Raw genomic sequence first — 228,610 nt, 5'->3', positions numbered from 1 at the left:
GGTCGCTGATCTGCGTATATCCGCCAGACTCGAAACTGGATTGCGGCTTCTTCGTGTCACCCGAAACGCGTGTCTACGGCCGGGTTTGAGTCTCGATAAGGTGTCGAAACCTGCCGATCCCCGAAGGGCGGGCCCCGCCGTACGGGGTCAAACGGGCCTCCTCGGGCAGGGCTACGGACTGTTACTCAAGGTTGCCGATTTGTTGGTATATGTCCGGTGTGTCCGGGGTCTCGCCCCGCTAGTGGCGTACGTCACGTCGTGGCCCCTGGGCTCGTAACCGCGCCGTGACGGGGTCTAAGGTGCTGGACGGACACATCTGAAGACGAGGACGTCGACCGCTGATCCCTGCGGTACGCCGCCTCGTACCGCAACACACAGACCAGGTGGATCAGTGGATCTCATGGAGTACCAGGCGAAGAAGCTCTTCGCCAAGCACGGCGTCGCCGTGACCGAAGGTGTCGTCGTCGAGACGGCTGAGGAAGCCAGGAAGGCCGCCGAGGAGATCGGCTTCTGCGTCGTCAAGGCGCAGGTCAAGGCCGGTGGCCGCGGCAAGGCCGGCGGCGTGAAGCTGGCCAAGACCGCGGATGAGGCGTTCGAGCACGCCTCCAACATCCTCGGTATGGAGATCAAGGGCCTCAAGGTCAACCGGGTGCTGATCACTCCGGCGACCCCGCCGGTGGAGGAGTACTACTTCTCCTTCCTGCTGGACCGTTCGAACCGGCAGTACCTCTGCATCGCGTCCGTCGAGGGTGGTGTGGAGATCGAGGAGGTCGCCAAGACCAACCCCGACGCCGTGAAGAAGATCGGCATCGACCCCGGCAAGGGCGTCGACGAGGCGAAGGCGCGCGAGATCGCGACCGAGTGCGGCTTCCCGGAGCCCGTCTTCGAGCAGGCCGTCTCGATGATCCAGAGCCTCTACACGGTGTTCACCGAGGAGGACGCGACTCTGGTCGAGGTCAACCCGCTGGCTCGCCTGGAGGGCGACAAGCTGGAGGCCCTCGACGGCAAGGTGTCGCTCGACGACAACGCCTCCGAGATCCGGCACGAGGACCACGAGCAGTTCGTCATCCGTGACGAGGAGGACCCGCTCGAGGCCAAGGCCAAGGACAAGGGCCTCAACTACGTCAAGCTCGACGGCCAGGTCGGCATCATCGGCAACGGCGCGGGTCTGGTCATGTCGACCCTCGACGTGGTCGCCTACGCCGGCGAGGCGCACGGTGGCGTGAAGCCCGCCAACTTCCTCGACATCGGTGGCGGCGCCAACGCGCAAGTCATGGCCGACGGTCTCGACGTCATCCTGAACGACGAGCAGGTCAAGTCCGTGTTCGTGAACGTCTTCGGTGGCATCACCGCCTGTGACGAGGTCGCCAAGGGCATCGTGGGCGCGCTGGACATCCTCGGCAACGAGGCGACCAAGCCGCTCGTCGTGCGTCTGGACGGCAACAACGTGGACCTGGGCCGCCAGATCCTCAGCGAGGCCAACCACCCGCTGGTCACCATCGTCGACACCATGGACGGCGGCGCCGACAAGGCCGCCGAGCTGGCCAACGCCTGAGGTCAGGAGAGAGAAACATGAGCATCTACCTCAACAAGGACAGCAAGGTCATCGTCCAGGGCATCACCGGCGGCATGGGTGCGAAGCACACCGCCCTGATGCTCGACTCGGGCGCCCAGATCGTCGGTGGCGTCAACGCCCGTAAGGCCGGCACCACGGTCACCCACAAGGACGCCCAGGGCGCCGACGTGGAGCTCCCGGTGTTCGGCACGGTCGCTGAGGCGATGAAGGAGACCGGCGCCAACGTGTCGGTGCTCTTCGTGCCGCCGGCGTTCACCAAGGACGCCGCGATCGAGGCCATCGACGCCGAGATGCCGCTGATCGTGGTCATCACCGAGGGCGTCCCGGTCCAGGACACCGCCGAGGTGTGGTCCTACCTGCAGGGCAAGGCCACCCGGATGATCGGCCCGAACTGCCCCGGCATCATCACGCCGGGCGAGTCGCTGGCCGGCATCACCCCGCACACCATCACCGGCAAGGGCCCGGTCGGTCTCGTCTCCAAGTCGGGCACGCTGACCTACCAGATGATGTACGAGCTGAAGGACTTCGGCTTCTCCACTGCCATCGGTATCGGCGGTGACCCCATCATCGGCACCACCCACATCGACGCTCTCGAGGCGTTCGAGAAGGACGACGAGACCAAGCTCATCGTCATGATCGGTGAGATCGGTGGCGACGCCGAGGAGCGGGCCGCGGCCTACATCAAGGAGAACATCTCCAAGCCTGTCGTCGGCTACGTCGCCGGCTTCACCGCGCCGGAGGGTAAGACCATGGGTCACGCCGGTGCGATCGTGTCCGGCTCCGCCGGCACCGCGCAGGCGAAGAAGGAGGCCCTCGAGGCCGCCGGCGTCAAGGTCGGCAAGACCCCGTCGGAGACGGCTGCTCTCGCTCGCGAGATCCTGCAGTCCCTCTGACGTACGTCAGACCTGACCGCCCCGCGACCGGAATGGTCGCGGGGCGGTCATGTTTTCGGGGATCGGTTCGAATGGGCGCCGGTGCGCGTCCGAACGGATTACTGTGACGGCTATGGCCAAGAGAATGAGGCGTTTGATCTCGGGTGCGGTCGTTATGGCCGTTTCAGCCTCGGTGGGCTCGTCGATCGCCGGGTCGGCCCCGGCGATGGCGGCATCGACCCAGAGCGCGCACCAGAGCGTTGATCAGGCAAAGACGGAGCGGAAGACCCACACCGTCCAGCCGGGGGAGACCCTCTCCGGCATCGCCGAGAAGTACGGCGTCAAGGTCAGTGACCTCGCGACCTGGAACAAGATCGTCGACCCGGCCAAGATCCGGGCGGGGGCCACGCTCGTGGTGAGCCCACCCGCGAAGCCGGCCGAGAAGACGTACACCGTGGCACCTGGTGACACCTTCTCCGGGATCGCGAAGAAGTTCGGCGTCGACGTGGGCGAGCTGATGGCCCTCAACGGCTACGAGGATCCCACCAAGCTCCTTGCCGGGAGCGAGATCAAGATCCCGGCGGCGAAGCCGAAGCTGAAGACGTACAAGGTCGTCGCCGGTGACACGTTCTTCAGCATCGGCAAGAAGTTCGGCGTCACCGCCGACGAGCTGATGGCGCACAACGGCTACGACGACCCGACCAAGCTGATCGCCGGCACGACGATCGAGATCCCTGCCAAGTCGGACAAGCCCAAGCCCAAGCCGAAGCCCCAGCCCGGCACCGGCGAGACGGTCTACACGACCGTCGCCGGGGACACCTGGGCAAACGTCGCCAAGAAGTTCCGCATCACCGAGGAGGAGCTGCGGATCTACAACGGCCACCGGGCGCCGGACAAGCTGCCTGCCGGTTTCAAGCTCTACATCCCGCCGAGCTGATCGCCGGCGCTCGATTCACACGGGTTCGCCGCTGTGCCCGACGCGTCGCCGAAAGCGCAGCGGCCCTTGCTCGGGGAAACGCCATTCGAAACGCACGGCGATCAGTCGGACGGTCGCCGTCACGATGACGCAGACGGGGCCTGCCACCGCCACCGGCGTGCCGAGGCCGACGAGGAGGATGAGGACCCCGGCGCCGGAACCTGCTGCAACCGCGTACAAGGTCCCCACCTGGAGGAACGAGAGGGGCAGGCCCAGGATGACGTCGCGCAGCATCCCGCCGCCGATGGCGCCTACGACTCCGACCACCAGCGCGCCGACCTCGCCTGCCCCGAGCGCGAGCGCCTTGGAGGCGCCGATCGCGCCGAACAGGCCCATCACGACCGCGTCCAGGGCGGTGAGCGTCCAGTCGGCCCGCGCCAGCAGACGCTGAACCAGCATTCCGAGGACCGCGGAGGCGCCGGCCACGAGCAGATAGCCGTTGCTCCAGATCACCACGGGCGGCTGGTTGAGCAAGATGTCACGCAGCAGGCTGCCGCCGAGCGAGACGGCGAGGCCAATGACGACGACGCCCAGGACGTCGATGCGGCGGTGGCGCTCGCCGGCGGCGAAGAGTGCGCCCTGCAGCCCGCCGAGGCCGGCCGCAAGCAGCTCGATCCACAGGGGCGCCTGAAGCGTGGTGATCATGATGGTGTCTCCTTCTAGGAGTGAGGCCCGGGCCGCGGTAGTCCGGGCCGCTCCCTGCGCTTCGACGGTCGGACGAGCTCAGCGGGCTGCGTGACTCAGCCGACCGCGATCAGCGCGTGCTCGGCGGCGTCGGCGATCACGTCGGCGACGACGCCCGACTGGGTGATGTACAACGCGTGGCTCGCAGAGACGTTCGTGATCTTGGCACCTGCGCGGCTGGCCATGTGCTGGAGCATCGCCTGGTCGAACGACTTGTCATCGGTGGCGATGACGGCCCAGGTGGGTTTGTCGGCCCACGCGGCGCGGGTCACGGGCTCGTTGAACACCGACATGTTGATCGGCACCTGCGAGTCGCGGAGGAACGCGGCGTCCTCATCGCTCGTGTCCGCCGCGAAGCCGACCTTGAACTTCGCGGAGTTGAGGAATCCGTAGCCGTCCTCGCCGACGTCGATGACGAAATCGGGGGTGGGGGCGAAGCCCTCGTACTGCTGCGCGGTCGTCTCGCCCGAAGCCGGCGCGAGCGCCGAGACGTAGACGAGGCCGGCGACGTTCGGGTGGTTGCCCGCCTCGGTGATGACGGTGCCGCCCCACGAGTGGCCCACCAGGACCGTCGGGCCGTCCTGGCGATCGAGGACCCGTGTGGTTGCTGCGACATCGTCGGCGAGAGACGTCAGGGGGTTCTGCACGATGCTGACGCGGTATCCACGTGCGGTGAGGTCGTCGTAGACGCGGCGCCACCCGCCGCCGTCGGCGAAGGCGCCGTGCACCAGGACGATGTTCTGGATCTGCTGACCGGGGGTGCTCATGCTGCTGTTCCTTTCGTGTGCCGCGAGGCGTTCCTCTGCGGGTTATGGCGACGTGTTTGCGCCATCCAATGTGCAATATATTGCATGCCGGAGTCGGGGACAAGCCCCTTGTGGGTTTGCGTCGGCCCCAAGAAGTGTGTGCAATATGTTGCATGCCGATCCCCTCGGGTACACCCTCAGTCGACCGAACGCTCCTCCGGGATGACGTCTATCGACGGCTCAGAGATGCGATTGTCGACGGCACCTTCGGTCCCGGTGAGCAGTTAAAGGACGTCGAGCTTGCGGAGTGGCTGGGTGTCAGCCGCACCCCCGTCCGCGAGGCGCTGCTGCGCCTCGCGGGAAGCGGGCTCGTCGTCGCGCTGCCCGGGCGGTCGACGACCGTGAGCAAGATCGAGTCACAAGCAGTGCGGGACGCGCGCGACGTGGTGGCCGCGATGCACCAGCTGGCCGCACGCGAGGCTGCCGGCAAGTTGGCGGAGCGGGACCTCGCTCGCATGCGCGAGGCCAACCGCCGTTTCGCGGATGCGGTGCGTGCCGGCGACGTCGACGCTGCTCTCGACGCCGACGAGGAGCTTCACCGCATCCCCGTGGCAGTTCTCGGCAACCGTGCCATCGAGGCAGTTCTCGACCAGTTCGACCCGCTGGTGCGCCGCGCCGAGCGACTCCGCTTCGATGCCGGCGGCCAGGCCTCCGTCGAGCGTCATGACACCCTGATCGATCTGCTCGCTTCCGGCGACGCAGAGGGTGCGGCCTCCGTCGCATACGAGGTCTGGCACAGCTTGTCGGCCGACGACGACGCCGAGAAGAGCGGCCGAGGCTGACCTACGTCAGACCGCGCGCAGGGCGCCCGACCGGCGACGCCGCATCGTGTCGAGGGACTCGGCGGTGGCGTCGTCGGCGGGCATCATGACCAGGATCTGCTGGTTGTCGGCCGCCGGGAGCTCGAGCTCCTCGACGTCGAGGCGAAGCTCGCCGGCCTCGGGGTGACGCCAGCGCCACACCCCGCCGTGCGGCTGCTCGTGGCGGTTCAGGCGCCCGGTGAACTCCGGCCCCGCGTGCTCCGACATGGCGTCGATGAGCCGGCGTGAGGCACCGGCGGTCGGTCCGCGGTAGAGGTTGGTGACCCGGTCGTCGGCCACCCGGTCCCAGTCGGGGAACGCCTCGCGGGCGCGGGGGTCGAGGAAGACGTACGTCGTCAGGTTGGGCTCCGCCTGGTCCAGCAGGCCGAGCGTCCGGGCGAGCGCGTCGAACCCGGAGGTGTGGGCGAGCAGGTCGCCGAGCCGGTTGGTCAGCACCGCCAGCCCCGGCTCGAACTGCTCCACCACGGCGCGGGCGCCGGGGCGTACGTCGCGACCCGTGGAGTACGGCCCGAGGCATTGCCCGCTGGAGGCCATCGCCAGGGTGCGCAGGTGCTCGTGGGCGGCGGCGTCGAGGCGGAGCGCGTCGCCGATGGCCCGCAGGACCTGGGGTGAGGGGTGGCGGTCTCGGCCCTGCTCGATCCGGACCAGGTATTCGACGCTGATCCAGGCCAGCGTGGCCAGCTCGGAGCGCCGCAGGCCGGGCGCGCGGCGGCGTACGCCGACCGGGAGACCGACGCTCTCCGGCGTGGTCTGGTCCCGGCGGTCCCTGATGAACGAGCCAAGGGCTCCCGGGTTGGCAGGCATGGCGCCAAGCCTACGGCGAGGCTGGGTGGTGAGGGTGGCCCTGGCGGGGCCAGCCTCGGCTCGGTCTCCCGCCACCCGTTGATCCGGGTGAGTCTGGATGACATGAACGAATCACTACGTATCGCAGTCATTCTCGCCAGCGTCCGGGAAGGTCGCGGCGGCCCGATCTTCGGCTCCTGGATGGCCGAGCAGGCCGAGGCGTACGGCGGTCTCGACGTCGAGCTGATCGATCTGGCCGACCATGAGATCCCGTTGTCGCTGCCCGCCGAGTCGCCCAAGATGGCCGGCGCCGACTATCCACGGCCGGCGGGTCAGGGCGACCTGACCGCGGCCCTCGAGGCCGCCGACGGCTTCGTCATCGTCACGCCCGAGTACAACCACAGCTACCCGGCCTCGTTGAAGTCGGCGCTGGACTGGCACTTCACCCAGTGGCAGGCCAAACCGGTCGCGCTGGTCTCCTACGGTGGCGACAGCGGCGGCCGCCACGCCGCCCTGCACCTGGAGAACGTGCTCACCGAGCTGCACGCCCACCCCCTCCAGGCCCGCCTCGCCTTTCCCCGCTACTGGGAGCGGCTCGACGAGGACGGTCGGCCCGACGACCCGGACTCAGCCGTCTACGCCAAGGCGATGCTGGCTCAGCTCGCCTGGTGGGCCGAGGCGTTGCGGACCGCCCGCTCCGCCGCCTCCTACCCCGGCTGAGACGACAGCGCCCCGGCAGCCAGCTGGCTGCCGGGGCGCTGCATGCCCCCAAGGATCAGGCGGCGACGGCTCCGGTCGCCGGCTCCTCGTCCGTCAACAGCCCCTCTGCGGAAGCGGAGCGGTAGCGGTCGAGGTCGAGGATGCCCTCCCGCTTGGCGACGATCGTCGGCACGAGCGCCTGGCCGGCGACGTTGACGGCGGTGCGTCCCATGTCGAGGATGGGGTCGATCGCGAGCAGCAGGCCGACCCCGGCCAGCGGCAGGCCGAGGGTCGAGAGCGTGAGCGTCAGCATCACGACGGCGCCGGTGAGCCCGGCGGTCGCGGCCGAGCCGACGACCGAGACGAAGGCGATCAGCAGGTAGTCGGTGATGCTCAGGTCGACACCGAAGATCTGCGCGACGAAGATCGCCGAGATCGCCGGGTAGATCGAAGCGCAGCCATCCATCTTGGTGGTCGAGCCCAGCGGGACGGCGAACGAGGCGTACTCCTGCGGGACGCCGAGGTTCTTGACCGTCACCTGCTCGGTCACCGGCATCGTGCCCACCGAGGAGCGCGAGACGAAGGCGAGCTGGATGGCTGGCCAGGCACCGCGGAAGTAGGCGATCGGGTTGAGCCCGTGGACACGCAGCAGCACCGGGTAGACCACGAACAGGACCAGCGCCAGACCGACGTAGACAGCCACCGCGAACCACGCCAAGGAGCTCAGCGAGTCCCAGCCGTAGGAGGCGACCGCGTTGCCGATCAGGCCGAGGGTGCCGATCGGCGCCAGCCGGATGATCCACCACAGCACCTTCTGCACGATGGCGAGGAAGGAGCGGTTGAAGGCGAGGAACGGCTCGGCCTTCTCGCCGGTCTTCAGCGCCGCGATGCCGATGGCGAGCGCCACGACGAGCACCTGCAGCACGTTGAAGCTCAGCGCGGTCTCCGCGAGCGGGCTCCCGCCGACCTGCTCGACGCTGGTCGACGCCTGGAGACCGAGGAAGTTGCCGGGGATCAGGCCCTGCAGGAAGTCGAGCCACGACGCGGACGCGCCGGTCTCGGCCGCGTCGGCGGTGCTGACCGCGGTGTTGCTGCCCGGACGGAAGAGCAGCCCCAGGCCGATGCCGATGACGACCGAGATCGCCGCGGTGACGGCGAACCACAGCAGCGTCTGGCCGGCGAGCCGGGCCGCGTTGCTGACCGTGCGGAGGTTGGCGATCGAGGCGATGATGGCCGTGAAGATCAGGGGTACGACGACGGCCTTGAGCAGCGAGACGAACGAGTCACCGATCGTGGCGAGCGTCGTCGTCAGCCAGTTGGCCTCGTCGCCGGCCCCGGGCCCGATCGCTCGCGCGATGGCACCGAGGGCGACACCGAGGGCGAGGCCGAGAACGATCTGGACCGAGAACGACGGAAGCGGCAGACGTCGTCGGGTGGTGGGGGCGGTGGACACGAGAGGGCTACTCCAGGGTTGATGCGGGTCGGGCTCTGTTGGTCCCGAACGCCATGGCCAGTACGTGTCTTCCCTGCGTACGCGCGTTGTGACAGGAGTCTCCACGCTAAATCATGAAAGACGATCAACCATATCGTATTTGAGCCGGGTGCCGTCAGCGCAGATCGCTGATGCCGGCAGTCACCGCCGCCTTCTCGATCGCGAGGATCCGGCCGGGCCAGGAGTCAGGCTGGTCGGGCTGGTAGCACGGGTCCTCCTTGTCGCCGGTGCTCGGCGGGCACGGCCCGGCGAGCTCGCCGTAGCCGACCAGGACCAGCCGGGTGTCGTACTCGGCGACCAGCTCCGTCTCGAACCAGATGCTGTCGTTGCCGTCCGACCCGGGATACGTCGCCTGCGACCGAGCCGCGCGCTTCGGCCCGGCATCGAGGTCGGCGCTGACGTCCCTCGGCAGCGCGGTGACGTCGGGGTCGACCCCGAGCTTGTTGGCCGGGCAGACCTCCATCCACTCCATGACCTCGTTGTACGCAGCACCCGCCGCGTTCACGTCCGAGAACTCCAGCACGGCCACATGGACCTGGCCGACCATGGCGCGGTCGGTGTCCCAGCGGTAGTCGGCCGCCACCTTGGCCGTGGCGCCGAGGGTGGAGAGCCACTCCTTCTGGCACGCCAGGGTCGGTACGTCGGGCGTGGGCGTGTAGCGGTTCCAGCCGAGGGCGCTCTCGAAGCGGTCGAGCGCCGGGAGCTCGCCGGCCGCGACCAGGTTGGCGTCGCCGAGGCGCCCCTCGGTCGGGGAGCCGGTGGGCGTCGGATCGACGGACGGGTCGGTGGAAGGGGCGCCCGGAGGTGCGACGCCGACCAGCCGGTAGGCGGCGTTGACCGCGGAGGTCTGCAGGGTGGTGGGCGAGACGTAGTCCTGGACACCGCGCTTGCGGGTCATCACCAGTACCCGGTCCTCGGCGGCCACGACGGCCGTCGCGACCTCCCAGACCGCGTTCTTGTCCGGCTCGTCGGGCTGGTACGTCACCACGTCGATGCTGCCGCTGGAGATGACGTCGCCCTCGACCGGCAGCGTGCCGGCCAGCTCGGCGCCGTCCACGCCGGAGCACAAGATCGCGGCGTCGGAGAGGTCGATGCTCACCTTCTCGGCCTCTCCGGCCGAGTCGAACTCGCCGACGACGGCGTTCAGCGTGCCCGCCGCGTCCGCCATCTCCGCGCCGGGTCTCGCGACGAAGTCGCGGCGGAACGTCGTCGCCGCACCGGAGTCACCCAGCGACTCGGTCAGGCACTCGTTGTAGGGGTCGGTGCCCTCGCCGTCGTAGGTCTGCTCCTGGACCCACGCCGGATAGGGGTCGTCGGCGACCAGGTCGTCCTCGGTCGGCAGGTTGGCGCGGGTGAGAGCGGATGGGGCGGCGGAGTAAGCCGCGCCGGACTCAGCCGCGCTGATGCTGTCGCTCTGTGCCGGGTCGATGCCCTGATCGCCGATCCCGGTGGAGAGGAAGATGACCGGTCCGGCGACGGCGGCGGCCACCGCGGCGGCGCCGGCCGTGACGACGGCACGGGTGCGTCGGCGGATCTGGTCACCCCGCCTCCTGACTTCGGCAGCGGAGCTCATCGGGGCGCCCGGAGAGTCGGCGCGGAACTGGTCCAGGCGTGAGATCGGGTCACTCATCTCAGGCCTCCTTCCAGACAGCGCCGGCGCCGGGATTGTCCTCGGCGAGCAGCTCCGCGAGGGCGGCTCGTCCTCGGGCCAGGCGGGCCTTGATGGTGCCGGTCGGGGCGCCGACCTCGGCGGCGACCTGGTGGACCGGCAGGTCGGCGATGTGGTGCAGGACGATGGCCTGGCGCTGGGCTTCAGGGAGCTTCTTCAGGGCCGCGACCAGAGCCACGTGGGACTCGTCGACCCCGGGCATCTCGGTGCGCGCACCGACGGCCCTGTCGGCGGCGCGGCCTGCGTACTTCTTGCGGCGCCAGCGGCCGACCGCGAGGCGGTAGGCGGTGGTGCGCACCCAGGCTTCGGGGTAGTCGACCGAGGACATCTTGCGCCGGTGCGCCCAGGCGCGGGCGAACGCTTCCTGCACGCACTCGGCCGCTTCGTCGAAGTCACCGATCATGGCGTACAGCTGAGCACACAGCCGGCGGTACGACGCGTTGTAGAGCGCGTCGAACTCGTCCTCGTCCATCGTTCGCCTCCCCGGCTGGCTCTCTCTGGCGCGTCCCCTGACGCCTGCCAGAGCGTCAGTGTCGGCGGTGACGGGCGTGACCGTAAAGTTCAATAGCACCTGGGTCCCCTGGTCAGCGCAGGTCCACGATGGCCTGGCCCACGGTGGCCTCGACGGTCTGGGCGACCCGGTTGTCCCACTCGGTGTAGTCCGAGGCCTCCTCCGGCGGGCAGGCTCTGGTCGGCGGGCAGGGGCCGCCGGACTCGGCGTGGGTGACCAGCACCAGCCGCGTCCCGATCTGGGCGACGGTCTGGTGGTCGTACCAGGTGGCGTCGCAGTCCTGGCCACCGCAGTCGCCGGCGTACTCGGCGAGCGTCTGCGCGGCGCGGTCGATCGCGGGGGTGGAGTCGATCTCGATGGACTCGATCGGCCCGGCCGTGAAGAGCTTCGCGTCGGCCAACGTCGCCGGGCAGCCGTCGAGCCAGCCGTGGACCGTCTCGTACGCCGCGTCGGCAGCCTGCTTCGTCGCGAACTCCAGCACCGTCACGTTGACCTTGCCGATCTCGCCCGGGTTCTCGAGCCGGAACTCCCGGCTGACCGAGTCGGCGGCCTTCAGCGAGGAGAGCCACGCGCCCTGGCAGTAGAGCGTCGGGGTCGGCTGCGCCGGGACCTGCTGCCAGGTCGCCGACGACTCTCCCTCCAACGGCATCGCCGGCAGGGATGCGGCCGAGACGAGCTGGGCGTCGCCGAGGATGTCGGCGGGCGGGGCAGAGGAGGCCGGGTTCGACGCCGGGTCGGACGCCGGCGACGACGTCGATGCGGCCGGCGGCCGGGCACCGACCATCCGGTAGGTGGCATTGACGGCGGAGGCCCGTAGGTCGGTCGGCGGGACGTAGCTCTGCACGCCACGCTTCCTGGTCATCACCAGCACCCGGTCCTCGACGGTCACGACGGCCGTCGCGACCTCCCAGACCGCGTTCATGTCGGGGTCGTCGGGCTGGTACGTCACCACGCTGATGTCCCCGGCCGTGGCGACGCCGCCCTCGACCGGCAGCGAGCCGGCGGTCTCGGCGTCGCGGGCGGAGCAGCTCGCCGCGGTCTTCGTGATCTCGGCGCGGGCCGTGTCGGCCTCCTTGGCGGAGGCGAACTCGGCGACGACGGCCTTCAGCGTCCCTGCGGCGTCCGAGAGCTCCTCGCCGGACCGGGGCTGGAAGTCGCGACGTACGGCGGCGGTTGCCCCCATCTCCCCGAGCGACTCGGTCAGGCAGTCGTTGTAGTCGCTCCTGCCCTCGTCGTCGTACGTCTGGTCCTCGACCCACCGCGGATAGGGCTCGTCGACGACCAGGTCGTCCGCGGTCGGAAGGTGGGCACGGGTGAGGTCCGCGGCCGGCGCCGAGGACGACGCGCTGGGCGCCGTGCTCGGCGTCTGGCTCGGCGCCGGGGCGGGGTCCGGCTCGGTGGCCCGCTCGCCGAATCCGGCGGAGAGGAAGATGATCGGCCCGGCGACGACCGCGGCCAGGGCTACCGCGCCGGCGGTGACGATGGCGCGCTGGCGGCGTCGGATCTGATCACCCCGTTGGCGTACCTCGGCTGCGGACTTCATCGGTGCTCCAGGGGTGTCGGCGCGGAACTGGTCCAGACGCGAGATCGGATCACTCATCTCAGGCCTCCTTCCAGACGGCGCCGGGTGTTTCGTCGGCGAGTAGCTCGGCCAGCGTGGCTCGTCCTCGGGCCAGGCGGGCTTTGATGGTGCCGGTGGGGGCGCCGACCTCAGCGGCCACCTGATAGACCGGCAGATCGGCGATGTGGTGCAGGACGATGGCTTGGCGCTGGGCCTCGGGGAGCTTCTTGAGTGCGGCGACGAGGGCGACATGCGTCTCGTCGACCGCAGGCATCTCCATCCGGATGCCGACCGCTCTGTCGGTGGCCCGGCCGGCGTACTTCTTGCGCCGCCAACGGCCCACGGCGAGGCGGTAGGCGGTGGTGCGGACCCAGGCCTCGGGATAGTCGACCGAGGACAGCTTGCGCCGGTGCGCCCAGGCGCGGGCGAAGGCTTCCTGGACGCACTCGGCGGCCTCGTCGGAGTCGCCGATCATGGCGTACACCTGCGCGCACACGCGGCGGTAGGACGCGTTGTAGAACGCGTCGAACTCGTCCTCGTCCATCGCTTGCCTCCCCCAGACTGGGCCTTGCCGATCTGGCCCTGCGCCAGCCTCGATCAGTCAGATGCACGAGAGGCAGGTCCGGTTGCATCCGGACGAGAAATACCGAGAACTGCTCAGAGGTAGTCGAGGCGGTACGCAGCGCGCTTGGCGAGCGCGACGAACTCGGCGTTGCTGATGTCGGCGTCACCGTCGGGCACGAAGCTCATCTGGGCGACGTTCGCACCGCGCCGGATCGCGGCCATCCGGTAGTAGATGGACGTGTTCTCCAGTTCGACCCGGATGTACCACACCGTGATCGCGCCGTCCTTGATGGACTCGGTCGCGAGCTGGGTGACGTGGCTGCCGAGCTGTTTGTCGCTGCACTTGTCCAGCCGGCCCTTGATCGCGACGTTGAACGCCTGCGCCTCCTTGGCGGAGCCGAACTTGCCGACGGTCTCGGTGAGCCCGAAGATCGGGGCGAGCTTCTTCTTCGTCTCGGGGATCACGAAGGAGCGGGTCTGGGCGCCGGACATGCCCTTGGCGTTGAACTCGGTGTTGTCGCAGCGGGTCTGGGCCGGGTTGGTCTTGGCTGCCTTCGCCTCGGTGCCCTCCCACGGGTCACCGATCGTGCTGACCGGGGGAAGATCGGTCTCGTTGATGAGTCCCGGCGCCTTGCCGGTGGGAAGTGGCACCACGGTGGCCCGCGGCCGCTTGGTCTCCACGCACGCACCCGCGCCGGGCATCGAGCAGAGGTTGTGGACCGCAGTGCCGAGCATGGTCGAGGTCTTGGCGGCGGTGGTGCTGGACTTGCCCTCGGTCTTCACGGTCACCGCGGCGGTGTGCCTGCCGGTGCGCGCGACGCCGTAGGTGACCGCCCGGTTGTTCTCCCAGTCGCGGTAGGAGAACAGGGTCGCCTGGTCGCCGATACCCTCGACCGACTCCGTGAACATCAGCTGGTAGCGAGGCTCGGCGCATGCTGCGTACCACCCCTGCATCTTCTTGTACGCAGCAGCCGCCGCCTTCGCGTCGACGGACGACTCGATCGTGGTGCCGGCGGTGGTCGCCTTCGCCTGGGCGGTGAAGGTGCGCGCCAGGCTCGCCACGGGGCGCTTGTCGGCCGAGGTGTCGGCCTGGCAGGGGATGGTGAGGCCGGTGCCCTCGAGGTTGTCGGAGGAGATGTCGACGGCCCAGGTGCCGCCGTAGATCTTCGCCACCTCGTCCTCGGTCATCAGGTCCTTGGCGGTCAGCTTCTTGCCGGGGATCTGGCTCGGCTCGACTTCGAACTCCTCGGCCGCCGACTGCATCGAGAGCGTGTTGAGCCGGGGCTCGGTCTCGGCGTCCTGGGTGACGAAGAAGCCGGTGCCGACCAGGGCGGCGATGGCCGCGACCGCGCCGATCGCGGTGTGCACCCGGCGGCGTACGGCACCGGCGGTCGTGATCGTGGAGGTCTTCGGCCAGGGCTGCTCGGTGAGCACGTCGACGAGCGGGTCGAAGATGGTCTGCAGCTGCTCCGGCGCGATCCCGAGCTCGGCGCAGATCGCGGCGTTGGCGCCCTGAAGGTCGGTCTCGGTGCGGCTGATCGGGGTGCCGACCTCGCGGGCCAGCTGGGCCAGGTCGACGCTGGTGAGGTGGCCGAGCAGGAAGACCTTGCGGTCGTGGAGCGGGAGGCTGCGCAGCGCTGAGAGGGTGCTGCGAGCCTCGGGAGCGATCGTCTGGTCGCGGTGGAGCAGCGGCACCGAGTGGTTGCGGATCGCCTTGGACCACGCGATCGGGCGGACCCAGTCCTCGCGCTCGAAGTCGTCCATCGGCTTCACCTTGCGCCAGTGGTGCCAGGTGATGACCAGTGCACCGCGCACGGCGGCCTTGGCGGCCTCCAGATCCCCGGTCAGCGACCAGGTTTGGAGAAGGAGGCGTCCGCGGACGTCCTGATAGAACGCCTCGAAGGTCTCGTGGTCTGCCGCGGTCATGCCCATGTCAGCGGTCAACTGTAGGTGATTCGGTCGAATGAACGGCAATACCCGCAGATGCACAGGCGGGTATCAACCGCTGTGACCAAGCCGGGCACCGGCCTTGGCGGCGCGTCGCCGAGATCGAGCCGACACGGGTTGCGAGGATGAGTGGCGATGTCCTCGCTGCTGCCTCCTCGCACCCCCGATGGGCGAGTCGCGGACGATCTCCACGATCTCCGCCACCGCCGCCCGCTGGTCGCGGTCGCCCTGCTCGGCGGCGTGGGCGCGGCCGCCTCCACGCTGGTCGTGTGTCTGGCGATCGGCATCCTCGGCTGGTTCATCAGCGACATGGGAGCCCACGGCGAGCCCTCGGACGCCCTGCGTGTCGCGGCGCTCGGCTGGCTGCTCGGCCACGGGTCCGGCGTCCTCGTCTCGGGCGTGGCGGTCACCGTCGTCCCGCTCGGCCTCACCCTCGTCCTCGCCTGGGTCATGTGGCAGGTCGCCGTCCGGGTCGGTGACGCGGTCTCGCTGCACGGACCGGACGCCAACGCCCTCGCCGACGGCGAGCGTGATGTGACCGCCCCGGTCGTGGCCGGGCTCTTCGCGCTCGGTTACACGGCGGTGGCCGTGGGGGCCGCGGCCGTCGCCGGCACCCCTGCCACCGCGCCGAGCATCGCCGGTGTCTTCGCCTGGTCGGTCGGGCTCTGCGTGGTCGTGGCGCTGCCCGCGATCGCGGTCGGCTCCGGTCGTGCGGCGCTGTGGATCACGCTGCTGCCACGGGCCGCCGTGGACGTCCTCGTGATGGTCCGGTCGATCCTGCTCTGGTGGTTCGCGGTCAGCACCCTGGTGTTCTTCGCGGCGCTCTTCGCCGACTTCACCACCTCGATCAACGTCGTCTCCCAGCTCCACCTCGACCTCGGCGGGATCATCCTCTACTCGCTGCTCGCCGTCCTCGTGCTGCCCAACGCCGTACTCTTCTCCAGCGCGTACGCCCTGGGCCCGGGCTTCACCGTCGGCGTCGGCACCACCGTGACCCCGACGGCGGTGACCCTCGGCCCGCTGCCGATGTTCCCCATGCTCGCCGCGCTCCCCGACAACGGCACCCCGCCCGCCTGGGTCGCCGCCGTGATGGCCCTCGGCCCGCTGACCGCCTTCTGGGCAGTCTGCCGGGTCAGCCGCGTCCGGCCGACCCTGCGCTGGTCGGAGGGCGCGCTCCGCGGGGTCAGCGCCGGAGTCGTCGCCGGCCTGCTCGTCGCGATCCTCTCCGGCATCGCCGGTGGTGCCGTCGGCCCCGGCCGCATGGCCGACGTCGGGCCGTACGCCGGCCAGGTGCTCGTCAACGCCATCGCCTTCTTCGGTCTCGCCGGCCTCCTCGCCGGTCTCACCATGACCTGGTGGCACCGGCGTACGCTCGCGGCCGACGAGTGATGCACCTGATCCAGTAGCAGGCCCGTGGCTAGCGAGGATCGAGACGGTATCCGTAGTTGTTGACCGTGTGGATGATCCGCCGCATCCTGCGCTCGCGGGCAATCTCCGCGCTTTGAGGGCTATGGATCTTCCAGTGCGGGTCGGTCTCGATCTTGTCGCGGAGGCGGCTGATGTGGGTGTCGAGGCTGCGGTCGCTGCCGGGGTGGCGACCGTTGGCGGCGGCCATGAGTAGCTGCATGCGCGGGACAGCTTGGTGGGCGTGGTCGTGAAGCAGGCGAAGGACGCGCCATTCGGCGATGGTCAGCCCGATGGCATGAGCATTGCGTAGGAGTCGAATGCCGCCCTCGTCGAACAGAAGGGGACCGTTGAGTCTGTCAAGCGTGATGTGCGGTCGTGCATCGCGTGTGCCTGGCCATGCAGCCGATACCTCTGGTGGCATACCGGAACTATCTCCTCGACCCTGCGAGGCTCGGTTGACTTTCGGTCCATGGTTGATCTTTTGTTTACCTTCCTTGGTAAAGGAAAAGGCAGGAAGCCGGTAGATCTCCGCGACCTGTCCGCATGATCCGCTCGGAAAGATGTGGGACCTGCTCTAGAGGCTGGATCGGGCCGGGGACTCAGAGCTGTGTTGTCTTGGTTCTCGAGGAGTTCTGTTGAAGGTCCCCCACATCGCATCTTGGCCGGCCGCCCGGATGCTGCGCCCCGCCGTCGGATTCGTCGTCGGCTTCGTTGCCGGGTGGTGGCGTCGTCGACCAGTCCTGACTGGGATTGTCGGCGGCCTCGTCGTGGTCAGCTTGGTGGCCGGCTCGGCCTCGGCGGCGTTGGTGGCTGCCTCAAGCGAGTCGCTCACGGCGAGGCGTCTGCTGGCTGCGTTTGGGATGACGACAGCTGACGTCGTCGATCCGGAGGAGGTCGATCGGTACCCGAACTCGACTGTGGACTGTTCGGAGGTCGATCCAGGGGCGGCTGCTGCGGAGTCGGCGGCGTTGGCGACCGAGATCTCGGCGGTGTGCGACGTGGAGGTGGCGATCGGGGAGCGGAACACTCCCTGGGACACGTATTACGCAGTCGATCAGGGCTCGGCGACGAGGCTGGTGCGGACCGCTGCCGCGACCCGGACGAAGATCTCGGGCGAGTGGAAGCCGGTGGAGCCGGGTCTGGTGCGGATAGCGGGGTCGGGTGATCTGACATTGGCTTCGGGTGTCTATGACTTCAGATTCGATGCGGGCCCGATTGCGCCGGGGGCGGCCTTTGCGTCGATGACCGACCCGGGTGTGACTGATGCGGGGGTCTCGGTCGGGTTCGAGCTGCCGGTGGGCTTGGGCGTGGCCCAGGTCGAGGACGTCGCTTCTGGGGCGGGCGAGTCGAGCGTGGGGTCGCGGGTGTCGTGGCCGGTGCTCGATGCTGCCGGGTCCCCGATCGCGGGCGCTCGCCTTTTGGCGTCTGTGGAGCGTGACGCAGCGGGGATGGTCCCGGTGCTGCGGGTGGATTCGCCTGCTGCGTTCGAGGCGGTGGAGGCAGCGGCTGCGGCGGCGGGCGCGGATCAGGTCGCGTTCGAGATGACCCTTAAGGGTGCACAGTGGAAGCCGGAGGCTGACGGGGCGGGCCCTGACGGTGTGGCTTCGGACGGCACGCTGCAGGCGGTGAATGCTGAGGGTGAGGTCGTCCTGGTTTCGCCGGTGGCGCGTCAGTGGGACGCGGCTGGCTCGGAATCGGTGGCCGCCCCAAGCACTGCGCCGACGACGAGCTCGAGCGACAAGTCCTCGGCCGCTGAGGCATCGGAAGCGGAGCCATCGGGAAGCGAGTCAGCCCCGGAGATATCGGCGACGAAGGCGGTAACGGATGATCGTACGGGGGCGCCACTCGCGGGTGACAAGGTCGAGCTGATGCACACCAAGGTCGCTGCGAATGGCCGCTCGTTCACGGCCGCCGTCGACGAGGAGATGGTCACTGACGACCACACTTCGTGGCCACTGCATTTCGATCCGGCCGCGACGAACTCGCGTACGGAGTGGACGATGATCGAGTCCGCATTGCCGTCCTCGTCCTCAGGCTACAAGTTCAGCAGCGACAACGGCACCGGGGTGGGCCGGTGCGTCTATGGGGTCGCGGCTGAGTGCAACCGAACGACGACCAAGCGCCTGATCTGGGAGTTCGGCGGCCTGGGTGAGTTCGCGGTGCTGGAGCCGCGCGAGCTGATTTCGGCGTCGTTCTCGGCGTGGGGAACGCATTCCTACAGTTGCACCGACAAGATGGTGAAGTCCTACCGGATGGCGGACTTGACCTCGTCTTCGACGTGGAACTCGCACGCCGGCTACTTCACCTCCGATCGGGAGATGGGCGTCAAGACGCTGCATCACAAGTCGGGGTGCCCTAAGGGCCCACAGTGGGTCGAGTTCGATGTCTTGTCGGGGGCGAAGCAGAAGGTCGAATGGAACGACGACACCTTCTCTATCGGCCTGGCGGTGGCGGATACCTCCTCGATGGCGGGGTGGAAGCGGTATCGGTGGGATGCGAAGCTCGAAGTGGAGTACAACCGGGCCCCGAATACGCCGACCAGCATGTCGACCGATGGGCGGGGTTGCACGACGGGTGCGGGGCGGCCGCTGTTGAACGAGGGTGGGCCTCTGTTGTCGGTCCTGGCCAGTGATTCCGATGGAGACAGTTCGCGGGTCCGGTTCACCCTGCAGAAGTATTCTTCGGGAGCGTGGTCGACGGCGTGGACCTCTGGCTACACCACTGCTCGTGCAGCATCCAGCGCACACACCACCACGGGGCTAGGGATGCCGTCGTTGGGCTCGGCGACCTATCGGTGGCGCGCCACGGCCTATGACAACACGACCATTGCCAATCTCCGTCCCAATGATGTGGCGTTCGGGTCGGCGGCATCTGCGTGGTGTGAGTTCGGGGTTGATCGCACCGACCCGGGCGTACCGAGAATCGATGCGTTGAAGCTGAGCGACGATCCTAGGGCCCAGGCGGTCTATGACGACCCGGACATGGACTTGGGTGGAATCGGGCAGACCGGATGTTTCCGGATCACTCGAGGCGATAACTCGGGCGACGTGGTCAAGTATGAATACAAGTTCTCGCCTCAGGCCAGTGTGACAACGGTGTCTTCGACGAGCACGTCGATCGTGGTGTGTTGGGCGCCGACGGTGGCGAACTCAATTACGTTGACGGCATCGACGTATGACAAGGCGTTGAACAAGTCGAACCCGGGCACCTTGAAGTTCACGGTCGCGACTGCGCGTGAGGACGGCGTCTGGTCCTTCGATGACGTCAGTGCCCCGGGGCGTGACGTCTCGGTCAAGGACACCGGGGAACAGGAACCGGCAGGAACACTGGTTCTGGATGGCGTCGATTACTCGGTCCAGGGCCCGCACGGGGCGTTCGGTGCTCGTGATGACGACTTCGCGTTGGGGTTCTCTGGCATCGCGGACGAGGACGTGCACACTGAGGCGCAGGTGATCGATACCAAACAGTCGTTCGTGATCTCTGTGCACGTGAAGCTGGATGCTTCGTTCAATCCGAACGCGTGGGGCACGGTCCTGTCCCAGGAACTGGGCGGGAACGATGGGTTCCGTTTGGGATATCTCCCGAACGCGTCGACGTCGACTGCGGACTGTCCAGCCCCGGGCACGGGGTGTTGGGCCTTCATCGTTCGAGACAAGAACAACGCCTCGAAGTTGGTCTACGCCAAGAGCGCGGCGAAGTTCGGCGAGTGGGTCCACTTGACCGCCGAGTACGACAAGGGCGCAGCGACAGATGCCGATGACACGTTGCGGTTGTGGACGTGTCAGATCGGGACTCCTGATGCACCCGAGGACGCGGAGGTGTTCCGCTCGGATGCCACCTTCACCGGCCCGTTGGCGCTGCCGCGCGGGAAGTTCTACGTCGGCCACGGCTTCTACCAGGGCAACCCGGCCGACCGAATCAATGGCGTGGTCGACAACATTCGGATCTTCAAGGGCGAGGTGCTGGCCGAGGCCAAGGTCCGCCGGATGTGTCAGGGCGCCGAGGCGTGGCAAGGCCAAGACGAGGACAAGTTCCTCAACCCCACCCAGAACTGACGCGCGAGAAGAAGCGAACAAGGATCATGAGCACTTCAACCAACGTATCTCTCGCGCGCCGGGCGGCCCGGGCCGCAGGCGTCCTGACCGCTGCGGGCATGTCCTGGGCGATGCTGAGCGTCGCCGTGGGCGCCCCGGCGCAGGCCTCGGTGACCACGATCGGTGTGTTCACCGAGGACGAGTTGACGCCTCCGGTGGATTCTCGGGAGGAGACCTTCAAGGCGGCGCTCACGGCGCCGTTGGACTCTATCGATGTCACCGACAAGGCCTTGACTCCGGCCGCGGAGACGGTTGATTCCGACGACACCATCGAGGGTGTTGTCGATGATGTCGAGCGGCTGGCCGATCCGGAGCCCGATCCAGGTGAGGAGCCATTGGCGGCTCCGGCAGCGGCTCCTTCCTCAGAGCCAGCCGCCAAGGCCCCGGCCGCATCGAGTGAGAAGTCCACCAGTGATGACCAGTCGGCCGGGACGCAGACTGCGCCGACCACAGAGCCCTTTGCCGGCCAGAGCACAAGCATGGCGCCGAGCGCGGATGCCTCGACTGCGTCGGCTGAGCCGTCGCCCAGCGATGGCGCCACGGCGGCTCCTGAAGAGTCTCAGTCGGCCTCGCCAAGCTCGTCGGCGTCTGCATCTCCGAAGTCGGCGAAGTCCAATGGCTCAGATAGTGACCGGCAAGCGGTCGAGCCCGAGGGTGCTGAGGGTGCGATTTCGGCTTTGACCACGACCCCGCCACAGACACCTGGATCCGCAGGGGAAGGCGGGGACTGGTCGGCGACCTCGTTGGCGCCGTCTTCGACGTGGGGCACTTCGGGCGCGACTGGTGGGTTCACCTGGTCGTATCCGATCGATGTTCCCGAGACCGCTGGCGGGCTGGTGCCGCAGCTCGGGCTCTCGTACTCCTCGGCGTCTTCAGATGGTCGGGTGGCCTCGACCAACAACCAGACCTCATGGGTGGGAGAGGGCTTCGACCTGGAGCCAGGCTACATCGAGCGCTCCTATGTCCCGTGTGATGACGACCGCGACGACAAGTCCGGGACCACAGCGAACAACAAGACCCACCGCACCGGCGACCTGTGCTGGGGCGTCGACAACGCGACCTTGATGCTAGGCGGGACCTCGGTCGCGCTGGTCAAGAACGATGAGACCGGAGAATGGCTCCCCAAAGACATCGATGGCACCAAGATCCAACACCTCACCGGAGCCCCGGCCCCTGATGGTGTTCCGGCCGGGTTGCGAGATGCGAGTGGTGAGTATTGGAAGGTCACCGGTGTCGATGGGACCGTCTACTACTTCGGTCGTGACCGGGCGCCGGTGGAGGGTGAGGCGCTGAACTCGACGTGGACGGCCCCGGTTTATGGCAACCACCCGGGTGAGCCGGGCTATAACTCCTCGTTTGCGGCCTCCGCGGTTCAGCAGGCGTGGCGGTGGAACCTGGACTATGTCGTGGACCCGACGGGGAACTCTATGACCTACTTCTACGGCTCCAACACGGCCGCATACGGCGCGGACATGGGCGAGAAGGTCCGCCAGTACCAGCCAGGTGGCTGGTTGAAACGGATCGAGTACGGAACCCGCGAGGTAACGGGCGGCCCCGACACGCCCACGAACGCGCCGGTGAAAGTCGAGTTCACGACGAGTGCTCGCGACTGGACAGCCGACGGAACGACCAAGACCGACGTCCCAACCGACCTGCGCTGTGCCGCGGATGCGACAGAGTGCAAAGAGAAGGTCTCTCCGGCTTTCTACACCACCAAGCAGCTCACTGGTATCCGCACCGACGCCTACGACGCGAGCGCCGGCGCCTACCGCCTGGGCGTGGATGAATGGCAGTTGGGTCAGTCGTGGTTCGATCCGGGCGACTACTCCCTGGGCAAGGGTGGCACAGGCAGAATTCTGCGTCTGGACAAGATCACCCACACCGGCCGTGGCTCGAGCGATGCCCCTGATGTCACGTTGCCGTCGGTGGAGTTGGGCTGGGTGGCGATGAAGAACCGGCTCAATACCTCCACCGACAACGCGGCCGGGATGTGGCGTCCACGCCTGAACTCGATCCGCACCGAGTCCGGGGCGAGTGTCTCGATCAACTACAAGGGCGGTTGCGACACCAAGCCCGCCGCCACGGACCCCGGCGGAGACGGTGGTGCGGGGAACAAGCGGTTGTGTTTCCCGGTCAAGTGGACGAGCGTCGCGGGTGACACCGAAGAGCCCGAGCCGATCATCGACTGGTTCCAGAAATACATCGTCTCCTCGATCGTCGCCTCCGGATCCTCCAACCCCGCCGACGCGGCGATCCTGCCGACAGGTTCGGCACCGACTGAGACCCACTACGACTACGACACCGCCGGTGGCGCGTTCTGGGCCGAGCCGGTCGCAGCGATCACCGATCCCAAGAACCTCACCCACTCGGAGTTCCGCGGCTTCAAATGGGTCAAGACCACCCAAGGTATCGGCACGGAGGCGACCAGCCCGGTCCAGACCTTCTATTACCGCGGCAAGGCCTCCCAGACCCTGACCGCCGGTGCCGAGGGACACAAGGTCTCGGTCGCTGACAACGAGGACGCCCGGGTCGGAGACGTGTTCGCGACAGCTTCCTTCAACGACGGCAAGAAGCTCTCCGAGACCGTCACGAAGACCGACATCTCCGCACCCGTGGTGACCAAGGGCAAGCTCGAAGCCACCCGGGTTACCGGCTCGGACGACTACGGGTTCTCCTACGACGCCACCGGCGACACCTCGACCGGCCTGGACTTCCGGACCCTGTCCTCGACCACGTTCGATGAGCACGGTCAACCGACCAAGGTCAGCAACCGTGGCGACCTGGGCACCGACGCCGATGACACCTGCACACGGTTGGCGTATGCCCACCGCGACCCCACCGCCCCCGCGGGCCTCGCGAACCAGCGCGGCCTGGTGTGGCGCACCCAGACCCTGAACACGACCGCAGCCGATGTCGGTGCCTGCCCCTCTTCGACCGATCTCGACGCGGTCGCGCCCTCGGATCTGCTCAGCGAGGAGATCGTCAAGCTCAACGCCGACGGGATCCCGGTCGAGACCTGGGCCATCGACCCCGACGACCCCGAGGTCACCACCACCTCGACCACGGTCGGGGCGGTCAAGGCGGGCACGATGGACGGTGCCGGCCGGGCTGGGATGGTCCGCATCAGCAAGACCACACCGGACGCGCTCGGCCGGACCGTCAGCGAGACCGTCTATCCCGACGACTCCGCGGTCGACCGGACCACGACCACGACCTACGCCCCGGCGGGTGCCGGTCTGGTCGAGCACGTCACCACCAGCCAGGGTGACATCGACGGCACGACTGGTTGGCGGCCGGAGTTCGTGACCTCGAAGAAGTACGACCCGTTCCTCGGTGTCGTGCTCGAGGCCAAGGACCTCAACGACAAGGTCACCAAGGCCAGCTATGACGGCTTGGGCCGTCTGCTGACCGTGACCTATCCGCAGCACGCCAGCCTCGGCAAGGCCTCGGTCAAGTACGACTACACCGACCGCGCCAACGGCATCAACGCGGTCGCGACCCAGACCCTCAACGCTCACGGGGACGGCTACCACACAGCGGTCGCGATCAGCGACGGCTTGGGCCGCGAGCTTCAGACCCAGGCCGAGTCCGCCAACACCGGCGACTCCTACCAGAACCGCTCCAAGGCGGTCGACACCCGGGTGATGACCCACACGGTCTACAACACTGCCGGCGAGAAGGAGAAAACGTACGGTCCGTGGCTCTCGGTTGACGGGAAACCGACCGCGGAGTTGTTGAACTATAAGACGATTGTCGAGCCGGACAAGATGGTCTCCTGGCTCTATGACCGCGCGGGTCGCGTCACCGACGAGATCTTGTGGTCCGACCCGTCTACCAACGGCTACGACGAGAAGTGGCGCACCCTGACCGCCTACAACGGCAAGGTGACCACGGTCACCCCGCCGGCGGGAGGGATCAAGACCACGACGATCGTTGACGCGCTGGGCCAGACCAGGATCCAGCGGCAACACGACGGCACCGCGACCCAAGACACCAGCTACACCTACGACCAGGCCGGGCAGCTAATCGAGCTCAAGGACCCCGCGGGCACGACCTGGACCTACACCTACGACTTCGCTGGACGACAGACGGTGGCGAAGGACCCCGATGCCGGTGACACGCTGACCGCCTACACCAGCGATGGCCAGCCGAAGACGGTAACTAACGGCGCCGGCAAGACGATCGCCTACACCTACGACAAGCTCGGACGTCCGCTGACCCTGCGTGACGACACGACCGACGGCCGGATCCGGGTCGAGCACGCCTATGACGGCGACCCCGAGTCCGACCCGGACACCGCTGGCATGCTGGGTATGGAGCACGCCACCACCCGCCACACCAGCGAGGGCAACTACACCACCCGTATCGGCAAGGTCGATGCCGCCTACCGGCCCCTGACCACGACCCTGGACTACCCCCAAGCCGCTACCGGCGACAACACGGGTGAGGGCTCCGGGCCGACCGGTGATATCCCTGAGGCGCTGGCGCGGCTCTCGACCGAGTCCGCGAGCGTGGACTACACCTACATGGCTGACGGTCAGATCAAGTCCCAGACGACTTCCAAGGTCGCTGCGACCGACTCCGCCACGATCCTGGGCCCTGAGCGAGTCACGACGTTCTACGACCAGGCCTCCAAGCCCCGCTGGATGGGCGGCGGGTTCGGGTGGGGCACCTATGTCGCAGACTCCCACTACGACGACCTCGGCCGACTCGAGCTCGCCGACCTCGGCAACACCTACTCCGCCGCGCTCTCTCGCACCTACGACCCAACCACCGGCCGGCTCACCGGACAGATGCTCAAGCGAGAGGGAATCACCGGCAACGACCTGAACCAGACCTACAAGTACACGGACTCGGGCAACGTCACCGAGATCACCGACAGCCCCACCAATACCGCCCTCGGCGGCGACACCGGTGTTGGTGCGCGCGGGGAGAAGCAGTGCTTCGTCTACGACAACCTCGCGCGCTTGAAGCATGCCTGGACCCCAGCCTTGGGGACCGAGTGCGGCACCGGCGATCCAGGCAACCCGGCCCTGGCAGGCCCGGCGCCCTACCAGATCGGCTACACCTACAATCCGCTCAACAGCAACCGCGAAACTCAGACCTACCGCGACGGGCTGACCGGGGTCACCGAGACCACCGACTACGACTACACGCAGACCGGGAATGCCGGCCCGCACGCGGTCACCTCGATCACCGGCACGTCGAAGGCTGCGAACGGGACCACGACCCAGCTCCCGGCCCGTAACTTCACCTACACCGCCACCGGTGGACAGGAGACCCGGACCGGGACGGAGGTTGCCGAGGTGACGGTCCCCGAGGCCGATGTCCTCGATGTCGACTACACCGACGGCACCCCGACCGACGACGCCCAGGGCCGAACGATGACCAAGCACGGCACCCCCGCCGTCATCGACGACACCACCCTCGATGCGGCACGCCGCACGAAGCTTGGGCTGGCCGGGTCGAAGGTCGCCAAGTTCGACGGTGTCGATGACGCCTACTCTTACGCGATGGGCGATGCCCAGTGGGACAAGCTCACCGACGAGATGAGCATCGAGTGCCTGATGAAGGACAACGGCACCCTTCCCAACACCACCGAGCACTCGGTGTGCTCGGCCAAGGAGGGCGGGGGTGCCTCCATGGTGGTGTACGACGGCAAACTCACCTTCAACATTTACACCGACGGTGGCTACCGCCAAGCTCAAGCCGCGATCACGGCCGGGAAGTGGTACCACGCGATCGGGACCTGGGACGGAGACACCGCCCGCCTCTATCTCGACGGGCAGCTCGCCGCCAGTATCGAGGCACCCGGTCCGCTGAAGCGTCCCGGCAACCTCGGGCGCAATGGGTTCTTCGTCGGCGCAGATGCCAGCTCCACGACCGCAGGCCAGTTCTTCTCACCCGTCTCCGTCGCAAAGATGGGCTTGTACTCCCAAGCCCTTTCCTCGACCGAGATCGCCGCCATCCACAACGGTGCCCGTACTGCGGAAGGCGCCGCAGCCCGTCGGTCCGTGGCGCAGGCGATGTGCTGGGACCGCGAAGGAAAGCTCGTCAAGACCCTCACCACCGGCGAGACATGCACCGACGGAGTCGTCGACGAGCTCGGAGAGGCCGAGTACGTCTACACCGGCACCGGAGAACGCATCATCCGCGCGGATGCCGAAGCGGTCACGATCTACCTACCCGGCGGTCAAGAAGTCACCATCCCGCGCGACTTGACCAGGAACGTCTCCGCGCACCGCTACTACACCTTCAACGGCGAGACCATCGCCGTACGCGATCAACGCGGCCTCGGCGGAGTCGCCTCTCTGGTCAACGACCACCACGGCACCCCCATCGTTGCCGTCCCCAACACCACCTGGACCCCCGCCTCGGTCCGTAAGCAGTACGCCGACCCGTTCGGTGCTACCCGCGGCAAGAGCGCAACCGCAGCGGCGAGCATGGTGGACAGGGACGCGAATGGCACCCCTGGTGACCATGGGTTCCTCGGCAAGTCGAACGACATCACCGGATTGACCCAGGTCGGCGCGCGGTACTACGACGGGTCAACGGGGACTTTCATCTCCCCTGACCCGCTGCTGGACCTGGCCTCGCCGAAGCAATGGAACGCCTACGCCTACGGCAACCAGTCCCCGGTCACTCAAAGTGACCCGACTGGCCTGTTGCTCCTGGACGGATCAGGAGGTGGCGGAGGGTCGAACAGAGACAGCGACTGTTACCCAGGTAGTGCTGGCTGCGGCCAACCGCCCTCGACCAGCGGAGGGACGTCCTCAGGCGGCGGAAGCAGCCCGTTCGCAGGTGCAGAACCTGTTGAGTTGCCGGATGGCGATCCGATTGGACAGCCCGTAATCGACTGGATTGAGCACAACCAAGACTCGCTCATCGACGCTTCACTTGCGGGCACTGAGATGGCTGCCTGGGGCCTCTTGTCGGCACTTGCGGGCGTTGGCGCGGTTGCCTGCGGGGCCGAGGCTGTGGTGACCTCGCCAACGGTTGTCGCTGCGGTGCCGGGTGTCGCCTGCGCGGGTGCCGCCGCTGCGGGTGCTGGTGCGGCCGGGTACCAAGCGAGTAAGAGTGGCGGAAAACTCAGCGATGCGATCCTCAAGATGGAATCCACTCCGGGAAGGGCTTCTTCAAAATCTGCGGACGAGCTCGCCGAGATCGGATTTCGATCAGACACCTCGCACATCTTCAGAAACGCGAAGGGTCACCTGGCTGACGATACGGTCGAGAACCGCGCCCTAATCAGGAGCGCACTAGATCCGGCGAACCTGCGCCATGAGATCACGCTCAAAGACGGAACTAGCCTTCAGAAGTACTTCAAAGACCTGCCCGACGGCACTCAAGCGTGGGCAGAGGTCCGCAACGGAGAGATCACGAACGGAGGACTCAATGTCATTCCACGATAGCCAAGCCGCCGGAGATGACGACCTACTAACCCCTCGGCAGGCGTTTCTTGCCATGACCGACTTCGTCTGGGAGTTTGCTCAGCGAGCCGGCGACGACCTGATGACGCTCATTGGCGACACTGGAATCGAGGCCGATGGCGAGCCCACAGATCCGGCAGCTTGGGACGATTGGCTCGCCAGTGTTGCCAAGATTCGAGCAGGGATAGCACCTCGGAGCGATTGATTCGGGCTAGGTCGCCACTTGGACATCACTGACATGGAGGCGCCATGAAAGCATCCCTGAGGTCATTGTCGAGTTTCGACGTCGAGGAGCTGGCAATCTGGAGGCCAAAGGCGAGCTCGTGGAGCATCGGGCTCCGCATTGTGGCTGGCCCAGATGAAGGGCCCGGTGATGAGTCCTTCGACCTGACGATCTGCAGCGTGGAGTGGGTCGAGGAGAACGTGGCGAAGCACGGTGTGTTCGAAGGTCGACACCATCTGATCGTCGGCGGCTTCCAGTGGAGTTCCATTGAGGCCTACGTCACCCGCCGTGTTGAGGCGTGCCGCGGGGGCACCTGGGATGAGGTCGCCCAGCAACTCGGACGGTTTGCGTACTGGGAGTTCGAGGGCCACGCAGAATGAAGGGATGGGCGCTCCGGGCGTGCCTAAGGCTCTGGGCGCCTTTGGTGGGGTCCCTAGTGGCCGACCATCGTGATCCCCCTGTGCTGCCCATCCCTCCGAGGCCTGATCGCTTTAACGGGGCTCTTCTCAGGCGAAGTGGGGTCTGGCTGGCGCGGGCGCGCGGCTTGCGCTGCTCTAAAGTGACGACGTGGCTCTTCGTCTTGTCGTCCTCGTGTCCGGCTCGGGCACCAACCTCCAGGCTGTTCTCGACGCCTGCGCGTCCCCGGAGTACGGGGCCGAGGTGGTCGCGGTCGGGGCGGACCGCGACGGCATCCAGGGATTGACCCGGGCGACCGACGCCGGGATCCCGACCTTCGTGCACCGGGTCAAGGACTTCGGGTCGCGCGAGGAGTGGGACGCGGCGCTGGCCGAGTCGGTGGCGGCGTACGAGCCGGATCTGGTGGTCTCGGCGGGCTTCATGAAGCTCGTCGGAGCTGCCTTCCTCGACCGGTTCGGGGGGAAGACGCTCAACACCCACCCGGCGCTGCTGCCGAGCTTCCCGGGGATGCACGGGGCGCGGGACGCGCTGGAGTACGGCGTGAAGGTGACCGGCGCGACGCTGTTCATCGTCGATGCCGGCGTCGACACCGGGATGATCATGGCCCAGGTGACGGTGCCGGTGGAGGATGACGACACCGAGGAGACCCTGCACGAGCGGATCAAGGTCGTCGAGCGCTCGATGCTGGTCGAGTCCGTCGGAAGGATCGCCCGTGAGGGCTACACCGTGGACGGCCGGCGGGTTCGATTCGGGCGCGCCTGAACGGTTAGAGTGACGAGCACACGACTGGCGCAGGTGGGGGACCACCGGGGAGTGTAAAGAGACGGCATCGACCGCCTGGGTGCCCCTCATCGAATTCATCGACCGATGGGGAGTTTGCTGTGGCTGTGCAGGACCAGATCGCGATCAAGAGGGCCTTGGTGTCCGTCTACGACAAGACCGGCCTCGAGGACCTGGTCCGCGGGCTCCACGACGCCGGCGTCGAGCTCGTCTCGACCGGCGGCTCGGCCGCCCTGATCGAGAAGCTCGGCCTCCCGGTGACCAAGGTCGAGGACCTGACCGGCTTCCCCGAGTGCCTCGACGGCCGCGTGAAGACGCTGCACCCGCGCGTGCACGCCGGCATCCTCGCCGACCGCCGGCTCGAGTCCCACGTCGAGCAGCTTAAGGAGCTCGAGGTGGAGCCGTTCGACCTGGTCGTCTCCAACCTCTACCCGTTCGTGCAGACCGTCGCCTCAGGTGCCGGCCCGGACGAGGTCGTCGAGCAGATCGACATCGGTGGCCCCTCGATGGTCCGCGCCGCCGCCAAGAACCACCCGTCGGTCGCCATCGTGACCAGCCCGGAGCAGTACGCCGACACCCTTGCCGCGCTTGCCGCCGGCGGGTTCACCTACGACCAGCGCAAGGCGCTCGCCGCGGCCGCGTTCGTGCACACCGCGACGTACGACGTCCACGTCGCCTCCTGGATGGGCAACGTGCTCACCGACACCTCCGACGGCTCGGGTTTCCCGGCGTGGGCCGGCGCGACCTGGGACCGCCAGGCGGTGCTGCGCTACGGCGAGAACCCGCACCAGCCGGCCGCGCTCTACCGCTCCGGCTTCGGTCCGGGCGGGCTGGCCGCCGCCGAGCAGCTGCACGGCAAGGAGATGTCCTACAACAACTACGTCGACACCGACGCCGCTCGCCGTGCGGCCTACGACCAGGGTGACCAGCCGACCGTCGCGATCATCAAGCACGCCAACCCGTGCGGCGTCGCGGTCGGCGCTGATGTCGCCGAGGCCCACCGCCGCGCCCACGAGTGCGACCCGGTCTCCGCGTTCGGCGGCGTGATCGCCACCAACGTACCGGTCTCGAAGCAGATGGCCGAGCAGGTCGCCGAGGTCTTCACCGAGGTGATCGTCGCTCCCGGTTACGAGGACGGGGCCGTCGAGGTCCTGCAGGGCAAGAAGAACATCCGCATCCTCGTCGCCGAGCCGCTCGCGACCTCCGGTGTCGAGACCCGCCCGATCAGCGGTGGTCTGCTGATGCAGCACACCGACACGTTCCAGGCCGAGGGCGACGACCCGGCCAACTGGACCCTGGCCACCGGCGAGGCCGCCGACGAGGCGACCCTGGCTGACCTGGCGTTCGCCTGGAAGGCCGTACGCGCAGCCAAGTCCAACGCGATCCTGCTGGCCCGTGACGGTGCCGCGGTCGGCATCGGCATGGGTCAGGTCAACCGCGTCGACTCCTGCCGTCTGGCCGTCGAGCGCGCCAACACGCTCGCCGAGGGCGCCGAGCGTGCCCGAGGTTCCGTCGCCGCGTCCGACGCCTTCTTCCCCTTCGAGGACGGCCCGCAGATCCTGATCGACGCCGGCGTCAAGGCGATCGTCCAGCCCGGCGGCTCCATCCGCGACGAGCTCACCATCAAGGCGTGCGAGGCGGCCGGCGTGACGATGTACTTCACCGGCACGCGCCACTTCGCACACTGAGCGCGCCGTATGTTCGTCGAGGTATGCAGCCGATCCGTCACTTCCCGCGCGGAACTCCGCGTGGGACGTGACGGTTTCCCTGCATACCTCGACGAACAGACACAGCCCGCCCACTACGCCGAAACCACAGCCCAGAGTGACAGGATGAAGAAGTGACAGCACAGAAGCTGGACGGCACCGCGACGCTGAAGGCGATCAAGGCCGAGCTCGCCGAGCGGGTCGAGAAGCTGAAGGCCCAGGGGATCACCCCTGGGATCGGCACCGTTCTGGTCGGCGACGACCCCGGCTCGCACTGGTACGTCAACGCCAAGCACAAGGACGCCGCCGAGATCGGTGTCGCCTCGACTCGTGTCGACCTGCCCGCCACCGCGACCCAGGCCGAGGTCGAGAAGGTCATCGACGAGCTCAACGCGGACCCGGCTGTCACCGGCTTCCTCATCCAGCAGCCGACCGGCCTCGACGAGTTCGCGCTCCTTTCCCGCGTGGCTCCGGAGAAGGACGTCGACGGGCTGCACCCGCACAACCTCGGCAAGCTGGTCCTGGGTGAGGAAGGCCCGCTGCCGTGCACGCCGGTGGGCTGCATCGAGCTGCTGCGTCGTCACGGGGTCGAGATCAACGGCGCCGAGGTCGTCGTGGTCGGCCGTGGGCTGACCGTCGGGCGTCCGCTGGGGCTGCTGCTGACCAGGCGCTCCGAGAACGCCACGGTCACCCTGTGCCACACCGGCACCCGCGACCTGGCCGCCCACACCCGCAACGCCGACATCGTGGTGGCCGCCGCGGGCGTGCCGGGCATCATCACCAAGGACATGGTCATGCCGGGCGCGGCCCTGCTGGACGTCGGTGTCTCCCGGGTCGACGGTAAGATCGCAGGAGACCTGGCCGAGGACGTGTGGGACGTGGCTGGCTGGGTGTCTCCGAACCCGGGTGGGGTGGGTCCGATGACACGCGCCATGTTGCTCTCCAATATCGTCCTCAGCGCCGAGAAGGCTCTCGAAAGGCTCTGACACGTGTCCGTCCATCCCCCGCTCAGCCCCACACCGGCGGCTCCCGCACCGGTGGCGGTGGCGCCTGAGAAGACGGACCCCAAGGACGTACGCAGCTTCCCCTCGACCATCGGCGGGTTCGTCTACCTCGGCGTGCTGACGGCGGCGATCGTCGGTCTCGGGCTGGTCGGCTTCGGCCACTGGCGGGTGGGGATCATCGTCCTCGCCGCCGGGCTGGGGGCCGCGTCGCTGGGGCGTGCGGTGCTGCGTACGAAGGACGCCGGGATGCTGGCCGTGCGCAACCGCTGGTTCGACGTGGTGCTGCTGGCGCTGACCGCGGGCGCGCTGTGGATCCTCGCCGTGACAGTCCCGGGCGAGTAGGACCCAGGAACAGAAAGAAGGCCGTCCCGAGGGGGACGGCCTTCTTACTATCAGCGGGTCACTGCTCGATCGGGACCCACTCCTGCTTCGCGTAGTCCCAGCGCCAGCCGTCCTGCTCGTAGACCGGCAGCTCGCCCTCGGCGGTCTGGGTCGGCTGCTGCCAGGCCTGCTGACCGCCGCCGGCACCGCCGGAGACGATGGTGCGGTCGCTGTTCTCCGCGGCCGGAGGTGCCGCCGGGGTGGCGGGTGCTGCGGGTGCCGCGGGAGCAGCGGGCGCCGCCGGAGCAGCGGCCGGAGCCGCCGGAGCTGCAGCCGCGGGGGCCGCCGGGGCGGCAGCCTGGGAGTCCCAGGCCGGGACGGCCGGGCGCAGGTTGTCGCCGCCGAAGGCGAGGCCGGCACCCGCGATCTCGGAGCCGTCCTTGTCGAAGAGCAGCGGGTAGACGAGACCGGCGAGCGCACCGCCGAGGGCCGGGACGATGAGGAAGATCGGGAGGTTGGCCAGGGCGTCGGTGCCCGAGAAGAGCGCGGGGCCGAACGAGCGGGCGGGGTTGACCGAGGTGCCGGTCAGCGGGATGCCGACGAAGTGGATCGCGGCCAGCGCCAGGCCGATGGCGAGCGGCGCGGCAGCGGCGTTGGTGCCGGCCCGGACGTCGGTGACACCGAGAATCACGAAGACGAAGATGAAGGTGAGGATCAGCTCGACCAGGATCGCGCCGACGATGCCGGTGCCGGCTCCGTCACCGAAGCCGTTGGCGCCGAGGCCACCGTCGTTCCAGGAGTTGTAGCCCGTGGAGAGCGCGATGAGGAACAGCGCGATCGCGCCGATGACCGCGCCGACGAACTGAGCGCCGATGTAGGCGCCGGCGTCCTTCCAGCTGATCCGGCCGGCCGTGGCCACGCCGAGGGTCACCGCCGGGTTGAAGTGGCCGCCGGAGATGCGGCCGAAGGTGTAGGCGCCCATCACCACGGCGATACCGAAGGCGAGCCCGACTGCGACGACCTCGAGTCCCCAGGTCGGCTGCTCGGCGTGGCCGGCGCCGGCCACCACCGCGATGACGGAACCGCAGCCGATGAACACGAGGATGAAGGTGCCGATGACCTCGGCTGCCATCTTCTGGATGAAGGTCGGCTCAGCGGCCGACAGTGATTCCTCAGTCATGTCCCCTTAAACCCTTCAATGTCTGTTGACGTCGGTCAGACCCATCGACACCCGAGAAGCACTCAGGCATCAGCAGTCACCTGAACAACAAGGAGGTGTTGACACACAGTAACTCTTTTGCGACGGCACTTCGTGGTGCTTAGGTAGGGCGGGGCGGTGTCGCATCGGGGATCAGGTATCTTGACGTCAAGGCACTTTCATGTCCGGGGTCCCCGACCTAAGTCCGCAGCACCGCAGATCGCAACTTGTCAGGAGTAGCCACACCCATGGCCGCACGAATCATCTACACCCACACCGACGAGGCGCCGCTGCTCGCGACGTACTCCTTCCTTCCGATCGTCTCGGCCTTCGCGGCCAAGGCGGGCGTCGAGGTCGAGACGCGTGACATCTCGGTGGCCGCGCGCATCCTGGCGCAGTTCGGCCTGGCCGACGACGCGCTGGGCGAGCTCGGTGACCTGGCGAAGACGCCGGAAGCCAACATCGTCAAGCTGCCCAACATCTCCGCCTCCATCCCGCAGCTCAAGGCCGCGATCAAGGAGCTGCAGGAGAAGGGCTACGAGATCCCCGACTACCCCGAGGCGCCCAGCACGCCCGAGGAGGAGGAGATCCGGGCCAAGTACGACAAGGTCAAGGGCTCCGCGGTGAACCCGGTCCTGCGCGAGGGCAACTCCGACCGTCGTGCGCCGGGCTCGGTCAAGGCGTACGCCAAGGCCCACCCGCACACCAACAAGCCGTTCGCGGACAACTCGAAGACCACCGTCGCCACCATGGGCGCCCACGACTTCAAGTCCAACGAGAAGTCGGTGACCCTCCCGGCCGACGACACCCTCTCCATCGTGCTCGAGAAGGCCGACGGTGAGACGGTGACGCTGCTCGCCGCGCTGCCGGTGCTCGAGGGCGAGATCGTGGACGCGACGTACATGTCGGTGGCCAACCTGCACGCCTTCCTCGAGAACGCGCTCGCCAAGGCCAAGGCCGACGACGTGCTGTTCTCGCTGCACCTCAAGGCCACGATGATGAAGGTCTCCGACCCGATCATCTTCGGCCACGTCGTGAAGGCCTACTTCACGGATGTCTTCGAGAAGTACGGCGCCGACCTCGAGGCCGCCGGCCTGTCCGCCAACGACGGCCTGGGCGCGATCCTGTCGGGCTTGTCCGGCCTGGAGAAGGGCGCCGAGATCGAGGCCGCCTTCAAGGCCGCGATCGAGGCCGGCCCGCGCCTGTCCTACGTCAACTCCGACAAGGGCATCACCAACCTGCACGTCCCCTCCGACGTCATCATCGACGCCTCGATCCCGGCGCTGGTCCGCAACGGCGGCAAGCTCTGGGGTGCCGACGGTGGCGAGGACGACACCCTCGCGGTGATCCCGGACTCCTCCTACGCCGGCGTCTACCAGACCGTCATCGACGACGTGAAGAAGAACGGCCCGCTCGACCCGGCCACGATCGGCACCGTCCCCAACGTCGGTCTGATGGCGCAGAAGGCCGAGGAGTACGGCTCCCACGACAAGACCTTCCAGATCGAGGCCGCCGGCACCGTCCGTGTCCTCAACAAGGCCGGCGACGTGCTGATCGAGCACGACGTCGAGGCCGGCGACATCTGGCGCGCCTGCCAGACCAAGGACATCCCGATCCGCGACTGGGTCAAGCTCGCCGTCAGCCGTGCCCGTGACTCCAAGACCCCGGCCGTCTTCTGGCTCGACGAGTCGCGCGCCCACGACGCCGAGCTGATCAAGAAGGTCACGACCTACCTCACGGAGCACGACACCGAGGGTCTCGAGATCAAGATCCTCTCGCCCGAGCTGGCCACGGCGTACTCGCTCGAGCGCCTGCGCAACGGCGAGGACACGATCTCGGTCACCGGCAACGTGCTGCGTGACTACAACACCGACCTGTTCCCGATCCTCGAGGTCGGTACGTCGGCGAAGATGCTCTCCATCGTCCCGCTGATCGCCGGCGGCGGTCTGTTCGAGACGGGTGCGGGCGGCTCGGCGCCGAAGCACGTGCAGCAGCTGGTCGAGCAGGACTACCTCCGCTGGGACTCGCTGGGTGAGTTCTTCGCGCTGGTGCCGTCGTTCGAGAAGTACGCCGAGCAGGCCTCTGCCCCGGCGGCGAAGGTGCTCGCCGGTGCGCTCGACCGGGCGACCGCGACGTTCCTCGAGAACGACCGCTCCCCGGGTCGCAAGCTCGGCACGACCGACAACCGCGGCTCGCACTTCTACCTCGGCCTCTACTGGGCCCAGGAGCTCGCCGCGCAGACCGAGGACACCGAGCTCGCCGCGGCGTTCAAGGGCCTCGCCGAGACCCTCGCCGCCAACGAGGACAAGATCGTCGAGGAGCTCCTCGCGGTCCAGGGCAAGCCCGCCGACATCGGCGGCTACTACATGCCCGACGCCGAGAAGGTCACCGCCGTCATGCGTCCCTCCGCGACGCTCAACGAGGCGATCGACTCTCTCTGATCAGCTGCGCGTGAGGGCGGCCCGGCACGAACCCGTGCCGGGCCGCGCTGCGTTTTCGAGCTGCTGTCGACAGGCCGACGGCCGCGGTGGAGTGGCCGACGATGCAGACGCCGTGATCGCGGGGCGTACGACGTGGCCCGTACGGTGACACATCCATCCGTCAGCGGACATGTGAAGGGTATGGGACACAACGAGAACAGCCCGCCGAGTCACGAGGCGGCCTTCACGCGCCTCTACGAAGGAACGTACGCCGACCTGCGCAGGTTCATCGAGCGGCGTGTGCACCCCTCCCACGCCGAGGACGTGCTCGCGCAGGTCTACCTGGTCGCCTGGCGACGGTACGCCGAGGTCCCGGGGGTGCACGACGAACAACGGGCGTGGCTCTTCGGAGTCGCCCATCGCACTCTGAGCAACGAGTATCGGGCGGCAGAACGGCGGCAGCAGCTGACGCTTCGGGTCGCCGACGCCCAGCTGGTCGGCCCGGGAACGGTCGGGCTCGAGCCGGACTTGGTGGCAGCACGTGTCGATCTCGCCACTGCCTGGCGACGGCTCAGTCCGGTCCACCAGGAGGCCATCGCGCTCACCGTCTGGGACAGCCTGACCACCCGCCAGGCGGCCGAGGTCCTCGGTATCTCGCCGGTGGCCTACCGCCTGCGGCTGAGCCGCGCCCGACGCGCCTTGCGTGCCCTCGCCGCGGCGTGCCCCCAACCCGTCACTCCCGCCGCTACCGCAAGGAGCTCCTCATGAACACCGATCGTGTGCTCCGCACCCTCGATCCCGCTGTCACCCCGGAGGCACTCGATGTGGCCCGTGATCCGGCGGCCCAGGATCTGTTGGCCCGGATCACGGCTCACGACGCGCAGGTCGCCGAGCCGGCAGGGTCGGCCGCGGTACCTGTCGCGCCGCGTACCCGAGTCAACCGGCGACGTGTCGGGCTCGCGCTCGCCGTGACCGCGGCGGCAGCGGCTGCCGCCATCGCGGCTCCCAGCGTCCTCGGTGGACCGGCCCCCGCGGCGGCGTGGACACCGGCCCCGTCGCCGCTCACGGCGGCCGAGACCGAGGACGCGGCACAAGCCTGCGTCGGCGGATTCTGGGACTTCCTGCCCGGTCGCCAGGGCCCGGAGATGAAGACGTACGTCGCGGAGCGTCGCGGCGGGTGGACACTTGTCTATCTCGCCACCCCCGACGGGCTCACGGAGGCGGTGTGCATGCTCCGCAACGGTGAGCCAGCCGGCCTCTACGGCCAAACGCCGGGCGGTCCCGGAGCTGAGCCGGTCACGGTCGACGCCGACGGCGCACTCGGCAGCATCGGTGGCGTGATGGGCAACGACACCGAGAGCCAGCGGTCGTCTACAGGCCTCGTCGGGTCGGACGTCGTCGGCCTGGTCCTGCACACAGAAGCTCAGGGCGCCGTGACCGCCACCGTCAACGACGGGCACTACGCCGCCTGGTGGCCGGATGATCCGATCACCGAGGCCTCGGAGAACGCTCGCACGACGCCCGAGTTCAGCCACGTCACGCTCACCCTGCGCGATGGCAGCACCCGGCAGGTGAGGGTGGACGAGTTCACCGGGATACCCATGGAGTCGCTGACGACTCCGGATGAAGGAGGCTCCGTCGAGGAGCGACGGCCCATAGGGTCGGCGTCCCGTGAGTCGTTCGACTCCTTCTGATCGACCGGCGGCCCGCCACGGAATCGTCCGTGCCGGGCCGTCGAACGGTGTCCGGACGCCTTCCGGGAAGAGGTGATCTTACTCTCCAGATCTTTCTTCTGATTCCTATAGGTCCAGGTCAGCCTGGGGTTTGGTGGGGGTGACGGACGGAAAACCTTTAGGTGAGTGTCGGTGGTCGCGCCTACCGTGATCTATTGATGACTGCGACCCTCTCGACTCCGCCCGTGCCCACCTCAGGCAAGGCTCCCGGAGTGCCCGCCACCCCTGCCGACCCGAGCCGGCAGGTCGACTGGCGACGCCTGAAAGGGCCGGTGACGGTGGCCGCGCTGCTGGCTCTGGCGGTTGCCATGGTGGCCCAGTCGATCGGCACCGTCGTGGCCGGACGGCTGGCCGAGAACCCGACCGCGAGCCTGGTCGGCTGGCTGGCGCTGTGCGTGATCGGCGCCTCGCTGATCGACTCGACGGCGAAGATCGCCTGGGTCGGGGTCTCCGACCGGGTCGAGGGCAAGCTGCGCGAGGACGTGCTCCAGGCTGCCATGCGACAGCCGCTCTCCGAGCTGAGCGAGCAGGCCGTCGGCGAGATCCTCGACCGGGTCGACGACGACTCCCACGAGGTCGGCAACCTGCTGCGCTGGCAGCTGTGGATGCTCTTCCGCTCGGTCTTCGCGGCGCTGCCGATGTGGATCGTGGCCAGCTTCACCTGGTGGCCGGCGGCGATCCTGTTCCCGCTCCTCGCCGCGGTGACCTGGTTCGTCATCCGGGGCCTGCTGGGCCAGATCTCCCGGCTCAAGGTCATCGAGGAGGCGTCCTGGACCGACCACGCCGCGGTGCTCGAGGAGGGCATCGCGGGACGTGACGACCTGCGTACGAGCCTGGGCCAGGACCACGTGGTCGCCCGGGTGGCGCGGCTGTCGGCGACGGTTCACGAGAAGTTCCGTGCCGTGGTCACGGTCGAGGCGAAGGTCGGCCGCCGAGCCGGCGTGCTGCTCCACTCGCTGCTGGCCGGCATCGGCCTGGCCGGGGTGGCGCTCGCCGCGACGGACCGGCTCGGGATCAGCGCGCTGGTGACGCTGTTCCTGGTCACCAGCACCTTCGTCGGTCAGATCGCGATGCTCGCCAACCACCTGCCCGACATCCAGGCGGGCCTGGGTGCGGTCATCCGGCTGCGCCAGATGATGGCCGCCGAGCCGGAGCCCGAGGGTGGCGAGCCGGTGCCCGGTGGAGGAGCGCTCGAGGTCGACCTGCGCGACCTGACCTTCTCCTACGCAGAGGGCACCTTCGCCCTCCAGGGCATCTCGCTCACCGTGCCCGCCGGCGACACCATCGCCCTGGTCGGCCGTACCGGCTCGGGCAAGTCGACGCTCGCCTCGCTGCTCTCCCGGGCGGTCGAGCCGCCGCGTGGCTCGGTGTTCCTGGGTGGCGTGGACGTGCGCGACCTCGACCTGCAGCAGCTGCGCGCCTCCGTGGGCGTGGTGACGCAGCGTACGGAGATCCTGGCCGGCACGCTCGCGGAGAACATCGCGCTCTTCGACGACTCGCGTCCGCGCGAGGACATCGAGCGGGCGGTCGCCCGGCTCGGGCTCTCGGAATGGGTCGCGGGTCTGCCGGAAGGCCTCGACACGCTGCTCGGCCCCGGCGGCACCTCGCTCTCGGCGGGGGAGGAGCAGCTGGTCGCCTTCGCCCGGCTGCTGGTGCGCGACGTACGAGTGGTCGTCCTCGACGAGGCGACCGCGCGGATGGACCCGCTCACCGAGCGTCGGGTGGTCGCGGCGGCCGATCGACTGCTGACCGGACGTACGGGCATCCTGATCGCCCACCGGCTCTCCACGATCGAGCGGGCGCCGCACGTGGCCGTGCTCGACCACGGCCGGGTGATCCAGCACGGCCTGCGGGCCTCGCTGGCGACCGCCCCCGGGCCGTTCCGCGACCTCCTCGAGGCCAGCCGGACCGATCACCACGACTCGCCCTCGCCGGACGCCAAGCCTGTCGACCACTCCACCCTCGACCATGTCGCGGCGGGCAACGTGGGCGGCAAGCGCCGCTCGGGTGCTCCGCCGGAGCTCCCGGAGGTCGGCACCGGTCCGTCGCTCGCCCGCGGCATGCTGCACGTCCTGTTCCTGCGCCCCGAGTGGGGAGTCGCGGGTGCGCTGCTCTTCCTGTTCGCGTCGATGACCGGTGCGCAGGGTGCCTTCACGGGGCTCCTGTGGGGTCGCATCGTCGAGTCGCTTCAGGACGGCGGCAGTCCGACCGTGCTGTCGGTGCTGCTGGTGGTCAGCCTGCTGGCCGCGCCGCTGATGCTCGCCGACGCCTTCTACCGCTACCCGCGCTGGTGGATCGAGGTCATGCTGAGAGCCCGGATGGCCGTGCTCTACGGACAGACCCGGCAGCACCGCCTGACGCGTACGCCTCCGGGCGAGGTCGTCGCGCGGTCGATGGACGCGGATCGCTACGCCCGCTACGCCGACCGCTGGGTCGACTTCGTCAACGGTCTGGTGATCGCGACGATCACGGCCCTGCTCGCCGGCACCGCTCTCGCGGGGGCCGTGCTCTTGGTCGTCATGGTCGCCTCGGCGCTGGCCTCCGCGGTCGGCCGGCCGATCGCCGGTCGCTCGGCCGCAGCCTCCTCCGCCGCTCGTGCCCGGTTCGGGCGTGCGGTGGTCTCGGCGCTGGAGTCCGTACGCACCGTGAAGCTGGCCGCGGCCACGCCGCAGGTCCACGCCCACCTGCAGCACGTCGACTCGGGCCGGGTCGAGGCAGCGGTGAAGGAGCACCGGGTGCAGGCGTTCCTCGACGGCGTTCCCGCGCTGATGGTGCAGTGCGGGGTCGTGGCTGCGTGGGGGATCTACTTCGGCGGTGGCTGGGGTCTGGCCACCGCGCTGCTGGTGGCCAACGCGGTCTCGGGCTTCGACTGGTTCGGCCGCGTGGCCGGCATGGTCGTCACCGAGGCTCCTGGCACCCGCGCGTGGCAGAAGGAGACCAGCCGGTTCGCCGGCGGTCGGGACCTGATGGACCTGCCGCCGGGCGTCGACCTGGTCTCCGGCGCCGCGCCGGATCCGGGTCCGGTCGACCAGGTGCCGCTCGAGTCACTGGAGCTCTCGGCCCTGTCGGCGGTCCACGACGACGGCACGATCGGCGTCTCGGACGTCTCGCTCACCATCGAGCGCGGCGAGCTGGTGCTGCTCGTCGGTCAGGTCGGCTCCGGCAAGTCGTCCCTGCTGGCGTCGTTGGCCGGCCTCATCGAGCACACCGGCACGATCCGGTGGAACGACGAGCTGGTCGAGGACCCGCAGGCCTTCCTGCGGCCCGGCCAGGTCGCCTACGTCGCCCAGGTGCCGCGGGTGCTCTCCGGCACCTTCTCCGACAACATCCGTCTGGGTCACGACCGACCCTTCGACAGCCCGGTCGCCGACGCGCGGCTCGAGCTCGACGTCAAGGAGGCGGGCGGCGCGGACGCGATCGTCGGTCACCGTGGCGTACGCCTGTCCGGGGGACAGGTCCAGCGTCTCGCCCTGGCGAGGGCGCTGGCCGCCGACACCGAGCTGCTCCTGGCCGACGACGTCTCCAGCGCGCTCGACGCGGCCACCGAGATCGAGCTCTGGCGGGCGCTCCGCGACCGGCACACGACGGTCATCGGAGCCACCTCGAAGCGGGCCGCTCTCGCCCAGGCCGACCGCGTGGTCGTCATGGTCGACGGCGAGGTCGCGGCTGTAGGCCCGTGGACCGAGCTGGCCCCGGCCTGGGCCCACCTCGCCGGCTGACCTCCACCTCGGCGGGCCGTCTGACGCTTCGGCGTCAGGCGGCCTCGCCGCGCTCGAGCGTGCGGCGCAGCGCAGCAACATCCACGCCGAGGGCCCGTAGTGCAGCATGTCCTTCCCCTTCCGCCCGCAGAATGCCGAGCAGGATGTGCTCGGTGCCGATCGAGCGGTCCTTGAGCCGGATCGCCTCGCGCAGCGAGAGCTCGAGGGTCTTCTTGGCCTCCTTGGAGAAGGGGATGTGCCCGCCGCGGCGCCTCGGCCCGCCCTTGTCCAGGGCTCCGGGCCCGAAGGCCTCCTCGACCTTCTCCCGGACGGCATCGAGATCGATCCCGAGGGCCGCGAGCGCCTCGGCGTCGTCGGGCCCGAGACGGCCGTGGGCCTTCGCGACCTCCGAGCGCAGCCCATCCCGGTCGATGCCTGCCTCGAGGAGCGCCCGAGCGGCGGGGTTCTCGGGGTCGCCCAGCATTGCCAGCAACAGGTGGGTGGTGTCGATCTGGGTGTGGTCCAGCTCTCTGGCGACGCTCTGTGCCTCGACCACGACCAGCTGGGCTTGTTTGGTGAACCTCTCGAACATCACAGCTCCTTCGCGTACTTCTTGTGAACCGCCTGACGGCTGACCTCCAACGCGTCGGCGATCTCCTGCCAGGCCCAGCCCTGTCGGCGGGCGTTCGCCACCTGCAGCCGCTCCAGCGAGTCGGCGAGGCGACGCAGCGCGAGCGCGGCTCGCAGTCCGGTGCGCGGGTCGGCGCTCGCGGCCGACTCGGCGAGATCCTTGGCATCCGTCATGATGTCAATATAGGTTGACAACTCGTGGGTGTCAACCGGAGTTGACATCCGCGACGGAAGCGGGACCCGGGTCACACCGATTCGCGGAATAGGCCCCAAATCGCCGAAGGTTAAGCAGTAGTGACCGACACCGCCAGCACCGAGACCGCCCTGAGGCAGGTCACCCCCGTCCGGTTCGCGATCGCCATGGTCGCCCTCGCGACGGGTGGTTTCGCGATCGGTACGACCGAGTTCGTCACCATGGGCGTCCTGCCCGAGATCGCCGAGGGCGTGGGTGTCGGCACGTCCACGGCCGGCCACCTGATCAGCGCCTATGCGGTCGGTGTGGTGGTCGGCGTACCGATCCTCTCCTTCTTCGTCGCCCACCTTCCGCGCAAGGGGCTGCTGCTCTCGCTGATGGCGGCGTACGCGTTGTTCAACGTACTCAGCGCGGCTGCGGTCGACTACCAGATGCTTCTGGTCGCGCGGTTCCTCGACGGGCTGCCGCACGGCGCCTACTTCGGTGTCGCGAGCATCGTCGCGACCTCGATGGCCGCCCCGAAGCACCGCGGCCGGGCGGTCGCCCTGGTGATGCTCGGACTCTCGGTCGCCAACGTGATCGGTGTCCCGTTCGCCACCTGGCTCGGCCAGACCGCCGGCTGGCGGGCCCCGTACGCAGCCGCGGCAGGCCTCGCGCTGCTGACGGTGGTCCTGGTGCAGCTGTCGGTTCCCCACTTCCCCGGCGACCCCAACGCGACCGGCCGCAGCGAGGCCGGCCGCTTCTTCACCAACAAGCAGGTCTGGTTGACCATGCTCGCCGGCGCGATCGGGTTCGGCGGCATGTTCGCCGCCTACTCCTACATCGCCCCGATCGTCACCGACACCGCCGGTCTGGCGGAGGGCGCGGTGCCGTGGTTCGTCTTCGCGTTCGGCACCGGGATGGTCGTCGGCACCTGGATCGCGGGGGAGCTGGCGCGCTGGTCGGTGATGGGATCGCTGCTGGCCAGCAGCCTCGGCATGATCGCGGTGCTGACGCTCTTCTGGCTGGTCGCCCCGGCCGGCTGGTGGCTCGCCCCGGTCGCCTTCCTGACCACGGCGGTGGCGTCGGTGCTGGTGATCAATCTGCAGGTGCGCCTGATGGACGTCGCAGACGACGCGGTGACCCTCGGCGCCGCGATGAACCACGCGAGCCTCAACATCGCCAACGCGCTCGGCGCCTTCGCCGGGGGTGTCGCCCTCGACGTGTGGAGCGTCCGCGAGGCGCCGCTGGTCGGCGCCGGCCTGGCCGCCGCCGGGATGCTGGTGCTTCTGTGGAGCACCAGCATCCACCGGCGGCGGGCCCAGTCCTAGAGTTCGACCTCGTCGCCCGGGGCGTTGGAGGTCGCGGCCTCGACCGCGGCCAGGAACCCGTCTGCCCAGGCCTTGGAGTCGTGGTGGCGGATGGTGTCCCACAGCCCGCGCATCCGGTCCTTGGCCTCGGCCTCGTCCATGTCGACGGCCTGGAGGAAGACCCGAACCATGTCGGAGACGTCGTGGGGATTGGTCAGCACCGCACCGCGCAGCTCGGCGGCCGCTCCGGCGAACTCGGAGAGCACGAGTGTGCCGCTCGTGCCGCGGAGACCGTGGACCGCGGCGTACTCCTTCGCGACCAGGTTGAGACCGTCCCGCAGCGGGGTGATCCACATGACGTCGGCGTTGGCGTAGTAGGCCAGCAGCTCCTCGAACGGGATCGGCCGGAAGTAGAAGTGGACCGGCATCCAGCCCATCCGCGAGAACCGGCCGTTGATCCGCCCGACCGCCTGCTCGATCTGATTCTGCAGCGTCTTGTAGACCGTCATCTCGCCGGCCGCGGGCACGCACACCAGCACCAGCGACAGCTCGCCCAGCAGCGACGGGTCCTCGAGCAGCGCCCGCTCGAAGGCCTCGAGCTGCTGGAGCACGCCCTTGGTGTAGTCGAGCCGCGAGACCGCGAGCGCGATCCGCTGACCCTCGAACTCCTCCTTCACCCGAGCGATCGAGCTCTGCACCGCCGGGGTGGCAAGGGTCCGCTCGATCCGCTTGGTGTCGACGCTGACCGGGTTGGCGCCCAGGTGGACGCGCCGTCCGCCGACGTCGATCACCGACGGCATGGTGTCCAGGCCGAGGGCGAAGCCGTAGGTCCGGAACCGGGGCGCCGAGTCCTCGGTCTCGACGACCTCGACCGGCGCCACGCCGCGAGCCACGTCGACGAAGTTCTCGACCTGACGGGGGATGTGGAACGAGATGTAGTCGCACTGCAGCAGCGAGCCGATGATCTCGCGGCGCCACGGCACCACGTTGAACACGTCCGCGCCGGGGAAGTGGGTGTGGTGCAGGAAGGCGATCTTCACGTCGGGCCGCAGCTCACGCAGGTAGGCCGGCACCATCCACAGGTTGTAGTCGTGGATCCAGACGATGCCGCCGTACGCCGCCTCGGCCGCCGCCTGCTCGGCGAAGGCCTTGTTGACCCGGCAGTAGACCTTCCAGTCCTCCTCCTTGAACTTCGCGCGTTCCCAGAAGGTGTGCAGCAGCGGCCAGAACGCCTCCTTGGAGAAGCGTTTGTAGAAGACGTCGACGTCCTTCTTCGACAGCGGCAGCCGGGAGGCGACCAGGCCGGGGTAGAGCTTGGGGTCGACGACGGTGTGGGTCGCGAACTTGCCGCGCTTGGGGTCGTCGATCGACCAGGCGACCCAGGATCCGGTGCGCTCGGTGAAGAAGGAGAGCAGCGTCGGGATGATGCCGTTGGGTGACTTCGGACGACGGCGCTTGACCTCTCCCTCCTCGATCACCTCGTCGTAGGGGAGCCGGTGGTAGACCATCACGAGGTCCGACTTCCCCGGGTCGTCGGCGTCGTTCTCGGGGTCGTAGATGTGCTCGTCGTCGAGCAGGTTGAAGTGCCGGATCGCCTGCAGGATCCCGCCGGTGCCGGGGGAGGTCGCGTGGAACGTACGCCCCTTGCCGCGGGTCGCGTCCAGGAGCAGGTCCTCGGCCTCGCCGACGCAGACACCGGGGAACCCGATGTCGTACATCGACAGGTCGTTGAGGGTGTCACCGGCGACCAGGACGCGGTCCTTCGGGATGCCGAGGTGCTCGACGAGCTTGGTGACGGTGTGGCCCTTGTTGATCCCACCGGGCAGGACGTCGAGGTAGTGGCTGGCGGAGTAGAGCAGGTCGCAGCCGATCTCCGCCACCAGCGGCGCGAGGTCGTCGGTGACGGCCTCGGGGTCGCAGAAGTAGGAGACGCGGCGGTCCTGGGGAACGTTCTGCCGGACCAGTCCGGGCCGGTCGCCGATCTTCTCGAGCACGGTGAGCTCGCCGGGCCACTTGGCCGCGATGTCCTGCTGGATGGGCTCGACCGCGAGCAGGTCGTGGCCGGTCACGATCGTGGCGCCGACGTCGCAGATGATGAAGTCGGGTGTCGGGATGGTCGGGTCGGCCAACAGTGGCAGCACCGACTCCAGCCCACGCCCGGTGACGAAGGACAGGAGTACGTCCTCGCGCCGGCTCAGCGTCTGGTAGAGCTTGACCTTCGCCTCGGGGTCGCCGGCTAGGAAGGTCCCGTCCAGATCGGTCGCGAGCAGCATGCGCGCGTTGGCAGCGGACGTGTGGTTCACAAGTCTCCTCGGGGGTCGCCTGGCCTCGAGGCCGATTCGGCAGCTGGCCCGAGGCTGCGGACCCCTTGGAGGATCCGCGGGTCGACCAACCAGGCTAACAGGGGCATGTGTCCCGCAGGGAAAGGGCACTTGACGGACCATCGAATCCGCACTGAGTAGAGCCTCTCAGGAGGTCCACAAACTCGTAAGAAATTGGATGCACTTCTCCGGTAACCCCGCCGATGATCCGTCGTTGATGGGTCATGCGGATCCTGCTCGCGGACTTCCAGACTGCGGGCGACCATGGTCCTCGACGTTGATCACGGGGGGCGCCGAGGCCCATGGCCGGCACGCAGATCAGTGCCGCGGGCAGGATCCACTGTCATTTCGAGCCTTTCGACGACCGGCTGACAGAATGCGCACATGACCGGCAGCACCGCTCCCACGACTCGGCCACGGGTCCTCTCCGGCATCCAGCCGACCGCGGACTCCTACCACCTCGGCAACTACCTCGGCGCGGTCCGGCAGTGGGTGAACCTGCAGGAGGAGCACGAGCCGTTCTTCTTCATCGCCGACCTGCACGCGATCACGGTCGAGCAGGACCCGAAGGTGCTCAGGGAGCGTACGCGCCGGGCTGCCGCCCAGCTGCTGGCCGCCGGTGTCGACCCGGAGCGGTCCGCGATCTTCATCCAGTCCCACCTTCCCGAGCACGCCCAGCTCGGCTGGGTGATGCAGTGCATCACCTCCTTCGGTGAGGCCCGCCGGATGACCCAGTTCAAGGACAAGTCCGCCAAGGGCGGTGAAGGCGCGGCCTCGGTCGGCCTCTTCTCCTACCCGATGCTGATGGCCGCCGACATCCTGCTCTACCGCCCGGCGTACGTCCCGGTCGGCGAGGACCAGCGGCAGCACCTGGAGCTGACCCGTGACCTGGCGCAGCGGTTCAACAGCCGTTACAAGAAGACCTTCCGGCTCCCTGAGCCCTACATCCTCAAGGAGGTCGCGAAGATCTACGACCTCCAGGACCCGACGATCAAGATGTCCAAGTCGGCCTCGAGCCCGAGCGGCCTGATCGACATGCTCGACGACCCGAAGGTCTCGGCGAAGAAGATCCGCTCCGCGGTCACCGACTCGGAGATGGAGATCCGCTTCGACGAGGAGGCCAAGCCCGGTGTCTCCAACCTGCTGCGGATCTACTCCGCGCTGACCGGCGCCGACATCGACACCCTGGTCGGCAAGTACGCCGGCAAGGGCTACGGCGACCTCAAGAAGGACCTCGCCGAGGTCGTCGTCGACTACGTCACGCCGTTCCGGGAGAAGACCTTCGAGGTCCTCGAGGACCGGGACTACCTCGACGGCATCCTCCAGCAGGGCGCGGAGAAGGCGGGGGCGGTTGCCCGCAAGACTCTGGCCGACGTCTACGAGCGGGTTGGCTTTGTGGCCCCCGCGGCGCCTCTGGGCTAGTAAGGTCGGCGCATGCGCACCATCGGTGTTGCCATCGCTATCCCGGAGCCGTGGGCAAGTCAGCTCCAGGACTACCGGACGTCTCTCGGGGACGCGACGGCGACCATGATCCCGACGCACATCACGCTTGTGCCACCGACGGAGATCCACGAGGATCTGCTGCCGGACGTCGAGAGCCATCTCGAGGCAGCGGCCTCGAGGGTCGCTCCCTTCGGTGTGCACCTACGCGGCACCGGCACCTTCCGGCCGGTCTCGCCTGTGGTGTTCGTGGCTGTGGTCCAGGGCATCTCGGGATGCGAGCAGCTGGCCAACACGGTCCGGCAGGGTCCGCTCGACCAGAAGCTCACGTTTCCCTATCACCCGCATGTCACGATCGCCCACGACCTTCCCGACGCTAGCCTCGACAAGGCTTTCGGTGAGCTGGCCGACTTCGAGTGCGAGTGGTCGGTCGAGGAGTTCCACCTCTATGTCCACGACGACACGGACGGTTGGCGCCCGACCCGGGAGTTCGCACTGAGAGCAGCACTGACCGGCTGAGGCGGGCTCGGGTCCGCCCAACGAACGACGGATGGGGACCTCGGGATGCTCAACAAGGAGAAGATCAAGGCGAAGATCGCCGAGCTGCGTGCTCGCTTCCCGGCACTGGACCGGGTGGTGCGTACGCAGGAGCACTATGGCGAGGTGGGGGCCGCTCAGCAGGCCGGCGCGATCACCTACTTCGGCTTCCTGTCGACCTTCCCGATCCTCGCGCTCGCGTTCTTCGCCGTCGGCCAGATCGCCAAGGTGTACGCCGGTGCCGAGAGCGACCTCGTCGAGGCGATCGACCAGGTCCTGCCCGGCCTGGTCGGAGACAGCCCCGGGCAGCTGAAGATCGCCGACATCGAGCGCGCCGCCGGTGCCGTCGGGATCGTCGGTGCCTTCGGTCTGCTCTACGCCGGTCTTGGCTTCATCGACGGGCTGCGCAAGGCGCTCGAGGCGGTCTTCCTGGTGCCCGAGGAGGAGCAGCCCGGCTTCCTGATGGCCAAGGCCCGCGACCTGGCCGCGCTGATCCTGCTCGGCGCGATCATGCTGGTCGCGGTGGCGTTCACCGGCCTCATCCGCACCTTCTCGGTCAACGTCCTGGACTGGATCGGTCTCGACGAGGGATTCGGCTGGCTGATCGTTCTGCTCACCCTGGTGCTCGGCCTGGCCGCCAACACCGTGCTCTTCTTCGCGATGTTCCACCTGGCGCCCCAGAAGGACACCCCCAAGCGACCCCTGTGGGCGGGCGCGGTGCTGGGTGCGATCGGCTTTGAGGTCCTCAAGCAGGCCTCGACCCTGCTGCTGAACGCCACCCAGGGCCAGCCCGCCTTCCAGGCCTTCGGCATCGCCCTCATACTGGTCGTCTGGATCCACTACACCTCGATGGTGATCCTGTACGCCGCCTCGTATGCGCATGTGAGGGCGACTCCGGCCGACTCAGAGGGGTAGTCCAGGGAGTTTCCGTCGGTTTACCTATGAGTAACCGACGGAAACTCCCTGGACTACCCCGGCCGGCGGGGAGTTATCCACAGGCCCGGGTTATGCAGGTGCGGAACGTCTGGGGGTGGCGCACGCTCCTGGAGTGGTTCGACGACGCCCTCAGTTCATGCCTGTGCCGCAGCGGCGGCGGGGGCTGGAGCTCGTGCGTCCGGTGCGAGTCGACCCGTCCGGCGAGGCCGGACCGACCGAGCGCCAGGCGCGCGGTCGGGGATGGCGGCGGAGCAGCCGAGGGCTCTACGTACCGGCCGCGGTAGATGGTGACCTCGCGCAACAACGGGTGCTGGAGGCGGCGACCGCGGTGCCGGAGGGCTACATCACGGGGTGGGCGACGTTCGCGTGGTCGGGGGCGCGCTGGTTCGACGGCACCGACCGCGATGGACAACCGGTTCCGGTGCCGATCGTGGTCCACGAACATCGCAGAGATCCTCAGCCCGGTCATGTGATCACGCAGGAGCGTCTCGCACTTCGCCACTGTCGCGAGCTGGACGGGGTACGTGGCACCGATCCGACGCGTTCGATCGCGTTCGAAGCGCGCTACGCCCCCGATCTGGTCAGTGCGGTGGTCGCTCTCGACATGGCGATGAAGACAGATCTGGTCTCGAAGGTCGAGGTCGCCACCTATGCTGCCGCGCTCAACGGCTGGACCGGCGTCCCGCAGCTGCGCGAGGCGATTCCTTACGTCGTGGAGAACAGCTGGTCGCCGATGGAGTCCGAGATGCGGCTGGTCTGGGAGATCGAGCTCGGCGTCCACCGGATCGCCTGCAACCACCCGGTCTTCGACCTGACCGGCAGCCACATCGGTACGCCCGATCTCCTGGATCTCGAGGCGGGGGTCGTGGGGGAGTACGACGGAGCCCTTCACCTCGCCGGCAAGCAGCGCTCGCGAGACATCGAGCGCGAGGGCGACTTCCGTCGTCTGGGCCTCGAGTACGTGACCATGGTCGCCGGTGATCGGCGCGACCCATCCGGCTTCCTGCAACGCACGCACGATGCTAGGCGGCGCGCGCGGCAGAGACTCGGTCCACGACAGTGGACCATCACCCCGCCGTCGTGGTGGACGCCGACCACGACGGTCGAGCAGCGTCGCGCCCTGACAGCCGATCAGCGTGCCCGTTACCTCCGTCTATGGTCGGCATGAGCCCCGGGATCAACCCAGAGTCGGGATAGTCCAGGGAGTTCTGGTCGGTCTACCGGGCAGTAATGGACGGAAACTCCCTGGACTATCCCGACCCCGGGCCGCCCGCCAGCACCACACCAGCGGATGAGAGAGTCGTGCCCATGAAGCTCGAGAAGACTGACGGTGCGCTCCTCCTGGTCATCGGCATCTGGACGATCGCGATCTGGACCAACTTCGGACGCAATCTCGTCAAGACGGCCACGGACCCGGAGCAGACCCGGCCCAAGCCCTACTACGTCGCCCACGCGGTGCTCGTGGTGGTCGACGTCCTTCTCGGCGGTCTGCTGGTCAAGCTCGGCGTGCAGCGGCTGCTGACCAGGGGGTAGACCTCAGGCGGAGTCGGCCGTGTCGAGGTGGTCGACCAGCTCGGTGAGCTGGTCGCGGAGCGCGAGCGCCTCGTCACGGGTGATTCCCATCGACTCACCCAGCTGCTGCGGTACCCCTGAGACCTGCTCCTCCAGGGCCCTGCCCTCCTCGGTCAGGCTCACCAGCACCCGGCGCTCGTCGCCGGGGTCGCGGTCTCGCCGGACCAGCCGGGCCGTCTCGAGCCGCTTGAGCAGCGGCGTCAGTGTGCCGGAGTCGAGCCGCAGGCGCTGGCCGAGGGCGGTCACCGAGAGCGGTTCCTCGCTCTCCCAGAGCACCAGCATCACCAGATACTGCGGATAGGTCAGCCCGGTCCCCTTGAGCAGCGTCACGTAGCGCTTCGTGACGGCTCGGGTCGCTGCGTACAGCGGGAAGCAGAGCTGCAGGTCGAGCGAGAGCTGCGGATAGGTACGTCCGGACACATTCATCAGTCTACTCCCTTGCGCTATTAAGTTGTGCGCAATATAGTTGTGCACATGACACCGATCTACACAGCCACCGCAGTCAGCACCGGAGACGCCCGGAACGGTCACGTCCAGTCCTCCGACGGCCTCATCGACGCCGACGTCCGCGTCCCCAAGGAGATGGGTGGCGCCGGCGGCGCCACCAACCCCGAGCAGCTCTTCGCCGCCGGGTACGCCGCCTGCTTCCACTCCGCGCTCAAGCTGGTCGCCGGCAAGGCCAAGGTCGACATGACCGACTCCGAGGTCGTCGCCGATGTCAGCATCGGTGAGAACGGTCAGGGCGGATTCGGCCTCGCCGTGCAGCTCGAGGTCACCATCCCCGGCGCCGACGCCGCGACCGCTCAGCAGCTCGCCGAGCAGGCCCACCAGGTCTGCCCCTACTCCAACGCCACCCGCGGCAACATCGAGGTCGAGCTCACCGTCGCCTGAGGAGGACCATCCCGGCCGAGGCGTCGGCCGCGTCGGCCGAGGCGTCGGCCGCGTCGGCCGCGTCGGCCGCGTCGGCCGAGGTGGCAAGCCGGTGACGTCTCGGCCGACGTACCTGACGTCTCGGCAAATCAGAAGGGCCGTCCTCCCGAGGACGGGCTCTAGCGATCCCCGCAACACCCTGAGTTTCAGGAGTTGCGGGGATCGTGTTGTCTGCGGAGTTGAAGGTTCGGTTCTTCGAGGCGCTGGATCGTGAGGGTGGCAGTGTCTCGGCGGCTGCGCGTGTGGTCGGGATGAACCGGAACACGGCCTATGCGTGGGCGCGGAAGGCCGGGATGCGTGCTCAGGGCACGCCTGGCGGCAGGGGCGGGCATCCAGGGCGTGCGGAGTATGACCGGCTTCGCTCCTCAGGGGTTCGGCGGCGGGAAGCTGCTGCCCAGGTTGGGATCCACGAGCGGACCGCTGAGGACTGGGACAAGGGGATCCGGAAGAGCAACGGCTCGCGCCTTCGTCCTGATGGGCGTCGGGTGGTTTACAACACGGGGATGACCACCCACGTGGATGCGCGGCGAGCGCCGGCGATGACGGTGTTGGAAGCAGATCTGCATCCGCGGTTCTTGACACTGGCAGAGCGCGAGACGATCGCAGACCTGCGTCAGCACAAGGCCTCGCTGCGCGAGATCGGGCGGCAGCTAGGTCGGCCGGCCTCGACGATCAAGCGGGAGCTGGACAACCGGTCAGTCGATGGTGTCTACCGTCCCTACGCTGCTCAGCGGGGCTGGGCCACAGACCGTGCCAGGCCGAAGCACAGCAAGCTCGCTGCGGGCGGTCGGTTGCGCGATTTCGTCACCGGCAAGCTCGCGGTGCACTGGTCGCCCGAGCAGATCTGCCACGCTCTGGTCAAAGAGTTCCCCGACGACGAGAGCATGCGTGTGAGCGCCGAGACGATCTACCAAGCCATCTACGTCCAGGCCCGTGGCGGTCTACGGCGCGAGGTGGCCGCAGCGCTGCGGACTGGCCGCACCCGCCGCAAACCACGCAAGCAGCCCGACCAGCGCACACCGCGGTTCATCGACCCGATGGTGATGATCTCTGAGCGGCCACCAGAGGTCGAGGACCGTGCTGTGCCCGGTCATTGGGAAGGCGATCTGATCGTCGGCACCCGCAGCGAGTCCGCGATCGTGACCCTGGTCGAGCGCAGCACCCGATACGTGATGCTCGGACACCTCCCGGGCGGGCACACCGCCGAGGAAGTCCGTGACGTGCTGGTTCCGTTGATCGGGTCGCTTCCCGCCCACCTGCGTGGCTCGTTGACCTGGGACCAAGGCTGCGAGATGGCCGCCCACAAACAGTTCACGGTCGCCACGAACGTACCGGTCTACTTCTGCGACCCCCACTCGCCGTGGCAGCGCGGGTCGAACGAGAACACCAACGGCCTGCTACGTCAGTACTTTCCCAAGGGCACCGACCTATCCATCCACGGGGCCGAAGACCTCGAGCACGTCGCCCAGGAACTCAACGCCCGACCACGCAAAACGCTCGACTGGGATACCCCAGCCGAGCGTCTGCGTGATCTACTGACAGCCACTTAGGTCATCAGGTGTTGCAAGGACCCCTAGAATCCGCCGAGGGAGGACGGCCCTTCGTGAACCAGATTGGTCAGCCGAGGATCAGCGACTTGCGCAGGTCCTTGTTGAGCTGGGAGATCACGTCGAGCGGAATCTCCTTGGGGCACGCGGCGGCGCACTCACCGATGTTGGTGCAGCCACCGAAACCCTCGGCGTCGTGCTGGCCGACCATGGACTGCACGCGGGAGTAGCGCTCCGGCTGACCCTGCGGCAGCTCACCGAGGTGGGTGATCTTCGCGCCGAGGAACAGCGACGCCGAGCCGTTGGGGCAGGCGGCGACGCAGGCGCCGCAGCCGATGCAGGTGGCGGTGTTGAACGCCCGCATGGCCTTGTCGCGCGGAGCCGGCACCGAGTTGGCCTCGGGGGCCGAGCCGGTGTTGGCCGAGATGTAGCCACCGTTCTGGATGATCCGGTCGAACGCGGAGCGGTCGACGATCAGGTCCTTGACGATCGGGAACGACGCGGCTCGCCACGGCTCGATGGTGATGGTGTCACCGTCGTTGAACGAGCGCATGTGCAGCTGGCAGGTCGTGGTGACCTCCGGGCCGTGCGCCTGGCCGTTGATCATCAGCGAACACATGCCGCAGATGCCCTCACGACAGTCCGAGTCGAACGCGACCGGCTCCTCGTCGTTCTGCAGGAGCTGCTCGTTGAGCAGGTCGAGCATCTCGAGGAAGGACATGTCCTGCGAGACGCCGTCCAGCTCGTACGTCTTGAGCGCACCCTTGTCGGACGCGTTGGCCTGCCGCCAGATCTTGAGCGTGAGCTTCATTACTTGTACGACCTCTGCTTCATCTCGATGGCGGTGTAGATCAGGTCCTCCTTGTGGAGGATCGGGGCGCCGTCCTCGCCACCGAACTCCCAGGCGGCGACGTAGGCGAACTCGTCGTCGTGACGCAGCGCCTCGCCGTCCTCGGTCTGGGACTCGGCGCGGAAGTGGCCGCCGCAGGACTCGCGCCGGTTGAGCGCGTCGATGCACATCAGCTCACCGAGCTCGATGAAGTCGGCGACACGGCCGGCCTTCTCGAGGTCCTGGTTGAGGGAGTCGGCCGAGCCGAGGACCTTGACGTTGGTCCAGAACTCCTTCTTGAGCTCACGGATCAGGCCGATGGCCTTCTTGAGGCCCTCCTCGGTCCGCTCCATGCCGCAGTACTCCCACATGATCAGGCCGAGCTCCTTGTGGATCGACTCGACCGAGCGGGTGCCGTTGATCGACATGAACTTGTCGATCCGCTCCTGGACCGACTGCTTCGCCTCGACGACCGCCGGGTGGTCCTCGGAGATCGGCTCGAACGGGCCGTCGGCGAGGTACTCGCGGATCGTGTTCGGCAGCACGAAGTAGCCGTCGGCAAGACCCTGCATCAGCGCCGAGGCACCGAGGCGGTTCGCGCCGTGGTCGGAGAAGTTGGCCTCACCGGTGCAGTAGAGACCCTCGATGTTGGTCGAGAGCTCGTAGTCGACCCACAGGCCACCCATGACGTAGTGGACGGCGGGGTAGATGCGCATCGGCAGCTCGTAGGGGTTCTCACCCGTGATCCGCTCGTACATGTCGAGGAGGTTGTCGTACTTCTCCTCGATGGCGGCCTTGCCGAGGCGCTCGATCGCGGCACCCAGGTCGAGGTAGACGCCGCGGCGGAACTTCTTCACCGAGCCGTCGGGCTGGGTCTCCTCGACCTCCGGACCGACACCGCGACCCTCGTCACACATGTACTTCGCGGCACGCGAGGCGATGTCGCGGGGGACCAGGTTTCCGAAGGAGGGGTAGATCCGCTCCAGGAAGTAGTCGCGGTCCTCCTCGGGGATGTCGCGCGGGTCCTTGGCGCAGTCCTCGGCGTTCTTGGGCACCCAGATGCGGCCGTCGTTACGCAGCGACTCCGACATCAGGGTCAGCTTCGACTGGTGGGCGCCGGTCACCGGGATGCAGGTCGGGTGGATCTGCGTGTAGCAGGGGTTGGCCATGTAGGCGCCCTTGCGGTGCGCACGCCACGTGGCGGTGACGTTGGACCCCATCGCGTTGGTCGAGAGGTAGAAGACGTTGCCGTAGCCGCCGGTGGCGAGCACGACGACATCGGCCAGGTGGGTCTCGATCTCGCCGGTGACCATGTCACGGGCGATGATGCCGCGGGCCTTGCCGTCGGCGACGATCAGCTCGAGCATCTCGTGACGCGTGAACTGCTCCACCGTGCCGGCCGCGACCTGGCGCTCCATGGCCTGGTAGGCGCCGATGAGGAGCTGCTGCCCCGTCTGGCCGCGGGCGTAGAACGTACGCGACACCTGCACGCCGCCGAAGGAGCGGTTGTCGAGCAGACCGCCGTACTCGCGGGCGAACGGAACGCCCTGCGCGACGCACTGGTCGATGATGTTCACCGACTCCTCGGCGAGGCGGTAGACGTTGGACTCGCGGGCGCGGTAGTCGCCGCCCTTGACCGTGTCGTAGAAGAGCCGGTAGGCCGAGTCGCCGTCGCCCTTGTAGTTCTTGGCGGCGTTGATGCCGCCCTGGGCGGCGATCGAGTGGGCGCGACGAGGGGAGTCCTGGTAGCAGAACGACTTCACGTTGTAGCCGGCCTCGCCGAGCGTCGCGGCGGCGGCGCCGCCGGCCAGGCCGGTGCCGACGATGATGATCGACAGCTTGCGGCGGTTGGCCGGGTTGACCAGGCGGTTCTCGAACTTGCGGGTCGTCCAGCGCTCCTCGATCGGACCGGTCGGAGCCTTCGGGTCGACGAGCTTGTCGCCGAGCACGTAGTAGCCCGCGGCGTCGTCGGATTTCTGGACCGGTGCCTCGTTGGTCGGGGTGAGGCCGGGCAGGTAGTGGGTTCCAGCAGCCATGTGTCAGATGTCCTTACGAGATGACGCCGAAGACGGTGAACAGGGGGACCAGCGAGAAGCCGCCAGCGACCACGATCGCGACGACCCAGCCGGTGACGCGGGCCCTGGCACGCGACTCAGCGGTGTTGGTGAACCCGAGCGTCTGGATGGCGCTGAAGGTGCCGTGGTGCAGGTGGAACGCGAGCGCGAGCATCGCGAGCAGGTAGATGATCACCATCCACCACTGCTCCGGCTGGAAGGCGTTGATCAGCAGCCGGTAGGGGTTCTCGGTGACCTCGGCAGCCTGTCCGCCCGCACCCACGTTGATCTTCACGATGGTGAACTGGAGCAGGTGCCAGACGAGGAAGAGGAACAGCGCCACGCCGCCCCAGCGCATGGTGCGCGAGGAGAGCGACGAGGCCTTGTTCTTCTTCACCGCGTACTTCACCGGACGCTGCGTGTGCGCACGCTTCGTGAGCGCGATCGCCGCGCCGACGTGCGCCACCAGCGAGGCCAGCAGCACCACGCGAATGATCCAGAGGAGGCCGCCGTACGGCAGCATCGGCTCCCCGAACGTACGCAGGTGCTCGGCATACTCGTTGAAGGCAAGCTCGCCGCTGAAGGCTTTGAGGTTGCCGTACATGTGCACCAGCACAAACAGGATGAAGACGATGCCGCTGGCCGCCATAAGGAGCTTCAGGGCGATCGTCGAGCGCGTCGACCGCGCGCCTTTGATCAGAGTCGTGGTTGCCACGGCACGCACGCTACTACCCCTCAGACCCGAACTTGTACGCAGGGAGTATGTGACATTGTCGTCTCTACCTGGGCGGGCGAGGTTACCGGTGAGTATCGTTATCGTGAGTTAGGCAAGCCTAACAGCAGGTCCCATATTCTCGGTGGCGGCGGCGTGAGATTGTGAGGTCCGGGCGTCGTTCAGTGTGACCAGACGGGTCAAGAGCTCGTCGACGGCATCGGTCCACGGACGGGTCGCGGCCAGCTCGCGACCGCGGTCGCCGAGCAGGCGTCGACGGGGGTCGGAGACCACCGAGGCGACCGCGTCGGCGAGCTCTCGGCTGCGCGCCGGGTTGTAGAGCACGCCGGTCTCCATGTGCTGCACGATCTCGGCCGCGGCGCCGGCGCGCGGGGCGACCACCGGGAGCGCGCTCGCCGCGGCCTCACGCAGGATGTGGCCGCATCCCTCCTCCTCGCCGGGGTGCACGAGCACGTCGAGCGAGGCCAGTGCGATGGCCAGGTCGCCGGTGCCCAGCGGCCCGGTCAGCTTCGCCTGCGGGACCCGCTGCTTGAGCCAGCCGCGCTGAGGTCCGTCGCCGATGATGACGAGGCGGATGCCGGGCACCGAAGTGAGCTCGGCAAGGCGGCGTACGCCATGGCTCTTCGCCAGGTTTCCGGCGTAGCCGACCACGACCAGCGGGGTGGGTCGGGACTTCGCCCTGGCCCAGCGTCGGTGGAGCCAGTCGTCGCGCAGGCTGGGCGAGAAGGCGGCCGTGTCGACCCCCGGCTCCCACACCCCGGCGTGGACGTCGATCGCCGAGAGCACTCGACGGAGCCACTCGCTTGTGACAAAGATCTCATCGGCGTACGCCGCGATCGAGGCGTTCCACGTGAGCGCCGCCTTGGGCGAGATCGGAGACTGCTGGACGACCAGCGTGGTCGCGTCGGCGGCCGTCGGCGAGGCCAGCGCCCTGCGGCCCAGGCGACCCGGGTCGAAGCTGACCACGACGTCCGGCTCGAACGACTCCAGGGCGCTGCGTACCTGCCTGCCGGTCTTGGCGATCGGCGAGACCCGGACGACCCGGCTGTTGCGGTAGACCGAGAGGCCGGGACCGGGCGCGATGAAGCGCACTTCGTGGCCCGACTCGATCATGCGGTCGGCGATGGCCTTCACCGTGGTTGTGACACCATCGATGGTAGGAAAGAAGCTCTCGGTGACCAGCGCCATCTTCATGGGACCAGCGTCCTGCCCGGGGATGGCGAGTGCGCGACACGTGCGTTGATCTGGGATGAACCATCGGCATAGTGGCAGGCTTTCCGCGCGACCGGGCGGGCCCAGTCATGGCGACCAGTAGATGACCAGTGTGATGAGGACAATCAGTGGCGGTATCCAGACGCGTCCGGGCGTTGTCGGCGGCACTCGCGGTGGCCGGAGTCGTGGGGATGTCGGGCTGTGGCCATGCGCCGACCCAGCGGCCGTCCGGTGACGGTGACTCCGACCAGCCGGCGACGGCGACACCGGCTTTCGAGATGCCGGTGGAGAAGCCCAACCTGCTGATGGTCACCGTCGACGACCTCGCCACCGTCGACATGGACTACCTCCCGAGCGTGCGCAAGCTCGTCGGCGAGAGCGGGGTGACCTTCACCGACGCGGTCGCGCCGACGCCGATCTGCGTTCCGGCCCGGGCCTCGCTGCTCTCGGGGCAGTACGCCCACAACCACGGTGCCCACACCATCCACGGCCCCGAGGGCGGCTATCCGTCCTTCGACGACTCCGAGACCCTGGCCACCTCGCTGCAGGACGCGGGCTACACCACGCTGTTCACCGGCAAGTACCTCAACGAGTACGGCGAGGCGGGCAGCGAGCACGACATCCCGCCCGGGTGGGACGAGTGGCGCGCGACCGTCGACCCGTCGACCTACAACTACCTGGGCGCGAAGTTCAACGTGAACGGGCACCTGGTGAAGCCGAAGGGCTACTCGACCACCGTCATCACCCAGCAGGCGCAGGCAGCCCTGAAGACTGTGCAGAACGAGGGGAAGAAGCCGGGAGCCGCGGCGAAGCCGTGGTTCCAGTGGGTCAACTACGTGGCTCCGCACATCGGCGGCCCGACGGAGAAGGGCGACCCCAAGCAGCGCTTCCCCGGCACCAAGGGCGCGATCGGCGTACCGGTGCCGGACCCGCAGGACCGGGACGCGTACGCCGACAAGCCGATCCCGCAGCAGCCGAACCTGTTCCCGGAGGGACGCAAGCAGTTCCCCAAGGGGTCGCCGTCACGGAAACGCCCGTCGCAGGTCGAGAAGGACGCCTACCGGCTCTCCTACCAGCGACGGATCGAGTCGGCGCGCAGCCTCGACCGCAACATCGCCGCCCTGCTCGGCGGGCTGAAGAAGAGCGGCGAGCTGGCGCGCACGCTGGTCGTCTTCACCTCCGACAACGGGTTCTCGAACGGCTACCACAACTTCAACGGCAAGCTCTGGTACTACGAGGAGTCGCTGCGCATCCCCGTCCTGATGAGCGGACCCGGCGTGCCGAAGGGGCGCGAGGTCGCGACCACGCTCACCAACCCGGACATCGCCACGACGCTGCTCGCCGCCGCCGGCGCCGACGACCCGCACGAGCCCGACGGCATCGACATCCTGCCCTGGCTGCGCGCGCCCGCGCAGACGCGCGTGGTCCCGATCGAGGCGTGGCCGACCTCCGACGGCACCTCGCGACTCTGGTCCGGCGTACGTGTCGGGCGATGGACGTACGTCGAGCTGACCACCGGTGGTGTCGAGCTCTACGACCGCACCACCGACCCGTACGAGATGAACAACCTCGCTGAGGACCCGGACCATGCCGAGACGGTCTCGCGGCTGGCCGACCTGACCGAGAAGTATCGCGACTGTGCCGGTGACGACTGCCCGAAGGAGCTGTACGCCGCCGACCGGCCGCTCGACCTCGAGGGCCTCTAGGAGCTCGCCGGTGATCCCGATGTGGCAACCACGCCGGATTGCCGCATCGCGTCACGGATATTTCATCTGTCTGCCGTGGTTTCGGGCTGCAGACGGACAATCACGCGCCACCTCGTTCGGATGGACTTGTCCAGACAAGTTCCCGGTGCCCGAGCACCGTGACCGAGACGAGGAGACCGATGATTCCCATCAGACGATCGTGGGGTGCGCTGCTTGCCGCAGGCACCCTCGTGACTGTCGCGATTGCGGGTGGCAGCACCGTCGTCGCCCAGGAGCGCGCCGAGGCCGACGGCCCGGCCTTCGCGCTGCTCGACGAGCAGGTGCGGCTGCAGGACGCCCCCAAGCCCAAGGCCGCGGTCGGTGAGACCTTCCGCATCCCGGAGCCCGTTCCCACCGAGGAGAGCAGCTCCTTCCGGACCGGCGACTACGTCGTCTCGGTGACCTCGCCCGACGGCGTCACCGCGGAGATCTCCCCGACCGGCTCCGCGAGCGAGCCGGTCTACGAGTTCACCCCGCAGACCCCTGGCGACTACCGGATCAGCTACTCGGCCGTCGGCGAGAACGGCACCGTCGACTTCGAGGACTTCGACGTCGTCGCCGGGAACGACGCCGAGGTCGAGAAGGCCCGCGCCGAGGCCGCGCGGCGCACCGCCAACGACAACCAGCCGCAGGTGACCTTCGGCTCGATCGGGGACATCCACAACGAGTGGCGCGACCTGGACAAGGCCTTCGACCTCTACCACGCCCAGGACCTCGACGCGACGCTGTTCGTCGGCGACCTGACGAACAACGCCACCGCGGGCGAGTACGCCGGTCTGAAGGAGGTGCTCGACCGCCGTCTCGACGAGAACGGTGACGGAAAGGACGACATCTCCCTCGTCGCCGCGCTGGGCAACCACGACGTCGGGTCGGGCATGACCGGCTACGACCTCTTCACCCAGTCGACCGGTGGCCAGCGGCCCAACGCCGACTACGTGATCAACGGCTACCACTTCATCACGGTCTCGCCCGGCTCCGGCCGGCTCGACGAGGAGACCGGCCGGCCGACCCAGCGCAGCACGGGCGACTACGCCTACGCGCGCGACTGGCTCCACACCCGGATGGCCGCCGCGACCGCGGAGCACCCCGACCGCCCGGTGTTCGTGCTCGTGCACCACCCCCTCAAGTGCACGCACTACGTCTCGAACGAGTGGTACGGCGCCGGCCTCTCAGAGGGCTGCGGCGACACCTTCAAGTCGGTCTTCGACAACTTCCCCCAGGCCGTCGTCTGGGGCGGGCACATCCACACGCCCAACAACATCTCCACCTCGATCTGGCAGGACGGCGGCTTCACGACCGTCAACGCCCCGCCGCTGGCGTACTTCGAGATGGAGAGCGGCGTCGACAACGACACCACGCCGAACGACGCGGGCGACAACGCGCAGACCGCGGTCGTCGAGGTCGCCGGCAGCGTCGTCAAGGTCAAGAACTACGACCTGCAGGCCGGCCGGTGGATCGACCAGACCTGGACGTGGGACGTCGAGGAAGCGATCAAGAACCCCCAGCGCAACTTCCCCTACACCGACCGCCGCGCGGCCAGGACCGCCGGTCCGAAGTGGCCCGCGGGATCGGCGGTGACCGTCTCCGACATCAAGGAGGACAGCGCGCAGGTGTCGTTCCCGCAGGCGAAGCCGGCGGCCAACGACGTTCAGGACATCGTCCACCTCTACCGTTACCAGGTCGTCGACAAGTCCACCGGTGCGACCGTCGCCGACTTCAAGCAGTGGTCGGGCTTCTACATCCTTCCGCTGCCGGCCACCCGTGGCCACGCCATCCGGAACCTGAAGGGCGATACCCGGTACGAGGTGCGCGTCACGCCCTACAACACCTGGGGGAAGGCGGGCGGGTCGATCTCGACCACCTTCAAGACCGCTCCGCCGCCGCCTCCGGTCGACCCGGCCGACTACCTCGTCTACCAGGACTTCGAGTCGGTCGCCGGCCAGCTCCAGTACGGCGTCGAGCACAACATGCCGGCGAACGCGAGCGTCCTCGGCTGGACCAAGACCACGCCGGCGGGGTGGACGATCACCAACTCCCCGGACATGCCCACCGGCACCAAGGAGATGAACGGCTGGTCGCTGATGACCAAGGCGTTCTGGCAGAACGGTGACGACCAGGACCGCAGCGGCTTCACGCTGGGCCGCAACATCGTGGCCGTGGCCGACCCCGACGAGTGGGACGACGTCAACGACCCGGAGAGCCGTGGCCGCTTCGACTCGACGCTCACCACGCCCAGCGCGCCGATCCCGGCCGGGACCTCGCGCGTCTACCTCGCCTGGGACAACCACTACCGCGAGGAGGAGCCGCAGGAGGCCGAGGTCACCGTCGAGTTCGACACCGGCCAGAAGGTGCAGCTGGTCCACTGGACGCCGGCCAACACCCCGGACCTCAGCCAGGGCAACAAGACCGTCAATCTGCCGGTCGACGTGCCGGCGGGCGCGACCTCGATGAAGGTCAGCTTCCGGCTCTTCAACGCCATGAACGACTGGTACTGGGCCATCGACCACGTTCGACTCGACACCGAGCCGATCGTCTGACCCGCGGGGAGGCCCACCCGGTGCTCGCCGGGCGGGCCTCCTTCCCCCACTTTCGGATCGAGGATCCTCATGACCGCTCCCACCGGCGTACGTCTCCTCGCCGCTGCCGCGCTGGCGCTGCTCACGCCCATCCTGCTGACGCTCCCGGCCTCGGCCCACGGCTTCACCTCCACGGTCTACGCCGAGATGACCCAGCGCGCCGACGGTGTCGTGAGCACCGAGCTCGAGATGGAGTACGTCCTCCTGGTCAGGTCGGTGGCGAAGGCCGAGGCCGATCCCGGGCTGGAGAGCGAGGCCAAGGCCGCGTTCCAGACCTCGGGCGCCGATGTGAGCCTCATCGAGGAGCACCGGGACGCGGTGCTGGGCTACCTCGGCGACCGCTTCCGTGTCTCCGTCGACGGCCAGGACTGTGCGCCGTCGCTGGCCGACGAGCTCCGGACCACCGAGCGCGACGGCGTGCCCCACGTCGTGGTGACGCTCGACCATGCCTGCCCCGAGGTGCCGGGCGACGTCGCGTACGAGGTCTCCAGCGGGCTGTTCCCTGAGTCGGAGGGCTTCGTCGGAAGCACCGAGACGATCCTGGAGTACTCGCTTCCGGACGCTTCCGGCAACACGGTCCTCACCGCCGATGACCCGAGCTTCTCCACGGACGAGTCGTCGCCGACCAGGCTGTTGGACTTCTTCGTCCTCGGTGCCGAGCACCTGCTCTTCGGTATCGACCACATCCTGTTCCTCGTCGCGCTCATCGTCGGCTCCCGTCGTCCGCGCGACATCCTGCTGGCCGCGACCGCGTTCACGGCGGCGCACTCGGTCACCTTCGTCCTCGCGAGCCTCGGCCTGGTGTCGGTCCCGGCCGCGATCGTCGAACCCGTGATCGCGCTGTCGATCGCGGCGGTGGCGGCCTGGCACGTGTGGGGCTCGTGGCGGGACGGTCGCCCCGGTGGCTCCGCGCCGTCGCCCGAGACCTCGGGTGGAGTCGGCCCGGCCTCGTCCGCCCAGGCCGGCGAGGGTGCCGTCGCCCTGGCCGTGCGTACGTCCACCGAGGCTGCGCCGAGGACGGCCGGATCGTGGGCGTCGCGGGTGTCGGGAGAGAAGGTCCGGCTCGCGGTGGTCTTCGGGTTCGGCCTGATCCACGGCCTCGGCTTCGCCGGCGCCCTCGGCATCGACGAGCCGTTCTCGTGGCGGCTGCTGGTGTCCCTGCTCGTCTTCAACCTCGGCATCGAGGTCGTCCAGATGGTGGTGATCGCCCTGGCCTTCCCGGTGCTGTTGGTCCTGCGGCGTCGGCAGCCGGTGATCGGCTGGTGGCTCGGCGTCGCCGCGGCCACCGGGGTCGCGGTCGTCGGGCTCGTCTGGTTCGTCCAACGAGTCCTCGGGATGGGGTGAGCGGTGCAGGAGTCGAGGGCGACGCGTCGATACCACGCCGTCGCGGCCATGTTGGAGAAGCGGATCCGCGCCGGCGAGTACCCGCCGGGCCGGCCGCTCCCGGCCGTGTCCTGCCTGGCTCGGGAGTTCGGGGTCGCTCGGGGCACCGTGGAACGCGCGCTCGCGCGGCTCGAGGCCGACAGTCGTCTCGTCTCCCACCACGGCCGGCACTGGCACCCCCATGTGGCCACCCGTCTGCAGAGCCTCGGGGTGCGCTCGTTCGCGCAGTGGGCGACCTCGTCAGGGCTGAGCCCCGGCGGCCGGTTCGTCGATGTGGCGCGTGGTCGCGCCACCACCCTGGAGGCCCGCGAGCTCGGCGAGCGGCCGGGCAACCCGGTGCTGCGGGTGGTGCGGGTCCGCTCCCTCGACGGGTCGCCGGCGATGGTCGAGCACACCGTGTTTCCCGGCTGGCTCGCCGCGACCATCGAGGCGCTGCCGGTCGAGGCGCCCTCGATCGTCGACGCCGTCGAGGCCGAGCTCGGTGTCCGTCTCGCACACGCCGAGCACCGGATCGAGGCCTTCGCGACCTCGGCCATGGACGGCCGCCTGCTCGGGGTCTCGCGGGGAAGCCCGCTGCTGCGGGTCGTCCGCACCGCGCGGTTCGCCGACGGGCGCTCCTTCGAGTTCAGCGACGACCGCTACCTCCCCGGCGTCGTGTCGCTCTCGCTGGTGACCAGCTCGGCCGGCTGAACGCCGGTCCGGCGGGCGAGCGGGGGTTCTTCCTCGTCCGCCACCGCGTTAAAGTAGACTAAATAACTCATATTACTTGGGAGTGTTTGGTCATGCCGGTCGGCAACCTGTTCACCCGTCGCAGGCGTGCTGCTGTGGCGACGGCCGCGATGAGCGCCCTCGCCGTGACCGGCCTGGTGCACGAGCCGGCCGCGATGGCGGCGGCCCCGACGCGTACGCCTGCTGTGGAACGGCCGGTGAAGAAGCCGAACCTGCTGCTGGTCACGGTCGACGACCTCTCCTATCTCGACATGGACCACCTGCCGCAGGTGCGCAAGCTGGTCGAGCGGACCGGGGTCTCCTTCGCCGAGGGGATCGCGCCGACGCCGATCTGCGTGCCGGCGCGGGCTTCGTTGCTGACCGGGCAGTACGCCCACAACCACGGTGCGCGCACGATCGAGGGGCCCTACGGCGGCTATCAGGCCTTCGACGACTCCTCGACGGTCGCCACCTCTCTGCAGGACGCGGGCTACGCGACGATCCTCGCGGGGAAGTATCTCAATGGCTACGGCGAGGGTCAGAGCCGCGGCGACGTACCGCCCGGATGGGACCAGTGGCGCGCGACCGTCGACCCGTCGACCTACAACTTCCGCTCGCCGAAGTTCAACGTCAACGGCGAGATCATCAAGTCGAAGGGCTACTCCTCGACCGTCATCACCGAGCACGCGAAGGCAGGGATCGCGGCCGAGCGCGGGTCGGGGAAGCCCTGGTTCACCTGGGTCAACTACGTGGCGCCGCACCACGGTGGGCCGTCGGGGCCTGATGACCCGAAGAAGATCTACCCCGGCACCGATGCCGCTCTGTCCGTGACCGTGCCCGATGCCCAGGACCGCGGGTTCTACGACAACGTCCGGATCCCCGCGCGGCCCAACCTCTTCCCCGAGGACACCTCCGGCTACGCGAAGGGTTCCCCCGGGCGTGGGAGGTTCAACCCGAGGAAGAAGGACGCGCTCCGGATCGCCTACCAGCGCCGGCTCGAGGCGATCCGCAGCCTGGACCGCAACATCGCCTCGCTCCTGGTCGGGCTGAAGAGGAGCGGCGGGCTGAAGCGGACCCTGGTCGTCTTCACCTCCGACAACGGCTTCTCCAACGGCTACCACAACCTCAACGGCAAGCTGTGGCACTACGACGAGTCCCTGCGGATCCCGGTGCTGATGAGCGGTCCCGGAGTGCCGCGCGGCCGGACCGTGCGCACCCCGGTCACCAACCCGGACCTTGCCACGACCCTGCTCGCGGCCGCCGGCGCTCGGCCGCCCCGTGCGTCCGACGGGATCGACATCATGCCGTGGCTGCGCGCCCCCGAGCAGGTCCGCGCGATCCCGGTCGCCGGCTGGCGGGTCACCGACGGCAGCCGGCAGCTGTGGTCCGGCGTCCGGGTCGGCTCCTGGACCTACGCCCGCCTGCACACCGGCCAGGTCGAGGTCTACGACCGCTCCTCGGACCCCTACGAGCAGCACAACCTCGCCGCGGACCCGTCCGTCGCGGAGACCGTCAAGGCCCTCGGCCGGCTGGCCTCCCGCTACGAGGACTGCGCCGCCTCGACCTGCCCGAAGGACCTGTACGCCGCCGGCCGGGCCCTCGACCTCGAGGGCCTGTGATGAGGGTCGGCGACCTGGAACGTGAGGCCGCGCGGGCGCGGCTCGTCGAGGCGTACGCCGCGGGGAGGATCGATGCGCCCGAGCTGGAGTCGCGCGCCGCGGCGGTGTGGGGCGCGGCCCGGGCCGCCGAGCTGGCTGCCGTGGTCGATGACCTGGGTGAGGATCCTGTGTCGCCGGGCGGGGCTGACTCCCGATTCGTACGGGATCTTCTGGCGTTCCTGATCTGCGGCGCGATCGCCATCCTGGCCTGGCACCTCACCGGCGAAGGGTTCTTCTGGCCGGTCTGGGTCCTGATCTACACCGGCCTGCCACTGCTGCGGTTCCTGATCCCTAGGAGCGCCACGCACACCTGATGTGCCTCACGCTCCTGGGGTCCGGGTGGCCTTCGTGGGATAACTGGATCATGGGGGTCTCGGGGGAGCTTCGTGTGGACGACGACGGGTGGGAGCGCGAACGGCTGCGTCTGCAGTTGGAGAGTCAGCGGCGGATGCAGGACGGGGTGCTCACCCATGGTCAGCTGATGGCGGCCGGTTTGACGCGCGCAGATCTGGCGCGGATGCAGCGGCGCAAGGAGTTGCGGCGGGTGCATCCGCGGATCTATGTCGACCACACAGGTCCGCTCAACTGGCACCAGCGAGCGTGGGCAGCGGTCCTCTATGCCGCTCCTGCCTATCTGTATGGCCCGAGCGCGGAACCCCCGCGGACGGAGCAGCTCGCGCGCCCGGGGTTCGTCCCCGATCCGATCCATGTCGCGATCGATCAGTCGCGCCGGGTCAAGGCGCAGCCGGGCATCGTGATCCACAGGATCACCAACCTCGAAAGCCACGCCTTTGGCGGCACTCCACCGCGGCTGAGGCTCGAGGACAACGCGTTGGTGATGGCACATGAGGCGCGTTCAGAGCTCGACGCCGTGGCCTGTCTTGCGCAGGTCGCCGGGCGGTCGTACGTCACTCCGACGTCCCTGCGGGCGGCGCTTGGTCGATTCCCGTCGCTGCGTCGGCGCGCGTGGATCGGCGCGATCGTCGATGACCTGGAGTCCGGGAGTCACTCGGTCCTCGAGCACGGCTACCTCACCAAGGTCGAGCGCGCGCATGGTCTCCCGCCGGCCGAGCGGCAGTCGCCGCGCACGGCGCCGAGCGGCAGCCAGTTCCGTGACGTCGAGTATGTGGCGTATGGACTCGTTGTCGAGCTCGACGGTGCCCTTGGTCACGACGCGTGGCGTGATCAGGCGCGGGACGCCGACCGTGCCCTCGACGATCTCGCTGCGTCGGGAACGGTCACGGCTCGGCTTCGCTGGCACCAGGTGTTCGACACTCCGTGTCGCACGGCCCAAGCTGTGGCGCGGATTCTCAGAACCCGCGGCTGGGCGGGGACCCCAGCTGCGTGCTCGGACGACTGCCCGGTTGCCGCTGACCGTAGGAGCGAAGATCACGCCAGGCGTGACTGGCGCTCCTGAGGTTGTTCGGTAAGAGTGTCAGCCGGGACGTTGCCCGACTCGATCTCCCGCGCCAACTCCCGGATGCGTACGCCGCTGGCGGTCCAGCTGCCGGCGCGCTCCTCGTGGATCGGGGTGAAGGCGCGGCGCACCTCGACGGTCCAGTGACGGCCGAAGACGACCCGGGCGCCGATGGCGAAGGGGAGGATCGCGAGCAGGAGGAGGAGCTCGATGCCGGTCAGGAGCACGACCACGACGACCACGAGGATGATCGGCAGCGCGATGACGAGCCAGAGCACCAGGAGGATCGCGCTGATCGGGTCGTCGCCGGACGGTGGGCCGAGGGGGACGTCGAACCCGTCGAGGCTCAACCGGCGGGACTTGCGCTGCCAGGGGACCCAGCGGCGGGTGACCCGGTAGGTCTGTCCGCCTGGGGTGCGTACCTTCACGGCGCTCAACGTAACGGCGCGTCTCAGTTAGCGGTTGTAAACCTCACACTTTGTGGTCACCGCCACTTCATCCGCCTAAGGTTCGATCCATGAACGACGCCGCTCGCGCCGACTCGTTGCGCCTTGCCCAGCCGGCGGATGCCCATTCCCAGGCAGAGTGGGAGGCGGCGACCGCTGCTGTCCTCCGCAAGAGTGGTCGGCTGAGCGCCGACGACGCCGACTCGCTCGTCTGGGACAAGCTGACCCGCACCTCCCTCGACGGACTCCGGATCGCCCCGCTGGGGCTGCCGGACACGTCCTTCGCCGACGTGGCGCGTCCGACGCGCGTCGGCGCCTGGGACATCCGCTCGCTCGTCTCCGGCCTGTCCGGGGTGGACGCGAAGGCGGCCAACGAGTCGGCTCTGGTCGACCTCGACGGCGGGGTCTCCTCGCTGTGGGTCGCCGCCGACGAGACCACCGACCTGAACGTACTGCTCGACAAGGTGCTCCTCGACCTGGCTCCGGTCGTGCTCGACGCGCCGATCGGTGCGGTCAAGGTCGCCCAGAACCTGCTCGCGCTGATCGCCGAGCGTGGCACCGGGCTGCACGCCGCGACCAACCTGGGTGCCGACCCGATGGGCGCGCTGCTGCGCGACCTGCCGCTGGCGCCCGACGAGGCGTTCGCCGAGCTGGTCGACCTCGCCCGCCTGGCCCAGGGAATCGGGGTGCGCGCGATCGTCGTCGACGCCACCGCCGCCCACGATCTCGGCGCCTCCGACGTCCAGGAGCTCGGCTGGTCGATCGCGGTCGGCGTCGCCTACCTGCGCGCGCTGACCGAGGCCGGGTTCTCGCCGGCCGTGGCGGCGAGCCTCATCGACTTCCGCTACGCGGCCACCGACGAGCAGTTCCCGACGATCGCCAAGCTGCGGGCCGCCCGCCAGCTGTGGGCGCGCGTGCTCGAGCTCTCCGGGGCCGAGGGCGTGGAGATGCGCATCCACGCGGTGAGCTCACGGCCGATGCTGTCGAAGTACGACCCCTACGTGAACATGCTGCGCGGCACCGTCGCGGCCTTCGCCGCCGGTGTCGGCGGGGCGGACGCGGTCACCGTGCTGCCCTTCGACTCCGCCAACGGGGTGCCGGACGGGTTCGGACGCCGGATCGCCCGCAACGTGTCCCACCTGCTGATCGACGAGTCCCACGTCGCGGCCGTCGCCGACCCCGCCGGCGGCTCCTTCGCGGTCGAGCGGCTGACCGCCGACATGGCCGCCGCCGGCTGGGAGGCATTCATCCAGCTCGAGGAGGAGTGGACCGGGGCCAACGCCGTCGGTGGCCACGACTTCTCGCCCTTCCGCGACCGGATCGCCGCGGTCTCCGCGGCCCGGGAGAAGGCGATCGCGCGCCGCAAGCGCCCGATCACCGGGCTCACCGAGTTCCCCAACCTCGCCGAGACGCTGCCCGAGCGGCCGGTCGACCCGCTCAACGAGCGGGTGGTGCGCTACGGCGCCTCCTTCGAGGCGCTGCGCGACACCCCCGCCACCGCCAAGGTCTTCCTCGCGACCCTCGGCACCGTCGCCCAGCACACCGCCCGGGCGACCTTCGCGACCAACCTCCTCGCTGCCGGTGGCATCGGCGTCGAGGTCGCGGGTGCGACCGCGGACGCCGAGGAGCTGGTCGGGAAGTACCGTGCAGCTTCACTGGGGCATGCCGGCGCGCCGCCGGTCGTCTGCCTGGCCGGTTCGGACAAGGCGTACGCCGAGTGGGGCGCGGCCGCGATCGCGGCCCTGCGCGAGGCGGGTGCCACGCACGTGATCATCGCCGGGAAGCCCGACGCCGTCGACGCCGAGGTGGACGACGCCGCCTCGATGGGTGTCGACGCCCTCGCCTTCCTGACCGCTACGAGGGAGAAGCTCTCATGACGATTCCCAGCTCCTTCAAGGGCCTTCCGCTGAAGGGCGAGACCCCGGCGTACGCTGCCGCCGCTCCTTCGGGCGAAGGCTGGCTGAGCCCCGAGGGCATCGAGATCCAGCCGGCGTACGGGCCTGCGGATCTCGAGGGTCTCGACGCGCTCGACACCTTCCCCGGCCTGAGCCCGTTCCTGCGCGGGCCCTACCCGACGATGTACACGACCCAGCCGTGGACGATCCGGCAGTACGCCGGGTTCTCGACGGCCGAGGAGTCCAACGCCTTCTACCGGCGCAACCTCGCGGCCGGCCAGAAGGGTCTGAGCGTCGCCTTCGACCTGGCCACCCACCGTGGCTACGACTCCGACCACCCGCGGGTGCGCGGTGACGTCGGGATGGCGGGCGTCGCGATCGACTCGATCTACGACACCAGGACGCTGTTCGACGGCATCCCGCTGGACCAGATGTCGGTCTCGATGACCATGAACGGTGCGGTGCTGCCGGTGCTGGCGCTCTACATCGTGGCTGCTGAGGAGCAGGGGGTTCCGCCCGAGAAGCTGGCCGGGACCATCCAGAACGACATCCTCAAGGAGTTCATGGTCCGCAACACCTACATCTACCCGCCGGCGGCGTCGATGCGGATCATCGGCGACATCTTCTCCTACACCGCCGCGAAGATGCCCCGGTTCAACTCGATCTCGATCTCCGGCTACCACATGCAGGAGGCCGGGGCGACGGCTGACCTCGAGCTCGCCTACACACTGGCGGACGGGGTGGAGTATCTCCGCACCGGCCTCGCCGCCGGGCTGGACGTGGACGCCTTCGCGCCGCGCCTGTCGTTCTTCTGGGCCATCGGGATGAACTTCTTCATGGAGGTCGCCAAGATGCGCGCGGCCCGCGCCCTCTGGTCGCGCCTCGTGAGCCAGTTCGACCCGAAGAACCCGAAGTCGCTGTCGCTGCGGACCCACTCCCAGACGAGTGGCTGGTCGCTGACCGCCCAGGACGTCTTCAACAACGTCGGCCGCACCGCGATCGAGGCGATGGCCGCGACCCAGGGTCACACCCAGTCGCTGCACACCAACGCCCTCGACGAGGCGATCGCGCTGCCGACAGACTTCTCGGCCCGCATCGCCCGCAACACCCAGCTGCTCCTGCAGCAGGAGAGCGGCACCACCGAGATCATCGACCCGTGGGGCGGCTCCTACTACGTGGAGAAGCTCACCCACGATCTCGCCGAGCGCGCCTGGGCCCACATCCAGGAGGCCGAGGCGGCCGGCGGGATGGCCAAGGCGATCGAGCAGGGCATCCCGAAGATGCGTATCGAGGAGGCCGCGGCCCGCACCCAGGCGCGCCTCGATTCCGGTGCCCAGAAGCTGATCGGCGTCAACACCTTCCGGCTCCCCGCCGAGGACCCGCTCGACGTGCTCAAGGTCGACAACGACCAGGTCTACAAGCAGCAGGTCGCCAAGCTGGAGCGGTTGCGCGCCGAGCGCGACGACGAGGACGTACGCCGGGCCCTGGAGGCCATCACCAACGCTGCCGGGGCCGAGAAGTCCGCGGCGAACCTCGACGGCAACCTGCTCGCGCTGGCCGTCGACGCGGCCCGCGCCAAGGCCACCGTCGGGGAGATCTCCGACGCGATGGAGACGGCCTGGGGACGCCACCAGGCGGTGATCCGTACCATCTCCGGTGTGTACCGGGACGAGGCGACGACGTCGGGTGACTCGAAGGTCACCGAGGTGTTGAAGGCGACCAAGGAGTTCGAGGAGGCCGAGGGCCGCCGCCCGCGCATCCTCGTCGCGAAGATGGGCCAGGACGGTCACGACCGTGGCCAGAAGGTCGTGGTCTCGGCCTTCGCCGACCTCGGCTTCGACGTCGACGTAGGCCCGCTGTTCTCCACGCCCGAGGAGGTCGCGCAGCAGGCGGTCGACGCCGACGTACACATCGTCGGGGTCTCGTCGCTGGCTGCCGGTCACCTCGCCCTGCTCCCCGCGCTGAAGGCGGCGCTGGAGGAGCAGGGACGCCCGGACATCATGATCGTCATCGGCGGTGTCATCCCGCCCGACGACGTGGCGACGCTCGAGCAGATGGGCGCGGCCGCGGTCTTCCTGCCGGGCACCGTGATCGCCGACTCCGCGATCGATCTGCTCGGCCGGCTGCGGGAGCAGCTCGATCACTGAGGTCTGACAGACCCGGAGTTTGTCCTCGCCGGGGGCGTCGGGCTCGTCTAGCCTCAGAGCTGTGACGGACCTACGCCCCGGGCGGGCATCCGGGGACGGGCTGGTGAGGGTCGGCGCCTATGAGCTCCTCACCAAGCTCGGTGAGGGCGGCATGGGCGTCGTCCACCTGGCCCGCCACGAGGAGACCGGCGAGCGGGTGGCGCTGAAGGTGCTGCGTACGCATGTCGTCGGGGACGAGGAGACCCGTGCCCGGCTGGAGCGCGAGGTCAGGTCGCTGCGGCAGGTGCGCAGCCCGTGGATCGCCGAGATCGTCGACGCCGACCCCTACGCGGACCTTCCCTACGTCGCGACCCGCTACGTGCCGGGGCCGACGCTGCACGACCGGATCAAGGACGACGGGCCGGTCCTCGGTGAGGACCGGTTCTGGCTGGCGCGCTGCCTCGCCGACGGGGTGGCGGCCTGCCACGACGCCGGCGTGCTGCACCGTGACGTGAAGCCCTCCAACGTGGTGATGGAGGGACGTACGCCGGTGCTGATCGACTTCGGGCTCGCCCGGGTCGCCGACGATCCCAAGATCACCCTCACCGGATGGCTGGTCGGCACCCCGGGCTACCTGGCGCCGGAGATCCTGGAGGGCACGCCCTCCTCGCCGGCCAGTGACGTGCACTCATGGGCGGCCACCACCGCCTACGCGCTGCTGGGCCGACCTCCGTTCGGGACCGGGCCGTCGATGGCCGTCCTGGATCGCGTACGCCGCGGCCAGCACGATCTCGACGGCATCGAGGGCTCGATGCGTGAGGTCCTTGCGGCCGCGCTGGCGACCGATCCCGCGGACCGGCCGGGTCTCGAGGAGCTGCGGGAGTGGCTGATGGAGCCCGAGGTGCCGTGGTCCGGTGGCGACGCCGCGGCGGTGACGAAGGTGCTGCCGCTGACGATGCCGCTGGCCGCCGCACCCATGAACCCAGGGCTGAAGCCGACGCTGGTCGACCCGGACGCCGCCGGCGACGCGGTGACGGAGGTGGCGACTCCTGCGGTCGAGGAGGTGCCGCCGACCGCGGTCACCGTCGCCGATGTCCCGGCCGAGCCCGTGGTGGTGCGCCGGTTCGACCCGCAGTCGCCGCCCCCGCCCGCTCCGCCACCCGAGCCGGGCTGGAGCCCGCCCAGCAAGCACGCCAATCTCAAGCGCTGGCCGGGTCCGATGCACTTCCTGATCCTGGTCGCGCTCGCCGCGATACTGGCCGGGGTCGTCGCCGCCTACCCGCTCCCGGGCGCTGCTCTGCTCGGAACCGGGGTCTGGCTGCTGCGCGCCACCTCGCTCGCCGCCGATCACCTGTCGAAGCGCCGCGAGGCGCGGGGACGGAAGTGGTACGACGGAACCTGGGCGCTGATCCGCTCGCCCTGGGACCTCCTGCGCGCCGTCCCCGGCACGGCGGCGCTGACCGCGCTGACGGGAGTCATCGCGGCCGCTGTCGGTGTGGGGCTTCTGGCGCTCGGGCTGCCGCTGGCCGCGGTGCTCTACGCCGCCGCGATGATTTTCATGTCCGCGGCCTGGCTCGCCTCCCAGCGGGTCCGCGACACCGTCGGCCCGATCGCTCGGGCAGCCTCCTCGCCGCCGCAGCGGTGGATCGTCGCCGTCATCGGCCTGGCGATCCTCGCCGCGGCCGTCGCCTGGTACGCGCTGCAGATGGGCGTCTCGTGGGTGCCGCTGGACGACGCCCGGTCGAGCCGGCTCCCCGACGTCCTCCGGGAGATCCTGCGGCGTGCTCGCTGATCAGGGCGCGGCCGCCCGGAGCCGCTCGAGCAGCGGCCGGGCGGCCTCGGCGAGGAACCTGTCCTGGGTGTCGCCGCCGATCTGCACCAACGCGACGTCGGTGAAGCCCGCCTTCCAGTAGGCCGAGACCGCCTCGACGATCGCATCCAGGTCGGGACCGCACGGCACCGACCGGGCGACGTCCTCGGGACGGACGAGCTGGGTGGCCGCGGCGAAACCGGCCGGCGTGGGCAGGTTGGCGTTGACCTCCCAGCCGCCGCTGAACCAGCGCATCTGCTCGTGCGCACGGCGTACGGCGGTCTCCTCGTCGGGGTCCCAGCAGATCGGGATCTGGCCGATCGCGCGGGCCTCGGTGCCGATCCGCTTGGCGCCCTCGACACCGTTCCAGGTGTCGACCAGCGACGCCTCGGGCTCGACGGCGATCAGGTGGTCGGCCAGCGGGGCCAGCTCTTCGATGGCGCGCTCGCCGCCCACGGCGAGCCCGATCTCGACCGGCTCCTCGGGGAGGTCCCAGATCCGGGCGGAGTCGACCTGGAAGTACTCACCGCGGTGGTTCGACGAGCTCGCCGGTGTGCAGGTCACGGATGATCCCGACCGCCTCGCGGAGCATCGCGTGCCGCTCCTGGACCGAGGGCCAGCCCTGGCCGACGACATGCTCGTTGAGGCTCTCGCCGGAGCCGAGGCCGAGCCGGAAGCGGCCCTCGGCGAGCAGCTGCACGGTCGCGGCCTTCTGCGCCACCACGGCGGGGTGGTAGCGGAGCGTCGGGCAGGTGACGTACGTCATCAGGCCCACGCGCGAGGTGGCATGGGCGACCGCGCCGAGCACGCTCCAGGCGTACGGCGCGTGCCCCTGCTCCGTCAGCCACGGCGAGTAGTGGTCGCTCATCACCTCGAAGTCGAAGCCGGCCTCCTCGGCGGAGGAGGCGTAGCGGACGAGGTCGCGAGGTCCGCTCTGCTCGGTGAACAGGGTGTAGCCGAGATCCGTCATGCCTGCCCGGTACCCATGTCCTGGGTGGCCATTCGTGCAGTCACAGTCGCGCCAAGAGCGCTCCACCGTGGATGCCGACGACCTGCCCGGTGGTGAACCCGGCTGCCGGCGAGACGAGGTGAGCCACCAGCGCGGCGACCTCCTCCGGGGCGCCGGGGCGTCCGACGGGAATCTGCGAGGTGCGCTGGGCGATCAGCTCGGGGCTGCGGCGGGAGTCCCAGAACTCGGTGTCCGGGACGAAACCGGGAGCGACCGCGTTGGCGGTGATCCCGTCCGCCGCGACCTCGGCGGCGAGCCCGGTGATCCAGGTGTTGATCGCGCCCTTGGAGGCTCCGTACGACCCCGGGCCGCGCAGCGCCGCGATCGAGCTCATCGCGACGATCCGGCCGCCCGACCGGGCCAGTCTGGGCAACAGCGCTTCGACCGGGAGCACCGCGGTGAGCACGTTGAGCCGGTAGTCGGCCGCCCAGTCGTGGGCCAGCGCCTCGAGGTCGTCGCCGGTCGAGGGCGTGATGCCGCCGGCATTGAGGACGAGCACGTCCACGCGGTCGGGGCAGGCATCGGCCAGGGCACGTACGTCGCTCGGATCGGCGCAGTCGGCGACGACGTACGTCACCCGATCGGCGCCGACGGCGGCGTTGATCTCCTTGGTCGCGGTCTCGAGCACCTCCGCCCGGCGACCGACGATGGTCACCTCGAGGCCGTCCGCCGCCAGCCGATCGGCGATCGCGCGTCCCAGTCCGGTCCCGCCGCCTGTCACCACCGCTGTTCTCGTCATCTCGGTCACGTCGGTCGAGCGTACCGGCGCTCACCAGGCTCCGCTGGTCGAGCCGGGCCGCGGGGTGCCGGGTGTTTTGGCTAAGGTGCTGGGCATGCCAGGGCCCGACGTACAAGACCTTCTCGACGGCATCAGCGACGGCAAGCGGGCGGCGGTGTCACGGGCGATCACCTTGGTGGAGTCGACCAAGCCGCAGCACCGTGACATCGCCCGCGAGCTGCTCACCAAGCTCCCCGCGGGCGACACCGTGCGGGTCGGGATCTCCGGCGTCCCCGGCGTCGGCAAGTCGACCTTCATCGAGGCGCTCGGCAGCCGGCTGACTGCCAACGGCCTCAAGGTCGGGGTGCTGGCCGTCGACCCGTCCTCGGTACGCACCGGCGGCTCCGTCCTGGGCGACAAGACGCGCATGCAGCGGCTCTCGGTGGACCCCAACGCCTTCATCCGGCCCTCGCCGAGCGCCGGCACGCTCGGCGGGGTCGCCCGGGCGACCGTGCAGGCGATGGCGGTGCTGGAGGCGGCCGGCTACGACGTGATCCTCGTCGAGACGGTCGGTGTCGGGCAGTCCGAGGTGACCGTGGCCGGGATGGTGGACACGTTCCTGTTCCTCACCATCGCGCGCACCGGCGACCAGCTGCAGGGGATCAAGAAGGGCATCCTGGAGATCTCCGACGTGATCGCGGTCAACAAGGCCGACCCGAACGACCCCCACCGCGCCCAGGAGGCGCGCGCGGCCGCGCGCGAGCTCGCCGGCGCCCTGCGACTGGTGCGCTCGCGTGAGGAGTGGGCGCCGCCGGTGATCACCGCCTCGGCACTCCATGACGACGGGGTCGACTCGGTGTGGGAGCAGGTGATGGCGCACCGCGCCCATCTCGGCGAGGACGGCCTGCGCACCAAGCGTGCCGAGCAGCAGCTCGACTTCACCTGGGCACTGGTCCGAGACGAGCTCGACCAGCGGCTGAAGCACTCGCCGGGCGTCAAGGCGATCCGCGACCAGATCCGTGGCGAGGTGCTTTCCGGCGAGCTTCCGGCGACCGTGGCCGCGGACAGGATCCTGGCCGCCTACGACAAGGATTAGTCTGACGGGACCATGCTGGAGCCTGCTGCCTTCCTCGCCGAGCGAGTCGACGCCTACGATGCCGAGCTGATCGACCTGCGACGGGACATCCACGCCCACCCGGAGCTCTCCTGGCAGGAGCATCGCACCACCGAGCTGATCGCCGAGCGGCTGGAGAAGGCGGGCTGGCAGGTCGACCGGCCCTCCGCGACCGGTCTCATCGCTGATCTGGGCGAGGGGGAGAGGGTCGTCGCGCTGCGCGGCGACATGGACGCGCTGCCCGTCGACGACGTCACCACCGACATCTGGACGAGCACCGTCCCCGGGGTCGCCCACGCATGCGGCCACGACGTACACACCACGGCGCTGCTCGGCGCCGGCCTCGCCCTGGCCGACCTGCACCGCGAGTCGCCGCTGCCCGGGGGCGTACGCCTGCTGTTCCAGCCCGCCGAGGAGGTCATGCCGGGCGGGGCGCTGCACCTGATGAGCCTGGGTGCGCTCGACGACGTGGAGCGGATCTTCGCGCTGCACTGCGACCCGACCGTGGACGTCGGACGCGTCGGGATCCGCTCCGGTGCGCTGACCAGCGCGGCCGACCTGATCGAGGTGCACCTGAGCGGCACCGGCGGTCACACCTCGCGCCCGCACCTGACCGGCGACCTCGTCTTCGCTCTCGCCAAGGTGACCACCGAGCTGCCCGCGATCCTGAGCCGGAGGATGGACCCACGAGCCGGGGTCAGCGTCGTCTGGGGCAAGGTCTCGGCAGGTCAGGCACACAACGTCATCCCCGGCCACGGCCTGGTCGCCGGCACCGTGCGGATCCTCGACAGCGACGCCTGGAGCGAGGTCGAGCACGTGGTGCGCGAGGTCGTCGCCGAGATCATCGCGCCCTACGGGGTGACGGCCGCGGTCGACTACACCCGGGGCGTCCCGCCGGTGAGCAACGACGAGGAGTCCCACCAGATCCTCACCGAGGCGGTCCGTGACGTCCTCGGCGAGCGGGGCGCGGTCGTCTCCGCGCAGAGCCTCGGGGGCGAGGACTTCGGCTGGTACCAGGAGCAGGTGCCGGGGTCGATGTTCCGGCTCGGCGTACGCACCCCCGGCGGCCCCACCTACGACCTCCACCAGGGCGACCTGCGCATCGACGAACGAGCGGTGGGCGTCGGCGCCAAGGTCCTGGCCGCCGCCGCCCACCGCACGCTGGGCTAGCTCCTCGGGAGCTAGCCCTTTCGGTAGGGCACGCCGTCGGCGGCCGGGGCACGTGAGTGCCCGACGAGCCCGGCGACGGCGAAGATGGTCACCACGTAGGGCAGCATCAGCATGAACTGGGACGGCACCGGCGAGCCGATGACCGAGAGCACCGACTCGACGTTGGTCGCGAAGCCGAAGAGCAGCGCCGCCAGCGTCGCCTTGATCGGGTCCCACTTGCCGAAGATCACCGCCGCCAGCGCGATGTAGCCCGCACCGCCCGTCATCTCACGTCCGAACGACGGCACCGAGACGAGCGTGTAGGTCGCGCCGCCGATGCCCGCGATCGCGCCGGCCAGCAGCACGGTGCGGTAGCGGGTGGCGATCACGTTGATGCCGACCGTGTCGGCCGCCTTCGGGTGCTCGCCGACCGCGCGGACCCGCAGGCCCCACTTGGAGCGGTAGAGCGCCCAGGCGACCAGGACGACCGCGGCGTACATCAGGTAGACCAGCACGGTCTGGCGGAAGAAGATCGGGCCGATGACCGGGATGCCCGACAGCAGCGGGATCTCCAGACGTGGGAAGTGGGGCGGGTTGTTGAGGGCAGCCGCATTCTCCGAGAGGACCTGGGAGAACATGAAGCTGGTGAAGCCGATGACGAGCACGTTGAGGACGACACCGACGATGACCTGTTCGACCCAGTAGGTGATCGCGAAGAGGCCGAGCAGCAGCGCGATGAGCATGCCCGCGAGCATCGCCGCGATCAGACCCGCCCACGGGGAGCCCGTGACCGAGGCGGTGATCGCCGCGCCGAAGGCGCCGAAGAGCAGCTGGCCGTCGATGGCGATGTTGACCACGCCCGCCCGCTCACCGAGTACGCCGCCGAGCGCACCGAACACCAGCGGAACCGCCAGCGCGAGCGCGCCGGCGAGCAGGCCGACCACGGGAAGCGTCTTGCCCGCGACCGCCCAGGCGAGGAAGCCGGACACCGCGACGACCGCGAACGCGGCGACCACGACCAGGTGCGTCTTGCGGCCGGAGTAGGCGTTCCAGGCTGCGTACGCCGTGCCGAGGAGACACAGGACCACGGCCGTCCAGACGATGGCGTTGGCCGGCAGCGCGATGTCGGGGATGGTGAACCAGTCGCCGTCGCGGCTCCACCGGAAGGTGGAGTCACCGGCGCGGGGACGTACGAGGACGAGCAGCGCCACCAGCACGGTGAACGCGGCCATCACGCCGGGCGTCTTCCACAGGCCCGGGATGCGCTCGGCGACGGCGGGTGCGTCGGAGTTGACCGGAAGATCGACAGCGGACACGGTCAGGCCTCCTTCGTGGGGAGTCGGAAGATCGCCTTCACCAGGGGCGGTGCGGCGAGGAAGAGCACGATCAGGGACTGGATGACCAGCACGATGTCGACCGGAATGCCCTCGGAGGCCTGCATGAAGAAGCCGCCGGACTTGAACGCGCCGAACAGGATGCCGGCGGCCAGGATGCCGAAGGGACGCGAGCGGCCCAGCAGTGCGACGGTGATCGCGTCGAAGCCGATCCCGGCGTCGAGACCGCTGGTCGCGCCGTCGGTCACCGAGCCGAGCACCTGGTTGACCCCGGCCATCCCGACCAGGGCGCCGGAGATCAGGAACGCGCTGAAGTAGGTGCCCCCGACGTTGATGCCCGCCGCCCGTGCGGCCGACGGGTTCTCACCCACCGCCCGGAACCGGTAGCCCAGCGAGGAGCGGTTGAGGATCCACCAGACCAGGAACGTCGCCAGCACCGCGAGCAGGAACCCGGCGTGCAGGTTGAACTGCGGGCCGAGCAGGTCCGGCAGGATCGCCGACTCCGGCATCGGCGACGACTTCGGGTTGCCCGAGCCCGGTGCCTGGAGCAGCGACTTGCGCGTCAGTGCGTAGAAGACCAGGTAGTAGCCGACGTAGTTGAGCATGATCGTCACGATCACCTCGTGGGCACCGGTGAGGGCCTTGAGGAGGCCGGCGATGCCGCCCCACAGGGCCGCAACCAGCGCGCCGACGAGGATCGCCAGCGGCAGGTGCACGATCATCGGCAGGTCGAGCCTGACTGCGACGAACGCGGCCGCTGCGCCACCGAGCAGCATCTGGCCACGCCCGCCGATGTTGAAGAGACCGGCCCGGAAGGTCAGGCCGATGCCGAGCCCGGCCAGCGTCAGCGGCGCGGCGAACTTCAGCGTCTCGGTGATCGGCTTGATCTGCTGGACGAACGTGCCGCCCAGGTCGTTGTAGACCGCACCTCGCCACAGCGAGACGTACGCCCCGGAGATGGCCTCCCACGCGTAGTAGAACGTGTCGGAGGGGCGGGCGAAGAAGTAGGAGAGCCCGTAGCGGACGTCCTCGTCGGTGAAGAGGATCATCAGCGACCCGAAGAACATCGCGAGCACCACCGAGAGCACCGCGACGAGGGCGTTGCCCGTGGTGATCTCCCGCAGCGCCAGGTGCCAGCGGCTGGCCTCGGGCACCCGGTCGGTGTCGGAGGCCGTCTTCGTGTCGGTCGACCCCGCCTCGGGCGTCTCCGTGGGTTCCGTCTCGGCCGGCTCGTTCTCCGGCCCCTTCGTGCTCACGCTTCGCTCCCTTCAGGAGACTCGCCGGCCATCATCAGGCCGAGGGTGTCGCGGGAGGTGTCGGCGGGGACGATGCCGACGACCCGCCCGCGGTAGAGGACCATGATCCGGTCGGCGAGAGCGGAGATCTCGTCGAGCTCGGAGGAAACGACGAGCACCGGGACACCCGCATCCCGTGCCGCCACGATCTGCTTGTGGATGAACTCGATCGACCCGACGTCGACGCCACGGGTCGGCTGGGCGGCGACGAGGAGCCGCAGGTCACGAGAGAGCTCGCGAGCGACGACGACCTTCTGCTGGTTGCCGCCCGACAGCTGCCCGGCCAGGGTCGAGACCCCGGGGGCGCGTACGTCGTACTCCGCCAGCTTCTCCTTGGCGAAGGTGTCGAGCTTCTTGAGGTTCAGCGAGCCGCGGGAGACGAAGGGCTCGTCGAAGCTGCGGTTGAGCATGAGGTTCTCGGCGATGGTGAAGTTGCCGACCAGGCCGTCGACCTGCCGGTCCTCGGGGATGAACCCGATGCCGGCCTCGAGGGCCTTGCGCACCGAACGGCCCACGATCTCGTGGCCGTCGAGCTTGATCGAGCCCTCGATGTGCGGCGCCAGGCCGACCATGGCCTCGGTGAGCTCGGTCTGTCCGTTGCCCTGGACGCCGGCGACGGCCAGGATCTCTCCGGCGTCGATGTGGAAGCTGATTCCGTCGACATGGATGTAGCCGTCCTCGTCGGCGACGGTCAGGTCGGAGACGACCAGTGCACGCTCGCCGGGCTTGGCCGGGTCCTTGTGGACCTTGAGCTCGACCGGGCGTCCGACCATCAGGGCCGCGAGCTCGGCGTTGGACGCCTCGGGGGACGCCTCGCCGACCACGGCGCCACGGCGGATGACCGTGATCCGGTCGGCCACCTCGCGCACCTCGCGCAGCTTGTGGGTGATGAACACGATGCCGGTGCCGGACTCCTTGAGCTGGCGCATGATCGCCATCAGCTCGTCGGTCTCCTGCGGCGTCAGCACGGCGGTCGGCTCGTCGAAGACGAGCACCTCGGCGTCGCGCGAGAGCGCCTTGATGATCTCGACCCGCTGCTGCACGCCGACGGGGAGGTCCTCGACGAGCGCGTCGGGATCCACCTGGAAGCCGAAGCGCTCGGAGATCTCCCGGACCTGCTTGCGGGCGGCGTCGAGGTCGAGCTTGCCGGCGAACCCGGTGGCCTCGTGGCCGAGCATGACGTTCTCGGCGACGGTGAAGACCGGGATGAGCATGAAGTGCTGGTGCACCATGCCGATACCGGCGGCCATCGCGTCGCCGGGGCCCTTGAAGCGCTGTGGCTGGTCGTCGATGAGGATCTCGCCCTCGTCGGCCTGGTAGAGGCCGTAGAGGACGTTCATCAGCGTGGACTTGCCCGCGCCGTTCTCGCCGAGGAGGCAGTGGATCTCACCTGGTTCGATGGTCAGGGAGATGTGGTCGTTGGCGACCAGGGAGCCGAAGCGCTTGGTGATGTCGCGAAGCGCGAGTCTCATGGCACGGATCATTCCTTGCAGGGGTGGAGAGATTCCAAAGTACGGGGCGAGGGGGCCGGGTCTCCGGCCCCCTCGCGCTTGCTCGTCAGAGCTGGATCACTTGGCCAGGTAGGAGTTGACCTTGATCGAGCCGTCCTTGATGCCCGCCGTGACTTCCTCGATCTCGTCGGGGAGGGTCTCGGAGACCTTCGACTCGAAGTTGTGGAACGGCGCCAGGCCGACCCCGTCGTTCTCGAGGGTGCCGACGTACGGCGTCGCGTCGAACTTGTCCTCACCCGCGGCGAGGATGACATCCGTGGTGGAGGTCTTCATGTTCTTCAGGATGGAGGTGAGCACGACGTCCTGGGTGTTCGGGTCGGTCTCGTAGAAGTCGGCGTCGACACCGATCAGGGCGACCTCCTTGCCGGAGTCCTCGATCGCGGTGAGCGCACCCTGGTAGATCGGACCGCCGACCGGCAGGATCACGTCGGCGTTCTGGTCGATGATCTGGCGGGCGGTGTTGGTGGCCTTCTCGTTGGCGACGAACTCACCGGTGAAGGAGCCCTTCTCGCCGCCCTCGTAGCCGACGACCTTGACGTCCTTGTTCTTGGTCTTCGCGTAGTACTCCACGCCCTGCTTGAAGCCGTCCATGAAGATCGTGACGGTCGGGAAGGGCTGGCCACCGTAGGTCCCGACGACACCGGTCTTGGTGTAGTCGGCGGCGACGTAGCCGGCCAGGAACGCGGCCTGAGCGGTGTCGTAGAGGATCGGCTTGATGTTCTCGGCGTCGGTCTTGCCGTCGAAGTCGGCGTCGGCCGCGTCGTCGATCAGGACGTACTCGGTCTCCGGGTTGGCCTTGGCGGACTCGATCGTCGCGGCCGAGAGTGCGAAGCCGACGGTGACGATGGTGTCGCAACCCTGCCCGACCAGGCTCTCCAGGTTGGAGGTGTAGTCGTTGGGGCTGTTGGATTCGACGTCCTTGAACTTCGAGCCCAGCTCGTCGGCGGCTTCCTTCACGCCCTCGTAGCTGAGCTGGTTGAACGACTTGTCGTCGAATCCGCCCTCGTCGGAGACGATGCAGGGAAGGTAGTCGCTGTTGCCCTCCCCAGCGCGCTCGGCCGGCGCCTCTCCGCACGCGGCGAGCGCGGCAGCGGTCAGGACCGCGGCGAAGCCGCCGGCGGCGGCCTTCTTGATGTTGTTCTTCACTGGTGCCTCCAGGTCGTTGCTCCGCAAATCACGGTGCAAAGGACATTCATGTCCGAACGTTCTCCCCAATGACCGAGCAACGCCAGGGATTACGCGAACGGTTACCAACTTTTGATCTCGACGAAGCCTAAGCCTCGTAGCCTGTCTTCCGGTTGTCCGGACAGGCTTTAAGGTCGAACCATGACCGAGAAGCAGACGTACGCCACAGAGGGCTTTGACTGGGAAGGCCTGCGTGCGCAGGCGGTCGAGGCCGCAAAAAATGCGTACGCGCCCTACTCCAACTTCCCCGTCGGAGTGGCCGGAATCGCCGACGACGGGCGCCTCCTCCACGGGTGCAACGTGGAGAACGCGGCCTACGGGGTCACGCTGTGCGCCGAGTGCGGCCTGGTCTCCTCGCTGCACATGACCGGCGGCGGTCGGCTCACCCACGTCGTCTGCGTCAACGGCTCCGGCGAGGTCATCATGCCCTGCGGCCGCTGTCGCCAGCTCCTGTGGGAGAACGGTGGCCCCGAGCTGCTGCTGATGACCGTCTCCGGCGTGAAGCCGATGTCGGAGGTCCTTCCCGACGCCTTCGGTCCGGAGGCGCTGGCGTAGCCGGTCGGACGACGCCCGATAGGGGGCTGCGGCGGCCGCGCTTTACGCTGTCCGTATGGCGGAACATGATGCGGTCGAGGTGATCCTCGCCAAGCGCGACGGTGGCGAGCTGAGCGACTCGCAGATCGACTGGATGATCGCGGCCTACACCCGAGGGGTGGTGGCCGAGGAGCAGATGTCGGCGCTCAACATGGCGATCCTGCTCAACGGGATGTCCCGGCGCGAGATCGCGCGCTGGACGGCGGCGATGATCGCGTCGGGGGAGCGGATGTCGTTCGACTCCCTGGACCGGCCGACGGCCGACAAGCACTCGACCGGCGGCGTGGGCGACAAGATCACGCTGCCGCTGGCGCCGCTGGTGGCCGCGTGCGGGGTGGCGGTGCCGCAGCTGTCCGGGCGCGGGCTCGGCCACACCGGGGGCACGCTCGACAAGCTCGAGTCGATCCCCGGGTGGCGCGCGTCGCTGTCGAACGAGGAGATGCTCGCCCAGCTCGGGTCGGTCGGCGCGGTGATCTGCGCGGCCGGCGAGGGGCTGGCCCCGGCCGACCGCAAGCTCTACGCGCTGCGTGACGTCACCGGCACCGTCGAGTCGATCCCGCTGATCGCCTCCTCGATCATGTCCAAGAAGATCGCCGAGGGCACCGGCGCGCTCGTGCTCGACGTCAAGGTCGGCGCCGGCGCCTTCATGAAGACGCTCGACTCCGCGCAGGAGCTGGCGCGCACCATGGTCGACCTCGGCACGGACGCCGGGGTCACCACGGTCGCGCTCGTGACCGACATGGCCACGCCGCTCGGCCTCACCGCCGGCAACGCGATCGAGGTGACCGAGTCCGTCGAGGTCCTCGCCGGCGGCGGTCCTGCCGACGTCGTCGAGCTCACCGTCGCGCTCGCCCGGGAGATGCTGTCGGCCGCGGGTGTGTCCGGCCCGGATCCTGCCGACGTACTCGCCTCCGGCAAGGCGATGGACGCCTGGCGGGCGATGATCTCGGCCCAGGGCGGCGACCCGTCGGCGCCGCTGCCGGTCGCCCGCGAGACCCACGTGGTCACCGCACCTTCGTCCGGTGTGCTGACCCGGCTCGACGCGATGGCCGTCGGCCTCGCCGCCTGGCGCCTCGGTGCCGGGCGCGAGCGGAAGGAGGACGCCGTCCAGGCGGGCGCCGGGGTCACCTGGCACGCCCGCCGGGGCGACGAGGTGACGGCCGGTGCGCCGCTCTTCACGCTCCACACCGACACGCCCGAGCGCTTCGACCGGGCTCTGGCCGCGCTGGAGGGTGGCTACGAGATCGGGGACGGGGCTGCGTACGAGGCGACGCCGCTGATCCTCGACCGGATCAGCTAGCCGCGGAGGAGCCACGGCGGTGCCGCGCTTGTCGGTCTCCGCGAGCTGTAACACGTCGTTCGTAGCACTACTCGCCCTATCCGAACGACCGGATAGGGCGAGTAACAGCGTGTTACACCTCGCCCGCGGGCCGGACCGATAACCGTTCGCTTCACCGGCCGGCGTACCGCCAGACTTCACGCATGGAGATCGTCAAGCCACCCAAGGCCACCGCGGGCGACAAGGTCGCCGTGCTGTCACCCTCGTTCGCGGCGCCGGGGGTGGCGCCGGCGATCCACGAGCAGGCGTTGGCGCGGCTGACCGAGGCGACCGGGCTGGTGCCGGTGGAGTACCCGACGACCCGAAAGGTGGGCGCGACGGCGCAGGAGCGCGCGGCGGACGTGAACGCCGCGTTCGCCGACCCGGAGATCCGGGCGGTGCTGGCGACGATCGGCGGCGAGGACCAGATCACCGTGATCCCGTACCTCGACCCCGAGCTGGTTCGGAAGGACCCGAAACCCTTCCTCGGCTACAGCGACAACACCAACCTGCTCAACTGGCTGTGGACCAACGGCGTCGCCGCGTTCCACGGCGGCTCGACGCAGGTGCACCTCGGGCCTGGTCCGGCGCTCGACCCGATCCACGAGGCCTCGCTGAAGGCGGCTCTCCTCACCGGCGAGACCCTCGAGATCACCGAGCCGGGGGAGTCCGAGGACATCGGCCGCGACTGGAACGACCCGCGGGCGCTGACCGAGTACGGCGAGCGGGAGGCGACCGAGCCGTGGACCTGGGCGGGCCCGGCCCGCGCCGTGACCGGCCGCACCTGGGGTGGCTGCATCGAGATCCTCCAGTGGGCGCTCACCGCCGGACGCTTCCCGGCCGACCCGGGCGTGCTCGAGGGCGGCGTACTCCTCCTCGAGGGCTCCGAGGAGCGCATCCCGGCGCGGGAGTTCGCCTGGATCACGCTTTCGCTGGGTGAGCGCGGGCTGCTCGAGGCGATCGACGCGGTGGTCGTCGCGCGCCCGCCGACCTCCGACTTCGAGTGCTGCCCGAGTGCCGAGGAGAGGGCATCCAAGCGCGCCGAGCAGCGGGACGCGGCGATCGAGACCGTCGCCCGCTACAACCCCGAGGCGGTGGTCGTCGTCGGCCCGCCGTTCGGGCACACCCGGCCGCAGTGGGTCCTGCCGTACGGCGGCGAGATGACCGTCGACGGCAGTGCCCGGCGGCTCTGGGCCGACTACTCCTGAGATCAGTCTTCGAGGAGCAGGACGACTGACTCCGCGACGCATGCCGGCTTGGCGGAGCCTTCGATCTCGATCGTGGTCTTCACGACGAGCTGCAGCCCGGTGGGGAGCTCGGTGACCTCGCCGAACGAGACGACCGGACGGATCCGGGAGCCGACCAGGACCGGCGTGGGGAACCGGACCTTGTTGAGACCGTAGTTGAGCTTGGCGCCCGGGGTCTCCAGCGAGTAGACGCTCACACCGAGGTAGGGGATCAGCGACAGGGTCAGGTAGCCGTGGGCGATGGTGCCCCCGAACGGGCCCTCCTTGGCCCGCGCCTCGTCGACGTGGATCCACTGGTGGTCGCCGGTGGCGTCGGCGAACGCGTTGACCCGGTCCTGGTCGACCTGGAGCCATTCGCCGGTGCCGATCTCGGTGCCTGCGGCGTCGGAGACTTCTTCGAGAGTGGTGAATGTGCGCACCCCCGGAATCTAGCGGTATGCGGAATAATGAGCCCATGGAACCGTCCGACATGCAGATCAAGGCAGCCCCGAAGGTGCTGCTCCACGACCACCTCGACGGTGGCGTACGTCCTTCGACCCTCATCGAGCTCGCCGCCGAGGTCGGTCACGAGCTCCCCCAGGGCACCCAGGACGATCCGGTCGCGCTGGAGGAATGGTTCGTCACGAGTGCGGACTCGGGGTCGCTGGAGCGCTACCTCGACACCTTCGCGCACACCCTCGCCGTCATGCAGACCCTGCCCGCGCTGACCCGGGTGGCCCGTGAGTGCGTCGAGGACCTGGCCGAGGACGGCGTCGTCTACGCCGAGGTCCGCTGGGCGCCCGAGCTCCACCTGGCCAACGGTCACGAGCCGGAGGAGGTCGTCGCGGCCGTCCAGGCCGGGTTCGACGAGGGCACGGCGGCGGTCGCGGCGACCGGGAAGAAGATCGTCGTACGCCAGCTGCTGACCGCGATGCGGCAGGCGGCTCACGCCACCGAGATCGCCGACCTCGCAGTGGCCTGGCGCGACCGTGGGGTCGCCGGGTTCGACATCGCCGGGCCGGAGAAGGGCTTCCCGCCGAGCCGGTTCCTGGCGGCGTTCGAGCACCTGGCCGCGGAGAACATGCGCTTCACCATCCACGCCGGCGAGGGCTTCGGGCTGCCCTCGATCTGGGAGGCCGTGCACCCCTGCGGCTGCGACCGGCTCGGTCACGGCGTACGGATCGTCGAGGACATCACGATCGAGGAGGGCGAGGCGCCGCGGCTCGGCCGGCTCGCTGCGTACGTCCGGGACCGGCGGATCCCGCTCGAGCTCTGCCCGCGCTCCAACGTGCAGACCGGGGCCGTCAAGTCGATCGCCGAGCACCCCATCGGGCTGCTCTACGACCTCGGCTTCCGGGTCACGATCAACACCGACAACCGGTTGATGTCACGCACCTCGATGTCGGCCGAGATGGCCGGGATCGTGGAGGCCTTCGGCTGGGGGCTGCCCGAGCTCCAGCGGCTGACGACCAACGCGATGAAGTCGGCGTTCATCCCCTACGACGAGCGGGTGGACCTGATCCACGAGATCAAGGACGCGTACGCGGCGCTGTGAGACGCTGCACCGCGACGTAGCCGTGCTTCGGGTAGACCGCGGTGCAGCCCTTGGCGACCGCGTCCGCGACCACCTGCGGCTGTGCGCGCATCAGCGCAAGGCCCCGTTTGACCAGCACGAACGGTGGTTTGCGGCGCTCGCGGAGGTCGCGGGTGAGCCGGCGCCAGAAGGTCACCGTCGGTGACTGGGTGACGCAGTAGGCGGCAGCCAGGAGCCCCGCCTCGAGGCACTCGGCCACGATGTCCTGGGCGAAGATCCCCTCGGCGACGAAGAACGACTCGTCCCCGAGGGTCAGCTCCTGCCAGCCGGTGCGGCCGTCGTGGGCGATGTCGTAGACGGGTACGTCGGCGGTGCCCGCCTCGCACAGCGCGGCGATCGCCTTCACCGCGTCATCGGGGAGCCAGGAGTCGGGGTGGTCCCAGTCGACCAGGCCCGCGTTCGGACCCTCGGTGATCCGGGGGAGCGAGGGGTCGGAGCCGTCCTTGTAGAAGTCGTCCAGCCGGAGCACCGGGAGGCCCAGCCGCTCGGCCAGACGGGACTTGCCGGCGCCCGAGGGGCCGGCGAGGACGATGACCTGAGCACGCACCGGAGCATTCTCCCCGAGAGTGCCCGAAACCGAGTAGCCGGCCTCAGTAGCCGGCGCTGGAACCCGATCCTGGCGCGCCGGCCAGCAGCGCGCGCGAGCCCGAGACTCCGAGCCGGTTGGCGCCGGCCGCGATCATCTGCTCGGCCTGCTCCACGGTGCGTACGCCGCCCGAGGCCTTGACGCCGATGTCCGGGCCGACGGTCTGGCGCATCAGCTCCACCGCGTGGACGGTGGCGCCGCCGGCGGGGTGGAAGCCGGTGGAGGTCTTCACGAAGTCCGCGCCTGCGCGGACGGCGGCCTGGCAGGTGCCGATGATCTCGTCGTCCTCCAGAGCGGCGGACTCGATGATCACCTTCAGCACCGTCGGGGCCGGAACGGCGGCGCGGACGGCGGCGATGTCGGCCTCGACGTCGGCGTAGCGCTTCTCCTTGGCGGCGCCGATGTCGATGACCATGTCGATCTCGTCCGCGCCGGCCTCGACGGCGGCCGCGGCCTCGGCGGCCTTGACCGAGGAGATGTGCTTGCCGCTCGGAAAGCCGCACACGACGGCGAGCTTCAGCTCGGCCGGCGCGGTGACCGGCAACATCGAGGGCGAGACACACACCGAATAGGTGCCGAGCTCGGCGGCCTCCACGATCAGCGCCTCGACGTCGGCGTGCGTCGCCTCGGGCTTGAGGAGGGTGTGGTCGATCAGCTTGGCGATCTCTGTGGAGGTAGGCACGGCCTCAGCATAGGCATCTCGGGGTCGGAGGCTAATGTTTGCGCCGTGAATGACGATCAGCCCGAGGAGTGGTTCCGCAACTCCAGCAGCACCGCATGGGGTTTCCTCTCCGCAGGGGCCGCGATCGCGGTCATCGTGATCGACGCCGCCACCGGTTGGCACCCCGAGACGACGGCAGGCGGTCTGCTCTTCGTGCTGGTGGCGTACGCCGCGTTCATCCGCACCAAGGTCGGCGTCAGCGAGGGCGACTTCGTGCTCAACCACCTCTACTCGACCGTGCGCTTCCCGATGGCCGCCCTCGAGAGCGTCTCGGTCGGCCGCACCCTCGGCGCCTACGCCGGCGGCCGCACCTATGTCAGCGGCGCCATCGGGCGGCCGATGCGCGAGGCGGTCAAGGGCTCGAAGCGCGAGCACAAGCCGCTGAGCAACCACGCCGACTTCATCGAGGACCGCCTCAACGCGCTGGCCCAGGACGCCCGCGACCGGCTCCGGATCAAGCGTGACTCCGACGAGCAGTTCGCGCTCGCCGATGACGTACGCCGCAGCTGGGACTGGCCCCTGATCGCGGTCACGCTTGCGGTGGCCGTCGTCTTCGTCGTCTTGCTCGTGGTCTGAGCGATCGGGGTAGTCCAGGGAGTTTCGGTCGGTTACTCGTGAGTAGACCGACCGAAACTCCCTGGACTACCCCGGCCACGCCGGCAAACTACACCCCGAGGGCAGCGCGGATGTCGACCTTGAGCGCCCCGAGCGCGATCTCGGCGTCGGCACGGGCGTCGGCGAGAGCGGACGCGTCGGCGACCGGCTGGACGACCTCGAGGTAGCACTTGATCTTGGGCTCGGTGCCGCTGGGTCGCACGATCACCCGCGACCCGCCGGCGAGCTGGTAGCGGATGCCGTCGGTCGGCGGGAGCCCGCCGATGCCGGTGGTGAGGTCGTCGAGCTGCTGCACGGCGGCCCCGGCCAGCGCGGTCACCGGGCGTTCGCGGAGCCGCTGCATCGCGGCGGCGATCTGGGCCGGGTCCTCGAGCCGTACGGAGAGCTGGCTGGTGGCGTGCAGGCCGTGCTCGACCGCGATCTCGTCGAGCAGGTCGGCCAAGCCGCGGCCCTCGGCCTTCAGCGACGCGGCCAGCTCGCACAGGAGCAGCAGCGCCGAGATGCCGTCCTTGTCGCGTACGTGCGCGGGGTCGACGCAGTAGCCCAGCGCCTCCTCGTAGCCGAAGGCGAGGCCGGGCGCGCGGGAGATCCACTTGAAGCCGGTGAGCGTCTCGGCGTAGGCCTGCCCGGCGGCCGCGGCGATCTTGCCGAGCAGCGAGGAGGAGACGATCGAGGCGGCGTACGTCCCGGTCACACCCTTGCGGATCAGGTGGGTCGCCAGTAGGGCGCCGACCTCGTCGCCGGTCAGCATCCGCCACTTCTTGCCGACCGGGATCGCGGCGGCGCAGCGGTCGGCGTCGGGGTCGTTGGCGATGACCAGGTCGGCGCCCTTCTTCCCGGCCAGCGCCATCGCCCGGTCCATCGCGCCGGGCTCCTCGGGGTTGGGGAAGGCGACGGTCGGGAAGTCGGGGTCGGGCCGCTCCTGCTCCTTGACCACGATCGGTCCGGGGAAGCCGGCGAACTTCATCGCCAGCTGCACCAGGTCGCCGCCGACGCCGTGCAGCGGGGTGTAGACGGTCCTGAGGTCGCGCGGGCCGCCCTCGTCGAGGAGCCCGACGACCGTGTCGAGGTAGCTGTCGACCAGGTCCTCGCTGATCGTCTGCCCGGCCGGTCCCTGCGGGACCGAGCTCACCTTGTCGCCCGCCGCGATCCGCTTCGCGATCTCGATGTCGGCCGGCGGCACGATCTGCGACCCGTCGCCGAGATAGACCTTGTAGCCGTTGTCCTGGGGCGGGTTGTGGCTGGCCGTGACCATCACGCCCGCGCTCGCGTCCAGGGCCTTGACCGCATAGGCCAGCACCGGTGTCGGCAGCGAGCGCGGCATCACCAGCGCCTGCAGGCCCGCCCCGGTCATCACCTGGGCGGTGTCCTGGGCGAAGACGTCGGAGTTGTGCCGGGCGTCGTAGCCGATCACCACCGGCCCCTGCGCGCCGGTGGCGAGCAGGTAGCGGGCCAGCCCCGCGGCGGCCTTGATCACGACCACGCGGTTCATCCGGTTGGGCCCGGCCCCGAGCGCGCCGCGGAGCCCGGCGGTCCCGAACTGCAGGGTGCCCGAGAACCTGTCGGCCAGCTCGGCGACCACGCTCGGGTCGGAGGAGGACAGCAGGCTCTCGAGCTCCGCCCGGGTCTGTGCGTCGGGATCGTCGGCGAGCCATTCCCTGGCCTGGACGACGAGCGCGGACTGATCGGTGGGGACCATGGACCAGACCCTAGGTCATCGGGTGCCCGGAGGCTCAGATCTTGGGCAACAGGTCGCCGAGAAGCGCGCCCATCCGGGTGGCGGCGCTGCGGCCGGCCTCGAGGACCTCGGCGTGGTCGAGCGGCTGGTCGGAGATACCGGCGGCCAGATTCGTGACCAGCGAGATCCCGAGGATCTCCATCTTGGCCTCGCGGGCCGCGATCGCCTCGAGGGTGGTCGACATGCCGACCAGGTCTCCGCCGATGATGCCGGCCATCTTCACCTCGGCGGGGGTCTCGTAGTGGGGTCCGGGGAACTGGACGTACACGCCCTCGTCGAGCGAGGCGTCCACCTCCTTGGCGAGACCCCGCAGACGCGCTGAGTAGAGGTCGGTGAGGTCGACGAAGTTGGCGCCGACCAGCGGAGACGCCGCGGTCAGATTGATGTGGTCGCGGATCAGGACGGGAGTGCCCGGCGACCAGGACGGGTTGAGCCCGCCGCAGCCGTTGGTGAGCACGATGGTCTCGCAGCCGGCCGCGGCAGCGGTCCGGACCGGGTGCACCACCGCCGAGACACCCTTGCCCTCGTAGTAGTGCGTGCGGCTGAGGAAGACCAGCAGATTCTGCCCGGAAGCCGACCGGATCGAGCGGATCTTGCCGCTGTGACCCGCGACCGCGGCGGCGCTGAAACCGGGCAGGTCGGTGGTGGCGATCTCGGTGTAGTCCTCGCCGAGCGCCTCGGCGGCGGGCAGCCAGCCCGAGCCCAGCACCAGCGCGATGTCGTGCGTCCGTACGCCGGTCTTCTCCGCGAGCGCGGCGGCGGCTTCCTTGGCGAGTTCGTAAGGCGTGGTCACTCGCTGATTCTAGACTCGCTCAGTCGTTTGACCGGCACGGACGCGTACGCAGCGCATGCACGTAGTCGTCGGGCGCCCCGGCCGCCTCGGCGGCGTCGGCCAGCGCGCCCAGGTGGCGCGCGTAGGGGATGCCACCCTCGTACGTGTCCAGCACGTAGGTCTCGCAGAGCAGCTCCCCCGTGAGCGCGGCGATCCGAACCTTGGTCTTGAAGTAGAGGCCGATGTCGGCCAGCTCCCACTTCTCCAAGGCCTCCATGTCCTGGTCCACCACGTCGTAGACCGCGACGAAGACCTGCTCGAACGGGTCTGGGACGATCGTGGTCGTCGGGCCGTCGCCGAGCACGTTGTCCTCGCCCCCGAAGGTGAGCCGCCAACCGTCCAGCCACCCGGTCGTACGCAACGGCGAATGCGGACACCGCTCACTCATCAGCGCCGGGTCGAGATTGACGCCATAGGCCGCGTAGAGAGTCACAGGTCACGAGGTTACCGCCCAGTCCTCACCCGCTTGGGATCTATCTGCTAATGGCGGTCTACCCTTGATGTGTGACCCACTTTGATGTCCTCGTCCTCGGCGCTGGCCCCGGTGGCTACGTCGCCGCCATCCGTGCCGCTCAGCTCGGCAAGTCCGTCGCCGTCGTCGAGAAGCAGTACTGGGGTGGTGTCTGCCTCAACGTCGGCTGTATCCCCTCCAAGGCGCTGCTCCGCAATGCTGAGATCGCGCACATCATCACCCACGAGAAGAAGACCTTCGGGATCTCGGGGGACGCGACCATGGACTTCGGTGCGACGTGGAAGCGCAGCCGCAGCGTGGCCGACGCGAGCGCCAAGGGCGTGCACTACCTGATGAAGAAGAACAAGATCACCGAGATCGACGGCTGGGGCACCCTCGCCGGACCGAAGTCGATCGACGTCGAGGGCAACGACGGTGCGAAGAGCTCCTACACCTTCGACAACCTCATCATCGGCACCGGTGCGACCGTCCGCTCGGTCCCGGGTGTCGAGCCCAACGGGCAGAACATCGTGACCTACGAGGAGCAGATCCTCACCGAGCAGCTGCCCAGCTCGATCATCATCGGCGGCTCGGGTGCGATCGGCGTCGAGTTCGCCTACGTGCTGAAGAACTTCGGTGTGGACGTCACGATCGTGGAGTTCCTCGACCGGATGGTGCCGACCGAGGACGCCGACGTGTCCAAGGAGCTGCTGCGGCAGTACAAGAAGCTCGGCATCAACGTGCTGCTCTCGACCGCCGTCAAGGGCGCCGAGGACACCGGTTCCGGCGTGACGGTCAGGGTGGCTCCTGCTGCCGGCGGCGAGGAGCAGGTGCTCGAGGCCGACAAGTTCCTCGCGGCCTTCGGGTTCGCCCCGCGGGTCGAGGGTTTCGGCCTGGAGAACACGGGCGTCGAGCTCACCGACCGGGGCGCGATCGCGGTCGACGGGCGTGGCCGCACCAATGTCGAGGGCGTCTACGCCATCGGTGACTGCACCGGCAAGCTGATGCTCGCCCACACCGCCGAGGCGATGGGTGTCGTCGCCGCCGAGACCATCGCCGACGCGGAGACGATGGAGCTCAACTTCGACATGATCCCGCGCGCGACGTTCTGCCAGCCGCAGATCGCCTCGTTCGGCTACTCCGAGGCGCAGGCCAAGGAGAAGGGCTACGACGTCAAGACGTCCTCCTTCCCGTTCTCCGCGAACGGCAAGGCCCGCGGCATGGCCGAGGGTGTCGGCTTCGTGAAGATCGTCGCCGACGCCGAGCACAACGAGATCCTCGGCGCCCACATGATCGGCCCCGAGGTCACCGAGCTGCTGCCCGCGCTGACGCTCGCCCAGCAGTGGGACCTGACCGCCGACGAGGTCGCGCGCAACGTCTTCGCCCACCCGACGCTTTCGGAGGCGATGAAGGAAGCGATCGAGGGCATCGCGGGTCACATGATCAACCTCTGATCTGACCGATCTGACGTGACGAGGCCCGGATCTGCGGATCCGGGCCTCGTCACGTCTGCGGGTCCTCTAGACCCCCGGCGTGACCGGGCCGATCTCGATCCCGAGCATTCCCCACGCCCGTCGGGCGGTGGCCTCACGTGCCTCGGGTGTCGGCCCGTGCACCGCGCCAGAGACCATCGCGACGGCGAGCATGACCTCGTCGGTGTCGTGGGTGTCCTTCGGGAGCCCGTCGATGGTGGTGCGTACGCGATCGGCGAGCTGCCGCGAGCTCTCCTCGCTGCTGAGCCGGATGATGCCGACGAAGGCGGTCGAACGGATCATCTGCCAGGTGACGACGCCGAGCACATCGGCCAGCGTCGCGTCCGGCCGGGCCGCGACCTGCTCGATGTCGCGTACGTTCTCCTCGAGCACCGCTGTGGCCAGGGTGGCCCGGTCGGGGAAGTGCCGGTAGAGGGTGCCCTGGCCGACGCCGGCGCGCTTGGCGACGGCCGACATCGGGGCGTCGAGACCCTGCTCGGCGAGCACTTCGCGGGCAGCCGAGACCAGGAGGTCGCGGTTGCGGACCGCGTCGCTCCGGGTCCGGTTCGCGGGGCTGGTCATCCCAGCAGGGTAATGGTCCGCTGATCTTTTTCGATCCCAACCCAAATGCGGACAGAAACTGACCTGAAGGACTCATAGCGTTGTCGGTGTCAGAACGAAACACCACCAAGGAGTCCATGCCATGACCGCCACCGCCGTGACCGCCACCGACATCTCCACCTCCTCGCGCGAGCGCGCCGACCTGCTGGAGACGCTGGCCAAGCACCGCGGCTTCCTGCGCTTCGCCGTCCGCAACCTGACCGACGAGCAGGCACGACTCACCCCGACCGCCTCCGCGCTCAGCCTCGGCGGTCTCGTCAAGCACGTCGCCGGCGTCGAGCGGGGCTGGGCCGACTTCATCGTCCGTGGGACGGTCGCGCAGGAGCTCTCCCCGGAGAAGTACGCCGAGTTCGCCGCCGACTTCGTGCTCGCCGACGAGACGCTGGAGGGCGTGCTCGAGGCGTACGAGAAGGTGGCCGCCGCCACCGACGAGCTGATCCGCACCGTCGACCTCGACGCGGACCACGCCCTTCCTGAGGCCCCGTGGTTCGAGGCCGGCGCCCGCTGGTCCAACCGCCGCGTCATCGCTCACATCCTGGCCGAGACCGCCCAGCACGCCGGTCACGCCGACATCATCCGGGAGACCATCGACGGTCAGAAGACGATGGGCTGACTCTGCCCTCCAGGGCGCGTGGAAGAATGCGGCCCATGGCGCGGGTGACGATCATTGGTGGGGGTCCTGGCGGATACGAGGCGGCGCTGGTCGCGCAGCAGCTCGGGGCGGAGGTGACGGTCGTCGACCGTGACGGCCTCGGCGGCAGCGCGGTGCTCACCGACTGCGTGCCGAGCAAGACCCTGATCGCCACGGCCGAGCTGATGTCGGACATGACGCTCGCCCGCGACCTGGGCATCCACTTCCGCGATCACCAGGGTGACCCGGCCACCGAGCTCTACGCCGACCTCGGCGTCGTGAACAAGCGGGTCAAGTCGCTCGCGCTCGCGCAGTCGAGCGACATCGAGAGCCGGCTGTCCCGTCGCGGGATCCGGATCGTCAAGGGCACCGGGCGCATCGACGCCGACAAGCGCCAGGTGATCGCGACCCGGGCCCAGGACGGCGGCGAGGAGGCGATCGAGAACGATGCCGTGCTGATCGCCACCGGCGCCCGGCCCCGGGTGCTGCCCACCGCGCAGCCCGACGGCGAGCGGATCCTGACCTGGGAGCAGGTCTACGACCTCGACGAGCTGCCCTCGCACATGATCGTGGTGGGCTCGGGTGTCACCGGCGCGGAGTTCGCCAGCGCCTACCTCAACCTCGGCTCCCAGGTCACCCTGGTCTCCTCGCGCGACCGCGTCCTCCCCGGTGAGGACGCGGACGCGGCGACGGTCCTCCAGGACGTACTCGAGCGTCAGGGTATGAACATCCTCAGCAAGTCGCGGATGGAGTCGGTGACCCGCGACGGCGACGTCGTCACGGTCCGGCTGACCGACGGCCGCGAGGTCACCGGCAGCCACTGCATCCTCGCGCTCGGCTCGATCCCCAACACCGAGGGCCTCGGCCTGGAGGAGGCCGGCATCGAGCTCGACGAGGGCGGGTTCATCCGCACCGACAAGGTGTCGCGCACCTCCGCCTATGGCGTGTACGCAGCCGGCGACTGCACCGGCGGTTTCATGCTCGCCTCGACCGCTGCCATGGCCGGCCGGATCGCGATGCGCCACTTCCTCGGCGACGCGGTCATCCCGATGGACCTCAAGGAGGTCGCGGCCAACGTCTTCACCTCGCCCGAGATCGCCACGGTGGGCTACTCCCAGGCCCAGGTCGACTCCGGCGAGGTCGTCGCCGACACCCTGCGCCTCGACCTCAAGGGCAATGCTCGGGCCAAGATGCAGGGCATCACCGACGGCTTCGTGAAGCTGATCTCGCGCCCCGGCACCGGCGTCGTCATCGGCGGCGTCGTGGTCGGCCCCCGCGCCTCCGAGCTCATCCACCCGATCACCCTCGCCGTCTCCACCGGGCTGACGGTCGACCAGATCGCCAACACCTTCACGGTCTACCCGTCGATCTCCGGCTCCACCGCCGAGGCCGCCCGCCGCCTCCACCACGTCGAGTAGGCACTTCTGGCGGGCCGAATCTGCAGTTGTGGGCGACGAAACGAACGTTTCGTCGCCCACAACTGCAGATTCGGTCATCTATAAACGGTGTGCGAGCGGGGCCGCGGCTTCGCTAGCGTGACCGCCATGGGTAACTGCTGCATGACGTTGTTCGTCCGGATCCGCCGCCGCTGACGGCGCGGATCCCACCGAAGCACTCGTCGCATTCGCGCCGCCACCTGGCACCCTGCCGGGCGGCTCTCGAGTGCTACCCGCATGCCGCCCGGCTCCTTCTGTCTCGAGGAGCATCCATGCCCGACGTACGCCCTGGCCGGCACGAGCTCGGCCAGAACTTTCTCACCGACAGGTCGACAGTCGACCGCATCGTCCATCTCGTCTCGCAGCGGCAGGGTCCGCTGGTCGAGTGGGGCACCGGCAACGGTGCCGTCACGCTGGCGCTGGCCGAGCTGGGCCGGCCGCTGCAGGGGGTCGAGATCGACTCCCGCCGCGCGGCCGACCTGCGCCGACGGATCGGTACGCACGTGTGTATCGCCGAAGGCGACATCCTGCGGCACGCGCCACCTCAGGACGCGGTCGTCGTCTCCAACGTCCCGTTCCACCTGACCACACCGATCCTGCGCCACCTGCTCGCCTCGACGACGTGGCGTCACGCCGTGCTCCTCACCCAGTGGGAGGTCGCCCGCAAGCGCGCGGGGGTAGGCGGTACGACCCAGCTCACCGCGCAGTGGTGGCCGTGGTTCACCTTCACCCTCGACCGGCGCGTCCCGTCGACGGCCTTCCGTCCGCGGCCCAACGTCGACGGCGGGCTGCTGCTCGTCGACCGGCGCCGGGAGCCGCTGCTTCCCGAGTCCGAACGCCGCGACTTCCAGTCGTGGGTCGCGAAGGTCTTCAGCAGCCGCGGCCGCGGGGTCGCCGAGATCCTGCGCCGCAACGGCGTCCCCGGTGCGCTCGCCCATCGGATCGCCCGGCGGCGCCGGCGATCTCACGCGCCCGTGCTGCCGCGTGACCTGCGGGCGGAGGACTGGGCCGAGGCGTACGCAGCGCTCTGATCCTGCCGAGAAGGCGCGCGCGTCGGCCGAGATGGCACCGAGGTGCCATCTCGGCCGACGCCGCTGACGTCTCGGCTCAGCCGAGCACGAGCACCAGGTCGCCGCCGTCGACGGCCTGGGTGGCGGAGAACGCGAGGCGCGAGACGGTGCCGTCGATGGGGGCGGTGATGGCGGCCTCCATCTTCATCGCCTCGATGGTGGCGACGGTGTCGCCGGCCTTGACCGACTCGCCGGCCGCGACGGTGATGGTGACGACACCCTGGAACGGCGCCGCGACCTGGCCCGGTACGGCGGGGTCGGCCTTCTCGGCGGCGGCGACCTCGGCGGCGACGGAGCGGTCACGCACGCCGATCGGGCGCAGGTGGCCGTTGATCGTCGCCATGACGGTGCGGATGCCGCGCTCGTCGGGCTCGGAGACGGCGGTGAGACCGAAGATCACCGTCTTGCCCTCGGAGATCTCGACGACGTGCTCCTCGCCCTCGCGCAGCCCGTAGAGGTAGTCGAGGGTCGAGATCACCGACACGTCGCCCCACTTCGAGCGCGCCTCGTTGAAGTCCTTCGTCGGTCCGGGGAAGAGCAGCCGGTTGAGCGTGCCGCGACGGTCGGAGACCAGCCCGGCGGCGTCCTCGGCCGACAGCGACGGCGACGGCTCCTTCCAGGTGCGTCCCGCGGTGGCCTTGCTGCGGAACGGCTCGGGCCAGCCACCCGGCGGGTCGCCGAGCTCGCCGTTGAGGAAGCCGATGACCGATGCCGGGATGTCGTACGCAGCCGGGTCGGCCTCGAACGCAGTCGGGTCGGCACCGGCGGCGACCAGCGACAGGGCCAGGTCGCCGATGACCTTCGAGGACGGGGTGACCTTGGGGACGCGGCCGAGGATCTGGTTGGCCGCGGCGTACATGTCCTCGATCTGCTCGAACTTCTCACCCAGCCCGAGCGCGATCGCCTGCTGGCGCAGGTTGGAGAGCTGGCCGCCCGGGATCTCGTGGCGATAGACCCGGCCGGTCGGCGCGGGCAGCCCGGACTCGAAGGGCGCGTAGACGCGGCGTACGGCCTCCCAGTAGGGCTCGAGCGAGTTGACCGCCGCCAGCGAGAGCCCGGTGGCTCGCGGGGTGTGGTCGGTCGCCGCCACCAGCGAGGAGAGCGGCGGCTGGGAGGTGGTGCCGGCCATCGACGCGGTCGCGGCGTCGACGGCGTCGACGCCGGCCTCGATCGCGGCCGTCAGCGTGGCCAGCTGGCCACCGGCGGTGTCGTGGGTGTGCAGGTGGACCGGCAGGTCGAACCGCTCTCGGAGCGCGGTCACCAGGGTGCGCGCCGCAGGCGCCCGTAGCAGCCCGGCCATGTCCTTGATCGCCAGCACGTGCGCTCCGGCCGAGACGATCTCCTCTGCGAGTCGCAGGTAGTAGTCGAGCGTGTAGAGCTTCTCGTCGGGCGAGGAGAGGTCGCCCGTGTAGCACAGCGCCACCTCGGCGACAGCGGTCCCGGTCGAGCGCACGGCGTCGATCGCCGGGCGCATCTGGGAGACGTCGTTGAGGGCGTCGAAGATCCGGAACACGTCGATCCCGGTCTCCGCGGCCTCCGAGACGAACGCGTCGGTGACCTCGGTCGGGTAGGGCGTGTAGCCCACCGTGTTGCGACCACGCAGCAGCATCTGCAGGTTGATGTTGGGGATCGCCTCGCGCAGCTGCGCCAGCCGCTCCCACGGGTCCTCGGAGAGGAAGCGCAGAGCCACGTCGTACGTCGCCCCGCCCCAGGCCTCCATCGACCACAGCTGCGGCGTCAGCCGCGCGACGTGGCCGGCGACACCGAGCAGGTCGGTGGTGCGGACCCGGGTCGCCAGCAGCGACTGGTGGGCGTCACGGAAGGTGGTGTCGGTGACCGCCACCGCCTCCTGGGCGCGCAGCGCGGCCGCGAAGCCCTCCGGCCCGAGCTCGCGCAGCAGGTCGCGCGAACCCGCCGGGGGCGCGATCGAGAGGTCGACCGCCGGCAGCTTCGAGGACGGGTGCAGCGAGACCGGCGCGGCGCCGTGCGGCTGGTTGACGGTCACGTCGGCGAGGTAGGTGAGCAGCTTGGTGCCGCGGTCGCCGGAGGCCCGCGCGGTCAGCAGCTGCGGGTGGGTCTCGATGAACGAGGTCGTGATCGAGCCCGCGATGAAGTCGGGGTCGTCGAGCAGCGCCTGCAGGAACGGGATGTTCGTCGCGACGCCGCGGATCCGGAACTCCGCCACGGCCCGGCGGGCGCGGGTGACGGCGTCCTCGAAGGTGCGCCCGCGGCAGGTGAGCTTGGCGAGCATCGAGTCGAAGTGCGGCGAGACCTCGGCGCCGGCGTACGTCGTGCCGCCGTCGACCCGGATCCCGGCGCCGCCGGGGGAGCGGTAGGTGGTGATCATGCCCGTGTCGGGGCGGAAGTTGTTGGCCGGGTCCTCGGTGGTGATCCGGCACTGCATCGCCGCGCCGCGAAGCTGCACGGAGTCCTGGCTCAGGCCGAGGTCGGCCAGCGTCTCGCCGGCGGCGATCCGCATCTGCGAGCGGACCAGGTCGACGTCGGTGACCTCCTCGGTCACGGTGTGCTCGACCTGGATGCGCGGGTTCATCTCGATGAAGACGTAGTTGCCGGCGGGGTCGAGCAGGAACTCGACCGTGCCCGCACACGAGTAGCCGATCTCCTTGGCGAACCGCACGGCGTCCGCGCAGATGCGCTCGCGCAGCTCGGGGTCGAGGTTGGGTGCGGGTGCGATCTCGACGACCTTCTGGTGGCGGCGCTGCACTGAGCAGTCACGCTCGAAGAGGTGGATGACGTTGCCCTCGCCGTCGGCGAGGATCTGTACCTCGATGTGACGCGGCTCGACCACGGCCTGCTCGATGAAGACGGTCGGGTCACCGAAGGCGGCCTCACCCTCGCGCATACAGGTCTCGACGGCCTCGCGAAGCTTCTCGGGGTCGTCGACCCGCCGCATCCCGCGACCGCCACCACCGGCGACGGCCTTCACGAACAGGGGGTAGGGAAGAGCGGACGCGGCGGAGACGAGCTGGTCGACGTCGGTGGACGGCTCGACGGACTGAAGGGTCGGTACGCCGGCGGCCTTCGCCGCCGCGATGGCGGTGGCCTTGTTGCCGGTCAGCGTGAGGACCTCCGCCGACGGCCCGATGAACGTGATCCCCGCCCGGGCGCAGGCCTCGGCCAGCGCAGGGTTCTCGGAGAGGAACCCGTAACCCGGGTAGATGGCGTCCGCGCCACTCTGCTTGGCGACCTCGACGATCGCGTTGGGATCGAGGTAGGCACGGATCGGATGACCGAGCTCCCCGATCTGGTAGGCCTCGTCGGCCTTCAGCCGGTGCTCTGAGCCCCGGTCCTCGTAGGGAAAGACGGCGACCGTCTTGGCCCCGAGCTCAAAGCCTGCACGGAAAGCTCGGATCGCGATCTCGCCGCGGTTGGCAACCAACACCTTCTTGAACATGGCGGCCACGGTACCCATCCGGAGAGCGTCGTCCAGGTTATGGGACGATTTCGCCCAGTTAGTGGACGTTAAGAAGTTTTGAACTGTGCGGATTCGTTGGGACCGCCGAACGGGTCGCGGACCATACCCTCGGCGGCATGAAGATGAAGACTCAGCGTCGTTCAGCTCTGGTCGCCATCGCGGGCACGGCACTGCTGGCCGGATCGCTCACCGCGCTCGGGGCGGCGAGCTCACCGGCCGCCGCGGCCGGCACCGTGAACTGCTCCGGCTCGATCAACGGCAAGGCCGGCGGCTACCTCCGCAAGCGCTCCGTCAGCAACAGCACCGTCACCGGGAGTTACCGCAGCGCCGGCACCGTGACCTGGTCCCCGCGAGCCTGGATCGAGGTCGGTGGCGCCGGTGACGAGACGACCTGGAAGACCAGCTACATCGTGCCCGGCGCCGACGGCACGGGCCGCACCGTCACCATCGCCGGCACCATCGGGCAGCCGGTGCTGACCGAGACGAGGTCCGCACAGCTCTACCGCACCAACGGTGCCGCGGTGACCGGCTGGAGCCCGAAGAAGGTCGTGAACGGCCCGACGACGGCGGTCTACAGCGTCACCAGCTCCGGCGTCGTGCAGCAGACCGCGCTCGCCTACTCCAGCACCGGGGCTCGCCTCGGCACGGTCACGAACCTGCCGGTCACCCTGCCGAGCACCACGACGGTCGCGGGCGTGTGGACGAACCACAACGGGGTGACGTACAACCTGCTCTACTCGATCAACCCGAGCACCAGCAAGCTCGAGCAGATCGTCGTACGCCCGGACCGGCCGGCTGAGGCGAAGAAGTACGTCGTCCGCAGCCTCGGGTCCGGATGGCGCTACATGTCCGTGCACAACTGCTACGACGCCGACGGCGCGGTCGCGGCCAAGGACATCGTGCTGATCAACCCGACGACCGGCAACGCCGTGCGCCTGCGTCAGAGCAGCGGCATCGGACACAGCACCACCTTCTCGGCCCCCGTCCGCGTCGGCACCGACGGCACCTGGAAGTGGAGCGGGATCAGCAGCTAGGGCTCATCCGGGCCAGAGGTCGAGCAGGTCCCCCGGGCGCAGTCCGAGGGCATGCTCGATGTCGCCCGGCGAGGTCTCGCGCAGATGCTGGGAGACCAGCTGGGCCAGCTCCATCCAGTAGCCGCGCAGGGTCGACTCGGACAGATACATGATCCGGCTCATCTCTGCGTACGTCAGCCCGCGGGCGCGATGGGCGAGGACCTCACGTTGCCGTGGGGTGAGGACCGTGATGCTGCGGCGGCGTACGAGGACCTCGATGAGTCCGGTGATGCCCGGGGGGATCACCGGCTCATCGGCGGCCACCGCCCGGAACGCGGTCTCCGCCTCGGCCAGCGAGGCCGACTTCGAGACCACGCCGGTCGCGCCGGCGGCGAGGCAGGCCGCGAGCACGAAGCGGCGCTCCTCCTGGGAGTAGACGCAGACCCGGTAGCCGGCCTCGACGATGCGCCGGATGGCCGCGGTGCCCTGGGACGCGTCAGGCTGGCCGGTGTTGGCGAGGTGGAGGTCGAGGATCACCACGTCGGCCTCGGGACTCGATGCCAGCAGGTCCTCGACGGATCCATGGCTGGACACGAAGGTGAGGTCGGGCAGGAGCAGGCTCAGCGAGGCGCGCATCGCGGTCGCGTCGTCGACGTGGGTGAAGCGCGGCTCGGGGGTCGCGGCGGACGTCACGGCACCTCCACGGCGGCGGTCTGCGCGAGCGTGATCGTGGTGCCGAGGTCGGGGATGCTGTTGATCCGGACGGCGATGCCCGAGCGCGCGAGCTGCTCGACGACCACCTCCCGCAGCCCGACCCCGTACACCGTCTCGGACGCGTCGAAGCCGATGCCGTCGTCGTGCAGGGTGACCTCCCAGCCCGAGCCGTCCTCGTCCTCGGCGGCGTGCAGGACCACCCGGGCGGCCCGGGCATGCTGACGTACGTTAAGCAGCAGGCTGCGCAGCGCCGCGGCCAGGTCGTCGGCGAGACCCCGCGGGAGCGAGACGTCCTGGGCGAGGTCGGCGACCACCGTGATCGGGAGGTCGTCGAACTCGGCGCCGACTGCGGTGACCACCGCGGCCAGGTTGGTCGCCTCGCCGACCGGCGACAGGGCCTGGCCGCTCAGGTAGGCCCGCATCCGGTTGAGCTCGACCTCGGCCTGCGAGCGCAGCGCGCCGTTGCCGTCGGCGGAGTGGGTCTCCACGAGCAGCCGCATCATCGCGGTGCCGTTGTGGATCGCGAGCCGGGCCCGGCGCTCCTCCTCGGCCTTGGCGGCCTCCGCGGCATAGCGCCGCGCCTCATCGGCCTCCGTCCCGATCCGCACGATCGTCTGGCAGCCGAACCACGCCAGCGGCCCGAGCACCAGCAGGGTCAGACAGGTGCTGACGGCGCCGGTGAGGTCGGCCACGCCGTCCACGGTCGGCGCGATGTAGACCACCTCGGCGATCGCCAGCGCGGCCAGCAGGAACATCCACAGCCAGCGGGAGCGTACGGCCGAGAGCCCGCAGGACACGCACAGTGCATAGCCGAGCTGGAACCCCACCCAGGTGCCCGTACGCAGCTCCACCGGGACCGTCCACAGCCCGACGATCAGCAGGGCCACCGCCACCGCGACGTCGAACACGGCGTACGGCACTCCCGGCGGTCTCCGTGTCACCAGCGTGATCGCGGTGATGACGACGAGCACGACCGTGGCGACGATCCAGCTGGCCGCGGTCAGCCAGGGGTGCTCGACGCGGGACAGTGCCGGCATCGCGGCGAGCAGCGACGGCGCCATCTGCGCGAGGGTCGCCAGGCGCATCCCGGCCACGAAGAAGGCCACCAGTCGTACGGCGGCTGCCCGGGTCGAGTGTGGCACCCGTGAATTGTCGCTGATGGCCGCGTCACCGGCCGAGCAGGGCATCCTGCTGCTCGGCCATCTGCTGTCGCAGGCCGCCGACGACGGCGGCCACGGCCGGCCGACGCCAGGACTCGGGATGCACGACCGCCCAGTAGGGCAGCCGCTGGTGGATCTCGTCGTGGAGCATCCGGACGAGGTCGGGGTGACGGTCGGCCATGAAGCAGGGGAGCAGGCCGAGGCCGGCACCCGCACGGGTCGCCTCCACGTGGACGAACACGTTCGTCGAGGTGACGGCGTCGCGGATCCCGGGCAGCAGGCGGCGGGGGATGTCGAGGTCGTCGACCTGGAGCATCGAGTCGACGAAGTAGACCAGGCGGTGGCGTACGGCCTCCTCGATCGTGGCCGGGGTGCCGTGGCGCTCCAGATAGCCGGGGGAGGCGTAGAGACCGAGCTCGTACTCGCCGAGGTGGAGCGCGCGACCACGCATGACCGCGGGCTCGCCGACCACCACCTCGATGTCGACGCCGGAGCGGTGCTGCGCCGCCTGCCGGGTCACGGTGACGATCTCGACCGCGAGCTCGGGGTGATCCTGCCGCAGCGCGGCGACCGCCGGTGAGGCGATGTACGCAGCGAACCCGTCGGTCGTCGACATCCTGACCACGCCGGCCACCGGGTCGGCGGGCTCGTCCGCGGCCAGCCGGGCCAGCGACTCGGCGACGCCCTCGGCCGCCCGTGCCGCGCGCTCGCCGAGGGCGGTCAGCGCCCACCCGTCGGAGCCGCGCACCAGGACCCGGCCGCCGAGCGCACGCTCGAGCGCGGAGATGTTGCGGCTGACCGTCGTGTGGGTCAGGCCGAGCGAGCGCGCGGCGGTGGTGAAGCGGCCGCTGCGGGCGACCTCCAGCAGCACCAGCAGCTGGTCGGCGGACGGCGGCGTCGGCGAGGTCGTGGCCATCGGGCCACCCTAGCTCGTGATGTGCATTTCCGTTCATCGCGTGTGCCAACATGCGCGTTGCAAGCACATTATGATCACTGTCACACTCCCAGCCATGTCCATGACACAGCCGGGCGCCACCGCCGCCCCCAACGACCAGAGCCTGCTCCGCAGGACCGTGGCGGCCTCCATGGCCGGCACGGTCGTGGAGTGGTACGACTTCTTCCTCTACGCCACCGCCTCGGCGCTCGTCTTCGCCAAGGTGATCATGCCGGCCACCGGCAACGCCTACGACGCGATCATCGCGGCCTTCGTGACCTACGCCATCGGGTTCGTCGCCCGCCCGCTGGGCGGTGTCGTCTTCGGCCACATCGGCGACCGTCTCGGCCGCAAGTACACGCTGCAGCTGACGATCATGCTGATCGGCGTCGCCACCGTGCTGATGGGCTGCCTGCCGACGTACGACCAGATCGGTCTGGCCGCCCCGATCGCTCTGGTGCTGCTGCGGTTCGTGCAGGGGCTCGCGCTGGGTGGTGAGTGGGGCGGCGCCGTCCTGCTGGTCGCCGAGCACGCCCCCGACGAGCGGCGGGCGACCTGGGCCGCCTGGCCGCAGGCCGCGGTGCCGGTGGGCAACCTGCTCGCCACGCTGGTGCTCACGCTGATGACCATCACGCTCTCCGACGCCGCGTTCCTGGCCTGGGGCTGGCGGGTCGCCTTCTGGCTCTCGGCCGTCGTGGTCCTCGTCGGCTACTTCATCCGTCGCTCGGTCACCGACTCGCCGATCTTCGAGGAGGCGAAGGCCGAGCAGACCGACGCCGCCTCGGCCGGCTACGGCGTCTTCGAGGTGCTGCGTCGCTACCCGCTCGGAGTGCTGAAGGGCATGGGTCTGCGGTTCGCGGAGAACATCATGTACTACCTGGTGGTCTCGTTCTCGATCGTCTACCTGGTGGAGGACCAGAAGATGGACCAGGGCGCGCTGCTCGGTCTGATCGCGATCGCGCACGCCTGCCACTTCTTCTTCATCCTCGCCGTCGGCCGGCTCGCCGACGGGGTCGGCCGCAAGCCGGTCTACCTGGTCGGTGCGGTGCTCGGCGCGACCTGGGGCTTCTGGGCCTTCCCGATGCTCGACACCAAGAGCAACGTCGCGATCTGCGCCGCGCTGATCGCCGGCCTGGCGATCCATGCCCTGATGTACTCCACCCAGCCCGCGATCATGGCCGAGATGTTCCCGACCCGGATGCGCTACTCCGGCATCTCGATCTCCTACCAGGTGACCTCGATCTTCGCCGGCTCGCTCGCGCCGCTGCTGGCCATCGCCTGGCTCAAGGACACCGGCACCTGGACCAACACCGCGGTCTACCTCGCCGTGGCGGGCGTCATCACCGCGCTCGTCGTCCTCACCCTCAAGGAGACGAAGGGCACCTCGCTGCGTGCGCTGGACCGGGCCGACGCCGACCGTGAAGCCGCACGCGAGGTGAGCGCCGCGTGATCTCGGCCGTCTCGGGCGGCGTCGATCCCGGACGTACGCTGCAGGGCCGACGGGCCCTGGTCACCGGCGGCGCGTCGGGGATCGGCGCGGCGGTGGCCCGCGAGCTCGCCGCCCGCGGCGCGCGGGTCGTCGTCGCCGACCTGGCCGGCGACGCTGCCCACGCCCTCGCCGAGGAGATCGGCGGCGAGGCGTGGGTGGTCGACCTGACCGCGACCCACGAGCTCGACGACCTCAGCCTCGAGGTCGACGTCCTGGTCAACAACGCCGGCATCCAGCGGGTCAGCCCCATCGAGAAGTTCGACCCCGACGACTTCCGCAGGATCCACTCGATCATGCTCGTCGCGCCGTTCCTGCTGGTCAGGGCCGCCTTGCCGCACATGTACGCCAACGGCTGGGGCCGCATCATCAACATCTCCTCCGTGCACGGCCTGGTCGCCTCCCCCTTCAAGAGCGCCTACGTCTCGGCCAAGCACGGTCTGGAGGGACTCTCGAAGGTCACCGCCCTCGAGGGCGGCCCGCACGGTGTGACCAGCGTCTGCATCAACCCCGGCTACGTGCGTACACCGCTGGTGGAGAAGCAGATCGCCGACCAGGCCGAGGTGCACGGTGTGGACGCCTCCGAGGTCGTCGAGCGGGTCCTGTTGCAGGACGTGGCGGTGAAGCGGCTGGTCGAGCCCGACGAGGTCGGCTCGCTGGTCGGCTGGCTCACCGGCCCCGACGCCTCGATGGTCTCCGGCGCCTCGTGGGCCATGGACGGCGGCTGGAGCGCCCGCTAGCCCCCTCAGGCCTGCGTACGCCACCAGTCCACCGTCGCCTTGGCCCCGGTCTCGAGCGGGGTCGGGGACAGGCCGAGAAGCGACTCGCTGGCCGAGGAGTCCAGCACGAACGGCTTGTCGAACTGGTAGACCATCTCGGCCAGCTCCCGGGTGCCGGCATGCACCGTGCCGATCGCCTTCAGCGCCCAGGTGGGGATCCGGCCGACCCGCGGCGCTTCGACCCCGGCGACGTCGGCATAGAGCCGGACGAGGTCGCGCTGGGAGATCGCTGGGGCGGTGGGAGCGTGCAGGAAGGAGTCCCACAGACTCTCCTCGTCGGCCGCCCTGATCATCGCGGCGCCGAGGTCGGGGACGTATGTCCACGAGTGCGGCGCGTCCGGGTCGCCGAGGACCCGCATGGTGCGGCCGGCGAGGACCGTCGGCACCATCCGCTCGCCGGCGTGGGCGGTACGCACCAGCGGGCCGTAGAAGTCCGAGGCCGCGACGCTGACCGTCGGTGTCGGGGAAGCGTCGCGGGCGCGGAGCAGCTCGACGCGCACCGCGGGCTTGCCGAAGTCGGCGTTCCGCGGGGTCTGCTCGGTCATCGGGCCGGCGACGTGGCCGTAGGCGTAGAGGCTCTCCGGGAAGACGACCACGGCGCCGGCCCGCCCGGCGGCCTCGAGCACGATCTTCTCGGCCCGCGGGAGCTCGGCGCGCCACGTCTCCGCGGCGTAGGCGCTGCCGTGCATGCAGTGGAAGACGGCGCGGGTGCCGGTGGCCGCCTGGGTGACCGTCTCGGTGTCGGTGGCATCGCCGCGGAGGCGCTCGATGTTCTCGTGCACCGGACCGCTCCCGGAGCGGGTGAGGAGGCGTACGCGGTCGCCGCGCGCGGCGAGCTGCTGGGCGATGGTCGCGCCGACGGGGCCGGCGCCGATGACGAGGTAGGTGCTGTTCATGGCTGTGTCCTTGGTTTCGGTGATCGAGCCTGTCGAGATTCCGAGAGCAGTGCTCTCGGAATGAGTCTGGCGTGTGTCGTCGACAAAAGCAAGAGCACCGCTCACTTTTGTTGACAGCGCTCTCTATATCGGGACACGATGGCGTCATGACAGCCACCTCACGAGACGGCACCCCACGCGAGCGGGCGCGGGCGCAGACCATGGACGAGATCGTCCGGATCGGCCGCGAGCACCTGGCGGTCCACGGCGCCGCCGCGCTCTCGCTGCGCGCGGTGGCCCGCGACCTCGGGGTGGTCTCCTCGGCCGTCTACCGCTACGTCAAGAACCGTGACGAGCTGCTGACCCTGCTCCTCGTCTCCGGCTACGACGAGCTCGGCGACGCCGTCGACGCGGCCGTCGCGGCCGCCTCCGAGGACGACCACCGCGCCCAGTTCCTGGCTCTCGGCCGCGCGGTCAGGACCTGGGCGCTCGCCGAGCCGGCGACGTACGCGCTGCTGTTCGGGTCGCCCGTCCCCGGCTACGCCGCGCCGGACGAGCGCACCAGCGTGCCCGGCACCCGTGTCCCGACCGCGATGCTGCGGGTGTGTGCCGGCGCGCTCGCCGTCGGCCGGCTGACCGTGCCGGAGGGCGTGGGCGGGATCTCGCCCGAGCTCGCGGTGGGGCTCCAGGGCATCCGCGACCAGCTCGGCCTCGACCTGCCCGATGCCGCGCTCACCCGCGGCGTACTCGTCTGGACCAGCCTCTTCGGACGCGTCAGCTTCGAGGTCTTCGGCCAGTTCGGCCCCGACCGCTTCGGCGACCCCGCCGGCCTTTTCGAGCTCCATCTGGCCGTGTTGGCGGACGAGCTCGGGCTGTGAGTCTTCGTCAAGGTATGCAGGAAAAGGCGCACATCCCTAGCGGAACTCCGCTAGGGATGTGCGCCTTGGGCTGCATACCTTGACGAAAGGACAGCCTTCGCCAGCTACTTGATCTCGGCGATGACCGCCCCGTTGGTGACGGTCTCGCCCACGGTGGCGTTCAGGCCGGTGATGACGCCGGCCTTGTGGGCCTTGAGGGGCTGCTCCATCTTCATCGCCTCGATGACCACGACGACGTCGCCCTCGGCGACCTCCTGGCCCTCCTCGACGGCGATCTTGACGATGGTGCCCTGCATCGGCGAGGCGACGGAGTCGCCGGAGGCGGCCGCGCCGGCCTTCTTCGCCGACCGCTTCGGCTTCTTCGCGGCACCCGTGCCGCCACCGACCGCGAGGCCGCCGAGCCCGGCGGGCAGCGAGACCGAGAGGCGCTTGCCGCCGACCTCGACCACGACGGTCTGGCGTTCGACGTCCTCGGCCGGCTCGCCGGCAGCGCCGGCGTACGGGGTGATCTGGTTGTCGAAGTCGGTCTCGATCCAGGTCGTGTAGACGTCGAAGGAGCCGCTCTCGGCGGTGTAGGCGGGGTCGGTGACGACGGCCTGGTGGAACGGGATGACGGTCGGCATGCCGTCGACCTTGAACTCGTCCAGGGCGCGGCGCGAGCGCTCCAGCGCCTGGGTGCGGTCGCGGCCGGAGACGATCAGCTTGGCGATGAGGGAGTCGAACGAGCCCGGGATGGTCTCGCCCTTCTCGTAGCCGCCGTCGAGGCGTACGCCCGGGCCGGCCGGCGGGGCCCACTCGGTCAGGGTGCCGGGGGCCGGCATGAAGTTGTTGCCGCCGTCCTCGGCGTTGATGCGGAACTCGATCGAGTGGCCGCGGACCTCGGGGTCGTCGTAACCCAGCTCCTCACCTGCGGCGATGCGGAACATCTCGCGGACGAGGTCGATGCCGGTGACCTCCTCGGAGACACAGTGCTCGACCTGGAGGCGGGTGTTGACCTCGAGGAAGGAGATGGTGCCGTCGGCGGCGACGAGGAACTCACAGGTGCCTGCGCCGACGTAGCCGGCCTCGCGCAGGATCGCCTTGGAGGACTCGTAGAGGCGCTTGTTCTGCTCGTCGGTCAGGAACGGCGCGGGGGCCTCCTCGACCAGCTTCTGGTGGCGACGCTGCAGCGAGCAGTCGCGGGTGGAGACGACGACCACGTTGCCGTGCTTGTCGGCCAGACACTGGGTCTCGACGTGGCGCGGCTTGTCGAGGAACTTCTCGACCAGGCACTCGCCGCGACCGAAGGCGCCGACGGCCTCACGCACGGCCGACTCGTAGAGCTCGGGGATCTCCTCGAGGGTGCGCGCGACCTTCAGGCCGCGACCGCCACCACCGAAGACCGCCTTGATGGCGACCGGCAGGCCGTACTCCTGCGCGAAGGAGACGATCTCGGAGGCGTCCTTGACAGGGTCCTTGAGGCCCGGGGCCAGCGGCGCGCCGGCCTTCAGTGCGATCTGCTTGGCCTTCGCCTTGTCGCCCAGCGCGTCGATCGCCTCGGGCGAAGGACCGATCCAGGTCAGGCCCGCGTCGATCACGGCCTGGGCGAAGTCGGCGTTCTCCGCGAGGAAGCCGTAGCCCGGGTGGACCGAGTCCGCACCGGACTGGCGTGCCACATCGATGATCTTCTCGATGGACAGGTAGGACTCCGCCGGCGTGGCTCCGCCGAGTGAGTAGGACTCATCGGCGAGGCGCACGAAGAGCGCGTCACGGTCGGGGTCCGCGTAGATCGCTACGGAGCCGATTCCGGCGTCCTTGCACGCGCGGATCACTCGGACGGCGATCTCACCGCGGTTGGCGATCAGGACCTTTGTCAGTGGCTTGCTCAACGAGAACTCCTCCATCGTGAATGCAAGGACATGCTAGGGGAGGCCATCCGGCCTGGCTTCAGGCAGCCGTAGTAACGATTGTCACACTCCGGTCAGGTGGGCGAGCGACGAGGTTACCCGTGCGTAGGCAGCGTCGTCGACGAGCACGCCCGCGTGACGCAGTGCCAGCACCGCAGCTCCGGCCAGCCCGTCGGTGGCGACGACCGCCCCTGGAGCGACCCTGGCGGCGAAGTCCGGCTGCCGGGCCAGGACGCTTCCGGCAGCGACCAATGGCCCCTCGATCTCAGGCGTACGCACCGCCGCCAGCGTCTCCGCCAACCCGGCCGCTGCTTGGTCGAGGATGCCCGCGGCCACCTCGTCGCCTGACCCCGCCGCGGTGAAGACGAGCGCCGCGAAGTCGGCCAGCCGCAGCGGCGGCATCGCGTAGAGCGCCGCGGTCGCCGCGACCAGCGTCGCGGTCCGGCCGCCCTGGCGACGTTCGTCGACGGCGATCCCGAGCCGGTCGAGCAGCAGGCCCGTCAGCGCCGTGGACGCGCCTCGGCCGTCGAGCGGCGCCAGCCCGGCGCGTACGACCTCCCGGCCCAGCCAGAAGCCCGAGCCGACGTCGCCGAGCAGCCAGCCCAGGCCGTCCGAGATGCCCGCGAGCCCGCCGTCCTCGACCCGCACCGCCGACGCCCCTGTGCCGGAGAGCAGCACATAGCCGTCGGGAGCCGCCGTCCCCGAGAAGTACGCGGCCAGCACATCGAACTCGAAGACCGGTTCGGTCGCGACCAGCCCGGAGAGGGCGGACACGATCGCCGCCCGGTGGCCGGGGTCGGCCGCACCCGCGACCGCCAGGGCGGCACCGGCGAGCGGACCGGTTTTCGCGGAGGTCACAGCCTGGGTGACCGCATCCCTGATCGCCGCCGTGGCGGCCTCGACGCCGGCGGAGGTCGGGTTGCCGCTGCCGGCCTTCCCGATGCCTCGGCAGTGTCCGTCGGAGGAGACCACGACGGCCCGAGTGCTGGTGCCTCCAGCGTCGAGGCCCAAGTAGTTGTTATTCATTGACACCTTTTCGTAACAGAAAACCATTGCCAGGCGTACTCTCTCCAAATAGTTTTCGAGCGCAGGCCTCGGCATACAGTCGCGGCGCGAGTTTGCTAGGTGGGTGGACTAATTGACCAGAGACGTGTTCGGAGCCTTCGACGAGCAGGTTCGCACACGCCTGTCCGAGCTGCAGTCGATTGCCCAGTCCGGTGGCTTCGACGAGGCGGTGGAGGTGATGGTGAGCAGCATCCGCAACGGCGGTGTGCTGCAGGCCTTCGGCACCGGCCACTCCCAGGCGTTCGCGATGGAGATCGCCGGCCGGGCAGGTGGTCTGATCCCCACCCACGCCATCGCTCTGCGGGACACGGTCCTCAAGGGCGACCGCCCGGCGAGCGATCTCAAGGGCGGTCTGCTCGAGCGTGACACCAACATCGCCAACGAACTCTGGGAGCTCCACGAGTTCCACCCCGAGGACGTCTTCCTGATCGCGTCCAACTCCGGCGTCAACGGCTCGATCGTCGGCATCGCGCTGCGTGCGAAGGAGGAGGGCCACAAGGTGATCGCGGTGACCAGCCTCGAGCACACCAACGCGGTCACCCCCAAGCACCCCAGCGGCAAGCGCCTGGCCGAGATCGCCGACGTGGTGATCGACAACCTGGCCCCCTTCGGCGACGCGACGGTGCCCGTCGGAGACGGCGGCGTCCTCGCCGGTGCCGTCTCCTCCATCACGGCGGCCTACATCGCCCAGCTCCTGACCCTCGGCACCGCCGCGCGGATCCAGGAAGCCGGTGAGACCCCGCCCCTCTATCTCTCCGCCAATATCCCGGGTGGCGATGAGCACAACGATGCGTTGAAGGCTCGCTACGGCGAGCGCATCGGAAGCATGGCCTGAACACCCGTAATGAAGAAGTAACGAGGAACCCACCCGAAAGAAGGCAGCACGATGTCCCAGCAGCTTCACCGGCTCGACCGCCGGACCCTTCTGCGCGGCACCCTCGCCGGCGCGGCGCTCGTGTCGTTCTCCGGAGCGCTCGCCGCGTGTGGCGCACCCGGTAGCGACACCGACAACTCCGGCGGTGGCACCAAGTCCGCCTCCAACCCGTTCGGCATGCCCAAGGACGGCACCGTCGACGCGGTCATCTTCGACGGTGGCTACGGCTACGACTACGTCGAGTTCGCCGCCGGCATCGTCGGCAAGGAGTTCGCGGACGCCAACCTCAAGGTCAGCGCCACGACCAAGATCGCCACGGAGCTGCAGCCGCGCTTCGTCGGCGGCACGCCCCCGGACCTGATCGACAACTCGGGTGCGGACCTGATCGGCTTCAGCTCGATCGCCGCCCAGCTCGAGGAGCTCGACGACGTCTTCGAGGCCGACAGCTACGAGGGCGTCAAGATCGAGGACACCCTCTACCCGAACGTGAAGGTGCCCGGCACCTACAGCGACCGGTTCGTGGCGATCAACTACGTCATGACCCTCTACGGCGTGTGGTACTCCGCCTCGCTCTTCGAGGAGAACGGCTGGACCGCCCCGAAGACCTGGGACGAGGCGCTCGACCTCGGTGCCAAGGCCAAGGCCAAGAAGAAGTACCTGTGGACCTGGGGCAAGGAGGCAGCGACCTACTACCGCACCCTGGTCATCGACTCGGCGGCCAAGGAGGGCGGCGACGAGGTGCGCCTCGGTCTCGAGAACCTCGAGAAGGGCATCTGGTCCCACAAGGTCATCCAGGACATCCTGGGCAAGCTCGGCGAGATGGTCAGCCAGGACATGTTCATCCCGGGCGGCGCCGGCACCCAGTTCACCGCCGCGCAGGCCAAGTGGTCCAACGACCAGCAGGCGCTCCTCTACCCCAGCGGTGGCTGGATCGAGAACGAGATGAAGGACGCCACCAAGGAAGGCTTCGAGATGACCGGCATCCCGGAGTTCGTCCTCAGTGACAGCCCGGCACTGCCGTACGAGGCCGTTCGTGCCGCGGCCGGTGAGGCCTTCATCGTCCCGAGCAAGGCGAAGAACCCTGCCGGCGGCAAGGAGATCCTCCGCGCCATGCTGTCGAAGGAGGCTGCGACCAACTTCGCCAAGACGAAGCTCGCGCCGACCATCGTCAAGGACACCATCCCGGCCGACGGCTTCGGCTCCGCGGCGCTGAAGTCGCAGAGCGCGATGCTCGACGCCGCCGGCGAGAACACCTTCAACTTCCAGTTCTACGACTACTACGGCACCAATGCCGACGAGCTGGTCGTGTGGAACTCGTTCCTCTCCGGTGACCTGGACGTCAAGGGCCTGACCAAGGCCGTCCAGGGCATCTTCGACAAGGTCGCGGACGACTCCTCGATCGAGAAGCTCAAGGTTTCCTGACACCATGCCGGACCCATCCACCACGATGGCGCTGACGGCGGGCGGCCCCTCCGAGGAGAATCCTTGGGGGGCCGCCCCCGGCCGGCGCCGACGCAAGCTCACCCTCGACCGGGCACTGTTCATGACGGTCTTCCTCGGCCTGCCGGTCGCGGTCTTCGTCATCTTCGTCGTGGTCCCGATCGGGCAGGCCCTCTTCTACTCGCTGACCGACTGGACCGGCTTCTCGCCGGTCATGAACTTCGTCGGCCTGGACAACTACGCCAAGCTGCTCGACGACGAGACGTTCCTCAAGGCACTGCGCAACAACGTACTTCTCACGATCGTGGTGCCCCTGGTGACTCTCGTGGCCGCGTTGGCGATCGCGGTGGTGGTGACCACCGCCGGCCCCAGCACGGGTCAGGTCCGCGGGCTGAACGGATCCGGCTTCTACCGGGTCGTCTCGTTCTTCCCCTACGCCGTCCCGGCCGTCGTCATCGGTCTGCTCTGGGCGCAGGTCTACGACCCTGCCGCCGGCCTGCTCAACGGCATGCTCACCGGCATCGGCCTCGACGGGTTCAAGGACTACGCCTGGCTCGGTGAGGTGCGGGCGGCGATGCCTGCCTCGATGTTCGTGATGATCTGGGCCAACATCGGCTTCTACACGGTGCTCTTCGTGGCCGCCATCAAGGGCGTTCCCGCGGAGATCTACGAGGCCGCCCGCATCGATGGTGCCGGTCGCTTCCGCACCGCCATCTCGATCACGCTGCCCTCGATCCGCGACAACGTGCAGACGGCCTACATCTACCTGGGCATCCTCACCCTCGACGCCTACGTGTTCATGGCGGCGCTCGCCCCTGGCGGCGGTCCTGCCAACAGCACGCTGACGATGAGCCAGCACCTGATGAACACCGCCTTCAAGAAGAGCCAGTTCGGCTACGCCACCTCCATGGGCGTCGTCCTCGCCCTGGTCACGCTGCTCTTCGCCGCTCTGGTCTTCGCCGTCTTCCACTTCGCTGGCGGGCGGGACAAGAAGGGAGACGTACGCCGATGAGTACCGTCACTCTGGACAAGCCGGTCGCTGCCAGCTCGGACCGCCAGCGGCGTACGCCCGGCGACGCGCTGGTCGCCGGCACCTCGCACACGATGCTGATCCTCTGGTCGGTGATCGTCATCGTGCCGTTCTGCTGGGTGGTGCTCTCCTCGTTCAAGACGTCGAAGGAGATCCTGTCCTCGCCGTTCTCGCTGCCGGCGGAGTGGAGCTTCGAGAACTACACCAGCGCCTGGACGAAGGCCGGCATCGGGACGTACTTCTTCAACACGGTCATCGTCGTCGGCACCGCGCTGGTGCTGGTGATGCTGCTCGGGGCGATGTGCGCCTACGTGCTGGCCCGGTTCGAGTTCTTCGGGCGCAACTTCATCTACTACTCCATGCTCGGCGGACTGACCTTCCCGGTCTTCCTGGTCATCGTGCCGCTGTTCTTCGTGCTCCAGGGCTTCGGGCTGCTCAACACGCTGCCGGGACTGATCCTGACGTACGTCGCCTACGCGCTGCCGTTCACCGTCTTCTTCCTCTACGCCTTCTTCAAGACGTTGCCCGACGACGTCTACGAGGCCGCGATGATGGACGGTGCGGGGGAGTGGCGGACGTTCTTCCAGATCATGCTGCCGATGGCGGCGCCCGGAATGGCCGGCGTGGCGATCTTCAACTTCCTCGGGCTGTGGAACCAGTTCCTGCTCCCGGTGGCGCTGAACACCCAGCGGGAGAACTGGGTGCTCACCCAGGGGATGGCGTCGTTCTCGTCGCAGGCCGGCTACAACGTCGACTTCGGCGCGCTCTTCGCCGGGGTGGTGATGACCGTGCTCCCGGTGCTGGTCGTCTACCTGATCTTCCAGCGGCGGATCGCCGGAACGGTGTCGACAGGCACCTTCCGATGAGGGTGGTTCCCGGTCGGATGTGATGCGGGTCTCGCACTCCAGGTTAATAAGCGCTAACCTGGAGTGCGTGACCGCTTTCCTCCAGCCCGAGCACGAAGAGTTGCGTGCTGTCGTCCGTGACTTCGCCCAGAAGGAGATCGCGCCCCATGCCTCGCAGTGGGACCGCGACCACCACTTCCCCGTCGACGTGGTCCACAAGATGGGTGAGCTGGGCCTGTTCGGCCTGACCGCCCCCGAGGCGTACGGCGGGGGCGAGGGTGACCTCGTCGCGCTCTGCGTCGCGATCGAGGAGCTCGGCCGCGTCGACCAGTCGATCGGGATCACGCTCGAGGCCGCCGTCGGCCTGGGCATCAACCCGATCCTCACCTACGGCACCGACGAGCAGAAGGAGCGGTGGCTCCCCGACCTCGTGGCGGGCAAGAAGCTGGCCGGGTTCGGACTGACCGAGCCGGGGGCCGGCTCCGACGCCGGCGCGACCGCCACCAAGGCCGTCCTCGACGGCGACGAGTGGGTCGTCGACGGTGCCAAGCAGTTCATCACCAACTCCGGCTCCTCGATCACCTCGGTCGTCACCGTCACCGCGCGCACCGGCACCCGGGAGAACGGCAAGCCCGAGATCAGCACCATCATGATCCCCTCGGGCACGCCCGGGTTCACCGCCGAGAAGAGCTACGACAAGCTCGGTTGGCACGCCTCCGACACCCACCCGCTCTCCTTCGACGGCGCCCGGGTGCCGGCCGACCACCTCCTCGGCGAGCGTGGTCGCGGCTACGCCCAGTTCCTCGCCACCCTCGACGACGGTCGCGTAGCGATCGCCGCGCTCGCGGTCGGCTGCATCCAGGCCTGCCTCGACATGGCGCTGGAGTACGCGGGGGAGCGGCAGACCTTCGGTGGCCCGATCGGCCGCAAGCAGGGCGTCGCCTTCCAGATCGCCGACCTCGAGGTCATGCTGCGGGCCTCGCGCCTGCTGACGTACGAGGCCGCCGCGATGAAGGCCGGCCTCGACTCGGGTGCGGTGACGATGAAGGAGTTCAAGCAGGCTGCTGCCGCCGCCAAGCTGTACGCCACCGAGTCGGCCGTCACCGCGACCCGGATCGCCACCCAGATCTTCGGCGGCTACGGCTTCATGGAGGAGTATCCGGTCGCCCGCTTCTACCGCGACGCCAAGATCCTGGAGATCGGCGAAGGCACCTCCGAGGTGCAGCGCATGCTGATCGCAAGAGGCCTCGGTCTGCCCGTCGAGTGAGTGCGGATCTTACTGCGCACTGAACAAACCGCGGGAAGTAATCAAGAGCCATCTCACCACTGACCGTTTACTGTGGCTCCATGGTGTTCGGGGGACAGCTGCTGGGACGGCTGCGTCGCACCCGCCTCTTCGGAGAGGTGGTCCGCTTCATGATGGTCGGCGGAATCGCGACAGCAGTCGCCTTCGTGCTGTTCAACGGACTGGTCCACGGCTTCTTCATGGGGGCCGGTCCGATGAACGGGCAGCCGATCCCGGCCTACATCATCGCCAACACGGTCGGCATGCTGATCAGCTACGACCTGAGCCGTCGCTGGACCTTCCGCCACCGGGTCTCGGACCATCCCGACGGCGGCTTCACGGCCTACGTCGTGATCAATGCGGTCACCATGCTGCTGCCGGTGGCGTGTCTCTACGTCACCCGCAGCGTGCTCGGCTGGGACAGCGCGATCGCCGACAACCTCTCGGCCAACGTGGTCGGGGTGCTCCTGGGTCAGATCGCCCGGTTCTTCCTGTTCCGGAAGTTCGTCTTCGGCCGCCCGATCCGCTACACGCAGGTCTACGGCAGCGTGGAGGAGGAGGCGGCCGCGCTCGGCGCCGCCGACGGTCGAGCGTTCGTGGTGGCCCCGGACCGTCGCGAGCGGGTCACCGGTTCCACAGATCAGGCCACGCATGACCGAGCCGGCTGAGCAGGTCGCGTAGCAGCGGCAGGCTGAGCCCGACCACGTTGTGGTGGTCGCCCTCGATCCCGGTCACGAACGCTCCGCCGAGCCCGTCGATCGTGAACGCGCCGGCGACGTGGAGCGGCTCACCGGTCGCGACGTACGCCGCGATCTCCTCGTCGCTGACATCGGCGAAGTGCACGGTCGTGGCTGCGGTCTGCGACACCTGCCGGCCGGTCGCGGTGTCGATCAGCGCGTGCCCGGAGACGAGTGCGCCGCTGCGCCCCCGCATCTCCCGCCAGCGCTCGATCGCCTCCTCAGGGTCGTTCGGCTTGCCGAGTGCCTTGCCGTCGAGCTCGAGGACGCTGTCGCAGCCGAGCACGAGCGCCCCGTCGGGGACGTCCGGGCGGCCGGCGACCGCGTCGCGCTTGAGCTCGGCGAGTCCCAGGGCGAGCTCGGTCGGTGCGAGGCCGTCGAGGACGCTCTCGTCGACACCGGAGACGATCACCACAGGCTCGACGCCTGCGCTGCGCAGCGTCTGCAGCCGGGCGGGGGACTTGGAGGCGAGGACCAGCGTGGTCATGGCTCCACCCTAGGGGTAGCGGTCCTTTACCTCGGTGTCGGTCCCGACTAGGTTTCGCACATCCAACCCATCTCAACGAGGAGAAATCCGACGTGACGGATTACCCGCCGCCCCCGCCCCCGCAGCAGCCGTACGGCGCTGGTCCTGTGGGCGAAGTTCTGCTGAGCCAGCCGCTCCGCGGCGCCTCGCCCCGCGACGCCATCGCGCGCTTCTTCAAGAAGTACGCCTCCTTCGAGGGCCGCGCCAGCCGGTCCGAGTTCTGGTGGGCCATCCTGTTCACCTTCGTCGTGAACATGGCGATCAACCTGATCCTCGGCGCCGACTCGACCGCCGGCTCCATCGTCGGCGGTCTCTTCGCGCTCGCCATCCTGGTCCCGCAGCTCTCCGTGGGCGCCCGCCGCCTCCACGACACCGGCCGCTCCGGCTGGTGGCAGCTGCTCTACCTGACCTGTGTCGGCGTCATCGTGCTGATCGTCTTCTGGGCGCTCCCGGAGAATGCCGAGGGCGACAAGTACAACGTCGCCTGACCGGTGGCTAACCACGAGCGGCGATCAGTCTCTAGACTGATCGCCGCTCGGCCGAAGTGGTGGAATTGGCAGACACGCAGCACTTAGGATGCTGTGCCCCAGGGCGTGCGGGTTCAAGTCCCGCCTTCGGCACACAGAGTCCGGGTACGACCCGGGGCGGACCAGGGGCGATCCCCATGGACAACGGGTACCGGACCCTCAAGGATGGAAGCACAACACCCCATCCAGAGAGGGATGAAGTCATGTCGTTCAAGGACAACGCGTCCAACTGGCGCGATGGCGTCCAGAAGGGCGTCGAAGGCGCCAAGCCTGCGGTCGAGGACGCCAAGGTGAAGTCGGCACCGCACCTTGTCACCGGTGGCGAGAAGACCATCGAGAAGGCCGGCGAGTTCAAGGCGCAGATCGAGGCCAAGCGGGCCGAGATGGCGTCGGCTCCCGACGCCGACTCACCGCGCAACCAGGCGATCTCCGGCCTGCTCCAGGTCGGCGCGGCCGCCACCGAGGTCGCCGCCCACGCGGGCGAGTGGCTGAAGGAGACCGGTGCCAAGTGGAGCGCCGGCACCGGCCCCGTGGTCGTCGAGCCTCCCAAGGAGATCCCGGGGGACGTACCTCCTCCGCCTCCGCCCACCGAGAAGTAAGACGAGGGTCAAGCGGAAGCGCTGCGCGAATTGCGAAGCAATCGCAAATCACACAGCGAGGTCGCGACGGAGCTTGGCGACGTGACCGGTCGCCCTGACGTTGTACTGCGCGACCTCGATCTTGCCCTCCTCGTCGACCACGAACGTCGAGCGGATGACGCCCTCGACGACCTTGCCGTAGAGCTTCTTCTCGCCGTAGGCGTCGTACGCCTTGTGCACCGAGAGGTCCTCGTCGGAGGCCAGGGTGATGGTCAGCCCGTCACGCTCGCGGAACTTCGCGAGCTTGGCGGGCTTGTCCTTCGAGATGCCGACGACCTCGTAGCCGGCGGCCTTCAGCGAGTCGATCGAGTCGGTGAAGTCGCAGGCTTGCTTGGTGCAGCCGGGGGTCATCGCGGCGGGGTAGAAGTAGACGATCACCTTGCGGCCGCGGAGGCTGCTGAGCGAGACCTCCGTTCCGGTGTCGTCGGGAAGAGTGAAGTCGGGGGCAACATCGCCCGGCTCGAGACGCGTCATGGAGCCAACCTAGCGAACATTCCCAGGCGAACCGCAGCGGTGGAGCACGCCGTGGACGTACGCCGGTTGCTAAGGTCTGCGCATGTCCAAGGACCAGACTTCCTCGCTCGAGTCCGAGATCGAAGAGATCCGCGAGCGGCTCGCAGGCACCATCGACGAGCTGATCTACCGGGGCAGCCCGAAGACGATCGTGCAGCGCCAGGTGGCGGCCGTCAAGGCGGTCTACGTCGACCCCGTCTCCGGCGAGCCGAGGATGGGCAACATCGCAAAGACCGTCGGCGGGGTGGTGGGCACCGTCCTGCTCATGGCGACGCTGCGTAAGATCACCAAGGTCAACTGACCCCCCACCGGCAAGGCAAGACGGAACGTGACCGACAAGACCCCTATCAAGATGCTCCACGACCGGGTGCTGGTCGAGGTCGGGTCCGACGCCGGTGAGCGCCGCTCATCGGGCGGCATCGTCATCCCGGCCACGGCCGCCATGGGCGCGGCCCGGCGGCTCACCTGGTCCCGCGTGGTCGCGGTCGGCCCGCACGCGCGCGCCGTCGAGATCGGTGACCGGGTCCTCTTCGACGCCGACGACAAGCCCGAGGTCGAGGTCGCCGGTGAGGTGTACGTCCTGATGCGCGAGCGCGACGTGCACGCCGTCGCGGCCGAGCGGATCGCCGACGAATCTACTGGGTTGTATCTCTGAGTCTTACTGCCGAGTCGGCGTATCCGACCCCTCTGGCTCGCTTCGCTTCGCCAGGCACGGGGTCAGATGCGCCGACTCGGCATCACGAAGGTAGCGCGTTGAACCGGTGCGCCATCACGACGATGTTGCTGTCGTAGGACGAGCCGTTCCAGTCGGTGCAGGTGATGATCACCAGCCGGCCGTCGCCGTGGTCCTGGCCGAAGATGCGCTGGGCCTGCTCGGCCAGCTCCTTGCGGCTGAGCACCTCGACGGAGTCGACCTGGTGCTGGAAGGTCCCGTCCTTGGTGACGATGTCGACCTCCTGCCCCTCCTCGATGTGGTCGAGCTTGTTGAGGCTGCCGCCACCGGTGTGCACGGTGTGGCCGGTGACCACCGTCTGGCCCTGGGCAGAGCCGGGCTTGGCGCTGCCGACCCACCAGCCGATCTCGCGCGGGTTGCGCGGCGGGTCCAGCACCTCGCCGTCGAGCCGGATCGGGACGACCCTGGCCTTCGTGTTCAGTCCGGGCAGCTCGAGTCGCTGCGGGGCACCGGGCGGCACCTCCACCGCGGCGCTGCCGCTGGGCCACACCAGCCCGGCCAGCACCATCGCCACGGCGAGCACGACCAGCGAGGTCCACAGGCCGCTCGCCGCCGCGGCAAGCCGCGGCGGCGAGTCAGTTGCGGTCTCAGCCACGCCGCAACATGCGGACGTACGTCGCCACACCGGCGCCCGCGGCCGCGAGGAGCAGCAGGGTGACGAGGGCGATGCGACCGGCGCTGCCGTCGTCATAGCTCTCCACCCCGGCGGTCACGACGGTCGGAACCGAAGCCGGCGGGTTGTCCGCCTTCGGCGGGTTCTTGGTGACCGTCTTGGAGATCGGGCTGTTCGGGCCACAGCTGCTGGTGCCGATGGTCAGGTGGGCCAGGCTGCCGCCGACGAAGTCCTGGGCTGCCGGGAGGACCTTCACATCGAGCGCCGTCACCGTGATCGCGCCCGGAGAGGTGCTCTGGGCGTTGAGGGTGATGTCGAGGACGTTCTCCTCCAGCGGCGCGAGCTGCGACTGGATCTGGCCGAGGGCCGTGTCGAGCACCTGCGTCTGAAGCTGGTCGAGCCCGCCGTTGGCCGGGGCCAGGGCGCCGTTCAGAGCCTTGGTGAACTGGTTGCGCAGGGCATCCAGAATCGCGTCGGTCACGCCGGTCAGGTCCGTGACGACCTTCTGGTTGACGTCGGGGTCGACCGGAAGGTCGACCAGGGTGACGTCGCCGACGGTCGGGACGGTGATGTAGGCCCGGCTGTTCGCCAGGCTGCTGTCGCCGGACGCCTTGTCCTTGTCGGCGGTGCAGCTGCTCTGCACGGCGCCGAGGTCGAGGTGCAGACCGGGGTCACCCATCGCTGCGAGGAGATCCTTCAGCGCTTTCGAGAGCGGGTCGGTGACCGCGGTCTGGCTCAGTCCGACCTTCTCGAGCTCGGCGATCAGCTGCCGGTCGACACCCTGGAACAGGCCGGACGAGACGAGCTCGACCTCGCTGAAGTCGAGGCTGGCCGCATCGAGCGAGATGTTGTCGCCGCCGCTGAGGCAGTCGCCGGAACCGACGGCGACCACGGTCGCGCCGTCTCCGGCGAGGCCGGAGCAGGCTGCCGAGGTGGCGTCCTTGGTGGCCACGGCGTCCTGGGCCAGTGTGCCGGCGTGGATGGCCTTCTGCCCGCCGAGCGCGGTGATGAGCGGCTCGTTGGTGCCCTTGGCGGACTCGGTGGAGCCGTTGTTGGTGACGGCATAGGTGCCGGTGTCCCTCGCCCCGGTGCCGGCGAGCTCCAGGCTCAGCGCGGTTGCAGACGCCTGCGACACCGTGGCGGCGCTCGCAGGTGCGGCCGACAAGGCAACCATGGCGGCTGCGGCCGCCACTGCGGCTCCCCGCGCGATGAGTGTTGTGCGCACGTAGATATCCCTCCCTTTGACCTTCGTCACACTCAACGGAAGAGGAGGCTCGTACGTTACGGGCTGGGGTATCGCTTCTGACCTGCGGAATCCACGGTGTCGGTCAACTGTCGGTCAGCTGTCGCAGACCGTGCCGTCCTTGTCGCCGTCGCGGTACCACTCGTACTCGGCGTCGCGTCCCTTCCGGTAGGGGCCGTAGCCCTTCGCGGCCGCCTTGGCGCAGGTGTCGAAGCGGGGGTCCTCGCCGGTGTCGCCCGCGGGCACGTCGCCCTGGCCCGCGTCGCCGTCGGACTGTCCGCCGGGGGCCAGCCGTACGGTGACCACGGGGTCGTCGCAGCCGGCGGCGATGCTCTTCAGCGCGGCCTTCTCGGCACGGTCGGCGAAGAGGCCCCAGCGGATCTTCACGGCGACCCAGTCGGCGACGTACGTGCAGTGGTAGCTGGTGGCGTCGGGCATCCAGTCGGCCGGGTCCTGGTCGCCCTTGCTGCGGTTGGTCGCGGCGGTGACGGCGATGAGGGCGCGTGGGTCGCCGAGGTCGTTGGCGTACGCCTCCCGCTCCTCGTCGCTCCACGCGTCGGCGCCGGACTCCCAGCTCTCCTTGAGCGGGACCATGTGGTCGATGTCGAGGCCGCCGGGGCGCTTGAGGGTGACGCCGTCGTACGTGGAGAGCCAGGTGCCGCGGCTCACCTCGCACCTGCCGCGCGCCTTCTTCCTCGACTCCTCGAGGAGCACCTCGTTGCGGGCGTCCTGACAGTCGCCGTCGGCGTCGACCCAGTGGTTGAACTTCTCCCGCTCATACCCTGAGGTGACCTCCTTGGCGACCGGGAGCTTCGCGATGGCCTCGGTCAGCGGGAGGCTGACCTCCTCGCCGCTCTCGGCGCCGTATCCGGCCTGGACGGCGGTGTCGGGCGGAGAGATCTCGGCACAACCGGCGCAGAGGAGTACGACGGCGAGCAGGGTCGCCAACGGGCGCAGCATGGGGACTCCAGAGAGTTGGGGAAGAGCTCTGGGGAGCATCGGGGGCGGCGTAACTTTGTCGGATCCCGCGGCGGTCGGCACGCAGGCGCGCCGCCCGGTCGCCCACCCCAGAACGAATCCCGGGCCAAGGCTTCAAGCCTTGGCCCGGGATGTGGTGTCGCAGGTTCTACGACGTCCCTATCGGGAGGTTCTGATCAGTGGATCAGGCCTGCGCGCGGCGCAGCAGGAACCACCGGGTGGCGGCAGCGGCGGCGACGAGCAGCACGAGCGCGCCGGCGGCGAACCCGCCCTTGGCGGCCGGCGACGAGAGCAGGTTGAGCTCAGCGTTGGCCGGGGCGTTGTCGGGCTTGGCCGCGACGCTCGTGTCCGGGTCGGACCTGTCGCCGGAGACGACGACGTCGACGTTCTTCTTGTCGCCGGCGGCCGCAGCCTTCTCCTCGGCGGCGGTGAGGCCGTTGGTGCCGCAGGTGCTGGTGCCGATGGCGACCTTGGCGGCGGTCGGGGCGCCGACCTTCTTCACGGCGTCGAGCACCTTGATGTCCAGCGCGGACACCTCGAGCGACTTGGCGGTCCCGGCCTGCTTGTTCAGAGTCTGCTTGTTCAGGGTGAGCTTCACCAGGTCGGTCTCGAGACCCTTGAGCAGCACGGCGAGCTGCTCCTTGATGTGCTCGATCAGGTCGACGCGGATCGAGATGTCCAGGCCGCCCGCGGCCTGGCTCTTCAGGCCCGACTGCAGCAGCGTGTCGACGCGACCGAGAACGGCGTCGGTCACCGGGGAGAGGTCCGGGACGACCGTCGTGTTCTTCTTGGGGTTCGCCGGCAGGTCGGCGACCTTGATGTCACCCTTGCCGGGGACGTTGACCGTGACGGCGGCGTTCTTGAGCTGGGTGTTGCCCTTGAACTTGCTGCCCTTCGCCATGCAGGTGCTCTCCGCGGCGTCGAGGTCGACGCCGACCGAGAGGCCACCCACCTTGGTGAGCACGCCGGCGACGACGTTCTGCACCAGGTCGTTGACCGGGCCGAGCTTGACGTGGAAGTCCTTGCTCTCGTCGTTGAGCACGTAGTCGGTGGTCGCGCCCAGCTTCTGCAGGTCGAGCTCGGCGAGGTTCACCGTGACGGCCTCGCCCGGCTTGACGCAGCTGGAGCCGTCACCGATGGAGACCAGGGTCGCGCCCTTGCCGGCCAGGGCCGAGCAGGCGCCGGAGTAGACGGTGCCGTTGCGGAGTGCGGCGGCAGCGTCCTGGGCGAACACGCCGACGGAGAGCAGCTGCTGCTCGCCCTCGAGGAGGGGAAGGGCCGGCTTGTTGGTGCCGGAGTTGACGGTCTTCTTGCCGTTGTAGGTGGCGGTGTAGCGGCCGGTGTCCGCCTTGACCTTGTCGGACACGTTGACGGTCAGGGCGACCGAGGATGCCTTGGCCTGGGGCTTCTCCGCCGACGCAGTCGCCGGGGCCGCGGTCACGGAGAGACCGATCATCGCGGTCGCCGCAACAAGGGCGGCTCCGCGGACCGAGAGTGGGGAGCGCAAGTGACTTCTCCAATGGTGTTGATAACTGTCGATGACAGGGCACGACGAGTAGAATTCCGGTTTCTGTGACTCGCCGTGACGAAGCGGGGAGTCTAGCCACGTCGGTTCGCCGTCGCCCAGCGCTCGATCCGGACCCGAGGTCACAGAATTTCGCCGTAACTTCGCCGGTAACACGTCGTGCTCGACGCCGAATTCGAGGCAGAAATGACCAACGTCCCGGAAGTCGCCTTCGATATGGAACGGCCGTATGGATCTTGTGCCCGGGCTGTTCTTTTCTGCTCGAATTGTAAAAACTCGTTCTCAATCACGAATGAGGGCTACTTAGGGTAACCTAACCAAGGCCTTGATGACTTTCTGACAGTGTGTCAATATCTCTGTTCGGAACGCCGAACAGCCCGACGCCCCGACCGCACTGGAGCACACATGTCTGCCCTACTCGTCGACGAGACCTCCGGGGCCCCGCTCTCCGCACTGATGCGCGAGGGTTCCCGGGTCCAGCACACCGCTGCCGAGACGTCCTCCTTCATGGAGGAGCTGCTGGCTGGACGGGTCAACAAGCAGGGGTACGCCGACTACCTGCTGCGTCTGCGCAAGGTCTATGTCGCGCTCGAGTCGGTGGGCCGTGACCTGGCCACCACCGACCGCATCGCCACGGCCGTCCACGACATCGCGCTGGAGCGCCTGGCCGCGATCGACGCCGACCTGGCCGTGTGGGCACCGGGTGTCGACGGCGACGGCGTGGAGTCGGCGGCTGCCGATGCGTACGTCGCCCGGATCGAGGCCACCCGGGCCTGGGGCGGTCTCTACGCGGCCCACCACTACACCCGCTACCTCGGCGATCTCTCCGGTGGCCAGGCGATCGGCCGGCTGCTCGACCGGTTCTTCGAGCTCGACGGCGCAGGGGTGGCGTTCTACGAGTTCGCCGAGATCCCGAAGCCGAAGCCCTACAAGGACGGCTACCGCGCCCGCCTCGACGCACTGGACCTCGACCCTGCCGAGAAGGCCCGGATCGTCGAGGAGGTCCAGGTCGCCTTCGGTCTCAACCAGGCGCTCTTCGAAGAGCTCGGCGCTCGCCTCGACACCTATCGCACGTGAACTAGGGTTCGTCCTCGTGCCCCGTATCGCCGCCGAGAACGTCGCCGAGCACCGCAGGTTGGTGCGCGAGCGGATCTTCGCGGCCTTCGCGGAACTGATGGCCGAGGGCAGCTATGACGCCGTCACCATGTCGAAGCTCGCCCAGCGTGCCGACATCGGGCGCACTGCGATCTACCACCACTTCAAGGATCGCGATGCAGTGATGGTCGCGTTCGCGACCCACGAGACCGCGGAGTACGTCGCGTCGCTGCAGGCCCAGCTCGCCGCGAGCGAGCATCCGGCGGAGCGGCTGCGGATCTACGTACGCAACCACCTCGCGCTGGGCGAGAAGTTCCACATGGGCTTCGGTCCCCAGGTCTACGGCGGGCTCCCCGAGGAGGCCCGCCAGGAGATCCGCGAGCACGTCGTCGCCGTCGAGCAGGTTCTCGCCGAGATCCTCCAGGAGGGCGCCGAGCAGGGCATCTTCGTCGTCGCCGACGTCGATGCCACCCTCGCCCTCGTCCACGCCGTCCTCGGCACCCGCCACCTCCCGGCCGAGCGGATCGAGGAGTTCGTCCTCCGCGCCGTCGGCGCCCTGTGACCTCGGTCCGCGCCCCTTGCGAGCTCGGTCATCGCCGGTAGGAGAGCACGGTCATCATGCCGGTTTCGGCGTGGTAGACGTTGTGGCAGTGCAGCGCCCACTGGCCGGGGTTGTCGGCCTGGAGATCGACCTCGAGGCTCTGATGTGGGCGCACGACCACCGTGTCCTTGCGTACGCCGCTCCCGGCGAGGGCGAAGGTGTGCCCGTGCAGGTGCATCGGGTGGAACATCATCGAGGTGTTCCGTACGTGGAGTCTGACCCGTTCGCCCTGCGTCACCGTCAGGGGATCGCTGTCGGGGAACGCCGCGCCGTTGATCGTCCACCGGTAGGACATCATGCCCCCGCCGAGCACCGCCTCCAGGTTTCTGTCGATCCTTCGCGAGCCCAGCCGCGCACTGTCGGCCACAGCCAGGTCGGTACCCAGCAGGACCCGTCGATCGAGCTCACGAACCGTCGTCCCCGTTGACGGCGCGGCGCCCGCGCCGGTGCGCACCAGCGCCAGGCCGGCACCGGACTTGCCCTCAGCCTGCGCGACCAGAGGGAACACGCCGTCAGCGAGATCGACGATCACGTCGTACCGCTCGCCCATGCCGATCAGCAGGGCATCGGTGGCGACCGGTGTCACCGGGAACCCGTCGGAGTGGGTGACCGTCAGCCGGTGGCCGCCGAGGGCGACCCGGAAGGCGGTGTCGGAGCCGGCGTTGACGATCCGGATCCGGGCCCGCTGTCCGGGACGACCGGTCAAGGTCACCGGAGCACGCGGGGTGCGTCCGTTGACCAGGTAGAGCGGGTAGTCGACGTCTCCGGCGCTTCCCAGCAGTGGGGAGTGCATCGTCTGGCCCATCATCCCGCCGTGCCCCATGCTCGCTGCCAGGCGATCGAGCACGTCGTCGGGTGTCCTGCCGGTGCCGTCGATCCAGTCGTCGAGGACGACGACCCACTCCTGGTCGTAGTCACCCGGCTCGTCGGGGTCGTCGACGATCAGCACGCCGTACAGGCCGCGATCGAGCTGTACCCCGGTGTGCGGGTGGAAGAAGTACGTCCCAGGGTCGGTGGTGGTGAACTCGTAGACGAACCTCGATCCGGCGCCGATCGGATCTTGGGTCAGGCCCGGCACGCCGTCCATGTCGTTGCTCAACGCCAGCCCGTGCCAGTGGATGCTCGTCTCGTGGGGGAGGTCGTTGGTGAGCTCGACCCGCAGCAGATCGCCGGCCCTCGTCCGCAGCCCGGGCCCGGGGAGGGCGTCGTCGTACGTCCAGGTCCGCACCGTCCTGCCGCCCAGATCCACGACGCTCTCCCGAGCGGTGATCTTCCGGGTCACGACACGCTGCTCCGGCGCACGGCGTAACCGCTCGGCGGCACGAACCGCTTCCGAGTGCGGTCCGACGAGTCGGGACTTGCCCGGACTGCCCGAGCCGTCGCACGAGCCGAAGGCCCCGGCCGCCAGGACTCCGAGGGCCCCGCGCAAGACAGCCCGCCGCCCGATCTCAGGGTCCTGCCACATGACTCTGCTCCTCTCGGCCAAGCCCTCCGCGTCATCTTCACAAGCGGCGGGAGGAAGCAGCAGGGCACCAGGAATCTCGTCCGGGGTCGAAGGACCACGCGCCCAGAGGACCTTCGCCCGGGACCAACGGCCCCCGGGGTGTCACCCAACTACCCTCGCCACGGACGGTGTCCCGGTCCAGGCTGAAGTCGGGCGGCTCGACCGCCGGACGTAGAGGAGACGACCGATGAAGACCTCGAACCCGGGCCTGCACGGCGGCGGCGGGAGCGAGCATCAGGACGCCGACCATCGGCGCGACCCGCACTCGCGCCACTAGGCGAACGATGAGCACCGCGGAGCCGAGCTCGACGCGCGAGCCCGTAGCGGCGAGAGATGTGCTGGTTGCCGCGGGGATCGTGAAGTCGTTCCGTCGAGGCTGGTGGCCTCGTCGGCGCCGGCACCCGGTGCTGCGTGGGATCGACCTGGAACTCGGTGCGGGTGAGGTGGTGGGCCTCGTCGGCGAGAACGGGTCGGGGAAGTCCACCGTGATGAAGATCCTCGTCGGCGCCCTGGCTCAGGACGAGGGGACGGTGACCCACGACGGCCGCCTCGGGTACTGCCCACAGGTGCCGCAGGTGTACGGACGGCTGACCTGCGACGACCATGTCGAGCTGTTCGGCGCCGCCTACGGGCTCACGTCCGCGCAGGCTCGCACCTCGGCCGAGAGCCTGTACGAGACCTTGGGCTTCGCCCGCTATGCCGACGTACGAGCCGATGAGCTGTCCGGTGGCACGCTGGCCAAGCTCAACCTGTCCCTGGCGCTTCTGGCCGATCCCGAGGTGCTGTTGCTGGATGAGCCTTATGCGGGATTCGACTTCGACACGTACCTGAAGTTCTGGGACCTGGTCGCCGAGCGGCGGGCCGCGGGCCGCAGCGCCCTGATCGTGAGCCACTTCGTCGTCGATGAGGACCGCTTCGACCGGATCGTGGAGATCCGCGACGGGAAGGCGGTCCCGCGGTGACCTGGTGGGTCCTCGCCCGCGGTTTCCTGCGTGACTACGCGAGGAACTCCACCAACCTGGTCGTCCTGGTGCTGGTCCCGGTCGTCTTCGTCCTCGTCGCGGCTGACTCGCTCGCGGACGCGGCGCGGCTCCTCGGTGGTGACGGCACAGCGTTGGAGCAGGCCACGGCGGGCTGGGCGGCCGGATTCCTCGCCGCGGTGGCCATGTACTTCCAGGTCTCGGCCGCCCGGGACGCCGACCGCCGCCTGCTGTTGTGCGGAGCTCGGCCACGGACGCTCGTCGTCGCCCGGCTCCTGACCGGGGCCTTTCTGGCAGTGGTCGCCACCGCCGTGTCGCTGGCCGTGCTGGCACTGCGCGAGCCCTTGGACCACCCGGGCCGCCTGATCATCGGCACCACCATGTTCGCGTTGGTCTACCTCGGCATCGGCGCCGCGGTGGGCGGCATCGCGCGCGACCCGGTGAACGGCACGGTCGTCGTGCTCTTCGTCTGGATCCTCGACGTCTTCTTCGGACCGACCCTGTCCTCGAGCGACAGTCCTGTCACCCGCTTGCTGCCCACCCACTTCATCTCGCTGTGGGTGGCCGACACCCCGTCAGGGCACGCGGCCTGGCTGGGCGACGTGGGCATAAGCGTTGCCTGGGTGGCAGTGTCGCTGGGCGGCTCGGCGCTGCTCATCGCGCGCACCTCGGCCGTCGGCCGGGGCAACCGTCGGAGCAGGCACGCGGCCGGATCCCGCAGTGACCAGTACCGCCGAAGCCTCGGCCTGGGCATGCGGGAGCTGGTCCGCAACCCGGCCATGTGGGCGCTGCTGGCGGTCGTGCCCGCGGTGTTCATCGTGCTCTCCGATGTCATCACGCCGCACGGGCACACCGGCATCGCGGTGCGCGAGAACGGTCGCCTGGTGGTGAGGATGTTCGACCCTGCCGAGATCCATGCGGGAACGATGGCTCCCATCGCCGTGGCGTCGCTGGCCATGCTGGTCGGCCTGTTCACGATCCTCGCCACGGGAGAGACCGATCGCAGGCTGTGCCTGGCGGGGCTGCGTCCGGGCGTCCTCCTCGCCGTCCGGCTGACCACGATCGGTGCCGCGGTGCTGGGCGCGGCAGCGGTGTCGCTCGCCGTGACCGCTGCGGTCTTCTCCCCGGCTGACTGGGCCGTCTACGCCTTGGGGAATGTGCTGGTCGCCGGCACGTACGCCCTCCTCGGGGTGCTCGTCGGACCGCTCTTCGGTCGAGTGAGCGGAGTGTTCATCGCCTTCCTCCTGCCGTTCCTCGACGTGGGGATCTCTCAGAGCCCGATGCTGAGTGCCCAGCCGGACCCGTGGGCGAGATGGCTTCCGGCGTACGGAGGCACGCGGTTGGTCCTCGACGGCGCGCTCACTCCGTCGTTCGACGAGCTGACGCCGCTGCTGTACGCCGGCATCTGGCTGCTCGCGCTCGCCGTGCTCACCAGCCTTCTGTGGTGGCGGTCCAACGCGGGGAGGACCTCGTCGGCAGCGTCGGCGTTCAGTGGCCGTGCTCGTCCCTAGAACCCGGGCCGTGGTCCGTCGGGGTCGAGGGCGGTGGGTTGTCGTCGTCGCCAGAGATCGCCGGTCCGATCACGAAGGCAGACACGGAGAACAAGCCGGTGAACACGACGACCGCGATCGTGGGGGCCCACAGCGACCGGAACCGCCGGTGCAGGCGCCGCAGCATCGGCACCGAGAGCAGCAGGCCGATCGCGTAGAACAGAACGTTGCCTGTGGTGCCGGTGATCAGCGCCGCCCCCGCGAGGAGTCCGATGTGATGCAGGACATGAGGAGCGATTCCCAGGACGGTGCCCGTCACCGCGCCGACGGTGTCGCGAATCGTCTTCCATCGGCTCGCGGGCTCCGGTCGGGTGTTGTCGACGGTTCGCCGCCGGGCATTCGAAGAGCCGACGCGACTGACGCCGGTCGTGGTCCACGGCATGGCTCTGCTCCTCTCGGTGGAACTCTCTCCATCTTCACAAGCGGGCTGGGGAACCAGCAGAGCAACAAGGACCTCGTGAGTGGTACTAAGGCCCGCGCCCGGAGGACATTCGGGCCTTGCCGGAGTACCCCATAGGGGTATCCTGATGAAGGAGTCCCTCATGAGGATCGACGCTTCGCGCGAACCGACCCCGACGAGGTGGCCGCAGCCGTCGTCGAGGCGGGATACCAACTGGTGGAGGACGGCACGGCATGAACCACGAGCATCAGCACCACCGTGATCCAGACAGCAGCCACGGCGGAGCGGCCACAGCCGTCCTCGAGGTCTCGGGAGTCCAATGGGCATCGAGCAAGGCGGTGGCGGAGTCCGTTCTCGGGCGGCGGCCGGGTGTCCTCGGTGTGGAGGCCAATCCGGTCGCGCAGACGGCGACCGTCACGTTCGATCCGCAACGTACCGACGTGACGCAGCTGCGTGACTGGGTCCGCGAGTGCGGCTATCACTGCGCCGGGCAGTCGGTGCCCGGCCACATCTGCGACCCCCTCGCCTCTCCCGACGACCACGCGGCCCACGCCGACCACGAGCACGCTCCCACGATGTCGCCGCACGAGGCGATGGGTCACGGGGGTCACGAGGGCATGTCGATGGCCGACATGGTCACCGACATGCGCAACCGGTTCCTGGTGGCCCTCGTGCTCTCGATCCCGATCCTGCTCTGGTCGCCGATCGGACGTGAGGTCTTCGGCTTCGACGCGCCGGCGCCGTTCGGGCTGCGCGACGACGTGTTCAGCCTGGTCCTGTCGATCCCGGTGGTCTTCTACTCGTCCTGGATCTTCTTCGACGGAGCCTGGCGCGCGCTCAAGGCGCGCACTCTCGACATGATGGTGCTGGTCGCGGTCGCCATCGGCGCCGGCTGGCTCTACTCCCTCGGGGTCACCCTGACCGGCGGAGGCGAGGTCTTCTACGAGGCCGCGACCGTGCTGGCGGCGTTCGTGCTGCTGGGCCACTGGTTCGAGATGCGCGCCCGCGGCGGAGCGAACGACGCCATCCGTACGCTGCTCGATCTCGCCCCGCCCCAGGCAACGGTGATCCGCGACGGTCAATTTGTCGACATGCCGACCTCGGAGGTGAGGGTCGGAGACCTGCTGCTCGTCCGTCCGGGGGCGAAGATCGCCACCGACGGCGTCGTGGAGGAGGGCGAGTCCGAGGTCGACGAGTCCATGGTGACCGGGGAGAGCCTGCCGGTCCACAAGGCACCGGGGGACGCGGTCATCGGTGCCACCGTCAACGCGAGCGGGACGCTGCGTGTGCGTGCGGCCAAGGTCGGCGCGGACACCGCGCTCGCGCAGATCGTGGCGCTGGTGCAGCAGGCACAGAACTCCAAGGCGCCTGGCCAGCGGCTTGCCGACCGGGCCGCCTTCTGGCTGGTGCTCGTCGCGCTGATCGGTGGAGCCGCCACCTTCATGGTCTGGTGGGCCGCCGGCGCCGAGGTCACGACGGCGCTGCTGTTCGCGATCACAGTCGTGGTGATCACCTGCCCCGACGCCCTCGGTCTCGCGACGCCGACCGCCATCATGGTCGGCTCCGGTCTGGGCGCGAAACGCGGGATCCTGTTCAAGAACGCCACTGCCATCGAGACCTCTGCACGTATCGACACCGTCGTCATGGACAAGACCGGCACCCTGACCAAGGGGGAGCCGGAGGTGACCGATGTCGTCCTCGGCGACATCGACCGTACGCGCCTGCTGGCGCTGGCCGGTGCCGTCGAGCGCGAGTCCGAGCACCCGCTGGCTCGCGCCGTCGTCAGGTACGTCGACGAGGCCGGTGTCCCGCGGTTGCGCGCGACCGGCTTCCGCAACGTCACCGGAATCGGTGCCGTCGCCGAGGTCGACGGGCACCGGGTCGCCGTCGGCAACCGTCGCCTGCTCGAGTCCGAGGGCATCGACGACGGAGATCTGGGTGGTCGGCGCGACGAGATCGCCGCGGGCGGACGCACCGCGATCTTCGTGGCCGTCGACGGCCGTGCGGTCGCCGTGGTCGGCATCGCCGACGCCATCCGGAAGACCTCCACCGCCGCCGTGGCGGCCCTGCACGAGGCCGGCATCCACGTGGTCATGCTCACCGGCGACAACCGGGCCACCGCGGAACGGATCGCCGCCGAGCTCGGCATCGACACGGTGATCGCCGAGGTGCTGCCGCAGGACAAGGCCGAGCAGGTCGAGAAGCTGCAGGCCGAGGGCCGGGTCGTCGCGATGGTGGGCGACGGGGTGAACGACTCGCCCTCGCTCGTGCAGGCCGATGTCGGGATCGCGGTCGGGGCCGGGACCGACGTGGCCATCGAGGCCGCCGACGTCGTCCTCATGCGGTCCGACCCGCTCGACGTTCCCGTCGCCCTGGTCATCGGCCGCGGCACGTTGCGCAAGATGCGTCAGAACCTGGGCTGGGCGGTGGGTTACAACGCCGTCGCCCTGCCGATCGCTGCCGGTGTTTTCGTACCGGCCTTCGGGCTGATGCTCCGCCCGGAGATCGCCGCGCTCTCGATGTCGGGTTCGAGCTTCCTGGTCGCCGTCAACGCGCTCCTGCTGCGGCGTCTGCGGTTGCCGGCCCCGGCAACCGCAGACGAGCCGTCTCGGACGGGTCCTGATCCGGCTGTCCGTTCGTAGGTGCTGACGGTCAGCCCAGCTTCACGAGCAGGTCGCGGCAGGCCTGCTCGCAGACTCGGCACGCGTCGGCGCAGACGCGGCAGTGCTCGTGCATGTCGGCATGGCGAGCGCACTCGTCGCCGCAGGCCTTGCATGCGGTCGCACACGCCTCCAAGAAAGCCCGGGTGAGGTTGGCGTCGTAACCGGTGTGGCGCGACAGGATGTTGGCGGTCGCCGAGCACGCGTCGGCGCAGTCCAGGTTGGTGCGAATGCACTTGGCCAGATCCGCCACGCCGTCCTCGCTCAGGCAGGCGTCGGCGCACGCGGTGCACGCCTGGCCGCATTCGATCAGCGACTGGATCGTCTTGGCGAGCTGGGCGGTATCGATGCCGCCCAGGTCCTTGGGGTAGGTCTTCAACAGTTCCACGACGGTGTGCACGGCACTCCCTCTCGTCGACGGTGCTCTTGCACGCGGGCCGTCCGGCCTCACGCCCGAGAGGTACCCACCACGGGCCGTTGCATGAGGGATACCCGGCCGGTGCCGTGGTTCGACTGGTACCGCGGGGCCTACAGGACTCGTTCCCAGGTCTTGCCGTCATCGCTCGAGCGGTACGCCGCCTCGGCCGTGGCGGCGTACCAGCCCTGCTCGGTGATCGTGAAGGCCGCCGGCGGGCCCCCGATGGAGCCGGCCTCCTGCCAGCTCGCGCCCACGTCGTCGCTGACTCGGACGACACCGTCCGGACCGATGCCGACGAGATCACCCTCAGCCGTGGTGTCGACGTACGTGGTGACCGGACCGCCGAGCTCCCGGGTCCGGCCGGTGGAGGCATCGATGCTGATGAGCTGACCCTTGCCGGTGGTTGCGTAGAGCTGCTCGGCCTTCTCGGTCGCGGCGACGCTGACGAGGTCGCCGGTGAGGACCTCCTCGAACTGCTTGCGGTCCTCGGTGCGGAGCAGGCGGCCGGTGGTGGACTCGTACGCAAAGAGGATGCGACCCGCCGGCTCGAGGATGTGGAAGTCGGCCTCACCCTGCAGCGCGAGCGGCGTCCAGGTCTCGCCGGCGTCGGTGGACTCGATGAGTCCCAGGTGCGGCGGGAGGTCCTCGGTGAGGTCGGGGTGCCCGCTGCCGAGGAAGTGACCGGGGCCGACGACGGTGAAGCCCATGGTGTCCTGCCACCGGTCGGCGACCCGCTCCGCTTCGCCTGTGTCATCGACGCGGAAGAGACCGAAGTGGGTCGCGACGTAGAGGGTGTCGTCGGCGGGATCTACCCCGAGGCCGTGGATGTGACCCACCTTGGTGGCGTCCTCGGTGTGACCGTCGGCGGCCGGTCGATCGGACCGCGGATCCTCGCCGCAGGCGGTGGAGAGAAGGGCCGTCGCCACGACGATGGTCAGGGCGACGAGGGAGGTTCGGTTCATGAGGTTGCTCCGGAATCGAGGGAGGTGTCGGGCAGGCACCGGGCCTGCCCGACACACGTGGACGACGGTCAGGACTTCAGCAGTTCCTGCATCGTCTGGATCTCCTCGGTCTGAGCGGTCTCGATGTCCTCGGCCAGGGCCTTGGCGTCGGCGGACTCACCGTCGGCCTGCTCGGTCTTGGCCATCTCGATCGCACCTTCGTGGTGCTCGATCATCATCGTGAGGAACATCTGGTCGAACTCGGCGCCGGTGGCGTTCTCGAGCGCCGTCATGTCCTCCTCCGACATCATCCCGCTCATGTCGTCCGACATGTCGCCGTGGTCCATGTCGGACATGTCGGACATCCCACCGTCGGGTACGTCCTCGCCCCACGACTCGAGCCAGCCGGTCATGGTCTCGATCTCGGGGCCCTGCGCGGCCTCGATGTCGGCGGCGAGGTCCTTGACCTCCTGGCTCTCGGCCCGCGTCTCGGCGGCCTCGGCCATGTCGATGGCCTGCTCGTGGTGCGGGATCATCTGCTGGGCGAACGTGACGTCGGCGTCGTTGTGTCCAGCGGTGGTGTCGCTGTCGTCCTCGCCGCCGCAAGCAGCGAGCGTGAGCAGCGCGGCCGCGAGCACGGCGGCCGTCAGGGTCTTGCGCATGAGAGTTACTCCATCTGTGTGATCGTGGTCTGGGCAGGCGAAAGCCCGAGTCACCCGGGTGGGTTCCTCGTGGCCAGGGGCCTGTCAGCAGCGGATCACGCAGAGTCGGAGCAGATCGGGCGGGTCACGATCCCGCCCGTAGAGGGCCGGACTCGGCCAGGCGGGCAGCAGGCTGCGGAGAACCCGGATGCCACGTCGCGCCAGGGTCAACGCGATGCCCACGACCAGTCCGGTGAGGATCGCGAGGCAGAGGCCGAGAAGACCCCCGCCTTCCTCGTCGTCAGCAGGGACCTGGGTCTGCTGACCTGCCGAGCTGTCGGAGGCGGTCGCCAAGTCGGATGCATGCAGGCCGTCGTGGTCCATGAAGACCATGACCCCAGCGCTCTCGGGTGCACCCATCGGATGAGCACCGACGTGCGATCCCCAGCCGTGCATCGACATCAGCCCGAACAGCGCGACCGCGACAGCAGCAAGCGCCAGGCGCGTTCCGCGCCCGGGAGCCGTCGTCCGGAGTCCCTGCATGCCTGTGATCCTAGGCGCTCGGCACAACGAGGACCGCCTCCGGCCTGATCGAGCACGTCGGAGGAGGTTCATGCGGCGTACGCATCCACGACCTCGCGGAACGCATGCGGGGTAAGGCATCGGGTACCGCACGAGCCAACACAAAGTTAAGGAAATCCCCCCGAAACTCAGGCAGGAAACGGCGCTACCTCCTAGCCTCGGCTCCTCCAGATCCCCCGGAGGCGTTGTGACCGATAAAGAACAGCATGCCGACGCGCCACTTGCAGGCGAGGGTCAACGCGTGCTCGAGACGGTCGCTCTGCTGCTGCATGGTGCCCTGACCACGGCGACCAGGCAGCCGTTCAGGAGTGGCCGATCCTCTCTCGCCCTGCGCCTACTGCTGGTGCACCACGACGTACGCAACCGGCTCCCGGTCGGCCACCGCTTCTCGTCGGAGGCCCACGAGGCAGCGCGCTTGTTCGTCGAGTCAGCCGTCGATCTCGAGGACTCCAACGCCAGAGTGGTCCAGCTGCTCGAAGCCGCCCAAGAGGTCCTCGCCGACATGCCGGGCCACACGTGGTCGAGCGACGTGGCGATCGAGGTGTCCGACCTGCTGTCGGAGGCAAAGAAGAGTCCACCGTGGGGCTAGCGGAAGATCACCAAGTCGGTGCGAGAGGCGCTTTGTGTGCCGAATGGCGTGCCCGGGGCAAAACCAAAGAACCGGCTCTCATCTGAAGGATCAGGTGAGAACCGGTTGCGATGTACGCCATGTAGGACTTGAACCTACAACCCGCTGATTAAGAGTCAGCTGCTCTGCCAATTGAGCTAATGGCGCATGTCCTTCGCGCGTCAGGCGCGCTCGGCGACGAGAAGAACATTAGCAGCGGGCTCGGATGCGGCCCAAATCGAGGAGGGTCAGCGGAGCTCCAGGACGGCCTGGGCGGCGTTGTGGCCACCGAGGCCGGAGACGGCGCCGCCGCGGCGGGCGCCGGAGCCGCACAGCAGGATGCTGCCGACGTCGGTGGCGACGCCCCAGCGGTCGGCGGGCGTGGTGGGGTCGGAGTCGTCGGGAGCCCAGGGCCAGGCCAGGTCGCCGTGGAAGATGTGGCCGCCGGGCATGGCGAGGTCGGCCTCGATCTCCTGAGGGATCTTCGCCTCGATGCACGGCTCCCCGCCCATGTTCCGTGCGACGACGGAGGAGATGGGGTCGATCAGGTGCTTGTCGAGGGAGGCGATGGCGCGCTCGACCGCCTGGGCCTTGCGCTCCTCGCGGGTGGCCGGGTCGTCGAAGAGGGTCGCCGGAGCGTGCAGGCCGAAGTAGGTCAGCGTCTGGGTGCCGGGCGGCACGTCGCCGAGGATCGACGGGTCGGTCAGCGAGTGGCAGTAGACCTCGCCGGGCATCTCGGTCGGCACCGAGCCGGCGGCGGCCTCGGCGTACGCCTTCTCGAGCTCCGAGTAGGACTCGCCGAGGTGGAGGGTGCCGGCGAACGCGACGGTCGGGTCCTCGCCGGAGCGCAGCCGGGGGAGTCGCTCGAGGAGCATGTTGATCTTGAGCTGGGCGCCCACCGGCTTGACCGCGGGGGAGGGAGTGCGGCCGAGGAGGCCGTCGAGGAGGTACGGAGCCAGGCCGGCGAGCACGAAGTCGGCTGCCACCGTGTGCGAGCCGGAGGCGTCGGTCCAATCGACCTCGGCGCCCTCCCCGACCGCGCCACCGCGGATCGAGGTGACGGTCGCATCGGTGAGGACCTCCGCCCCACCTGCGTAGGCCGCCTTGGCGATCGCTCCGGTGACCGCGCCCATGCCGCCGACCGGGACCCGCCACTCGCCGGTGCCGTTGCCGATCAAGTGGTAGAGGAAGCAGCGGTTCTGGATCAGGCTCTCCTCGCCGAGGCCGGCGAAGGTGCCGATCAGGGCGTCGGTGGCGACGACCCCGCGGACCAGGTCGTTGCTGAACCGGCGCTCGATCGCCTCGCCCAGCGGCCGCTCGACGAGGTCGCGCCAGATCGGCGCACCCACTTGCGAGCGGATCGTGCCAGCGGTCGGCAGCGGGGAGGTGAGGGTGGGCGCGACGACCTGGGCGAGGTCGGCGACCTCCTCGTAGAAGGACTGCCACGCGGCGTACTCCTCGTCCGACCCCGTCACCGCGCGGAAGCTCGCCGCGGTGGCCTCGCCCTCCGGCGTCTCCACGAGGAGGCCGGTGGCGCGGGAGCCGTCGAGGAAGGGGGAGTACGACGCGGTCTGCCGTGACGCGAGCTCGATGTCGAGCCCGAGGTCGGTGCGGATCTGCTCGGGCAGCAGCGAGACCAGGTAGGAGTAGCGCGAGAGCCGGGTCGGGAAGCCCTCGAACGCCTGCGCCGAGATCGCCGCGCCGCCGACATGGTCGAGCCGCTCCAGCACGAGGACGGAGAGGCCCGCCCGGCTCAGATAGGCCGCGGCGGTGAGGCCGTTGTGACCGCCGCCGGTCACCACTACGTCGTACTTCTGCTGTGCCATGGCCCGATCTTAGGGTTTGGCCGAGAATCGCCTGGCGCAGCCGCCAGGCAATTCTCGGCCAGACCCTCAGGAGGCGGCCAGAGCGGCGTTGGCCCGTTCGGTGAGCGTGGCCAGGACGCGTGCGGTCGCGGCGAGGTCATCGGCCGGGATGTCCGCGAAGAACGTCCTGGTCAGAGGCCGGCTGCGCTCCGTGATCTGCTGCTGGAGGTGCTCGCCCTCCGGAGTCAGGGTGAGCCCGTCGGCGATCAGGCCGCGGGCGATCGCGGCGTCGAGGTGGGACTCGACCTCGGCCGCGGAGACCTTGATGTTGCCGGCGGTCGTCGCGACGAGATCGGCGCGGGTCGCCTCGCCCTGGCTCAGGTAGTTGAGCAGGAGCGACTGCTCGAAGGTCAGGTCGTAGTCGTCGAGCACGTCGAGAAGGTTCTTGCGGATGGCGAAGTAGGCGACGCCGAGGTTGGCGCCGGTGACCGGGCCCGGAACAGGGGGAGTGGCGGTGGTCATGATCGTTCTCCAGGTGTGGGATCGGTGTCGATGGGTGCGGCGAGCATCGCCTCGAGCGCTGCTTGCGCCTCGGCGGCGCGACGGCTGTCGCGGCCGCCGAGCGGTGCGGTGAGCTGGTCGAGCAGCCGGCCGGTCACCGCGATCGCCTCGCGGGTGACCTCGGTGCCCGCGGGCGTGATGGCGAGGCGTACGGCTCGGGTGTCCTTCGTGTCCCGGACGCGCTCGACCCAGCCCTTGGTCTCGAGCTGACGGGCGAGCTTGGAGACGTACATCGGCTCCAGGCCGGTGAGGTCGGCCAGCTGCTTCTGGGTGGGGGCCTCCGAGGCGCGGAGGCCGTGGAGGGAGGCGATGAGCGAGTACTGCGCGTGGGTCAGACCCAGCGGCGCGAGAGCTCGGTCCATCGACACCCGCAGACGCATGGCGAGTCGCCACACGACGTATCCGATCGTCTGCTTCTTCATGCCAGAAAACCTACATGTTGATCATAAACATGTATAGCAATTAACGCTGTCGGTGGTCCCTGGCAGGATCGGCAGCATGGCTGAGCGTCCTGAGGTTCCCGAGGCGATGGTGGCGCGGCTGAGGGAGATCCTCACCGCGTTCCCGAAGTGTCTCGAGGACGACGCATGGGTCGGCATACGCTGGCGGGTCGGTCAGGCGACCATCGCCCATGTCTTCGGCGGCGAGGACCAGCTCTTCCGGATCGTGTTCCGTGCCGAGCCCGACGAGGTGGTCGCCTTCGAGCACCTCGGCCACCCCTATTTCAAGGCCGGCTGGGGCGGCAACGTGGTCGGGATGATCGTCGGCGACGCCACCGACTGGGACGAGGTCGCGGAGCTCCTGACCGACTCCTACTGCATCCAGGCTCCGGCGAAACTGGCTGCTCTCGTCGAGCGTCCGGCCGTGGGGACCGAGTAGGCGCGCCTGGTCGACGAGCTTTCGCTGGTCACGCCGTGGTTTCTCGTGACACCGGTGATTCCGGTCCTCGTCCGCCACGTGGTTCTGTGGAAATCGTCTCCCAAGACTTGTGCTGCGATTGGGACCTTAGACCCTAGGCCGACTGCTTGGACTCCGGCATGTTGCCATGGTAAATCAAGGGGAACAATTACCCTTCCATCGCAACAAATTTCATAAGGAGTGCGTGTGCGTCGTGTGGCCATGCTGATCCTCGGGGGAGCCGTCGCGGCGGCCGGGGTCGGCTGCGGTTCGGACAGTTCCATCGACTACGGGTTCTACAGCAACAACCACGCTGAGAACCCTGCGATGGAGAAGAAGGTGATCACCGTCGACAGCACCGAGAGGATCCAGCAGAACCAGCAGCTGGGGTTGACGGCAGAGGGCACCATCAAGGGCGAGGCACCCGGAATCCTGTTGAGGGTGACCGTGCAGGACGTCTTCGAGACGTCGTTCACCAATGGCACCGAGACCCCGCCGGGGTCGCGTGTGATGGCCGTCGAGATCCAGGTCGTCAACGCCGGGTCGCGGGTGTTCAACGACACCCCGGCGACCGGTACGACGGTCATCGATGCCTCGGGGAAGAAGTACAAGAGCCAGCCCAGCACGGTGGCGGTCGACGGCGGCGAGGTGTTCCCCAACCCGTTCGGGTTGCAGCCGCGTGACCAGCGGACGGCCCTGGTGCCGTTCGTCGTCCCGGTCGGGGTCAACATCAAGCAGGTGGCTTTCCAGATCGACAAGGGCGGCGAGAGCGGCCTGTGGCGGGTTCCGTAAGCCAGAAATTTTAGCCAACCTCCAGGCAACCGTCTGGCGGCATTCCGCGTCACCATCTGTGTGGTGATGAGACGATGGGTCGTCTCGGACGTAATGCTGCGTGGTCAACAGGAGGTGTGGTGCGGGTCCGGGTCCTTGGCGCCGTCGAGCTCATCTGTGACGACGGCACGGTGCAGCGGCTGTCGCGTACGCGGCGGACGCTGCTCGCCATGCTCGTGGCGGCACGTGGCGCTCCGGTCTCCTCCGACCTGCTGGTCGACGAGCTGTGGAGAGGTTCACCCCCGGCAACGGGGGTGAACCTCCTTCACCAGCGCATCCGCGACCTGCGCCGCGCGCTCGGCGAGCACCGCCACCACTTGGAGCGCCGGGCGAACGGCTATGCGCTGGTCGGCGCGGATGTCGACCAGGTCCGGTTCGAGGAGCTGGTCGAGCAGGGCCGCGCCTCCGCCGATGCCGGGGATCACGAGCGGGCCAGCATGCTCTTCGACGCTGCGCTGGGGCTGTGGACCGGGGGTGCGTACGGCGGGATCAACGAGTCCCGGATGATCGCGACCGAGGCCGCCCGGCTCGACGAGCTGCGTCTGGTCGCCGTCGAGTCGCGCGCCGCCGCCGATCTGGCGCTCGGCCGGCAGGCCGCCGTGGTGGGTGACCTGGGCCCGTTCGTCCAGGACAACCCGCTGCGCGAACGCCTGTGGCTGCTACTGATGACCGCGCTGTGGCAGTCGGGCCGCACCGCCGAGGCCCTCGACGCCTACCAGCGCCTCTTCCACCTCCTCCGCGACGAGCTCGGGGTCGAGCCGTCCAAGGACGTACGCGACCTGCACCTGCGCATCCTCGACGGCGACGATCCCGAGACTGCGTCCGGGCCGGGCTACGTGCAGATCGTGCCGCGCCAGCTGCCGCCCGTCGTCGCCGCCTTCGCCGGTCGTGAAGACCATCTGACGATGCTCGACGAGCTCGCCGCCGAGGACGAGGGCCGGGCCGTCGTGATCTCGGCGATCGCCGGCACGGCGGGGATCGGCAAGACGACGCTGGCGCTCTACTGGGCGCATCGGAGCGCTCACCACTTCCCGGACGGGCAGGTGTTCGTGAATCTGCGCGGCTTCGACCCGCGCGACGCGCTCGATCCGCTGGACGCGCTCGGGGTGGTGCTCGAGGCGTTCGGGGTCGAACGCTCCCGCCAGCCGCAGGACATCGACGGCCGGGCCGGGCTGCTGCGCAGCAGGCTCGCCGACAAGCGGGTGCTGCTCGTGCTCGACAACGCCCGCGACAGCGAGCAGGTCCGCAGCCTGCTGCCCGGCAGTCCTGGCTGCGTGACGCTGGTGACCAGCCGCAACAGGCTCTCCGGGCTGGTCGCGGAGGCAGGCGCGAAGCCGATGGAGCTGGGGCTGCTCGACGACGTCGAGGCCTATGAGCTGCTGGCCGGACGCCTCGGCGAGGACCGTCTCCTCGCCGAGCCGGAGGCGGTGGAGCGGATCATCGAGCTGTGCGCCTCGCTGCCGCTGACGCTCTCGGTGGTGGCTGCCCGGGCGGCGACCCGGCCGGCCTACGCCCTCGCCGACCTGGCCGAGGAGCTCGGGGAGTCGCGCCTGGACGGGTTCGGCGGAGGACGCGGCGATCTCCGGGCGACCTTCTCGTGGTCGGTGCGGCATCTGTCCGACGCGGCCGCGCGGCTCTTCCGGCTGATCGGTCTGCACCCGGGGCCGACGCTCACCGTCCTGGCCGCGGCCAGCCTGGCCGGGATCCCGCGCGTGCGGGTCCGCCGCCTGCTCGACGAGCTCACCGAGGCCAACCTGCTCACCGAGGTCGCCCCCGGCCGGTTCGTGCTGCACGACCTGCTCCGGGAGTACGCCGCCGACCTCGCGAGGCACGAGCTCGACGAGGACCGTCGCGAGGCCGAGCTGCGGATGATCGACCACTACGTCTTCAGCGCGCGGTCAGTGCACAGCGCCTATGACCCCCACCAGAGCCACCTCGACGCCACCGAGCCGATGCGCGACGGGGTCACGGTCGAGATCGTCGGGGACAGCGCCGAGGCACTGGTCTGGATCGCCACGCAGCTGCCGGTGATGTCACGGGTGATCGACGCGGCCGTCGCCCGAGGCATCGCGCTCGATCGGATCGTCCTGCTCGTCGGCGCCCTCGAGCGTCTGCTCGACCTCCAGGGACGCTGGATCGAGCTGGCTGCGCTGGCCGAGGCCGCGCTCCCGGGTGTGCGCCGCAACGTCTCGCAGGGCGGCGACCCGGCCGGGCTCGGCGTCCTGCACCGAGCCGCCGGGGCGGCGTGCGGGCGTCTCGGCCGGGTCGAGGACGCGCTCGACCACCTCGGCCGGGCCCTCGACCTGGCGATGGAGTCGGCCGACCTGGCGGCGGAGGGCAAGACCCTGCACCGGCTCGCCACCGTGGCGACGGCCTCTGGCGATCATGCCGGGGCTGCTGCGTACGCGGCTCGGGCGGCGGACGTCCTCGCTCGCGCCGGCGACCCCATCCGCGCGGCCTGGACGACCGGACGACTGGGTCTCTACGAGGCTCTGGACGGTGACTACGAGTCGGGCCTTCGGCACTGCGAGGCGGCGCTCGCCGAGCTGCGCCGGGTGGCGCCCGGCGCCCGCAGCGAGGGCAACGTCGTCGCCACCATCGGCTGGATCCACCAGCAGCTCGGCTCGTTCGACGAGGCTGCCGGCCACTTCGAGGAGGCGGTCACCAAGCTGCGTGCCGCCGGCGACCTACCCGGACTGGCAGACGCCCTCGGCCACCTGGCCGAGACCCGCACGGCCCTCGGCAAGCACGAGGACGCCCGCTGCGCGAGGATCGAGTGCGACTCGATCCTCGCGCAGCTGGGCTGATCCGTGGCCTATGCGGTGGGCAGCTTGTAGTCGGCGTACTCCTCGCGCAGGGTCTTCTTGGAGAACTTGCCGACCGAGGTCTTGGGCACCTCGTCGATGAAGACCACGTCGTCCGGCACCTGCCACTTGCCCAGGTTGTCGGCGAGGTAGCCGAGCAGCTCCTCCTTGGTCACCGACTCGCCGTCCTTCACCACCGCGAACGCCAGCGGCCGCTCGCCCCACTTGGGGTGCGGCACCGCGACGACCGCGGCCTCGGCGATGCTCGGGTGGCCCATGATCAGGTTCTCGATCGCGACGGTCGAGATCCACTCGCCACCGGACTTCACCAGGTCCTTGGTGCGGTCGACGATGCGTACGTAGCCCAGCGGGTCGATCGCGGCGATGTCACCGGTCCGCAGCCAGCCGTCGGGGGAGAAGGAGCTCTCCGCGTCGACCTTGTAGTAGCCCGACGCGATCCACGGGCCGCGGCACTCGAGCTCGCCGGTCGTCTCGCCGTCCCAGGGGAGCTCGTCGGTGGTCCCGGGCTCCACGATGCGGAGCTCGACGCCGACGGCCGGGATGCCAGGGGACGTACGGTAGTCGGCCTTCTCCTCCTCGGAGAGGTCGGTGATCTCGGCGCGCTCGTTGAAGACGCTGCCCAGCGGCGACATCTCGGTCATGCCCCAGGCCTGGGTGATCGGCAGGCCGATCGCCTCGCGCCAGGCCTCGGAGAGCGACTTCGGGACCGCGGAGCCGCCGCAGATGACCACGCGCAGCGAGGAGAGGTCGGCGTCCTTCAGGAGCGGGACCATGCCCATCCAGATGGTGGGTACGCCGGCCGCGATCGTCACCTTCTCGGCCTCGAGGAGCTTGATGATGCCGGCGGGCGAGAGGTCGGGGCCGGGCAGGATCAGGTTGGCGCCGGCCAGCAGCGAGGAGTGGGCGAAACCCCAGCCGTTCGCGTGGAAGAAGGGCACTACGGGCAGCACGCGGTCACGGTCGTTGGTGCCGAAGAGGGTGCCGGCCAGGGAGGCCAGCGCGTGCAGGTACTGCGAGCGGTGGGTGTAGACGACGCCCTTCGGGTTGCCGGTGGTGCCGGAGGTGTAGCAGATCCCGGCGGCGGCGCGCTCGTCGGTGACCCGGCCGTCGATCACCGCCTCCTCGGCATCGGCCATCAGCTCCTCGTAGGAGACGACCCGCGGGTCGTGGGGGAGCGGCGTCGGCGCACCGTCGTCCATCACGACGACATGCTTGAGGGTGGTCAGCTGCGGGAGCAGCGGAGCGAGCAGGCCGAGCAGCGACCGGTCGATGAAGACGGCCTCGTCCTCGGCGTGGTTGAACGTGTAGACGAGCTGCTCGGGGAAGTAGCGGATGTTGCCGGTGTGCAGCACTCGGCCGGTGCAGGGGACGGAGTAGTAGAGCGCCAGGTGGCGCAGGGTGTTCCACGCGAAGCTCGCCACCCGGCCGTCCGCGGAGATGCCGAGGCGGTCGAGGACGCTGGCCTGCTTGCGTACCTCCACGGCCAGGTCCTTGAACGTGTTGCGTTCCAGACCGGTTGCGGTCTTGGTGACGATCTCCCGCGTCGGGAAGACGCGCTCGGCGCGCCGGATGATCGTGTCGATGGTCAGCGGTGCGTCCTGGATCAGTCCTTGCATGCTGCACATCGTGACCCAACGTGGCCTGCGTCACAACGAGTTCAGGCGAACTTCTTGAGGCTCAGACGACCGCTTCCGAGGTGGTGAGGGCCAGGGCGGGGGTCGAGGCGGCGCGGGGCCAGACCTCGGCGAGGATCTCGATCCCGCGGCGGACGAGGTCGGGTCGCGGCGTGATCGCCAGCCGCAGGTGACGCTCGTAGGCGCCGTCGACGCCGAACCGCGGCCCGGCGGTGACGAGCAGGCCGTGGGGCCGGGCGGCGAGGGTGAGCTGGGAGCTGACCGGTGCGGGCAGGCCGACCCAGGCGGAGAGGCCACCGTCGATGCGCGGCGGCAGCTCCCAGTCGGGGAGGTGCTCGCGCATCGCGTGGTAGAGCGCGGCGCGGCCGGCGGCGAGCTGGTCGGCCCGCTCGCGCAGGATCTCGGGGAGGTGCTGGAACAGGATCGTGGTGACCAGCTGCTCCCAGATCGGGGTGCCGAGGTCGGTGGCCGAGCGGCCGCTGGCGATCTGGGTCAGCAGGACCGGATCAGCGCGGATCCAGCCGACCCGCAGCCCGCCCCACAGCATCTTGCTCGCCGAGCCGATGTGCACGACCCGGGCCTGGTGCTCACCGGCCATCGCGGCCAGCGGCGGGTGGCTCTGGCGGCGGTCGATGTCCAGCTCGGCGGTGGTGTCGTCGGCCACCACGAGGGTGTCGACCTTCGCGGCGGAGTGCAGCAGGCGGAGCCGGTCCTCGGTCGACATCGAGCGAGACGTCGGGTTGTGGAAGTCAGGCATGACGTACGCCATCACGGGGGTGGTGCGGGCGATGGCCGCCTGCATCGCGGGCATGTCCCAGCCGGCGTCGGTGGTGACCGGGCTGGTGATGATCCTGGCACCGGCGAGGCTCAGGGCGTCGTACGCGTTGGGGTAGGACGGGCTCTCGGCGTAGGCCCGGTCACCGCGGCTGATCACGGTGCGGGCGAGCAGGGCGATCGCGCTCTGGCCGCCGGTGGTCACCATGATCTGGTCGGGGTCGGTCGGCAGGCCGCGGGCGGTGTAGCGCGCCGCGATCTCCGCCCGGAGCTCCTCGATGCCCCACAGCGTGTAGCCGGGGCCGGTCATGTGGTCGGCCAGTCGCCGGGTCGCCTCGACGGCGGCCTCGGGGAGTCGCCGGGTGGCCGGCAGGGTGGCCCTGACCAGGTCGATCTCGCCGCCCTCGGTGAAGGAGTCGGGCGCCGTGGGCGGGAGCTTCGTCGTCGTACCCGACCCCTGGACGCTGAGCGCGTAGCCGTGCTCCCGCAGGCGGCGGTAGGCGGCCGTGATCGTGGTGCGGCTCAGCATCAGGCGCTCCGAGAGCTCGCGCTCGGAGGGGAGGCGGACGTCGGCGGAGAGCCGTCCGTCGATCAGCAGCAGCTGGATCCGCTCGGCGAGATTCTCGTAGGCGGGGCCTTCTCCTTGCCACTGGCCGAGCAGGCCAGCGAGTGCAGTGGCACCGATTCTTCCGCGAGGCATGAGTCCACCTTACGCGGATTGGCTTCTTTACCTTCGATTGGACCCGTGATTGGCTTTGCCATTGTGAAGGATCTCTCCGTGAAGTCGCTCTCTTGGTTGATAACTGGACTCTTCTTGTACGGCATCGCACTGGCCTTGCTTCTGCGTGCCTCGCTCGGCGTCGGGCCGTGGAACGTGCTGACCTCGGGTCTGGTCGAGGTCACCGGCATCTCGTTCGGGCTGATGACCAATCTGATCGGGCTCGGCGTGCTGCTGATCTGGATCCCGCTGCGCCAGCGGCCCGGGATCGGGACGGTGCTCAACGTGCTCCTGGTCGGCACCTCGGCCGACATCGGCCTGTGGCTGATCCCGCCCGTCTCCGGCGTGTTCCTGCAGGTCGCGATGTTCGCGGGCGGGCTGTCGCTGCTGGCCGCGGCGACCGGCGTCTACATCGCGCCGGGCCTCGGCCCTGGCCCGCGCGACGGCCTGATGACCGGCCTGCACCAGCGGACCGGTGCCCCGGTCTGGCTCTGCCGCGGGGGTGTCGAGATCACCGTGCTCGCGGTCGGTTGGCTCCTCGGCGGGCTGGTCGGGATCGGCACCGTCGCCGAGGCTCTCCTCATCGGTCCGATGGTGCATCGCACCCTGCCGTTCTTCCGGACCGTGTACGCCGGGAGGGCTGCCTCGGAAGCCGTCGCCGCCGAAACACGCGCGGGCGCATGATTTAACCCACGCAAAATTCCTAGGGCGCCCCCGACAGGATTCGAACCTGTGACCGTCGGATTAGAAGGCCGATGCTCTATCCAGCTGAGCTACGGAGGCGTGGCTCGCGCGAGCACCCCGCCGGAAGGGGGTTTGCGCAGGCCGCGCCCGATCTTACCGGTGCCCGTATCCCATGTGTGCATCGGAAACCGAAACGCTGACCGGAGTGTTACCAAGGTGTGGGGGGTATTTGGGCGCACTGTCCCCACACTGTCGACGTGCGTGTCCGGTTGGCGGACTACGAGGGTTCGAGACTCGACCGGATCATCGGTAAGGTCCCCGGTCATGACTATGGAGTCCATGTGCACCTCGTGCGGTGCAGCCGTCACCGGTATGCGCTTCTGCACAGGTTGTGGGACCCCCGTCAGAAGCGCTCATCAGCCGCCGTCGCAAGGTGCACCGGAGCCGGTCGCACCGCCGCGACTGCCGCAGAGGGGTGCCGATCCTGAGCAGGGTGGTCTGTCGTTGCCGAGGCGTGGGCAGGGAATCTCTGCGCCTGCGCCCGAGGCCGACACGGAGCCGGCCCCGTTGCCGCTCGAGCAGGTCCGACGTACGCCGGGGGCCTCGATGGCGCCCCAGCTGAACATGACCGCGCCCAGCGGTGAGCAGCCCGCCTTCGGTGGCGGTATGGCTCCGCCGCCGGCCGGGTCGGAGGGCGGTGGCCTGTTCGGGCTGGCGGCGCGTACGCCGAAGTTCGAGCCCGAGCTCGCCTCCCAGTCGCAGTCGCTCTTCCTGCCCAAGCGCAGGAAGGTCTCGGAGGAGGCCGAGTCGGTCCCGGAGGAGCCTGCAGCCGAGGCGCCCGCGCCCGAGCGACCCGCGCCCGAGGCGCCCGCGCCGCAGCAGATGCCCGAGCCGCAGATGTCTGAGCAGCCGCAGAGCTTCGAGCCGTTGGCGCCGCTGCCCGAGCGTCAGGCACCGGAGCGTGCCGCGTCCGAGCCGCTGGCCCCGCTTCCCGAACGTGCGACGCCGGAGCGCCCGGTTTCCGAGCCGCTTGCCCCGCTTCCCGAGCGCCAGGCGCCCGAGCACGCAGTGTCGGAGCCGCTGGCCCCGCTTCCCGAGCGTCCGGCCGCCGCGCACAGCCAGAGCACGGAGCACCCGGCGTTCGTCGACTCGGTGCCGCAGATGGGTGGCCCGACCTCCGAGATGACCCATGAGGCGATGCCCCCGATCGAGCGACGCCAGCCGGCGCCGCCTCACCCGGAGGAGACCCTTCGACAGGCTCATGACGACGCGCAGGCCGCGATGAGCCCCCGTTTCGACGGCGTCGAGGAGGCCACCGGCGGCACCCGTCCGCGCGAGGAGTTCGAGCAGTTCGCGCCGCCGCAGGATCAGTTCGACGCCCCGGTACCCGAGGCCCGTTACGACGACCAGGCCGACCAGGGTCAGCAGCCGCCGGCGTACGGCGATCCCGCCTATGCCCCGCTCGCGCCGCAGCTGGAGCCGGACCAGGCTCAGTGGTCCCATCCCCACGACCAGCCCTACGACCAGCCCCAGGACCAGCCGTACGGCCAGTCCTACGACCAGTCCTACGACCACGCGTTCGAGCAGCCCTACGGGCAGCCGCAGGACCCGTCCCAGGACCAGTTCGGGCAGTCGTACGGTGACCCTTACGGCCAGAACATCTACGCCGACGCCACCCTCGTGGGACAGCCGCCGGTCGGGGGCGGGCCGAACACGCCCGCGCCGCCTCCGATGGCGCCCCAGGGCTACGACCCCTACGGGAACGCCTTCGACGCCCGCTACGAGCCGCAGCGCGGCCAGGGTGGTCAGGGCGGTCAGGGTAAGGGTGGCCTGGACCTGAAGCGCTGGGGACTCATCGTCCTGGCGCTGGCCGTCGTGGTCGCGATCATCGCCTTCGTCATCGGTCTGATCAACAACAACGACGACGCCAACGCCAAGACCGGCACCACGACGGGCGCGACGACGACCGCGGGCGGTGCCGCCGCCGAGGCCAAGAAGATCGACGAGCTCATCAAGACCTCGGCCAAGGACAAGGCGGCCATCGGTGCCGCGCAGGCCGATCTCGAGGCCTGCGAGAACATCGAGGAGGCGATCCAGACCTTCGAGGACGCCGCGGCGTCCCGCAAGGAGCTGGCGACGAAGGTCGCCAAGATCGACACCGCCGTCCTCCCGGGCTCGCGGAAGCTCGTGAAGAACCTCGAGTCCGCCTGGATGACCGCCCAGAACGCCGATCTCGCCTTCGCCGCCTGGGGCGAGAAGCGCAAGATCAACGCCGACGGTGAGTGCGTCGGCGGCAAGGGCAAGCTCGAGAAGGCGACCACGCTCAGCCTGGCCAGCCACGACCCGAAGAAGGCGGCCGCCAAGGCCTGGGGCCCGATCGCGGAGGAGTACGGGCTCGAGCCCGTCGAGTGGAAGAAGCTCTGAGCCGAGACGACTGAAGCGAGGCCGAGCGAAGGAGTGACCGCGCGAACCGCGGAGCTCAGCGTGAACGGAGGTACGCCGCCATCGCCCGTGCGATGGCGGCGGCCGTCCGCTGTTGGAACCGGTCGGACTTCAGCAGGCGCGCGTCCTCGGCGTTTCGCATGTTGCCCGTCTCGAGCAGTACCTGCGGCACCGTGGTGAGGTTGAGCCCGGCCAGGTCGTCGCGCTCCACGAAGCCACCCGCACCGTGATAGGACGCCAGCGGCATCCCGGTCCTCCGCATCTCGGTACGCAGCAGCTCGGCGTAGCGCCGCGACGGCTGGACGATCTCGTCGTTGGTGCCCGAGGGCACCGGGATCAGCAGCGAGTAGCCGCGCTCGGTCTCGGCCGCGCCGTCGGCGTGGATGTCGATCGCGACGTCCGCCTTCGCGTCGTTGATGATCCGGGCGCGCTCGTCGATGCACGGCCCGACCCCGTCGTTGCTGGTGCGGGTCATGACCACCTTCGCGCCGGCCTCGCGCAGGTTGGCGGCCAGCTTCGTGGCCACCGCCCAGGTGAAGTCGGTCTCCGGATAGCCGTCCGCCGTCGCGGTGCCGGTCGTGTTGCACGGGCTCCGCGAGCGCCCGTTCCACACCGGCTCGTTGATCACCTCGGGCGCGCCCGCGTTGCCGCCGTTGTGTCCGGGGTCGATCCCGATCACGGCGCCCTCGAAGACGTCGTCCGGAACGGCCGACGCGGACGCCGAGGCGCTCGGCGCCGCCGACGCGGCGGGTTGCTGGCGTGGCGTACGTCCGGGGCTGCAGGCCGTCAGGGCCGAGGCCAGGGCGAGGCAGCCGGCCACGGCGGCCGCTGACCGAGTCACCTCGGTGAGCAGTCGCTGCCCTCGCGGAACTCCACGAGGGCAGTGCTGCTCGACTGAGTTGCCTCGGTCAGCATTCACGTCACAGATACTGGCCCATCCACGCCTCGACGTCGTCGGCCGTGCGGGGCAGGCCCTTGGACAGGTTCACCGAACCGTCGGCGGTGACGACGATGTCGTCCTCGATGCGGATGCCGATGCCGCGCAGCTCCTCGGGGACGAGCTTGTCCTCCTTCTGGAAGTAGAGGCCAGGCTCGACGGTGAGAACCATGCCCTCCTGCAGCGGACCCTCGATGTAGGCCTCCTTCGACGCGGAGGCGCAGTCGTGGACGTCGAGGCCGAGCATGTGGGAGACGCCGTGAAGGGTCCAGCGGGAGTAGGTCTTGTTGTCCTCGGAGAGGGCCTCGTCGACGGACACCGGGAGCAGCCCCAGGTCGTCGAGCCCGTGGGCGAGGATCTCCATCGCGGCGAAGTGACCGGCCCGGAAGGTGACGCCGGGGCGGATCGCCTCGATGCCGGCCTGCTGGGCCTTGTAGACGAGCTCGTAGAGGTTGCGCTGCAGCGGCGTGAACTTCCCGGAGATGGGCAGCGTGCGGGTGATGTCGGCGGTGTAGAGGTTGTGGCCCTCCACGCCCATGTCGAGCAGCACCAGCTCGCCGGGGACGATCGGGCCGTCGTTGTCGATCCAGTGGAGCGTGGTGGCGTGCGACCCGCCGCCGACGATCGAGTCGTAGCCGAGGTCGTTGCCCTCGGCACGCGCGCGCCGGAAGAAGGTGCCCTCGATCCAGCGCTCGCCGTGCTTCAGCACCTGGTGCCACTCGCGCACCGCGTCGGTGAAGCCGCGCACGGTGATGTCGCAGGCTTCCTGCAGCTCACCCAGCTCCCACTCGTCCTTGATCAGGCGCAGCTCGGAGAGCGCCTTGGCGAACTCCTCGTCGCGGCCGCCCTCGGCCGGGCCGACCAGCTTGTCGACGTCGGTCGAGACGCCTCGGAGCACTCGGGTCGGGGTGCTGCCGGAGAGCGCGGACTCGAGCTGGTCGACGTGGCGCACCTCGATGCCCAGCGAGTCGGAGAGCTCACGGGCCGAGGGACGCGCACCGGCCCAGAGCGCGCCGTACTGACGGTCGCGGAAGAACTCGTCGGTGTCGCGACCGCTGCGCGGGCGGGCGTACAGCACCGAGCTGCCGTCGGGCTCGATCACGACGACGGCGTCGGAGGTCTGGTTGCCGGTCAGGTGCACGTGGGCGGTGTCGGCGCGGAAGCGGTAGTCGGTGTCGTTGGCGCGGACCTTGTAGGTGCCGGCCGGAACGACCAGGCGCTCGCCCGGGAAGATCCCCGCGAGCCGCTCCCTGCGCGCGGCCGCCCACGGCGTGATCGGATGCTCGGGAACCTCGACCTCGCGGTCGTCCCAGCCCTCCCTCATGAAGTTGGACCAAGCCTCCGGAACCGTCTGGTCGTGGCTCTCGGTGTGGTCGTCTGCAGGGGTGGGGGCGCCGTTGTCCGTCATATGGGAATCGTACGCCGCGCCGTGCCGAGGACGCTCGTGAGTTCCCTGGCCACGGGGGCCGTGAGGGTGTCCGATCGGTGTCTGGTCGCACGTGCGGTCCGGACGCCCGATAGTCTGGCGCGCATGGGGGCGATCCCGAAGGATCCGACAAGAAGCAGCCGCACGTTCACCATCGTGGTGGGCGTGCTTGTCGTGCTGACCTCGCTGCCGGTGCTCGGGGTCGTCCTGCTGAGCACGAGCGTGGTCGACAACCAGCTCGCTCCGACCGGCGCGATCCTCGGGGTGCTCTTCGCGGCCGTCCCGGTGGTGCCGCTGGTCTACGCCTTCCTGTGGCTGGACCGCTACGAGCCCGAGCCGAAGTCGCTGCTGGCCCTCGGCCTGGGGTGGGGCGCCTTCATCGCGGTGGCGGCGGCGCTGATCGTGCAGAGCGTCGGGGCGCTGCTCGCCGGGTGGAACGAGGCGACCCAGCTCGCGATCGTCGCACCGGTCACCGAGGAGGCGGCCAAGGGGCTCTTCCTCTTCGTGCTGCTGGTCTGGCGACGCCACCTCCTCGACGGTGTCCTCGACGGGATCGTCTACGCCGGCATGGTCGGCATCGGCTTCGCCTTCACCGAGAACATCCTCTACCTCGGCGGCACCTACAACGGCACACCCGGCATGGGCGACAGCTCGGCCGGACATATCGGCGAGTTCACCGTCGTCTTCGTGATGCGCTGCCTGTTCAGCCCCTTCGCCCACCCGCTCTTCACCGCCTTCACCGGCATCGGCATCGGCGTCGCGGTGGTGACCCGCAAACGCTGGCTGAAGATGGTCGCGCCGGTCCTCGGCTACGCGGTTGCGGTGCTCACCCACGGCACCTGGAACGGTTCGACGCTGCTCTTCGACGGGGCCGGCTTCCTGCTGGCGTACGTCGTCCTGATGGTGCCCGCGTTCGTCTCGATGGTGGTCTTCGCGATCTGGCGCCGGAAGTCCGAGCGCATCGTGCTGACCCGGTCGCTGACCGACGCGGCCCAGCGGGGACTGATCCCCTACACCGACATCGGCTGGGTGGTCGATCTGCAGCGGCGGGATCAGGCGCGGAGGTTCGCGTCGACCCATGGAGGGGCTCAGGGGGTTGCGGCGATGCGTGAATACCAGCAGGCTGCGATCGAGCTCGGATACTTGCACTGGCGATTCCTGCGCGGCAACCCGCCGCCAGACTTCGCCGCCCGGGGGAGGGCATACGTTGACCGCATCAGTGAGGTACGTCCGCACATCGCGTTCCCGAGCGGACAGGTGATGACAGGATGACCGAGGAACAGGCACACGACGACAGAGCTCCGGACCTCGCTCCGGAGTCGGGTCCGACCGCCTACGAGGCGCAGACGGCGGGGATGCTCGCCGAGAAGCCGACGACCGAGTTCGAGGCCGCCAAGGCCGCGATCCTGGCCGCCGGCGGCGAGAGCAACCGGATGGTCACCGCGCTGGTGAAGCTCCACCAGGCGCTGACCGAGGTCACCCTGCCGCTGGACCTGCCCGGCGCCGACGAGCAGCGCGCCGCGCGGCAGACCATGGTCGAGCAGCTCGAGGACTACATCATCCCGCGGATGATGACCATCGACGCGCCCATGCTCGCGGTCGTGGGCGGCTCCACCGGCGCCGGCAAGTCGACGCTGGTCAACTCGCTGGTGGGCACCAAGGTGACCACGCCGGGCCTGCTGCGGCCGACGACTCGCTCGCCGGTGCTGGTGCACAACCCGGAGGACGGCCGCTGGTTCGGTCAGGACCGCCTGCTTCCGGAGCTGGAGCGGGTCGACCACCCGACCAACGACCCCGGGGCGCTGCAGCTGGTCGCCAGCGACCGGCTCCACCCGGGCCTGGCGATCCTGGATGCGCCCGACGTCGACTCGGTCGAGGAGGCCAACCGCGTTCTCGCGGCCGAGCTGCTCGCCGCGGCCGACCTGTGGATCTTCGTCACCTCGGCCGCGCGCTACGCCGACCAGGTGCCGTGGGAGTTCCTGCAGCTGGCTGCCAACCGCTCCACCGCGGTGGCCGTCGTGCTCGACCGCACCCCGACCGAAGCCGTCCAGACCGTCGCCGGCCACCTGGCCCGGATGCTGGCCTCGCGCGGCCTCAAGGACTCCCCGCTGTTCATCGTCCACGAGGGCGAGGTCTCCGAGGCCGGGCTGCTGCCGGCCGAGCACGTCGCCGAGGTACGCGCCTGGCTCGACATGCTCGCCGACGACGCCACCGCGCGACACCAGGTCGTCACCCAGACGCTCGACGGTGCGGTGCGCGCGCTGACTCTCGAGGTCCACCCGATCGCGGACACCGCGGACGGTCAGGGAGAGGCGGCGCAGCGGCTGCGTGCGGATGCGGACATGGCCTACGACGACGCGCTCAGGTCGATCATGGCGGCGACCGCCGACGGCACGCTGCTGCGTGGCGAGGTGCTCGCCCGCTGGCAGGAGTTCGTCGGCACCGGCGAGATCCTCAAGGCGCTCGAGAGCCGGGTCGGGATGATCCGCGACCGGATCCTGGGCTCGATCAAGGGCAAGCCCCAGCAGGCCGAGCGGGTGACCGCGGCCGTGCAGGGTGGCCTGGAGATGCTGATCCTCGAGCAGTGCGAGGCAGCCGCCGAGAGGGCCGAGGCGGCCTGGCAGATGAGCCCGGCGGGACGCGGGCTGCTGGCAGCCGGCCCCGCCGACCTCGGCCGGGCCTCGCGAGCGCTGCGGCCCAAGGCCGAGCGCGCGGTGCGCGACTGGCAGCAGGACGTGCTCGACATGGTTCGCAGCGAGGGTCAGGACAAGCGTACGACTGCGAAGTTCCTCTCCTACGGGGTCAACGGCCTCGGCGTCGCGCTGATGGTGGTCGTCTTCGCCTCGACCGGAGGAGCGCTCGTCGGTGCCGAGGTGGGCATCGCCGGCGGCACGCTCCTGCTCGGCCAGAAGCTGCTGGAGGCGGTCTTCGGCGACCAGGCCGTGCGCGGGCTGGCCTCCAAGGCGCGCAAGGCGCTGGAGGTACGCATCGTGGGGCTCGTCGACGAGGAGCGTGCGCGCTACACAGGACAGGTCGACGCGCTGCAGATCGATCAGGGTGCACCGGAGCGACTGCGGCACGCCGCGCGTAAGGTCGGCGACGCCCGGTTCGCCAGCCAGCGCGGCGAGGACTGAGACTTGTCAGACTGTGTCTGACCAAGACGTGAAGGGGGACCATTGAGCGGCCTGCTCGAAGGTGCGAAGAACCTGGTCAGCCGGGGTGGAGACCTCGGTGATCGACTGGACGGACTGACCGCTGCGACCACCGCCGCGACGGGACGCCTCGACGACGGGCTCGTCGAGGAGGCGCGCACCGTGGTCAACAAGGCCCAGGGACGCCTGAAGCTCTCCGCCGACCACACGGTCGTCGGGGTCGCCGGGGCGACCGGGTCGGGCAAGTCGTCCACGTTCAACGCCCTGACCGGGCTGGAGCTCTCCGCCGTCGGCGTCCGCCGGCCGACCACGTCGTGGGCGACCGCGTGCGTGTGGGGCTCGGAGGGTGCGCAGGAGCTGCTCGAGTGGCTGGGCATCCCCGAGCGTCACCAGACCACGCGCGACTCGATGCTCGACACCCGCCGCGAGGGGCACGAGCTCGACGGGGTCGTGCTCCTGGACCTCCCCGACCACGACTCCACCGAGGTCTCCCACCATCTCGAGGTCGACCGTCTGGTCGAGCTCGCCGACATGCTGGTGTGGGTGCTCGACCCGCAGAAGTACGCCGACGCGGCCATCCACGACCGCTACCTGCAGCCGCTCCGGACCCACTCCGAGATCATGGTCGTGGTGCTCAACCACATCGACCGCGTGCCGGAGGACCGCCGCGAGTCGATGCTGGGGGACGTACGCCGGCTGCTGGATCAGGACGGGCTGCGCAACGTCCCGGTGATCCCGGTCTCGGCCAAGCTCGGCTGGGGGATCCCGCAGCTCAAGACCGAGATCGCCCAGCGGGCCGCGGCGAAGCGCGCCAACAAGTCCCGGCTCTCGGCCGACATCAAGTCCGCCGCGGTCAAGCTCGCCAAGGCGTCCGGCGATGCCAAGCCGCGCTCCCTGGCCAAGCCGCGCGTCGAGGCGCTCGAGGACGCCATCGCGGAGGCCGCGGGGGTGCCGACCGTGGTCGACGCGGTCGAGCGTTCCGTACGCACCCGGGCTCGTGCGGCCACCGGCTGGCCGCTTGTCTCCTGGGTCTCCCGGCTCAAGCCCGACCCCTTGAAGCGCCTTCACCTCGCGCTGGGCGAAGAGGCGACCCAGCTGGCCGGGCGCGCCCGGACCTCGCTGCCGCAGACCACCGCGGTCGAGCGGGCCAGGGTCGACACCGAGGTCCGTCAGCTGGCCGACGAGGCCGGTGCCGGGCTCGCCTCGCCGTGGCGCGACGCGATCCGGCGGGCCTCGGTCTCGCGGATGGGCGACCTCGCCGACAGGCTCGACGCCTCGGTCGGCGGTGTCGACCTCAACGCCGAGCGGCTGCCGCTGTGGACCGGGCTGGTCAAGGCTCTCCAGTGGCTGCTGATCGTCGTCGCCGGCGTCGGGCTGGTGTGGTCGGTGGCGCTGCTCCTCTCCGGGGCCGCTCAGGTCGGTGAGGTGACGCCTTCGGTCGCCGGGGTCGAGCTGCCCTACGTGATGTTCATCGGAGGCGTCGGGCTCGGGCTGCTGCTGTGGTGCGTGTGTCATCTGCTGGTGATCAGCACCGCCCGGCGGCGGGCGCGGGTGGCTGACGCGCGGTTGCGTACGGCGGTCGCCGAGGTCTCCCGCGAGCTCGTCGTCGACCCGATCGAGACCGAGCTGGCGGCCTACACCGCGCTCCGGCACGGGGTGGCCAAGGCGCTGCGCTGACCTGGAGGCTGCGCTGACCTGGAGGTCGGGCCGATCACTGTCCACAGGGACGGTTCGATCCGGGGTTGTCCACAGGCGGACGTACGCCGCCTGGAACTGTCGGTGGTCGAGCGCAGGGTTGTCTCCGAGGCCCGCACCAGGCGGGCGCGAACACTGAGGAGACAATGATGAACGACTCGATCATCACCCTGCGTGGCTACGTCGGCGCCGACCCTGTGGTGCGCAGCGTCGGTGAGGTGTCGGTGGCCAACTTCCGGATCGCGTGCACCCCGCGGAAGTTCAACCGGGCGTCCGGCGAGTGGAGCGACGGCGTGACCCAATGGTTCACGGTGAGTGCCTGGCGCCAGCTGGGGGAGAACGTCGGTCGCTCGCTGCGCAAGGGCGACCCCGTCGTCGTCCAGGGCCGGCTGAGCGCCCGCAGCTACGTCAACAAGGACGGTCTCGAGGTCAACACCTTCGAGGTCGAGGCGAACGTTGTCGGCCACGATCTCAATCGCGGCATGACCAGCCTCTCGCGCAACCCGCGCTCCCTGGCCGCGGTGGCCGCTCCCGCTCCTGAACCTCACGACGACGACCCCGAGCGCGACCCGATCGCCGACTGGCGTGCGCCCGGATCGGACCCGTGGGAGGAGAAGCCTGCGACCGCCGACGAGCCCGAGGCGACCGCCGAGACGGAGAGCTCCGTGGCGGCCTGAGGTGGGTCGGGCGCCCGCCGGGCCGGCGGCGGGGTGCGCCGGTTGTACCGGCGTACCTCTCCCTCATTAGGGTGGGCCCTATGGCCGACTACATCCTCTCCCTGCGCAATGTGCGCAAGGCCCATGGCGACAAGGTCGTCCTCGACAACGTCACCCTCTCGTTCCTGCACGGTGCCAAGATCGGCGTCGTCGGCCCGAACGGTATGGGTAAGTCCTCGCTGCTCAAGCTGATGGCGGGGCTCGACCATCCCAACAACGGCGACATCGTCCGCGACCAGGACGCGACGGTCGGGATGCTCCAGCAGGAGCCGCCGCTGACCGAGGGCAAGACCGTCCTCGAGAACGTCGAGGAGGCGGTCGGCGAGATCAAGGCGAAGATGAAGCGCCTCGAGGACGCCTACATGGAGATGGGCGACCCCGACGCCGACCAGGACGCCCTGATGGCCGAGACCGGTGAGCTCCAGACCTACCTCGACAACATCAACGCCTGGGACATCGACTCCAAGCTGGAGCAGGCGATGGACGCGCTGCGCTGCCCTCCGGGCGACGCGATCGTCGACAACCTCTCCGGTGGTGAGCGCCGCCGGGTCGCGCTGTGCAAGCTGCTCCTGCAGGAGCCCGACCTGCTGCTCCTCGACGAGCCCACCAACCACCTCGACGCCGAGTCGGTGCAGTGGCTGGAGGGTCACCTGAAGAGCTACAAGGGTGCCGTCCTGGCCGTCACCCACGACCGCTACTTCCTCGACAACGTCGCCGAGTGGATCGCCGAGGTCGACCGCGGCTCGATCCACGGCTACGAGGGCAACTACTCCACCTACCTGGAGACCAAGAAGGAGCGTCTCAAGGTCGAGGGCCTCAAGGACGCCAAGCGCGCCCGGATGCTCGAGAAGGAGCTGGAGTGGGTCCGCTCCAACGCCAAGGCTCGCCAGACCAAGTCGAAGTCGCGTCTGGCGCGCTACGAGGAGCTCGCTGCCGAGGCCGACAAGGCCCGCAAGATCGACACCGCCGACATCAACATCCCGCCGGGCCCGCGCCTGGGCGACGTGGTGATGGAGGCGAAGGGCCTGACCAAGGGCTTCGAGGGTCGCACGCTGTGGGACGACATCTCCTTCTCACTCCCTCGTGCCGGCATCGTCGGCATCGTCGGTCCGAACGGCGTCGGCAAGACCACCCTGTTCCGGATGATCACCGGCTCCGAGACGCCCGACGCCGGCGAGCTCAACGTCGGCCAGACCGTGAAGATCTCCTACGTCGACCAGAGCCGCGGCGGCATCGACCCCAACAAGAACGTCTGGGAGGTCGTCTCCGACGGCCTGGACTTCATCAAGGTCGCCAACTTCGAGATGAACTCGCGGGCCTACGTCGCCTCCTTCGGCTTCAAGGGTCCCGACCAGCAGAAGAAGGCCGGCGTCCTCTCCGGCGGTGAGCGCAACCGTCTCAACCTCGCGCTCACCCTGAAGCAGGGCGGCAACATGCTGCTGCTCGACGAGCCGACCAACGACCTCGACGTCGAGACGCTCTCCTCGCTCGAGGACGCGCTGCTCGACTTCCCCGGCTGCGCCGTGGTCACCTCCCACGACCGGTGGTTCCTCGACCGCGTCGCCACCCACATCCTCGCCTGGGAAGGCACCGAGGAGAAGGAGGGCGAGTGGTTCTGGTTCGAGGGCAACTTCGAGTCCTACGAGGCCAACAAGATCGAGCGCCTCGGTCTCGAGGCCGCCCGCCCCCACCGCGTCACCCACCGTCGCCTCACCCGCGACTGATTCCAACCCCAGCCGACTCGGCGCGTCTGTCTCGTACGGACGCGCCGAGTCGGCGCGTTCTGACCGAAACCCCTGCCGTGTCGGCTCGTTATGACGAGCCGAGACGACCGGAGCGAGGTCGAGTGGCGAGCTTGCTCGTCCGCTCGCGCCGAGCGAGGGAGTAACCGCGCGAAGCGCGGACTCGACCGGTTTCGGCGTCAGGTTGAGCCGACTCGGCGATCAGGGCGGGACGTACGCCGTTCACGGCGGGGGTGATCCGGCGCTCGAGTCGCAGCGAGCCGGCGACGATGCCGACGCAGCCGACCACCATCAGCGCGATGAACATCGTCGACTGGCCGTGCTCGAGCAGGAATCCGGCCAGGATCGGGCCGACGATCGCTCCGGTCTGGAACGACGCCGAGTTGATCGCGTTGTAGCGCCCACGCAGATGGTCGGGCGCCATCTCGTTCGTCAGTGCCGGGAAGGCCGACTGCATCAGCGTCTCGCCCAGCGCGAAGAACAGGCCTTGGAATGCGACCACGCCGACGATGGCGGCCACCGAGCCCGGCACCAGGCCGGTCGACCCGAACACCACCCAGGCGAAGGCCCAGATCGCCGCGGTGGCGATGAGCACCCGGGTGCGCCGCCGACCGCTGACCCGGTTCATCACCCAGAACTGGGCGAGCACGATCACCGCGCAGTTCACGACGAACGCGAAGCCGACGACCCGGGTGGAGACCTCGGAGATCTGACGCGAGTAGGCCGGGAACCCACTCTCGATCTGGCCGTAGCCCAGGGTCGAGAGCAGCACTCCGATCACCACCAGCCAGATGACCTCGGGGCGGCGCAGGATCGTGGCGTACGACGCGGTCGCGTGGGGCTCGTCGGCCGCGGGCCGCGCGGCGCGTCCGTGCAGATGACGCAGCGGGCCGAGCAGGACGAGGGCCGGGATCGTGAAGGTGGCGGCGTTGCCGAGGAAGGCGTAGGTGAACGTCTCGGGCTGCGTCACGTCGATGAAGAGACCGCCGATGACGCCGCCGACGCCGATACCGAGGTTGATCAGGGCGAAGTTCACGCCGTAGTAGCGCTGTCGGAGCTCACCCTCGACCACCGTCGCTACCAATGCGTTGGCGGCAGGCCAGGAGACGCCGGCCTGGACCCCCAGCAGGCACAGCGCCGCGGCGGCGAGCACCGGGGTGGCGGCGAAGGCGAGCATGATGTCGCCGGCGATCGCGCAGACCAGGCCGCCGAGGATCACCGGCCGGGCGCCGTACCTGTCGATCAAGGAGCCTGCCGGGCCGGTGACCACGAAGCCGACGATGGCGATCAGACCCATCAGGGTGCCGGCGAGGCCCAGGTCGAAGCCGCGTACCTCATGCAGGTAGATGATCGTGAACGGCAGTGTCATGCCGCGGCCGAGGAGCTGGATCGCGACCGTCGCCAGGAGCCATCGGCCCTCGCGTGGAAGTGCGGCTAGGAAGTCACGGAGTCCGAGGGCAGGGGGAGTCGACACCGCCCAATCTTCGCCTTTACCTGAATCGGTGGCGAATTGTTTCTTGCGTCCCGGATCTGCGGGGGCGGGCTAAGGTCCTGGCCGAGTTCTGGCCTTGGTCCCGGCCCTCGTAGGGCTCTCGTCCCGGGTCCGGTTCGAGTCGGCGAGGGCGAATTCCTCGCCCTTAAATGGGTGCCAGTGCATGGAACGGTGCGGACGCCGGGCTAACGTAATGCCCCGTGGGTGATGAGACTCGGTGGCTGGACGAAGAGCAACAGCGCTCCTGGCGTGCGCTGATGATGGGGATGACTCTGCTCGATGACCGCCTGGATGCCGATCTACGCGCTCAGTTCGACATCTCGCTGCCGGAGTACGAGATCCTCGTACGTCTCTCCGAGAACGACGGCGCGATGCGGATGGCGCAGCTCGCCGACTCCTTGGCCCACTCGCGCTCCCGGGTCACCCACACGATCACTCGGATGGAGCGTGCCGGGCTCGTCGAGCGCCGCAACTCAGCCGAGGACGGCCGTGGTGTCGTCGCCACGCTGAGCGACCGTGGCTTCGCACTGCTGCGCGAGGCGGCACCGGTCCACGTCACCGGCGTGCGTGACTACCTCATCGATCTGGTCAGTCCGGAGGACTTCGCCGCCCTGGGGCGCGTGATGAACACGGTCTCGGACCACCTCATCAGCGACCGTCCCGGCATCGAGATGCGCTGACAGCTGGGACAGACGCGCCGACTCGGCGCGCATGCCTGGGACAGACGCGCCGACTCGGCGCGCATGCCTGGGGCAGACGCGCCGAGTCGGCGTGGGTGTGTCAGATGCGCTCGAGGATCATGGCCATGCCCTGGCCGCCGCCGACGCACATGGTGATCAGACCGGTGGTCTTGTCGTGCCAGTCGAGGCTGTTGAGCATGGTGTTCTGCAGGCGCGCGCCGGTCATGCCGAAGGGGTGACCGACGGCGATGGCGCCACCGTTGATGTTGAGGCGGTCGATGTCGATGCCGAGGTCCTGGTAGGACGGGATCACCTGGGCCGCGAAGGCCTCGTTGATCTCGACCAGGTCGATGTCGCCGATCGACATACCGGCGTACTTCAGCGCGTTCCGGGTCGCCTCGACCGGGCCGAGGCCCATGATCTCGGGGGAGAGGCCGGAGACACCGGTGGACACGATCCGCGCGAGCGGGGTGACGCCGAGCTCGGCGGCCTTGTTGTCGGACATGACCACGACGGCCGCCGCGCCGTCGTTGAGGGCGCAGCAGTTGCCGGCGGTGACGGTGCCGTCCTCGCGGAAGACCGGCTTGAGGCCGGAGATGGCCTCCAGGGTGACGCCGGCGCGGGGGCCGTCGTCGGCGGAGACGACGGTGCCGTCAGGGGTGGTGACCGGGGTGATCTCGCGGGCCCAGAAGCCGTCCGCGATGGCCTTCTCGGCGAGGTTCTGCGAGCGTACGCCGAACTCGTCCATCTCCTGGCGGGAGATGCCGCGCGAGGTCGCGAGGTTCTCCGCGGTCTGGCCCATGGCGATGTAGACGTCGGGCAGCAGGCCGTCCTCGCGCGGGTCGTGCCACTTCTCGTTGGAGGCGGCGGTCGCGGCGGTCCGCGACTGCGCGTCGTCGAAGAGGTGGTTGACGGTGTCGGGCAGGTGGTCGGAGGTGCCCTTGACGAAGCGGGACACGGTCTCGACGCCGGCCGAGACGATGATGTCGGCCTCGCCGGCCTTGATCGCGTGCAGCGCCATCCGCGAGGTCTGCACCGAGGAGGAGCAGTAGCGGGTGATGGTCGCGCCGGGAACCTTGTCCCAGCCGTTGAGCACGGAGACGACGCGGCCCATGTTGTTGCCGGACTCACCGCCCGGCAGGCCACAGCCCAGCAGCAGGTCGTCGATGTCGTTCGGGTCGAGACCCTCCACCTTCCCGACGGCTTCCTTGGTGATCAGGGCGGCGAGGTCGTCGGGACGGAAGTCCTTCAGAGATCCCTTGTTGGCTCGCCCGATCGGGGTGCGGGCGGCGGCGACGATGACTGCCTCAGGCATGAAGACTCCCGGTTACTGATGAGTAGAGGACTGTGGTCGACACCATACTCGCCCGCCCGCTCCGTGGTGACCAGGCCCAGTGCCCAAGATGGTCTGGAAGGATCGGCCGCGTGCGCCACCTCTACGAATGCCCCATGCGTTGGGCCGACCTCGACATGCTCGGCCACGTCAACAACGTCGTCTACGTCGACTACCTCCAAGAGGCGCGCGTGGACATGTTGCGCACGCATGCCCGAAGCCCGCAGACCCAGGGGCTGGCCGAGGGTGTCGTGGTGGCCAGCCACCAGGTCACGTACGTCGCCCCGCTGCTCTTCGACTTCACGCCGGTCTACGTCGAGTCCTGGGTGACCGACATCCGGGCGGCGAGCTTCACGATGGCCTACGAGATCTTCCGCACCGAGCCGGACGGCACCCGCAAGGTCTTCCTGCGGGCGAGCACGGTCCTGGCGCCGTACGTCTTCGCCACCGAGTCGCCGCGCCGGCTCAAGCCGGAGGAGAAGGCCAACCTCGAGCCCTATCTCGAGGCCGATCCGGAGGGGTGGACGCCGAAGCCGCTCGCCCTGGGCGACCCGAAGCGTCTCGAGGCCGGCCACTTCCCGCTCTACGTCCGGTTCTCCGACGTCGACGCCTACGGGCACGTCAACAACGTGAAGTACTTCGAGTACTTCCAGGAGTCGCGGGTGGCGCTGATGCAGCGGCTCAGGTCGCACCGCGGGATCGACTCCTGGCCGGCGGTCGTCGTCGCGCAGACCGACGTCTCCTACCACGCGCCGATCCTCGCCCGCTCGGAGCCGTACGACGTGTGGAGCCACGTCTCCCGGCTGGGCACGAAGTCGATGACGATCGAGTCCGAGATCGCCGACGGCGATCTCAGGCTCGCCCGTGGGCAGGTCACGCTGGTCTTCTACGACCTGGAGTCCGGGAAGGCCGTCGAGCCGAGCCCCGAGGTGCGCGCGGCGATCGAGAGCGTGCTCTAGACGACCTCAGTCGCGCTGGTCGCGGTCGTCGCAGTCGTAGCGGCGGTCATAGCGGTCGTCACGGTCGTAGCGGTCCTCGCGCCGGCAGTCGTCGCCGTTGCCGTCGCGTGCGTCGTCCCACTCGTCCCAGTCGCCCCACTCCCAGCCGTCCTGGCTGACCGTGAAGCCGTGCTCGGGAGAGGCCGGGCCGGAGGACTCGGCGGGCTTCTCGGCAGCGCGTGCTTTCCGTGCGCTCAGCGTTCTGTCGTCGCTCGGGGCCTGGGTGTCGTCCGGTGCCGGACCGGAGGGTGCGAGGAGGTCGCGGGACACCAGCTCGGTGGTGAGCGAGGCGTCCGGGGGAGGAGGCAGCGTCCCGACCGAGGTGTCCTCGGCGGCGTCGACGGGCTCCGGCGGGCCTGAGGGGCCGTCGGCGAGCGGAACCTGCGGGCCGTTCGCCTGTGTCGGAGGCTGGCTCGACTGGTCCGGGCCCGTCACACGTGGGATGAGCAGTGCCAACGCGATCACGGCGACGAGGACGAATCCGACTCCGACGATGGCCCGCTGAATTGCCTGCATGCGCCCTCCGAGATGGCTCTGATCCGCAGAATGTTGTGCTTGAGTCCAGTAGCCTCTCAGTGCTTGTGGCGGTTGTCGAGAAACGGGACCTTTGTCAGCGTTTCCCGACCCACGCCACCAGCAGCCTGCGTTCGCCTCAGATCCAGTTGCGGCGGCGGAAGAGGATGTAGAGCACGACGTTGACGGTCAGCATCAGCCCGAGCGCCATGAAGTAGCCGTAGCGCCACTGCAGCTCGGGCATGAACTCGAAGTTCATCCCGTAGACCGTGCCGACCAGCGTGGGAGCGAACAGGATGGCCGCCCAGCCGGAGATCTTCTTGACCTCGTCGTTCTGCTGCACGCTGAGCTCGCTGAGCGCCTTCATCTCCTCGTTCTGCTGCTGGGCGACCAGGGTGGCGTTGACGGTGAGGATGTCGCGCAGCAGGTTGCGGAACTCGTCGATCTGCTCGACGGTGCCGATCACGTGGTCCTCGACGTCGCGCAGGTAGCGCTGCAGCTCCTCGTCGGTGCGGTACTTGGAGAATCCGGCGGCCAGGGAGCGTACGACACCAAGCAGGGGGCGGGTCGCCCGCTGGAACTCGACCACCTCGCGGGAGAGCTCGTAGATACGGCGGGACACCTGGGTGTCGCCGCGGAACATCTCGGTCTCGATCTCGTCGATGTCGTTGGCGAGTCCGGCCACGACCGGCGCGTAGCCGTCGACGACGCGGTCGAGGATGGCGTACAGCACCGCCTCCGGGCCGAGCCGCAGCAGATCCGGGTTGCTCTCCATCCGGCGGCGTACGGGGGAGAGGTCGGGCTGGGCGCCGTGACGCACGGTGAGCACGAAGTCGGGGCCGATGAACAGGTGGAGCTCACCGAAGTCGATGTCCTCGGTCTCGTCGACGTACCAGGCCGCGCGCAGGACCACGAACAGGGTGTCGTCGTAGCGCTCGATCTTCGGCCGCTGGTGGGCCAGGATCGCATCCTCCACAGCGAGCTCGTGCAGGCCGAACTCCTCGGCCAGCGAGGCCAGCTCGTGCTGGTTGGGCTGGTAGAGACCGATCCAGGCCATCGCGTCGTCGTGCTCGTGGAGCGAGCGGTAGGTGTCGGCCAGCGTCGAGGGTGAGTCGACACGGTCGCCGCCGACGTAGACGGCGCTGTCGATCATGCTGCCGCGAGTCACCGGCGTCGGCATCGAGGACCGGCCACCCCCACCCTGCGGCGAGGTCGTCGGCGGAACCTTCGGCGGGTCGGAACGGCGCTGCCTGGTGAGGGCGCGCAGGGACTTGAACGGGCGCTCGGACATGGGTGGCCTCCTGGATGCTGCGAGCGAGCGGGACGGCGACGCGCAGACGCGTCGCGCCGGCCCGGGCACGCACTCCTGGGTGGCCGGACCGGTCAGGGCGAGGTGGTACTCGGAGGTTGACCGTCCATGGCGGCCACCTCCTCTCTTCCTCGCTCGCGGGGCTGCAGCCCGGATGCCTCGTTCGTACGGACCCACGTCCGCACCGGGACAGGTTAGACCTTCTCCACTCGGCGCGAGAACTTTCCGAGGCATCAGGAAATCGTCAAGGTCGCGCGGGGTCGTCGGTGTCGCCGTCAGGGATCCGTCAAGGCCGGCGGAACCGGCCGGATGCGGGTCTGGAATGGAGACGTGTCAGACCTCATCTACATCCTCCTCACGCTCGTGTGCTTCGCCGGGCTCGCCCTGCTGGTCGGTCTGATCGACCGCCGGCTGGGCTCGGCCGAGGCGACCGCAGACGTGAACGTCCCCCACGACAGCAGGACCTCCGGAGCCGCGCGATGAACGCCACGCTCGCGGCCGTGCTGCAGATCCTGGCCCTGGTCGCGGCGCTGGCGCTCAGCGTGCCGTCTCTGGGCCGCTACCTCGCCCACCTCTACACCAGCCCCCGGCACCTGCGCGCCGAGACCGTGGCCTACCGCGTCCTCAAGGTGGACGCCGACGCCGACCAGCACTGGCGCTCCTACGCGATGTCGGTCCTCGGCTTCTCACTGGTCGGGATCTTGTTCCTCTTCGCCTTCGGCCGCCTGCAGAGCGTGCTGCCGCTCGACGGCGACTTCGGCCCGCTGCCCAGCGACGGGGCCTGGAACACCGCGGTCTCGTTCGTGACCAATACCAACTGGCAGTGGTACTCAGGCGAGGCCGCTGCCGGCCACCTGATCCAGATGGCCGGGCTGGCAGTGCAGAACTTCGTCTCCGCCGCCGTCGGTCTCTCCGTCGCCGCCGCCTTCGCCCGCGGTCTGGCCCGCACGCGCAACCAGGGGAGGATCGGCAACTTCTGGGTCGACCTGGTGCGTACGACCCTGCGGGTGCTCCTGCCGGCGGCGTTCGTCGTCGCGATCGTGCTGGTCGCGGCGGGCGCAGTGCAGAACCTGCACCCGGTGCACGAGATGACCACGCTGACCGGTGGCGGCCAGGCCCTGACCGGTGGCCCCGTTGCGAGCCAGGAGGCGATCAAGGAGCTCGGCACCAACGGCGGCGGGTTCTACAACGTCAACTCCGCCCACCCCTTCGAGAACCCCAACCCGTTCACCAACCTGCTCGAGATCTGGGCGCTCCTCGTGCTGCCGTTCTCGATGGCCTGGGCGTTCGGCCTGATCGTCAGGGACAGGCGTCAAGGTGGCGCGGTCCTGGCCACGATGGGTGTGCTCCTCACGGTCGGCGTCACGCTGCTGACCTGGGCCGAGATGGCTGGTCCAGGCACCGCCCCGCAGCTCGCCGGAGCGGCGATGGAGGGCAAGGAGACCCGCTTCGGCGAGGCCGCCACGGCACTCTTCGCCGCGGCCACCACCGGCACCTCGACCGGCGCCGTCAACGGCATGCACGAGAGCCTGACCGCGCCCGGCGGCGGTGTCGCCCTGTTCGGGATGATGCTGGGCGAGATCGCGCCGGGCGGCGTCGGCTCGGGGCTCTACGGCATGCTCATGCTCGCCGTGGTCACGGTCTTCCTGTGCGGCCTGATGGTGGGACGTACGCCTGAATACCTCGGGAAGAAGATCAGCCGCGACGAGATGGTGCTGGTCGCGGTCTACATCCTGACCACGCCGATCCTGGTGCTGGTGGGCGCGGCGATCGCGGTGACGGCTCCGGCGGGGTTGGCCGGCCTCTCGGCCGACGGTCCGCACGGCCTCTCCGAGGCGTTGTACGCCGTCACCAGCGCCTCCAACAACAACGGCTCGGCCTTCGCGGGGATCACCTCGGGCACCCCTTTCTGGAACACGCTGCTCGGGTTGCTGATGCTGCTGGGCCGGTTCGTGCCGATGGTCTTCGTCCTCGCCCTCGCCGGCCGGTTCGCGTCCGCCAACCGGCTGCCGGACAACGCCGGCACGCTCCCCACCCACCGCCCGCTCTTCGTCGGCCTGCTGACCGGCGTCGCGCTGGTCGTGGTCGGCCTGACCTTCGTCCCGGCCCTCATGCTGGGCCCGATCGTGGAGTCCCTGTCATGACCCAGACCCCGGTACGTACCCCTGAAGAACACACGGAGCACCACGCCCGTGTCGAGGCCGCGCCCTCGGTGCTCACAGTCACGCAGATCGCCGAGGCGGTGCCCGGTGCACTGCGCAAGCTAGATCCTCGCAAGCTGGTGGCGACCCCCGTCATGCTCGTGGTCGAGATCGGCGCGGCCGCCACGACCGTCATGTCGCTCCTCGACCCGTCGGTGATGGGCTGGCTGGTCACCGTGTGGCTGTGGCTCACCGTCGTCTTCGGCGCGTTGGCGGAGTCGGTCGCCGAGGGCCGCGGCAAGGCGCAGGCGGCCTCGCTCCGCGCGCTGCAGACCGAGACCACCGCGCGACGCCTGCGCGGCGGTGCCGGAGGGGTCGAGGAGCTCGTCGCCTCCACCGACCTGCGCACGGGTGACGTGGTCGTGGTCGAGGCCGGTGAGCGGATCCCGGGCGACGGCGACGTCATCGACGGCGTCGCCAGCGTCGACGAGTCGGCCGTGACCGGCGAGTCGGCTCCGGTGATCCGCGAGTCCGGTGGCGACCGGTCCGCGGTCACCGGCGGCACCCTGGTCCTCTCGGACCGGATCGTCGTCCGGATCACCTCCGACCCGGGCCACTCCTTCGTGGACCGGATGATCGCCCTGGTCGAGGGCTCGCAGCGGCAGCGTACGCCGAACGAGATCGCGCTCAACGTGCTGCTGACCAGCTTGACCGTCATCTTCGTGGTGGTCTGCTGGAGCCTCTACTACCTGGCCGGATACTCCGGCGCCCACCAGTCCTGGCTGGTCCTGACCGCGCTGCTGGTCTGCCTGATCCCGACCACCATCGGCGCCCTGCTGAGCGCGATCGGCATCGCCGGCATGGACCGGCTCGTCCGCCGCAACGTGCTGGCGATGTCGGGGCGGGCCGTCGAGGCGGCCGGCGACGTGGATGTGCTCCTGCTCGACAAGACCGGCACGATCACGTACGGCAACCGGCAGGCGTACGAGATCATCCAGGTCACCGGCACCACGCTCACCGGCGCCGAGAACGCCGCGGTCCTGGCCAGTCTCTCCGACCAGACCCCCGAGGGCCGCAGCATCCTCACGCTCGTGGGCCGTTCCATGGGTGGGCCGGCGGAGGCCACGACGGTGGAGTTCTCGGCCATGACCCGGATGTCCGGCCTGGACAGCCCCGGCCTGAGCGTACGCAAGGGGGCGGCCTCCGCGGTGGCGGCCTGGGTCGAGGAGCACGGCGGTCAGGTGCCCCCGGAGACCGCGGTGATCGTCGCGGAGATCGCCGAGAGCGGTGGCACCCCGCTCGTGGTGGCCGAGCACCGCAACGGCGACCCGGCACGGGTGCTGGGCGTCGTACACCTCAAGGACGTCGTCAAGGACGGCATCCGCGAGCGCTTCGACGAGCTGCGCGCGATGGGCATCAAGACGGTGATGATCACCGGCGACAACGCCGCCACCGCAGCCGCCATCGCCGAGGAGGCGGGCGTCGACGACTTCCTCGCCGAGGCGACCCCGGAGGACAAGCTCGCGCTGATCCGGCGCGAACAGCGTGGCGGGCGAATGGTCGCGATGTGCGGCGACGGCACCAACGACGCGCCCGCGCTCGCGCAGGCCGATGTCGGCGTCGCGATGAACACGGGGACGACCGCGGCCAAGGAGGCCGGCAACATGGTCGACCTCGACTCCGACCCGACCAAGCTGATCGACGTGGTCGAGATCGGCAAGCAGCTGCTGATCACCAGGGGCGCGTTGACCACCTTCTCGGTGGCCAACGACGTCGCGAAGTACTTCGCGATCCTGCCGGCGATGTTCGTCGGGGTGTTCCCGGCGCTGGACGTCCTCAACATCATGCGGCTGTCCTCGCCGGAGTCGGCCATCGTCTCTGCGGTCGTCTTCAACGCGCTGATCATCATCGCGCTGATCCCGCTGGCGCTGCGCGGCGTCCGCTACCGGCCGTCCTCGGCCTCGGCACTGCTGCGCCGCAACCTGCTGCTCTACGGGGTCGGTGGCCTGATCGTGCCGTTCGTCGGCATCAAGCTGCTCGACCTCGTCGTCTCCCTCATCCCAGGACTGTGACCAAGGAACCGAACATGTCAGATCTCTTCGCACTGCTACGCCACTCGCTCGCCGGGCTCCGCGTGCTCATCGCCGCGACCCTGCTGTGCGGTCTCCTCTATCCGCTGGTGGTCACCGGCGTCGCCCAGGCGGCTTTCGGCTGGCGTGCCGACGGCTCCCTGGTGACCGAGACCGGTGAGCGCACCAACGACCCCGCCGAGGCGGTCGGCTCGGCCCTGATCGGCCAGCGCAACGACGACGAGGGGCTCTTCTACCCCCGTCCCAGCGCGGCCGGCGACGGCTGGGACACGCTGTCCACCTACGGCTCCAACCTCGGCCCGGAGGACCCGGACCTGGTCAAGGCGATCCGGGAGCGCCAGCGCGAGATCGCCGCGCGCGAAGGCGTACCTGTCGACCAGGTCCCCGCCGACGCCGTCACCACCTCAGCATCCGGCATCGACCCGGACATCTCGCCGGCTTACGCAGCCCTGCAGGTGTCCCGGGTGGCCCGCGCCAACGGGCTCTCGGAGGAGGAGGTGACGGCGCTGGTGGCCGAGCACACCGACGGTCGAACCCTCGGGTTCCTCGGTGAACCGCGGGTCAACGTGCTCGAGCTCAACATCGCGGTGCGCGCACAGAGGGTTGAATAGGGACGTGCAGACCACGTCAACGGACGGACGGTCCCCGCGCAAGCGGGGCCGTCTGACCGTCTATCTCGGAGCCGCGCCAGGGGTCGGCAAGACGTACGCCATGCTCGGGGAGGCGCAGCGGCGCCAGGCCCGGGGGACCGACGTGGTCGTCGGGTTCGTCGAGACCCATGACCGCAGCAACACCGCCCGGCAGATCGAGGGGCTCGAGGTGATCCCGCGCCGCGAGATCGGCTACCGCGGCGCGACCTTCACCGAGCTCGACGTGGAGGCCGTGATCGCCCGTGACCCGAAGGTGGTCTGCGTCGACGAGCTGGCCCACACCAATGTGCCCGGCAGCCGCCACACCAAGCGTGCCCAGGACGTCGAGCAGATCCGGGCGGCGGGGATCGACGTGATCACCACGGTCAACATCCAGCATCTGGAGTCGCTCAACGACGAGGTCGAGCGGATCACCGGCGTACGCCAGCAGGAGACCGTCCCCGACGATGTCGTACGCACCGCCGACATGATCCATCTGGTCGACATGGCGCCGCAGGCGCTGCGGCGAAGGATGGCCCACGGCAACGTCTACAAGCCGGAGAACATCGATGCCTCGCTGACCTCCTACTTCCGCGTCGGCAACCTGACCGCGTTGCGCGAGCTGGCGCTGCTGTGGCTGGCCGACCGGGTCGACGACGCCCTCGGCGACTACCGGCGCGAGCACCAGATCTCGCACCCGTGGCCCACCAAGGAGCGCATCGTGGTCGCGGTCACGGGCGGGCCGGAGTCGGAGACGCTGCTGCGGCGTGGGGCTCGGCTCTGCCAGCGGGCCAAGGGCTCCGAGCTGGTCGCGGTGCATGTCGTCTCGTCGGACGGGCTGGCTCGGTCGACCAGCGACCTGCCGCGGAGCCAGGCGCTCACCCGGTCGCTGGGCGGCACCTTCCACACCGTCATCGGGGACGATCCGGCCACCGCGATCGTCGACTTCGCCATCGGCGCCAACGCCACGATGATCATCGTCGGTGTCTCCCGGCACGGCAGGGTGCGGCGTCTGTTCACCGGCAGCACCGGCGACCGGATCGCGACCGCGGCGGGCAGCATCGACGTACACCTGGTGACCCACGAGCACGCCGGCGCAGGCGTACGCCTCCGGCGGCCCCGATCGGCTCTGGGCCGTTCGCGGCGGCTGGCGGGATGGGTCGCCGCGGTGCTGCTGCCGTTCGCGCTGCTCGGTGGGCTCTACCTGGTGCCCGCCGAGGACCGCAACGCCCAGCTCCCTGTGGCCAGCCTGCTGATGACCGGGGTGATCGTGGCGGTGGCGCTCATCGGTGGCCGGTGGGCATCGGCGGTGGCCGCCATGATCGGCGCTGGGCTGTTGAACTTCTTCTTCACCCAGCCCTACTTCGAGCTCACCGTGCAGAGCCATCACAACATCCTCGCGCTGGCGGTCTTCCTGACGATGGCGCTGTCCGTGGCCGGGGTCGTCGACCAGGCGGCGCGGCGTTCGGAGGAGGCGGCACGAGCGCGCGCCGAGGCGTCGACGATCGGTGCCCTGTCGAGGTCGGTGCTCACCGGGCAGGACACTGCGGAGGCGATCGTCGACCGCGTCCGCGAGAGCTTCGGGCAGCGGTCGGTGGCTCTCCTGCGGGCGAGCGCGTCGGGGTGGCACCGGCTGGCCGGGGTCGGCGAGGATCCGGCGACTGAGCCGGGCACCGGTGACACCGAGGTCCGGGTCGACGACGACCATGTGATCGTGCTGCGCGGTGACCCGCTCCGGGCGGCGGACCAGCGGGTGCTGGACGCGTTCGCCGTCCAGACGTCGCTGGTGCTGGAGTATCGCCGGCTGCGCGACCAGGCAGACCGTGCGCTCGCTCTGGAGCGGGCCGAGCAGACCTCGACCTCGCTGCTCCGAGCGGTCTCCCACGACCTGCGTACACCGCTGGCCACGATGCGGGCCGCCCTCGACGGCCTGCTGGCGAGCCGGGTGCCCGAGGAGGACCGTAAGGAGCTGGTCGACTCGGCCGCCACCTCCGCCGACCAGCTCGAGGCGCTCATCGACAACCTCCTCGATCTCTCCCGTGTCGAGGCCGGCCTGGTCCACCCCGCGATGCGGGACGTCAGCCTCGAGGAGTCGCTGCCGCTGGCGGTCGCCGGCCTGCCGCCGGGATCGATCGCGTTCGACGTCGCCGAGGACACCCCGCTCGTACGCACCGACTCGGGGTTGCTGGAGCGGATCGTCGCCAATCTGGTGAGCAACGCCGTGCGAGCCGCCGGTCAGGGGCCCCGCCCCGGCGAGCCGGTACGCGTCCTCGCCCACGAGACCCCGGAGACTGTGGAGGTGATGATCGTCGATCGCGGACCAGGGGTGCCCGAGGAGCAGCGGGAGCGGATGTTCGAGCCCTTCCAGCGCCTCGACGACACCTCTCCGGACGGGCTGGGGCTCGGTCTGGCCGTGGCCAAAGGGCTGAGCGAGGCACTCGGGATCAGGCTGTCCGCCGAGGACACCCCCGGCGGTGGCCTGACCATGGTCGTCGCGGTGCCGCGAGCGAGGGGCGAGGAATGAGTCGCGTACTCGTGGTCGACGACGAGCCGGCGCTGCTGCGCGCGCTCGCCATCAACCTGCGGGCCGCCGGGTGGGAGGTCGAGACGGCGACCGACGGGCGCTCGGCGCTCGCCGCGGCGGCGGAGGCGCGGCCCGACGTGGTCCTGCTCGACCTCGGGCTCCCGGACCTCGACGGCACCGAGGTGATCGAGGGGCTGCGGGGCTGGACCCAGGTGCCGGTGGTCGTGCTGTCCGCCCGGCAGCACGGCGACGACAAGATCGAGGCCCTCGACCTGGGCGCCGACGACTACGTCACCAAGCCGTTCGCGATGAACGAGCTGATGGCCAGGCTGCGGGCCGCGGTCCGGCGCTCCCAGGAGTCCGCGCCCCCGGCCGCGACCACGCTGAGCGTCGGCGACCTGGAGATCGACTTCGCCCGCAAGCGGGTGCACAAGGCGGGCTCGGACGTGCGCCTGACCCCGACGGAGTGGTCCTTCCTGGAGCTGCTCGCCCGCAACGTCGGGCGGCTGGTCCCGCGCGAGCAGATCCTCAAGGAGGTGTGGGGCCCGGCCTACGCCAAGGAGACCCACTACCTGCGCGTCTACGCCGCGCAGCTGCGCCGCAAGCTCGAGGACGATCCCTCCCACCCGCGCTTCCTGGTCACCACCGCCGGTGTCGGCTACACCCTCGAGCCGGGCGCCTGAGTCCCGCTAGAGCCGGGCGAAGGCCTCGACCTTGAGCTGCGGTCCGGAGACGACGATGTGGTCGTCGGGGCGGATCACGGTGTCCGGTGTCGTGTAGGTGAACTTGCCGCCTGCGGGCTTCACCCCGACGACGGTCACCCCGTAGTTCTGGCGCACGCCGACGCCGGAGAGGCTGCGGTTGTGCAGCACCGCAGGCGGCCGGGTCTTGACGAAGACGTAGCCGTCGTCGAACTCGATGTAGTCGAGCATCCGCCCGCGCACGAGGTGGGCGACGCGCTGCCCCATGTCGTGCTCGGGACGGACCACGTTGTCCACCCCGATCTGCTTGAGGATCCGGGCGTGGGGCTCGCTGATCGCCTTGGCCCAGACGTTGCGTACGCCGAGGTGGACCGCGACCGACGCGGTGAGGATGCTCGCCTCGATGTCGGTGCCGATGGCCACGACCACGGTGCCGAACTCGCTCAGACCGAGTCCCCGCATCGCGTCCTCGCTCGTGCTGTCCGCCTCGACCACGTGGGTGAGCAGACCGGCATGCTCCTGCACCGTCCGCGGGTTCATGTCGGCGGCGAGCACCTCCTCGCCCTCCTCGACGAGCTCGAGCGCCAGCGCGCTGCCGAACCGCCCGAGCCCGAGCACGGCGACGCCGCCGTTGGTGGTGTCTTTCCTAGCCAATGAGAGGCCGTCCTTCCGGGAAGCGGTGCAGACGCTCGCGGTCGCGGAGCGCCAGGGCGGAGACGAGGGTGATCGGGCCGATCCTGCCGACGAACATCATCGCGATGAGGACGATCTGGCCGCCAGCGGGCACGTCGTAGGTGAGGTTGGCCGACAGGCCCACCGTGGCGAAGGCCGAGACGGCCTCGAAGAGCACCCGGTGGGTGGGTGCGTCGACCAGGTGCAGCAGCGCGATGGTGCCGGAGACCACGAAGCCGACCGAGAGCAGCGCGACCGTGAGCGCCTGGCGGACGGCCCGCGGGTCGATGCGCCGGTCGAACGCCTCGACCTCGCGCTGGCCGCGCACCTCGGCGACGATCACGAAGAAGAGCAGCAGGAACGTGGTGACCTTGAGGCCGCCCGCCGTGCCCGCCGATCCGCCGCCGATGAGCATCAGCACGTCCGCGCCGAGCAGCGTGCCCTCGTGCATCTGCTCGTAGTCGAGGCTGTTGAACCCGGCTGTACGCGTCATGGTGCTCTGGAAGAAGCCGGCCAGCATCTTCCCCGGTGTGCTCAGCGCACCCAGGGTGTCGGGGTTGCTCCACTCGACCGCGGTGAAGAACACCGTGCCGATGATCAGCAACCCGATGGTGCCCGTGACGGTCATCTTCGTGTGCAGGCTCCACATCCGCACCTTCGTACGCTGCAGCAGCTCGAGCCACACCGGGAACCCGAGGCCGCCGGCGATCACGGCGACGGCGATGGGCAGGCAGATCCAGGGGTCGTCCACGAAGCTCATCAGGTTGTCGGAGCGCAGCGCGAACCCGGCGTTGTTGAAGGCCGAGATCGAGTGGAAGACCCCGTCGTAGGCGGCTCGTCGCAGCGTGGAGTCGTAGCCCAGCCAGAACCGCAGCGTCAGCGGGATCGCGATGATCAGCTCGATGACCAGGCTGATGCCGACCACGCCCTTGATGACGCTGCGTACGTCGCCGAGACCGGAGCTGGTGTGCTCGACGGCTGCGGTGAGCCGGAATCGCAGGCCGAGCCGGCGGAAGACGACCAGCGCCAGCATCGAGGCGAGGGTCATGATCCCGATCCCGCCGACCTGGATGAGCCCGAGGATCGTGACCTCGCCGAACGTCGACCAGTACGTCGGGGTGTCGACCACCACCAGACCGGTGACGCAGACCGCGCTGGTCGAGGTGAACAGCGCCGTCAGGAACGGTGCGTGTCCGGGCTCGGTGCGCGCCACCGGAAGCATCAGGAGCAGCGTGCCGAGCAGGATCGTCGCCGCGAACCCGACCGCCACGATCTGGCTCGGATGGCGCAGCAGCACCTTTCCGCGGCGCGCTCGGCGGGTAGGGGAGGTCGTCGGCACGGGCGCCACTCTAGAGGCACCGTGCACGCGGGCGCGGCGAGCGGGCCCGCCGCAGGGTCACCCGGGAGTGTTGATCATGAAGTTTGCGGCATGCTCGGCGTACGCCCAGAACTGCGCGTCCTGCTCGGGGGTCAGGCCGGCGGCGTCGAGGCCCTCGCGGAAGTGCTGCAGCCAGCGGTCCCGAGCCTCCGAGGTGACCTCGAACGGGGCGTGACGCATCCGCAGCCGCGGGTGTCCGCGCTGCTCGGAGTAGGTGGTCGGGCCGCCCCAGTACTGCGCCAGGAAGAGGGTCAGCCGCTCCTGCGCCGGACCGAGATCCTCCTCGGGATACATCGGCCGCATCAGCTCGTCGGTCGCCACGCCCTCGTAGAACTTGGCCACGATCGTGCGGATGGTGTCCATCCCGCCGATCTCCTCATAGAACGTCACTTGAACCATTGTTCCACGCGGCCTTCCACGCTGCGTCCTCCGTGGGGCCATGGCAGGATCGGGGACGTACGCACACACACGATCTTTGGGAGATGAAGATGGCCACCACCCGCACCGCCACCACCGTCTGGGAGGGCACCCTCTTCGAGGGCGCCGGCAAGGTGACGCTGGACTCCTCGGGCCTGGGGACGTACGACGTCACCTGGGTGGCCCGCTCGCAGGAGCCCAGCGGCAAGACCAGCCCCGAGGAGCTCATCGCCGCCGCCCACTCGTCCTGCTTCTCGATGGCCTTCTCCAACGGCCTCGCCGACAACGGCACCCCGCCGACCAGCCTGGAGACCAGCGCCGAGGTCGAGTTCACCCCGGGCAAGGGCATCACCGGCATCAAGCTCACCACCCGCGGTGTGGTCGAGGGCCTCGACAACGAGACCTTCGTCAGCCTGGCCGAGGGCGCCAAGGCCGGCTGCCCGGTCAGCCAGGCGCTCGCCGGCACCACGATCACCCTCGACGCCGCCCTCGCCTGAGTCCGCGAGGACAGCGAGACGAAGAATGGTGATGCCCGGCCTCGGCCGGGCATCACCGTTCGCGTACGTCAGGCGTTGGCCTTCTCGTCCTGGGCTGCGGCCGCCTTCTCCTCACGGTGCCAGATGACCCGCTGCGGGAACGGGATCTCGATGCCCTCGTAGTCGAGGCGCGCCTTGATCCGCTGGCGCATCTCGCGGGCGACCGCCCACTGCTTGAGCGGCAGGGTCTTGACGAGGACCCGCACGGTGATCGCGTCGGCGGCGAGCGCCTCGACACCGGTGACCTCGGGCTCCTCGATGATCTGGCCCTTGAAGTCCTCGTCGATCCACAGGTCGTGGGAGACCTCGCGGAGCACGCGCTGCACCTTGGTGAGGTCCTCGTTGTAGCCGACGCCGACGTCGATGACGGCGCGGGCCCAGTTCTGGCTGTGGTTGCCGACCGTGAGGATCTCGCCGTTGGGGATGTACCAGACCGTGCCGTCGAGCGAGCGCAGCCGGGTGATCCGCAGCGTCACCGCCTCGACGGTGCCGCTGATGTTGTTGACCTCGATGCTGTCACCGACGCCGTACTGGTCCTCGATGATCATGAAGATCCCGGACAGGTAGTCCCGCACCAGCGACTGCGCGCCGAAACCGAGCGCCAGACCGACGATCCCGGCCGAGGCGATGATCGGGGCGATGTTGATGCCCAGCTGGTCCAGGATCATGGTGGCGAAGATCGCGACCAGGACGCCGGTGATGACGCTCTTGAAGAGCGAACCGATCGCCTGGGCACGCTGGCTGCGACGGGAGCTCGCGTGGATCTCCTCGCCCGCCTCGTGCATCTTGGTGATCTTCCCGGCCAGCGCCGGTGCCTCCACGGCACGGTTGACGACCTTGTCGGTCACCCGGTGAAGCACCCAGCGGAGCACGATCGCCAGGACGATCAGGCCGAGGATGCGCAGCGGGATGCCGATCACCCATTCGCCGAGCGTCGACCAGGAGACCGAGACCAGAGGGGGATTCGGGGGAATGGACATGGGTTCCAGTATCCAAGCCGTTCAAGGTCGACGGCCAATCCCCGGCCGGGCATCGACTCCCACCCCGGCGACGAGGGGCAGAGATGAGAACCCCGACGTACGCCGGTTAGTATCTGCCCCGTGAGCAACCAGATCCTGCGCCGCGCCGGCCTCTTCGGCGCCTCCGCCTCCGCCGCCGTCGTCGCCTCTGTTGCTACCGCCGGCCCCGCCAGCGCCGAGGTCCCCAACGGGTGGCCGATCGCCGAGGAGATGACCGCCTCCGGACTGCTCCTGCTCATCCTGCTGATCCCGGTCATCCTGACGGTGGTCATCTCCCTCGTCGTCCTCCTTCCCGGCGTGCTCCGCGGCGAGGGGCTGCTGCCGAAGCCCCACAAGCCGTCCGACGACAACCTCCCCGCCGCGACGCACTGAGTTATTTGCGATTGCTTCGCAATTCGCGCAGCGCCTTCGCTTGATCCTCGTCTTCCTTCGCTTCGTTCGTCGCTGGCGCTCCTCACTGCGCTGCGTCCAGACGAGGAGCGCTCCAGCGCTGGGTTGTTGGCGATTGCTTCGCAATTCGCGCAGCGCTCAGGTCGTCAGGATCACCAGCTGCTCGGTAGCCCGGGTCATTGCGACATAGCGGTCCACGGCACCCTCGATCCCGGTCCCGTACGTCTCGGGGTCGATGAGGACGACCAGGTCGAACTCGAGCCCCTTGGCGTGCTCGGGGCTGAGGCGGCGTACTCGGCCTTCGTTGTGGTCGCCTGAACCTGCGGCGATGACGCAGGCGATGCCCTCGTCGTGCTCGGCGAGCCAGGTGTCCAGGATCGCGTCGAGGTCAGCGACGGGGCCGTGGGTGACCGGGATGCCGGAGGCGCGGATCGAGGTCGGCACGTTGGCGTCGGGGAGTGCGGCGCGGATGACCGGCTCGGCCTCGGTCATCACCTCCTCGGGCGTGCGGTAGTTGATGCTCAGGCCGGCCATCTCGATCCGGTCCAGGCCCACGCGCTCGAGCCGTTCCTGCCACGACTCGGTGAACCCGTGGCGCGCCTGGGCGCGGTCGCCGACGATCGTGAAGCTGCGCGAGGGGCAGCGACTGATCAGCATCTGCCACTCGGCGTCGGTCAGCTCCTGGGCCTCGTCGACGACGATGTGCGCGAACGGGCCGGCGTACGGGTCGAGCTCCTCGGGCTCCCGCACCGAGTCGTCCAAGAGCGCGGTGCGTACGTCCTGGCCGCGCAGCATCGACATCACCTTCATCTCGGAGTCGTCGTGGCTGATCAGGTCCGAGACGACCGCGGCCTTCGCCTTGCGGTCGGCGGCCGCGGCCGCCTTCTTGGCGCTGCGGCGACGGGACGCGTCGGGATCGCCGAGCCGACGATGGGCTGCGTCGATCAGTGGCAGATCCGCCTCGGTCCATGCCTGGGGGTCCTCCCGCTGCAGCTGCTTCACCTGCTCGGGCGTGAGCCATGGCGCGCACATCCGCAGGAACGCCGGCACCTCCCACAGGTCGCCGACGATGTCGGCGGGCCGCAGCCGCGGCCAGACCTCGCCGAAGACGTCGAGCAGCCCGGCGTTGGTCTCCAGCGAAGCGCGCAGCGCGTCGGTGGCGTCCTCGTCGACCAGGCCGTAAGCGTCGAACTCGTCCTCGTCCAGGGGCGAGTCTCCCCAGTCGTCGAGGTCGGCGTCGTAGTCGCGGTCGGGGTCGCTCGCGCCGTTCTGCTGGATCCGGTCGGTCACGATCCGCAGCAGCGCGTCCCAGACCAGGTCGCGGGCGTCGTTGTGCGGCGTACCCTGCTCCGCCGCGGCGATCGCCTCGGCCCAGTCGCTGACGCTGATCACCGCGTCGCCGTAGGGGGTCTCGACGAGGGTCGGCTTCGACGGCGGCTTCTCGTAGAGCGCGACCGCCGGCTCGATCGCGGCGACCATCCGGGCGTCGGCCTTGAGCCGGGTGACCTCCGGATCCGTCTCGGGCGCCAGCGCGTCGCCCTCCGGGATCATCCGGCGCAGCGTGGTGGTGCGTACGCCCTCCTCGCCCAGGCTCGGCAGCACGTCGGCGACGTAGGAGAGATAGGGCTCGTGCGGTCCCACGAACAGCACCCCACCCTTGCCCTCGCCCAGGCGCGGGTCGGAGTAGAGGAGGTACGCCGTGCGGTGCAGCGCCACCACGGTCTTGCCCGTCCCCGGACCGCCGTCGACGACCAGCGCGCCCCGTGACGATGCCCGGATGATCGCGTCCTGGTCGGACTGGATCGTGCCGAGCACGTCGCGCATCCGTGAGGACCGGCTGCTGCCGAGGGTCGCGATGAAGGCCGACTGGTCGTCGAGCGCGGCATGCCCCTCGAGTCCCTCGGCGGTGAAGACCTCGTCCCAGTAGTCGGTGATCCGGCCGTTGGTCCAGCGGTAACGGCGCCGGCTCAGCAGCCCGCGCGGCTCGGCGTGCGTGGCCGCGAAGAACGGCTCCGCCGCCGGCGAGCGCCAGTCGACGAGCAGCCGCCGGCCGTCGCTGGCGGTGAGCCCGAGCCGCCCGATGTAGATCGTGCTGCCGGACTCGGTGACGATCCGCCCCAGGCACAGGTCCAGGCTGAACCTGCGCAGCATCCGCAGCTGCCCGCCGATCCGGTGCACCTCCAGATCGCGGTCCATCGCCTCCTGCCCGTGCCCGCCCGGCCGGCGGCGTACGTCGTCCAGCCGTTCGTTCAGCTCGGAGATCTGCTCCTCGAGACTCTGCCCGATGGCAGCGAAGTGCTGCTCGTCATCGGCGATCAGTGCCGGGTCCGCCTTGGCATCGTGACGGCCCGCGAGATCGAATGCTTGCAACGTTGAATCCCCTGTCTGAACAGGCACTTTACCTGTTCGAGGAGGAGATTCTGCCCCAATCCGGGGGCCTTGCGGCAAGCCCCTATCTGCGCTATAAAGTTGTTAGTGGAAGGGAGAGATCCCTTCCATTCGTGGTTTTCGCCGCAGACGCGAAGGACCCCCAGGCGACCTGCGCCCGGGGGTCCTTTCGTGCGAGCTACTGCGCGTCGCGCTCCTGAGCGGCGAGGGCGCGGGCGACCTCGTCACGTCCCTCACGGACGAACCGCTTGGCGGCGGGCTCGGCGGGGGAGGTCTCGAGCCACTTGTCGGCCTTCTCCAGGAGCTCGGGGGAGGCGGCGGGCTTCGGGAAGATGAACTCCAGCACCGTCGAGGCGCGGTGGGTGCCGAGGTGGTCCCAGAGGGTGTCGGCGGCCTCGAAGTAGCGGTCGATGTAGGGCGCCAGCACCTCGTCCTGGCCGCTGCGCTGGAACGAGAGCACGATCGAGCGGGCGGTCTCGTTGGCGACGTCGGTGCGGACGACGACCGCGTCCCAGGCGGCTTCCTTGGCCTCGGCCGTGGGCTGCGCGGCGCGGGCGGCGGCGGCCTTCTCCTTGCCGGAGATGGTGTTGTCGCGCTCGAGCTCGGCGTCGATCTCGGCCTCACCGAAGGTGCCCGAGGCGGCCAGACCGGTGACCAGCGCCCAGCGCAGGTCCTGGTCGATCTCGAGACCATCGTAGGCCAGGTCGCCGGAGAGCAGCCCCTGGAGGTCGGCGATCGCGGCCTTCGAGCGGGCTGCCGAGGCGTACGTCCGGGCGAAGGTCAGCTGGTGGTCGCTGCTCGGAGCGGCGGCCTCCAGCAGGCTCTTGAGCCCGCTCTCCCAGCGCGCCTTGAGGGCGTCGCGGTTGGCCGGAGCCGAGAACGAGTTGACCGCCTGGGCGGCGAAGACCGGGATCCGGGTGACGCCCCAGGCGTCGGTCTCCTGGCCGATGTTGGCGAGCACGAGCTCGACGAAGTCGCTGGCCCGCATCTCGGCGTCGCGGGTCATGTCCCACGCGGCACCCCAGATCAGCGCGCGCGAGAGCGAGTCGTCCAGCGCCGACAGCGACGACAGCGCGGTGGCCAGCGAACGCTCGTCGAGCCGGATCTTCGCGTACGTCAGGTCGCCCTCGTTGAGCAGCAGCAGGTCGGGCTGCTTCACGCCTTCGAGCTGGGGGACCGAGGTCAGTTCGCCGGTGACGTCGATCTCGAACGCGTCGCGGCGGACGAGCGCGCCGTCGACGAGGTCGTAGAGGCCGAGGCCGATGCGGTGGCGGCGGAGCGTCGGGTAGTCGGCGGCGGCCGACTGACGCACGGCGAAGGCGGCGTAGGAGCCGTCCTCGGCGAGCGTGAACTCGGGCGCGAGGGTGTTGACGCCGGCGGTCTGCAGCCACTCCTGGGCCCAGCCCTGGAGCTCACGGCCGGAGGCGGCCTCGAGGTGGCGCAGCAGGTCCTTGAACTCGGAGTTCCCGTAGGCGAACTCCTTGAAGTAGGCCTTCAGGCCCTCCAGGAACGGCTCCAGGCCGACCCACGCCACCAGCTGCTTCAGGACGGAGGCGCCCTTCGCGTAGGTGATCATGTCGAAGTTGACCTCGACGGCCTGCAGGTCGTAGTTGTCCGCGGCGATCGGGTGCGTGGTGGGCAGCTGGTCCTGGCGGTAGCCGGTCTGCTTGCGCGCGTTGGTGAAGCCGGTCCAGGCGTCGGTGAACTCGGTCGCGTTGGCCTGGGCGTGGTAGCAGGCCCACTCGGCGAAGGACTCGTTGAGCCAGAGGTCGTCCCACCACTTCATGGTGACCAGGTCGCCGAACCACATGTGCGCCATCTCGTGCAGGATCACCGAGGCGCGGAAGTCGTAGAAGGAGCGCGGCTGCTTGGAGCGCGGCAGGTACTCGTCGCGCAGCGTCACGGCGCCCGCGTTCTCCATCGCGCCCATGTTGTACTCCGGCACGTAGAGCTGGTCGTACTTGCCGAAGGGGTAGGGGAAGTCGAAGGCGTCCTCGAAGAACTCGAAGCCCTGCTTGGTGATCTTCACGACCTCGTCGCGGTCGAGGTAGGGGACCAGCGACTGGCGGCAGTAGTGGCCCAGCGGGATCGTGCCGAACTTGCCCTCGTAGACGTCCTGGACCTCGTGGTACTCACCGGCGATCAATGCGGTGATGTAGGTCGACATCTTCTTGGTGGGCTCGAAGTCCCAGGTCGCGCGGCCGTCGCCCAGCGGCTTCGGCTCGGGCGTGACGGCGTTGGAGACGACCTTCCAGCCCTCGGGAGCGGTCACGTGGAAGGTGAAGACGGACTTGAGGTCGGGCTGCTCGAAGGTGGTGTAGACGCGGCGGGCGTCGGGGACCTCGAACTGGGAGTAGAGGTAGACGCGGTCGTCGGCGGGGTCGACGAAGCGGTGCAGGCCCTCGCCGGTGTGGGAGTAGGTGCAGTCGGCCTTGACGACCAGCACGTTCTCGGCCGCGAGGCCGTCGAGCTGGATCCGCGAGTCCTGGTAGGCCGTTGCGGGGTCGAGCGCGACGCCGTTGAGCGTGATCTCGTGGACGGTCGCGTCGACGAGATCGGCGAAGGTCGAGGCGCCGGCCTCGGTGGAGGTGAAGGTGATCGTCGTCGTCGAACCGAAGGTCTCAGCACCCGTGGTGAGGTCGAGTTCGATGTCGTACGAGAGGACGTCGAGGAGTGCGGCTCTAGCGGTGGCCTCGGCGCGCGTCAGATTGGTTCCAGGCATGCCTGGATCCTCTCACTGCGCCCGGATTTCGAGACATTTATATCGGCGTTGTTGCCCGTTCTTGGGAGTCGCTGAGCGTGGAAAGTAAAAATACAGTGTTGTAATTCCGACACACCGGTATCAATAGTTGACAACTTTCTCTAGGGTGCTCTTGTGCCCCTCAAGTCACAGAAACACCAGTATTCACAGAAGCCGCGCCGGGTGGGGAAGCCCGGCGGGGCGCTGCGCCGGACCTTGGTCACCGGCGCGGTTCTGCTGCTCGTCGGCCTCGGTGTACAAGTCATCCCAAAGTTGGCATCACCGGCGCACGCGGGCTCCATCACGCTCTGCTCCGGCTTCTCGGACTGCCGCAGCAAGGGCTACTCCACCGCCGGCTACGAAAGTGCCTGGGGAAGCATGTACTGGCGCATGTACGCCGGTCGGAACTGCACCAACTACGTCGCGTACAAGCTCATCCAGACCGGCCTGCCGAACGCTCGCCCCTGGTCGGGCGAGGGCAACGCGACCAACTGGGGCGTGGCGCTGAGCAGGATGACGGACCGGACCCCGACGGTGGGCTCGGTCGCCTGGTGGCACTCCTCGCACCCGAGCGCGAGCCGCTTCGGGCACGTCGCGATCGTCGAGCGGGTCAGCGAGAACTCGATCACGATCTCGGAGTCCAACTACGGCAGCGACCTCAGCTGGCGCCGGATCGGCAAGGACTCGGTGAACTACCCGACCGGGTTCATCCACTTCAACGACCAGCGACTCTCGGTCACCAAGCGGCCCACGATCGAGGGCACGGCGCAGGTCGGTAAGGCGGTCACGGTCAACACCGGCTCGTGGAGCCCGAACCCGAACAAGATCCGTTACCAGTGGATCGTCGACAAGAAGCCGATCCCCGGTGCGACCAACAAGACCTTCCGCATCCCCGGCTACCTCGCGGGCAAGCAGATCGCGGCGGTGCTCACCGGCACCCGCCGGGACTACACCGAGGCCAAGACGATGAGCGAGATCCTGCCGCCGATCAAGCAGGGCACGTTCAAGGTCCTGGCGCAGCCGAAGATCACCGGCACCCAGAAGGTCGGCTCGACGGTCGCCGTCGGCGGAGCGGACTACGAGCCGTCGGCCAAGATCGGCGAGGTCAGGTGGTACGCCGACAAGACCCTGATCGCCCGCAGCACGTCCCGCTTCCTGAAGGTGCCGGCAACGGCCTCCGGAAAGAGGATCGGTGCGGTCGTCGTCGGTGTCCAGGAGGGCTACCGCCCGAAGCAGTCGTACGCCTTCGCCGACACCCTGGTCGGTGGCGGCAAGGCACCGCAGCAGCCGATGGAGCCGGTCGAGCCGCCGCCCAGCGGCACCCTGACCCAGACCGCGGCCGGCTTCGTGAAGGGCGGCACCCGTCTCGGCGGCCTGATGCAGGTCGACCCGGGCAGCTACAGCGAGGAGGTCGACCTCTCCTACCAGTGGACGCGCGAAGGCGCGCCGATCTCCGGTGCGACGAGCCACAAGTACTACCCGACCGCCTCCGACGTCGGTCACCGGCTCAGCGTCACCGTGGTCGCCCGCTCCGGCAACGGCGAGACGCTGAGCAAGACGTACGGCCCCAGCGGCCGGGTGCGCGTCAAGCCCCGCGTCAACGTGGTGGCGACCGACGGGTCGGGCCAGACCAAGGTCGACGTGGACGTGACCGCGTCCGGCTACACCCCGACCGGCAGCGTCACGATCGTGACCAACGGCGACCGCAAGGTCACCCAGGAGCTCAGCGGAGGGTCCACCAGCGTCACCTTCGTCAAGCTCCCGCCGGACGAGTACGTCGTGAAGGTCTACTACCGCGGCGACGAGGTCGCCTACTGGGCGAGCGGGGGTGACTGGGCCACGGTCAGCTGACCGATCTTCCGTCCAAATGGGCCGTGGGCCGGAGCGATCCTCGCTCCGGCCCACGGTGATTCTCTTGGTTGGGCGCGTCAGGCGCCGATGGCGATGACCGGCTTCTTGGTGGGGTCGAGGAGGTTGAAGTACTCCTTCATCATCCAGCGCGGCACGCTGACGCAGCCGCCGGTCGCACCCGAGCCGTTGACGTGCAGGAAGATCCCGGCACCGCGGTAGCGGACGGGGTTGTCGTAGTTGTACTTGATGACGACCGCGTACTCGTACTGCGTCGGGTAGGCCGCCAGCCGCTCGGAGCTGTTCACGTCGCTGGCCGGGAGCCAGTAGCGGAAGCCGCCCTGGGACTTGAGGCGGTAGCGGTTGTAGTAGGCCGAGTTGTTGTCCTGGACCCAGTAGGACTCGCTGGTGATCTTGATGTGGTTCAGCTTCTGGGTGCTGGCCTTGGCGTGGGTGCCGAAGGTCGACATCAGGCTGAAGGTGCCCATCGGGGTGGTGCTCGTGCCCTGCTTGCGCTGGTCGCGCGGAACGAGCCCGCCGGAGCCGATACGCCCCTTGGTGGTCATGAACTTCTGGGTCCACTTCCCGTCGACCTTCACCCAGAACCGGACGTTGGCGTACGTCCCGGACGAGCGGTTCACGGTGACGACCTGAGCGCCGCCGTAGGGGACGGAGACCGAGACGCCGTCGAGGACCACCGTCGTCGCGGCGCCGGCGTTCGAGGGCAGAAGCGAGAACATGGCAGCGGCGGTCGCCACGACGGCGACGACACCGCCGATCAGGCCTGTTCTCCGGTCGATCGAGAGTCTCACGAGACCTCTCTCCTTCGTGGGGGTCTTGTCCGATCCGAGCGATCGGACCGCGGAAGCCTAGTGGGGTATGAAAGGGCTTACCTGCGGGTAGCGGTAACGAGTCCGGAACAGAACCTGGGAAGCGGTGGTTGAGTCTCGACATGACGCAGACCACTCCCGCCGAGAAGACCGCCGCCGACTTCTGGTTCGACCCCGCCTGTCCGTTCGCCTGGATCACCTCGCGCTGGATCCTCGAGGTGGAGAAGGTGCGCGACGTCGAGGTGACGTGGCACATCATGAGCCTGGCGTACCTCAACCAGGACAAGGACATCCCCGAGGACTACCGGAAGATGCTCTCGACCGCGTGGGGCCCGGTGCGGGTCTGCATGGCGGTGCAGAACGAGTACGGGCAGGAGAAGCTCGCCGAGATCTACACCGCGCTGGGCACCCGTCGTCACGTCGAGGGCCGCGACTTCGACCGCGCGCTGATCGAGGAGGCGCTGGCCTCGGTGGGGCTGCCCGTCGAGCTTGCCGACGCGATGGACGACTCCGGCTACGACGAGGCCATCGCGAAGTCGCACCACGAGGGCATGGACCAGGTCGGCAACGACGTGGGCACCCCGACGATCGCGATGAACGGCTCGGCCTTCTTCGGTCCGGTCATCTCCAAGGCACCCAAGGGTGAGGAGGCCGGAAAGCTCTGGGACGGGTTCCAGCTGATCACGGCCTACCCCTACGTCTACGAGCTCAAGCGCGCCCGGGTGCACGACCTCGACTTCAGCTGAGCTCGCCGGTCAGGACGGAATTTGGCGGTGACGCCGAGGTCATCCGGTCGTACGTTGGCAGGGTGACTACTTCAGACGAGGCAGGAATTCTCTCGAGGGCGCTGGACCAGACCGGCGACCTGCTCGACCGGGTGCACGCCGACACCGTCTCGCGGCCGACGCCGTGCAACCAGTGGGACGTCGGCGCGCTGGCGGACCACGTGATCGCGGACGGCCCCAACTTCGTCACGATGCTTCGTGGCGGTCAGCCCGACTGGAGCGCGCCGACCCCGCACGTCAGCGAGAGCTGGGGGCCGGCGTTCAAGGTCGGGGCCGACGACGTGCTGCACGCCTGGGACCAGGGCACCGGCCCTGACGGCTGGGAGGGCGGCGCGTCGGTGCCGCTCGGCATGATCGTGGCCGAGTACGCCGTGCACTCCTGGGACCTCGCGCAGGCGCTCGGCGTCCCGTCCTCCGAGCTCGACCCGGAGCTGGCCGAGGTGGGTCTGGAGTTCATGCAGGCGAGCCTGAAGCCGGAGATGCGCGAGGGAGCGTTCGCTCCCGAGGTGGCGGCGCCCGAGGGTGCTGGGGCGTACGAGCGGCTGGCTGCTTTCGCCGGACGGCAGGTCTCCTGACACCATGGTCATGTGGTTGACCAGATGGGTGTGTTCGCGCTGCAGCGGGCACTGACGCAGGCAGCAGAGCTTCTCGACACCGTCACGGCGGACGACCTGACCAGGCCGACGCCGTGTCCGGAGTGGGATCTGCGCAAGCTGGCCAACCACATGATCGCTCAGCCCCGCGTCTTCGTGACGATGCTCCAGGGCTCGCCGCCGGGATGGGACGGCCGTGAGGACTACGCGGTCAACCTGGGTGAGGAGCTGCGCACCCGGGGCAACGCACTGATCAACCTGTGGCGCGAGGTCCGGGCCGACGACATGGTGATGGTCGACCCCGACTGGCAGTCGGCAGAGATCGCGGTCCACACCTGGGACCTGGCGGTCTCTCTCGGACGGACGACCGACGGCCTCGACGAGGCGGTCGCCCAGCGAGCGGTCGTCGCGATGGACCGGATCCTCGGCCCGGAGCGCAAGGGACGGGCCTTCGCCAACGCGCTCTCGGCGCCGGAGGGATCGGGTGCCTACGAGCACCTGGCGGCGTACGCCGGGAGGCCGGTGCCGTTCGTATCGGCCTCGTCGCACTAGTCACAGCGGTCTCAAGCGACACACCGAACACATGCGTTTGCGGCATGTCGGACGCTTGATTCTCCAAAATCAAGGGTATGGCCCGCTTCCCCCGCGTCATCACCGTGACCCTGACCGCTGTCGTTCTCGGCGCGTCGATGCTCGTGCCTGCGATCGGGTCGGCGATCGACCCGGCGGCCGCACAGGGCGACCAGGACGAGCAGCTGATCAAGCTGCCGCGGCTCGAGGACGGCATCGCCACCCGTGACGTGAAGCTGCCGCCGAGGCTGACCGAGCGGTCCGCCGACGCGGCCGCGACGGAGAAGCTGAACACGACGACGTTCTCGATGGTCGGGGTGTCCTGGACCGGCGCGGAGACGCCGCAGGTCGAGGTGCGGGTGAGCAAGTCGGACCGGTGGCGCGAGTGGCAGCCGCTGCCGCTGCAGCAGGACCTGCCCGACGGTGCCGAGGAGGCCGTGGCCGCGCGGGGCAAGGTCGAGCGCCGGGGCACCCAGCCGGTGTGGACCGGCCGGGCCAGCGGCGTACAGGTGCGGGTCGAGGGCGCGCAGCCCAAGGATCTCAAGCTGACCCTGATCAACACCGGTCCGCAGGAGGACGTCAAGGCGCCGAAGCGGGAGGCCGACGACCTGGGCTACGGCAGCGCCGGCGGAAGTGCCCCGAACGGTCGGGTCGCGCGGTCACGACCGAAGTGGGCGCCGAAGCCGGTGATCTTCACCCGGTCGCAGTGGGGAGCCAACAACTCCTGGCGCAACGGCCGTCCCGAGTACAACAGCTCGCTGAAGCAGGTCCACATCCACCACACCGCCACGAGCAACAACTACTCCAAGGGCGACGTGCCGGGGATCATCCGCGGCATCTACAGCTATCACACCAGGTCACTGGGGTGGTTCGACATCGCCTACAACTTCCTCATCGACAAGTACGGCCGTGCCTGGGAGGGCCGCTCCGGCGGCATCGACCGGCTCGTCAAGGGCGCGCACACCCGTGGCTTCAACCACCAGTCGATGGGCATCGCCCTGATCGGCAACTTCGAGAACGTACGTCCCTCCGACGACGCCCTCATCAAGACCGAGCGGATGGCGGCCTGGAAGCTCGACATGGCCGGCCGCGACGAGCGCGGCACGCTCGAGACCGTCTCCCAGGGCAGCGACAGGTTCCCCGCCGGCCGGCGGGTCCGGGTCTGGGTCATCGACGGCCACTTCCACACCAACGAGACCTCCTGCCCGGGCGCCCAGCTCGCCAAGTGGCTGCCGTGGATCCGGAAGTACGCCTACCAGCGCGACCAGATGTTCAATCCCTGATGCGACGCTCCGCGTCGCGCGCGCTTCGCTGTAACCCTCGTCTTCCCGCCCTCCGCTCGTCGCTGCGCTCCTCGCTGCGGTCAGTCCAGACGAGGGGCGCTCAGCGCGGGCCTTGATGCGACGCTCCGCGTCGCGCGCGCTTCGCTATAACCCTCGTCTTCCCGCCCTCCGCTCGTCGCTGCGCTCCTCGCTGCGGTCAGTCCAGACGAGGGACGCTCAGCGCGGGCCTTGATGCGACGCTCCGCGTCGCGCGCCGCGGAATAAAACCTCTGGCGTCTGCTCACTAGGATGCTTCCCATGAGCAATGTTCTGTCCGCAGTCGCCTGGCCGTACGCCAACGGCCCGCGCCACATCGGCCATGTCGCCGGTTTCGGCGTGCCCTCCGACGTCTTCAGTCGGTACATGCGGATGGCGGGCCACGACGTGCTCATGGTCTCCGGCTCCGACGAGCACGGCACCCCGATCCTGATCGCCGCCGACGAGGCGGGCGTGACACCCCAGGAGCTCGTCGACAAGAACCACCGGATCATCGTCGAGGACCTGACCTCGCTCGGCCTGACGTACGACCTCTACACCCGGACCACCTCGGCCAACCACCACTCGGTGGTGCAGGAGCTGTTCCTCGGGGTCTACAACAACGGCTACTTCGTCGAGCAGACCTCCAAGGGTGCGATCTCGCCGTCGACCGGCCGGACGCTGCCGGACCGCTACATCGAGGGCACCTGCCCGATCTGTGGGGCCGACGGGGCCCGCGGTGACCAGTGCGACACCTGCGGCAACCAGCTCGACCCGGACCAGCTGATCAACCCGGTCTCCAAGATCAACGGCGAGACCCCGGAGTTCATCGAGACCCAGCACTTCTTCCTCGACCTGCCCGCGCTGGCCGACGCGCTGCACGCGTTCCTCGACGAGCGCGAGCAGACCGGCCTGTGGCGTCCCAACGTCATCCGGTTCAGCCAGAACATCCTCAAGGAGATCCGCCCGCGCGCGATGACGCGCGACATCGACTGGGGCATCAAGGTGCCGCTCGACGGCTGGCGCGACAACCCGACCAAGCGGATGTACGTCTGGTTCGACGCCGTCATCGGCTATCTGTCCGCCTCGATCGAGTGGGCCCGTCGCTCCGGTGACCCGGAAGCGTGGCGGCGGTGGTGGCGCGATCCCGAGGCACTGTCGTACTACTTCATGGGCAAGGACAACATCGTCTTCCACGCCCAGATCTGGCCGGCCGAGCTGATCGCCTACAACGGTCAGGGGTCGAAGGGCGGTGAGCCCGGTTCGTACGGCGTGCTCAACCTGCCGACCGAGGTCGTCTCGAGCGAGTACCTGACGATGGAGGGCAAGAAGTTCTCCTCCTCGAAGAAGATCGTCATCTACGTGCGCGACCTCCTCTCGCGCTACCAGCCCGACGCGTTCCGCTACTTCGTGGCCGCCGCCGGCCCCGAGTCGAACGACTCCGACTTCACCTGGGCGGAGTTCGTGCGGCGTACGAACGACGAGCTCGTCGCCGGCTGGGGCAACCTGGTCAACCGCACCGCCACCCTGATCGCGAAGAACTTCGGCGAGCTGCCCGCTGCTGGGGCCCTCACGGAGGCGGACCGGGCGATCCTGGACACCGTCGGCGGCGCGTTCGCCACGGTGGGCGACCTGATCGGCCGCCACCGGCAGAAGCAGGCGATCGGCGAGGCGATGCGGGCCGTCGGCGAGGTCAACAAGTACGTCACCGACCTGGAGCCGTGGAAGCTCGCCAAGGCTCCCGAGGACCGCGAGCGTCTCGGCACCGTGCTGCACGTGATGGCGCAGTGCGTCGCCGACCTCAACCTGATCCTGTCCCCGTTCCTGCCGTTCTCCGCCAACGAGATCGACAAGGCCCTCGGCGGCAAGGGAGAGGTGGCCCCGATGCCTCGCATCGAGGAGGTCGAGGACCTCGACACCGGTAAGCCCTACCCGATCATCACCGGCGACTACGCCGGCGCGCCCGCGTGGCAGCGCCACCCGATCGTCGTCGGTACCCCGGTCGCCAAGCCCACCCCGGTCTTCCAGAAGCTGGACCCCGCGGTCATCGACGAGGAGCTCGACCGGCTGGGCATCAAGCCGGAGTAATCGGTTGGATCGAGCCCTGCGTGGCTGCGAGGATTCGGCGCATGATCGCACTGCTCGGCGACGACCGGGGACACCGTAGCCATCAGGAGCTCAACGCGCTGCGACCGCAGCTGGCCGAGCTCGGGGTCGAGACGGAGTGGGTGCCGACCGACTCCGGGTTCGATATCGCGGGCTACGACGGAGTCTGGCTGGTGCCGGGCTCGCCCTATGCCTCCGACGCCGCGGTGATCGACGCTCTCACCGCGGTGCGGGAGCGGGAGATCCCGTTCCTCGGGGTGTGCGCCGGGATGCAGTACGCGGTGCTCGAATGGACCCGCAACGTGCTCGGATCCGCGGCGACCCACGCCGAGTCCGACGGTGCCGGAGACGACAATGCCGTCGCCGCCCTCGCCTGCTCGCTCTACGGCGAGGAGCGGCTGGTGACCCCGGTCCCCGGCACCCGCTTCGACGGCTGGCAGCCGGAGCCGTTCGTCGGGATGCACTTCTGCAACTACGCCCCGACCGCCGACGCTGTCGCTGCGCTGGAGAAGATCGGTGTCGTCGTCGGCGCCACAGCCGACGACGCCGGTGCGGAGGTGCTGGAGTTTCCAGACCATCCGTTCTACGTCACCAGCATGTTCCAGCCCCACATCGGCGCCCTCGCCGGCGCTCCGGTCCACCCGCTCGTGCGAGCGTTCGTGAGCGCGGTCTTGGCACGACGATGAGCGTCACGCTCCAGTTCCACCCCGACTGGCCGTACGCCGGCGGGCTGGTGATCGAGTCGCTGGCACGAGACGGGAGGTACCGGTCGCAGTTCGAGACCGGCACGTCGAACGGCGGGTTGACCGCGCATCGGGGAGGGGACCGGTGGCGCTGGGAGAGCCGGCTGTTCGGCGGGCGCTACGACGACGCGCCGGCCGGTGAGCGGCCGGTCTACGGAGCGTGGAACCGCCGTGAGGATCCCTACGGCGGCGCGATCCGGTTCGGGTCGGCCCACCTCCGGCTCCGGGCCGAGGTGCTGGAGCGGTGCACCTTCTGCTTCCCCGACTCGGTCCTCGAGCCGACCGACTTCGGTGGCCCGGAGGTGCTGCCGCAGCTGTCCGCGATGGCCGACGCCTCGGGTTTCGACGACCTCGACGAGTGCGTCGAGGCACACGTGCACGGTGGCGTCGTGATCGAGCGGGACGTCGAGGCGGTCGTGCTCGACCCGTGCTTTCGAGACACGAAGGTCGAGTCGGCGGCTCGTGACCTCGGCTGCGCGGTGGAGTGGCATCCCGGGTTCCGGGTCGCCACCGATGGCCTCGATCCGAGCTACCGCGGTCAGGAGTACGTCGACCTGGCACGGTCGCTGGGTGACTCACGCCTGATCTTCTGGGCGACGCCGCGCGGTCCGGCGACCATGACGCGCAGTCGGTCAAGCGGGTCTGGCACTACGTGGCGCGATTCGGGCGGGCCATCACGTAGCTGACATCAACCCCCTCCGCCGCCGTCGCCGCCCCCTCCGCCGTCGCCGCCACCCCCGCCGTCTCCACCGAAGAACCCTCCACCGTCGCCGCCGCCGAACCAGTCACCTCGCCTGCGGGAGGCTCGAAGGATCCCGCGTACGGTGGCCGCGGCCCAGTCGCCCGCAGCGATGTGATCCGCGCGGCGCCTGACCTCCGTCAGGGGCACGGTGGCGGAGGGAAAGAACAGGTCGACCTGGTCGACGGCGGCGATGAGGCCGATCAAGGTCGCCGTGCGTCGGCTCGGCTGCGCACCGTGGAACAGGGCGGCGGTGAGGTGGTGGCGTACGTCCTGCTTGTAGCTGATCTCGGTGGCGGGCCAGGTCGTCCGAGTGATGAGGTGGCGCCGCTCCGTCTCGCCACGCAGCAGGCCGCGGTGCACGAGGCGGTCGGCGAGATGCGCGAACATCTGGATGCCGCAGCTCCTGATCAGGGGAGCGGGGCGGGCTCGGCCGCCGGCGAGCACGAGCGAGCGTTGGAGGAAGGGATCTGCGGGTAGGCGGACTCCTGTCGGATGCACCTCCATGGTGCCCCCGACGGGCTCCTCCACCAGGTGGACCGCACCGGCCAGCGCCAGCTCGGATACCAGCGCACCGCCCACCAGCAGGTCGAGCGTCCCCATGTCGAGCCCGCCGACCGGACGCCCGCTGAAGTCCTCGAGCATGAGCAGCACGAGGTCCTCCGCGATCAGCATGGCTTCATTCCGGTGCGGTGATCGCGGCGGCGTAGCGCTTCGCGAGGATCTCGAGGTGGTCGCGGAGCTCCGGGGGTGACTCGACGGTGAAGTCGAGGCCGAGCATGCCGATCCAGACGGCCACGACCTCGAGGCTGTCGCCACCGGTGACCAGCACGCTGCGGTCGGGGGCGATCGGCTCGACGGTGCCGACGGCGGGGTTGATGCGCGCGATGACCTCGTCGGCGGGTGCGGCGATGACCAGGCGGGCGTGGACGGCCCAGCCGGTGCGCGCGACCTCGCGCACGACGAACTCGGTGAGGTCGCTCTGCCCATTAAATGCGGGCGGGTCGCTCGGACGGAACGGGCGCCCGCCGGGGACCTTGAGGCGCAGCCAGTCGACGCGCAGGGGCAGCCAGGCGTCGGCGCGGGGGTCGCGGGCGACGAGGTACCAGCGGCGCTGCCAGGAGATCAGTCGGTAGGGCTCGACCTCGATGGGCTCGTCGCGGTAGTCGGCGCGCACGCCCTGGCCGTCACGGATGGCTGTGGCCAGGGCCTGCAGGGTGCCGGCGTCCACGTCGGGGTCGGGGACGTTGCTGTCGGTGTTGACCGGGCCCGCCTCCGTGGCGTCGACCACCGCGGCCAGCTTGCGACGCAGATGGTCGGGGAGCACCTGGTCGAGCTTGGCGAGAGCCCGGGTGCTGGTCTCGGCCACCCCGGCGATGCCGGTCGCGGCCCGGAGCCCGACGGCGACCGCGACCGCCTCCTCGTCGTCGAGGAGCAGCGGCGGGAGGTTGCCGCCGGCGCCGAGCCGGTAGCGGCCGCCCGGGCCGCGCACGGACTCCACCGGGTAGCCGAGCTCGCGGAGCTTGGTCATGTCGTTGCGCACGGTGCGCTCGGAGACGTCGAGACGGGTGGCCAGGTCGGTGCCGGTCCAGCCGGCCGAGGACTGCAGCAGACCGAGGAGCGCGAGGAGTCGCGCGGAGGTTTCCAGCACGGACTCAGAGTGCTCCAAAAGAAATTCTCGAGCCAGCGAAATTCCGGAATCAGGCTTGCCGGAACCCTTCCTAACGTGGGTCTCACAAGGTCGGAAACCACCAAGGAGAAGTCATGAACACCCAGGTCAGCAACCAGATCAAGGCCGAGATCAGCACCGTCACCGTCGAGTTCCCGCAGGCCGATCTCGACGACCTCCGCGCCCGGCTGGACCGCACCCGGTTCGCCCCGGCCGTGCCCGGTGACTCCTGGGACTACGGCACCCCGACGGCGTACCTCGCCGACATGGTCGAGCGCTGGAAGAGCTTCGACTGGCGCGCGGTCGAGGAGCGGATCAACGCGGTGCCGAACCACCTGACCGAGATCGACGGCCAGGTCATCCACTTCGTCCACGTACCCTCCTCGAACCCGGACGCCAAGGCGCTCCTGCTCGCCCACACCTATCCGGGCTCGTTCCTGGAGTTCCTCCCGATGATCGACTCCCTGACCGACGAGTTCCACCTGGTGATCCCGGAGATGCCGGGCTTCGGGCTCTCGACGCCGGTCGTCGACACCGGCTGGACGATGAAGCGGGTCGCCGAGGCGTACGACGTCCTCATGCGCCGGCTGGGCTACGCCTCCTACGGGGTGCACGGCAGCGACGGCGGCGCGATGGTCGGCCGCGAGCTGGCGCTCCTGAACCCCGAGGGCTTCCTCGGCGCACACGTCCTGCAGCTCTTCTCGTTCCCGTCCGGCGACCCGAGCGAGTTCGAGGGCTTCGGGCCGAAGGAGTACGCGGCGCTGGAGCACATGCAGTGGTTCCAGTCGGTCGGCGGCTACAACGCCATGAACGGATCCCGTCCGCAGACCATCGGCGCGGCGCTGGCCGACTCACCGGTGGGGACACTGGCCTACAGCGAGCTCTTCGAGTCCTTCGGGAACGGCACGTCGCTGGTCACCCCCGAGCAGGTCATCGAGCAGGCGACCTTCTACTGGCTCACCAACTCCTACGCCTCGGCGGCGCGCTACCACTACGAGGAGGGGCACGCCGAGCGCGAGCCGGAGGTCTCGCAGGGCCGGATCGGGGTCGCCGTCTTCAAGGACGACTTCCAGACCATCAGGTCGCTGGCCGAGCGGGACAACGCCAACATCCAGCACTGGTCGGAGTTCCCCGAGGGCGGCCACTTCGCGGCCCTGGAGCGCCCCGCCGACATCGCCGCCGACCTGAAGGCCTTCTTCGCCTGACAGGCCGGGCAGAGCTCGAGGATCGCAGTCCCCCCACGGCTGCGATCCTCGAGCACGTTTTCAGGTGGTCGTCGTGGTGACGGTGGTGGCGACCATCACCGCGGTCATGACCGCGGTGACCTCGTCCATCGCGTCCCTGACGCCCTTGGCGGCCCAGTCGCCACGGGCGATCTCCTTCGCCCGCTTCCTGACCGTCCCGGCGCCGACCGTCCGCGTGTCGACCACCTTGTGGGCGAGGTCGATGGAGGAGAGCAGGGCGATGAGCGCCCCGGTCCGGGCGTCCGGGGTGGCGCCCTGGACGAGGACGGCGACCAGCTGGCCGCGTACGGCGTTCTCGTGGGTCGAGTCCGCCGCCGGCCAGGTGGTGCGCGGGAAGATGCCGAGGATCTTCTCGTCGCGGCGCTTGAGGATGTTGCGATCGCAGAGCCGAGCGGCGAGGGCCTCGTGGAGGCCCTTGCCGAGGTCGGTCACGGCGTTCTTGGCCGCCAGCGGCTTGGCTGCCAGCGAGTCGTACGCAGCGGCCAGGACCGGCTCGTCCGGCCGCCGTCCCGGCACCGCCACGGCCTTCGCCGGGGTGAGGCCCGACTTGGGCATCACTTGCGCCGAACCCGTCATCACGAGCTCGGTCAGGATCGCTCCGCCCAGCGCCTGCTGGACCCAGGACGAGGTGAGCGTGCCCTGGGTGTCGTCGAGCACGAGCAGCAGCAGATCTTCGGCGATGAGCATGCCTCAGACGCTACGGCGTCCTCGCCGACCGCACCTCCTACGAAAGGACGATCTTCACCTCGACCATGGTCTGACTAGGCGGGTGCCGACTCCGGGCCGGCGACGTCGAACATCCAGCTCACGCCGAACTTGTCGTCGAACTGGCCGAAGTAGTCGCCCCAGGGAGCCAGGTCGAACGGCATCCCGGGCGTGCCGCCCTCGGAGAGCTTGGCGAACTGGTCGGCGTAGATCTCGTGGTCGGCCGGGTCGGAGCTGGTGATCGCGATGGTGACGCCAGCTGTCGGGGCGACGTAGTCCATGCCCGGAGGCGTGTCGGAGGCCATCAGGACCCGGCCGTCGTCGAACGTGAGCGAGCCGTGCATGACCTGGTCAGCGGCCTCGGCGGGCGCGCCCATCTCGGGCATGTCGCCGAACGTCATGACCTCGACCTTGCCGCCGAGCACCGAGCTGTAGAACTCGAGCGCTTCCTTCGCCTGGCCGTTGAAGCTGATGTAGGGGTTGAGCGTTCCCATGCTGATCTCCTTTGATCGATGTCTGACCCCGCTGCCCACAGTAGGCGCGCGCCATGGTGCTGAGAAGAGCAATCCGCATGGCCTCATCCACTTCAGGGATGGGTCACATCGACGCCGAGCCAGCCCGCCAGAGCCTCGATCTCGGCGTCCACCGCGTCCCCGATCTCCGGGGTCCACGGGAAGTCCTCGTGGACGGCGAAGACGTTCAGCAGCCCCGACTTGCGGTCCACCTTCGCGTCGAGCTTCCCGACCAGCCGCTCGCCGTGCAGGATCGGCAGGGCGAAGTAGCCCCAACGCCGCTTGGCGGCCGGCTTGTACATCTCCAAGACGTACTCGAACCCGAACAGGTCCAACGCCCGGTCGCGGTCGTAGACGAGGCGGTCGAACGGGGAGAGCAGAGCCGTACGCGGCGCGAACTCGTCCTCGAGAGCGGCCAGCGCCTCGGCATCGACCCGCCACTCGCCGTCGACGCCGGTCACGGTGCACGGGACACCGGCATCACCCGCGCCGAGCATCTCGCCACCGGAAGACTCCTTCCGCCCCGGGCGGGCGATCCCGAGCGAGGCGAGCCTGCGCACGGTCTCGACCTTCAGTGCCTCCTCGGGTGTGGGCAGCCGCAGGTCTGAGGGGTAGACCCGCTCGGCGAGGTCCCAGGTGCGGAGCTTGCCACGGCGGCCCGCGATCGCGACCTCACCCATCCGGTTGAGCAGCTCGATCATCCGCAGAACGTTCTTGTCGTTGGTCCACCCGGTCGAGGCCCACGGCACCTCGGAGGTGTCCTCGATCTCGCCGGCCACGAGCGGGCCGTCGGCTCGCAGGCGATCCAGGATCTGCGTACGGAATCTCTTGTTGGCCTCCACCCACTTGACCGCGGTGGGGTGGACCCGGTCGGGGGAGAGGGCCAGGACGGTCTCGATCTCGTCCATCGGCATGATGAAGCTGGAGAACTCCACCAGCGACCGCTCCTGCTCGAGCGCGAAGGTGAGGTCCGAATGGTCGTACGCATCACCCAGCCGCGACCACGCCACCAGATCCGCGCTCGGCGCGATCGCCCTGGTCGGATCGATCTGCAGGAGCGTCAGCTGATCGACGGTCTCCACCAGCGAAACCGGCCGGCGCGCGTCGAGAAGCTGAGCCCGGACCGCGATCCGGCGTGCCTGTTCCGGAGCCAGGGTGAGCGTCATGGTCGCCACACTAGGGGGAGTTCCGGACGACCTGCTGCCGATTCGAACCGATCTTCCCATTCCGCTTGACCGCGCCGATGTTAACGCTCACACTGAGTCGCATCGTGACGGCGGTCACACTGGCCGCCGCAGGGGAACACTGGAGGACGACAGTGAAGAAAACCCTCACCGCCCTGTGCGCGCTCGCCATCGGCGGGATGTCGCTCAGCGCGTGCGGTAGCAGCGAAAGTGCCGACGACGGCTCGATCACGATGGGCTTCGCCCAGGTCGGGGCCGAGAGCGGCTGGCGCACCGCCAACACCACCTCGATCCAGGAGTCGGCCAAGGAGGCCGGCATCGACCTGAAGTTCTCCGACGCTCAGCAGAAGCAGGAGAACCAGATCAAGTCGATCCGGTCCTACATCCAGCAGAAGGTGGACGTGATCGCGTTCAGCCCGGTCGTCGAGACCGGCTGGGACGCGGTGCTCCAGGAGGCCAAGCGCGCCAAGATCCCCGTCGTGCTGACCGACCGGGCCGTGGACACCGAGGACACCTCGCTCTACGTGACCTTCATCGGCTCCGACTTCGTCGAGGAGGGCGAGAAGGCAGGCCAGTGGCTGGTCGACAACGCCGACGCCTCCGACGTCGACAAGGACGGCGCGATCAACGTCGTCGAGCTGCAGGGCACGACCGGATCGGCGCCGGCGATCGACCGCAAGAAGGGGTTCGAGGACGTCATCTCCTCGGACTCGAAGATCAAGATCGCCGCCTCCCAGACCGGCGACTTCACCCGTGACGGCGGCAAGCAGGTCATGGAGGCCTTCCTGCAGTCCGAGCCGAAGATCGACGTCGTCTACGCCCACAACGACGACATGGGCCTGGGTGCGATCGAGGCGATCAAGGCAGCCGGCAAGAAGCCCGGCACCGACATCAAGATCATCACCGTCGACGCGGTCAAGGACGGGATGACCGCGCTGGCCGCGGGCGAGATCAACTTCATCGTCGAGTGCAGCCCGCTGCTCGGCCCGCAGCTGATGGACGTCGCCGAGAAGGTCGTCGCCGGCGAGGAGGTCCCCGAGCGCATCGTCACCGAGGAGACCACGTTCACCCCGGAGCAGGCGGCCGAGGCGCTGCCCGACCGGAAGTACTGACGCCGTTCACCGAGCTATCTCGGTCAGGCGCCGCTTCCTTCGTGGAACTCCGCGAAGGAAGCGCGCGCCCACCGAGATACCTCGGTGAGCATCCGACCCGCCGCAGCCGCCCCGATCCCCCAGGAGCCAGCACGACATGAGTCAGGCAGAAGTGAAGTCACCCGGACCGGTGGTGGAGATGCTCGACGTCTCCATCACGTTCGGGGCGGTGCGAGCGCTCGACGGCGTCTCGCTTCGTCTCCTCCCGGGGGAGGTGCACGCGCTCATGGGGGAGAACGGGGCGGGAAAGTCGACGCTGATCAAGGCGCTGACGGGGGTCTACACGATCGACTCCGGTCGGGTGGAGATCGCCGGGGTCGAGACCCAGTTCGCCACCCCGGCGGCGGCACAGCACGCCGGGATCAGCACGGTCTACCAGGAGGTCAACCTGGTGCCCAACCTCACCGTGGCCGAGAACATGCTCCTCGGCCGCGAGCCGCGCCGACTCGGCCGGATCGACCGGCGCGAGATGAACCGGCGGGCGGCGACCTCGCTCCTGGCCCTCGGCATCGACATCGATCCGGGCTCCGAGCTCGGCAGCCATCCGATCGCCGTCCAGCAGCTCGTCGCGATCGCGCGCGCCGTCGACACCGATGCGCGGGTGCTGATCCTCGACGAGCCGACCTCCAGCCTCGATGCCGACGAGGTGGCCAGGCTCTTCGAGGTGATGCGCAGGCTGCGTGACCAGGGCACCGCGATCGTCTTCGTCTCCCACTTCCTCGACCAGGTCTTCGAGATCTCCGACCGGATGACGATCCTGCGAAACGGCCGCGTCGTGGGCGAGCGGCTGGTCGAGGGAACCACCCAGCTGGAGCTGGTGCAGCTGATGATCGGCCGCGATCTCCAGGTGCTCGACCGCCTGGACCATGCCGTGCAGGAGGCCGCGGAGGAGGCGTCCGGCGAGCAGCGTCTCCCGGTGCTGAGCGCCGTCGGTCTGGGGCGGAAGGGCAACCTGGAGGCCACCGACCTGAACCTGTACGCCGGAGAGGTCGTCGGCATCGCCGGCCTGCTCGGCTCGGGCCGCACCGAGCTGGCCCGGCTGCTCTTCGGTGCCGACACCCCCGACACCGGCGAGCTGACGGTGAGAGGGTCGAGCCGGCGGAGGCTGCGGAGCCCGCGTCACGCGATCGACCGCAAGCTCGCCTTCTGCAGCGAGGACCGCAAGGCCGAGGGGGTCTTCGAGGAGCTCTCCGTCGCCGACAACATGCTGCTCGGGCTGCAGGCCAGCCGCGGCTGGCTTCGGCCGATCCCGACCGCCACCCGCGCGTCGCTGGTCAAGGAGTTCATGACCGCTCTCGACATCCGGCCCGCCGACCCGAGTCTGCCGATGCGAAGCCTGTCCGGTGGCAACCAGCAGAAGGTACTGCTGGCGCGCTGGCTGATCACGGAGCCCGACGTACTCCTGCTCGACGAGCCCACCCGCGGCATCGACATCGGCGCCAAGACCCAGATCCAGCAGCTCGTCGCCGACCTCGCCGAGAAGGGGATGAGCGTGGTGTTCATCTCCGCCGAGCTCGAGGAGGTGCTGCGGTTGAGCCATCGGCTGGTGGTCCTCAAGGACCGCCGCAAGATCGCCGAGCGGCCCAACCGCGACATCGACGTCAACGACGTACTCGAGATCATCACCGGCGAGCCCGGCGGCTTGGCCGAGAAGGAGCGGGCAGATGCCTGAGACCGTCAGAACGGGCAAGGCCCTCCGGGCCCGCGTGATGGCCCACCACCTCTTCTGGCCGCTGGCCGCGCTCGCTGCGCTGTTGGTGGTCAACCTGATCGCGACACCGACGTTCTTCAACGTACGCATCCAGGACGGTCACCTCTTCGGCAGCCTGATCGACATCGTCCGCAACGGCGCTCCGGTGCTGCTGGTGGCCGTCGGGATGACCCTGGTCATCGCGACCCGCGGGATCGACCTCTCGGTCGGAGCGGTGGCGGCGATCGCGGGCGCGGTCGCGTGCGTCTACATCGTCAAGAGCCCGGTCGACGGCGCTGCGGGCACGGCGGTCGTGGCGATCACCATGGCGCTCGCGGTCTCCGTCGCGCTGGGACTGTGGAACGGCTTCCTGGTCTCGGTGATCGGCATCCAGCCGATCATCGCCACGCTCGTCCTGATGGTCGCCGGCCGCGGGATCGCGATGCTGGTGACCGGTGGCCAGATCACCACGGTCAACAACGACACCTTCGCCGCCCTGGCCTCGGGCCACCTCCTCACTCTCCCGGTGGCCGCGCTGATCGCGCTCGGGGTCTTCGCCGCCACCCAGATCGTCGTACGCCGCACCGCACTCGGCCTGCTCATCGAGTCGGTCGGGATCAATCCCGAGGCGAGCCGACTGGCGGGGGTGCGGTCCCGCACGATCATCTGGACCGTCTACGTCTTCGCGGCGCTGTGCGCCGGCACCGCCGGCCTGATCATCGCCGCCAACACCCACTCGGTGAACGCCAACAGCCTCGGGCTGTGGATCGAGCTCGACGCGATCCTGGCCGTCGTCATCGGCGGTACGTCACTGGCCGGTGGCCGCTTCTCGCTGACCGGAACCCTGGTCGGGGCGATGCTGATCGCCACCCTCACCCGGACCATCCCCAACATCGGCATCCCGGCCGAGGCCAACTACCTGTTCAAGGCGCTGGTGGTCGTGCTCGTGTGCCTGCTGCAGTCGCCGAAGGCGCGAGCGGTGCTGCAACGGCGCGGCGACCGTACGCCGACCGGCCCGAGCCGCGAGGAGGCGGTCGCATGAGTGTCCAGGTGTCCGAGATCGAACCCGGGCTCCTCGCCCGGATCGCACGATTCAGCCCGCCGCGGCGCTACCTTCCCGTGCTCGGCACGTTCGCCCTGTTCATCGGCATGTTCGGTGTCGGTGGGCTCCGCTACGAGGGGTTCGCCGACCCGCAGGTCTTCCTGACGCTGCTGCTCGACAACGCGTTCCTGATCGTGCTCGCGGTGGGCATGACGTTCGTGATCCTCACCGGCGGGATCGACCTCTCGGTCGGCTCCAACGTGGCCCTCTCGACGCTGATCGCAGCCAGGACGCTCGAGCTGGGCTGGCCGGTGGTGGCGGTGATCGCCGTCGTGCTCCTGGCCGGCACCGTGCTCGGCACCGCGATGGGGCTGCTGATCCACTACTTCGACATCCAGCCGTTCATCGCGACCCTGGCGGGCATGTTCCTCGCCCGCGGGCTCTGCTACCTGATCAGCGTCGACTCGATCCCGATCAAGGACGAGACCTTCTCGGCCATCGCGTTCGGCTCGATCAGCCTGCCGGGTGGCTACTACCTCGGGTGGACCGCGGTCTTCGCGCTCGTGATCGTCGCGGTTGCTGCGTACGTCCTCTCCTCGACCCGCTTCGGCCGCACCGTGTACGCGCTCGGCGGCAGCGAGCCGTCGGCACTGCTGATGGGGTTGCCGGTCGCGGCGACCAAGGTCGGGGTGTACGCGATCAGCGGGCTGTGTGCTGCGCTCGGCGGCCTCCTGTTCGCGCTCTACACGCTCTCGGGCTACTCGCTGCACGCGGTCGGGATGGAGCTGGACGCGATCGCCGCCGTGGTCATCGGCGGCACGCTGCTCACCGGCGGCCGTGGGTTGGTGATCGGGTCGCTGCTCGGAGTGCTCGTGCTGGGCACGATCCAGACGTTCATCTCGTTCGACGGCACGCTGTCGTCGTGGTGGACGCGGATCACGATCGGGGTGTTGGTGCTGGTGTTCGTGGTGGCGCAGCGGGTGTTGACTCGGCGGAGCTAGAGCCTTCTTTCGGCGCGCATCGGTGTCTGTGTCTTGTGGTGGGTGTTTGCCGCCGACCCTTTCGGGGAGGGTGTTCTCAGCGGCGTCCGGAGTAAAGGACGGCCTGCGGCCGCCGGCTTCGCCGGTCGCCTGCGGCGATCCTTGACACCGGCCGTCGCTGAGAAAAGATTTGGCTGGCTATCGGGTCGGCGGCAGGGGTTTGGCGCGGCGATGCGGGTTGGGCGGGGGCTGGGATCTGGGGTGAACGAATTTTCGTTCACTACGGTTGCCGCCGCCCGGGGGTGCCTCGGTGCGTGAAAGAAACTTTTCTTTCACCGGCGGAGCGTCTACTTGTTCTGGGGGAATGAATTTTCGTTCACCGTGGTGCGTCCGCCTTCCGAGGAGTGACTGTCCCGCGGCCACACTGGGGCCGCCGCCCCTGATAGCCAGCCAAATCTTTCTCGACGTGGTCCGGTGTCAAGGACCGCGCAAGCGGCCGGCGAAGCCGGCGGCCGCAGGCCGTCCTTGACTCCGGGGCGGGTCGAGAAACACTCGAGGACAGGGTCGGCGGCCCAGGCCAGCCCCGCGGAACACTGCTCACACCGAAAACGGCGCCCCGCGTAACGACCCAAATGCCCCTGACCAACCGGGCTACAACCGCCCAAGAGCAGCACGCAGCGGATCGAGCCCGAGCGACCCGAGATCGAGCGCGGCACGATGGAAGGCCTTCATGTCGAAAGCGGCCCCGGCACGCCCACGAGCATCCTCCCGGGCCTGGAGCCAGATCCGCTCGCCGACCTTGTAGGACGGGGCCTGGCCCGGCCAGCCGAGGTAGCGGGCGACCTCGAAGTCGAGGAAGGCGTCCTCCATCAGGCAGTGCTGGCCGATGAACTCGCGGCCGAGCTCGGGGTTCCACACCTCGCCGGGGTGGAAGCCGAAGGGGTTGTCCTCGGGGATCGTCAGCTCCAGATGCATGCCGATGTCGATGATGACCCGCGCGGCCCGGAAGGACTGGCCGTCGAGCATGCCGAGGCGGTCCCCGGGGTCGTCGAGGTAGCCGAGATCGTCCATGAGGCGCTCGGCGTAGAGCGCCCAACCCTCACCGTGGCCGGAGACCCAGCACATCAGCCGCTGCCAGCGGTTGAGCAGCTCGGCCCGGTAGGCGGTCTGGGCGACCTGGAGGTGATGGCCGGGCACGCCCTCGTGGTAGACGGTGGTCAGCTCCCGCCAGGTGCCGAACGAGGTGACCGACTCGGGCACCGACCACCACATCCGGCCGGGCCGGGAGAAGTCCTCGGAGGGGCCGGTGTAGTAGATCCCGCCGTCGGAGGTCGGGGCGATCATGCACTCGATCCGCCGCACCGGCTCGGGGATGTCGAAGTGCACGTCGGCCAGCTCCGCGATCGCCTCGTCGGCCTTGTTCTGCATCCACGACTTGAGCGCGTCGGTCGAGGTCAGCTGCCGTGCGGGGTCGTTGTCGAGATGGGCCGCCGCCTCGGTGACGCTCGATCCCGGCAGGATCCGGTCGGCGGTGGCCTCCATGTCGTCGGCGAGCCGCTTGAGCTCCTCCCAGCCCCAGGCGTACGTCTCCTCCAGATCGATCTCGGCACCGAGGTAGCGTCGCGAGGCGAGCTGGTAGTGGTCGCGCCCGACGGCCTCCTTCGGCAGCCCGTTGGGTACCAGGTCGTCGGCCATGAACCGACCGAACTCGACGAACGCCTCGTTGGCCTTCGCGGCCGACGCCTCGAGCTCGGCGCGCAGCGACGCGGGCGTGGTCCCGGGGGCTCGCGCGACCAGGCCGCTGAAGAAGTCACCGGCGCCCTTCTGACCGGTCCAGCCCAGGATCTGGTCGGCGACCTTCGCGTACTGGGCCGTCGCCGAGACCCGACCGGCCGCGGCCTCCTCGCGCAGCGTCGCGGTGTAGCCGGCGACCGCGTCGGGCATCCCGGCCAGCCGGGACCCGATCGCGGCCCAGTCGTCCTCGGTGTCGGTCGGCATCAGGTCGAAGACCTCGCGAAGGTTGTGAATGCCGCTGGAGATGACGGAGACGAACTTCCGGTCCAGCTGCGCCTCGGCGAACTCGATGTCGAGCCCGACCCGTTCCAGGAACGCCTCCTTGGCCACCTGCTCACGTTCGTCGACCGGCTTGATCGCCGCCACGTCGGCATAGGCCGTCCGGTTGAGCTCCTCCACCGCCTGCATGCCGTCGGGAGACAGGTCGGGTAGCTCCGCGTCGTGGCCGGCGACACCGACGTAGGTCGCGGTCAGCGGGTCGAGGGCGCAGAGCTCCTCGACATAGCGGTCGGTGCGGGCGTCTACTTCACGGGTCACCCGGCCAACCATAGGACCGGGACGTGCTGGAGCAACTCAATTCCTGGCTACACGCAACGAACACGACAGACTTCGCGTAGGAGGGGTGTGAACGTGCCAGAGGAGGTGTCTGTGGATGCCGACCATGAGGAGACAGAGCCGGATTTCGGCGCCTGGGTGGCCTCGCGGGGTCCTGCGCTGCAGCGGTTCGCCTACCTGGTGACCGGCAACAACTCCGACGCTCCTGACCTGGTGCAGGACGCCCTCACCCGAGCGCTGCCGCGGTGGGAGTCGCTGGCGGCGTCCGGGACGGCGGAGGCGTACGTGAAGAGGAGCATCGTCAACGGGTCGATCAGCGGATGGCGCAAGCGGCGCCGTCTGGTGCTGGTCGAGGACGTCGAGCCGATGACCACCAAGCATGAGCCCGGCCCCGAGGAACGCGACGCGGACGAGGCGTGGGCTCTGGTGCAGACGCTGCCGTCGAACCAACGAGCGGCCGTGGTGCTCCGCTTCTACGAGGACCTGTCGTTCGCACAGATCGCGACGGTGCTCGACTGCGCCGAGGCGACCGCCCGCTCACATGTGCACCGGGCGCTGGCCAAGCTGAGGGAACGTTTGAACGAGGGGGTTGACAATGAGTGACTTCGAGCGCGAGGAGCGGGCCTTCCGGGCCGCCCTGGCCCGTGCCGCCGACGGCTTCGAGCCGCGGGAGCTCGCGATCCCCGGGGACGCTGAGGAGTCCGGACCGGCTGCGGTGTCCGTGAAGACGGAGACGGCCGAGGAGAAGGCACCCGTACGCCGCCGATCCACCTGGATCCTGGCGGCGGCAGCCGCGGTGCTGGCCGTCGTCGGCCTGGGCGGCGTCATCGCCAACCTGCAGCCCGACGGAAGCAGCGACGAGAGCACGGCGGCGAGCGACAGCGTCGGGGAGCAGGACAGCTCCGGCGACGCGCCCAAGATGCTCGAGGGACAGGAAGCGGCCCCCGAGGGCACGTACGTCGATCCGCGCCGCACCGACCTGGGCGAGCCCGCGGCTGGGAAGCGCTGGGCCGTCCGCTACGACATCGCCTTCCAGGTGCCGCGGGAGTGGGCCGACGCGAACGCGCCGGCGCTGCCCGAGTGCATCGCGAAGCCGGGCGACCAGTGGGACACCGTGCCGCGGACTCCCTACGTCGCCAACATCACCAACCAGCCGGTTCCGGCGATCGCGTGCAACGAGACGAACGACCGCGACTACCCTGCCGAGTTCGGCAAGGTGCCGTTCGCGCTGTGGCAGCCCTACGTCCTGATCCAGAAGCCCGACAAGGGTGAGACCTTCGAGTCCGGCTCCTGGGAGCACGAGGGCTGGTTGCTGACGCGGGTCCAGGTCGGGGATGCGTACGCCTCGATCCTCACCGGCCCCGGCGACGACGACGTGAACGCCGAGATCAAGGCGTCGCTGAGGACGACACCGGAGGACCCCTACGGCTGTGAGACCGCCTCACCGCTGGCCGCGGGCGACCCGGTGCGACCCACGACCGCGCCGGAGACCTCACCGCTGGAGGGCGATGCCCCGGATTCGATCGCGATCTGCGAGTACGAGCCGTCCTCGGCCTCGCTGACCGGCTCGCGAGAGATCAACGGCTCCGATGCCTCCGGTCTCGTCGAGGCGATCCGGGACGCGCCCGCCCGCTCCGGTCCCAACTCGCCGCAGAACTGCGCCGCGGGGCAGCCGGTCACGGCGTACGTCATCCTGCGGATCTTCCGCGACGGCGAGCCCGGCGACGTCTACGTGAACTACGAGAACTGCACCGAGCACGGGTTCTACGACGGGATCACCGTGCACGAGCTCAGCCCGGCGGCCTGCCGCCCGGTGTTCGCCGAGGATCCGGTCACGATCTTCTCGGCTCAGGACGACGTCGCCAAGGTCTGCCTCTCCTGACCCTCGGCTGCTGGCCGCCCCCGCTCGGGGAGGGCGGCCAGCAACCGAGTAGTGCGCCAGGCGGCGTAGAGGAAGAGCAGCACCAGGAGGCCGTTGCGCCAGGCCAGCACCTCGGTGATCCACGGTGAGCCGATGTCGTTGAAGGTGAGCATGTAGCCGTACATCCGCGGGAAGATCTCGTGGGTCAGCAGCGTCACCGCGACCAGCACGAACGACCAGATGCCGAGCTGCCTGCGGGCCCGGCCGCGGAGCAGGACCAGTCCTGCGGATGCGGCGGGCAGCAGCCAGAGCATGTACTGCGGGCTGAGCACCTTGTTGGTCACCAGGAACGCGACCACGGTCGCCAGCACCAGCCACACGATGGTCTCCTCGGTCCGCTCGCCGCCGGGGAGACGGCGCCAGGCGAGCACCCACCAGATGATGACGAGCGCCCCGGCGACCACGGAGGCGATCGTCGCCGCGAGGAGCAGCGCCTCGACCAGCGGACCGCTGATGTCGTACGCCTTCCACTCGGTGTAATCGATGGCGTAGCCGCTCGCCGGACCACCGTGTCCCCACTCGTACATCGCCGGCGTCGCGAAGACCGACTCGATCTGGAGACCTCGTTCGCTCTGGTAGCTCAGCGGTGTCCAGAGCCGGTCCCAGCCACCGAGGACGAGACTCAGCCCGGCCAGCGCGATGCCGGTGGCGCCCACGGTGAGGATGACCCCGCGGCGGGCGGCGCGGTTGGCCGCGAGCGCAGGAATGACCAGGATCGGCCAGTACTTCGCGCCCGTCGCGAAGGCCGCGAACGCCGCCGCCACCCTCGGTCTCCGGGCCGCGTAGAGCACCGCCAGGCCGACCATGATCCCGGGGAAGAGATCGAAACGGGCGTACGCCGTCGCTCCCAGTGCCGGGACGGCGGCCAACCACAGCGCCTCGGCGGCGGAGATCCCGAACCTCGGGTGCGTCCCGCGGCGGTTGCGGACGAGCAGCACCATGAAGAGCAGGTCGGTCAGCGCCGCCATCGCGAGCACGGCGATGATGTAGGCCTCGCCGCCCAGGTTGAGCAGGCCGATCGCCGCGTACGGGATCCAGAGCAGCAGCAGCGCCGGTACCGGATACTCGACCAGCGTCCCCGCCACCCCGTCCGTAGCCAGGGCGTCCAGGCTGTCGCGGTAGTAGTTGACGTCGCCCACGACGCCCCACTCCAAGCCCCACCAGTCGAACCAGCCCTCGGCTGCGGCCGGGAAGCCGTAGAGGACCACCACCCATCCCCGGATCACCAGCCAAGCCAGGGTGACCAGGAGATATCGCCGAGAGAACGTGATCACGCAGCGATCATGACATTGCGATCCTCGTCAGCGAGGGAGCCCGCTGGCGCGCCAGGCGTTCGGGCCGGGGTGGAGCGGCGTACGCAGCTGGGGGGTGGCCCAGAGGGAGCGCTCCTTCTTCTTCGGGGCCTCGCCCGCCGACCCCATCGCCGCGAAGACGGCCACGATCGCGGCTACGTCCTCGGGGGTGGCGTTCTGGTCGATGACCTTGAGCAGGGGCTTCTGCTCTTCGTTGTCGGTCATATCCGTGACCACCTTTCGTTTCTCGGTCTGGCTTACGTCGGGCTTTCGCCGAGTCGGCGCAATCCGGTCCTCGCTCGCTTCGCTTCGCTGCGGTCCGTTTGCGCCGACTCGGCGTTATCCGCTCCTCGTGGGGACCCTCGCTCGCTTCGCTCGCATCGGGCCCCCACTCAGAGCGGGATGTTCCCGTGCTTCTTCGCGGGCAGGGTCTCGCGCTTGGTGCGCAGGAGCCGGAGCGCGCGGGTGACCTCGGCGCGGGTCTCGTGGGGCGGGATCACCGCGTCGACGTAGCCACGCTCGGCGGCGATGTAGGGGTTGGCGAGGGTGGTCTCGTACTCGTCGATGAGCTCGGCGCGCTTGGCCTCGACGTCGCCACCGGCGGCCTCGACCTCGGCCAGGGTGCGGCGGTGGACGATGTTAGCCGCGCCCTGGGCACCCATGACCGCGATCTGGGCGGTGGGCCAGGCGAGGTTGATGTCGGCGCCGAGGTGCTTGGAGCCCATGACGTCGTAGGCGCCGCCGTAGGCCTTGCGGGTGATGATCGTGACGAGCGGGACGGTGGCCTCGGCGTAGGCGTAGATCAGCTTGGCGCCGCGGCGGATGATGCCGTTGTGCTCCTGGTCGGTGCCGGGCAGGAAGCCGGGGACGTCGACGAAGGTGATGACCGGGACGTTGAAGGCGTCGCAGGTGCGTACGAACCGGGCGGCCTTCTCGGAGGCGTCGATGTCGAGGGTGCCGGCGAACTGCATCGGCTGGTTGGCCACGATGCCGACGGGGCGGCCCTCGATGCGGGCGTAGCCGATGATGATGTTGGGGGCCCACAGCGGCTGGACCTCGAGGAACTCCTCGTCGTCGACGATGTGCGAGATGACCTCGTGCATGTCGTAGGGCTGGTTGCCGCCGTCGGGGATGAAGGTGTCGAGCTCGCGGTCGAGGTCGGTGATCTCCAGGTCGGCGACCTCGTCGTAGGCCGGGGCCTCCTCCATGTTGTTGGAGGGCAGGTAGGAGAGCAGCGCCTTGACGTACTCGATCGCGTCCTCCTCGTCGGAGCCCATGTAGTGGGCCACACCGGACTTGGAGTTGTGGGCGAGCGCGCCGCCGAGCTCCTCCATGGTGATGTCCTCGCCGGTGACGGTCTTGATGACGTCGGGGCCGGTGATGAACATGCCGGAGGTCTTGTCGACCATGATCGTGAAGTCGGTGACGGCCGGGGAGTAGACGTGGCCGCCGGCGCAGTTGCCCATGATCAGGCTGATCTGCGGGATCACGCCGGAGGCGTGGACGTTGCGCTTGAAGATCTCGCCGTAGAGGCCCAGGGAGACGACGCCCTCCTGGATGCGTGCGCCGGCGCCCTCGTTGATGCCGATCAGCGGGGAGCCGGTCTTGATCGCGAGGTCCATGATCTTGGTGATCTTCTCGCCGTAGACCTCACCCAGCGACCCACCGAAGACGGTGAAGTCCTGGGAGAAGACGCAGACCTGGCGGCCGTCGATGGTGCCGTAGCCGGTCACCACGCCGTCACCGAAGGGGCGGTTCTTCTCCAGCCCGAACGCGGTGCTGCGGTGGCGGGCCAGCTCGTCGACCTCCTGGAAGGACCCCTCGTCGAGCAGCATGTCGATGCGCTCGCGGGCGGTCTGGCGCCCCTTCGCGTGCTGCTTCTCGACAGCCTTCGCGGAACCGGCGTGGACGGCCTCGTCGAGACGACGCTCCAGCTCGGCCAGCTTCCCGGCGGTCGTGTGCAGGTCGATCTCAGGCTGAGGGGTGGCTTCGGCGCTCACGGTGCTCCTTTGGACTTCGGGCGGTGCGGGGGCCAATCTAATGCCCGTGCCACCTTTCGCGATGCGACGCCCGTCACTTGACCACTCCCGGCTCGATGCGCTACCGGGTGGATGGCGCGTCGAGATCCTCGAGGAGACGCCCTCGACGAACGCCGAGCTGGCCGCGCGTGCGCGCTCGGGCGAGGCGCCCGGCCTGGTGATCACCACCGAGCACCAGACCGCCGGGCGGGGGCGCCTCGATCGGGGCTGGACCACTCCGGCGCGCTCGGCATTGACCGTCTCCGCCCTGCTGCGCCCCTCGGCCTCGATCTCCGTGGAGCGGTGGCCGTGGCTGCCGCTGATGACCGGGGTCGCGGTCGCTTCCACGCTGCGGAAGAAGGGGTACGCAGCGGGGCTGAAATGGCCCAACGACGTGCTCATCGAGGGTCGCAAGGTGTGCGGAATCCTGATCGAGCGGATCGAGACGACCGGAGGCGCGGCTGTGGTGATCGGCTTCGGGCTCAACATCTCGCAGACGCGCGAGGAGCTGCCGATCGAGGCCGCCACCTCGCTGGAGCTGGAGAGCGGCGCGCCCGTCGACCGCACCGAGATGCTGGTCGCGTTGCTGGACGAGCTCGGGGCTGCGTACGAGATCTGGGGGTCGGATCCCGCCGAGCTCGCCCGCCGCTATCGGGAGCTGTCGGTCACGGTCGGCGAACAGGTGCGGGCGGAGCTGCCGGGCGGGGACGTCTGGGAGGGCGTGGCCACCGAGATCGACGACTTCGGCCGGCTGGTCATCGCGACCGATGAGGGCCCACGGGTGGTCGGTGCGGGCGACGTGATCCATGCCCGACTCCGGCCGCGGTCGTGACGGGGCGGCCACGGCGGACCGGATGGCATGATCTGTTCGTGGCGAAATCGAAGCAGCCCGTCAACCTGACCTCGGCGGAGGTGGCCGAGAAGGCCGGCGTGAGCCTGGAGCAGGCCAAACGCCTGTGGCGCGCTCTCGGGTTTCCTGAGATCAAGGACGACGAGGCGTTCTTCGACGAGGCCGACGTGCACGCGCTGGCCAAGGCCAACGAGATCTCTGGGAACGGCCTGGTCAGCTTCGACCTGGTCGTCAACCTGACCCGCGGCATCGGGCAGTCGATGGCGCGGCTCTCGGACTACGAGGTCTCCGCGCTGCTGCACCACGTCGAGACGCAGAACGAGGACGAACGCTCGCCCGCCGAGCTGCTGAAGGCGACCGTCTCGGTCTCGGAGCAGTTCGAGAGCGCGTTCGAGGAGATGATGATCTTCGCCTGGCGCCGGCACATGCGAGCCGCGCTCGCGCGGGCCGAGGCGTCGATCGCGGGACCCGAGGAGCAGCTGGGCACGGTCTGGCAGACGGTCGGGTTCGCCGACATCGTCTCGTTCACCGCGCTGTCGAACACGCTGACCGAGGAGAAGATCGGCGACCTGGTCGAGCTCTTCGAGTCGCGATGCGCCGACGTCGTGGCGACCTGGGGCGGCCGGATCATCAAGTCGCTGGGTGACTCGGTGCTCTTCGTCAACGACGACCCGCTGCAGGCCTACGGCACCGCCGAGGGGATCATCAACGTGATCGGCCGGGACCCGCGGATGCCGGACGTACGTGTCGGCCTGGCCTCCGGCAACGTCGTCTCCCGCCTCGGGGACGTGTTCGGGCCGCCCGTGAACATGGCCGCGCGGCTGACCGCCGTCGCCCGCCGCAACCGGATCATCGTGGACGAGGCCACCGCCGCGACGATGCCCGAGGACGAGTTCGAGACCCGGCGACTGGCCGCCCGACCGGTGCGAGGCTTCGGGATCGTGGAGCCCGTCGCCGTCCGTCGTGTCTGAATCGTGACCTTCTAGGGTGTCGCTGACCTGCGACTTCGCAGATTTGTTCACATTCCGTTGTAGTTAACAGTCGATCAACGCGGAGCGTCGATCGCTTTACCTCGCCGCGCCTTCGTGGGCATGGTTGAGAGCGCCGTTCGGGGGCGCACGTTTGTCATGCCCATTTCGTTGCACCATGGCACGAAAATGTCAGTGGCAATATCGTGCAATCCTTTGCCAAGGGCTCTTTACCTCCCTAATGTCGATCTCATGATCGAGGTACAGGAGATCAAGCTCGACCCGGAAACCCGGCGAGCATGGCGGAACGATGAGGAGCTGACGCTCTCTCGCAAGGAGTTCGACCTGGTGCATGCCCTGATCAAGAGGGCTGGCGACGTCGTCTCCCGCGACGAGTTGATGAGGGACGTGTGGAACGCGACCTTCTACACCTCGTCGAAGACCATCGACGTGCACCTGGGATGGGTGCGTCGGAAGCTGGGCGACGACCCTCGGAAGCCCCATCTGATCACCACTCTGCGCGGCAAGGGACTGCGCTTCGAGAAGGCCTGACCTTCTCCCAACCTGCCGGGAGCCGGATTTCGCGGATGTCGTGAGGGGGATCCGCGAAATCGGCTCCAGCAGGGCAGTTTCCTTATTCTGTCCGTCGTGACCCTCGCACCGACACTTGCGATCATCGGCGGCGGCCAGCTGGCCCGCATGATGGCTCAGCCCGCAATCGCGCTCGGCCTTCCGCTCCGGCTCCTCGCCGAGGGCGAAGGGGTATCGGCCGCTCAGGTCATCACCGACCAGATGGTGGGCGACTACCGCGACCTGGACACGTTGAAGAAGGTCACCGAGGGCTGCGAGGTGGTCACCTTCGACCACGAGCACGTCCCGACCGAGCACCTGCACGCACTCGAGGCCGCCGGTGTCGCGGTCCGGCCGGGGCCTGACGCCCTCGTGCACGCCCAGGACAAGGGCGTGATGCGCTCGCGGCTGACCGAGCTCGGCATCCCGTGCCCGCGCAACGCCATCGTGTCCTCGGTCGCCGAGGTCGAGGCGTTCGGCTTCCCGTGCGTCCTCAAGACCACCCGCGGCGGCTATGACGGCAAGGGCGTCTGGGTCGTACGCGACGTCGCCGATGTCGCCGAGCCGCTTCGCGTCGCCGAGGAGGCGGGTGTCCAGGTCCTCGCCGAGGAGCTCGTCGACTTCCGCCGTGAGCTCTCCGCGATCGTCGCTCGTTCGCCGAGCGGTCAGGCCGCTGCGTACCCGGTCGTGCACACCTACCAGGAGAACGGTGTCTGCAAGGAGGTCATCGCCCCGGCGCCCGACCTCTCGCCCGAGCTCGCCGTGGAGGGTGAGCAGATCGCGCTGCGCATCGCTGGTGAGCTCGGCGTCGTCGGCATCTTGGCGGTCGAGATGTTCGAGACCGTCGACGGCCGGCTGCTGGTCAACGAGCTCGCCATGCGTCCCCACAACACCGGCCACTGGACCCAGGACGGTGCGGTCACCTCGCAGTTCGAGAATCACCTGCGTGCCGTCATGGACCTGCCGCTCGGTTCGCCCGCGCCCCGCGCGAAGTGGTCGGTGATGGTCAACATCCTCGGCTCCTCTCAGCCCGACGTCGGCCGGCTCTACGACGGCTACCCGCACGCCATGGCCCGCGACCCCCACCTCCGCGTCCACCTCTACGGCAAGGAGATGCGCCCCGGGCGCAAGGTCGGCCACGTCAACGTCTATGGCGACGACCTCGACGACTGCCTCGAGCGCGCCCGCCACGCCGCCGACTGGTTCCAGGGCGATCTCGGCAACGACTCCGACTGACCGTCTCCCTCGCCGAATCTGCAGTTCTGGGCGCCGAAACTGCACTTGTGGACACCGAGTCGGTAGTTCTGCAAACGCCAGAACTACCGACTCGCTCGTCATAACTGACGATTCGGCGCCCAGAACTGAGGACTCGGCCTCCAGAACTACAGATTCGGCTGAGGTCAGACGCCTAGGCGGTGGCGTTCGGTGGCGACGACGTCGCGGGCGATCTCGGCATCGGAGGCTTCGGCGGCGAGGGCGGTGGAGGGGTCCTCGGGCTGAGAGGTCTCGTATGCTTCGGGGCTGCTGGCCGCGGTGGCACTGACCCGGGCGAAGTCGTCGAAGAGCTCGGCCTTGGCGGCGAGGATGTCGTGGACACGCTGGTCGACGCCGACCTCGGAGAGCAGGCGGTGGACCTGGACCGACTGGAGCTGGCCCATCCGGCGGGCGCGGGCGATGGCCTGCCATTCGATGGTGGGCTTGAGCTGCGGCTCGCAGATGACCACGACCGACGCCGACTGGATGTTGAGGCCGACGCCACCGGCCACGATCTGGGTGACCAGCACCGCGCCGTGGCCGGCCGCGGAGAACTCGTCGACCATCTGCTGGCGCTCCTCGGCGGGCACCGAGCCGGTCAGCGGCCCGAAGACCTCGCCCGGCAGCAGTGTGACCAGGTCGTCGAGGACCTTTCTGAAGTGGGAGAACACGATCACCCGGCGGCCGTTCTCCTCGGCCTCGCCGACGATCTCGATCAGCCGCTCCACCTTGGCTGACGACGTGCCCTGGAGCATGGCCGCCTGGCGCATGGCCATGAAGTTGCCCTCGCGGACGCACTCGGCGTACGCCCGCTCATCGGCGAGCGAGAGGGGCAGCCAGTCCTCGACCTCGACGAGGTCGGGGAGCTCGGTGAGCACGTCCTCCTGGTTGCGGCGCAGGTAGACGGGCGCGACCTGCTTGCGGAACCGGTGCGGGTTGAACTCGTCGGCGGAGAGCAGCAGGTCGGGGCGGAGATAGGAGACCAGGTTGCGGAACTCCTCGATGCGGTTCTCCATCGGCGTGCCGGTGAGCAGGATGGCGCGCTCGGAGGCATCGAGGGCGCGGCGTACGCGTTCGGTGCGCTGGGTGCGGGGCGACTTGATCATGTGGGCCTCGTCGACGACGACGCAGGCGACCTTGACCTGGTCGAGGAAGGGCTGGATCGCGTTGAGCGTCTCGTAGGTGGTCACCGCGACACCGCCCTGCTCGACCCAGATCTTGGCGGCCTTCTGGCGGCGGTTGCCGTGGAGCCGGTGGGGGATCAGGGTCGTCTTGGAGTCCGTCTCGCGCACCCAGTTGGTGACCACGGCGGCCGGGCAGACCACGAGCGTGTGGGATGCGCCCATCGCGTGCAGGTGGGCGAGCACGGCCAGCGACTGGAGCGTCTTGCCGAGCCCCATCTCGTCGCCGATGATCACCTTCATCTGCACCAGCGCGAAGCGGACGCCGAAGTGCTGGTAGCCGCGCAGCGACGCGGTCAGGTTGTTGGTGCGCAGCTCCTGCGCCCGCACCGCCTCGATGATCTCGGCCGACAGGTCGCCGTGGATCTTGTCCTCGTCCTCGGTGAGGAAGCCGAGCTCGGAGAGCATGGCGTAGTAGTCGGCCGGGCGCCGCTCGAAGTCCTTCCACGGGTCCGCGGGCCGGTTCCCCGGACGGATCCGGCGGGCCATCTCCGCCCGGTGGGCGATCGCCCGCAACGCGGCCTGGAAGTCGTCGAGACTGGCCGCGTTGGCCAGGATCAGGTGGAACCTCGCGCCGCCGTCGAGCGAGCGGATCAGCGGCCGCAGCGACTGGATCAGGGCGAGCTCCGCCCCCGCGTCCTTGGTACGCCGCCCGGCCTCCCACTCCGCCAGCCGGGCGAGCAACCGGGTGGCTGCCGGGGTGCGGCGCTCGTGGTCGATGGCGAGCGGCATCTCGTCGTAGGTGCGCTGCCACAGCGCCTGCGCGGCCTCCTGCATCCGCATCGCCGTGGCCGGACCGACACCAGGGAGCTCACGCAGGTCGGAGGCGGGATGGATGACCTCGTGGACGGTGCGGATCCCGGCCTCGAGGAGGGGCTCGATGCGTACGAGGTCGGCGAGCTCGTCGACCGGCAGGGCTCTGACCGCGGTGTCCGTGTCGGCGCTCCGGACGGCGTTGCCCGCGTCGGTGGCGGCCCGGCGGGCCGGCTCCTCGGAGCGCCTGGCCTCGTTGAGCGCGTCGGCCTCGTTGCGCAGGACGAGGATCCCCTTGCGCGGGGCCAGCACGGCCTCGGAACCCAGGCGGTGTCCTGAGCTTGTCGAAGGGTCGGAGAGGGCCTCGAGGAGACCGACGCTCGGGAGCAGCGCCTCTCGGAGCCGCACGCGGCGACGGTCCGGTCGCCGGGTCAGCTCGGCCAGCCGGGTCGGTGCCTGGATCTCGCCGGCCCAGCGGTGCAGGTCGAGGATCCGCTTGCCGGCCAGCTCCGCGTCCTCGCGGCGGCTGCCACGCACGAACAACCGGCGCGCACCGGCCGCCTTCTTCGCCTGCGTGACGTCCTCAGCGGCGGCGGCCAGCGCCTCGACGAGCTCCCGGGTGGTCTCGTCGACGGGCTCGAGCGCGTGACGCCGGGCGATCGCGGCCAGCCGTGGCCCGTCGCTGCGGTCGAGCGCGATGCTGCGCCAGGCCACCTGGGCCGCTCGCTTGAGCTCGGCGGCGCTCGCCCGGTAGTGGTCGACCGCCTCGGCCGCCTCCCGCTCGATCACGGTCCGCGCTTCCGTCGCCGAGGCCGCCTGCCGGGACCACGACGAGACCTGCCGCACGCGGGACGGCAGCGCCTTGCGCTCCGCCTTGGTCAGCCCGGTGAACCGCTCGACCGAGGTGGGGTTCGGCGTCGTGCTGACGACGTCGGTGCTCGTAGCTGGATCCATCTGCCTTTGTGGGGGTCGTCGGGGACTGCGGGACGGGCGTCGGACGACACTAGCGGGCGGCACCGACAGGTAGATGACGGACAGAGGTCGGACCGGTGACACGATGCGGGTCAGGCGGCGCATAGCCTGTCCCCATGAGCGCTCGCGTAGGCATCGTGATGGGATCCGACTCCGACTGGCCGACGATGAAGGCCGCGGCCGAACTCCTCGACGAGTTCGGGATCGAGTGGGAGGCCGATGTGAAGTCGGCCCACCGGATGCCGCAGGAGATGCTCGACTACGGTCGCGAGGCGGCCGGCCGCGGTCTCTCCGTCATCATCGCCGGGGCGGGCGGCGCAGCCGCGCTGCCCGGCATGCTCGCCTCTGTCACCCCGCTGCCGGTCATCGGTGTCCCGGTGCCGCTGAAGTACCTCGACGGCATGGACTCGCTGATGTCGATCGTCCAGATGCCCGGCGGCATCCCGGTGGCCACGGTGGCCATCGGCAACGCCAAGAACGCGGGCATCCTCGCCGCCCGCATCCTCGGCGTCGCGGACCCCGAGCTGCAGCAGAAGCTGGTGGCGTACGAGAAGTCCCTCGCCGAGCTCGCCCGCGAGAAGGGCGAGGTCGTACGCCGCGCCACCTCCTGATCCTCAGGGCAGGAGCGAGAGGCCCTTCACGAGCTTGTCGATGATCCGGCGGGGGCCGAAGAGGCTGACCGCGCAGTAGGAGAGGTCGGCGCCGCGGCTGCTCCCGACGGCGAACAGGTAGTCGTCGTAGACCCGGGTGTGCTGCGCCTGCGTGGGCATGTCGATCACCGCGACGCCCGGCTGGGCGACCGCCTGACGACGCAGGTCGGTCAGCCGTTGCGTCGGGGCCCCCAGCACCGTGCAGCCGATCCAGGGCAGCCCCGGGTGCGTGGAGTCGTCGGCGTCGACGGCGTCTTCGCCGAAGAAGCCCGGCCGTACGCTGCGTGGTCGCGCCCGCGACGCAGACGGCCGCATTCACGGCGCGGCCCGCTGGCAGGGCCTGATCGACGACGACCACCCACTTGAAGGGCACCTCCCGCGTGCTCACGGACTGGTCGATCTCGTCGGGGGCGAAGCCGATCGTCGCCGTCTCGACACCTGTGCTCATCACTCTGACTCCTGTCATTCGACAACTGATTCGCTGTCAAGTCTTGGGAATGTCAGGACAGATCGCAATCAGTCCGGTCAATGTCAGGTGAAGCGGCTAGATTGGCGGGCATGGATGAAGTCGACCGTCAGATTCTGGCTGCCTGGACGATGGATGCACGGCGGAGCCTCCGGGACATCGCCGCGGAAGTCGGCGTCTCCGCGACCACCGTGCACGACCGCGCGCGGGCGATGCAGCGCCGCGGACTCATCCGCGGCGCGTACCTCGATCTCGACCTCCGCCAGATCGACCGCGGCGTGCAGGCGCTCGTCGCCGTACGCATCCGGCCGCCCTCACGCGCCAACATCGAGTCCTTCCGTGACTGGGTCGGCGCACTCCCGGAGGCCGTCGGGGTCTTCGTCACCTCCGGGCGGATGGACTTCATCGTCCATGTCGCAGTTCCGGACAACGACGCGCTCTACGCGTTCGTGATCGACCGGCTCACCTCGCGGGCCGAGATCGCCGACGTCGAGACCTCGGTGATCTACGAGCACCTGCGCACGATGACGTTCGAGCCGTAGCCCTACCTCCGCGCGCCGGCCCTGGCGCGCTCGAACCAGATCTTGCTCGGGCAGGTGTCCATCACCATCGGTACGCCAGCCGCGGTGGTGCGCTCGAAAGCGGACTCGTCGACCACGCCCATCTGGAACCAGACGCCACCGGCGCCGATCGCCACGGCCTCGTCGGCGAACTGGCCGGCGGCCTCGGAGCGGCGGAAGACGTCGACGACGTCGATCTTCCCGACGGCCGCGGCGGCGTCGGCCAGGGTCGCGTAGACCTTCTCGCCGAGCACCTCCTTGCCCTCGGCGGCGGCCCCCGGGTGGATGGGGATGATCCGCTTGCCGTGCTGCTGGAGCTCCTGGGCGATCGAGTAGGCCGTACGCCACGGGTCGCCCGAGAGGCCGACCACGGCCCAGGTCTCGGAGTCGTCGAGGAGCGTGTCGATGGTGTCCTGGTCGAGCCATGCGGCGGTCATGTGGAGCACAACAACAACCCCGCTTCGGGGATTCCGTGACCCGCCGACGTACTGGCGAGTAGCAAACAGGCATAGACTCCGGGACATGAGTGCCGAGTACCCGTTGTTCGCCCTCTCCGAGGAGCACCAGGAGATCCGCAAGGCCATCCGTGAGATCTGTGATGCGAAGATCGCGCCGGCTGCGGCTGCGGTCGATGAGGAGGCTCGGTATCCGCAGGAGGCGCATGATGCGTTGATCGAGACCGAGTTCTTCGCGCCGCATGTGCCGGAGGCGTACGGGGGTGTGGGTGCGGATGCGCTGGCGACGGTGTTGGTGATCGAGGAGATCGCGCGTGCGGATGTGTCGGCCTCGTTGATCCCGGCGGTGAACAAGCTGGGGTCGTTGCCGGTGCAGATCGGTGGGTCGGAGGAGCTGAAGAAGAAGTATCTGGGTGCGCTGGCCGCGGGGCAGGGCAACTTCTCCTACTGCCTCTCCGAGCCCGATGCGGGCTCGGATGCGGCGAATCAGAAGACCCGGGCCGTACGCGACGGCGACTTCTGGGTGCTCAACGGCGTCAAGCGATGGATCACGAATGCGGGGGTCTCGGAGTACTACACGGTGCTGGCGGTGACTGACCCGGAGAAGCGCTCGAAGGGGATCTCCGCGTTCGTGGTGGAGAAGTCCGACGAGGGCGTCTCCTTCGGTGCCCCGGAGAAGAAGCTCGGGATCAAGGGATCCCCGACCCGCGAGGTCTACTTCGACAACGTGCGTATCCCCGCCGACCGGATCATCGGCGAGGAGGGCAAGGGGTTCACCTATGCGATGCAGACCCTGGACCACACCCGGATCACGATCGCGGCCCAGGCGGTGGGTGTGGCGCAGGGTGCGCTGGACTATGCGCTGGGCTACATCAAGGAGCGCCAGCAGTTCGGCAAGCCGATCGCGGAGTTCCAGGGTGTGGAGTTCATGGTCGCGGACATGGGGATGAAGATCGAGGCCGCCCGCCAGCTGACCTACGCGGCCGCGGGTCGTTCGGAGCGGGGTGACAAGGACCTGACGTTCTTCGGTGCGGCTGCGAAGGCGTTCGCCTCGGATGTGGCGATGCAGGTGACCACGGATGCGGTCCAGCTGCTGGGTGGGTATGGGTTCACGCGTGACTATCCGGTGGAGCGGATGATGCGTGATGCCAAGATCACCCAGATCTATGAGGGCACCAACCAGGTCCAGCGGATCGTGATGGCCCGCCAGCTCCTCGCCGGCATCCAGTCGACCCTGTGACTGACCGATCGGTGCACTCCGCTCTCACCAGCGGGTGCACCGATCATTCATGTGCGCGATCGATGCACCGGTGATCTTCTCAAAGGTGCACGGATCATGCATGGGCGACGGATGATGCCTTCATGGGGGACACATCCGGCGAGGACTTCGTCCTGGACACGTCACGACCGTTCTCGCGAGCCGATGCCGCGAAGGCGAAGCTGAAGCCGAGCACGTTGCGCGGTCCGCGCTTCGTACGTCTCTTCAGCGGTGTGTACGTCGCCGCTGATGCCCCGCCGACACCGCTGCAGCGCGTCCAGGCCGCTCTCGTTCCGTTCCGCGGCAACGGCTTCGCCAGTCACGCCTCCGCGGCCCGGGTCTACGGCGTGCCGATCCCAACACTGCCCGACGAGCATGTGACGGTGACCGCCGCGGCCCACCGGCGTACGCATCCTGGGATCGTCTGCCACGTGCTGCGGAAGCCAAGAGCGGTGGTTCTCGACGGCATCGGGGTCTCCTCGCTTGACCAGCTCTTCGCCGAGCTCGGGAGCCAGTTGAGCCTGGTCGACCTCGTCGTCGCAGGTGACCATCTCGTACGCCATCACCGGGGTGTGACGCCGGAGACGTTGGCGGACTTCGCCGCCGCCGGCGCGCTGCCGGGCTCGCGCCGTGCGGCCGCGGCGGCTGGTTACGTAAGAGACAAGGTGCGCTCGCCGATGGAGACCCGACTCCGGATGCTGATCGTGCTCGCCGGGCTTCCTGAGCCACGCATCAACGTTCTCGTCGGCAGCGGTGATGGCATGCTCAAGCGGGAGCACGATCTGGTGTACGCGGCGTCGAAGACCGTGATCGAGTACGACGGTCAACAGCATCCTGCTGAGCAGTGGGAACGTGATCTCGAGCGGCGTGAGGAGGCCGACGACGACGGCTGGCGAATCCTGACTGTCGTCGCGAAGGGCCTGTTCCGTCGTCCGGACCTGACGCTGGCGAAGATCCACCGGGTGCTGCGGGAACGGGGAGAGCCTGGGGTGCCGACGCAGCTCTCGGACGCCTGGCGCCCCCACTTTCCGGTGATCCGCTGACGACCGTGCACGATCTGTGCACTCGTGCCTTCTCGGTGGGTGCACGGATCGTGCATGTGCGTGATCAGTGCACGTCTGGGGGTGGTGGCGGTGCACGGATCGTGCACCGCAGCGGCGCTATCGTGTGCCGTATGAGGCACCACGGCTTTCGGCTCCGCGAGTGGGAGGAGTCGGACGCGGCGGTCCTGCTCGCTGCGTACGACGGTGCCGGGATGGAGACCGAGCGGCCGGCGGACGTGGCCACTGTCGAGGACGCCGAGCGGCTGATCGCCGGGTGGGCCGAGGACGCGGCGGCGGACAGGGCCTACACCTTCGCGGTCATCGACGGCGCCGAGATCCTGGGGCAGATGCGGGTCACCACCCAGCTGCGTGTCCACGGCATCGGCTGGATCTCCTACTGGACCCTCGAGAAGCACCGGGGGCGAGGCGCCGGCAGCACCGGGCTGAGGCTTCTGGCGAGGCACTGCTTCGACGAGCTCGACCTCTTCCGTCTCGAGACCGGCCATCGCCTCGACAACCCTGGCTCGTGCCGCGTCGCCACCGCAGCCGGGTTCCTCGCGGAGGGTCGCGAGCGCCAGAAGTTGCTCTACGACGGTGTCCGCTACGACACCGAGACCCACGCCCGGCTCGCGACCGATCCCGAGCCTGTCTGACGCCGAGAAGGCGCGTACGTCGGCCGAGCCGTCACCCCGGTCGGCCGAAGCGTCGCCCCGGTCGGGCGAGGCGTCGGTTCGGTCGGATGAGACGTCACCACCGCCGGGCGAGACGTCGGTCCGGACGGTCGAAGGGTCGCGCCCGCGAACCGAGACGTCTCCTGGTGACATGTCGGCCGACGTACGTGACGTCTCGGCCGACGGGCCTGACGTCTCGGCCGACGGAGGTGACGTCTCGGCTAGTCCTGGACGCGGCCGCGAAGCTGCTTGGTCTGGCTGCGCTGGCGTTTCGCGTCGAGGCGGCGCTCCTTGGAGCCACGGGTGGGCTTGGTGGGGCGGCGGGTGGGCGGCGGCGGGGCCAGGAGCTCGCGGATGCGCAGGGCGAGACGCTCGCGTGCGGCGACACGGTTGCGGTGCTGGGAGCGCTGCTCGTGGGAGACGACGTGGATCGGGCCCGACGAGCGGGCGAGGACGCGGGCGCGCTGGGACTCGTCGAGCACCTCGGACGCGGACGGGTCCCAGGACAGCTCGACGCGGGAGTCGGTGGTGTTGACCGACTGTCCGCCGGGACCGGGTGAACGGGAGAAGCGCTCGACCAGCTCGGAGTCGGGTATGACCAGACCGTGGGGCAGGCCGGGGCCCGGCGGCACCTGCATGTCCTTCATCGGACTCCTCTCGCTCGGCCCCCATTCTCCTCCGAGGCGTCGGCGGAACCCACCGGGCCGGTCGAGTCGCGCACCACGAGCTCAGCAGGGACCCGCTGCCGGCGGGCGCGGGCGCCGGGCTCCTTCAGTGCCAGCGTCAGCGCCCGGGCGCCCATCTCGGCCATCGGGAGGCGCACGGTGGTCAGTCCGGGGGAGAGGTCTTGGGCGACGGCGACGTCGTCGAAGCCGCTGACCGAGACCTGGCCGGGCACCGAGACCCCCGAGCTGCGCAGCTCGGAGAGACACCCGATGGCCATGTCGTCGTTGAGGGCGATGACGGCCGTCGTACGCGGGTGGTCGGCGAGCATCCGGCGGATGCACTCACGCCCGCCCTCGCGGGTGAACGGCCCCTCGAGGACGGGTACGTCGGCGGCGGCGAGCCCCGCCGCCGAGAGCGCGTCGCGGACCCCCTCGAGACGGTCGGCGACGGTGGTGAGCTCCAGCGAGCCCGAGACGACCACGATGCGCCGGTGCCCGAGGCCGAGGATGTGCTCGGCGACGGCGCGGCCGCCGGGGCGGTTGTCGGGCAGCACGCTGTCGACCCCGAGGTGGTGCCGGCCGACGACCGCGACACGTCCGCCCGCCTCCGCGTAGCGCTGCACCTCGAGCCGCATCGGAGCCTCGACCGAGGCGTCCACGAAGCCCGACCCCGCGATCAGGATCGCGCCGACCCGGTTGGCCACCAGGCTGCGTACCTGCTCGACCTCGGCCTCGGGGTCGCGGCCGCTGTGGCAGATCTGGACGGTGCGGCCGTGCTCGGCGGCGAGGCTGAGCACGCCGCTGGCGATCTCGGAGAAGTAGGGGTCGCCGATCTCGTGTACGACGAGCCCGATGGTCGCCGTGGATCCGCTGGCGAGCGAACGGGCATGGAGATTGGCGACGTAGCCGAGCTCGCGTGCCGCCTGGCGGACCTTCTCGGCGACCGAGTCGCTGACTCCGGGGGTTCCCGAGAGCGCACGAGAGGCGGTTGCGATCGAGACGCCGGACGCATGGGCGACGTCGATCAGGCGGGGGGAGCGGTTGGTTCGGACCATCGATGCCCCTTGTCGTCAGGATTGTGACCCTTGCCACACTAAGCGAGAGTCGGTAACGTCATCGTAAACGCTTACGTAAGCGCTTTCGTAGAGGAGAACCGCAGATGCCCTTCACGAAGACCCCCACCGCGAGCAAGCGGTCCCGAGCAGCGCTGACGGCCACCGCCGCCCTTGCCCTCGCGTCCACCCTCGCCGCCTGTGGCGCCGCCGAGGAAGGAGGTAGCGAGGACGAGATCGTGATCGGCATCTCGCTGCCCCTGACCGGCGACTTCAGCGAGCCCGGCAAGGGCATCCAGCGTGGCTACGAGGCCTGGGCCGAATACGTCAACGCCAACGGTGGCCTGCTCGGCCGCGACGTACGCCTCGAGATGCTCGACGACCAGTCCAGCGCCGAGCGCGTCGCGGCCGACTACGAGAAGCTGATCAACCAGGAGCAGGTCGACCTGGTCGTCGGGCCCTTCTCGACCCGCCTGGTGATCCCGGCCGCTCAGGTCGCCCAGGACTACGGCTACCTCTTCGTCGAGCCCGCGGGCGCGGCGCCCGAGGTCTTCGAGGAGGGCTTCGAGAACCTCTTCTACGCCGCCCCCGCGGTCGCCGACGACCACTACAAGCTCCTCGCCGAGCACATCCTCGCGATGCCGGAGGCCGAGCGGCCCAAGACCGCGGCGTACGCCTCCATGGACGACCCCTTCGCCCAGGGGACCGCCTACGGGCTCAAGGATGCCCTGGAGGAGGGTGGTGTGAAGACGGTCGTGGACGAGGTCTACCCGCCCAACACCACCGACTTCAGCAGCATCGCGGCCAAGATCGCCGACAGCAAGGCCGACATCGTCGTGGGCGGCAGCCAGTACCAGGACGGCGTCAACCTGATCGTCGCGCTCCAGCAGCTCGACTACCAGCCGAAGCTGGCCGCGTTCTCGACCGCGCCGACCGAGACCGAGTTCGCCGAGGCGATCGGCGACAAGACGCAGGGCGTCATCGCGCCGACCGGCTACACGACCAAGGCCGACTACCCCGAGAACCAGGAGTTCGTGAAGTTCTACGAGGAGAAGCACGGCGAGGCGCCCGGTGAGGACGAGGCCAACGCCTGGACCACCGGCCAGGTCGTCGCCGCCGCGGTCGAGGCGGTCGAGTGTGCGGAGCCCGACCCGGAGTGCCAGGCCCAGCTGATCGACTGGCTGCGCGAGAACGAGGTCGACACGGTCGTCGGGCCGCTGAGCTGGGACGACAAGGGCCGCCCGCAGAGCGCCCACATGATCCAGCAGTGGGTCGACGGCGAGATCAAGATCGTCCTGCCGGAGGACCAGGCCGAGGCCGAGTTCGTCTTCCCGAAGCCGGCGTGGTGAGTCGATGTCGGCTTCGCTCCTTCTGCAGAGCCTGATCCTGGGGCTGCTGCTCGGAGGCCTCTACGCCCTGCTCGCCGCCGGTCTGACGCTCTACTTCGGCGTCATGCGGGTCGTGATGATCGCGCACTCCGCGTTCCTGATCCTGGCTGCGTACCTGGCCTGGTTCTTCACCAAGCAGACCGGTCTCGACCCGCTGCTCTCGCTGTTCATCACCGTGCCGCTCTTCTTCGCGGCGGGCTACGGGATGCAGCGGGCGCTGCTCTCCCGGCTGCGCCCGGCGACGCTGACGATGATGTCGGTGCTGCTGACCTTCGCGATCGCGCTGGTCATCGAGGGCGGCCTCGGCTACCTCTTCTCCGGCACCCAGCGCCGGATCCAGCTCGGCTACTCCGGCGCGAGCCTGGAGCTGTGGGGTGCCCGGATCGCGGTGGTGAAGCTGATCGCCTTCGGGCTGGCCGCGGTCTCGCTCCTGGCACTGTTCCTGCTGCTCAAGAAGACCCGCTTCGGACAGGCGCTGCGGGCCACGATCCAGCACCGTGAGGCCGCCCAGCTGCTCGGCATCGACACCGACCGGATCGCCGGCTTCGGCTTCGGTCTCGGCCTGGCGACCGCGGCGGTCGGTGGCACCGCGCTCGCGCTCGACGCCACCATCTACCCGTCGCTGCACTGGCACTGGATCGGGCCGCTGATGGCGATCATCGTGATCGGCGGCCTCGGCAGCATCCCGGGCGCCGCGATCGCGGCGATGCTCCTCGGGGTCACCCAGGCGCTGCTGCAGATCCCGATGGGCACCACCTGGGCGCAGACGGTCTTCTACGTCGCCCTCTTCGCCACCCTCATGTTCCGCCCCCAGGGTTTCTTCGGAGGTCGCCTTGCTCAGCGCTTCTAGACACAAACAGAGCCGTACGTCCCCGGGCCGCTCGGTCCTGGCGACCAAGCTCGTCGCGGCTGCCGTCGGGCTCGGCCTCGTGCTCGCCTTCCCGGCGCTCGCCCCGGACCCGTTCATCCTGTCGGTGGGCGTGGTGATCGCCAGCTACGCCGCGCTCGCGGTGGCGTGGAACTTCGTCGGCGGACTGACCGGCTACATCTCGCTGGGGCACGCGGCCTACTCGGGGCTGGGCGGCTACGGCACCGCGCTGCTGATCACCGAGGCCGGGGTCAACCCGTGGATCTCGATGGTGGTCGCGGCGATCCTCGTGGGCGTGGCCGCGATGCCGATCGGGATCGCTTCGCTGCGAGTCCGCGGTGCCTCGTTCGTGATCGTCTCGATCGCGCTGGTGCTCATCCTGCTGCTGGTCGCGCAGAGCTGGGCCGGTGTCACCGGCGGGTCCAACGGGCTGCGGGTGCCGCGGCCGTTCGGCACCGACGTACTCCGGCCCGAACAGCACGAGCGGTTCTTCTACCTGTTCGTCGGGCTGACGCTGGTCGCGCTCGCACTGTGGTGGGTGATCGACCGGTCCCGTCTCGGCACCGGGCTCAAGGCGATCCGGGAGGACGAGGACAAGGCGCAGGCGCTGGGCGTGCCCACCTTTGCCTACAAGCTCGTCGTCTTCGTCGTCTCGGCGTTCTTCACCGCGATGGCGGGCGGGATGTACGCCCTCTGGTTCGGGTCGCTCGACCCGATCTTCCAGTTCTCCATCCTGACCGGCTCCTATCTGGTGCTGATGTCGCTGCTCGGCGGCGTACGCAGCCTGCTCGGCCCGGTCGTCGGCGCGGTGATCGTGGGCTACGCGGTCGAGTTCTTCAAGAACCAGTACGGCGACACCCAGCTGCACCTGGTCGCGCTCGGCCTGTTGCTCGCCCTGGTCGTGCTGTTCATGCCCGACGGGGTGATCCCGTGGGTGACCGCGCAGTTCGACCGGCTCCGTCCCGGCGGCACCTCGATCCGCGAGGTCGACGCCGCTCAGCTTGCCGAGGAGCGCAAGGCGCTCGAGGAGGCGAAGTCATGAGTGCTCATCCGATCAAGCAGAACCTGGCCATCGAGAACCTGACGAAGTCCTTCGGCGGCGTGCGCGCCGTCGACGAGGCGACGGTCAGCTTCCAGGAGGGCAAGATCAACGCCCTGATCGGGCCGAACGGGTCGGGCAAGACCACGTTCTTCAACTGCGTGACCGGGATGATCCGGCCCGACTCGGGAACGGTGACCTACCGCGGCCGCGACGTGACCGGCCACGCACCCCACCGGATCGCACGGGCCGGGCTCGGGCGCAGCTTCCAGCTGTGCCGGGTCTTCCCGCGGATGACGGTGCTCGACAACGTGCTCGCCGGAGTCCGCTCGACGGGCATCGTCCACCGGCTGCGCGGGGCGCACAACCCCGATGACGTCGCCCGGGCGCGCGAGCTGCTGGCCAGGGTCGGCATCGAGCACCTCGAGCGCAGCGAGGCCCGCGACATCTCCTACGGCCAGCAGAAGCTGCTCGAGCTGGCCGGGGTGCTGATGGCCGAGCCCGACACGATCATGCTCGACGAGCCTGCCGGGGGCGTGAACCCGGCGCTGATCGGCCGGATCGCCACCCTCGTGCGC

202 protein-coding genes, 3 tRNA genes and 1 riboswitch (1 of these 206 only partly in view) are annotated in these 228,610 nt (G+C 69.2%); of the genes, 116 read left to right on the top strand and 89 right to left on the bottom strand.

Annotated elements, in window-relative coordinates; translation table 11 throughout:
* The first annotated feature begins 391 nt into the window (after nucleotides 1-391).
* The 3 genes from sucC (at nucleotide 392) to OG984_RS15885 (ending at nucleotide 3,385) form a co-directional block, all read left to right on the top strand.
* Nucleotides 392-1,555, top strand: coding sequence for an ADP-forming succinate--CoA ligase subunit beta (gene sucC / locus OG984_RS15895; RefSeq protein ID WP_328527268.1), 1,164 nt, complete (start codon nucleotides 392-394; stop codon nucleotides 1,553-1,555).
* Between the two features lie 17 nt (nucleotides 1,556-1,572).
* Nucleotides 1,573-2,469 (top strand): succinate--CoA ligase subunit alpha, encoded by an 897-nt coding sequence (gene sucD, locus OG984_RS15890; protein ID WP_008364062.1) that lies wholly within the window; start codon nucleotides 1,573-1,575, stop codon nucleotides 2,467-2,469.
* Nucleotides 2,470-2,623: 154 nt separating this feature from the next.
* On the top strand, nucleotides 2,624-3,385 hold the full coding sequence (locus OG984_RS15885; RefSeq protein WP_328527267.1) for a lytic transglycosylase: 762 nt from the start codon (nucleotides 2,624-2,626) through the stop codon (nucleotides 3,383-3,385).
* A gap of 15 nt (nucleotides 3,386-3,400) precedes the next feature.
* On the opposite strand, the gene OG984_RS15880 is transcribed toward OG984_RS15885, so the two are convergent.
* Nucleotides 3,401-4,069, bottom strand: coding sequence for a trimeric intracellular cation channel family protein (locus OG984_RS15880; protein WP_328527266.1), 669 nt, complete (start codon nucleotides 4,067-4,069; stop codon nucleotides 3,401-3,403).
* Nucleotides 4,070-4,164: 95 nt separating this feature from the next.
* A complete protein-coding gene (locus OG984_RS15875) occupies nucleotides 4,165-4,875 on the bottom strand; it encodes an alpha/beta fold hydrolase (RefSeq protein WP_328527265.1) in 711 nt (236 codons plus the stop codon).
* A 152-nt stretch (nucleotides 4,876-5,027) separates the two neighbouring features.
* On the opposite strand from OG984_RS15875, the gene OG984_RS15870 reads away from it, so the two are divergent.
* On the top strand, nucleotides 5,028-5,696 hold the full coding sequence (locus OG984_RS15870; protein WP_328527264.1) for a GntR family transcriptional regulator: 669 nt from the start codon (nucleotides 5,028-5,030) through the stop codon (nucleotides 5,694-5,696).
* Nucleotides 5,697-5,702: 6 nt separating this feature from the next.
* Here the strand turns inward: OG984_RS15870 and OG984_RS15865 are convergent, their stop codons facing one another.
* Nucleotides 5,703-6,539: a helix-turn-helix domain-containing protein gene (locus OG984_RS15865; protein ID WP_328527263.1), complete on the bottom strand. Its 837-nt coding sequence runs from the start codon at nucleotides 6,537-6,539 to the stop codon at nucleotides 5,703-5,705.
* A gap of 102 nt (nucleotides 6,540-6,641) precedes the next feature.
* Here OG984_RS15865 and OG984_RS15860 point away from each other — a divergent pair, with 102 nt between their 5' ends.
* Complete coding sequence (locus tag OG984_RS15860; protein ID WP_328527262.1) at nucleotides 6,642-7,238, top strand: NADPH-dependent FMN reductase; 597 nt, start codon at nucleotides 6,642-6,644, stop codon at nucleotides 7,236-7,238.
* Nucleotides 7,239-7,293: 55 nt separating this feature from the next.
* On the opposite strand, the gene OG984_RS15855 is transcribed toward OG984_RS15860, so the two are convergent.
* The 6 genes from OG984_RS15855 to OG984_RS15830 all read right to left on the bottom strand — a co-directional run bounded on the left by OG984_RS15855 (nucleotide 7,294) and on the right by OG984_RS15830 (nucleotide 14,946).
* A complete protein-coding gene (locus OG984_RS15855; RefSeq protein WP_328527261.1) occupies nucleotides 7,294-8,670 on the bottom strand; it encodes a dicarboxylate/amino acid:cation symporter in 1,377 nt (458 codons plus the stop codon).
* A 154-nt stretch (nucleotides 8,671-8,824) separates the two neighbouring features.
* On the bottom strand, nucleotides 8,825-10,339 hold the full coding sequence (locus OG984_RS15850) for a hypothetical protein (RefSeq protein WP_328527260.1): 1,515 nt from the start codon (nucleotides 10,337-10,339) through the stop codon (nucleotides 8,825-8,827).
* 1 nt (nucleotide 10,340) lies between these two features.
* Complete coding sequence (locus tag OG984_RS15845) at nucleotides 10,341-10,850, bottom strand: SigE family RNA polymerase sigma factor (RefSeq protein ID WP_328527259.1); 510 nt, start codon at nucleotides 10,848-10,850, stop codon at nucleotides 10,341-10,343.
* A 112-nt stretch (nucleotides 10,851-10,962) separates the two neighbouring features.
* Nucleotides 10,963-12,489 carry a hypothetical protein gene (locus OG984_RS15840; RefSeq protein WP_328527258.1) on the bottom strand — a complete coding sequence of 509 codons (1,527 nt, stop codon included), beginning with the start codon at nucleotides 12,487-12,489 and terminating at the stop codon, nucleotides 10,963-10,965.
* A 1-nt stretch (nucleotide 12,490) separates the two neighbouring features.
* Nucleotides 12,491-12,994, bottom strand: a complete 504-nt coding sequence (locus tag OG984_RS15835; RefSeq protein ID WP_328527257.1) for a SigE family RNA polymerase sigma factor — start codon at nucleotides 12,992-12,994, stop codon at nucleotides 12,491-12,493.
* A 113-nt stretch (nucleotides 12,995-13,107) separates the two neighbouring features.
* Nucleotides 13,108-14,946 carry a hypothetical protein gene (locus OG984_RS15830; RefSeq protein ID WP_328527256.1) on the bottom strand — a complete coding sequence of 613 codons (1,839 nt, stop codon included), beginning with the start codon at nucleotides 14,944-14,946 and terminating at the stop codon, nucleotides 13,108-13,110.
* Between the two features lie 150 nt (nucleotides 14,947-15,096).
* On the opposite strand from OG984_RS15830, the gene OG984_RS15825 reads away from it, so the two are divergent.
* Nucleotides 15,097-16,350 carry a cell division protein PerM gene (locus OG984_RS15825; protein ID WP_328527255.1) on the top strand — a complete coding sequence of 418 codons (1,254 nt, stop codon included), beginning with the start codon at nucleotides 15,097-15,099 and terminating at the stop codon, nucleotides 16,348-16,350.
* A gap of 28 nt (nucleotides 16,351-16,378) precedes the next feature.
* Here OG984_RS15825 and OG984_RS15820 read toward each other — a convergent pair whose 3' ends face one another.
* The gene (locus tag OG984_RS15820; protein ID WP_328527254.1) at nucleotides 16,379-16,789 is read right to left on the bottom strand and encodes a winged helix-turn-helix domain-containing protein; all 411 of its coding nucleotides are present in this window, start codon (nucleotides 16,787-16,789) and stop codon (nucleotides 16,379-16,381) included.
* Nucleotides 16,790-17,003: 214 nt separating this feature from the next.
* Between OG984_RS15820 and OG984_RS15815 the strand changes: the two genes are divergently transcribed.
* Entirely contained in the window at nucleotides 17,004-20,423 is a 3,420-nt protein-coding gene (locus tag OG984_RS15815; RefSeq protein ID WP_328527253.1) for a hypothetical protein, read from the top strand.
* Here OG984_RS15815 and OG984_RS15810 read toward each other — a convergent pair.
* Complete coding sequence (locus OG984_RS15810; RefSeq protein WP_328527252.1) at nucleotides 20,404-21,003, bottom strand: hypothetical protein; 600 nt, start codon at nucleotides 21,001-21,003, stop codon at nucleotides 20,404-20,406. The two genes, OG984_RS15815 and OG984_RS15810, sit on opposite strands and share 20 nt — an antisense overlap.
* Before the next feature lie 343 nt (nucleotides 21,004-21,346).
* Here OG984_RS15810 and OG984_RS15805 point away from each other — a divergent pair, with 343 nt between their 5' ends.
* The 7 genes from OG984_RS15805 (at nucleotide 21,347) to OG984_RS15775 (ending at nucleotide 32,364) form a co-directional block, all read left to right on the top strand.
* Nucleotides 21,347-27,874 (top strand): RHS repeat-associated core domain-containing protein, encoded by a 6,528-nt coding sequence (locus OG984_RS15805; RefSeq protein WP_328527251.1) that lies wholly within the window; start codon nucleotides 21,347-21,349, stop codon nucleotides 27,872-27,874.
* A 52-nt stretch (nucleotides 27,875-27,926) separates the two neighbouring features.
* Complete coding sequence (locus tag OG984_RS15800; protein WP_328527250.1) at nucleotides 27,927-28,097, top strand: hypothetical protein; 171 nt, start codon at nucleotides 27,927-27,929, stop codon at nucleotides 28,095-28,097.
* 44 nt (nucleotides 28,098-28,141) lie between these two features.
* Nucleotides 28,142-28,495 carry an Imm8 family immunity protein gene (locus tag OG984_RS15795; RefSeq protein WP_328527249.1) on the top strand — a complete coding sequence of 118 codons (354 nt, stop codon included), beginning with the start codon at nucleotides 28,142-28,144 and terminating at the stop codon, nucleotides 28,493-28,495.
* Between the two features lie 187 nt (nucleotides 28,496-28,682).
* Nucleotides 28,683-29,294, top strand: a complete 612-nt coding sequence (gene purN, locus OG984_RS15790) for a phosphoribosylglycinamide formyltransferase (protein ID WP_328527248.1) — start codon at nucleotides 28,683-28,685, stop codon at nucleotides 29,292-29,294.
* Between the two features lie 10 nt (nucleotides 29,295-29,304).
* A riboswitch (ZMP/ZTP riboswitch) is annotated at nucleotides 29,305-29,382 on the top strand.
* A 37-nt stretch (nucleotides 29,383-29,419) separates the two neighbouring features.
* Nucleotides 29,420-31,000 (top strand): bifunctional phosphoribosylaminoimidazolecarboxamide formyltransferase/IMP cyclohydrolase, encoded by a 1,581-nt coding sequence (purH, locus tag OG984_RS15785; RefSeq protein WP_328532363.1) that lies wholly within the window; start codon nucleotides 29,420-29,422, stop codon nucleotides 30,998-31,000.
* Nucleotides 31,001-31,152: 152 nt separating this feature from the next.
* Nucleotides 31,153-32,004: a bifunctional methylenetetrahydrofolate dehydrogenase/methenyltetrahydrofolate cyclohydrolase gene (locus tag OG984_RS15780; protein ID WP_328527247.1), complete on the top strand. Its 852-nt coding sequence runs from the start codon at nucleotides 31,153-31,155 to the stop codon at nucleotides 32,002-32,004.
* Between the two features lie 3 nt (nucleotides 32,005-32,007).
* A complete protein-coding gene (locus tag OG984_RS15775) occupies nucleotides 32,008-32,364 on the top strand; it encodes a DUF3017 domain-containing protein (RefSeq protein ID WP_328527246.1) in 357 nt (118 codons plus the stop codon).
* Nucleotides 32,365-32,422: 58 nt separating this feature from the next.
* Here the strand turns inward: OG984_RS15775 and OG984_RS15770 are convergent, their stop codons facing one another.
* Nucleotides 32,423-33,523 (bottom strand): MIP/aquaporin family protein, encoded by a 1,101-nt coding sequence (locus OG984_RS15770; RefSeq protein WP_328527245.1) that lies wholly within the window; start codon nucleotides 33,521-33,523, stop codon nucleotides 32,423-32,425.
* Nucleotides 33,524-33,789: 266 nt separating this feature from the next.
* Between OG984_RS15770 and OG984_RS15765 the strand changes: the two genes are divergently transcribed.
* The 4 genes from OG984_RS15765 to OG984_RS15750 all read left to right on the top strand — a co-directional run bounded on the left by OG984_RS15765 (nucleotide 33,790) and on the right by OG984_RS15750 (nucleotide 41,413).
* The gene (locus OG984_RS15765; protein ID WP_328527244.1) at nucleotides 33,790-35,982 is read left to right on the top strand and encodes an NADP-dependent isocitrate dehydrogenase; all 2,193 of its coding nucleotides are present in this window, start codon (nucleotides 33,790-33,792) and stop codon (nucleotides 35,980-35,982) included.
* 180 nt (nucleotides 35,983-36,162) lie between these two features.
* Nucleotides 36,163-36,729 (top strand): RNA polymerase sigma factor, encoded by a 567-nt coding sequence (locus tag OG984_RS15760; protein ID WP_328527243.1) that lies wholly within the window; start codon nucleotides 36,163-36,165, stop codon nucleotides 36,727-36,729.
* Nucleotides 36,726-37,655, top strand: coding sequence for a hypothetical protein (locus OG984_RS15755; protein WP_328527242.1), 930 nt, complete (start codon nucleotides 36,726-36,728; stop codon nucleotides 37,653-37,655). Before OG984_RS15760 ends, OG984_RS15755 begins: the two co-directional genes overlap by 4 nt.
* Before the next feature lie 224 nt (nucleotides 37,656-37,879).
* Nucleotides 37,880-41,413: an ABC transporter ATP-binding protein gene (locus OG984_RS15750; protein ID WP_328527241.1), complete on the top strand. Its 3,534-nt coding sequence runs from the start codon at nucleotides 37,880-37,882 to the stop codon at nucleotides 41,411-41,413.
* Nucleotides 41,414-41,447: 34 nt separating this feature from the next.
* Here the strand turns inward: OG984_RS15750 and OG984_RS15745 are convergent, their stop codons facing one another.
* A complete protein-coding gene (locus tag OG984_RS15745) occupies nucleotides 41,448-41,984 on the bottom strand; it encodes a Clp protease N-terminal domain-containing protein (protein ID WP_328527240.1) in 537 nt (178 codons plus the stop codon).
* Nucleotides 41,984-42,196, bottom strand: a complete 213-nt coding sequence (locus OG984_RS15740) for a helix-turn-helix domain-containing protein (protein ID WP_008364037.1) — start codon at nucleotides 42,194-42,196, stop codon at nucleotides 41,984-41,986. Before OG984_RS15740 ends, OG984_RS15745 begins: the two co-directional genes overlap by 1 nt.
* 120 nt (nucleotides 42,197-42,316) lie before the next feature.
* On the opposite strand from OG984_RS15740, the gene OG984_RS15735 reads away from it, so the two are divergent.
* Nucleotides 42,317-43,525, top strand: a complete 1,209-nt coding sequence (locus OG984_RS15735) for an MFS transporter (protein ID WP_328527239.1) — start codon at nucleotides 42,317-42,319, stop codon at nucleotides 43,523-43,525.
* On the opposite strand, the gene ggpS is transcribed toward OG984_RS15735, so the two are convergent.
* Entirely contained in the window at nucleotides 43,522-45,807 is a 2,286-nt protein-coding gene (gene ggpS, locus OG984_RS15730) for a glucosylglycerol-phosphate synthase (protein ID WP_328527238.1), read from the bottom strand. The genes OG984_RS15735 and ggpS overlap by 4 nt on opposite strands.
* A 402-nt stretch (nucleotides 45,808-46,209) precedes the next feature.
* On the opposite strand from ggpS, the gene trpS reads away from it, so the two are divergent.
* The 5 genes from trpS (at nucleotide 46,210) to OG984_RS15705 (ending at nucleotide 50,271) form a co-directional block, all read left to right on the top strand.
* Nucleotides 46,210-47,247: a tryptophan--tRNA ligase gene (gene trpS, locus OG984_RS15725; protein WP_328527237.1), complete on the top strand. Its 1,038-nt coding sequence runs from the start codon at nucleotides 46,210-46,212 to the stop codon at nucleotides 47,245-47,247.
* A 12-nt stretch (nucleotides 47,248-47,259) separates the two neighbouring features.
* Nucleotides 47,260-47,784 (top strand): 2'-5' RNA ligase family protein, encoded by a 525-nt coding sequence (locus OG984_RS15720; RefSeq protein ID WP_328527236.1) that lies wholly within the window; start codon nucleotides 47,260-47,262, stop codon nucleotides 47,782-47,784.
* A 45-nt stretch (nucleotides 47,785-47,829) separates the two neighbouring features.
* Nucleotides 47,830-48,717 carry a YihY/virulence factor BrkB family protein gene (locus OG984_RS15715; RefSeq protein ID WP_328527235.1) on the top strand — a complete coding sequence of 296 codons (888 nt, stop codon included), beginning with the start codon at nucleotides 47,830-47,832 and terminating at the stop codon, nucleotides 48,715-48,717.
* A gap of 157 nt (nucleotides 48,718-48,874) precedes the next feature.
* Complete coding sequence (locus tag OG984_RS15710) at nucleotides 48,875-49,906, top strand: hypothetical protein (RefSeq protein WP_328527234.1); 1,032 nt, start codon at nucleotides 48,875-48,877, stop codon at nucleotides 49,904-49,906.
* Nucleotides 49,907-50,046: 140 nt separating this feature from the next.
* Nucleotides 50,047-50,271, top strand: a complete 225-nt coding sequence (locus tag OG984_RS15705; RefSeq protein WP_328527233.1) for an SCO4848 family membrane protein — start codon at nucleotides 50,047-50,049, stop codon at nucleotides 50,269-50,271.
* Between the two features lie 3 nt (nucleotides 50,272-50,274).
* Here the strand turns inward: OG984_RS15705 and OG984_RS15700 are convergent, their stop codons facing one another.
* Nucleotides 50,275-50,736, bottom strand: a complete 462-nt coding sequence (locus OG984_RS15700) for a MarR family winged helix-turn-helix transcriptional regulator (protein ID WP_328527232.1) — start codon at nucleotides 50,734-50,736, stop codon at nucleotides 50,275-50,277.
* A 48-nt stretch (nucleotides 50,737-50,784) separates the two neighbouring features.
* Here OG984_RS15700 and OG984_RS15695 point away from each other — a divergent pair, with 48 nt between their 5' ends.
* Entirely contained in the window at nucleotides 50,785-51,201 is a 417-nt protein-coding gene (locus OG984_RS15695) for an organic hydroperoxide resistance protein (RefSeq protein WP_328527231.1), read from the top strand.
* Here OG984_RS15695 and OG984_RS15690 read toward each other — a convergent pair.
* Nucleotides 51,188-51,328, bottom strand: coding sequence for a hypothetical protein (locus OG984_RS15690; RefSeq protein ID WP_328527230.1), 141 nt, complete (start codon nucleotides 51,326-51,328; stop codon nucleotides 51,188-51,190). The genes OG984_RS15695 and OG984_RS15690 overlap by 14 nt on opposite strands.
* A gap of 205 nt (nucleotides 51,329-51,533) precedes the next feature.
* Between OG984_RS15690 and OG984_RS15685 the strand changes: the two genes are divergently transcribed.
* Nucleotides 51,534-52,790 (top strand): IS30 family transposase, encoded by a 1,257-nt coding sequence (locus tag OG984_RS15685; protein WP_442940997.1) that lies wholly within the window; start codon nucleotides 51,534-51,536, stop codon nucleotides 52,788-52,790.
* A gap of 67 nt (nucleotides 52,791-52,857) precedes the next feature.
* Here OG984_RS15685 and OG984_RS15680 read toward each other — a convergent pair whose 3' ends face one another.
* The 4 genes from OG984_RS15680 to OG984_RS15665 all read right to left on the bottom strand — a co-directional run bounded on the left by OG984_RS15680 (nucleotide 52,858) and on the right by OG984_RS15665 (nucleotide 57,597).
* The gene (locus tag OG984_RS15680; protein ID WP_328527228.1) at nucleotides 52,858-53,598 is read right to left on the bottom strand and encodes a succinate dehydrogenase/fumarate reductase iron-sulfur subunit; all 741 of its coding nucleotides are present in this window, start codon (nucleotides 53,596-53,598) and stop codon (nucleotides 52,858-52,860) included.
* Nucleotides 53,598-55,652, bottom strand: coding sequence for a fumarate reductase/succinate dehydrogenase flavoprotein subunit (locus OG984_RS15675; RefSeq protein ID WP_008364025.1), 2,055 nt, complete (start codon nucleotides 55,650-55,652; stop codon nucleotides 53,598-53,600). The genes OG984_RS15680 and OG984_RS15675 overlap by 1 nt, the downstream gene beginning before the upstream one ends.
* A gap of 13 nt (nucleotides 55,653-55,665) precedes the next feature.
* Nucleotides 55,666-56,385 (bottom strand): succinate dehydrogenase cytochrome b subunit, encoded by a 720-nt coding sequence (locus OG984_RS15670; protein WP_328527227.1) that lies wholly within the window; start codon nucleotides 56,383-56,385, stop codon nucleotides 55,666-55,668.
* 108 nt (nucleotides 56,386-56,493) lie between these two features.
* Complete coding sequence (locus OG984_RS15665) at nucleotides 56,494-57,597, bottom strand: glycosyltransferase (protein WP_328527226.1); 1,104 nt, start codon at nucleotides 57,595-57,597, stop codon at nucleotides 56,494-56,496.
* Nucleotides 57,598-57,743: 146 nt separating this feature from the next.
* On the opposite strand from OG984_RS15665, the gene OG984_RS15660 reads away from it, so the two are divergent.
* From OG984_RS15660 to OG984_RS15630, 7 genes are all read left to right on the top strand, one after another.
* Nucleotides 57,744-59,321 carry a sulfatase-like hydrolase/transferase gene (locus OG984_RS15660; protein ID WP_328527225.1) on the top strand — a complete coding sequence of 526 codons (1,578 nt, stop codon included), beginning with the start codon at nucleotides 57,744-57,746 and terminating at the stop codon, nucleotides 59,319-59,321.
* A gap of 230 nt (nucleotides 59,322-59,551) precedes the next feature.
* Entirely contained in the window at nucleotides 59,552-61,897 is a 2,346-nt protein-coding gene (locus OG984_RS15655) for a hypothetical protein (protein WP_328527224.1), read from the top strand.
* Between the two features lie 69 nt (nucleotides 61,898-61,966).
* The gene (locus tag OG984_RS15650) at nucleotides 61,967-63,280 is read left to right on the top strand and encodes a HupE/UreJ family protein (protein ID WP_328527223.1); all 1,314 of its coding nucleotides are present in this window, start codon (nucleotides 61,967-61,969) and stop codon (nucleotides 63,278-63,280) included.
* 3 nt (nucleotides 63,281-63,283) lie between these two features.
* The gene (locus OG984_RS15645) at nucleotides 63,284-64,009 is read left to right on the top strand and encodes a GntR family transcriptional regulator (protein ID WP_328527222.1); all 726 of its coding nucleotides are present in this window, start codon (nucleotides 63,284-63,286) and stop codon (nucleotides 64,007-64,009) included.
* A gap of 92 nt (nucleotides 64,010-64,101) precedes the next feature.
* On the top strand, nucleotides 64,102-65,646 hold the full coding sequence (locus OG984_RS15640; protein ID WP_328527221.1) for a sulfatase-like hydrolase/transferase: 1,545 nt from the start codon (nucleotides 64,102-64,104) through the stop codon (nucleotides 65,644-65,646).
* Nucleotides 65,646-65,999: a DUF1707 domain-containing protein gene (locus tag OG984_RS15635; RefSeq protein WP_328527220.1), complete on the top strand. Its 354-nt coding sequence runs from the start codon at nucleotides 65,646-65,648 to the stop codon at nucleotides 65,997-65,999. The genes OG984_RS15640 and OG984_RS15635 overlap by 1 nt, the downstream gene beginning before the upstream one ends.
* A gap of 74 nt (nucleotides 66,000-66,073) precedes the next feature.
* Nucleotides 66,074-67,102: a type IV toxin-antitoxin system AbiEi family antitoxin domain-containing protein gene (locus tag OG984_RS15630; RefSeq protein ID WP_328527219.1), complete on the top strand. Its 1,029-nt coding sequence runs from the start codon at nucleotides 66,074-66,076 to the stop codon at nucleotides 67,100-67,102.
* Here OG984_RS15630 and OG984_RS15625 read toward each other — a convergent pair.
* Nucleotides 67,075-67,530, bottom strand: coding sequence for a hypothetical protein (locus OG984_RS15625; protein ID WP_328527218.1), 456 nt, complete (start codon nucleotides 67,528-67,530; stop codon nucleotides 67,075-67,077). The two genes, OG984_RS15630 and OG984_RS15625, sit on opposite strands and share 28 nt — an antisense overlap.
* 89 nt (nucleotides 67,531-67,619) lie before the next feature.
* Between OG984_RS15625 and OG984_RS15620 the strand changes: the two genes are divergently transcribed.
* The 3 genes from OG984_RS15620 (at nucleotide 67,620) to OG984_RS15610 (ending at nucleotide 73,361) form a co-directional block, all read left to right on the top strand.
* Nucleotides 67,620-69,425, top strand: a complete 1,806-nt coding sequence (locus OG984_RS15620) for a methylmalonyl-CoA mutase family protein (RefSeq protein ID WP_328527217.1) — start codon at nucleotides 67,620-67,622, stop codon at nucleotides 69,423-69,425.
* Entirely contained in the window at nucleotides 69,422-71,590 is a 2,169-nt protein-coding gene (scpA, locus tag OG984_RS15615; protein WP_328527216.1) for a methylmalonyl-CoA mutase, read from the top strand. The genes OG984_RS15620 and scpA overlap by 4 nt, the downstream gene beginning before the upstream one ends.
* A gap of 61 nt (nucleotides 71,591-71,651) precedes the next feature.
* Nucleotides 71,652-73,361 carry a serine/threonine-protein kinase gene (locus OG984_RS15610; protein WP_328527215.1) on the top strand — a complete coding sequence of 570 codons (1,710 nt, stop codon included), beginning with the start codon at nucleotides 71,652-71,654 and terminating at the stop codon, nucleotides 73,359-73,361.
* Here the strand turns inward: OG984_RS15610 and OG984_RS15605 are convergent, their stop codons facing one another.
* The 3 genes from OG984_RS15605 to OG984_RS15595 are packed head-to-tail and all read right to left on the bottom strand — an operon-like array spanning nucleotide 73,362 to nucleotide 75,127.
* A complete protein-coding gene (locus tag OG984_RS15605) occupies nucleotides 73,362-73,943 on the bottom strand; it encodes a TIGR03557 family F420-dependent LLM class oxidoreductase (RefSeq protein WP_328527214.1) in 582 nt (193 codons plus the stop codon).
* On the bottom strand, nucleotides 73,903-74,349 hold the full coding sequence (locus OG984_RS15600; RefSeq protein ID WP_328527213.1) for a TIGR03557 family F420-dependent LLM class oxidoreductase: 447 nt from the start codon (nucleotides 74,347-74,349) through the stop codon (nucleotides 73,903-73,905). The genes OG984_RS15605 and OG984_RS15600 overlap by 41 nt, the downstream gene beginning before the upstream one ends.
* A 40-nt stretch (nucleotides 74,350-74,389) precedes the next feature.
* Complete coding sequence (locus OG984_RS15595; protein ID WP_328532362.1) at nucleotides 74,390-75,127, bottom strand: SDR family NAD(P)-dependent oxidoreductase; 738 nt, start codon at nucleotides 75,125-75,127, stop codon at nucleotides 74,390-74,392.
* A 94-nt stretch (nucleotides 75,128-75,221) separates the two neighbouring features.
* On the opposite strand from OG984_RS15595, the gene meaB reads away from it, so the two are divergent.
* Both meaB and OG984_RS15585 read left to right on the top strand, forming a co-directional pair.
* Nucleotides 75,222-76,202: a methylmalonyl Co-A mutase-associated GTPase MeaB gene (gene meaB / locus OG984_RS15590; RefSeq protein ID WP_328527212.1), complete on the top strand. Its 981-nt coding sequence runs from the start codon at nucleotides 75,222-75,224 to the stop codon at nucleotides 76,200-76,202.
* Nucleotides 76,203-76,214: 12 nt separating this feature from the next.
* Complete coding sequence (locus tag OG984_RS15585; RefSeq protein WP_328527211.1) at nucleotides 76,215-77,390, top strand: amidohydrolase; 1,176 nt, start codon at nucleotides 76,215-76,217, stop codon at nucleotides 77,388-77,390.
* A gap of 11 nt (nucleotides 77,391-77,401) precedes the next feature.
* On the opposite strand, the gene OG984_RS15580 is transcribed toward OG984_RS15585, so the two are convergent.
* The 4 genes from OG984_RS15580 to OG984_RS15565 all read right to left on the bottom strand — a co-directional run bounded on the left by OG984_RS15580 (nucleotide 77,402) and on the right by OG984_RS15565 (nucleotide 82,655).
* Nucleotides 77,402-78,685 (bottom strand): ABC transporter permease, encoded by a 1,284-nt coding sequence (locus OG984_RS15580; RefSeq protein WP_328527210.1) that lies wholly within the window; start codon nucleotides 78,683-78,685, stop codon nucleotides 77,402-77,404.
* A gap of 2 nt (nucleotides 78,686-78,687) precedes the next feature.
* A complete protein-coding gene (locus tag OG984_RS15575; protein ID WP_328527209.1) occupies nucleotides 78,688-79,959 on the bottom strand; it encodes an ABC transporter permease in 1,272 nt (423 codons plus the stop codon).
* Nucleotides 79,956-81,470 (bottom strand): ABC transporter ATP-binding protein, encoded by a 1,515-nt coding sequence (locus OG984_RS15570; protein ID WP_328527208.1) that lies wholly within the window; start codon nucleotides 81,468-81,470, stop codon nucleotides 79,956-79,958. Before OG984_RS15570 ends, OG984_RS15575 begins: the two co-directional genes overlap by 4 nt.
* Nucleotides 81,471-81,566: 96 nt before the next feature.
* Entirely contained in the window at nucleotides 81,567-82,655 is a 1,089-nt protein-coding gene (locus OG984_RS15565) for a BMP family lipoprotein (protein WP_328527207.1), read from the bottom strand.
* A 180-nt stretch (nucleotides 82,656-82,835) separates the two neighbouring features.
* Here OG984_RS15565 and OG984_RS15560 point away from each other — a divergent pair, with 180 nt between their 5' ends.
* The 3 genes from OG984_RS15560 (at nucleotide 82,836) to OG984_RS15550 (ending at nucleotide 85,814) form a co-directional block, all read left to right on the top strand.
* Nucleotides 82,836-83,249 (top strand): cytidine deaminase, encoded by a 414-nt coding sequence (locus tag OG984_RS15560; RefSeq protein WP_328527206.1) that lies wholly within the window; start codon nucleotides 82,836-82,838, stop codon nucleotides 83,247-83,249.
* 55 nt (nucleotides 83,250-83,304) lie between these two features.
* Nucleotides 83,305-84,588 carry a thymidine phosphorylase gene (locus OG984_RS15555; protein WP_328527205.1) on the top strand — a complete coding sequence of 428 codons (1,284 nt, stop codon included), beginning with the start codon at nucleotides 83,305-83,307 and terminating at the stop codon, nucleotides 84,586-84,588.
* A gap of 182 nt (nucleotides 84,589-84,770) precedes the next feature.
* Nucleotides 84,771-85,814 (top strand): S66 family peptidase, encoded by a 1,044-nt coding sequence (locus OG984_RS15550; protein ID WP_328527204.1) that lies wholly within the window; start codon nucleotides 84,771-84,773, stop codon nucleotides 85,812-85,814.
* A gap of 2 nt (nucleotides 85,815-85,816) precedes the next feature.
* Here OG984_RS15550 and OG984_RS15545 read toward each other — a convergent pair whose 3' ends face one another.
* Entirely contained in the window at nucleotides 85,817-86,272 is a 456-nt protein-coding gene (locus OG984_RS15545) for a MaoC family dehydratase (protein ID WP_328527203.1), read from the bottom strand.
* A 35-nt stretch (nucleotides 86,273-86,307) separates the two neighbouring features.
* Between OG984_RS15545 and OG984_RS15540 the strand changes: the two genes are divergently transcribed.
* Complete coding sequence (locus OG984_RS15540) at nucleotides 86,308-87,387, top strand: adenosine deaminase (RefSeq protein WP_328527202.1); 1,080 nt, start codon at nucleotides 86,308-86,310, stop codon at nucleotides 87,385-87,387.
* Here the strand turns inward: OG984_RS15540 and OG984_RS15535 are convergent.
* Both OG984_RS15535 and deoC read right to left on the bottom strand, forming a co-directional pair.
* Nucleotides 87,362-87,973, bottom strand: coding sequence for a uridine kinase family protein (locus tag OG984_RS15535; protein WP_328527201.1), 612 nt, complete (start codon nucleotides 87,971-87,973; stop codon nucleotides 87,362-87,364). The two genes, OG984_RS15540 and OG984_RS15535, sit on opposite strands and share 26 nt — an antisense overlap.
* Nucleotides 87,974-88,016: 43 nt before the next feature.
* The gene (gene deoC, locus OG984_RS15530; RefSeq protein WP_328527200.1) at nucleotides 88,017-88,694 is read right to left on the bottom strand and encodes a deoxyribose-phosphate aldolase; all 678 of its coding nucleotides are present in this window, start codon (nucleotides 88,692-88,694) and stop codon (nucleotides 88,017-88,019) included.
* A gap of 45 nt (nucleotides 88,695-88,739) precedes the next feature.
* Between deoC and OG984_RS15525 the strand changes: the two genes are divergently transcribed.
* Complete coding sequence (locus tag OG984_RS15525; RefSeq protein WP_328527199.1) at nucleotides 88,740-89,309, top strand: hypothetical protein; 570 nt, start codon at nucleotides 88,740-88,742, stop codon at nucleotides 89,307-89,309.
* Between the two features lie 88 nt (nucleotides 89,310-89,397).
* On the opposite strand, the gene OG984_RS15520 is transcribed toward OG984_RS15525, so the two are convergent.
* From OG984_RS15520 to OG984_RS15510, 3 genes are read right to left on the bottom strand one after another with little or no spacing between them, the layout of a single operon-like run.
* Nucleotides 89,398-91,047 carry a phospho-sugar mutase gene (locus tag OG984_RS15520; RefSeq protein ID WP_328527198.1) on the bottom strand — a complete coding sequence of 550 codons (1,650 nt, stop codon included), beginning with the start codon at nucleotides 91,045-91,047 and terminating at the stop codon, nucleotides 89,398-89,400.
* 34 nt (nucleotides 91,048-91,081) lie between these two features.
* Nucleotides 91,082-91,879, bottom strand: a complete 798-nt coding sequence (locus tag OG984_RS15515) for a purine-nucleoside phosphorylase (RefSeq protein WP_328527197.1) — start codon at nucleotides 91,877-91,879, stop codon at nucleotides 91,082-91,084.
* A 19-nt stretch (nucleotides 91,880-91,898) separates the two neighbouring features.
* Entirely contained in the window at nucleotides 91,899-92,351 is a 453-nt protein-coding gene (locus tag OG984_RS15510) for a gamma-glutamylcyclotransferase family protein (protein ID WP_008363961.1), read from the bottom strand.
* Between the two features lie 71 nt (nucleotides 92,352-92,422).
* Here OG984_RS15510 and lpdA point away from each other — a divergent pair, with 71 nt between their 5' ends.
* Complete coding sequence (gene lpdA, locus OG984_RS15505) at nucleotides 92,423-93,823, top strand: dihydrolipoyl dehydrogenase (RefSeq protein WP_328527196.1); 1,401 nt, start codon at nucleotides 92,423-92,425, stop codon at nucleotides 93,821-93,823.
* A 66-nt stretch (nucleotides 93,824-93,889) separates the two neighbouring features.
* Here lpdA and OG984_RS15500 read toward each other — a convergent pair whose 3' ends face one another.
* Nucleotides 93,890-94,423: a TetR/AcrR family transcriptional regulator gene (locus tag OG984_RS15500; protein ID WP_328527195.1), complete on the bottom strand. Its 534-nt coding sequence runs from the start codon at nucleotides 94,421-94,423 to the stop codon at nucleotides 93,890-93,892.
* A gap of 121 nt (nucleotides 94,424-94,544) precedes the next feature.
* On the opposite strand from OG984_RS15500, the gene OG984_RS15495 reads away from it, so the two are divergent.
* The 3 genes from OG984_RS15495 to erm all read left to right on the top strand — a co-directional run bounded on the left by OG984_RS15495 (nucleotide 94,545) and on the right by erm (nucleotide 97,560).
* Nucleotides 94,545-95,075: a DinB family protein gene (locus tag OG984_RS15495; RefSeq protein WP_328527194.1), complete on the top strand. Its 531-nt coding sequence runs from the start codon at nucleotides 94,545-94,547 to the stop codon at nucleotides 95,073-95,075.
* A 35-nt stretch (nucleotides 95,076-95,110) separates the two neighbouring features.
* The gene (locus OG984_RS15490) at nucleotides 95,111-96,511 is read left to right on the top strand and encodes an NAD(P)H-quinone dehydrogenase (protein WP_328527193.1); all 1,401 of its coding nucleotides are present in this window, start codon (nucleotides 95,111-95,113) and stop codon (nucleotides 96,509-96,511) included.
* Nucleotides 96,512-96,801: 290 nt separating this feature from the next.
* Entirely contained in the window at nucleotides 96,802-97,560 is a 759-nt protein-coding gene (erm, locus tag OG984_RS15485; protein ID WP_328527192.1) for a 23S ribosomal RNA methyltransferase Erm, read from the top strand.
* A 76-nt stretch (nucleotides 97,561-97,636) separates the two neighbouring features.
* On the opposite strand, the gene OG984_RS15480 is transcribed toward erm, so the two are convergent.
* Nucleotides 97,637-101,014 (bottom strand): pyruvate carboxylase, encoded by a 3,378-nt coding sequence (locus OG984_RS15480; protein WP_328527191.1) that lies wholly within the window; start codon nucleotides 101,012-101,014, stop codon nucleotides 97,637-97,639.
* Nucleotides 101,015-101,151: 137 nt separating this feature from the next.
* Between OG984_RS15480 and OG984_RS15475 the strand changes: the two genes are divergently transcribed.
* Entirely contained in the window at nucleotides 101,152-102,069 is a 918-nt protein-coding gene (locus OG984_RS15475; RefSeq protein WP_328527190.1) for a hypothetical protein, read from the top strand.
* 3 nt (nucleotides 102,070-102,072) lie between these two features.
* Here OG984_RS15475 and OG984_RS15470 read toward each other — a convergent pair whose 3' ends face one another.
* Genes OG984_RS15470 through OG984_RS15460 form a run of 3 tightly spaced genes read right to left on the bottom strand, consistent with a single transcriptional unit; the run spans nucleotide 102,073 to nucleotide 104,838 of the window.
* Nucleotides 102,073-102,741 carry a hypothetical protein gene (locus tag OG984_RS15470; protein WP_328527189.1) on the bottom strand — a complete coding sequence of 223 codons (669 nt, stop codon included), beginning with the start codon at nucleotides 102,739-102,741 and terminating at the stop codon, nucleotides 102,073-102,075.
* The gene (locus tag OG984_RS15465) at nucleotides 102,738-103,904 is read right to left on the bottom strand and encodes a hypothetical protein (RefSeq protein WP_328527188.1); all 1,167 of its coding nucleotides are present in this window, start codon (nucleotides 103,902-103,904) and stop codon (nucleotides 102,738-102,740) included. Before OG984_RS15465 ends, OG984_RS15470 begins: the two co-directional genes overlap by 4 nt.
* A gap of 25 nt (nucleotides 103,905-103,929) precedes the next feature.
* Nucleotides 103,930-104,838: a LysR family transcriptional regulator gene (locus OG984_RS15460; RefSeq protein ID WP_328527187.1), complete on the bottom strand. Its 909-nt coding sequence runs from the start codon at nucleotides 104,836-104,838 to the stop codon at nucleotides 103,930-103,932.
* Between the two features lie 94 nt (nucleotides 104,839-104,932).
* Between OG984_RS15460 and OG984_RS15455 the strand changes: the two genes are divergently transcribed.
* Together OG984_RS15455 and OG984_RS15450 are read left to right on the top strand one after the other, a co-directional pair.
* Nucleotides 104,933-106,306 carry an MFS transporter gene (locus OG984_RS15455; RefSeq protein ID WP_328527186.1) on the top strand — a complete coding sequence of 458 codons (1,374 nt, stop codon included), beginning with the start codon at nucleotides 104,933-104,935 and terminating at the stop codon, nucleotides 106,304-106,306.
* On the top strand, nucleotides 106,303-107,082 hold the full coding sequence (locus tag OG984_RS15450; protein WP_328527185.1) for a 3-hydroxybutyrate dehydrogenase: 780 nt from the start codon (nucleotides 106,303-106,305) through the stop codon (nucleotides 107,080-107,082). The genes OG984_RS15455 and OG984_RS15450 overlap by 4 nt, the downstream gene beginning before the upstream one ends.
* 5 nt (nucleotides 107,083-107,087) lie before the next feature.
* On the opposite strand, the gene OG984_RS15445 is transcribed toward OG984_RS15450, so the two are convergent.
* Nucleotides 107,088-108,017, bottom strand: a complete 930-nt coding sequence (locus tag OG984_RS15445; RefSeq protein ID WP_328527184.1) for an NAD-dependent epimerase/dehydratase family protein — start codon at nucleotides 108,015-108,017, stop codon at nucleotides 107,088-107,090.
* A 146-nt stretch (nucleotides 108,018-108,163) separates the two neighbouring features.
* On the opposite strand from OG984_RS15445, the gene OG984_RS15440 reads away from it, so the two are divergent.
* On the top strand, nucleotides 108,164-108,874 hold the full coding sequence (locus OG984_RS15440; protein ID WP_328527183.1) for a TetR/AcrR family transcriptional regulator: 711 nt from the start codon (nucleotides 108,164-108,166) through the stop codon (nucleotides 108,872-108,874).
* 104 nt (nucleotides 108,875-108,978) lie between these two features.
* Here OG984_RS15440 and OG984_RS15435 read toward each other — a convergent pair whose 3' ends face one another.
* Nucleotides 108,979-110,757, bottom strand: coding sequence for an acetyl/propionyl/methylcrotonyl-CoA carboxylase subunit alpha (locus OG984_RS15435; protein WP_328527182.1), 1,779 nt, complete (start codon nucleotides 110,755-110,757; stop codon nucleotides 108,979-108,981).
* A gap of 66 nt (nucleotides 110,758-110,823) precedes the next feature.
* Complete coding sequence (locus tag OG984_RS15430; protein ID WP_328527181.1) at nucleotides 110,824-111,786, bottom strand: N-acetylglucosamine kinase; 963 nt, start codon at nucleotides 111,784-111,786, stop codon at nucleotides 110,824-110,826.
* 112 nt (nucleotides 111,787-111,898) lie between these two features.
* Here OG984_RS15430 and OG984_RS15425 point away from each other — a divergent pair, with 112 nt between their 5' ends.
* The 6 genes from OG984_RS15425 (at nucleotide 111,899) to OG984_RS15400 (ending at nucleotide 117,967) form a co-directional block, all read left to right on the top strand.
* Nucleotides 111,899-112,660, top strand: coding sequence for an SIS domain-containing protein (locus tag OG984_RS15425; protein WP_328527180.1), 762 nt, complete (start codon nucleotides 111,899-111,901; stop codon nucleotides 112,658-112,660).
* Nucleotides 112,661-112,711: 51 nt separating this feature from the next.
* Nucleotides 112,712-114,121 carry an N-acetylglucosamine/diacetylchitobiose ABC transporter substrate-binding protein gene (gene ngcE / locus OG984_RS15420; protein WP_328527179.1) on the top strand — a complete coding sequence of 470 codons (1,410 nt, stop codon included), beginning with the start codon at nucleotides 112,712-112,714 and terminating at the stop codon, nucleotides 114,119-114,121.
* Between the two features lie 4 nt (nucleotides 114,122-114,125).
* The gene (locus OG984_RS15415; protein WP_328527178.1) at nucleotides 114,126-115,151 is read left to right on the top strand and encodes a carbohydrate ABC transporter permease; all 1,026 of its coding nucleotides are present in this window, start codon (nucleotides 114,126-114,128) and stop codon (nucleotides 115,149-115,151) included.
* A complete protein-coding gene (locus OG984_RS15410) occupies nucleotides 115,148-116,035 on the top strand; it encodes a carbohydrate ABC transporter permease (RefSeq protein ID WP_328527177.1) in 888 nt (295 codons plus the stop codon). The genes OG984_RS15415 and OG984_RS15410 overlap by 4 nt, the downstream gene beginning before the upstream one ends.
* A gap of 67 nt (nucleotides 116,036-116,102) precedes the next feature.
* Nucleotides 116,103-117,281, top strand: a complete 1,179-nt coding sequence (locus tag OG984_RS15405; RefSeq protein WP_328527176.1) for an acyl-CoA dehydrogenase family protein — start codon at nucleotides 116,103-116,105, stop codon at nucleotides 117,279-117,281.
* An 80-nt stretch (nucleotides 117,282-117,361) separates the two neighbouring features.
* A complete protein-coding gene (locus tag OG984_RS15400) occupies nucleotides 117,362-117,967 on the top strand; it encodes a GtrA family protein (protein ID WP_328527175.1) in 606 nt (201 codons plus the stop codon).
* On the opposite strand, the gene OG984_RS15395 is transcribed toward OG984_RS15400, so the two are convergent.
* Nucleotides 117,924-118,523: a Maf family protein gene (locus tag OG984_RS15395; protein ID WP_328527174.1), complete on the bottom strand. Its 600-nt coding sequence runs from the start codon at nucleotides 118,521-118,523 to the stop codon at nucleotides 117,924-117,926. The two genes, OG984_RS15400 and OG984_RS15395, sit on opposite strands and share 44 nt — an antisense overlap.
* Before the next feature lie 92 nt (nucleotides 118,524-118,615).
* On the opposite strand from OG984_RS15395, the gene OG984_RS15390 reads away from it, so the two are divergent.
* The 3 genes from OG984_RS15390 to OG984_RS15380 all read left to right on the top strand — a co-directional run bounded on the left by OG984_RS15390 (nucleotide 118,616) and on the right by OG984_RS15380 (nucleotide 119,688).
* Entirely contained in the window at nucleotides 118,616-119,050 is a 435-nt protein-coding gene (locus OG984_RS15390) for a DUF805 domain-containing protein (RefSeq protein WP_328527173.1), read from the top strand.
* A gap of 50 nt (nucleotides 119,051-119,100) precedes the next feature.
* Nucleotides 119,101-119,182 (top strand) — tRNA-Leu (locus OG984_RS15385).
* Between the two features lie 110 nt (nucleotides 119,183-119,292).
* Nucleotides 119,293-119,688 carry a hypothetical protein gene (locus tag OG984_RS15380; protein WP_328527172.1) on the top strand — a complete coding sequence of 132 codons (396 nt, stop codon included), beginning with the start codon at nucleotides 119,293-119,295 and terminating at the stop codon, nucleotides 119,686-119,688.
* A gap of 48 nt (nucleotides 119,689-119,736) precedes the next feature.
* On the opposite strand, the gene bcp is transcribed toward OG984_RS15380, so the two are convergent.
* The gene (bcp, locus tag OG984_RS15375; RefSeq protein ID WP_328527171.1) at nucleotides 119,737-120,201 is read right to left on the bottom strand and encodes a thioredoxin-dependent thiol peroxidase; all 465 of its coding nucleotides are present in this window, start codon (nucleotides 120,199-120,201) and stop codon (nucleotides 119,737-119,739) included.
* Nucleotides 120,202-120,283: 82 nt separating this feature from the next.
* On the opposite strand from bcp, the gene OG984_RS15370 reads away from it, so the two are divergent.
* Together OG984_RS15370 and OG984_RS15365 are read left to right on the top strand one after the other, a co-directional pair.
* Entirely contained in the window at nucleotides 120,284-120,541 is a 258-nt protein-coding gene (locus tag OG984_RS15370) for a DUF3618 domain-containing protein (RefSeq protein WP_008363370.1), read from the top strand.
* Nucleotides 120,542-120,568: 27 nt separating this feature from the next.
* Nucleotides 120,569-120,895, top strand: coding sequence for a GroES family chaperonin (locus OG984_RS15365; protein ID WP_008363372.1), 327 nt, complete (start codon nucleotides 120,569-120,571; stop codon nucleotides 120,893-120,895).
* A gap of 82 nt (nucleotides 120,896-120,977) precedes the next feature.
* Here the strand turns inward: OG984_RS15365 and OG984_RS15360 are convergent, their stop codons facing one another.
* The 4 genes from OG984_RS15360 to OG984_RS15345 form a co-directional block, all read right to left on the bottom strand.
* On the bottom strand, nucleotides 120,978-121,568 hold the full coding sequence (locus tag OG984_RS15360; RefSeq protein WP_328527170.1) for a class F sortase: 591 nt from the start codon (nucleotides 121,566-121,568) through the stop codon (nucleotides 120,978-120,980).
* Nucleotides 121,561-122,811, bottom strand: coding sequence for a hypothetical protein (locus tag OG984_RS15355; protein WP_328527169.1), 1,251 nt, complete (start codon nucleotides 122,809-122,811; stop codon nucleotides 121,561-121,563). Before OG984_RS15355 ends, OG984_RS15360 begins: the two co-directional genes overlap by 8 nt.
* Before the next feature lie 114 nt (nucleotides 122,812-122,925).
* Nucleotides 122,926-123,789 carry a GmrSD restriction endonuclease domain-containing protein gene (locus tag OG984_RS15350; protein WP_328527168.1) on the bottom strand — a complete coding sequence of 288 codons (864 nt, stop codon included), beginning with the start codon at nucleotides 123,787-123,789 and terminating at the stop codon, nucleotides 122,926-122,928.
* A 202-nt stretch (nucleotides 123,790-123,991) separates the two neighbouring features.
* Nucleotides 123,992-125,314, bottom strand: a complete 1,323-nt coding sequence (locus OG984_RS15345; protein WP_328527167.1) for a hypothetical protein — start codon at nucleotides 125,312-125,314, stop codon at nucleotides 123,992-123,994.
* 423 nt (nucleotides 125,315-125,737) lie between these two features.
* Here OG984_RS15345 and OG984_RS15340 point away from each other — a divergent pair, with 423 nt between their 5' ends.
* Together OG984_RS15340 and OG984_RS15335 are read left to right on the top strand one after the other, a co-directional pair.
* Nucleotides 125,738-126,409, top strand: a complete 672-nt coding sequence (locus OG984_RS15340) for a biliverdin-producing heme oxygenase (RefSeq protein ID WP_328527166.1) — start codon at nucleotides 125,738-125,740, stop codon at nucleotides 126,407-126,409.
* A gap of 16 nt (nucleotides 126,410-126,425) precedes the next feature.
* On the top strand, nucleotides 126,426-126,989 hold the full coding sequence (locus tag OG984_RS15335) for a TetR/AcrR family transcriptional regulator (protein ID WP_328527165.1): 564 nt from the start codon (nucleotides 126,426-126,428) through the stop codon (nucleotides 126,987-126,989).
* A gap of 28 nt (nucleotides 126,990-127,017) precedes the next feature.
* Here the strand turns inward: OG984_RS15335 and OG984_RS15330 are convergent, their stop codons facing one another.
* The gene (locus OG984_RS15330; RefSeq protein ID WP_328527164.1) at nucleotides 127,018-128,493 is read right to left on the bottom strand and encodes a multicopper oxidase family protein; all 1,476 of its coding nucleotides are present in this window, start codon (nucleotides 128,491-128,493) and stop codon (nucleotides 127,018-127,020) included.
* Between the two features lie 323 nt (nucleotides 128,494-128,816).
* On the opposite strand from OG984_RS15330, the gene OG984_RS15325 reads away from it, so the two are divergent.
* Nucleotides 128,817-129,494, top strand: coding sequence for an ABC transporter ATP-binding protein (locus OG984_RS15325; protein ID WP_328527163.1), 678 nt, complete (start codon nucleotides 128,817-128,819; stop codon nucleotides 129,492-129,494).
* On the top strand, nucleotides 129,491-131,023 hold the full coding sequence (locus tag OG984_RS15320; RefSeq protein ID WP_328527162.1) for an ABC transporter permease: 1,533 nt from the start codon (nucleotides 129,491-129,493) through the stop codon (nucleotides 131,021-131,023). The genes OG984_RS15325 and OG984_RS15320 overlap by 4 nt, the downstream gene beginning before the upstream one ends.
* Here OG984_RS15320 and OG984_RS15315 read toward each other — a convergent pair.
* Nucleotides 131,001-131,444 carry a hypothetical protein gene (locus OG984_RS15315; RefSeq protein ID WP_328527161.1) on the bottom strand — a complete coding sequence of 148 codons (444 nt, stop codon included), beginning with the start codon at nucleotides 131,442-131,444 and terminating at the stop codon, nucleotides 131,001-131,003. The two genes, OG984_RS15320 and OG984_RS15315, sit on opposite strands and share 23 nt — an antisense overlap.
* A 251-nt stretch (nucleotides 131,445-131,695) precedes the next feature.
* Here OG984_RS15315 and OG984_RS15310 point away from each other — a divergent pair, with 251 nt between their 5' ends.
* Nucleotides 131,696-134,104, top strand: coding sequence for a heavy metal translocating P-type ATPase (locus OG984_RS15310; protein ID WP_328527160.1), 2,409 nt, complete (start codon nucleotides 131,696-131,698; stop codon nucleotides 134,102-134,104).
* Between the two features lie 10 nt (nucleotides 134,105-134,114).
* Here the strand turns inward: OG984_RS15310 and OG984_RS15305 are convergent, their stop codons facing one another.
* The 4 genes from OG984_RS15305 to OG984_RS15290 form a co-directional block, all read right to left on the bottom strand.
* On the bottom strand, nucleotides 134,115-134,522 hold the full coding sequence (locus OG984_RS15305) for a four-helix bundle copper-binding protein (protein ID WP_328527159.1): 408 nt from the start codon (nucleotides 134,520-134,522) through the stop codon (nucleotides 134,115-134,117).
* A 128-nt stretch (nucleotides 134,523-134,650) separates the two neighbouring features.
* Entirely contained in the window at nucleotides 134,651-135,502 is an 852-nt protein-coding gene (locus OG984_RS15300; RefSeq protein WP_328527158.1) for a F510_1955 family glycosylhydrolase, read from the bottom strand.
* Between the two features lie 68 nt (nucleotides 135,503-135,570).
* Nucleotides 135,571-136,143 (bottom strand): DUF305 domain-containing protein, encoded by a 573-nt coding sequence (locus OG984_RS15295; RefSeq protein ID WP_328527157.1) that lies wholly within the window; start codon nucleotides 136,141-136,143, stop codon nucleotides 135,571-135,573.
* An 84-nt stretch (nucleotides 136,144-136,227) separates the two neighbouring features.
* A complete protein-coding gene (locus tag OG984_RS15290) occupies nucleotides 136,228-136,665 on the bottom strand; it encodes a DUF6153 family protein (protein WP_328527156.1) in 438 nt (145 codons plus the stop codon).
* Between the two features lie 280 nt (nucleotides 136,666-136,945).
* Here OG984_RS15290 and OG984_RS15285 point away from each other — a divergent pair, with 280 nt between their 5' ends.
* Complete coding sequence (locus tag OG984_RS15285) at nucleotides 136,946-137,293, top strand: hypothetical protein (protein WP_328527155.1); 348 nt, start codon at nucleotides 136,946-136,948, stop codon at nucleotides 137,291-137,293.
* Nucleotides 137,294-137,406: 113 nt separating this feature from the next.
* Here the strand turns inward: OG984_RS15285 and OG984_RS15280 are convergent.
* The 4 genes from OG984_RS15280 to OG984_RS15265 form a co-directional block, all read right to left on the bottom strand.
* Nucleotides 137,407-137,479: transfer RNA gene (locus OG984_RS15280), tRNA-Lys, on the bottom strand.
* An 80-nt stretch (nucleotides 137,480-137,559) separates the two neighbouring features.
* The gene (locus OG984_RS15275) at nucleotides 137,560-139,137 is read right to left on the bottom strand and encodes a phytoene desaturase family protein (protein ID WP_328527154.1); all 1,578 of its coding nucleotides are present in this window, start codon (nucleotides 139,135-139,137) and stop codon (nucleotides 137,560-137,562) included.
* A gap of 66 nt (nucleotides 139,138-139,203) precedes the next feature.
* Complete coding sequence (locus OG984_RS15270; protein ID WP_328527153.1) at nucleotides 139,204-139,638, bottom strand: hypothetical protein; 435 nt, start codon at nucleotides 139,636-139,638, stop codon at nucleotides 139,204-139,206.
* The gene (locus OG984_RS15265; RefSeq protein WP_328527152.1) at nucleotides 139,635-140,099 is read right to left on the bottom strand and encodes a MarR family winged helix-turn-helix transcriptional regulator; all 465 of its coding nucleotides are present in this window, start codon (nucleotides 140,097-140,099) and stop codon (nucleotides 139,635-139,637) included. Before OG984_RS15265 ends, OG984_RS15270 begins: the two co-directional genes overlap by 4 nt.
* A gap of 76 nt (nucleotides 140,100-140,175) precedes the next feature.
* Between OG984_RS15265 and OG984_RS15260 the strand changes: the two genes are divergently transcribed.
* The 3 genes from OG984_RS15260 (at nucleotide 140,176) to OG984_RS15250 (ending at nucleotide 144,212) form a co-directional block, all read left to right on the top strand.
* Nucleotides 140,176-140,556: an MmcQ/YjbR family DNA-binding protein gene (locus tag OG984_RS15260; RefSeq protein ID WP_328527151.1), complete on the top strand. Its 381-nt coding sequence runs from the start codon at nucleotides 140,176-140,178 to the stop codon at nucleotides 140,554-140,556.
* Between the two features lie 225 nt (nucleotides 140,557-140,781).
* The gene (locus OG984_RS15255) at nucleotides 140,782-141,366 is read left to right on the top strand and encodes a hypothetical protein (protein ID WP_328527150.1); all 585 of its coding nucleotides are present in this window, start codon (nucleotides 140,782-140,784) and stop codon (nucleotides 141,364-141,366) included.
* Between the two features lie 119 nt (nucleotides 141,367-141,485).
* A complete protein-coding gene (locus OG984_RS15250; protein ID WP_328527149.1) occupies nucleotides 141,486-144,212 on the top strand; it encodes an AfsR/SARP family transcriptional regulator in 2,727 nt (908 codons plus the stop codon).
* A gap of 8 nt (nucleotides 144,213-144,220) precedes the next feature.
* Here the strand turns inward: OG984_RS15250 and OG984_RS15245 are convergent, their stop codons facing one another.
* Both OG984_RS15245 and yczR read right to left on the bottom strand, forming a co-directional pair.
* Nucleotides 144,221-145,846, bottom strand: coding sequence for a long-chain fatty acid--CoA ligase (locus OG984_RS15245; RefSeq protein ID WP_328527148.1), 1,626 nt, complete (start codon nucleotides 145,844-145,846; stop codon nucleotides 144,221-144,223).
* Between the two features lie 61 nt (nucleotides 145,847-145,907).
* Nucleotides 145,908-147,338 (bottom strand): MocR-like transcription factor YczR, encoded by a 1,431-nt coding sequence (yczR, locus tag OG984_RS15240; protein ID WP_328527147.1) that lies wholly within the window; start codon nucleotides 147,336-147,338, stop codon nucleotides 145,908-145,910.
* Between the two features lie 45 nt (nucleotides 147,339-147,383).
* Here yczR and yczE point away from each other — a divergent pair, with 45 nt between their 5' ends.
* Nucleotides 147,384-148,040 carry a membrane protein YczE gene (gene yczE, locus OG984_RS15235; RefSeq protein ID WP_442940903.1) on the top strand — a complete coding sequence of 219 codons (657 nt, stop codon included), beginning with the start codon at nucleotides 147,384-147,386 and terminating at the stop codon, nucleotides 148,038-148,040.
* 25 nt (nucleotides 148,041-148,065) lie between these two features.
* On the opposite strand, the gene OG984_RS15230 is transcribed toward yczE, so the two are convergent.
* A tRNA-Arg gene (locus OG984_RS15230) sits at nucleotides 148,066-148,139 on the bottom strand.
* A 468-nt stretch (nucleotides 148,140-148,607) separates the two neighbouring features.
* Between OG984_RS15230 and OG984_RS15225 the strand changes: the two genes are divergently transcribed.
* The gene (locus OG984_RS15225) at nucleotides 148,608-150,464 is read left to right on the top strand and encodes a hypothetical protein (RefSeq protein ID WP_328527145.1); all 1,857 of its coding nucleotides are present in this window, start codon (nucleotides 148,608-148,610) and stop codon (nucleotides 150,462-150,464) included.
* 55 nt (nucleotides 150,465-150,519) lie between these two features.
* On the opposite strand, the gene OG984_RS15220 is transcribed toward OG984_RS15225, so the two are convergent.
* Together OG984_RS15220 and OG984_RS15215 are read right to left on the bottom strand one after the other, a co-directional pair.
* Nucleotides 150,520-151,323, bottom strand: a complete 804-nt coding sequence (locus tag OG984_RS15220) for an N-acetylmuramoyl-L-alanine amidase (RefSeq protein ID WP_328527144.1) — start codon at nucleotides 151,321-151,323, stop codon at nucleotides 150,520-150,522.
* 79 nt (nucleotides 151,324-151,402) lie between these two features.
* Nucleotides 151,403-152,827: an aminopeptidase P family protein gene (locus OG984_RS15215; RefSeq protein WP_328527143.1), complete on the bottom strand. Its 1,425-nt coding sequence runs from the start codon at nucleotides 152,825-152,827 to the stop codon at nucleotides 151,403-151,405.
* 123 nt (nucleotides 152,828-152,950) lie between these two features.
* Between OG984_RS15215 and OG984_RS15210 the strand changes: the two genes are divergently transcribed.
* The 5 genes from OG984_RS15210 (at nucleotide 152,951) to ettA (ending at nucleotide 160,132) form a co-directional block, all read left to right on the top strand.
* Nucleotides 152,951-154,117: a PrsW family intramembrane metalloprotease gene (locus OG984_RS15210; RefSeq protein WP_328527142.1), complete on the top strand. Its 1,167-nt coding sequence runs from the start codon at nucleotides 152,951-152,953 to the stop codon at nucleotides 154,115-154,117.
* A complete protein-coding gene (locus tag OG984_RS15205) occupies nucleotides 154,114-155,979 on the top strand; it encodes an ABC transporter (RefSeq protein WP_328527141.1) in 1,866 nt (621 codons plus the stop codon). The genes OG984_RS15210 and OG984_RS15205 overlap by 4 nt, the downstream gene beginning before the upstream one ends.
* 42 nt (nucleotides 155,980-156,021) lie before the next feature.
* The gene (locus tag OG984_RS15200; RefSeq protein ID WP_328527140.1) at nucleotides 156,022-157,674 is read left to right on the top strand and encodes a YfjP family GTPase; all 1,653 of its coding nucleotides are present in this window, start codon (nucleotides 156,022-156,024) and stop codon (nucleotides 157,672-157,674) included.
* A 167-nt stretch (nucleotides 157,675-157,841) separates the two neighbouring features.
* Nucleotides 157,842-158,369: a single-stranded DNA-binding protein gene (gene ssb, locus OG984_RS15195; RefSeq protein WP_328527139.1), complete on the top strand. Its 528-nt coding sequence runs from the start codon at nucleotides 157,842-157,844 to the stop codon at nucleotides 158,367-158,369.
* An 80-nt stretch (nucleotides 158,370-158,449) separates the two neighbouring features.
* Complete coding sequence (gene ettA / locus OG984_RS15190) at nucleotides 158,450-160,132, top strand: energy-dependent translational throttle protein EttA (RefSeq protein WP_328527138.1); 1,683 nt, start codon at nucleotides 158,450-158,452, stop codon at nucleotides 160,130-160,132.
* 88 nt (nucleotides 160,133-160,220) lie between these two features.
* Here the strand turns inward: ettA and OG984_RS15185 are convergent, their stop codons facing one another.
* A complete protein-coding gene (locus OG984_RS15185; protein ID WP_328527137.1) occupies nucleotides 160,221-161,624 on the bottom strand; it encodes an MFS transporter in 1,404 nt (467 codons plus the stop codon).
* Between the two features lie 218 nt (nucleotides 161,625-161,842).
* Between OG984_RS15185 and OG984_RS15180 the strand changes: the two genes are divergently transcribed.
* On the top strand, nucleotides 161,843-162,322 hold the full coding sequence (locus OG984_RS15180) for a MarR family winged helix-turn-helix transcriptional regulator (protein WP_328527136.1): 480 nt from the start codon (nucleotides 161,843-161,845) through the stop codon (nucleotides 162,320-162,322).
* Nucleotides 162,323-162,422: 100 nt separating this feature from the next.
* Here OG984_RS15180 and OG984_RS15175 read toward each other — a convergent pair whose 3' ends face one another.
* Complete coding sequence (locus tag OG984_RS15175) at nucleotides 162,423-163,637, bottom strand: acetyl-CoA C-acetyltransferase (protein WP_328527135.1); 1,215 nt, start codon at nucleotides 163,635-163,637, stop codon at nucleotides 162,423-162,425.
* A 134-nt stretch (nucleotides 163,638-163,771) separates the two neighbouring features.
* Here OG984_RS15175 and OG984_RS15170 point away from each other — a divergent pair, with 134 nt between their 5' ends.
* The gene (locus OG984_RS15170; RefSeq protein WP_328527134.1) at nucleotides 163,772-164,614 is read left to right on the top strand and encodes an acyl-CoA thioesterase; all 843 of its coding nucleotides are present in this window, start codon (nucleotides 163,772-163,774) and stop codon (nucleotides 164,612-164,614) included.
* Between the two features lie 6 nt (nucleotides 164,615-164,620).
* Here OG984_RS15170 and OG984_RS15165 read toward each other — a convergent pair whose 3' ends face one another.
* Complete coding sequence (locus OG984_RS15165; RefSeq protein WP_328527133.1) at nucleotides 164,621-165,169, bottom strand: hypothetical protein; 549 nt, start codon at nucleotides 165,167-165,169, stop codon at nucleotides 164,621-164,623.
* Nucleotides 165,170-165,305: 136 nt separating this feature from the next.
* Nucleotides 165,306-166,457 (bottom strand): magnesium/cobalt transporter CorA, encoded by a 1,152-nt coding sequence (gene corA, locus OG984_RS15160; protein WP_328527132.1) that lies wholly within the window; start codon nucleotides 166,455-166,457, stop codon nucleotides 165,306-165,308.
* Between the two features lie 348 nt (nucleotides 166,458-166,805).
* On the opposite strand from corA, the gene OG984_RS15155 reads away from it, so the two are divergent.
* The 6 genes from OG984_RS15155 (at nucleotide 166,806) to OG984_RS15130 (ending at nucleotide 174,542) form a co-directional block, all read left to right on the top strand.
* A complete protein-coding gene (locus OG984_RS15155; RefSeq protein ID WP_328527131.1) occupies nucleotides 166,806-166,958 on the top strand; it encodes a hypothetical protein in 153 nt (50 codons plus the stop codon).
* Entirely contained in the window at nucleotides 166,955-168,619 is a 1,665-nt protein-coding gene (kdpA, locus tag OG984_RS15150; protein WP_328527130.1) for a potassium-transporting ATPase subunit KdpA, read from the top strand. Before OG984_RS15155 ends, kdpA begins: the two co-directional genes overlap by 4 nt.
* Nucleotides 168,616-170,688 carry a potassium-transporting ATPase subunit KdpB gene (kdpB, locus tag OG984_RS15145; protein ID WP_328527129.1) on the top strand — a complete coding sequence of 691 codons (2,073 nt, stop codon included), beginning with the start codon at nucleotides 168,616-168,618 and terminating at the stop codon, nucleotides 170,686-170,688. Before kdpA ends, kdpB begins: the two co-directional genes overlap by 4 nt.
* 14 nt (nucleotides 170,689-170,702) lie before the next feature.
* Nucleotides 170,703-171,317 (top strand): potassium-transporting ATPase subunit KdpC, encoded by a 615-nt coding sequence (gene kdpC / locus OG984_RS15140; RefSeq protein WP_328527128.1) that lies wholly within the window; start codon nucleotides 170,703-170,705, stop codon nucleotides 171,315-171,317.
* 100 nt (nucleotides 171,318-171,417) lie between these two features.
* Nucleotides 171,418-173,859, top strand: coding sequence for an ATP-binding protein (locus tag OG984_RS15135; RefSeq protein ID WP_442941012.1), 2,442 nt, complete (start codon nucleotides 171,418-171,420; stop codon nucleotides 173,857-173,859).
* Nucleotides 173,856-174,542, top strand: coding sequence for a response regulator transcription factor (locus tag OG984_RS15130; RefSeq protein WP_328527126.1), 687 nt, complete (start codon nucleotides 173,856-173,858; stop codon nucleotides 174,540-174,542). The genes OG984_RS15135 and OG984_RS15130 overlap by 4 nt, the downstream gene beginning before the upstream one ends.
* A 6-nt stretch (nucleotides 174,543-174,548) precedes the next feature.
* Here the strand turns inward: OG984_RS15130 and OG984_RS15125 are convergent, their stop codons facing one another.
* Genes OG984_RS15125 through OG984_RS15115 form a run of 3 tightly spaced genes read right to left on the bottom strand, consistent with a single transcriptional unit; the run spans nucleotide 174,549 to nucleotide 177,009 of the window.
* Nucleotides 174,549-175,214, bottom strand: coding sequence for a potassium channel family protein (locus tag OG984_RS15125; protein ID WP_328527125.1), 666 nt, complete (start codon nucleotides 175,212-175,214; stop codon nucleotides 174,549-174,551).
* Entirely contained in the window at nucleotides 175,207-176,571 is a 1,365-nt protein-coding gene (locus OG984_RS15120; RefSeq protein ID WP_328527124.1) for a TrkH family potassium uptake protein, read from the bottom strand. Before OG984_RS15120 ends, OG984_RS15125 begins: the two co-directional genes overlap by 8 nt.
* Before the next feature lie 57 nt (nucleotides 176,572-176,628).
* A complete protein-coding gene (locus tag OG984_RS15115) occupies nucleotides 176,629-177,009 on the bottom strand; it encodes a globin (protein ID WP_328527123.1) in 381 nt (126 codons plus the stop codon).
* Nucleotides 177,010-177,098: 89 nt separating this feature from the next.
* Between OG984_RS15115 and OG984_RS15110 the strand changes: the two genes are divergently transcribed.
* Nucleotides 177,099-177,524: an OsmC family peroxiredoxin gene (locus tag OG984_RS15110; RefSeq protein ID WP_328532361.1), complete on the top strand. Its 426-nt coding sequence runs from the start codon at nucleotides 177,099-177,101 to the stop codon at nucleotides 177,522-177,524.
* Between the two features lie 68 nt (nucleotides 177,525-177,592).
* Here the strand turns inward: OG984_RS15110 and OG984_RS15105 are convergent, their stop codons facing one another.
* The gene (locus tag OG984_RS15105; protein WP_328527122.1) at nucleotides 177,593-178,543 is read right to left on the bottom strand and encodes a mechanosensitive ion channel family protein; all 951 of its coding nucleotides are present in this window, start codon (nucleotides 178,541-178,543) and stop codon (nucleotides 177,593-177,595) included.
* 120 nt (nucleotides 178,544-178,663) lie between these two features.
* Here OG984_RS15105 and OG984_RS15100 point away from each other — a divergent pair, with 120 nt between their 5' ends.
* Nucleotides 178,664-178,954: a hypothetical protein gene (locus tag OG984_RS15100; RefSeq protein ID WP_328527121.1), complete on the top strand. Its 291-nt coding sequence runs from the start codon at nucleotides 178,664-178,666 to the stop codon at nucleotides 178,952-178,954.
* Nucleotides 178,955-179,110: 156 nt separating this feature from the next.
* On the opposite strand, the gene helR is transcribed toward OG984_RS15100, so the two are convergent.
* Both helR and pepN read right to left on the bottom strand, forming a co-directional pair.
* Nucleotides 179,111-181,342, bottom strand: coding sequence for an RNA polymerase recycling motor ATPase HelR (helR, locus tag OG984_RS15095; protein WP_328527120.1), 2,232 nt, complete (start codon nucleotides 181,340-181,342; stop codon nucleotides 179,111-179,113).
* A 196-nt stretch (nucleotides 181,343-181,538) separates the two neighbouring features.
* Nucleotides 181,539-184,082: an aminopeptidase N gene (gene pepN, locus OG984_RS15090; protein ID WP_328527119.1), complete on the bottom strand. Its 2,544-nt coding sequence runs from the start codon at nucleotides 184,080-184,082 to the stop codon at nucleotides 181,539-181,541.
* 153 nt (nucleotides 184,083-184,235) lie between these two features.
* On the opposite strand from pepN, the gene OG984_RS15085 reads away from it, so the two are divergent.
* A complete protein-coding gene (locus OG984_RS15085) occupies nucleotides 184,236-185,951 on the top strand; it encodes a CHAP domain-containing protein (protein ID WP_328527118.1) in 1,716 nt (571 codons plus the stop codon).
* A gap of 77 nt (nucleotides 185,952-186,028) precedes the next feature.
* Here OG984_RS15085 and OG984_RS15080 read toward each other — a convergent pair whose 3' ends face one another.
* The gene (locus tag OG984_RS15080; protein ID WP_328527117.1) at nucleotides 186,029-186,760 is read right to left on the bottom strand and encodes a L,D-transpeptidase family protein; all 732 of its coding nucleotides are present in this window, start codon (nucleotides 186,758-186,760) and stop codon (nucleotides 186,029-186,031) included.
* A gap of 140 nt (nucleotides 186,761-186,900) precedes the next feature.
* Here OG984_RS15080 and OG984_RS15075 point away from each other — a divergent pair, with 140 nt between their 5' ends.
* From OG984_RS15075 to OG984_RS15045, 7 genes are all read left to right on the top strand, one after another.
* A complete protein-coding gene (locus tag OG984_RS15075; RefSeq protein WP_328527116.1) occupies nucleotides 186,901-187,524 on the top strand; it encodes a mycothiol-dependent nitroreductase Rv2466c family protein in 624 nt (207 codons plus the stop codon).
* Between the two features lie 62 nt (nucleotides 187,525-187,586).
* Nucleotides 187,587-188,138, top strand: a complete 552-nt coding sequence (locus tag OG984_RS15070) for a TIGR03086 family metal-binding protein (RefSeq protein ID WP_328527115.1) — start codon at nucleotides 187,587-187,589, stop codon at nucleotides 188,136-188,138.
* Nucleotides 188,139-188,150: 12 nt separating this feature from the next.
* Nucleotides 188,151-188,708, top strand: a complete 558-nt coding sequence (locus tag OG984_RS15065) for a maleylpyruvate isomerase family mycothiol-dependent enzyme (protein WP_328527114.1) — start codon at nucleotides 188,151-188,153, stop codon at nucleotides 188,706-188,708.
* Between the two features lie 77 nt (nucleotides 188,709-188,785).
* Nucleotides 188,786-190,009, top strand: a complete 1,224-nt coding sequence (locus OG984_RS15060) for a peptidoglycan recognition protein family protein (protein ID WP_328527113.1) — start codon at nucleotides 188,786-188,788, stop codon at nucleotides 190,007-190,009.
* Nucleotides 190,010-190,306: 297 nt separating this feature from the next.
* Nucleotides 190,307-192,112 (top strand): methionine--tRNA ligase, encoded by a 1,806-nt coding sequence (metG, locus tag OG984_RS15055; protein ID WP_328527112.1) that lies wholly within the window; start codon nucleotides 190,307-190,309, stop codon nucleotides 192,110-192,112.
* Between the two features lie 41 nt (nucleotides 192,113-192,153).
* Nucleotides 192,154-192,816: a glutamine amidotransferase-related protein gene (locus OG984_RS15050; RefSeq protein WP_328527111.1), complete on the top strand. Its 663-nt coding sequence runs from the start codon at nucleotides 192,154-192,156 to the stop codon at nucleotides 192,814-192,816.
* Entirely contained in the window at nucleotides 192,813-193,559 is a 747-nt protein-coding gene (locus tag OG984_RS15045) for a DUF3626 domain-containing protein (RefSeq protein WP_328527110.1), read from the top strand. The genes OG984_RS15050 and OG984_RS15045 overlap by 4 nt, the downstream gene beginning before the upstream one ends.
* A gap of 2 nt (nucleotides 193,560-193,561) precedes the next feature.
* Here OG984_RS15045 and OG984_RS15040 read toward each other — a convergent pair whose 3' ends face one another.
* Both OG984_RS15040 and OG984_RS15035 read right to left on the bottom strand, forming a co-directional pair.
* A complete protein-coding gene (locus OG984_RS15040) occupies nucleotides 193,562-194,287 on the bottom strand; it encodes a GOLPH3/VPS74 family protein (protein WP_328527109.1) in 726 nt (241 codons plus the stop codon).
* A gap of 4 nt (nucleotides 194,288-194,291) precedes the next feature.
* Complete coding sequence (locus tag OG984_RS15035; protein ID WP_328527108.1) at nucleotides 194,292-195,263, bottom strand: helix-turn-helix transcriptional regulator; 972 nt, start codon at nucleotides 195,261-195,263, stop codon at nucleotides 194,292-194,294.
* Between the two features lie 113 nt (nucleotides 195,264-195,376).
* On the opposite strand from OG984_RS15035, the gene OG984_RS15030 reads away from it, so the two are divergent.
* On the top strand, nucleotides 195,377-196,486 hold the full coding sequence (locus tag OG984_RS15030; protein ID WP_328527107.1) for an epoxide hydrolase family protein: 1,110 nt from the start codon (nucleotides 195,377-195,379) through the stop codon (nucleotides 196,484-196,486).
* 60 nt (nucleotides 196,487-196,546) lie between these two features.
* Here OG984_RS15030 and OG984_RS15025 read toward each other — a convergent pair whose 3' ends face one another.
* From OG984_RS15025 to OG984_RS15015, 3 genes are all read right to left on the bottom strand, one after another.
* On the bottom strand, nucleotides 196,547-197,212 hold the full coding sequence (locus OG984_RS15025) for a GOLPH3/VPS74 family protein (protein ID WP_328527106.1): 666 nt from the start codon (nucleotides 197,210-197,212) through the stop codon (nucleotides 196,547-196,549).
* Nucleotides 197,213-197,286: 74 nt separating this feature from the next.
* A complete protein-coding gene (locus OG984_RS15020) occupies nucleotides 197,287-197,724 on the bottom strand; it encodes a VOC family protein (protein WP_328527105.1) in 438 nt (145 codons plus the stop codon).
* A gap of 92 nt (nucleotides 197,725-197,816) precedes the next feature.
* Nucleotides 197,817-198,908 carry a DNA glycosylase AlkZ-like family protein gene (locus tag OG984_RS15015; protein ID WP_328527104.1) on the bottom strand — a complete coding sequence of 364 codons (1,092 nt, stop codon included), beginning with the start codon at nucleotides 198,906-198,908 and terminating at the stop codon, nucleotides 197,817-197,819.
* 152 nt (nucleotides 198,909-199,060) lie between these two features.
* Here OG984_RS15015 and OG984_RS15010 point away from each other — a divergent pair, with 152 nt between their 5' ends.
* The 4 genes from OG984_RS15010 to yjfF all read left to right on the top strand — a co-directional run bounded on the left by OG984_RS15010 (nucleotide 199,061) and on the right by yjfF (nucleotide 203,810).
* Nucleotides 199,061-200,038: an ABC transporter substrate-binding protein gene (locus OG984_RS15010; RefSeq protein ID WP_328527103.1), complete on the top strand. Its 978-nt coding sequence runs from the start codon at nucleotides 199,061-199,063 to the stop codon at nucleotides 200,036-200,038.
* A gap of 136 nt (nucleotides 200,039-200,174) precedes the next feature.
* Nucleotides 200,175-201,749 carry a sugar ABC transporter ATP-binding protein gene (locus tag OG984_RS15005; protein WP_328527102.1) on the top strand — a complete coding sequence of 525 codons (1,575 nt, stop codon included), beginning with the start codon at nucleotides 200,175-200,177 and terminating at the stop codon, nucleotides 201,747-201,749.
* Nucleotides 201,742-202,809, top strand: coding sequence for an ABC transporter permease (locus tag OG984_RS15000; RefSeq protein ID WP_328527101.1), 1,068 nt, complete (start codon nucleotides 201,742-201,744; stop codon nucleotides 202,807-202,809). The genes OG984_RS15005 and OG984_RS15000 overlap by 8 nt, the downstream gene beginning before the upstream one ends.
* Nucleotides 202,806-203,810, top strand: coding sequence for a galactofuranose ABC transporter, permease protein YjfF (yjfF, locus tag OG984_RS14995; protein WP_328527100.1), 1,005 nt, complete (start codon nucleotides 202,806-202,808; stop codon nucleotides 203,808-203,810). The genes OG984_RS15000 and yjfF overlap by 4 nt, the downstream gene beginning before the upstream one ends.
* Before the next feature lie 630 nt (nucleotides 203,811-204,440).
* Here yjfF and OG984_RS14990 read toward each other — a convergent pair.
* On the bottom strand, nucleotides 204,441-206,120 hold the full coding sequence (locus OG984_RS14990) for a DUF885 domain-containing protein (RefSeq protein ID WP_328527099.1): 1,680 nt from the start codon (nucleotides 206,118-206,120) through the stop codon (nucleotides 204,441-204,443).
* 111 nt (nucleotides 206,121-206,231) lie between these two features.
* Here OG984_RS14990 and OG984_RS14985 point away from each other — a divergent pair, with 111 nt between their 5' ends.
* On the top strand, nucleotides 206,232-206,741 hold the full coding sequence (locus OG984_RS14985) for a SigE family RNA polymerase sigma factor (RefSeq protein ID WP_328527098.1): 510 nt from the start codon (nucleotides 206,232-206,234) through the stop codon (nucleotides 206,739-206,741).
* A complete protein-coding gene (locus OG984_RS14980; RefSeq protein WP_328527097.1) occupies nucleotides 206,734-208,020 on the top strand; it encodes a hypothetical protein in 1,287 nt (428 codons plus the stop codon). The genes OG984_RS14985 and OG984_RS14980 overlap by 8 nt, the downstream gene beginning before the upstream one ends.
* Here OG984_RS14980 and OG984_RS14975 read toward each other — a convergent pair.
* The 3 genes from OG984_RS14975 to OG984_RS14965 all read right to left on the bottom strand — a co-directional run bounded on the left by OG984_RS14975 (nucleotide 207,987) and on the right by OG984_RS14965 (nucleotide 211,351).
* On the bottom strand, nucleotides 207,987-209,333 hold the full coding sequence (locus OG984_RS14975; protein ID WP_328527096.1) for a glycosyltransferase 87 family protein: 1,347 nt from the start codon (nucleotides 209,331-209,333) through the stop codon (nucleotides 207,987-207,989). The two genes, OG984_RS14980 and OG984_RS14975, sit on opposite strands and share 34 nt — an antisense overlap.
* A 27-nt stretch (nucleotides 209,334-209,360) precedes the next feature.
* On the bottom strand, nucleotides 209,361-209,576 hold the full coding sequence (locus OG984_RS14970) for an acyl-CoA carboxylase subunit epsilon (RefSeq protein ID WP_328527095.1): 216 nt from the start codon (nucleotides 209,574-209,576) through the stop codon (nucleotides 209,361-209,363).
* A 167-nt stretch (nucleotides 209,577-209,743) separates the two neighbouring features.
* On the bottom strand, nucleotides 209,744-211,351 hold the full coding sequence (locus OG984_RS14965; protein WP_328527094.1) for an acyl-CoA carboxylase subunit beta: 1,608 nt from the start codon (nucleotides 211,349-211,351) through the stop codon (nucleotides 209,744-209,746).
* Between the two features lie 61 nt (nucleotides 211,352-211,412).
* On the opposite strand from OG984_RS14965, the gene OG984_RS14960 reads away from it, so the two are divergent.
* From OG984_RS14960 to OG984_RS14945, 4 genes are all read left to right on the top strand, one after another.
* On the top strand, nucleotides 211,413-212,201 hold the full coding sequence (locus OG984_RS14960) for a biotin--[acetyl-CoA-carboxylase] ligase (protein ID WP_328527093.1): 789 nt from the start codon (nucleotides 211,413-211,415) through the stop codon (nucleotides 212,199-212,201).
* 38 nt (nucleotides 212,202-212,239) lie between these two features.
* Complete coding sequence (locus tag OG984_RS14955; RefSeq protein ID WP_328527092.1) at nucleotides 212,240-213,190, top strand: adenylate/guanylate cyclase domain-containing protein; 951 nt, start codon at nucleotides 212,240-212,242, stop codon at nucleotides 213,188-213,190.
* 249 nt (nucleotides 213,191-213,439) lie between these two features.
* Nucleotides 213,440-213,739 (top strand): winged helix-turn-helix domain-containing protein, encoded by a 300-nt coding sequence (locus OG984_RS14950; RefSeq protein WP_040757211.1) that lies wholly within the window; start codon nucleotides 213,440-213,442, stop codon nucleotides 213,737-213,739.
* Nucleotides 213,740-213,835: 96 nt separating this feature from the next.
* Nucleotides 213,836-214,993 (top strand): 5-(carboxyamino)imidazole ribonucleotide synthase, encoded by a 1,158-nt coding sequence (locus tag OG984_RS14945; RefSeq protein WP_328527091.1) that lies wholly within the window; start codon nucleotides 213,836-213,838, stop codon nucleotides 214,991-214,993.
* Between the two features lie 164 nt (nucleotides 214,994-215,157).
* On the opposite strand, the gene OG984_RS14940 is transcribed toward OG984_RS14945, so the two are convergent.
* A complete protein-coding gene (locus OG984_RS14940) occupies nucleotides 215,158-217,899 on the bottom strand; it encodes a DEAD/DEAH box helicase (protein ID WP_328527090.1) in 2,742 nt (913 codons plus the stop codon).
* Between the two features lie 134 nt (nucleotides 217,900-218,033).
* Between OG984_RS14940 and purE the strand changes: the two genes are divergently transcribed.
* Nucleotides 218,034-218,528, top strand: a complete 495-nt coding sequence (gene purE, locus OG984_RS14935) for a 5-(carboxyamino)imidazole ribonucleotide mutase (RefSeq protein WP_045547348.1) — start codon at nucleotides 218,034-218,036, stop codon at nucleotides 218,526-218,528.
* A gap of 3 nt (nucleotides 218,529-218,531) precedes the next feature.
* Here purE and OG984_RS14930 read toward each other — a convergent pair whose 3' ends face one another.
* The gene (locus OG984_RS14930) at nucleotides 218,532-218,882 is read right to left on the bottom strand and encodes a DUF2000 domain-containing protein (RefSeq protein ID WP_328527089.1); all 351 of its coding nucleotides are present in this window, start codon (nucleotides 218,880-218,882) and stop codon (nucleotides 218,532-218,534) included.
* Between the two features lie 243 nt (nucleotides 218,883-219,125).
* On the opposite strand from OG984_RS14930, the gene OG984_RS14925 reads away from it, so the two are divergent.
* The gene (locus OG984_RS14925; RefSeq protein ID WP_040757215.1) at nucleotides 219,126-219,575 is read left to right on the top strand and encodes an Lrp/AsnC family transcriptional regulator; all 450 of its coding nucleotides are present in this window, start codon (nucleotides 219,126-219,128) and stop codon (nucleotides 219,573-219,575) included.
* Between the two features lie 2 nt (nucleotides 219,576-219,577).
* Here the strand turns inward: OG984_RS14925 and OG984_RS14920 are convergent, their stop codons facing one another.
* A complete protein-coding gene (locus OG984_RS14920; protein ID WP_328527088.1) occupies nucleotides 219,578-220,030 on the bottom strand; it encodes a CoA-binding protein in 453 nt (150 codons plus the stop codon).
* A gap of 85 nt (nucleotides 220,031-220,115) precedes the next feature.
* On the opposite strand from OG984_RS14920, the gene OG984_RS14915 reads away from it, so the two are divergent.
* The 3 genes from OG984_RS14915 to OG984_RS14905 all read left to right on the top strand — a co-directional run bounded on the left by OG984_RS14915 (nucleotide 220,116) and on the right by OG984_RS14905 (nucleotide 223,002).
* Nucleotides 220,116-221,288: an acyl-CoA dehydrogenase family protein gene (locus tag OG984_RS14915; RefSeq protein WP_328527087.1), complete on the top strand. Its 1,173-nt coding sequence runs from the start codon at nucleotides 220,116-220,118 to the stop codon at nucleotides 221,286-221,288.
* 122 nt (nucleotides 221,289-221,410) lie between these two features.
* Nucleotides 221,411-222,349 carry a DUF559 domain-containing protein gene (locus OG984_RS14910; protein ID WP_328527086.1) on the top strand — a complete coding sequence of 313 codons (939 nt, stop codon included), beginning with the start codon at nucleotides 221,411-221,413 and terminating at the stop codon, nucleotides 222,347-222,349.
* Between the two features lie 131 nt (nucleotides 222,350-222,480).
* A complete protein-coding gene (locus tag OG984_RS14905) occupies nucleotides 222,481-223,002 on the top strand; it encodes a GNAT family N-acetyltransferase (RefSeq protein WP_328527085.1) in 522 nt (173 codons plus the stop codon).
* Between the two features lie 239 nt (nucleotides 223,003-223,241).
* On the opposite strand, the gene arfB is transcribed toward OG984_RS14905, so the two are convergent.
* Nucleotides 223,242-223,667, bottom strand: a complete 426-nt coding sequence (arfB, locus tag OG984_RS14900; protein ID WP_328527084.1) for an alternative ribosome rescue aminoacyl-tRNA hydrolase ArfB — start codon at nucleotides 223,665-223,667, stop codon at nucleotides 223,242-223,244.
* Complete coding sequence (locus OG984_RS14895; RefSeq protein WP_328527083.1) at nucleotides 223,664-224,740, bottom strand: LacI family DNA-binding transcriptional regulator; 1,077 nt, start codon at nucleotides 224,738-224,740, stop codon at nucleotides 223,664-223,666. The genes arfB and OG984_RS14895 overlap by 4 nt, the downstream gene beginning before the upstream one ends.
* A 104-nt stretch (nucleotides 224,741-224,844) precedes the next feature.
* On the opposite strand from OG984_RS14895, the gene OG984_RS14890 reads away from it, so the two are divergent.
* The 4 genes in view from OG984_RS14890 to OG984_RS14875 are tightly spaced (at most 4 nt apart) and all read left to right on the top strand, a layout consistent with a single transcriptional unit that may run on beyond the window.
* Nucleotides 224,845-226,086, top strand: coding sequence for an amino acid ABC transporter substrate-binding protein (locus OG984_RS14890; protein WP_328527082.1), 1,242 nt, complete (start codon nucleotides 224,845-224,847; stop codon nucleotides 226,084-226,086).
* A 4-nt stretch (nucleotides 226,087-226,090) separates the two neighbouring features.
* Nucleotides 226,091-226,975: a branched-chain amino acid ABC transporter permease gene (locus tag OG984_RS14885; RefSeq protein ID WP_328527081.1), complete on the top strand. Its 885-nt coding sequence runs from the start codon at nucleotides 226,091-226,093 to the stop codon at nucleotides 226,973-226,975.
* Nucleotides 226,959-228,035, top strand: coding sequence for a branched-chain amino acid ABC transporter permease (locus OG984_RS14880; RefSeq protein WP_328527080.1), 1,077 nt, complete (start codon nucleotides 226,959-226,961; stop codon nucleotides 228,033-228,035). Before OG984_RS14885 ends, OG984_RS14880 begins: the two co-directional genes overlap by 17 nt.
* Nucleotides 228,032-228,610 carry the 5' portion of an ABC transporter ATP-binding protein gene (locus tag OG984_RS14875; RefSeq protein WP_328527079.1) on the top strand. The gene runs 171 nt beyond the window's last position, so only the first 579 of its 750 coding nucleotides appear in the window; the start codon lies at nucleotides 228,032-228,034; its stop codon lies off the right edge, out of view. The genes OG984_RS14880 and OG984_RS14875 overlap by 4 nt, the downstream gene beginning before the upstream one ends.

This window comes from Nocardioides sp. NBC_00368, assembly GCF_036090055.1.
Taxonomy (GTDB): domain Bacteria; phylum Actinomycetota; class Actinomycetes; order Propionibacteriales; family Nocardioidaceae; genus Nocardioides.
The sequence above is the reverse complement of the archived record's forward strand: the minus strand, read 5'-3'. Positions and strand labels throughout refer to the sequence as shown.

Bases quoted from the DNA above. Each gene is read 5' to 3' on its own strand.
- OG984_RS15050 (WP_328527111.1), top strand. From the start codon at position 192,154: ATGATCGCACTGCTCGGCGACGACCGGGGACACCGTAGCCATCAGGAG.
- OG984_RS15410 (WP_328527177.1), top strand. From the start codon at position 115,148: ATGAGTACCGTCACTCTGGACAAGCCGGTCGCTGCCAGCTCGGACCGC.
- OG984_RS15490 (WP_328527193.1), top strand. From the start codon at position 95,111: ATGGCGCGGGTGACGATCATTGGTGGGGGTCCTGGCGGATACGAGGCG.
- arfB (WP_328527084.1), bottom strand. From the start codon at position 223,667: ATGAAGGACATGCAGGTGCCGCCGGGCCCCGGCCTGCCCCACGGTCTG.
- OG984_RS15270 (WP_328527153.1), bottom strand. From the start codon at position 139,638: ATGACCACCGCCACTCCCCCTGTTCCGGGCCCGGTCACCGGCGCCAAC.
- OG984_RS15400 (WP_328527175.1), top strand. From the start codon at position 117,362: ATGGTGTTCGGGGGACAGCTGCTGGGACGGCTGCGTCGCACCCGCCTC.
- OG984_RS15765 (WP_328527244.1), top strand. From the start codon at position 33,790: ATGGCCGCACGAATCATCTACACCCACACCGACGAGGCGCCGCTGCTC.
- OG984_RS15135 (WP_442941012.1), top strand. From the start codon at position 171,418: ATGCTCGGGGAGGCGCAGCGGCGCCAGGCCCGGGGGACCGACGTGGTC.
- OG984_RS15795 (WP_328527249.1), top strand. From the start codon at position 28,142: ATGAAAGCATCCCTGAGGTCATTGTCGAGTTTCGACGTCGAGGAGCTG.
- scpA (WP_328527216.1), top strand. From the start codon at position 69,422: ATGACGATTCCCAGCTCCTTCAAGGGCCTTCCGCTGAAGGGCGAGACC.
- OG984_RS15680 (WP_328527228.1), bottom strand. From the start codon at position 53,598: ATGAAGCTCACGCTCAAGATCTGGCGGCAGGCCAACGCGTCCGACAAG.
- meaB (WP_328527212.1), top strand. From the start codon at position 75,222: ATGCCAGGGCCCGACGTACAAGACCTTCTCGACGGCATCAGCGACGGC.
- OG984_RS15460 (WP_328527187.1), bottom strand. From the start codon at position 104,838: ATGGCCACGACCTCGCCGACGCCGCCGTCCGCCGACCAGCTGCTGGTG.
- OG984_RS15880 (WP_328527266.1), bottom strand. From the start codon at position 4,069: ATGATCACCACGCTTCAGGCGCCCCTGTGGATCGAGCTGCTTGCGGCC.
- OG984_RS15885 (WP_328527267.1), top strand. From the start codon at position 2,624: ATGGCCGTTTCAGCCTCGGTGGGCTCGTCGATCGCCGGGTCGGCCCCG.
- OG984_RS15850 (WP_328527260.1), bottom strand. From the start codon at position 10,339: ATGAGTGACCCGATCTCACGCCTGGACCAGTTCCGCGCCGACTCTCCG.
- OG984_RS15210 (WP_328527142.1), top strand. From the start codon at position 152,951: ATGGGGGCGATCCCGAAGGATCCGACAAGAAGCAGCCGCACGTTCACC.
- OG984_RS15720 (WP_328527236.1), top strand. From the start codon at position 47,260: ATGCGCACCATCGGTGTTGCCATCGCTATCCCGGAGCCGTGGGCAAGT.
- OG984_RS15695 (WP_328527231.1), top strand. From the start codon at position 50,785: ATGACACCGATCTACACAGCCACCGCAGTCAGCACCGGAGACGCCCGG.
- OG984_RS15435 (WP_328527182.1), bottom strand. From the start codon at position 110,757: ATGGAGGAGTTCTCGTTGAGCAAGCCACTGACAAAGGTCCTGATCGCC.
- kdpA (WP_328527130.1), top strand. From the start codon at position 166,955: ATGAACGCCACGCTCGCGGCCGTGCTGCAGATCCTGGCCCTGGTCGCG.
- trpS (WP_328527237.1), top strand. From the start codon at position 46,210: ATGACCGGCAGCACCGCTCCCACGACTCGGCCACGGGTCCTCTCCGGC.
- OG984_RS14920 (WP_328527088.1), bottom strand. From the start codon at position 220,030: ATGACCGCCGCATGGCTCGACCAGGACACCATCGACACGCTCCTCGAC.
- OG984_RS15215 (WP_328527143.1), bottom strand. From the start codon at position 152,827: ATGACGGACAACGGCGCCCCCACCCCTGCAGACGACCACACCGAGAGC.
- OG984_RS15030 (WP_328527107.1), top strand. From the start codon at position 195,377: ATGAACACCCAGGTCAGCAACCAGATCAAGGCCGAGATCAGCACCGTC.
- OG984_RS15330 (WP_328527164.1), bottom strand. From the start codon at position 128,493: ATGTGGCAGGACCCTGAGATCGGGCGGCGGGCTGTCTTGCGCGGGGCC.
- OG984_RS15865 (WP_328527263.1), bottom strand. From the start codon at position 6,539: ATGCCTGCCAACCCGGGAGCCCTTGGCTCGTTCATCAGGGACCGCCGG.
- OG984_RS15430 (WP_328527181.1), bottom strand. From the start codon at position 111,786: ATGAATAACAACTACTTGGGCCTCGACGCTGGAGGCACCAGCACTCGG.
- OG984_RS15020 (WP_328527105.1), bottom strand. From the start codon at position 197,724: ATGGGAACGCTCAACCCCTACATCAGCTTCAACGGCCAGGCGAAGGAA.
- OG984_RS15415 (WP_328527178.1), top strand. From the start codon at position 114,126: ATGCCGGACCCATCCACCACGATGGCGCTGACGGCGGGCGGCCCCTCC.
- OG984_RS14930 (WP_328527089.1), bottom strand. From the start codon at position 218,882: ATGCGGCCGTCTGCGTCGCGGGCGCGACCACGCAGCGTACGGCCGGGC.
- OG984_RS15245 (WP_328527148.1), bottom strand. From the start codon at position 145,846: ATGCAAGGACTGATCCAGGACGCACCGCTGACCATCGACACGATCATC.
- OG984_RS15825 (WP_328527255.1), top strand. From the start codon at position 15,097: ATGTCCTCGCTGCTGCCTCCTCGCACCCCCGATGGGCGAGTCGCGGAC.
- yczR (WP_328527147.1), bottom strand. From the start codon at position 147,338: ATGCCTCGCGGAAGAATCGGTGCCACTGCACTCGCTGGCCTGCTCGGC.
- yjfF (WP_328527100.1), top strand. From the start codon at position 202,806: ATGAGTGTCCAGGTGTCCGAGATCGAACCCGGGCTCCTCGCCCGGATC.
- OG984_RS14980 (WP_328527097.1), top strand. From the start codon at position 206,734: ATGAGTGACTTCGAGCGCGAGGAGCGGGCCTTCCGGGCCGCCCTGGCC.
- OG984_RS15760 (WP_328527243.1), top strand. From the start codon at position 36,163: ATGGGACACAACGAGAACAGCCCGCCGAGTCACGAGGCGGCCTTCACG.
- OG984_RS14940 (WP_328527090.1), bottom strand. From the start codon at position 217,899: ATGGATCCAGCTACGAGCACCGACGTCGTCAGCACGACGCCGAACCCC.
- OG984_RS15170 (WP_328527134.1), top strand. From the start codon at position 163,772: ATGCGTTGGGCCGACCTCGACATGCTCGGCCACGTCAACAACGTCGTC.
- OG984_RS15165 (WP_328527133.1), bottom strand. From the start codon at position 165,169: ATGCAGGCAATTCAGCGGGCCATCGTCGGAGTCGGATTCGTCCTCGTC.
- OG984_RS15870 (WP_328527264.1), top strand. From the start codon at position 5,028: ATGCCGATCCCCTCGGGTACACCCTCAGTCGACCGAACGCTCCTCCGG.
- OG984_RS15315 (WP_328527161.1), bottom strand. From the start codon at position 131,444: ATGCCGTGGACCACGACCGGCGTCAGTCGCGTCGGCTCTTCGAATGCC.
- OG984_RS15275 (WP_328527154.1), bottom strand. From the start codon at position 139,137: ATGGCACAGCAGAAGTACGACGTAGTGGTGACCGGCGGCGGTCACAAC.
- OG984_RS15860 (WP_328527262.1), top strand. From the start codon at position 6,642: ATGAACGAATCACTACGTATCGCAGTCATTCTCGCCAGCGTCCGGGAA.
- OG984_RS15260 (WP_328527151.1), top strand. From the start codon at position 140,176: ATGGCTGAGCGTCCTGAGGTTCCCGAGGCGATGGTGGCGCGGCTGAGG.
- OG984_RS15350 (WP_328527168.1), bottom strand. From the start codon at position 123,789: ATGCTGCGCCCGTTGGCGACCCTGCTCGCCGTCGTACTCCTCTGCGCC.
- OG984_RS15715 (WP_328527235.1), top strand. From the start codon at position 47,830: ATGCTCAACAAGGAGAAGATCAAGGCGAAGATCGCCGAGCTGCGTGCT.
- erm (WP_328527192.1), top strand. From the start codon at position 96,802: ATGCCCGACGTACGCCCTGGCCGGCACGAGCTCGGCCAGAACTTTCTC.
- pepN (WP_328527119.1), bottom strand. From the start codon at position 184,082: ATGCCTGGAACCAATCTGACGCGCGCCGAGGCCACCGCTAGAGCCGCA.
- OG984_RS15570 (WP_328527208.1), bottom strand. From the start codon at position 81,470: ATGAGACTCGCGCTTCGCGACATCACCAAGCGCTTCGGCTCCCTGGTC.
- OG984_RS15040 (WP_328527109.1), bottom strand. From the start codon at position 194,287: ATGCTGATCGCGGAGGACCTCGTGCTGCTCATGCTCGAGGACTTCAGC.
- OG984_RS15395 (WP_328527174.1), bottom strand. From the start codon at position 118,523: ATGACCACGCTGGTCCTCGCCTCCAAGTCCCCCGCCCGGCTGCAGACG.
- OG984_RS15745 (WP_328527240.1), bottom strand. From the start codon at position 41,984: ATGTTCGAGAGGTTCACCAAACAAGCCCAGCTGGTCGTGGTCGAGGCA.
- OG984_RS15500 (WP_328527195.1), bottom strand. From the start codon at position 94,423: ATGACCAGCCCCGCGAACCGGACCCGGAGCGACGCGGTCCGCAACCGC.
- OG984_RS15480 (WP_328527191.1), bottom strand. From the start codon at position 101,014: ATGTTCAAGAAGGTGTTGGTTGCCAACCGCGGCGAGATCGCGATCCGA.
- OG984_RS15755 (WP_328527242.1), top strand. From the start codon at position 36,726: ATGAACACCGATCGTGTGCTCCGCACCCTCGATCCCGCTGTCACCCCG.
- OG984_RS15665 (WP_328527226.1), bottom strand. From the start codon at position 57,597: ATGAAGATGGCGCTGGTCACCGAGAGCTTCTTTCCTACCATCGATGGT.
- OG984_RS14910 (WP_328527086.1), top strand. From the start codon at position 221,411: ATGGGGGACACATCCGGCGAGGACTTCGTCCTGGACACGTCACGACCG.
- OG984_RS15290 (WP_328527156.1), bottom strand. From the start codon at position 136,665: ATGCAGGGACTCCGGACGACGGCTCCCGGGCGCGGAACGCGCCTGGCG.
- ettA (WP_328527138.1), top strand. From the start codon at position 158,450: ATGGCCGACTACATCCTCTCCCTGCGCAATGTGCGCAAGGCCCATGGC.
- OG984_RS15110 (WP_328532361.1), top strand. From the start codon at position 177,099: ATGGCCACCACCCGCACCGCCACCACCGTCTGGGAGGGCACCCTCTTC.
- OG984_RS15295 (WP_328527157.1), bottom strand. From the start codon at position 136,143: ATGCGCAAGACCCTGACGGCCGCCGTGCTCGCGGCCGCGCTGCTCACG.
- OG984_RS15600 (WP_328527213.1), bottom strand. From the start codon at position 74,349: ATGACGGATCTCGGCTACACCCTGTTCACCGAGCAGAGCGGACCTCGC.
- OG984_RS14970 (WP_328527095.1), bottom strand. From the start codon at position 209,576: ATGACCGACAACGAAGAGCAGAAGCCCCTGCTCAAGGTCATCGACCAG.
- OG984_RS15595 (WP_328532362.1), bottom strand. From the start codon at position 75,127: ATGACGAGAACAGCGGTGGTGACAGGCGGCGGGACCGGACTGGGACGC.
- OG984_RS15705 (WP_328527233.1), top strand. From the start codon at position 50,047: ATGAAGCTCGAGAAGACTGACGGTGCGCTCCTCCTGGTCATCGGCATC.
- OG984_RS15540 (WP_328527202.1), top strand. From the start codon at position 86,308: ATGGAACCGTCCGACATGCAGATCAAGGCAGCCCCGAAGGTGCTGCTC.
- OG984_RS15475 (WP_328527190.1), top strand. From the start codon at position 101,152: ATGAAGATGAAGACTCAGCGTCGTTCAGCTCTGGTCGCCATCGCGGGC.
- OG984_RS15205 (WP_328527141.1), top strand. From the start codon at position 154,114: ATGACCGAGGAACAGGCACACGACGACAGAGCTCCGGACCTCGCTCCG.
- OG984_RS15300 (WP_328527158.1), bottom strand. From the start codon at position 135,502: ATGAACCGAACCTCCCTCGTCGCCCTGACCATCGTCGTGGCGACGGCC.
- OG984_RS15265 (WP_328527152.1), bottom strand. From the start codon at position 140,099: ATGAAGAAGCAGACGATCGGATACGTCGTGTGGCGACTCGCCATGCGT.
- metG (WP_328527112.1), top strand. From the start codon at position 190,307: ATGAGCAATGTTCTGTCCGCAGTCGCCTGGCCGTACGCCAACGGCCCG.
- OG984_RS15685 (WP_442940997.1), top strand. From the start codon at position 51,534: ATGCGTGCTCAGGGCACGCCTGGCGGCAGGGGCGGGCATCCAGGGCGT.
- corA (WP_328527132.1), bottom strand. From the start codon at position 166,457: ATGTCCGAGCGCCCGTTCAAGTCCCTGCGCGCCCTCACCAGGCAGCGC.
- OG984_RS15340 (WP_328527166.1), top strand. From the start codon at position 125,738: ATGTCTGCCCTACTCGTCGACGAGACCTCCGGGGCCCCGCTCTCCGCA.
- OG984_RS14960 (WP_328527093.1), top strand. From the start codon at position 211,413: ATGCGACGCCCGTCACTTGACCACTCCCGGCTCGATGCGCTACCGGGT.
- kdpB (WP_328527129.1), top strand. From the start codon at position 168,616: ATGACCCAGACCCCGGTACGTACCCCTGAAGAACACACGGAGCACCAC.
- OG984_RS15835 (WP_328527257.1), bottom strand. From the start codon at position 12,994: ATGGACGAGGACGAGTTCGACGCGTTCTACAACGCGTCCTACCGCCGC.
- OG984_RS14915 (WP_328527087.1), top strand. From the start codon at position 220,116: ATGAGTGCCGAGTACCCGTTGTTCGCCCTCTCCGAGGAGCACCAGGAG.
- OG984_RS14925 (WP_040757215.1), top strand. From the start codon at position 219,126: ATGGATGAAGTCGACCGTCAGATTCTGGCTGCCTGGACGATGGATGCA.
- OG984_RS15440 (WP_328527183.1), top strand. From the start codon at position 108,164: ATGACAGCCACCTCACGAGACGGCACCCCACGCGAGCGGGCGCGGGCG.
- OG984_RS15060 (WP_328527113.1), top strand. From the start codon at position 188,786: ATGGCCCGCTTCCCCCGCGTCATCACCGTGACCCTGACCGCTGTCGTT.
- OG984_RS15495 (WP_328527194.1), top strand. From the start codon at position 94,545: ATGACCGCCACCGCCGTGACCGCCACCGACATCTCCACCTCCTCGCGC.
- OG984_RS15015 (WP_328527104.1), bottom strand. From the start codon at position 198,908: ATGACGCTCACCCTGGCTCCGGAACAGGCACGCCGGATCGCGGTCCGG.
- kdpC (WP_328527128.1), top strand. From the start codon at position 170,703: ATGTCAGATCTCTTCGCACTGCTACGCCACTCGCTCGCCGGGCTCCGC.
- OG984_RS15830 (WP_328527256.1), bottom strand. From the start codon at position 14,946: ATGGGCATGACCGCGGCAGACCACGAGACCTTCGAGGCGTTCTATCAG.
- OG984_RS15650 (WP_328527223.1), top strand. From the start codon at position 61,967: ATGACCGCTCCCACCGGCGTACGTCTCCTCGCCGCTGCCGCGCTGGCG.
- OG984_RS15820 (WP_328527254.1), bottom strand. From the start codon at position 16,789: ATGCCACCAGAGGTATCGGCTGCATGGCCAGGCACACGCGATGCACGA.
- OG984_RS15105 (WP_328527122.1), bottom strand. From the start codon at position 178,543: ATGTCCATTCCCCCGAATCCCCCTCTGGTCTCGGTCTCCTGGTCGACG.
- OG984_RS15005 (WP_328527102.1), top strand. From the start codon at position 200,175: ATGAGTCAGGCAGAAGTGAAGTCACCCGGACCGGTGGTGGAGATGCTC.
- OG984_RS15520 (WP_328527198.1), bottom strand. From the start codon at position 91,047: ATGGTCCCCACCGATCAGTCCGCGCTCGTCGTCCAGGCCAGGGAATGG.
- OG984_RS15800 (WP_328527250.1), top strand. From the start codon at position 27,927: ATGACCGACTTCGTCTGGGAGTTTGCTCAGCGAGCCGGCGACGACCTG.
- OG984_RS14885 (WP_328527081.1), top strand. From the start codon at position 226,091: ATGTCGGCTTCGCTCCTTCTGCAGAGCCTGATCCTGGGGCTGCTGCTC.
- OG984_RS15710 (WP_328527234.1), top strand. From the start codon at position 48,875: ATGCCTGTGCCGCAGCGGCGGCGGGGGCTGGAGCTCGTGCGTCCGGTG.
- OG984_RS15620 (WP_328527217.1), top strand. From the start codon at position 67,620: ATGAACGACGCCGCTCGCGCCGACTCGTTGCGCCTTGCCCAGCCGGCG.
- OG984_RS15175 (WP_328527135.1), bottom strand. From the start codon at position 163,637: ATGCCTGAGGCAGTCATCGTCGCCGCCGCCCGCACCCCGATCGGGCGA.
- OG984_RS15740 (WP_008364037.1), bottom strand. From the start codon at position 42,196: ATGACGGATGCCAAGGATCTCGCCGAGTCGGCCGCGAGCGCCGACCCG.
- OG984_RS14905 (WP_328527085.1), top strand. From the start codon at position 222,481: ATGAGGCACCACGGCTTTCGGCTCCGCGAGTGGGAGGAGTCGGACGCG.
- sucD (WP_008364062.1), top strand. From the start codon at position 1,573: ATGAGCATCTACCTCAACAAGGACAGCAAGGTCATCGTCCAGGGCATC.
- OG984_RS15560 (WP_328527206.1), top strand. From the start codon at position 82,836: ATGACCGAGAAGCAGACGTACGCCACAGAGGGCTTTGACTGGGAAGGC.
- OG984_RS15445 (WP_328527184.1), bottom strand. From the start codon at position 108,017: ATGAACAGCACCTACCTCGTCATCGGCGCCGGCCCCGTCGGCGCGACC.
- OG984_RS15455 (WP_328527186.1), top strand. From the start codon at position 104,933: ATGTCCATGACACAGCCGGGCGCCACCGCCGCCCCCAACGACCAGAGC.
- OG984_RS15310 (WP_328527160.1), top strand. From the start codon at position 131,696: ATGAACCACGAGCATCAGCACCACCGTGATCCAGACAGCAGCCACGGC.
- OG984_RS15550 (WP_328527204.1), top strand. From the start codon at position 84,771: ATGGAGATCGTCAAGCCACCCAAGGCCACCGCGGGCGACAAGGTCGCC.
- OG984_RS15555 (WP_328527205.1), top strand. From the start codon at position 83,305: ATGGCGGAACATGATGCGGTCGAGGTGATCCTCGCCAAGCGCGACGGT.
- OG984_RS15635 (WP_328527220.1), top strand. From the start codon at position 65,646: ATGAGGGTCGGCGACCTGGAACGTGAGGCCGCGCGGGCGCGGCTCGTC.
- OG984_RS15770 (WP_328527245.1), bottom strand. From the start codon at position 33,523: ATGACTGAGGAATCACTGTCGGCCGCTGAGCCGACCTTCATCCAGAAG.
- OG984_RS15840 (WP_328527258.1), bottom strand. From the start codon at position 12,489: ATGAGTGATCCGATCTCGCGTCTGGACCAGTTCCGCGCCGACACCCCT.
- OG984_RS15700 (WP_328527232.1), bottom strand. From the start codon at position 50,736: ATGAATGTGTCCGGACGTACCTATCCGCAGCTCTCGCTCGACCTGCAG.
- OG984_RS15115 (WP_328527123.1), bottom strand. From the start codon at position 177,009: ATGGTTCAAGTGACGTTCTATGAGGAGATCGGCGGGATGGACACCATC.
- purE (WP_045547348.1), top strand. From the start codon at position 218,034: ATGAGCGCTCGCGTAGGCATCGTGATGGGATCCGACTCCGACTGGCCG.
- OG984_RS15875 (WP_328527265.1), bottom strand. From the start codon at position 4,875: ATGAGCACCCCCGGTCAGCAGATCCAGAACATCGTCCTGGTGCACGGC.
- OG984_RS15000 (WP_328527101.1), top strand. From the start codon at position 201,742: ATGCCTGAGACCGTCAGAACGGGCAAGGCCCTCCGGGCCCGCGTGATG.
- OG984_RS15130 (WP_328527126.1), top strand. From the start codon at position 173,856: ATGAGTCGCGTACTCGTGGTCGACGACGAGCCGGCGCTGCTGCGCGCG.
- OG984_RS15370 (WP_008363370.1), top strand. From the start codon at position 120,284: ATGTCCAAGGACCAGACTTCCTCGCTCGAGTCCGAGATCGAAGAGATC.
- OG984_RS15075 (WP_328527116.1), top strand. From the start codon at position 186,901: ATGACGCAGACCACTCCCGCCGAGAAGACCGCCGCCGACTTCTGGTTC.
- OG984_RS15380 (WP_328527172.1), top strand. From the start codon at position 119,293: ATGTCGTTCAAGGACAACGCGTCCAACTGGCGCGATGGCGTCCAGAAG.
- OG984_RS15585 (WP_328527211.1), top strand. From the start codon at position 76,215: ATGCTGGAGCCTGCTGCCTTCCTCGCCGAGCGAGTCGACGCCTACGAT.
- OG984_RS15845 (WP_328527259.1), bottom strand. From the start codon at position 10,850: ATGGACGAGGACGAGTTCGACGCGCTCTACAACGCGTCGTACCGCCGG.
- ngcE (WP_328527179.1), top strand. From the start codon at position 112,712: ATGTCCCAGCAGCTTCACCGGCTCGACCGCCGGACCCTTCTGCGCGGC.
- OG984_RS15640 (WP_328527221.1), top strand. From the start codon at position 64,102: ATGCCGGTCGGCAACCTGTTCACCCGTCGCAGGCGTGCTGCTGTGGCG.
- OG984_RS15675 (WP_008364025.1), bottom strand. From the start codon at position 55,652: ATGGCTGCTGGAACCCACTACCTGCCCGGCCTCACCCCGACCAACGAG.
- OG984_RS15325 (WP_328527163.1), top strand. From the start codon at position 128,817: ATGAGCACCGCGGAGCCGAGCTCGACGCGCGAGCCCGTAGCGGCGAGA.
- OG984_RS14890 (WP_328527082.1), top strand. From the start codon at position 224,845: ATGCCCTTCACGAAGACCCCCACCGCGAGCAAGCGGTCCCGAGCAGCG.
- bcp (WP_328527171.1), bottom strand. From the start codon at position 120,201: ATGACGCGTCTCGAGCCGGGCGATGTTGCCCCCGACTTCACTCTTCCC.
- OG984_RS15045 (WP_328527110.1), top strand. From the start codon at position 192,813: ATGAGCGTCACGCTCCAGTTCCACCCCGACTGGCCGTACGCCGGCGGG.
- ssb (WP_328527139.1), top strand. From the start codon at position 157,842: ATGAACGACTCGATCATCACCCTGCGTGGCTACGTCGGCGCCGACCCT.
- OG984_RS15025 (WP_328527106.1), bottom strand. From the start codon at position 197,212: ATGCTCATCGCCGAAGATCTGCTGCTGCTCGTGCTCGACGACACCCAG.
- OG984_RS14895 (WP_328527083.1), bottom strand. From the start codon at position 224,740: ATGGTCCGAACCAACCGCTCCCCCCGCCTGATCGACGTCGCCCATGCG.
- OG984_RS14950 (WP_040757211.1), top strand. From the start codon at position 213,440: ATGATCGAGGTACAGGAGATCAAGCTCGACCCGGAAACCCGGCGAGCA.